The sequence below is a fragment of the Nocardioides sp. genome, assembly GCA_037045645.1.
Lineage (GTDB): Bacteria > Actinomycetota > Actinomycetes > Propionibacteriales > Nocardioidaceae > Nocardioides.
Genome location: JBAOIH010000011.1, coordinates 115,118 through 289,785 on the forward strand (window position 1 = coordinate 115,118; position 174,668 = coordinate 289,785).

A 174,668-nucleotide genomic window follows, 5' to 3' on the forward strand; every position below is an offset into this window, starting at 1 on the left:
CTCGGTGACAGTCCACAACAACCCGAGCTCACCCGACCAGGCGCCTGAAAAGAACTTCCAAAATGACGGGTAAATGACGAATCGATCGAATCCTCGACCCCCGGAACGACAACAGACCCCGGCAAACCTGCAGGTCGGCCGGGGTCACAGTGTCGAGATTTGCGCGCCTGTAGGGATTCGAACCCCAAACCTTCTGATCCGTAGTCAGATGCTCTATCCGTTGAGCTACAGGCGCCCGCCCACTCTCGCGAGTGGACTGCACGAGGATAGCCGACCGGCCGACGCCGACCGAAATCGGGACCGGCCCCTACTCCGAAGAGCCGGGGCCGGTGGCTGGCGGAGGCGGCGGGATTTGAACCCGCGAGAGGTTTGACCCTCAACCCGCTTAGCAGGCGGGCGCCATAGACCGGACTAGGCGACGCCTCCCCGACAGCGGACACGAGGTTACCCGTCCAGTCGCGGCGCTGACGAATCCGGCCCCGAGTACGAATCAGCGTGCGTGCAGGCGCGAGCGCAGGTCATGCACGAACTCGTTGCGGTCGCCGTCGAGCAACTCGACCGGGATCGTCGTGGACCGACCGTCGCGCAAGCGGATCACCACGCAGGGCACGCCGTCGACCTCGGCGGTCACGGCGTCCTTGACGTCGGCCCAGCGAGCCGAGCGCACACCGGAGCCCCGGCGCGTACGCACGCGATAGCCCACGTCGTCGAAGCGTACGAGCGTGAGGCCGCGGCCGGCGTACGCCGCGACACCGATCACGATGACCAAGCCGAGCAACCCCACCAGCACCAGCACCTGCGGGCGGAACCGAGCGAACGCCGCGACCAGGGTCAGCACGACCATGAGTACGCCCACCAACGCAAGCGAGAGGCCGACGATCTTGGCGACGATGTGCTTGGCGAGCCGGTAGGTAGTGTCTGGCACCCCCGCAGTCTAGGAAACGTTGTGTCTAGACTCGGGGCCGCATCCCCCGAGACGGGGTTGATCAGGAGGAGTGCCGGAGCGGCCGATCGGAACCGCCTTGAAAGCGGTCGTAGGGAGACCTACCGCGGGTTCGAATCCCGCCTCCTCCGCCACCCGTCATGGCGACGACCACGGCGTGACGTCGAGGCGTACGTCCATCGTGCCGACCGCCCTGCTAGGCCCCGGCATCAACACCAAACCCTCTGGGTAGAAGAACGTGCGACTCGTTCCCAGCTCGGTCAGGAACGGCTTCGGCGTGCCGCCCGAAACACTCCGGACGATCCACCCGTCTGCCTGCGCCGGGGTCACCCCTGAGATCGCCGAGACCGTGAAAGTCGCCTGGAAACCAGGCATCTCCGAGTCCATCAGCGCGGCCGTCCACTTGCGCCCGCCGAAGGGGATCGTCGTGGTCACGCCTGGCTCCAGATCCACACTGCGCGCCGTCGTGACGGAGAGTGCGAAGATGCCTTCTTCCGGCTTGCGCACTCGCGGGGAGCTCGAAGGCGTACGTCCCCGGCTTCTCCAGGCGCCACAGGAACAGCCCCATGCCGGGCATGTCCAACTTGGGCTGCATGGTCTTGCCCCAGCGCGTACGCAGCACCACGCCCGAACCGCGTCCTTGCAACACGTTACTGGTCTCCAGGTGGACCAACGTGCCCGCCCCGGCGGTGAACTGCACCAACTGCGGTGACGTCGACTCGCTCCTGACTCCCACCTGGTCGAGCGTCACGTTGTGCACGTCGTAGGTCCACGTCCGCACCGACTCGTCGCCGACCAGCAGATAGCGCGAGCCTGCCTTGAACCGAGGGCACCACTGCAAGGAGTCGCCCGCCCGCAGCATCCGCGGCCTGCATCTCGTGGGGGAGCTCAGCGGCCTTGGCCCGGGTGCCGCCAAGGCGTAGCACCTGAACAGGACCGTAGTCACTGATCGAGCGGCCCAACTTGATCGGCGTACGGCCGAGTCTGACCTTCGCCGCGAAGACTCTGGTACGCGTCTGCGACATCACGATCTTGCCGGGCAGCGATTGCCTGGTGATGACGAGTTCGCGCAAGGCGTACGCCTGGTCGATGTCGTAGTACGCGCCGCCCGGGCTCACGCCTTCGCAGTCGTGACCGGCACGCAGCGTGTAGGTGCCCGTCGCGGGGAGTCGCCAAAAGCGCGCACGGTTCATCGGCACCGTCGTGCCGTGTCGAGTGAGCGAAAGTCGCTTCAGGTCGCAGGTGGCGAGGAAGGAGGAGAGTACGAGTCGTTGTCCTGCTCGGCCCTGGAAACGTACGGTCGCGGGTTCACCCGTGCGCACCGTGAACTTCTGTCCCAGCTCGACTGTCTGCGGAGGCGGGTCGGCCACCGCGGGTGGCGCAACAGTCGCAAGCGATGCGAGCAGGACCATGCAGATGGCGGCAATCGTGCGTTTCAACTCAAGGCTCCTGACGCGACGTGAGCACAGTGTGACGCAGAGTCGTCGAGGCCGGTTCGTCAGGTGAGGACGACCAGGATGTCGCCCTCCTGGACGACCTCGCCGGGATCCACGCCGATCGACTCCACGGTGCCGCCGTGTTCGGCGATGACGGGGATCTCCATCTTCATCGACTCCAGCAGCATCACCGTCTCGCCGGGGGCGACCACGTCGCCGGGCGCGACGGCCACACTGAGGACGTTGGCCACCATCTCGGCCAGGATGCGTTCTGCCACGTCTCCCGACGTTAGGGGTTACCGCCGCGTAGTCGAAACGCCGGGCTGAAGAGAACCGGACTCACAGAAGAGGGCTGGTGCGCGCGGGCTCGGGGCGTACGGCATCGACACCCGCCGAGCGGCGTGACCGTTTGCCCGACGACACCCGACCGCCGGTGAGCGCCACGTCGATCGCGATCGTGACCGCGCCGATCACCCCGCCGATCAGCAGGCCCCCGGTCTCGGTGATGAGGAGTTCGGTCAGGCCCATCCCCGACTCGGCGAGCAGCGGTGCGATCGACGCAGTGCCGGCGACACCGAACGCACACACCCACCATCCCTGCCTGCGACGCGCGCGCATGTGCGTACCCCAGACGAGAGCGGGGATGCCGAGCAGTGACTGCAGCGGACGCGGCGCGCCGCCGAGATTCTCGCGCGCCCAGTCCCGGCCCGCGAAGACCTGGTCGACCAGGTCGGAGGTGCCGTAGCGGCGGAAGAGTTCGCCGTACGTGACTAGCACCGCGAGCGCCGCCGAACCCACCAGCACCATCACCAGGCCGCGTCGTCCCAGGCCGTGCCAGCCCGCGCCGAGGCGCCAGACGAGCACCAACACGAGCGCCAGAGAGAGCCCGAGGGTGACGTAGGTGAACCTGGTCGGTGAGATCTCGGGTTCGTACCCCACTGCCGCGACAGATCCCGCGACCGCCAGGCATACCGCGATCGCGGCCTCACCGATTGCGCGAGGCGTGGTCACCGCGGGCACCGTCGCTACGACGGACAGCACGGCGGCGGCGACCACGGTCATCACCGCGGCTCCGGCACGCAGCGCGTTGGTGTCCACGATCAGCGTCATGGCGCCCAGCGCGACCGCGAGCGCGCCGAAGATCGCCGGGCGACCACCCGTCCGCGCGGCCAGCGCCCAGGTGTACGCGCCACTGACCACGATCGCGCCGATGCCCCCGAGCACGGCCGGGGCATCGCCGAGAGCGGCCGCACCGACGGCCGCGACGCCCGCCAGGACGGCCAGCAGCCACAACAGCAACCCGCGCCCGGTGCGTTCACCCGGCCGACCCACGACCGGCGACGCCCGCCGCTGCCTGATGTTGCGTGTACGCGGCGCGGCGCGACGGCCGCCACGCGTACTCGAAGGGGTGGGGTTGGACATAGGGCGTGCAGCCTATAACCGGCGGTTCAGCAACGACGGATTCGTACGTCTGGTCTCGTCGAGCAGGTCGCGGCTCAGCGTGGCCGTCAGCGTTTCGGCATCGGCCCCGGCTTCCACGACCACGTCACCGTTGGGCGCGATCACGCTCGAATGGCCGCAATAGCGCGGCCCGGGCTGGCCGACCGCCACGACATAACAGGTGTTCTCGATCGCGCGAGCACGCAACAGCGTGCGCCAGTGGTCGACCTTGCGCTCACCGGCCACCCACGCGGCTGGAAGTACGAGCACCTCGGCGTCCTGCTCGACCAGGAGTCGGGCGTACTCCGGGAAGCGCAGGTCATAACAGGTCATCAGGCCGACCCGGAAGCCCTGGAGGTCGAAGACCACGGGGTCGATCTCGGCGCGGCGCAGGCTGTCGGACTCCTTGAAGCCGAAGGAGTCGTACAGGTGCACCTTGCGATAGCGCTCGTCGACGGCGCCCTTGGCAATCAAGGTGTTGTACGGCCGGTGCGCGTCATCCGAACGCTCGAACATCCCGGCCACGATCGTGGTCTGCTTCGCGCTCGCCGTCTGGGCCACCGTCGTCGCGAACTCGCCGGCAGGCGTCTCGGCGTACGGTCCGACATCGCTGCCGGGTTGGCCGAAATCACGCTGGAACACCTCGGGGAAGACGACCAGGTCGACGCCCGTCGGGGTCAAGGTGGCGAGCGCCTCTCGGTTTTCCCGGGGCTCGAGAGAGGATGCGGCCTGGACGAGCGCCACCTTGAGTTCGGATTCGCTCACGAGAACACCTTGGGATACTCAGCCCATGCCTGTCGAGCCCGCGCCCGTCGCGATCATCCTCACCGGGGGGACCGGCGCGCGGCTGGGCGGCACCGACAAGGCAGCGCTGGAGATCGCGGGGAGCACGCTGTTGGAGCGAGCCCTCACGGCGACGGCGTGTTGCTCGTCAGTCGTGGTGGTGGGCGGGCAGACCCCGACGTCGCGAGTCGTACGTTTCACGCGCGAGTCACCCGTGCTCGGCGGGCCTGCGGCCGGGTTGCTGGCCGGACTTGAGGCAGTCGAGGGATCACCCGAGTGGGTGGTGGTGCTCGCGGTGGACATGCCGTACGTCACCTCGGGCACTGTGAGCCGCCTGCTCGCCGCGGCTGCCCGCGACGGCGCCTGGTTGATCGGGCCGGATGGCCGGCGGGCGCTCGCGGGCGTACTCGCTTCCTCGGCGTTGCGCCGGGTCGATCCTGGCCCGGCCGCTCGTCACGGCCTGCCGTTCTTCCGACTGCTGCGTGACCTGGATCTGGTGGCGGTGCCCGCGTCGTCCGACGAGGTGCACGACGTGGATAACTGGGCCGATGTCCCCCAGTGACCCGGCTGGGCGCCCCACAACACGCGGGTCGACGTTAGGTTTGGAGTCGTGAATCTCCATGACTGGATCGATGAGCTGATGGACGCCCTCGACATCGAAACGGAGGTCGACGAGGCGTTGGTCCTCGACCTCGCGCGCGATGCCGCGCATCAGGTCGAGCGCAAGGCCGCGCCGATCACCACGTTCCTCCTCGGGTTCGCCGCCGGACAGCAGGACGCCGACGAGGTGCAGACCGAGGCCCTGGCTGCCAAGGCCAGCGCGCTCGCGGCGCAATGGGACCGTCCGGCGGACGCCGCCGACCCCGATGACGTCACCGACGAGGTGCCGGACGACCGAGGGGTCGACCATTCGGGCGACAAGTTCGAGGACGACTGAGCCCGTGCGCGCCGTCTTCGCCCGCGAGCCGGGTGGTCCCGAGGTCCTGGAGCTTCGCGAGGTCGACGATCTCGAGCCCGGACCGGGCGAGGTGCTGCTCGACGTCGTGGCGACTGCCGTCAACCGAGCCGACCTGCTGCAACGCCAAGGCTTCTATCCACCGCCGCCAGGGGTCTCGGACGTGCTGGGCCTGGAGTGCAGCGGCCGGGTGGCCGCAGTCGGAGAAGACGTGTCGGAGTGGTCGGTGGGCGACGATGCCTGCGCCCTCCTGGCGGGCGGTGGCTATGCGACCCAGGTCGTCGTCCCCGCGGGCCAACTCCTTGCGATTCCCGACGGCGTCGACCTGATCACGGCCGCGTCCCTGCCCGAGGTCGCCGCGACGGTCTGGTCCAACGTCTTCATGATCGCCAACCTGCAGCCCGGCGACGACTTCCTCGTCCATGGCGGCGCAGGCGGGATCGGGACGTTCGCGATCCAACTCGCCAAGGCGTACGGCGCCAGGGTGCTCACCACCGCAGGTTCACCCGAAAAGCTCGCGTTGTGCCGCGAACTCGGAGCGGACATGGCACTCAACTACCGGGAGCAGGACTTCGTCGAGGAGGTGTCCCGCGTCACCGACGGCCGAGGCGTCGACGTCATCCTCGACAACATGGGCGCGAAATATCTCCCGCGCAACGTCGAGTCGCTGGCCACCTCCGGACGGTTGGTCATCATCGGCATGCAGGGCGGCATCAAGGGCGAACTCGACATCTCGGCGCTGCTCAAGCGACGCGCGGCCGTGATCGCGACTTCGCTGCGGGCGCGCCCGACGGAGGAGAAGTCGGCGATCTGTGCGGCCGTACGAGAGCACGTCTGGCCGTTGGTCGAGCAGGGCCGGATCCGTACCCAGGTCAGCGCGACCTACGACCTCGCGGACGCCGCCGAGGCGCACCGTCGGCTCGAGGGTGGCGAGAACACCGGGAAGATCGTGCTCACGACCAGCGCCTAGTGTTGGGCGCATGACTGAGCAGCCGACCGAGGGCACCGGACAGGCGCCCGCCGAGGAGACCGTCACCATCATCGGCCCCGATGGGCAGCCGATCGCACAAGTGCCGGCCAGCGCCCTGCAGATCCAGGAGGCTTCGGACGACGACCGCGGTGACGACGGTGACGATGACTCCGCCCACATCACGCAGTTGGTCGAGCAGCCCGCCAAGGTGATGCGGATCGGCTCGATGATCCGCCAGTTGCTCGAAGAGGTGAAGTCGGCGCCGCTCGACGAGGCCAGTCGCGCTCGCCTCAAGGAAATCCACGCGGCGTCGATCAAGGAACTCGAATCGGGGCTGGCTCCCGAGCTGATCGATGAGCTGGAGCGACTCTCACTGCCCTTCACCGAGGACGGCGTGCCGAGCGAGTCAGAGCTGCGCATCGCCCAGGCGCAACTCGTCGGCTGGCTGGAGGGTCTCTTCCACGGCATCCAGACCGCGATCTACGCCCAACAGGTCGCCGCGCGTGCGCAGTTGGAGCAGATGCGCCGCTCACTGCCGATGGGCATGGGCGGCCCGCAACAAGGCGGCGAGCAGCCGGCCGCGCCCGGCCCGATGCCTCCGGTGAACCCGGGTGGCGAGGGCGGAGGGATGTACCTCTAACGGCGTTTGGCGAACCCGATACCGACCAGGCCCAGCAAGCCGAGCAGTACGAGAGCCGCGCCGGGTGCCGTGAGACGCGAGACCGCGCGCGGGGCGACGGTCTCGACCTTGGTCAGTTCGGCGGTCGGCGCCGTCCCGCTCCCGTTGCGCGACGTACCAGGCCCTAACTCGCCCTCGATGTCATTGACCAGGTCGGTGCCGGACGGCGCGGTGCCGCGGCTCAGGTCCGACTCGAAGAGCGAACCCTTGGCACGAGCCAGGAAGACCATGTCGTCGCCTGCCTCCAGCCGGCCGAGGCTGCAACCGGACACGTTCGGGGTCGGGGACTGCACCCGCGCGGTGTCGGGCAGCACCGAGTCACGCTTCCACACGTGGTCGACGTGTACGAGATACACAAAGCGGCGCTTCTCGCGCGTGGTCGACTGCACCTTGCCCCGGAACACGACGTCGGCCCAGGCGACCGAGTCCTTGACGTCGGCAGAGACCAGGCACCCGTTGGGGCGCACCGAGGCTCCAGCCGTGCCGGCCACCAACCCAGTGGTGGGCAGCACCAGCGCTGCGCCCAGCGAGAGGGCCGCAGCGCGCGCGGCGAAGGTCCGTCGAAACACCCCGGAAGCCTAGACGGTCGGCGGCTGCTGCCGGCGCGCGCGCCGAGCCCGATAACGGTGACCGACGACGAAGACCACCAGGCCACCTGTGAGCACCAGGGCATAGATCAGGCTGGCCCAGCGCTTCCAGGTGGGAAGTTGGAGTGAGAGGTGGTCCGTGCCCTTCACCTTCCCGGCCAGGCTCGGGGGCTCCGGCCCGATCGCGGCCGCAACCTGCTCGACGGTGACGGGGGCGAAACTCTGGGCGTCCAGGCACAGGTTGGTGTCGAGCCGCTGACCGCGGATCTCGGTGAACCAGATCCGCTCGGTGGACTGCTCCACCCTCGGCAGCCCGCACATGGCATCGGACCCCTGGCTGGTCACGATCACCCTCTTGGGCAATTGCTGACCGAAGTCCTCCCCCACCTCGACCAGATAGCGCACCCGATCGTCGGCCTCGCGGGTGTCACTGACGGTGCCGACGAAGACCGCGTCGGCCAGGCGTACACGCTCCTTGACAGTGGTGACCTCGGCACATGAGCAGGCGTACGACACACCGGGCGTCCAGAGCACCAGCGTGCCGGCGAACAGCAGCAGGGCGAGCAGTCGGCGCATCGCTTTCCTCCTCAGAGGCCGAAGATCTCGCCCAGTGTGACGGCCACCCCGTCCTCGGCGTTCCCGGGCACCACGTGATCGGCGGTCTCCAGCACGCTCGCGTGCGCGTTCGCGACGGCGTACGACGTGCCGGCCCATCCCAGCATCGGCAGGTCGTTAGGCATGTCACCGAACGCGACCACCTCCTCCGGCGCGACACCGAGTTCGGTGGCCAGGCGAGCCAGACTCGTGGCCTTGGTGACCCCGAGCCCACTCATCTCCACCAACGCGTACGACGAGGACCAGGTCGTCGTCACCACGTCACCGACGAGCCGCTCCACCTCGGCCCAGAACTCCTCGGGCTCGCGCTCACGATGTACCGCCAGCAGTTTGGCGACGTCGTCACGGTAGATCTCCTCGAACCGGCCGCGGTGCTTGCCCGTGCGATCGTCAGGGTGACCGGGGAAGTCGACCTCGCTGGCCCAGCCTTCGCTGTGCTCGATCGCGAAAGTGACGCCCGGGATGCGCTCGCGCAGCACTCGCGCGACCCGCAGCGCGTTGTCGCGAGGCAGCGGGTGGATGTCACGGACCCGGTCGGCTTCGACGTCGTACACGATCGCGCCGTTGCTGCACACCGCAAGCCCGTGACCCCCCACGGCTGCCCACAGCGACGTCATCCACCGCAGCGGTCGCCCGGTGGTGAACACGACCGGGATGCCGCGCGCGTCGAGTGCGTCGAGCACCTGGCGTGCCCGCTCACTGAGCCGACCCTCCGGATCCAGCAACGTGCCGTCCAGGTCGGTCGCGACGAGGCGGGGCAGGACACGGTCAGGGGCACGGTCAGGGGCACGGTTCACTTCGGCGGGAACCACCGTTCGAGTTCCTGCGCCGCACCGTCCTCGTGGACGGTGCCGGTCACATCGTCGGCCGCCTCCACCACGACCTGGATGGCCTGGCCCATCGCGACACCGCGACCGGCCCACTGCAACATCTCGATGTCGTTGCGGCCGTCGCCGATGGCCAGGCAGTCCGCCGCAGTCATGCCGAGTTCGTCGCACACGTGCTGCAGACCGGACGCCTTCGACACCCCGACCGGTGCCAGGTCGAGCCAGGCGGTCCAACCGACGATGTAGTCGGTGCCGTGCAGACCCAGGCGACCCGCAAGGTCGACGAAGTCGTCCGCCGTCGCGTTCGGGTCACGGATGATGACGCGACTTACGGGGCGCCCTACCAGTTGCTTGAGGGAGGTGATGATCTGCGTGCCGGACAGTTCACCGTGCGGGAAGGGTTTGGAGACCCGATAGCCCTGCCCGCGCTCCTCGATGGCGACCAGGGCGGTGGGGTGCTCGCGCAGCACGGCCTCGACGGCGGGAGCCGGGTCGAAGATCTCCTCGTGCACCACCTCGACGGGCGGGTAACGGAACACGACGGCCCCGTTGGAGGCCACGATCCACAGCCGCCCGTCGCCTTCACGCTGGGCTCCCACCTGATCCAGATGCAGGTCCAGCAGGTCGGCGATCACGGTCATCCCGTGCGGTGACCGACCACTGGCAAGCACCACGTGGGCACCCGCGGCGACGGCACGTGCGATTGCCTCGTAGAGCCGGGGCGCGATGACTTCGTACGTCTGCCCCGCCCCCTCGACCCACGCCAGCAGGGTGCCGTCGATGTCGAGTGCGATGACTTTGGGAAATTGGTTTCGAGCCCTTCGAGACGCCGACTTCGTCGCCTCCTCAGGAACCAACGGCCGCTGCGCGGCCTCCTCAACCACCGGGATCTCAGGCCCTGAAGGATCGGACACCGACGGATCAGGCACGGTTCACCGGCTTGAGCACCTCGATGTCGCCGAAGTACGGCCGCAGCGCCTTGGGCAGCGTGACCGAGCCGTCGGCGTTCTGGTGGGTCTCCAGGATCGCGACGATCGCGCGCGTGATCGCGGTCAGGGTGCCGTTGAGCGTGGCCGCGTGGGTGTTGCCCGTCTCACCGGCGACTCGGATGTCGAGTCGACGCGACTGGAAGTCGGTGCAGTTGGACGTCGAGGTGAGCTCACGGTATTTGCCCTGCGTGGGGATCCAGGCCTCGCAGTCGAACTTGCGCTGCGCGCTCAGGCCGAGGTCTCCCGCCGCCACGTCGATGACCCGATAGGCCAACTCGAGCTTGTCGAGGAACTCCTTCTCCCAGGCGAGCAGCCGCTCGTGCTCGGCGTACGACTCCTCGATGGTGGTGTAGACGAACATCTCGACCTTGTCGAACCAGTGCACCCGGATGATGCCCTTGGTGTCCTTGCCGTGCGAGCCGGCCTCCTTGCGAAAACACGGACTGAACGACGCGTAGCGCAACGGCAGGCTGCTCGGATCGAGGATCTCGTCGCAGTGGTAGGCCGCCATCGGCACCTCCGAGGTGCCCACCAGATAGAGGTCCTCGCCTTCGATCCGGTAGACGTCGTCGGCCGCCTGGCCGAGGAAACCGGTGCCCTCCATAGCCCGCGGCTTCACCAGGGACGGCGCGATTACCTGGGTGAATCCGGCAGCGCGGGCCTGCTCCATCGCCAGATTGATCAGCGCGAACTCCAGTTGCGCCCCGACACCGGTCAGGAAGTAGAAACGGCTGCCCGACACCTTCGCACCGCGTTCGAGGTCGATCGCGCCGAGCAGCTTGCCCAACTCGATGTGGTCGCGCGGCTCGAACCCCTCGGCGGCGAAGTCGCGAGGAGTGCCGACATGCTCCAAGACGACGAAGTCGTCCTCGCCGCCAGCGGGTGCTTCGTCGGCGGCCGGGTTGGGGATCGCACGGACGGCGTCGTTCCACTCGGCCTCTGCCGCGTCCTGGGCGGCCTCGGCAGCCTTGACGTCCGCGGCCAGGGTCTTCACCTGGTCGAGCAGCGCCTGCTTCTCGTCACCTTGGGCCTGCGCGACGGCCTTGCCGATCTGCTTCTGCTCAGCCCGCAGGGTTTCGTACGCCGAGATCGCGGCCCGACGTGCCGCGTCGGCCGAGAGGGCTCGGTCCACGACGTCGGTGGGGAGCCCGCGCTTGGCCTGAGCGGCGCGGACACGGTCGTGGTCTTCTCTGAGCACCTTCGGGTCGATCATGAGGTCAAGGCTAATCGGCGCCCCGATGACGAAGCCACGCATATCCGCGCCCGCGAGGCCCGGGATCAGGGTCGTACGACCACTCGGCGGCATACTTGCCCGCGTGATCGAGCGACCGCGCACCCGGAGCCTCGGCTGGGCAGCCGTCTCCCTGATCCTCTTCGCGGTGCTGACCGTTCTCGTCTATCGCGACCGCGCGCCCCTGGGTGAGTTCGACATCCAGGGCAAACACCTGGAGGCGTGGGCCGACGACTACCCGCCGCTGGTGTCGGTGCTGCGGGTCATCGAGCACGCCTTCGGCACCATCGGGATGACGGCGCTCACTGTGATCCTCGCGATCGCGCTGCTGGCCAAAGGCCACCGCCGCGCCGCTGCGTACGCCGTGGTCGTCATGATCGTGACCTCTCTGCTCACCACGACGATCAAACTGACGCTCGGTCGCGATCGGCCGGGCTGGCAGGACAACGTGGGACTGCTGGACAGCAAGTCCTTCCCCAGCGGCCATGCGTCCTCGATCACGGCGTTCGTCGGGATCCTGCTAGTGCTCGTCGCGATGCTCGTACGCCGTCGCAGCATGCGGCGCGCGCTCAACGTGGTCCTGCTCGGCGTGTGGTTCCTGGTCTGCATGGACCGGTTGTTGCTGGGTCGCCACTTCCCCAGCGACGTGATCGGCGGCTCGCTCCTGGGTGCCGCGCTGGTGTTGATCGGGCTGGTGGTCGTCGACCCCCGACCTCGCTCCCATGCTCGTCACAGCGAGCCGCTCGCGATCACCGGCCCGCAGAAGACCAAGCAACTCGCCGTCATCCTCAATCCGGTCAAGGTCGACGACCTGTCGCAGTTCCAGCACATCGTGGAGTCGATGGCCGCCGAATCCGGGTGGAGCCACCCGACCTGGCACCAGACCACCGTCGAAGATCCTGGCACCGGAATGGCCGCCTCCGCCGCCCGGGCCGGCGCCGACCTGGTGCTGGTGTGCGGTGGCGACGGGACCGTACGCGAGGTCTGCGCCGAACTCGCCGGCACCGGCATCCCCGTCGGCATCATCCCCGCCGGCACCGGCAACCTGCTGGCGCGCAACCTCGACATCCCGCTCTATCTGCGCGCCGCGATCGACGTCGCACTCAACGGCCAGGACCGGGCGATCGATCTGGTCAACGTCTCCGGTGACGAGATCGCGCCGACCCACTTCATGGTGATGGCCGGCATGGGAATGGACGCGGCGATCATGGAGGGCGTCAACGAAGACCTCAAGAAGAAGGTCGGCTGGATCGCCTACTTCGTCTCCGGCCTGAAGTCGCTGATGATCCCCGCGGTCAAGATCGAGATCTCCGTCGATGGTGGCGAGCCCACCACGCACCGCGCGCGTACGGTCGTGGTTGGCAACGTCGGGTTCCTCCAAGCCGGGATGCCGTTGATGCCCGATGCGGTGATCGACGACGGGATGCTCGACGTGGTGATCCTGCACCCGCGCAAGTTCTTGTCATGGATCCCGGTGGCTGCCCGGATCCTGGCCAAGAACGCCCGCACGGACGAGTCGATCGATCGGATGACGGGGCGCACCGTCAGCCTGCGCGCCGCGACCGCCACGCCGCGCCAACTCGATGGCGACGCCATCGGCATCGGCACCGAGTTGGTCATGGAGTGTGTGCACGGACGACTGCTCGTACGCGTGCCCCGATGACCGCTGAGGATCAGACCCGCCGCAGCAGGAACACCCGGATCTGTCGAGCGGTCCGCTGCTCATAGAGCGCGTAGTTGGGCCACACGCTCAACAGCGTGCGCCAGGCTCCGTCGCGCCCCGACGCCTCGGTCTGCTCGACCGGCGTGACGGCGTACGTCTTGCCGTGCCAGTCGACCTTGGCGGTCTTGCCCGACGCCTCGATCGCGGCGAGGTTGCCGACCCAGGCGGGAGGCTTGGGGCCACCCCAGTTCGACCCGGCGACCAGCCAGCCGTCCTCGGTCGGCGCACACAGCAGCGGTGTCGTGCGCGGTATCCCGGACTTGCGCCCGGCCACGGTCAGATAGACCTGCGGCAGGCTGACGAAGGTCAACAGGGTCATCCGGCCGCGCGTCACTCGCCCGATCAGCAGGTCGGTCTTGACGATCAGATGCGCATAGCGATGCAGCCACGACGCAGAGCCGAGTTTGATCGCGACCCAGGTCAGCGGATTCCTCATGGGGCAGGAGAGTAGAGCAGCCTCAGGGTCGTGCGCTGAGGACTGCTTCCTCTTCCTCGGGCGAGAGTTGCTGGTGGCAGGTCCACCCGGCGATCGACTTGGCGTACGTCCGTGCCTCCGACCGCCCCGCGATCGAGGTCAGCACGACACCGTTCCCCTCGTCGTCGAGCAGCGCGAGTGACCAGGACAGGTGTCCGCCCATGTCGCCGAACGCGTCGTAGCGGACCACCGCGAGATGGCGCAGCGCGTCGGCCGTCTCCTGACGCAGCGCCGCGACCTCCTGGCGCAGCCCTTGGACGTCATGGGGCAGCTCGTCAGCGTTCGGTGTGGGTCGAGAGCGACCGAGGCGACGCAGTGCGATCACCGCGAAGACGAACGCCGTCAAGGCCACCACCAGTGCGACAGCAGCGAGGACGGTCGGCATGGCGCCGACCCTACGTGGGAGGATCCGTGCGTGACTGACGCGACCCGCCGCATCGCCTATCAGGGCGAGCCAGGTGCCAACTCGCACCTGGTCTGCAAGGAGCACTACCCGTCGTACGAGGCCGTCGCGCGCGCGTCGTTCGAGGACGTCTTCGCCGCGGTGGAGGGTGGCGACTGCGACCTGGCGATGATCCCGATCGACAACTCGCTCGCGGGCCGGGTCTCGGACATCCACCACTTCCTGCCCACCTCGTCGCTGCACATCATCGGCGAGCACTTCCTGCGGATCAGGTTCTCGCTGATGACGTTGCCAGGAGCAGACCCGGCGGGCCTTCGTACGGTCCACTCCCACGTGCACGCCCTGGGCCAGTGCCGCAAGGTGATCCGCGAACTGGGCCTGCGTCCGGTCGTCGCGGGCGACACCGCCGGTGCGGCACGTGAGATCAAGGAGGCGGGCGATCCGACCCAGGCCGCGATCTCACCGCCGATGGCCGCCGAGATCTACGGCCTCGACGTGTTGCGCCACGACGTGGAGGACGAGGACCACAACACCACGCGCTTCGTGGTCCTCTCGCGCGACTTCGTGCAGCCTCCACGTGGCAACGGTCCGGTGGTGACCAGTTTCGTCTTCAACGTCCGCAACCTGCCCGCCGCGCTCTATAAGGCCCTGGGCGGCTTCGCGACCAACGGCGTCAACATGACCAAGTTGGAGTCCTACATGGTCGGCGGCGAGTTCACCGCCACCCAGTTCCTGGCCGAGGTCGACGGGCACCCCGAGGATCCGGGCGTACGCAATGCGTTGGAGGAGCTCGCCTTCTTCACGACCGAGGTGAAGATCCTGGGGGTCTATCCGGCCGATGCCGACGCCCGCGCGTGAGCCTCAGCCCTCGGCCGGGTTCTGCATCAGGTTGAAGTACGCGCCCTGCGGGTCCTGGAGCACCGCCATCCGGCCGACCCCAGGCACGTCGAATGGTGCCTGCACCACCTGCGCGCCCAACCCCTGAGCCTGCGCGGAGGTCGCGTCGGCGTCCTCGACGTTGAAATAGACGTTCCAGTGCGGGGGCATGCCCTCGACGAACGGCGGGCAGGCACCGCCCACGCTCTCGCCGTCGACCTGCCAGGTGGTGTAACTGCCCATCCCGGGCCAGTCCTGGGTGTCCGCGTCGAGGCCCACCGTGGCCTGGTAGAACTGCGTGGCCGCCTCGATGTCGGTGGTCACCAACTCGTTCCAGATGTTGGTGCCCGGCTCATTGGCGCGCTGCGACCCGATGTGGTTGCGGGCCTGCCACAACCCGACGACCGCGCCCTGCGGGTCCGCCACCCAGGCCATCCGCCCGGCGTCGAAGACATCGAAGGGACCCGCGAGCACGACAGCGCCAGCCTGCGTCGCTCGCTCGACCGCGGCATCGACATCGTCGGCGGCCAGATAGACACCCCAGGACGGTGGCGCATCCCCCATCACCGGCCCGAGCCCGGCGACCGTGTCACCGTCGATGCCGGCCAGGGAATAGACACCCTCCGCGGGGGTCTCCCCCATCGGCTGGTCGTCGTACTCCCAGCCGAAGAGCCGGCCATAGAATTCCTTGGATGCCGCGGGATCGGCACTGCTGTGCTCGATCCAGTTGGGCACGCCCTGCTTGTAGGACTCGAACTTCGCCATGCACACACTCAACACCCGGGCACAGACATTGAGAAGGGCGTACGGATGAACAACCGAGGTCCTGCGAGAATGGGTGAGTGGATCTGGCTGTCATCGCCCTTACCTTCGCGGCGATCTTCGTCGTCGAACTGCCCGACAAGACCTTCATCGCCACCCTGGTCATGTCGACCAAGATGCGTCCGCTCTTCGTGTGGATCGGCGTCGGCCTCGCCTTCCTGGTGCAGACCTCGGTCGCGATCGCGCTGGGCAAGGCGGCGTCGTTCCTGCCTGCGAACGCCGTCCACATCGCGGCGATCGTGATGTTCCTCGCCGGCGCCTTCTTCTTGCTGCGTTCGGCGCCGACCGCGGACGCCGACGAAGCAGATCAGGAGTCCGAGTACGCCTCGAAGTCCGACCCGACCGCACACGGATTCAAGGTCATCGCTACGTCGTTCCTGGTGCTGTTCGCCGCCGAGTGGGGTGACCTGTCGCAACTGCTCACGATCTCTCTGGTCGCGAAGTACGACGACCCGGTCTCGGTCTTCCTCGGCGCCTGGGGCGCGTTGCTGGTCGTCTCGGGTCTCGCGGTGATCGTGGGTCGCCTGCTGCTGCGGTTCGTACGCCTTTCGGTGCTGCACTACTTCGGCGGACTGGTGTGCCTGGTGCTGGCGGGCGTGTTGACATACGAACTGCTCGCGTAGAGATTCTCGTCGCTCAACCGCGCCATTAGGCTCGGCCCCATGTCTGAAACAGCGCATTACGCCGACTCCGAGGTCGGTCGCCTGCAGACCGTCATGTTGCACCGACCCGGTCCTGAGCTGAAGCGGCTCACGCCGCGCAACAACGACCGGCTGCTCTTCGACGGCATTCCGTGGGTCGCGCGGGCACAGGAGGAACACGACGCGTTCGCCGAGACGCTGCGCGGACGCGGGGTCGAAGTGCTCTATCTGACCGACCTGCTCACCGAGACGTTCGCCGAGGAGGAGGCCCGTGCGCTCGCGATCACCAGCGCGTTGGGCAGCCTGCACCTGGGTGACACGCTGCGGCGCTACCTCACCGATGCGCTGACCGCGGCCAGCCCGGACGAACTCACCACGCACCTGACGGCTGGCATCCGCAACGACGAGGTCGAGGGCGGTTTCGGCCTGGTCACCTCGTTGCTGGACACCCACGACTTCCTGATCGACCCGCTGCCCAACCTGCTGTTCACCCGCGACTCGTCGGTGTGGATCCGCGACCGGGTCGCGATCACCTCGCTGGCGATGCCTGCTCGGATGCGCGAGACGCAGCTGACCGAGCTGATCTACACCCGCCATCCACGGTTCGCGGGGACGCCGACCATCCACGGCTGGCACCACGAACATGTGGAGGGTGGCGACGTATTGCTGCTCGCTCCCGGTGTGATCGCGGTCGGCGTGGGTGAGCGTACGACTCCCGCCGGCGCCGAGCGCCTGGCCCGACAGGTGTTCCAGGCCGGCCTGGCCACCACGGTGCTCGCGGTGCCGATCGCCCAGGAGCGCGCGACGATGCACCTCGACACGATCTGCACCATGGTCGACACCGACAAGGTGGTGATGTACCCCAACATCGCCAACACCCTCGAAGCCTGGACCGTGACGCTGGTGGGCGGCCCGGCGGGCAGTGACGACGACACCGAACTGGAGTTGCGTACGACCGGACCCCAGCCCTTCCTGATCGCCGCCGCCGCTGCGATGGGGATCGACCAGTTGCACCAGATCGACACCGGACTCGACCCGGTGACGGCCGAACGCGAGCAGTGGGACGACGGCAACAACACCTTGGCACTCGCGCCGCGAGTCGCGGTGGCGTACGAACGCAACGACGAGACCAACGACCGGCTGGAGGCAGCCGGGATCGAGGTCGTACGCATCGCGGGCAGCGAACTCGGCAGTGGTCGGGGTGGCCCGCGGTGCATGTCGTGCCCGATCTCGCGCGAGCCGTTGGGGTGAGGCTGCGCAGAGTCCGCGGCGCGAGTTTGTGCCCCCTCGGCGGGATTTTGTGACCCCTCGGCGGGATCTTGTGACCCCTCGGCAATGCAGAGACCCGGCCGCTGTCGACGGGGGAGACGACAACGACCGGGCAGGGAAGACCTTAGTCAGTACGCCGCGCGGAAGGCCAGCACGCCGGCCGACTAGTTGAAACTTTTACCCCGGCTTCCCCGCCCGCGTACTCCAGTGCGAAATGGTCGTCTTAGAGCACTGAACGCGACCATTTCCGCACTGGACTATCGCCGGGCGGGACCTAGCGGATGGTCACCTGACGGTTGGCCAGGCCGGCCTTGGCCGACCGCTCCTCGCTGGTCAGGTCGGCGTCGGCCGCCAGATGCTCGTCCAGCAACTGCTTGAACTTCGCGGCCGGGGCCTCGATCGCCTCCGGGCCGGTGCCGACCGGCAGATCCCAGACCGGTACGAGCAGACCGTGCGCGCGGAACATCCCGACCAGACGCGAGTCCGGGACCAGCACGTCGTCGCCCGAGACGTGCAGCTTTGCCAGCGCGTTGAGGATGTTGCCCTCGGGTTCGAGCATCACCCAGCGCAGGTGCTCCTTGGTGCCGACGTTGGTCCAGTACGCCGACTCGACCTCGGTCAGACGAGCCGTGGGGGTGATCGACTCGTTGGCGTGCTCGAGGGAGTGTGCGGCCGAACCGTCGACGTCCTCCACATCGGCGATCCAGAAGTTGAAGTCGTCGTGCACGGTCGCGGCTCCCGCGTCCGAGACGAGATCCTGCAGACGCGGACCCTCGCCGGGAGGCTCGGTGATGCCGATCGGACCCGCCTCGGTCGCGGCGAGCGCCTTGGTCAGCACGGCACCCAGATCACGCGCCGGGTCACCGAAGTTGTGCTGCACCTGCAAGCCGAGCCACACCGCGCCGTTCTCTCGTACGAGCGCCGGCAGCGCGCCCGGGAGCAAGGTGCACAACTGCACCTCCCGAGAGGCATCGCTCGACAGCGTCAACGACATCGTCCCGGCCGGGACGAACTCCCGCAGGGCGACGATGTCCGCCTCGCCCGGAAGCCCCTCGAACGGACGCGCGACAAAGATCGCGCCACTCCCCCCGTGGCAGGCCTTGTAGCGCTTGCCCGACCCGCACGGGCATGGCTGCCGAGGGTTGGGGCCGTCACCGGTTGCGGCGGGTTGCTGCTGCTTGCTGCGCGACTTCTTGCCCATGGTCGCCAAACCTAGACGAGCACCGGCTCAACCACCGAGGCGGTCGAGCATGAAGGCGGGCCGGTCGGTGATCACGGCCTTGACCCCCAGATCGAGACACAACCGCAGGTCGGCCTCGGTGTTGACCGTCCACACGTGCAACTCGCGCCGACTGCGCACCATCTTCTCGGCGAAACTCGGATGCTTGAGCAGCTCGACACCCGGCCCCAGGATCCAGTCGTCGTGGATGACCTCTTTGAGCATCGGCCACAGCCGCTTGCGCTCGATCAGCATCACCAGCCGCAGGTCGGGGGTCAGCCGTCGCATCCGGCCCAGAGCGTTGTACGAGAAGCTCATCACCCGCACCGGCGAGTCCGGGCCCGCCAGGTCGTACTCCCTCAGCATCGCGGCGAGCTTGCGCTCCACCAGCCCGGCATAGCGGGTCGGATGCTTGGTCTCGATCGCCATCTCGACGCGTCGATCGCAGGCCAGCACCGTCTCGATCAGCCTGCGCAACGTGAGCACCTTGCGCAGGTCGACGTGCTCGTCGGTGAGTTCTCGATCCTCGCCCCACGGGTTCTTCCAACTGGCGAAGTCGAACTGGTCGAGGTCGGCGAGGTCCATCGTCGAGACGACGCCCTTGTTGGCGGCCGTACGTCTCAGGTCGCGGTCGTGGACGCAGACCAGGTGGCCATCGGCGGTCAGGCGTACGTCGCATTCGATCGCGTCGGCACCCGCCTCCAACGCCTGGACGTACGCACCCAGCGTGTGCTCGGCGGTCTCGTGACTCGCGCCCCGGTGGGCGACGACCTGCGGCCGTGGCATGGCGCAACCCTAGAGCCAGCGCGCACCTTTACGCTCGCCGCCATGGCAGGTCGATGGTGGAAGTGGATCGGACTCGCGGGCGTCGTCGGGTTGACCGCGACGGGGGTGCTGGCGGCGCGCAAGGAGCGCCAGCGCCGGGCGTACACGCCAGACGAGATCCGCGCGCGGCTGCACGCTCGAGCCGCGGAGGCGACCCAGGAACAGGTGAACAGGTGATCTCGCTCGACCAAGCGGTCGACGCCACGCGTACGGGCGATCTGTGGCTATTTCGGGGCGACACGTTGGCCGACAAGGCGATCCGTACGGCCACCAATGCGCCGGTCAACCACGTCGGGATGGCGCTGGTGCTCGACGACCTGCCGCCGATGATGTGGCATGCCGAGTTGGGCAAGTCGCTGCTCGACCTGTGGACCGGCGATCACCACCGCGGCGTGCAACTGCACGACCTGCGCGGGGCCGTGGAGAAGTGGACCCGCGAACTCGGTCAACAGGCCTGGGTACGCCAACTCGCTCCCGAAGCCGGGCGCGCGCAGGAGGACGGCGCACTGCGGGCGATCGCGCGGTGGGACGGCACCTCGTTCCCGCGTACGTCCGCTTTGGCCTGGCGCTGGCTGCGCGGACGCTCGGTGATCGAGGACGACCCGCGCAGTCGGCAAGAGCGGCTCGAGTCGGCGTACTGCGCCGAAGTGGTCGGCGTGACGTACGAGGAGATGGGCCTGCTGGCGCGCGGTCGCAAGTCGAACTGGTACGACCCCGGCGTCTTCTATTCGGGCGACCGACTGCCGTTGACGCAGGGGTGGTCGCTCGGGGACGAGATCGAGGTCGTGCTCGACTGACTCAGAAGATCCAGCGCCACAACACGACCAGCACGACGATTCCGAGTGCGATCGACACCAGCAGCGGCAGCACGGTCAGCACGGTGGCCGCGATCAGATAGCCGGCCGTGGGCGGCGCGGGGTCGGGGTTCTTCTCCACCGCCGCGAGCAGCAGGCGGTAGTTCTTGCGGTTGGCCCGATGCGCCACGTCCAGCAGGTCGCCGATCGCGGGGACCAGCCCGAGGAGGGCATCGAGGATCAGGTTCCAGCCCATCAGCGCCAGCGTCGGAATCGGCACCCGAGCCCGGATCGCGTCGTACAGGATCGCGCTGGAGAGCCCCGAGCCCAGCAGGTCGCCGATGCCGGGGATCAGCCCGATCACTGCATCCACACCGATCGCCTGCTTGGTGCCTGGGATCGGGACGAGGTCGTCCAGGAGCACGGCGAGCTTGCGGCTGAGCGCGATCCGGTCAGGCCCGGACGGCCCCTGCTCCTGGCGCTCACTCATGGGCATCACGTTAGGCCGTACGCCCACCCAACCTCCCACGCGACACCGGAGTCAGTGGGTCGTGGAGGTGAGGCAAGGATGGACACCATGACCAGGCCCGTGTCGTTCGAGGAGTACGGCGCCACGGCGTGGCCCGCGCTCTATCGTGCGGCCTACCTGCTGACCGGCAACCATGCAGACGCCGAGGACATCGCCCAGCAGACGCTGATCAAGGCCCACGGCGCGTGGGATCGCGTACGCAATGCCGACTCGCCGCAGGCCTACCTGCGACGGACGTTGACCAACACGTTCCTCTCGGACCGGCGACCCGCCAAGCGGCGCCTGGAGGTCTTGCGCGACGAGGTGCCGGAGCCGGCCGCGCAGGCGCCTGCTGGCATCGAGGATCGGCTGGCGATCTGGCCGCACATCCGTGCGCTGGCCCCGCGGCAACGTGCGGTGATCGTGCTGCGTTACTACGAACAACTCAGCGAGGCCGAGATCGCCGAGACGCTGGGCTGCTCACGCGGCACCGTGAAATCCACTGCCCACGACGCCTTGCGCAACCTGCGCGAAGCCATGGCGACGACCGAGTCCGGGAGGGAGGACTGACATGTTGGACCTGGAGAAGGAACTTGCTCGCGAACTTCGCGAACTGGCGGAAGGGCTGACGATTCCGCCCCGGCCCGCGCTGCCGACGCCTGCCGAACGGCCCGCGCGAGCGCCCCGCCGATTCCTGGGCCCGCTGCTGGTGGCTGCGGCCGTGCTGCTGATCGTCGGCATCGTGGCGGTGATCACGAGTGGTCGTGGTGGTGACCTGCAACCGGCCCCTGCGCCGACAGTCACCGAGTCCGTGCCGTCGACCTCTGCCACCGAGCGCCCCGCTCCCGGTCCGATCCCGACGAATGCGCCCTCGATCCCGCACGTTGTCGACGGTCGGCTATGGGTGCGCGGCGTGGACCTGGGCGAGTTTTGGACGGTCTATCCGGGTGCGGAGGCGTACGTCGCGTTGAAGAAGGACGGCACCTGGATGTGGGGGCGTGGCACGTCCGTGCAGGAGATCGAAGGCGCGATCCAGGAGGCTCCCGTGATCTCGCCGAACGGCAAGTACGTCGCGCACTTCAGCCTGCGAGGCGAAAAGGTCGTGGTGACCGGCTTTGACACCTCACCTGACGGCGAAGGGTTCGGGCAGGCCACATTTGGGCGAGACGCTCGCGTCCGCGCCGTCACCGACTTCGGTGGCGTCATCGTGCAAGGCGGCGGTGAGTCGGTGATGTGGGTGCCGCGCGAAGATCGCACGGTGGACCTTCCGAAGGCCATCCACATCATCGGCAGCTCACCCGGTGGTCTGATCTCTCGCGAGGACGAGGGCGAGATCTACGACGGCCAGACCGGCGAGGTCTATCTCACGTCGGTGGACAACACCGGTGTCGTCACGAGGGGTCGGGAGCCGTTGCCCAACTTCGACGACATCTCGGTCAACTCGTCGGGTACGTGGAGTCTGTCGACGCCCGCCGGGAGCACGGGCGGGGAAGTCGAGCAGATCAACGCCCTCGAGGTCGGTCCGATCGGTGGGGACGGCACGTCAGCCATGGCGGCGCCCGACGGTTGGGACTTCGTCGTCCGGCACTATCAGTGGGAGGACGACGACTACGTCGTCGCGACCGTACGCAAGATCGGCGGCAGCGCCGAGCGGATGGCGCGCTGCCAGCCGAGCAGCTTGGAATGCGTACTCATCGCAGCGCCGTGAGCGACTCCCGCCGAGGAGTCACGAACTGCGCGTGTCATCCCCGCTCGCGCAGGTATCTCCCGAAGTGCGGCACCGTGAAGGCGATCCGGCCGCGCTCGCCGGAATAGATCAGGCCCTTCTTGAGCAAGGCGTCGCGAGCTGGCCGACAACGACTGCGGCTTCTTGCCGAGATGAGTGGCCACGTCGGCGGTCGAGACCGAATCTGTCGGAGTTCGTGACCCCTCGGCGTGAGTTTGTGACCCCTCGGCGGATTTTTGTGACTCCTCGACGTCGGCCATGGCCATCAGGTACTCCCGCTCCCCGGGAGTGGCACGCTCGTACCGACTGCCGAAGAATCCCACCGCCAACTCAGCCTCGGCTTCCGGCGCTGCCCCCGCGACGTCTTCGGCCGTGATCGGTGATGCCGTGGCGCGGTCCCAGACCGCCTTGCCGTAGGCCTGGATGAAGTACGGATAGCCGCCGGTCGCGGCGTACATCGCATCGAGGGCGGCGGTTTCGTACGACGCGTCCTCGTCGGCGGCCGGCGCCGCGAGCGCCTGGTCGGCGGCGGCGCGCGGCAACCGGTCGATGCGCTGGTAGGAGAAGAGGCGCTCGGAGTAGGACTTCGACGCACTCAACACCGCGGGCAGGTGCGGCAGCCCGGCTCCCACGACGATCAGCGGCAGTCCCGATTGGGAGAGTTCGTGGCAGGCCGCGCAGAGCGCCGAGACGTCGTCGGGGCCGAGGTCTTGCATTTCGTCGAGGAAGACCGCGACACCACGTCCGGTGTCGGCCGCGAGCCCGCCGACATCGGAGAGCAGTTCCACCAGGTCGATCTCGATGTCACCGGAGTCGGCGCGTCCACGCGCGGCCGGGACGTCGATGCCGGGACTCCACTGGTCTTTGAGTCGCGCGCCCGCGCCCGCATCTCGCTGGGCGAAGGCCCGAATCACACCGAGCACCTGGTCGACCGAGTCCTGATCCGGGTGGCCGAGTTCGCGTACGGCTTGATGCAGCGCACTGCTCAACGGACGGCGCAGCCCCTGGTCGGGGCGGGCTTCGAGTTTGCCGGTCCCCCACTTGCGGCGTACGGCAGCCGAGCGCAGCGCGTTGAGCAGCACGGTCTTGCCGACACCGCGCAGGCCGGTGAGGACGAGGGAGCGTTCGGGGCGTCCCCTCGCCACCCGTTGCAGGACGACGTCGAACGCCGCGAGTTGCTCGTCGCGGCCGGCGAGCTCGGGCGGGCGCTGGCCCGCACCGGGGGCGTACGGGTTGCGAATCGGATCCACGATGTCACCGTATGTCGATATCTAGCGTGTTTCTTAGATTGGCGCGCCCAGTTGATGACCCCTCGCCGAGATTTCGTGACTCCTCGGCGCTAGTTTGCGGGGGTGACCTCTGTGCTTGACGAGCCCGTGCCCGTGGTCGACGCCGCCGAGGCGGCGCGGATCGCGCACGCCCATTGGGGGCTCACCGACCAGGCAGTGGCGCTGCGCAGTGAGCGCGACCGCAACTTCCGCATCGGCGAGCATGTGCTCAAGGTCTCCAACTCCGCCGAACCCGACGAGGTCGTCGACTTCGAGATCCAGGCGATGCGGCACGTCGCGGCAGGCGCGCCGGACCTCACGATCCCGCAACTCGTTCCAGCCCTCGACGGCCGCATCGTCATCGAGCACACCGCCGCTGACGGGCGTCGTCATCTGGCCCGGGTCGTCACCGTGCTGCCCGGCGAGCCGGCCGACGCGGTCGAGTTGGCGCCCGACTTCGCGGTGGCGCTCGGGAGTCGTACGGCTCGACTTGCCCAAGCACTCCAGGGTTTCTCGCATCCGGCCGCGCTGCGCACGCTCGAGTGGGACCCGCGACTGGTCGGTGAGCGACGAGCCGATGCGCTCGGACTCACCGACCGACGCGACCGCATCGTGGCGCTGATCGACGACTTGGCCGACCTGCCCAGCCGTACGGCCGCGTTGCCCAGTTGGCCGCAGCACGGCGACGTCACCTTGAGCAACGTGTTGACCACCGACGGCGCGACCATCAGCGGAGTCATCGACTTCGGCGACATGCACCACACCGCCCGAGTCAGCGATGCGGCGATCGCGCTGGCCGCGATGCTGCGCGTGGCCCCCGACCCGTGGCGGGCGATCGACGACTTCCTGCGGGGCTACCAGCGGGTGCAGCCGCTGACCCTCGAGGAGGCGCAGGTCCTCGGCGATCTGGTGCTCGCCAGGCTCGTGCTCGTCGTCGTCATCTCCACCACGCGCCCGGCGGCCGATGCGCACCAGGCCGCCACCACCGCCGACCTCGAAGCACGAGGCGGCGCCGTCCTCGACGTGCTGCTCGACGCGGGCCGAGAGGTCGTACGAGACCGGGTGCTGCGGGCCTGCGGACTGAGTCGGGCGCGCCGGTGGGCGGCGGACCAGACCCTCGCGACGCGGCGCTCGGAGGCGACGGGAGGCAGCCTCGGTCCGCTCTTCTACGACACCCCGATCCAGATCACCCACGGCGAAGGGGCGTGGGTCTTCGACGCCGACGGGCGGCGCTATCTCGACGGTTACAACAACGTTCCGGTCGTCGGACACGCCCACCCGGCGGTGGCCAACGCGGTCGGCTCGCAACTGCGCGAACTGGCCGTCCACTCTCGCTATCTGCATCCCCATCTCGTCGAGCTCGCCGAACGCTTGAAAGCAACGATGCCCACCGAGCTCGACACGGTCGTCCTGGTCAACTCCGGTTCGGAGGCCAACGACCTCGCCTGGCGTCTGGCCACCCACTGGACCGGTCGGTCTGGAGCGATCGTCAGCGACTGGTGCTATCACGGCGTCAGCGCGGCGACCGCCCCCCTCTCGTCGAGCACCTGGGTCGAGCAGACCCGACCGGCCCACGTCGCCACGTTCGGGGTGCCGCGTTCCGTCGAGGGGATCGCCCCCACCGACGGCGCCGACCGGATCGCGCACGCCCGCGAGTGGCTGCGCGATCGCGGCCTCGACGTGGCTCTGACCGCCGCCGACCTCTCCTTCACCTCACCCGGCATGCTCACGCCGACGGATGCGTTCGTACGCGGCCTCGTGTCCGCGACCCACGAGGCAGGTGGGCTCTTCGTCGCCGACGAGGTGCAGTCGGGGTACGGGCGTACGGGTTCGGGACTGTGGGCCTTCGCCCAGCACGGGGTCGTTCCCGACTTCGTGACCCTCGGCAAGCCGATGGGCAACGGCCACCCTGTCGCCGCCCTCGTCACGCGACGCGAGATCGTCGACCGCTTCACCGAGGTCGACGAGTTCTTCTCGACCTTCGGCGGCAATCCGGTCTCGTGCGTGGCCGCGCTGACGGTGCTCGACGTGATCGAGGATCAGGACCTGGTCGCCAACAGTGCCCGGCAGGGGGAAGCGCTGCGATCCGGGCTCGTGTCGATCGGCGCGGCGCTCGGCATACCTGTGCTCGTACGCGGCCAGGGCCTGCTGGCCGGCGTCGAGTTGCCCACGATCCCCGGCGGCGTACCCCTCCTCGTCCAAGCCTTGCTGGAGCGTGGCGTCTTGACGAGTACGACCGGCCCCGGCGCGGCCGTACTCAAGGTCCGCCCGCCGCTGATCTGGCAGGCCGAGCACGTGGCGTACTTCCTGGACGCCTTCGAGGACGCGCTGGGGTCGATGGCCGGTGGTTGACGATGCCCCTCAACGGGCCAGCGTCGCGCGTACGTGTGCCGCCAGCTCGGCGACCACCTCGTCGATGGGGCGGTCGCGACCCGACTCGACCCACTCCTCCAGCCATACCTGCAACGACGAGACCACCAGTCCGGCTGCGATCCGGGGACGGATGTCGCGCAATTCCCCGGAAGCGTGCGCTGCCACGAGCGCTCGCTCGATCATCGCGATGCCGCCGGTCCATACCGACTGCTGTACGCCGGACGCGACCTCACTGCTGTGCGCCCAGCCCGACCTCGTCCGCAGGCTCAGGTCCAGGAACGCCTCGTGCGTACCCAGATATCGAGCAGTCGCCTCCAGACCCGCCACGACGCGGTCGACTGCGGTGCCGCCTGCATCGGCGACCTCCACCTCCCCGACCAGTGAGGCCAGCCGGGCGGCATGCAACTCGTCCCAGATCTCGGCCTTGCCGGCGAAAGTCTTGTAGACGGTGGCCAGCGAAAGACCGGCCGCAGCCGCGACGTCTTGCACCTTGGTCGCGTCGTAGCCCGTACGACTGAACTCGGCCTCGGCCGCGTCGAGGATGCGCTCGCGGTAGAGCGCGCGTCGCGCATCCAGCGTCCGTTGTCCGGTCGACACCTTGACTCCTTCCGGATCGGCCAGCAGAATCATCATTCTAATCAGCAGAACGCTGATTCTGTTTTCGAGGAGGTTCCGATGGCGAAGTCGCCGTTGTGCATGACGCCGACCGGGTGGTTCCAGGTCGCCTGGTCCGACGAGATCGAGACCGGCCAGGTTCACCGGATGAAGTACTTCGGACAGGACCTCATCGCCTGGCGCGCCAACAGCGGCAAGGTCACCGTGATGGATGCGTACTGCCAGCACCTCGGCGCGCACCTGGGCTATGGCGGCACGGTCACCGACAACGACACGATCCAGTGCCCCTTCCATGGGTGGGAGTGGAACGACAAGGGCCGCAACACCTGCATCCCGTACGAGAGCCGCCCCAACATCGGCAAGAAGATCAAGACCTACCCCACGACAGAACGCAACGAAGCGATCTACATGTGGCACGACACGGAGGGACGCGAGCCGTTCATCGAGGTGCCCGACGTCTTCACCGACTTCGACGGTGGCCTCACGGCCGACGACTACTTCCCGGCACGGCCCGGCCGCACCCTGCTCGGCGAGCAGCAGAAACTGCACCCGCAGTACGTCGTGGAGAACGGCGTGGACTTCGCGCACTTCAAGTACGTCCACAAGGTCCCGATCATCCCCGAGTTCACCCGCCACGACTTCGACCAGCCCACGTCGTACGTCGACTTCACCATCACCTTCGACGACTCCATGGCGGGCATGGGCCTCGACGAGGTCGAGAGCGGCGTCAACGCGATCAACGGCGGCATCGGGATCTCGGTGACGCGCAGCTGGGGGATGTTCGACCACCGTACGGCCACCTCGGTCACTCCGGTCGACGACGAGACGTGCGACATCCGCTTCTCCGTCTGGGTCGCGCGGTCGGAGGTCAAGACCGACGATGTCGACAAGGCCAACCACGTCGCCGACAAACTGGCCAACGGCGTCATCGAGCAGGTGCAGAACGACCTGGTCATCTGGACGCACCAGAAGTACGCCGACCCGGCCGCCCTGTCGAGGGGCGAGTTCGCCGGCTTCACGGCCCTGCGCAAGTGGGCCGAACAGTTCTATCCCGAGTCCGCCTGACCAACCCACTTCGATTGAGGAAACCCCTGCATGTCTAATCCCATCCGCGTATTCCAGGTCGCCACCGGCAACGTCGGCTCCGAGATGATCAAGCGTCTCGGTGAGCACCGCGACCTCGAGCTGATCGGCGTACACGTCTATTCCAAGGACAAGGTCGGCAAGGACGTCGGCGAGCTCGCCGGCATCGACCCCGTCGGCGTCAAGGCCACCGGTGACCTCGACGAGCTCATCGCCGCCAAGCCGGACGTCGTCACCTTCCACGGCGTCTTCCCCGACGAGGAGCTCTATCTCAAGGTGCTGGGTGCGGGCATCAACATCGTCACCACCGCCGACTGGATCACCGGCCACCACCGCAACGCCAACCACCCCTCGCCCGACGGCCGTGCCTGGACCGAGATCATCGAGGAGGCCTGCCAGGAGAACGGCGTGACGTTCTATGGCACCGGGATGAACCCCGGCCTCAACCAGATCCTCGGCATCGTGCACACCTGCGACGTGTCGTCGATCGAGAAGGTCACCACGACCGAGTCCGTCGACGTGTCGTGCCACCACTCCGCCGACACCTGGAAGGAGGTCGGGTACGGCCGCGACGTCGCCGACCCCGAGCTGCCCGGGATGCTGGAGAAGTACACCCGTGTCTTCGAGGACTCGGTGTGGATGCAGGCCGACGCGCTGGGCCTCGAACTCGACAGCGTCGAATACTCCGTCGAGATGGGCGCCTGCACCGAGGACGTCGACCTGGGCTGGTACTTCATGCCCAAGGGCTCACTGGGCGCCAACCTGATCAAGTACTCCGGAATGAAGGACGGCGTGTGTCGCGTCGAGACGATCCTGGAGTGGCAGATGACCCCGCTGACCGAGCCCAAGTGGGACATCCAGCACTGCTACATCACCCAGGTCGACGGCGACCCGTGCATCTTCTCCAAGCACATGATCTTCCCGAAGCCGGGCACGGACTTTAAGTCGGTCGAGGCGTTTGCTTCGGTCGGCATGACGGTCACCGGCCTGCCCGCGCTGAACTCGATCCGCGCCGTCGTCGAGGCTCGCCCCGGCATCATCACCAGCGCCGACCTGCCGCTGCGTGCGTTCGCCGGCAGTTTCGCCAAGGGGATCTGAGCGCCACCCCGATCTTGCCCGGCTGGTCGCTTCTCCCCCGAACCGACCGGCCGGGCAAGTCTCTTTTCGTCTCCGCGATTGCATCTGGCGAAGAACTGCGGCCGGGGGGCGAGTGGTCGTGTGTGCGACAACTCCCACGGCCGCAGTTCTTGCTGATTCTGGGGGTTAGACCGGCCGAGTCTTCGGGGCGTTCTCGGCTGTCTTGCCCGGGTCGCGCTCCACGATGTCGCCGAGCGCCTCGTCGATGCGCGTCATGATGTCGGCGTCGAGTCGTACGCCCGCAGCCTTGACGTTGTCGGCGACCTGCTCCGGGCGGCTTGCGCCGACCAGCGCCGCTGCGACGTTGTCGTGCTGGAGCACCCAGGCGATCGCGAGTTGCGCCATGGAGAGACCCGCGTCGTCGGCGACCGGCTTCAGATTTTGTACCTTTTCGAGTACGTCGTCCTGCATCCAGCGCGAGATCATGTCCGCGCCACCCTTGTCGTCGGTGGCCCGCGAGCCGGCCGGCGGGGGCTGACCCGGTGCGTACTTGCCGCTCAACACGCCTTGCGCCATCGGGCTCCACACGATCTGGGAGATGCCAAGCTCCTCACAAGCCGGCATCACCTCGGGCTCGATCACGCGCCACAGCATCGAATACTGCGGCTGGCTGGAGATCAGCTGGAAGTTGAGTTCCTTGGCGAGCTCGGCTCCCGCGCGGATCTGGTCGGCGGTCCACTCGCTGACGCCGATATAGAGCGCCTTGCCCTGGCGTACGACGTCCGCGAGCGCCTGCATGGTCTCCTCCAGCGGCGTCTCGGTGTCGAAGCGGTGCGCCTGATAGAGGTCGACGTAGTCGGTCTGCAGTCGCTTCAGCGAGCCGTTGATCGACTCCATGATGTGCTTGCGCGACAGGCCGGTGTCGTTCTTGCCGCCCGGCCCGGTCGGCCAATAGACCTTGGTGAAGATCTCCAGCGACTCGCGCCGCTCGCCCTTCAGCGCCTCGCCGAGCACGGTCTCGGCGGCGGTGTTGGCATAGACGTCAGCGGTGTCGAAACTGGAGATGCCGGCATCGAGTGCAGCGCGTACGCACTCCGTCGCGGTGTCGTTTTCCACCTGCGAGCCGTGGGTGAGCCAGTTGCCGTACGTGATCTCGGAGATCTTGAGTCCACTGTTGCCGAGGTATCGGAATTCCATAGCCCCAACGTACGCCGCCCTGGCCCCGCACCCTTCCGGTGTCTACAGGTGCCACCTGGTGACATCTCCAAGCACCACAAGGTTTCGACCGACCGTGCGCTGGACGGACAGTGCTCGCCCACCGATTTCGTCCTATGAGGTGCGCGCGACCACGGAATGCGCAAGAGTGAGCAACAGACGGCCACGAACCCGTGGCCCGGATGTTGTGAGGCCAACATGAGCACGTTCCCCGCAGCCGACCCCGGCACTCGTCGCGTCGTACCCGAGACTTCTTCGCCCGTCGACCCGGCGGTCGTACAACGCCTGCTCGCCGCGGAATGGGAACGCTTCACCTCATGGTCGGCCGAGTCCGGCATCCACAACAAGCGCGCGGCCGAGTCGTTGCCGTTGGGTGTGACGAGTTCGTTCCAGCACTGGGACCCGTACCCGATCTCCATCGCGTCCGCGCGCGGCGCATGGCTGACCGACATGGACGGCAACCGCCTGCTCGACCTGTCGATGGGCTTCGGCGCGATGCTCGTCGGCCACCTCAACCCGCTGGTGGTCCAGCACGTCACCGAGGCGTTGGAGCAGACCGGCACCCTCTTCGTGACGCCGTCGCCGCAGGCCACCGAGATGAGCGAGCGCTATTGCGAGCGCTTCGGTCTCGACATGATCCGCTTCACCAACTCCGGCACCGAGTCGCTGATGTACGCGATCCGCTGCGCGCGGGCGTACACCGGTCGCAAGGCGATCGTGAAGATGGAGGGCGGCTACCACGGTGGCTACGACGCGCTTCAGGTCTCGGTGAAGCCGCCGCTGGACGAGGTCGGCCCCGCCGACGCGCCGACGCCGAGCACGCCGCAGGACGTCGAGGCGGGCACCGTCCACGTCGCCGTCTACAACGACCTTGCTCAGCTCGAACGGATCCTGGCCGAGCACGGCAACGAGGTCGCCGCGCTGGTCGTCGAGCCGGTCATCGAGAACCTCTCGATCGTGGTCCCCGACGAGGGCTACCTGGCGGGCGTACGCGCGCTGTGCGACCACTACGGCATCGTGCTGGTCTTCGACGAGGTCAAGACCGGACTGACCGCGGGCTATGCCGGTGCGGCGCAGCGGCTCGGCGTACAACCCGACCTGATCACGCTGGCCAAGTCGATCGGTGGCGGTCTGCCGCTCGCGGCGTTCGGCGGCAAGCAGGAGGTCATGGACGTCGTGGTCGACGGCCGGATGGCGCACTTCGGGACCTACAACGGCAACCCGCTCGTGATGGCCGCGGCCAAGGCGGTCGACGAGTTGTGTACGCGTGAAGCCCTCGACCGCGCCGAGGCGATCAACAACGGCGCGCTGGACGCGATGGACGCGATCATCAACGAGTTCGCGCTGCCCGCGCACACGGTGGGCCTCGGCGTGAAGGGCTGCGTGACCTGGTCGAGCACCCCCGTACGCAACTATCGCGACTACAAGGCCACCGACTTCGGCCTGGCTGAGTTGTCCTGGCTGTGGGGCGTCAACCGCGGCGTGCTGACGCCTCCCGGACTCGACGAGCAGTGGCTGGTCTCGCTCGCGCACACCACCGACGAGATGGATCTGCTGGTCGGGCACACCCGCGAGCTGGCCGAGGCGCTGCGGGCCTGAACTCCACGCACAGCGAGGCTCAACACTGGTGCGGGCGCGCCCGCGTCGCCGCCGCGGCGGTGCCGGTGGTCATGTCCCAGAAGACCAGGCGCCGCCCGGTGACCCCGGCCGGGCTGCTCTGGAAACCGGCGCCGCACGAATAGCGTGCTGCCTTGCCGCCCGCCATCGGCAGCCACCACACGCCTGGTTCGGCGTCGCTGTGCGGCAGGCCGTACGCCGAACTCCACGCGACCAGCGAGTCCGTCACCCCCAGTTCGGCCGAGATCGGCGCGAGCCGGTTGCCTTCGGCGAGCAGCGTCACCGGGCGACCGCCGTGCCGACCCACCCGCATGATCGATGCACCTTGGCTGCCCGAGCCGGTCGACTTGGCATCGGCTGCGAAGACGACATGCTTCTTCGTCATCGCGATGTCGTCGATGAAGGGTGAGCGACCACCCTGTCGACTGCGGACCGTCGCGATCGTGCGCATCTTGCCGGTGCGGGCATCGAGGGTCTTGATGTACGCGTACGGCGACTTGTCGGTCGTGTCGATCATCGCCAAGGCCAGGGTGTCACCGTGCAGGGCGAGCCGGTCGTACGCCCAGCCCTTCGGCGCGCGGAGTTTGGTGCGCTTGCCGTCGTGGACATAGAAGACGTTGACCACGTCATCGGTCTCCGCGGCCAACCAGGCGGCGGTCGTGCGGGACACCGCGAAGGAGATGCCCAGGCCACCACCGAGCTCGCCCAGGTCCTCGACCTTGCCGGTGGCGAGGTTCTTCACCTGCACGTCGTTCTGCTTGATGCTCCGGCCGGCGCGCAACCAGAGCAACCGACCGCCACCGAGGGCGACGGAGTCGTAGTAGTGCTTATCGCGCGGACTCACCAACTGCGCGCCGCCGCGCTCGACCGAGCCGAGGTAGACGCCGACGCGACCCGAGGCGGTGTAGTTGGCGTACGCGAAACGCCGGTGATCCGCGGTGAGGTTGGTGAACGGGTACGACACATCGCGCACCAGGGTGCGCGAGTCCCACCCGAGTTCGCGTCGCTCCCAGCCACGGCTGATGCCGTGATCGTCGAAGGCATCCACGATGACGGCCTGCTGGGCAGCATCGAGGCCCATCTCTCCAGCCGCATCGGTGAGCGCCGTACGCAAGTCGGTGAAGCCAGCCAGTGGGGTGAGATAGCCCGTCAGGACCCGCAACATCAACCGGTCGGCGAGGCTGTCCCCCAGCCCCTTGCGGATCTGCCACAAGGTGCCGCCGACGATGACCGAGTTGTCGTGGACGCCACCGTTGTCCTCCTGCGTCGCCTGATAGTCCGCCGTGGTGACGCGCTTGTTGAGATCACGGATGGCGCACCGCCACGGCCCCTTCTTGCGGCACAGGTTCTCCCCCATCAACCCGCTCTTCGGGTCGCTCGTGGCCAGACCCTCGGACTGATTGGCGATGGCGTTGCCGAAGTAGTCGGAGAAGGCCTCGTTCATCGCGCCCGGCTGACCCGCGCCGATCAGTCCGGAGGTCTTGTCGGTGATCCCGTGGGTGATCTCGTGACCCACCACGTCGAGGTCCGAAGAGAACGGGCGATAGCCATCGCCACGCCCGCCGTACACCATGAAGCTTGCCCTGCCAAAACGCGTTGGGGTAAGGCCTTCCGCTCGCGGTGACTCCCACGACCTGCTTGATCGGACCGCCTCTTCCGTCCAGGCCGTTGCGTCCCAACGCGGCATAGAAGTCGTACACCTGGGAGGCACCCCAGTGTGCGTCGACCTGGCCGGACTTGTTGTCCGCGCGCGTCAACGGAATGTGGTCGCTAGTGACGACTTTGGCCTGGTCGTCCCAGCCCTCGATGAAACCCATGAAGTCCGCACCCTTGGCGTCGAAGGTCTCGATCGTGCCACCACCAGTGGACGTACGACTCTGGTCGAGCAACGTCCAGGTGTCGGGGCCGCTCTGGGTGACGTGCAGCGGCCGGGTCTTGCCGAGAACCGAGACGCCTGTGGTGTCGACGGGAGCACCCGGCCCTGCCTTGAAGGTGTGGAGGTCGTCGTACGCCAGCGCAACCCTGCCTTGTGTCGACCCGACGAAGACCTGCTCACGCATCGGGGTGCCGTCCGCGTGCCTGCCGGTGACCGTGAGTTGCCGGGTCAGGATGCCGCGCCCCTGCGGCAGGATCACGCCGCCGCGGTCAGCGATCCGGTAGCCGCGCGCCCACGTGCCGGCGAGCGTGCGAGTCGCCACGAGCCGGGCCGCCGAGGCACTCACGAGTCGGCTCGTGTCCGGAGCAAGATCGCGTCGGTATTCCCCGCTGCCGCCGAGCACCTCGACCCCGGCCTTGGTGCGCCGTACCCGCACCAGATATTGCGCTCCCAGCACCGGGATGCCGTCGTGCACCTGCTGAAACCGCTGCACCATCAGGTCGCCGACGGCATCGGTCGAGGTCGGGATCAGCGTCTCGGGGCTGCCGATTCCTGCCTTGGCGAGGTGGCTGCGCGCGGCGGCCAGCGGAGTGGGGGTCGGGCCCGGGTCGGCGTACGCAAGCGGCGCCGCAAGAGGTGACGCGAGCAGCGGTCCGGCAAGGGCGAGCGTCAGGGCAGCAGCAAGGCGACTCATGCCCGCGAGCCTCCACCACGCCTGTGTCAGCCGTGGCCCTGGTGGATCACAGGACCGTGACAGGTCGACACTGCACAACCCGCGGGTCAGCGGGCTAGAACTTGACCTTGACGACGCGCTTGCTCCTCGTCGTCGTGCCGCCGCTGGTCACCGCGATCTTGACCGTGACCTTCACCTTGCCCAGTCGATGCAACCGCTTGCGCATCTTCTTGCCGAACTTGACCACGAGCTTGCCCGGACCCGTCAAGGTCACCTTGCCCGCGCCGACCTTGGTCGACTTGAGCCGGACCTTCTTCATCACCTTCTTGGCGATCAGTGCCTGGGCGGTCGCCGAGCAGGAGGCCGAGCAGCCCAGCGCCACGCGTACGCCCGCCTTGGCCACCGCCGTGGCCGGGATCGACACCGTCGGGGCGGTGCCGCCACCGGGAGGTGGTGGCGGTTGTACGACGACCTTGTCGACCGACTCGCACTGCATGAACGCGTCCTGGGCGATCACGTCGACCGTGTCGGCGATCACCGTGTCGGCGCCGGGACCACAGTTGACGTTGTCCGCCAGACCGTCGCGTGCGGTGATCTTGTCGGAGCCACCGGGGCAGCTGTACGCGTCGCACTTGTTGTAGTCGCCATAGATGCTGTCGACCCCGGGACCTCCGTCGATCACGTCGTCGCCGCTGTAGCCCTCGAGCGAGTCGTCGCCATTGCCGCCGCTGAGGGTGTCGTTGCCCGAATCACCGAAGACCTGGTCGTTGCCGTCCGCGCCGAAGATGTTGTCGTTGCCGCTCGACCCCTCCAGGTAGTCGTTGCCTGGTGAACCGGTAATGACATCGTCGTTGCCGGTGCCGCGAACCTTCTCGATGTCGGTGCGTACGTTGCCCGCCTCACCGGGGGCGCCGTCGTTGGCGACGTTGTCCAGCGAGATCCGCATGCCGGACGGCTGCGAGACGAAGTCGGCCATGTCGACACCCGCGCCGCCGATGTAGTCGTTGTTGCCAGGGTCGATGCCCTCGGTGCCCGGGCCACCGAAGACGTCGTCGCCGTCGCCGCCGTTGAGCACGTCGTTGCCGTTCCCGCCGACGAGCCGGTCATTGCCCGCATCGCCACGGATGGTGTCGTTCCCGGCGTCTCCGAAGATCTGATCGTCACCGTTGCCGCCGGACAACTCGTCAACTCCCGCACCGCCATAGATCTGGTCGTTGCCGTCCTCACCGTTGGCCGAGCTGTCACCGGCTGGGAGCCTGATGCGGTCCAGTCCGCCACCGCCGAGAACAGCAGACTGCACGGGCTGGCTGCATTGGCTCAGGTTGGTGAACCAGTCGTCGCCGTTGCCGAGGTACGCCACCGTCACCGGGATGCAGATGTCGCGCATTTCGAGGTCATCGGCACCGTCGCTGAGAAGGAACGAGACCCAGTCGACCGAGGCTCCTGGACACACGGCCGCATCGGTGAACATCGTCACCTCGTGGGTGCACGGTCCGGTGTCGGCCCAACTGCCCGCGTAGTTGAACCGCACCGTGTTGTTGGACGTGTCGTAGGTGACCTGGAACAACCCGGCCGCACCGCGGGCATCGATGATCAGCCCGTTGGCATGCTCGGGATCGACGACGATCCGGCCGACTCCGGCCGCCTGGCTCGCAGGCGCTGCCACCACCGACCCTGCGAGTGCGACCAGCAGGGCAAACAAGAAGGCAGAGATCCGTGCGGGGCGTCTTAGCGACAGCGACATTCCTGGAAATTAGACCCAGACTTAACCAACCCGGTATCAGGAATTGTGGCAACCGAAGTTGACCGATCCTTAAACTTCACAGATGGCTTCGTGGCTGCCAGCAGGGTATGCCGAGCTCTCCTCTCGGTCGGCCGGGCACGCCCTCGATCTCAGCCTCCTGCTCACGCGAGACCTGGCGCCATGCGCCCCCGAGATCGCCGCAGAGGTCGCCGCTCGGCTCGCGGCAGGTGAGCCGGTCTCTGTGCTGGAGTACGACGTGGCGGCCGGCGCGGCATTGCATGCGGGTCGCCACGACGAGGGCCTGGCGCTGGCGACGGCGGGCCTGAACGAAGCGAAGCAGCTGACAGCGGTGGACTCGACGCTGCTGCGCGTGAAGTGTTTCGCCGCCGCCTGCCTGGTGGGCACCTCGGAGGAAGTGTCCGAGCACGGACTTTGGCTGGTGGCGTACGCGTCCGAGCACGGCGATGACATGGTCACCGCGATCGTCTGGTCGGCATTCGCCGTACGCCGAGCCGCCATCGGGGACGCCGCAGGTGTGGCCGAGTGCCGGGCGGTGCTGGAGTCCTTGGAACTCGACCCCGCGCTGCAGACCACCATCGAGGGCACCCAGGGTCTGCTCGCGCTCGCCGAAGCCACCCTCGGCTCGGGGCCGGCCCAGGTCGGCGAGCCCTGGCTGCAGAGCGTGGTCGCCCAAGGCGGCCCGCTGATGCGAGCGTTGACCAAGGCAGCCCGCGCGATCGGGCAACCCCTGGTGCGATCGGATCAGTCGGGCACGCCCACTCCGCGCCAGGTCGAGGTGCTCAGGCTGGTGCGAGACGGCGCGACCAATGCGCGGATCGCGCACGAGTTGGGGGTGGCCCCGCGTACGGTCCAGTCCGAGGTCGCGATCCTCAAACGCATCCACGGCGTGACCAACCGCGCCGCACTCCATCTGCCGACCACGCTGCCTGCGCCGGGGCGGCCGCTCACGCCACGCCAGCGCGACGTGGTCGACCTGATCCAAGCGGGGTACACCAACGGCGGCATCAGCGCGGCGCTGGGGATCAGCGAGCGTACGGTCGAACGCCACGTCTCGGATGCCAGCGCCCGTCTCGGAGTCGTGGGGCGCACTCAACTTGCCGCAAGCGCGGGCGTCACCCCAGTGCGCGAGGCTACTCTCGGCGTGTGACCCTCACCTCAGTCGCTGCCGAACGGCGTACGCCGAACAAGGTCGACCGCTTCCTCTTCCGCAACCGGCCGTGGGGGGTCGCCCTCGTCGTCGTGCCCGTGTCCGCGGTCGCGCGCGCCACCGAGGCCATCCGAGACCGGCTGCCCGGTCGCGCCGAGCAGACCTGGCGCTCAGCAGGCGAGCACGAACGCACCGTCGCGCAGATCGCCGACCGCGTCCGCGAATGGGCCGCACTCCCCGAGGCCGGGCGACCGGCGCTGCGTACGCATCGCTCGTCCGCGGCCTCCTTCTCGGTGCGCCAGAGCAACAAGGGCGACGCGATGACCCTCGACGTGTCCGGCCTCGACGGGCTCCTGGCGCTCGATCAGGACGCTGGCACGATCACCGTGGAGCCGCAGGCGACCGTCGGCCAGATCACGACGGCGCTGCTGCCGTACGGCCTGATGTTGCAGGCCACCTTGGAGATGGAGGAGGCCACCATCGGCGGCCTCGCCCTCTCGCAGGGCCTGACCACGCATTCCCACCAGTGCGGCTGGGTCCACGACACGGTCACCGAGTGGGAGTACGTCACCGGCTGCGGCGAGGTGCTGCGCGCCAGCGCCGACGAGAACGCCGACGTGTTCGCGTGTTCGGGGATGAGCCAGGGCACTCTCGGCTTCCTCACCGCGCTGACGCTGCGGGTCGTGCCTGCGGCGCAGGAGGTGCTGGTGACCTATGAGCACGTCGGCTCGTTCGATGCGCTGCAGGACCGGATGATCGAGTTGATGGCCGGCGAGGACGACTTCCTCGAAGCGATCACGTACGCACCCGATCACGCCGTCATCGTGCGGGGCGTCGTGACTGCTCCCGACGACGCGGAGGCCGCACTGGCTGACGGAGTCGTACGCAATCGTCAAGGGGACTGGCACCGACCGTGGTTCTTCAGCCACGTGGAGCATGTCGAGCAGGGACGGCGCGAACTGATGCCGATCCGCGACTACCTGATGCGCCACGACCGCTGCATGTGCATGACGATGAAGTCGACGTTCCCGCTCGGCAACACCGCCCCCGTGCGGTGGGCGCTCGGCTGGGCGTTCCCGCCGAAGATGAGCGTGCTGAAAGGGATGCAGACACCCGCCGTGCGCGAGCTGACGGTTCGCGAGCACGTGTATCAGGACGTGTGCGTGCCAGCACAGCGCTATGCCGACCTGCTCCGGCTGGTCGACACCGCGTTCGGCAACTATCCGCTGTTGGTCTATCCCAGCCGGTGGCGCGACCGGGGCGGCCTGCAGCGCCACCCCGACGGGCGTCGCGGCTCGGTCGAGGCGCCGCGCGACGCGTGGTATCTCAATCTCGGCCTCTACGGCCCGCCACCCAACTCCGGCTCAGGTGGCACCGTGCTGAGTCGGGTGCGGTCGATGCTGGCCTGGGTGCGCGAGCAGGGCGGCTACCAGCACTCGTACTGCGACGTCTTCCAGACCCGCGAGGAGTACGCCGAGCAACTCGACCTCGACCGATTGCGTGCCGCACGCGAGCGGATCGGCAGCCAGTTGCTGCCCGAGCCGTACGACAAGGTGCGCTGCGAACTCCCCTGGCAGGGCTGGTGATCGATGCCTGAGCTGCCCGAGGTCGAGGCACTGGCCCAGGACCTGCGCGGGCGCCTGGTCGACCGTGCGATCACGCGAGTGGACGTCGCGGCGTTCTCTGCACTCAAGACCTTCGACCCGCCGCTGCACTCGCTGCACGGCACCTTGATCGAGGACGTGACCCGGCACGGCAAGTTCCTCGACATCACCGCGTCGGGGCTGCATCTGGTGCTGCATCTGGCCCGGGCCGGCTGGGTGCGCTGGCGCGACGAGGTGCCGAAGACCCCGGCGCGTCCGAACGCCAAGAACCCGCTCGCCGTGCGGGTGGTGATCGACGACGAGGCCGGGCTCGACATCACCGAAGCAGGCACCAAGAAGAGCCTCGCGCTCTATGTCGTACGCCAACCTCACGAGGTGGCGGGCATCGCCCGGCTGGGGCCCGATCCGCTCGCGGACGAGTTCACGCCCGAGGTGCTGCGCCGGATCCTGGACGATGCCGGTCGCGCCCAGCTCAAGGGCGTCTTGCGGATGCAGTCCAACAACGCCGGGATCGGCAACGCGTACTCCGACGAGATCCTGCACCTGGCACGGATGTCGCCGTTCAAGCCGGCCAACTCGTTGACCCCCGAAGAACTCGAACGTGCTGTTCGACGCGATCAAGACCGACCTGGGTGACGCGGTCGAGCGGTCACGTGGTCTGGCGGCGACCGAACTCAAGGGGGAGAAGAAGTCGCACCTGCGCGTGCACGGCCGCACCGGCCAGAAGTGCCCGGTGTGTGGCGACCTCGTACGCGAGGTGTCCTTCGCCGACTCGTCGCTGCAATATTGCGCGACCTGTCAGACCGGCGGGAAGCCACTGGCCGACCGGCGGATGTCACGGCTGCTCAAGTGAAGGCATCGGGCAGGGCGAGCGCCTCGTCCAGGCAGCTCAGATAGGCCGTTCGCGAGCAGGTGACCACGCCCAGGGATTCCAGGTGGGGGGTCTGCCACTGCACATCCAGCAGTCGAGGTCCACCGGCGCTGCGCAGCAGGTCCACCAGCCCCGCGAGCGCCACTTTCGACCCGTCTCGTTCGCGGTGGAACATCGACTCTCCCGCGAAAAGCCCGCCGATCCCGACGCCATAGAGCCCGCCGACCAGCGAACCGTCGCGCCAGGCCTCCACCGAGTGCGCCCAGCCGAGCTCGTGCAGGCGGACGTACGCGTCGATGATGTCGGTGGTGATCCAACCGCCCCACCGGTCCGGGTCGGCGCACGAGACCACGACCTCCTCGAACGCCGAGTCGACACGGATCTCGAAGCGCTTGGCCGACTTGCGCAGCGAGCGGGTCACCCGCAGACCGTCGAGCGGCAAGATGCCGCGCCGCATGGGGGACCACCAGCCGATCTGCGGTCCGCGACCAGTGTCGTCGGGCATCGGGAAGATGCCGCGGCGATACGCCTCCAGCAGCGTGCCGGGCGCCAGGTCCGCCCCGAGCGCGATGAAATCGCCCTGGGGCCATTGGTCGGGGTCGGGGAAATGCCACGGCGACGGGGGCGGTTCGACGGGCACCGGGCAAGCGTAAAGGCCCACCGTGTGGGCGCTCGCCGTACGATTTGCCCCATGGCGTTCAAAGACACCGTCGGCCGACAGCTGGCACCCAAGATCCAGGAGCTCGCTCCTGGCTTGACGGCGGGATTCGTACGCGAGGCGCTGCACCGCGCCATCGAAGGCGTCGGCCCGCTCAAGGGTGCGCGCGCGGCAGCCGAAGAGCAGCGCCGCGAACAGAAGGGCAACGCCGAGCGAGCCATTCACGAGGTGATCGAGAACCACGTACGCCTCGCGGGCGCCCAGGGCTTCGTGACCAACCTTGGCGGCCTTGCCACCGCCACCATCGCGATCCCGGCCAACATCACCGGCCTGGCGTTGATCCAGTGCCGGATGATCGCGGGCATCGCGCATCTGCGTGGCTATGACCTCGACGACGGGCGTACGCGCAACGCGATCCTGATCGCGCTGCTGGGCGAGGAGCAGGTCAACGACCTGATCAAGAAGCGCAAGATCCCGGCCCCGCCGATGGCGCTGGCCACCGCACCCGCGCACGACCCGAGCCTCGATCCGATCGTGTCGGCCGAGGTCGCCAGCGACCTGATCACCCGGGTCGCGGGCAAGCGGATGGCGGCGACGGTCGGGCGCCGCGTGCCCCTCGTGGGCGGGCTGGTCGGCGCCGGCGCCGACGGCTATTCGACCTGGTCGATCGGGCGCTACGCCGACCGCGAGTTGTTGCCGCGCCCGCGGCGATAGAGCCTGAGCAGGACCCGGCCGGCGCGACTTCCTTCCAGCCGCCGGACCGTGCGCTCGCGGCGGATGTACGACGGCCGCAGCAGCGCCCGATCCAGCGCCAACTTGGTGTGGTGCAACTCGTCCTCGACGCGACCGGCGTGGGCTTTGGTCTCGGCGAGTTCGAGCAACAGCACCCGCAAGGAGTCGATGCCTGCGCTCGCGACAGCGGCCTCGTCAGGATGGTCGGGATCGGCATAGTCGGTGACTGGTGGCGCCCCGCGCAGCTCGGCCAGGGAACCGCAGACCTGATAGCCACGCGCCTCGACCTCCGCGATCCAGGCGTCCTCCAGGTCCCGCACCCACTGGTGGTCGGTCGGTGGCAGGGTGAGGCGCCGCGACGAGGTGCGCTGGGAGAGCGTGCGGTGGGCGAGCAGTTCGCGTACGAGGGGTCGGTAGTCGCCGGGCGGCAGCTCGGCGTTGACCGCGACGTTGAGGCGGCGGATCAGCGCGGTCTCCGGCACGCCGAGTGACGGGTTGGCGCGCTCCTCGGTGACGTCGAGGGTCAGCCCGTCCAGGCCGAACGTACGGCTGAAGCGCTCCCACAAGATTCCGCGTGGCGAGCCCGAGGGCGGCACGGTGACGAGGTGGACGTGGTCGGGCGGCAGGTCGTGGGCCCAGCGGTTGAGGATGTCGGGGATCTCCTGCACGCCCCAGAACCAGGTCGCGATCGTGCCGGTTCGCTCAGGCTCACGGATCTCGTCGAGGAAATCGCGATAGCGGATCACCCGGCGGTGCTTGACGTTCTCCTGCCACTCGGCGGGGATCTGGCGTACGAGATCGCGCACCGACACGATCACGTGGACCTCGGTGTCGGCGCGACCGTGACCCAGCGAGGCGAGGGCCCGGCCGACCTGCTGGCGTGAGGCGGTCGCGAGGATCTCGTGGCTGACGATGATGGTGCCGGTGACATCACGCACGCTGTCGGCCAGCGCGTCCCAGGCGCCGATCGCCTCGTGTTCCAAACCGCCCCAGGGCAGTCGCATCAGGTCGAGCGCGGCCAGGAAGTGCGCGTCGAAGCGCTCGGCCGGATAGTGCACGCCCTGCTCGGCCAGGGCTTCGCGGTTGCGGAAGAGCACGTCCTGCAGGTGCGAGGTGCCGGTCTTGGGGGTGCCGACGTGCAGGAGGACTGTGCGGGTCGGTTGCGATGTCACGACTCCCACCTCTCCCGCATCAGCTCGATCGCCAGCGCCAGCACCTCGTCATCTTGACGTCCGGCTGCTCCGGGCCGGTGGCCGGGGCGGTCGAAGTCCGGAAGCAGCGCGTCCAGCGACCCTTCGACAGCGTATCCACCTCGATGCAGTGCGTTCTGCATCCGCCTCGCCTGGTCGCGTACCCACTCCTGATGCTCCGCCGGGATCGCGAAGATCGGATCGCCGAGCCGTCGCTGTCGTACGTGGGGACCCAGCGTGTCGCGCAGCAGGCGCGCCCGCAGCGGCGGTTCGACCAGCAGCCCCAGCACCGTGCCGAGTCGGCGGGTCAGTTCGACCGCCTCGGGCGCGATCATCGGTCTGCCGAGGGAGACCTTGGTGCGTACGAGCGGGGCGATCCGATCTTGGTCGGTGACGATCCGGATGCGGTTGGTGCCTTCGCGTTCGGCCCAGCGCTTCGCGACGGCGGCGAGGTCCACCCGCGCGGCGAGCCTGTCGGTGCGTTTGAGGTCACGCAGCCACGGTCCCCATGCGGATACGCCGCCTTCGAAGCAGCGGGTGGTGAACGTGTGGGACAGCATCAGGTCGAGCCGGGCCCCGACGATCAACACCAGCGGTCGTACCCCACCGCTGGGGTAGCCGCGCCTGCCGAGGTTGGCTCGGATCGGGTCGACGATCCACGGGTCGCCGAGCAGTCGATAGGACCGCCGGAAGGTGCGAGGGCGTACGATCGCCCGACCTGTCGGGCGGATCAACCGCTCCGGCGCCGGAGCTGGCAGGCCGGTCGCCACGATCTGGTCGGCCAGCACCGAGGTCGCCACTCGGATCAACTCGTCGGCCGGGAGATTCGAGGGGTCGACGGGCCGGGGACCGAACTTGCTGGGGACCTCGGCTCCGAGCAACTCCAGATCGGGACGGCCGCGACCGGGCGCCGAGGCACTCAGGATGCGTTCGGCCAGGTCGTGCTCGACCGGACCTCGCTGGTTGACCCGGCGCAACAACTCCAGTTGTTGGGCACCGGGCAGGAACGGGCCGTTCGGCTCCGCGGATCCGTGCCATTGCGACCACGGGGTCACCCCTCCGGCCCGCAGATGTGCCAGCCAGCCCCAGCCTCGACCCGGGTCAGTCGGCCCAGGAGTGTTCGGCCCAGGAGTGTTCGGCCCAGGAGTGTTCGGCCCAGGAGTGTTCGGCCCAGCATCGTTCGGCCCAGCGGTCATCGGCCCAGCAGCCGCTCGCGCACCTCTCGTACGCGGCCGAAACGCGAGTGAGACGGGTCGGACCGGCTGGCCGCCTCCATCGTCATCGCGGCCAGCGCATCGAGAGCACCGTTGAGCATCAGCTTGGGCCGCATCGCATCGGGATTGACCCATTTCGCGTCCTCGGCCGGGCGCACCGGACGCAGTTCCTCCACGTCGCCGACGACGTGTACGCCACTGGTCGCGAGCCACTGGATCCACTCCTCGGCGCGGTCGTCTGCCCAGTCGAAGCGTTGCGGCGGGAGGCGTACGGGATCCGACTTGCGCGCACTCAGCAGATCATGGGCGAGCTTCTCGCGAATGAGTTCGTCGAAGGCCGCCTCGCGGCGTACGACCCGCTCCATGCGGCGGTTGAGTTGGCGCAGCACCTGGGTCTCGGCGACCCCCAACGACTTGTTGGCGCGGTGACTCTCCTCGGGGGCCCAGGCCGGGTCGATTTCGAAGGTCTCGCACATCCGGTGCCACAACAGGTCCTTGTTGGCGCGCAGCGCGGTGCCCGGCGGGACGGTGACGACGTGCACGTTGCGCAGCGGCACCGCTTGCGACCACCGCTCCAACACGGCCGGCAGATCGAAGGCCTTGTAGAACCAGGTCGAGCCCTGCTCCACCTTGTTGAGGAATCTGCGGAAGGGCCACTTGCGTCCCTGCTTGATGCTCTCCTGCCAGGCGGCGGGCAGTTGCCGACCGAGGTCGCGGGCCGAATAGACCACGTGTACATCGCGACCGCGCAGCCCGTCGAGGATCTTCTCGATCTGCTCGGCGGTGGCCGGCGCGAAGATCTCGTGGCTGATGACGACCGTGTGCCGCGAACGTGCGACCAGTTTGGTCATCGCGTCCCAGGCGCCGGCCGCGTGCCCGGTCGGACCGCCCCAGTCCTGCCCGAGCACGTCGAGCGCGGCGCGGAAGTGGAACAGGTCGGCGTCCACCTTGCGCGAGTTGGTCGGGAAGTCGATCCCGTGCTTGAGCAGGGTGTCGCGGTTGATGCTGAGTCGGTCCTGGACGTACGTCGTGCCGGTCTTGGGCGCGCCGATGTGCAGATAGACGCGTCGACTCATAGACCGGATCCTCTCACTCCGGTGAGCCGAGTGCGCGCACCACCGCACTCGGACTCGGCCGCCCTAGTTGCCCCGCCATCCAGGTGCTCGTCCGGACCAACGCGGGCAGGTCGACGCCGTGCGTGATCCCGAGGCCGTCGAGCATCCAGACCAGGTCCTCGGTGGCGAGATTGCCGGTGGCCGATTTGGCGTAGGGACACCCACCGAGCCCACCCGCGCTCGCGTCGAACGTGGCGATGCCCTCTTCCAGCGCGGCGTACGTGTTGGTCAGCGCCTGGCCGTAGGTGTCGTGGAAGTGCATCGCCAGCGACTCGCGTCCGACGCCGACTCTGTCGAAGGCCCCGATCAGTTTGCGTACGTGGCCCGCCGTGCCAACGCCGATGGTGTCGCCGATGCTGAGCTGGCTGGCGCCCAGGTCGAGCAGTCGGCGACTCACGAGCACGACCTGCTCGACCGGCACCGGGCCTTCCCACGGGTCCCCGAAGCACATCGAGACGTACGCCCGCACGTCCATCCCCGCCTCGCGCGCCCTCGTCACAGTGGGTGCGAACATCTCGAACTGCTGCTCCAGGCTGCGGTTGAGGTTGCGCTGGGCGAACGTCTCGGTCGCGCTGCCGAAGATCGCGATGTGGCGACAGCCGAGTTCGAGCGCCCGGTCGAGCCCACGTTCGTTGGGGACGAGAACGGGCAGGTCGAAGGCCGCCCCCGGTGGTTGAGGAGGCCGCGCAGCGGGCGTCTCGAAACCACGCCCCCCACCGGCCGTCTCGAAACCACGCCCCCCACCGGCCGTCTCGAAACCACGCCCCCCACCGGTGGTTGAGGAGCCCGCGTCAGCGGGCGTCTCGAAACCACGCAACAACCCCACCAACTCCGCCGCATCCGCCAACTGCGGCACCCACTTGGGGTGCACGAAACTGGTCGCCTCGACGATCGGCAGCCCAGCCGCGAGCAGCCGGCGCACGAACTCCGCCTTCACCTCGACCGGCACGACCGCCTGCTCGTTCTGCAGGCCGTCGCGGGGACCGACCTCATAGATCGTGACGCGTTCGGGGAGCCCGGGGCGGGGGGTGACCATCGGCAGTCCGTTCACGATTCGCTCACCTCGAACAGCATCGCGCCCAACTTGACCTGCTCACCCGGGGCCGCGCCGACAGCCGCGACGACCCCGTGGTACGGCGCCTTCAGGGCCAGTTCCATCTTCATCGCCTCCAACACGCCGAGGGTCTGACCAGAGGCGACCGCCTCACCTTCGACGACATGCACGGCGAGCACCGTGCCGGGCATCGGCGCGAGCAGGGTGCCATCGCTGACAGCCGCGGCGTGGTCGCCGAACGCATCCGGTCGCTCGAAGATGAAGCGTTGCCCCCGATGCAGCACCTCGACCGTCGCGCCGAGATCGCGTACGCGGCCCTCATGGCGTTCACCGTTGACCTCGACCGCGAGGTGGTGACCGCCAGCGTCTCGGCCACGGCCCAGGATGCGGGCCGGTCGGGAGTCCAGGGAGTCACGTCGCACCTCGATCAGTTGGTCGAGGTCGACCAGCGTGGCCGCTGCAGGAGCGCCCGAGCGCCAGCCGTCCGCGCGCCAGGGGTCGGGGTCGCCCGCCGAGTCGGGAGCAAGCGCGTACGCCGCCAGCGCCCGCGCGCCGTCGGGCTCCGGGGCGGCGACCTCGTGATGATCCAGCCAGGCCGTGTCGATCGTCGCCTCGGCGAACTCGTCGGTGGCCAGCAGCGCACGCAGGAAGCCGGTGTTCGTGGTCAGCCCGGCGATGTCGGTCTGGTCGAGCGCGGCGATCAGTCGACGTCGAGCGTCCTCACGGGTGGCACCGTGGGCGATCACCTTGCCGAGCATCGGGTCGTAGGCAGTGCTCACCTCCTGACCGGTGCGCAGTGCCGCATCGACGCGGATCCCGTCGCCGCGCGGCCAGCGTACGAAGGTCGCGACGCCCGCTTGCGGCAGGAAGCCGCCGAACGAGTCCTCGGCGTAGACGCGCGCCTCGATGGCGTGACCGTGGATGCCGAGTTCACCGGAACCGATCGACAACGGCTCACCGGCGGTGATCCGCAACTGCTCCTCGACCAGGTCGAAGCCACCTGTGATCGCCTCGGTCACGGGGTGCTCGACCTGGAGGCGAGTGTTCATCTCCAAGAAGTAGAAGTCGCCCGTCGCGTTGTCGAGCAGGAACTCGACGGTGCCCGCATTCACGTACCCCACCTGCTTTGCCAGGGACACCGCCGCGCTGGTCAGCCGCTGCCGCAGATCGGCGTCGATGGTCGGCCCGGGAGCCTCCTCCAGCACCTTCTGATGCCGCCGCTGTGTAGAGCAGTCGCGCTCGTAGAGGTGGATCACATTGCCGTGGGTGTCGCCCAGGATCTGCACCTCGAGGTGACGGCCCGACTCGACGTACTTCTCCACCAGCAGCGTGTCGTCTCCGAACGACTTGGCCGCCTCCCGCGCCGCCGCGGCGGCCGCCTCCGCAAAGTCCGCAGCGCTGGTCACCACCCGCATCCCCTTGCCGCCGCCCCCGGCCGCGGCCTTGACCAGCACCGGATAGGCGAACGTCTCCGGGTCGTCGGTCAGGGCGTACGACGGGACGACCGGCACGTCAGCTGCGACCGCGATCTCGCGGGCAGCATCCTTGCGTCCCATCGCGTCCATGACGTCGGCGCTGGGACCGACCAGGCGTACGCCAGCCTGCGCCAACGCGCGCGCGAACGGCGCACGTTCGCTCAAGAAGCCATAGCCCGGATGCACCGCGTCCGCGTCTGCCTCGACCGCAGCAGCCACCACCTCGTCGATGTCGAGATAGGAACTCATCCGGATCGCTCGGTCGGCGGCCTTGACGTGCGGCGCCGACACATCGAGGTCGGTATAGAGCGCGATCGTCTCGATGCCGAGCCGGCGGCAGGTGCGGAAGACGCGGAGCGCGATCTCGCCGCGGTTTGCGACCAACACGGACCGGATCGGTTGTGTCATGAGTACTCCTTCGTCATGCGTACACGGGTGGTTGAGGAGGGCGCAGCCCGTCTCGAAACCACACCCCCACCGGTGGTTGAGAAACCCGAAACCACGCCCCCACCGGTGGTTGAGAAACCCGAAACCACAGCCCCACCGGTGGTTGAGGAGCGAACGCAGTGAGCGTCTCGAAACCACGCTCCCACCCGCTGAACTCCTTCGTCGTTCATCGCTGCCCAAATCATTTGCGCGGTCACATCCGGAAGACGCCGTAGGACGGTGGTGGGGTCGGGCCGGAGCCCTCGCAGACCGCCAACGCCATTCCGAGCACGCGGCGCGAGTCGGCCGGATCGATGATGCCGTCGTCCCACAACCGCGCGGTGGCGTAGTAGGGCGAGCCCTGGTGCTCGTACTGCTCGCGGATCGGCGCCTTGAACGCCTCTTCCTCGTCCGCGCTCCACTCGCCTCCCCCGGCCTCGATGCCGTCGCGCTTCACGGTCGACAACACCGACGCAGCCTGCTCGCCACCCATCACCGAGATCCGCGCGTTGGGCCACATCCACAAGAAGCGCGGGTCGTACGCCCGACCGCACATGCCGTAGTTGCCCGCACCGAACGAACCCCCGATCACCAAGGTCAGCTTCGGTACGACCGAGCTGGCGACCGCCGTGACGAGTTTGGCGCCGTCGCGCGCGATGCCCTGGTTCTCGTACTCCTTGCCGACCATGAAGCCGGTGATGTTCTGCAAGAACAACAGGGGTACGCCGCGCTGGTTGCACAACTCGACGAAGTGCGCACCCTTGCGCGCGGACTCGCTGAAGAGGATGCCGTTGTTGGCCACGATCCCGACCGGGCGGCCCATGATGTGCGCGAAGCCGCACACCAGTGTCTCGCCGTAGAGCCGCTTGAACTCGTGTAGCCGTGACCCGTCGACCAGACGCCGGATCACCTCGCGCACGTCGTAGGGCGTACGCGTGTCGGCGGGGACGACGTCGTAGAGCGACTCGGCCGGCTCGTGTGGTTCGTCGAATGTGGTTTCGAGACGCTCACTTCGTTCGCTCCTCAACCACCGATCACCGCCGGTGAACGAGGAAGGGCCAGCCCCGCCGGTGGTCGAGAACGGCGCAGCCCCGCCGGTGAACGAGGCCGGGCCCGCCCCGCCGGTGAACGAGGAAAGGCCCGCCCCGCCGGTGAACGAGGCCGGGCCAGCCCCGCCGGTGAACGAGGAGCGCCCAGCCCCGCCGGTGGTTGAGGAGGGGCGCAGCCCCGTCTCGAAACCACCACCTGGCAGCGTCGCCACGATCGACCGTACGATCCGCAGCGCGTGCGCATCGTCGTCGGCAAGATGGTCGACCACCCCGGACGTACGCGCATGCACGTCGCCACCGCCGAGCTCCTCCGCGGTCACCACCTCGCCCGTCGCCGCCTTCACCAGCGGCGGCCCCCCGAGGAAGATCGTGCCCTGCTCCTTGACGATCACGGTCTCGTCCGACATCGCGGGGACGTACGCCCCACCGGCCGTGCACGAGCCCATCACCGCGGCGATCTGGGGGATGCCGGCCCGCGACAGATTGGCCTGGTTGAAGAAGATCCGGCCGAAGTGTTCGCGGTCGGGGAAGACGTCATCCTGCATCGGCAAGAACGCGCCGCCGGAGTCGACCAGGTACACACATGGCAGTCGGTTCTCGGCCGCGATCGTCTGCGCGCGCAGGTGCTTCTTGACCGTCAGCGGGTAGTAGGTGCCACCCTTCACCGTCGCGTCGTTGGCCACGATCATGCACAGTCGGCCCTCGATCCGGCCGATGCCCGCCACGACCGACGCACTGGGCACCGCGAAGTCGTCTCCGGCGCCGCCGTACATCCCGAATGCCGCCAGGGGCGCCAGCTCGAGGAACGGCGAACCCGGGTCGAGGAGCCGATCGATCCGGTCGCGTACCAGCAGCTTGCCCCGCCCGGTGTGCTTGGCCCGGGCGGATTCAGAACCGCCCTGACGGACCTTGGCGAGCGTGGCTCGCAACTCCTCGGCGAGCGTACGGAGCCCCACAGTAGGCGCAGTCATGCCCGCCAGGTTAGCGATCGTTAACCACGCGGTCCAGCCCATCACCCTCGATCCGGGGGTCAGCACCCGGGACATCACTCGCACGATGACCTAGCCTGCGGCGAAGACCTAGGAGTGTGCGATGCCCGATCCGCTGCGCCTCGTCCTCGCCGAGGACGGCGACCTGTTGCGCGCCGGCATCCTCGCGCTCTTCGAGGCCTTCCCCGAAATCGAGCCGGTCGGGGTCGCGCGTTCGTACGACGGTCTGCTCGCCGCCGTCGAAGAACATCGCCCCGACGTCGTGTTGACCGACATCCGGATGCCTCCGGACCTCTCCGACGAAGGGATCCGGGCCGCTAACCAGTTGCGGCGTACGCATCCTGATCTGGGCGTCGTGGTGCTGACGCAGTATGCCGACGTCGAGTACGCCCTCGACCTGATCGCCGACGGAAGCCAGGGACGCGGCTATCTGCTGAAGGAACGCGTCGCCGACGCGACGCAACTGATCGCCGCGCTGAAGTCAGTGGCCGCGGGCGGGTCGGTGATCGACGAAACCGTGGTCGCGTCGTTGCTCGAGGCCGGCAGTCGTCGCGAGAGTTCGCACCTGGCCGCACTGACTCCGCGCGAACTGGAGGTCCTGACGCTCGTGGCCCGCGGCTTCAGCAACGGCGGGATCGCCGAGGCGCTGGTGGTGGGCGACAAGGCGGTGGAAAAGCACATCAACTCGATCTTCCTCAAACTGGAACTTCCCGCGGGATCGCAGACACATCGACGCGTCGCTGCCACACTGATCTTCCTGACCGAGGCCGGAGTATCCGGCGGAAACTTGAGAAAAGCCGTGTGGTGATCACGCTCCCCTTCCTGGCCGGACTTCCCACGCGGCTGCGCAACTTCTATGTCGCCAACACGCTCGCGATCGCCCTCTCGGTGCTGGGCCTGCTCATCGGCGAGTTGTTCCTGCACAGTTGGCACCTCGACCTCAGCCTCCTCACGGTCGCGGCGGCGCTGGCGATCTCAGTGCTGGCCCTGCCGCTGATCCGCCGCGGTGGCGTGCAGATCGCGGTGCTCGCCCTGACGCTCTCGTCTGCGGTCTTCGCGTTCGCGGGCGTCGTCGTCAACCCGTTCGTGGCACCGATGGCGGTGCTGGTGCTCCTCGTCCCGTTGCTGCTCGCCTTCCCCTATCTGCCTGCCCGGGCTGTCAGCCTCGGTGTCGGCTTCGCGGTCGTGTCGACCGCCGCCGTGGCGGCGCTGGCCGAATGGCGTCGCGACAGCGAGCCCGGCCCGTCGACACCGACCGAAGTGGTCGTACTCCTCCTCTTCACCCCCCTCATCGCGGCCGTACTGACCTACGAGGTGCACGCCCTCTATCGGGAGATGAAGCACCAGGCCGAGGCACTCGTACGATCACGCACGCAGGTCGGTGACGTCGCGATCGCGGCGCGCAAGAGCCTCGAGCGCGATCTGCACGATGGCGCGCAACAACGGCTGATCGGACTGACCGTGCAGAGCCGACTGGCCCGCAATGCACTGGCCAAAGGCGACCTGGGCGACGTCGACGAAATCCTGGCAAGGCTTGCCGCCGAGTCGCAGGCCGCCGTCCAGGAACTGCGCGACCTCGCCCAGGGGATCTATCCGCCCTTGCTGACCGAGCGCGGTCTAGGACCCGCGCTCAAAGCCATCGCGCTGCGGACACCGATCCCGTGCGTGCTGTTTGTCGAGAAGTTGCCGAGGTACGCCCCAACACTCGAAGCGGCGATCTATTTCTGCATCCACGAGGCGCTGCAGAACGCGATCAAGCACTCCGACGCCACCGAGATCACCATCCAGATCCGCGGCGTGCCCGCGCTGGAGTTCGCGGTGATCGACAACGGTCGCGGCTTCGATGCTTCTCGCAACCGCGAGCACGGCGGCCTCAGTGGCCTGGTCGTACGCCTCGACGCGATGGGCGGCGAACTCACCGTGACCTCACGCCCAGGCGGCGGGACCACCGTACGTGCGGTGATCCCCGACCTGCAGGCGGTTAGCGACCGCTAACCTGGCGTGGTGAGCCGGCGCCAGCAGATCCTCGACGTCGCCGCCGACCTCTTCGCCAGACGCGGTTTCCACGGCGTCTCGGTGACCGACCTCGGTCAGGCGTGTGGCATCTCCGGCCCGGCGCTCTACAAGCACTTCGCCTCCAAGGAGGCGATCCTGGCGCAGATGCTGGTCTCGATCAGCGAGGAACTCCTGGCCGTCGGGCTCTCCCGGGTCACCGCCGCGCCCGGACCGACCGAGGCGTTGCGCAGGCTGGTCGACTGGCACGTCGACTTCGCCCTGAGCCACCAGGCGCTGATCGTCGTCCAGGATCGCGACTGGCAGTCCCTACCCGCCGAGGCACGCGAACGCGTACGCGCCTTGCAGTTGGAGTACGTCGACCTCTGGGCCGATCAACTGCGACTCCTGCAACCCGACCTGCGTCGAGATCGCGCGCAGGCGATGGCGCACGTGGCGTTCGGTCTGATCAACTCCACCCCGCACAGTGGCCGGCTCGCACCCGAGGCGATGCACGGCCTGCTGTACGAGATGGCGTTGCGTGCGCTCGGGGTCGACTGACTGGTCAGCTGCGGCGCCCCAGCGCGCGTACGACCTGACGACGACGCTCGCGCAGACCCCAAACCGTGACCCGCTGCAATGATTCGCGGGCCACGTCGGGCGACATCTTCGAGTCCCCGCGCTCACGTTCGATGAACTCGATCGGCACCTCACGGACCACGAAGCCGGCTTGCAGTGTCCGAAACGTCATGTCGGTCTGGAAGACATAGCCGGTCGACTGCACCGTCGCGAGGTCGATGGTTTCGAGGACGCGGCGGCGGAAGAGCCGGAAGCCGGCCGTGGCGTCACGTACGGGCATGCCGAGCAGGACGCGTACGTAGATGTTGGCGCCGCGAGAAAGCGCCTCGCGAAACTTGGGCCAGTTCACCACCGAGCCGCCCTTGACCCAGCGTGCACCGATCACCAGGTCGGCGCCTTCGAGACCGGCGCGCAGCCGATGGAGTTGCTCGGGCTGATGGGAGCCGTCCGCGTCCATCTCGCCGATCACGTCATAGCCCTTTCCGAGGGCGACCCGGAAGCCGTGGAGGTACGCCGCGCCGAGGCCCGCCTTCTCCGTACGGTGCACCACCGAGACCGCCGCGTCCGCTGCGGCCAGCCGATCCGCGACCTCCCCGGTGCCGTCCGGTGACCCGTCGTCCACGATCAGCACGTCGACGTCCGGCTCGGCTGCCCGCAGCCGGCCCACGATCCACGAGATGTTCTCGGCCTCGTTGTAGGTCGGGATCACCACGACCGTACGGAGGGGGTCGGACACGGCACTCCTTCGTGGCTCGGCGGTTGTCGAGCGGACCGCAGTCCGCTCAACCCCCGGAGAACCGGGTGCTTAGCGGACAATTCAGGGGCTGAGCCCGCCCAGGCTAGCGGGTCGGGCCATGGCACCGATTCGCGCCTTTGGTCGGGGCTTGGCTGAGGGGTGCCTGGGTATTCTCGGCCACATGAGGAGGCTCGGCCCGGTGCTGGCCGTGGCCTTGGTCGCGGCCCTCCTCGGCATCGGCGGGGGGATCCTCACCGCCAAACTGCCCGGCGAGGAGCAGGTCTCCGAGCACCCCGAGCGCTTGACCCCCGAGCAGGATCCGCAGGGCTTCGGCGGCGAACTGCGCAACCTGGCGTGCGATCCCGCCGGCCGCGAGACGATCGTGGCGGTCGGGTGGGGCAACCTGTACGGCTCGATCAACCCGCCGCTGCAACAGTGGCCGGGCTCGCGCTACCTCGACACCCGCGAGTCCTGTCGTACGCAGTGGCCCGAGATCGACGGTCAGGTGCCGCGCTACGTCGTCTACCTGCCGACCTTCCCCGATGCGGCCGAGGCCTGTGCCGAGCGGATGACCGCCGCGCACGTGGGGGACTTCGCCACGACCCTTCGTGAAGGCAACACCGTGCCGGTCGTCTGCCCGTGCGCGATGTCGCCCGAGGCGATGCCCGAGCTTCGACCGTACGTCCGCCTGAGCACGCAGTCGCGGATGTTCGCCGACTCCTACCGCCGGATGCTCACCGATGCACAGTTCCTCCAACCCAACCGCGAGGTGCCGCGCGGCCACTTCGGTCGCGACCTCGAAAGCGCGACCCGCGACCTGCAAAGCGACAATGGGCTGATGCCGTCGGGCATCGTGGATGCTCAGACCTGGGCCACGATCCAGTCCGAGGCCTGCGAGTTGTACGACTTCTAGACATGCATCACCGCCCCTCGGGAAGGAAGCACGTTGGACATCCGCCGCCACACGCTGTTGTGTGCCACCGCCCTCGCGACCGGTTTGGCGCTCACCCCGGTCACAGCTGCTCAGGCACTGCCGTGGGGACTGACTCCCGTCGCCACGGTGGCAGGGGCAGCCGACACCTGGAGTGCCGCCGCCGACACCGTCGGCAACTCGGCGGTGGCCTGGGTAGTGGGCAATCGGGTCTGGGTCAGCACCCGCAGTGTCGGCTCGCTGATCTGGGAGGCTCCCACCCCGGTCAGCGCCGACCCTGCGGTCGACGCGAGCGTCGGCACGGTCAGCAACGTGGACATCGACTCCAGCCCCAACGGACACCTCGCGGTGGTGTGGACCCAGACTCCTCCTGCCGGATCGGCCGACCCGGACAGCGAGATCTGGCAGACGCAACGACCCCGCGGCGGCAGTTTCGTGGCTCCGCGTGCGGTCGTGTCCAACCAGAACGACGATGATCACGCGCAAGTCGACATCGGCGCCGGCGGCGAGGCTTGGGTGGTATGGCTCGGCAAGACCAACGCTGAAGGCGAGTCAGTCGTACGCGCGACCTCTCTCGACGCCACCACCGGACCAGGCGGCATCCGGGCGCTCAGCCGCGAGCAGGGGACGTACGCCGACCTGCGCCTCGCGCGCGGCAGCGGCGGGGCCCTCGTCGCGGCCTGGCGTTGGAGCGACCCGGCCGACACCACCCACAAGATCCTGGCCATCCGGCGCAATGCCGGCTCGTGGGGCACCCTGACGGCGACCCCGCAGGCTCCGGTGATCCTCGACCCTGCCGTGGCGGTCGACGGTCAAGGTCGATCGTGGATCGGGTGGAGTCAGGGCCTCAGCGCCGAGACCGCAGTGCCGTACGTCACCACGTTCGACACCGTGCTAGGTGCGCTCACCCCGCTGGGCGCGACGCCGGGTCGTGGCCTCGATCTCGCGGCCAACGCGACCGGCGTGGGCGCGGCGACCTGGGTAACACCGACCGGATTGGGCTATGCCGACCTCTCCATGGCCAGCGCGCCGACCGCCACGATCCTGACACCGGGTGTGGGCGTGTCGGCGGGCGACGTCGCGATCACGGACTCCGGCACGGTGATGCTCGGATACGCGCCCGCCGGTCAGGCCCAGGTCGTCCTCGGCCTGCGCGGACCGGGTGAAGGCTTCGACTTCCGTTCGGTCGGGGCAGTGCCAGATGCCCGGCCACTCGTACTGGCACGCGCCGACCAGGCGATCGGTGTCTGGGCCGGGGCCGCGGGCGGCCCGGTGCAGGCCACCGTGGCCGACCTCTCGATGCCGACGGCCGCCCACCTGACGGCTCCGTTGCGTCCCTTCAACCTCGGCTTGCGAATCGCTGTCGGGTGGGTCGGGGCCGACTCTGTCTCGCCGGTGACCTACACCGTGACGGCGGCTCGCGGTGACTACAAGACCGGCGCAGGCGCGCCGTTCGTCTGGCAGTCGACCGCCGCCACGAGCGCCGCGTTCCCGGCTCGGAGGGGCGAGACGGTGTGTTTCACCGTGCAGGCCGCGGATGCCGCGGGCAACCTGAGCGCGGTCTCTTCGCAGCGATGCACGGCGACCCCGATCGACGACCGGGCGTTGACGCGCAAGAAGCTCAAAGGCAAGGCGGTCTGGAAGAAGCGCAAGCAGAACGGCCACTTCCGGCGCACGTACGTCACCACCTCACAGCGCGGCGCCAAACTGACGCTGCGGGGTGTGCGCGCCAGCCGCATCGCGCTGCTGGCTCCGCGCAAGCGGGGCTACGGCAAGGTCGAGGTACGCCTCGGGAAGACGCTGTTGGGTGTCGTGGATCTGGGGCGCCGTCACCCCGGAGTCGCCAAGCAGCAGATCATCGAGGTCGGCGACGCCTTCGCGTTGCGCTCGGGCAATCTCAAGATCAAGGTGCTGAGCAAGAAGAAGACGGTGCGCATCAACGGGGTGTTCGCCTACGGTGCCTGATCCAGCTGATCGAGCAGGAGTTGGGCAGCATGCGAAGCAGCCACGGCGGCCTCCAGGTCGGCCGTGATATCGCTCGGGTCGCCTTGTGCTGAGCCGACTTGGGAAGTGACTGCGGGGCGGGCCTCGTGCAGCGCCGCGAGCAGGGCCGCGCGGCCCATGCCCCGCAGACTGAGCAGCACGAACGGGTCCTGATCCAGCAGCCAACCGAGCTGATAGCCCAACGCCAGGGCATGTACGCATGGATCGACCCAGGAATCACAGCCGCACGACCAGGCAAGTTCCCCGCCGAAGGGCACGAGTTCGACGCCCACCTCTTCCGCATGCTCGACCAAGGCGTGCGGCAGGTCACCGCGCAACAGCGCCGCGAGGTGGCCGGTCTGGGCCGACACGACTTCCACGAACGCAGCCGATGCGGTCTCGTCCAGGACCTCCAGCGCGAGCGTCACCGTCAGGGATTCGTCATGTACGCAGACCGCGCGACCCGAGCCCACCCCGAGGGAGCCCAGGCGACCCGATCCGGCGAGCGCACGGGCCGACTTCAGGTCCGCCTCGTCGTACGCCGACTCCTCCACCGCCCGGACCCAGGCTTTTGCCCACCAGGTGCGCGGTCGGACCGCCCCACGACGTGCCGCGAAACGCGGATGGCTGACTAGCTCGCTCACGTGTCGTCCGGGCGATAGTCGACCAGGTCGCGCAGTTCGGCGTCACTGAGTTCGGTCAGCGCCGCCTCACCAGCGCCGAGCACCGCGTCGGCGAGCCCACGCTTGCGGGTGAGCAGTTCGGCGATGCGTTCCTCGATGGTGCCCTTGGTGATCAGCCGGTGCACGAACACCGGCCGGGTCTGGCCGATCCGATAGGCGCGGTCGGTGGCCTGCTCTTCGACCGCGGGGTTCCACCAGCGGTCGACGTGGATGACGTGGTCGGCGCGGGTGAGGTTGAGGCCGGTGCCTCCCGCCTTGAGGGACAGGATGAAGACCGGCGGCACGGCGGCGGTCTGGAATCGCTCCACCATCGCTTCGCGCTGCGCGACGGAGGTGCCGCCGTGCAGGAACTGGTGCTCCAGCCCCAGTCCGCTCAACTGTCGCTCCAGCAGGCGTCCCAACTCGACGTACTGGGTGAAGAGCAACACGCCGCCACCCTCGGACACCACGGTGGGCACGAGTTCGTCGAGTGCTTCGAACTTCTCAGATCGACCGGACAGTCGTGGGTTGGCCTGTTTGAGGAACTGGGCGGGGTGGTTGCAGATCTGTTTGAGGCCCGTGAGCATCGCCAGCACGAGACCACGACGCGCCTCGGGTTCGGACCGCTGGATCCGCTCCAGGCAATCTCGGGTGAACGCTTCGTAGAGCACGACCTGTTCGCGGGTGAGCGCGAGAGGGTGGTCGGTCTCGGTCTTGGCCGGGAGTTCGGGTGCGATGCCCGGGTCGGTCTTGCGCCGCCGCAGGATGAACGGCTCGATGAGGTCGGCGAACTGTCGGGCCTTCGTGGGTTCGTCGCCCGACTCGATGGGGCCGGCCCACACCTTGCGGAAGGCCAGTCGGCTGCCGAGCAGGCCTGGGATCGACCAGTCGAGGATCGCCCAGAGGTCGGTCAGATTGTTCTCCACCGGGGTGCCGGTCAGCGCGACCCGCGTGTTGCTCTTCAACTTGCGAATCGCGCGCGCGGTCGCGGAGCGAGGGTTCTTCAGGTGTTGCGCCTCGTCGGCGACGACCAGGTCCCACTCGACCTTCGCCAGCGCACCTTCGGCGGCCAGATCCGCACGCAAGGTGCCGTAAGTGGTCAGCACGATCGTGGATGCCGAGGCCTTGAAGAGCGTCGTCTCGGTGGCGTCGAGGCCCGTGAGGTCACGACGCGAACCGTGGAACCGGCGTACGGCCAGCGTCGGCGCGAACCTCGCCACCTCACGCTCCCAGTTGCCCAGCAGCGACGTGGGGCAGACCACCAGCGTCGGGCCGGCACCGGGCTCACGGTGCCGGTGCAGGTGCAGGGCGATCAGTTGCAAGGTCTTGCCCAGCCCCATGTCGTCGGCCAGGCACGCCCCGAGGCCCAGGGAGGTCAGCTGCGCCAGCCAGGTGAGTCCGTGGCGTTGGTAGTCGCGCAGGGTGGCGTTCAAATCGGCCGGCACCTCGATCGGCTCGGCTTTGGAGATATCGCGCAGGCGGTCGCGGACCTTGAGCAGCGAGGCCCCCACCACGACTTCTTCCGTCTCGTCTGCGATCTCGACGACGCCCGTAAGTGCTGCGGCGATGGCCTCCGCCGGCCTGGCGGTGCGGATCAGCCGACGCTTGGCCAGTTTCGCGATCGCGGGAGGCACCGTCATCCAGTTGCCGCGCAGCTTGACCACCGGCGAGGCGGCATTCGCGAGGTGGTCCATCTCGTCCTCGGTGAGGGGGTCCCCGCGCACGGCGAGTTGCCAGCGGAACGCGAACAGTTCGTCGGCGCCGAACATCGGCTTGTTGAGCGGCGACTCGTGCTGGTCGGGTCGACCGCGAGCATCAAGAGTCGCCTTGGCGGTGAGGTCTCGCCCCAGCGTGCGCGGCCACAACACGTCGACACGCCGAGCCTCCAAGGCGCCCACCCCCTCGTCGAGCAGGCTGACCAACTCGTCGGTGTCGAGGGTGATCTGATCCGGCACCCGCATCTCCAGCAGCCGCTCCAGCGGTGCCCACGCGTCTGCGGCGTTGCGCAAGGCGAGGGTGGCGTGCGTACGCGCCCTCTCGCCGAAACCGTGCGTGCCGCCCGGATCGAGCCACAGATCGGCCGCGTCGGCCAGGTGCAGCGCGTTGTGCTCGTCATGCACCTGCGGAATCAGCCGCACGCAGCCGCCGAGCAGTTCTTCCTCGTCGGCCTCGATGCGCAGGCTGAGCGCGACCAGGTGCGGCCTGGTCGCATCATCGGCCGCGGGTCGCTTATAGCGGGCCAGCCGCTGTTGCAGCGGCCCGGAGAAGTCGGTCGTACGCGGCTGCTCACGGCTGACCTTGGCTGCCGGCGGTTTCGGGGCCAGGGTGTCGGCCACCGCATCGAGCACCTGGCGTACGAGTGCCTCCGCCTGCGTGACGTCCAACCCCTGTCGCTGCGCGCTCTCAGCGAGTTGGACGACCCGATCCTCCTCTTCCGCAGGCAGGTCAGCGACCCGCCACGTCGCGTCGGGACCGGGCTCGCAGTGTCCGGCCGCGAGCAGCCGCAGGCCGAGTTGGACCGACCCGGCGAGCAGTCGGGTCTGCGGGGCCAGGTCGTCGCGGCGCTGGGCTTTGCCGAGGATCGGCAGGGCGGCGCGCATCGGCAACGAGAAGGTCCGCCGGTCGTCGGCGAACTCCACCGCCGAGTCCCGCGGCGGCGTACGCGCGGTAAAGGTCACCCGGCCCGTCACGGGAATCACCTCAGCCGCCATGGCACCTCGCTCACTCACTCACGCAGTCACGCAGTCACGCAACTCACGCACTCAGCAAGAGACGCTAACGCTCACGACCGACATCGAGTTCCCCACCGCCTCTGCGCTCACCGTTCGACTGGCCGAAACTCGACTGGCCGAAGAACTGCGGCCAAGGGAGGGCACTCGTTCACTTTGATCCCGCTTCCGGCCGCAGTTCTTGGCAGCCGTCGGGTGACCGGCGGCACAGCAGCGACGATTGAATGTTGGACCGGGTCCGGCCGTACCTTTTTTCCTTGTGACCAATGAGATTGACTTCGATGAGACGCCGGGCGCGAGCGACCCGAGTCGCGACCCGCATCTGCCTCACGAGGAGAAGCTCGACAAGGGCGTCCTGATGACGGCCGGTGTCGTCGTCCTCGGCGCGATCATGTCGATCCTCGACATTACGGTCGTCTCGGTCGGTCTGGAGACGTTCCAGCGCGAGTTCGAGGCCACCGCGGCCGAGGTCGCGTGGACGATGACCGGCTACACGCTGGCGCTGGCCACCGTGATCCCGATGACCGGATGGGCGGCAGACCGCTTCGGCACCAAGCGCCTGTACCTGATCGCGGTCACCCTCTTCACGATCGGCTCGGTGCTGTGCGCCACCGCCGGTGACCTCAACCAGCTCGTGCTCTACCGGGTCCTCCAGGGTCTGGGTGGCGGCATGCTGATGCCGCTGGGCATGACGATCTTGACTCGCGCCGCTGGCCCCGAGCGCGTCGGTCGCGTGATGGCGATCATGGGCATCCCGATGCTGCTGGGCCCGATCTTCGGTCCCATCCTCGGCGGCTGGCTGATCGACTCCGCCTCGTGGCACTGGATCTTCCTGATCAACCTGCCGATCGGCATCCTGGCGCTGGTGTACGCCTGGTTCGTGCTGCCCAAGGACGAGGTGCACCCCTCGGAGAGCTTCGACTTCGTCGGCATGCTGCTGCTCTCGCCCGGCCTCGCGCTCTTCCTCTACGGCGTGAGCTCGATCCCCGGCGCCAAGCAGGAGCACGGCACCCCGTGGACCACCGAGGTCATCGTCACGATGATCGCCGGTGCCCTGCTGACCGCGATCTTCGTACCCTGGGCGCTGCGCAAGTCCAACGAGCACCCGCTCGTCGAACTGCGCCTGCTGCAGAACCGCAACATGACCGTCGCCCTGATCGCGATGTCGCTCTTCGCGATCGCGTTCTTCGGCGCCTCGCTGCTGTTCCCGCTCTACTTCCAGCAGGTCCGCGGTGAGGACGCGCTGCACGCCGGTCTGCTGCTGGCGCCCCAGGGTGTCGGCGCGATGATCACCATGCCGATCGCGGGCTTCCTGGTCGACAAGATCGGGCCGGGCAAGATCGTGATGACCGGCATCGCCATCATCACCGCGGGCATGGCGATGTTCACCCGGATCGGTGCCGACACGTCGTACGTCTACATGCTCTCGGCCTTGTTTGTGATGGGTCTGGGTATGGGCGCGACGATGATGCCGATCATGACTGCGGCCCTGGCCACGCTCACCGACCACAACATCGCGCGCGGTTCGACGCTGCTCAACATCCAGCAGCAGGTCGCGGCCTCCATCGGCACCGCGCTGTTCTCGGTGATCTTGACCAACCAGTTCGTGAAGTCCGATGCCATCAAGACCGCGACGGGCCTCGCGCAGGCCACCCACGGCAGCGAGGACCCCAACGTCCTGGCCGAGGCCGCGGCCAAGATGGGCCTCGACCCGACCACGCTGCCGGCGCTGTTCAAGCAGGCCAATCTCGACATGGCCGACGGCTTCGCCACGGTCTTCGTGGTAGCCACCGCGCTCGTCGCGTGCTGCTTGATCCCGGCGTGGTTCCTGCCGCGCAACAAGGTCGAGCCCCTCGATCCGTCGGCGATGATGCACTGATCATTCGGGCTCGCCGACCGGGCTTGATCGGGCGTACGTCCGAACCGGCACCTCCAGGGCACCCTTCGCCGGGCTTCTTCGGACGTACGTCCGAACCGGCACCTCCAGGGGGCTCGCCGACCGGGCTTGATCGGACGTACGTCCGAACCGGCACCTCCAGAGCACCCTTCGGCGGGCTTGATCGGACGTACGTCCGAACCGGCACGGCCTGCGACGTCCTGAACGCGGCAGACGCCGGACCCCAAGCCCCGAACCGGCGCCGCGAACCAACCACCCATTCGAGGCATCAGACTCCACGTCACGCCACCTTTGTTGCACACTGCCTGCGCGGAACTGTGCCAGCAGCATCGGACCGAGGCCGTGCGCAACGTCGGATGAGTAACCGAGATAGCCCAGGAGAAGCGCCGTGAACCTGCGCCCTGCACAGCGCTCGCGTCGTCGGCTGGTCACGGCCGCGGCGAGTGCACTGCTCATGCTGCCGCTGTGGTCGGCCCAGGCCGCTCCGCCCAAGCGTGACGAACTCTGCTTCGGCGAACGCGCGACCCACACCGGCTCGGCCGGTGAGACCGTCGTCGGCACGCCCGAAGCCGACGTGATCATCGGCGGCGGGCGCGTGCTGGCCTATGCCGGGAACGACCTGATCTGCGATGCGTCGTACGTGCTCGGCGGCGACGGCGACGATCGCATCCAACTGCCCAACGGCGGCACCGCCAACGGCGAGGCGGGCAACGACGAACTGATCGCCCTCGGCGACCCGGGCGGCACCCCCGCGACGATGCTCGGCGGCGACGGAGACGACGTCATCTACGGCGCCACGATGGGCGAGATCGTCTACGGCGGAGCGGGCAACGACGTGATCCGTTCCGGCGGCGGGCGCGACCGCGTCTATGCCGGCGAAGGCAACGACCAGGTGTTCGGCGGCCCAGGCCGCGATCGGATCTTCGGGGGTCCGGGCAACGACCACCTCGATGGTGGACCAGGGCGTGACCGCGGGTACGCCGGCCCGGGCAACGACACCTGCCGCTCCATCGAGAAGCGCGGCAGCTGCCGTCGCCAACGCTGAGCCGCACAAACGCTGGGCCTCACAAGACGCCTCACCAGATCCGTACGCGCTCCTGGGGCGCCAGCCACAACCCGTCCGACTCCGAGGTCTCGAAAACCTCGTGGAACTCGTCGAGATTACGCACGATGTTGGCGCGGAACTCCGGCGGGGAGTGCGGGTCGACGGTGAGGTATTGCTGGTCGAGTTCCTTGCGGCGCTTCGTACGCCAGCAGTAGGCCCAGTTCATGAAGACCTTCTTGCGATCATCAGCGGCAGCCTCGCCACCCTGACTGATCAGGTACGCGAAGTGGCCGATCGTGAGTCCGCCGAGGTCGCCGATGTTCTCGCCCACGGTCAAGGCACCGTTGACCTTCTCACCGGGCAGCGCACGCGGCTCGAACCCGTCGTACTGCTCGATCAACGCCTTCGACTTCACCTCGAAGGCGGCCTTGTCGTCCGCGCTCCACCAGTCCTCCAGGTTGCCCGCGCCGTCGTACTGCGCGCCTTGGTCGTCGAAACCGTGACCGATCTCGTGGCCGATCACGGCGCCGATGCCGCCGTAGTTCTCCGCCGGATGGGCGTCCGGAGAGAAGAACGGGCGTTGCAGGATCCCGGCCGGGAAGCAGATCTCGTTGGTGCCGGGGTTGTAGTACGCGTTGACCGTCTGCGGCAGCATGAACCACTCGTCGCGATCCACCGGCGCACCGATCTTGGCCAGTTCGCGCTTGGTCTCGAACTCCGCGGACGCCGCGACGTTGCCCATCAGGTTGTCGGCGCGCACCTGCAGCGACGAGTAGTCCCGGAACTCCACCGGGTAGCCGATCTTGGGCCGGAATTGGTCGAGCTTCTCGTACGCCCGCTGCTTGGTCGCCTCGGTCATCCAGTCGAGTTTCGCGATGGACTGGCGGTAGGCCTCCAGCAGGTTGGCGACCAGTTCGTCCATCATCGCCTTGGACTCGGGCGGGAAGTGACGCGCGACGTACTCCTTGCCGACTGCCTCCCCGATCGCGCCCTCGACGAGTGCGACCGCCCGCTTCCACCGAGCCCGCAACTCAGGGGTGCCGCTCAACGTACGGCCGTAGAAGTCGAAGTTCGTCTCGACGAAGTCGTCGGTCAGGTAGGGCGCCGACGAACGCAGTACGCGCGTCAACAGCCAGGTCTTCCAGTCGTCGAGCGGCACCTCGGTAAGCACGGTCGACAGGTGCTCGAAGAACGACGGCTCCATCACCACGACCTCGGCCAGCGTCTGCTCGGAGCCGCCGAGATTGGTGATGTAGACGTCCCAGTCCCAGGTCGGCACGAGTTCGCGAAGCTGCTCGACGGTCAGCAGGTTGTACGTCTTCTGGACATCACGCGTCTCCGCGCGCTCCCAGTGTCCCTTCGCGATCAGCGTGTCGATCTCGAGTATGCGGGCCGCCCACCCGGCAGCCTCGTCGCGATAGCCGGCCAGCGTGAGCAGGCGGTCGAGGTAGGAGACGTACTTCTCCCTGATCTCGGCGAACTTCTCGTCGCGGTAATAGGACTCGTCCGGCAACCCGAGGCCACCTTGGAGCAGGTAGAGCAAATAGCGCTCGGAGTCCTTGCGGTCGGTGTTGACGTACGACCCGAACAGCGCCGGCCCGCCGATCCGCTCGAACTCACCCACGAATGCGGCCAGGTCACGCAGATCGCGCAGACCTTCGATCGCGCGAACCAGCGGCTGGATCGGGCGCAAGCCCTTCTTCTCGATCGAGTCGGTGTCCATGAACGACTGGTAGAGCGCCGCGATCTTGGCCGCCTCGTCCGCATCGACACCCTCGGCGCTCTCGGCGTCCGCCTCGGCCAACTCGGTAATGATGTCGCGCACCTGCGCCTCGGCGCGGTCGGCCAGCTGCACGAACGGCCCCCACGACGACCGGTCGGACGGGATCTCCTCGGTCGCCAGCCAGGTGCCATTCACGTACCCGAAAAGGTCGTCCTGGGGTCGTACGTCAAGGTCCATGCCCGCGCGGGCATCATCAAGGATCGTCACGGGCTCGACCCTATAAGGCAGCGGGGACACCGCGAGTCTTGTGACCCCTCGGCCGAGTTTCGTGACCCCTCGGCAAAATCTTGTGACCCCTGGGCAAAGGTAGGGACAAAACCCGTGACACCGCTGCGCGAGCAGAGGAATGTGGACCAATGACTCCTAGCGCCAAGGCCCGCCGCGCCACCCTCGTCGTGTCCAGCGCGCTGGCGCTGGCGGCTGGCGCGATCACCGTCGCTCCCGCGCAGGCTGCCGTCGACGACTGGGTCCGGATCAGCCCGAGCGCGAATCCCAACTTCGCCACGCCCGCCTCAGCACGTACGCCTGACGGCACGCAGCATGTGATCTGGCAGGTGGACGGTGGCAACTTCGAGCACGTGGCGATCGCACCGAACGGGCGTCGCAGCGCGGTGTCGCGCGTGCTCGCCGCCCCGTGGTCTGCCGTGTCGTCCTACCCTGACCTCGTCGCGATGCCCGACGGCTCACTGCGGTTGCTCTTCACCGGCAAACGTACGGGCGGCACGGCCGACTTCTTCGACGGCAAGGGGATCTACAACGCAGTCTCCACCGACGGCGGCGCAACCTGGACAGTGCCGAACGAGATCTATGCCCGCGCTGTCGGCGGGGGCGACCACGCGCTCGGCGCGGTGCTGCCCGACGGACGTGTCCTCGCCGGCCACCACGACACCGCGGGCTTCCACTTCCGCATCGGTGCCGGGAACGACGCGGAAGCCGCGATCGAGTCCGTCAACACCGACGTCGCGATCGCTGGTGCTCATGACTACTCGATCGTCGCCTCGGGTGGCGTGGTGTGGCTGACGTACAACGTCGGCGACGCCAACTCGACCGTCGCGCAACAGATCTGGCCGAGCATCGGCGCACAGGTTCGACCGCCGGTCACCACCGGCTACAGCTATGCGGGCACTCCGGTCGTCGACCGTCCCGGCGTGGGTGCGGTCGCGGCCTTCGAAGCCGGGTACGGCACCAGCCATCAGGTCTATGTGTGGGAGTTGGCGACCAACAGGGTGCGCCGGGTGCCTGGCTTCGCCGGCCCAAACAACGTGTTCTTGGACGTGCTGCCCGACGGACACCTGTGGATCGGCGCGACCGGGCCGATCAACTACCAGCCTCGCGCCTCCCGGGTCGCGAAGTCTGGTTGGACCATCGACCGCCGCCCGGCGCTGTTGCCGGGTGCGTACAGCACGTTCGACGGCACCGTCGCCGCCACCTCGACGCTCGGCTCCACACTGGTGATGAGCGGCAAGATCACCGCATCGGACTCGACCGAAGGGATGCTGGCCCACCAGGTCATGGCGACGCTGAACGTACGCGCCACACCACGCCGCTGGCGCATCCGCCGCACCCAGCGCGTCGCCATCAAGGTGACCGACGTGGACGGCGCCGTCGCGGGCGCGCGCGTGCGCGCGGGTGATGAACGGTGTCGTACGAACTCCCGCGGCGTGTGTCGGCTGCGGTTCACCGCCTCGGTTCGCCCGCGCCAGATCCGGGTGAAGGTGACCAAGCGCGGCTACTACGCCGGTTCGGCGAAACTGGTCGTACGCCGCTAGCGCACGCGTACGACCGACTTGCCGAGCGTACGACGGTCGTCGAGGTCCTGCAGCGCGGCGCCGAAGTCGGCGAAGTCGTACGTCTTGCCGATCGGCGAGTTGAGCACGCCCGACTCCAGCATCGGGGCGAGCTCGAGCCACTGCTGCTGCATATAGCCCGGGCGGGTCATCGCGTACGCACCCCAGCCCACCCCGCGTACGTCGATGTTGTTGAGCAGCAGCCGATTGACCTTGACCTCGGGAATGCCTTGGCCGGACGCGAAGCCGACGACCAGCAGGCGCCCGCCCTCGGCCAGGCAGCGCAGGTAGTCGGTGAACGCGTCGCCGCCCGCGACGTCGAGCATGATGTCGGCACCGCGGCCGCCGGTCAGATCCTTGACCGCGTCGCGGAAGTCGGAGCCGACGATCACCTCGTCCGCGCCTGCGGAGCGGGCGACCTCGGCCTTCTCCTCGGTCGAGACCAGTGCGATCGTTTTCGCGCCATAGCCTTTCGCGACCTGGAGCGTCGCGGTCCCCACGCCGCCCGCCGCGCCGTTGACCAGCACGGTCTCACCGGCCTTGATCCCACCGCGCTGCTTGAGCGCGAACTGCGCGGTCAGGTAGTTCATCGGCAGCGCGGCGCCCTGCTCGTACGACACGTTGTCCGGCAGCGGGAACGTGAAGATCACCGGGTTGGCGACGACCTCGGCCGCACCGCCGTACGCATTCACCCCGCACACCCGCTGGCCCACCTGGAAGCCGCTGGACTCGGGAGCGCCAGGATCGAGTACGACGCCCGCGAAGTCGACCCCGAGCGTGAACGGCGGCTCGGGCTTGATCTGATACTGCCCCTTGCTGAGCAGCAGGTCGGGGAACGAGATCCCCACCGCGTGCACCTCGATGAGGACATCGTGGGCTTGTGGTGTGGGCGAGTCGACCTCGTTGATCACGACGTCGGCGGGACCGGTGGTGGTGACGACCTGGGCTGCGCGCATGGGGCGAGGATAGGTGCCGTCACCCCGGACGTACGACCCGGTTCATCTCGAAGTGCATCGGGTCGGTCCAGCCCCAATCGCCGCCCCAGGCGAAGCCCCACTTCTTGAAGATCGCGACCACACCGCGGTGCATCTCACCGACCGTGCCGCGCTGGTTGCCCGGCACGTTGAGATCGATCGCGAGGCCGAACGAGTGGTTGGACAGCGTCGTGGAGCCGGCGATGAAGCGCGGGTAGTAGCACCCGGCGTACTCCCCCGGATGAATCTCGTCACCAAGCCCTGACTCGAGGATCTCGCGCAGCGCCGCCTCCAGTTGGGGGAAGATCGCGTTGTTGCAGGTCATCGACCCGATGATCGGCATCGTGCGGGTGCTGATGTGCGACGACACCCAGGACGCCTCAGGCGCGATCCGGCCGCCGCCGAGCACGGTATAGCTGAATGTCCCGACGACCTCCGCGACCGAGCCGCCGGTCAGGAACGCGGTCTGCTTCACCGAAGTGTCCAGGCCCAGCCGCGCGACCACATCGAGGCTTTGGATCGACGCGGTCTTGTCGACGATCTTCTCGATCTTGGGCCGCAACGTCGACGGGCTGGTGATGCCGGTCGAGATCAGCAACGCGTTGCCCTTGCTCATCCCGAGTTGCTTGCCCCACAGATCGTTGACGACCGCGTCGACGTTGGCAGTGAACTCCGGCACCAGCGCCCCGACGTGCAGCTTCGGCGCGTCTGCGCTGCCGCCGAGCTTGATCTGGTCGGTCTTGTCCGCCAGGCGCTTGCCGAGCTTGCGAGTGATCGCGAGTTCGCCGCCGGCCACGCGTTTCCACACGGCTTGGGCGTCGGCGAGTTCGCTGGCGGTGAAGAGGCGGTACGTCGCGGGGTCGACGGCGGCGACGGTCAGCGCGCGGTTCTCGATCGTGACCTGGGCCAGGGACAGCGGGGCGGCGTACGACACCCCGGGCAGCGCACGCACGCGCGCGACCATCTGCCTGCTCAACGGCTCCTGGCTGAAGATCAAGATGTCGGCCGAGCGCAGCGGTTCTTTGCGGCGACCTGGTGGATCGACGGCCATCGCGGGATCGAGTACGACACCCGTGGGGCTGCTGGTCGTCGCGGAAGTAGAAGTCGCCTTCGGCATCGGGTCCGGCGACTCACCACCGCAGCCGGCCAGCACTGCCGCCGCAAGCAGGGCGGCAAAGCCGGTGCGCACGCGGTGCCGGGCGCTCTTCATGACCCAGGACGATACGCGTTGATACTTAGCCCAGGTATCAAGCGCGGATGTCCAGGTCAGTCGTCCCAGCGGAACAACCGAGCCGAGATCGCCGCGAACACCGCCGCAAAACCGAGCAACACCAGCACCGGCACGACGAGCGCCGAGGGACCTTCGCCGCGCACGATCAAGTCCAACATGCCTTCGTTGAGTTGTCCCAAGGGCAGCACCTTGGAGAACGTCTGCATCCAACCCGGCGCCTGGTCGAGCGGGATGAAGGAGCCCGAGAGGAAGGCCATCGGCGTGACGATCACGTTGGCCAGGCCCGAGGCACCTTCGGCCGTACGACTCACCGCCCCCGCCACCATGCCGATCGACATGAACGCCAAACAACCGACCAGGATCAGCGGGACCGCAAGCCACCACCAGCCACTGAGTTGCAGGCCGAAGACGCCTACGCCCACACCCAAGAAGATCGCCGTCTGAAGCAACGCCACGGTCAGACACACGACCACCCGCGAGAGGACCAGCGAACTGGTCCGCACCGGTGCCAGCCGCAGTCGCCGCAGGAGTTTGTTCGTACGCCAGGTCACCAGCGGCATCGCGGTGTTGAAGACCCCGCCCATCGCCACCGCCCAGCCGAGCAGTCCCGGTGCGATGAATTTGGATCGGTTTGAGGGAGTCGTCCTCCACCTGCTGGGCATCGAGGACGAACCTGGGCTTGGTCTGCGAGATCGCCTGATTCGCGCCGTTGACGAAGCCGTCGAGAGTTCCGCGTACGGTGGCGGCCACGACCTGATCGGCGGCCGAGTAGTGCAGGCGAAGCGTGTCGCCGTCCTGCACGAGCGCGCCGTCGATATCGCCCTTGCGGACTTCTGCCAACGCTGCCGATTCGCTTTTATATGTCGTGGTCTCGAAGAGGTCGTCGAACTGCGCTTTGACGTCTGGCGGCATCTGCTTGACGAACTGCACATCACCCACGATCGCGAGGTCGGTCTTGCTCGCCCCCGCATCACGGAAGAGGAAGCCGAAGAGAACCAAGAACATCAACGGGAAGGCGAGCAGCCAGAACCAGTTCTGCCTGTCGCGCCAAAAGCCCACCCACTGAGCCCGCATCAAGGCGGTGAAGTCCCGAGAAGTCATGCGCGGTACTCCCGTCCGGTCAAGTCCAAGAAGACGTCTTCCAAGGTGGCGCTGGTGACCTGCAGGCCCGCGAGCGCATCCCGGTCGGCCAGCTGCCGCAGCACCTGGGCGGTGTCGTGGGTGCTCAGACTGAGAGTGCCGTTGTCGACTGCCGCGGTCTCGACGCCAGCAAGGGTCCGAGCCGCCTCCAGCCCGAGCGCACCCTCGTCCACGAGGATGCGTTGCGCCTGCCCCAGGCCCGCGATCAGGGCGCGCGGGCGATCCACGGTCAGGATCCGGCCGTGGTCCATCACCGCGACCTGGTCACACAGCAGTTCGGCCTCGTCCATGTAGTGGGTGGTGAGGATGACTGTGTGTCCGCGCTCATTGATCGCGCGCAACACATCCCACAGGTTGCGTCTGGCCTGGGGGTCGAGGGCGGCAGTGGGTTCGTCCAGGAACACCACCTCGGGCTCGTGGACCAATGCGCACGCCAGCGAGAGTCGTTGCTTCTGCCCGCCGGACAAGTCCTCCGTACGCGTCTTGCGCTTCTCGGTGAGGCCGACGAGTTCGAGCATCTCGTCGACGCGCGAACTGCCCACGCCATAGATGTCGGCGAAGATCCGCAACTGCTCACCGGCACTCAATCGCTCGAAGAACGCCGAGGCTTGGAGTTGTACGCCGATGCGCGGCAAGAGGGCCGGATTGCGCGGCCACACGGGAAGGCCCAGGACCTCGGCCGACCCGCTGTCGGGTTGGCGGATGCCCTCGATCATCTCCAGCGTGGTCGTCTTGCCTGCTCCGTTGGGCCCGAGGATCCCGAAGAACGATCCGGAGGTCACCTCGATGTCGACACCGTCGACGGCCACAAGGTCCCCGTACCGTTTCACCAAGCCCCGAGCCGCGATGGCGATCGTGGTCATGCGCCTCACACTAGGGGGGCTCTCCCCGGTCTTCATCACCTGAAGTTCCACCCTTTGATACTTAACTCAGGTATAAAAGTTGCGTGACGAATCCGTACACCCCCGGTGAGGTCCCCCGGCTGCTTGCCGGACGCCGCGAGGAACTCGACCGGATCCGCGATCTGTTCGCGCGCGTCGTGACGTACGCCGAGATGGGCGGCCCGCTGCTCGTCTTCCACGCTCCGCGCGGGATCGGGAAGACCTCGCTCTTGCGCGCTGCCCAAGACGAGGCCGAGCCGCTCGGCTTCGTCACCGTGTGGGTGTCGTGCTCGCGCGGCACCCCGGTGCTGCCCGAACTCACCGCCGCTCTCAGCCAGGCGCTCGACGCCGCCGACATCACCCCCGGGGGCCAGGCGGGCAAGCGCTGGCGGGCACGACTGGACAAGTTCGGCGTCGAGTTGGGTGGCTTCGGAGTCAAGGTCAGTGCTGACCTGGTCGGTGATCCGGTGCCGGATACCGGGGTTGCGGCCGCACCGTTGGCGGCGCTCGAAGGCATGTTGCACGACGCGGCGACACTCGTACGCTCTCGTGGCGGCGCGGGACTGGCGGTCTTCATCGACGAACTCCATGCCGCCACCCGGGTCGAGCTAGCCCTGCTGCTCAATGCGCTGCAGAACCTCGCGGGTCGTCGCGCCGACAACCCGCTTGCCGTGATCGCAGCCGGGCTTCCCGTCACCCCAGAGGCGATCACCCGCGCGGCGACCTTCGGCGAGCGCAGCACGTTCGTGCCGCTCGACGTCCTCTCGACTACCGACGCACGCGAGTTGCTCACGGCACCGGCCGCGTCGTTGGGAGTCGGCTGGACGAGCCGCGCACTCGACGCCGTGATCGACCAGGCGCGCGGCTATCCCTACTTCCTGCAACTCCTCGGCTCCGCGACCTGGGACGCGGCGCGGCCCGAGCGCGGCGCCAAGATCGGACTGCCCGATGCGCGTCGCGGCCTGACCAGAGCGCAGGCACAGGTGAGGTCGATGTACGCCGCGCGGTGGGGCTCGGCGACACCGGGCGAGCAGGCGTTCCTGGGCGCGATGGCCCGTCAGGGCGACGGCAACGTCACCCGCGCCGCGATCGCTGCCGACCTCGGTGTCGACTCACGGTCGCTGAGCGTGGCGCGCGAGCGCCTGATCGAGAAGGCGATCATCGAGCCGGTGGGGCATGGACTCGTACGCTTCACCCTCCCCGGGTTCGCTGCCTGGTTGCGCCAGCAAGGTTCCTGACCCCTCATCTGGCGGGTGGGAACACCGTCCGGGGCGGGTGCCCTGGTGGAGCCCCCACAACAGACTCGGGCGCCAACACCCCGGCGATGTCACTTCGCCGCGACACCCCGAGCTTGGCCATCACACGCGAGACATGCGTCTCCACGGTGCGTACGGACAGGTGCAACCGCTCGGCGATCGCCGGAGAGGAATCGCCGGCCGCGACCATGATCGCGATCTGGCGTTCGCGCTTGGTCAGGTGGGGTGACGCGCGCACGACCGGCGTCCAGCGGCCCATCTCCGAGAGCAGTTTGAGCGAGTTCGCGACGCTGGTCTTCCTGCCACCCAAGACGGCCGTGATGTGGTCGGATAAGGCTGCCATCACCGGCGCGGACGGATGTGGCAGTGGCAGCGGTGCCGCCTCGGCCAGGTGCCGGCGCAGCGCCTCCGGGGAAGCCAGGCCCAGCAGATGCAGGGCATCGAGGCGTACGAGGTCATAGCCCCACTCTTGCGCCCAACTCGCCAGCTCAGCGCATCGGCCGGGGGCGTCGGCCAGCCCCAGCCCGATCGCGGCCCGACACGAGTGCAGGCGGGCGGTGGCGGCCATGCCACGGCTGGCACCCTTCAGTCCTTGGTCGACCTCTGCCAGGAACGCGGCCGCCTCGGCGGCGCGACCAGTCATCATCGCCGCGTCCGCAGCCGCGCTGAGGGCCCAGGTGAGCAGTCCGGCCGCATCCCGCCAACGCAGCGTCTGCACAGCCTGGGAGATCTCGTGCCAGGCTCGCTCCCAGTCGCCTTGGCGGCCGAGCAACTCGCCCATGCCGACGCGAGCGGAAGCCTCGTCGTGGCGCTGCGTCATCAACGGCATCAGGTGTTCGTGGGCGGCCAGGTCCTTGAGCCGACCAGCTGAGACGTACGCCAGCAGCGTCGCCGCGGTGAGTTCGAAGCCGATCCACGTCATAGTCTCGTGGGCGTCGACCGCCTGGCCCCAATAGCGAGCGCTGAGTTCCAGTCCCCGATCGACCTCGCCCCGCGACACCAGCTCGGTGATCCCCAAGGCCACGACTTCGAGGATCTCCAGCGGCGCCGGGATGCTCACCACCTCGATCCACGGCAGCAACTGCGCCACCCCCGAGGTGTCACCGGCCCACGCCAGTCGCCGTGCTCGTACACACCTGACGTCCACGAAGGCCGACAAACCAGGAAGAGCCTCGATCGTCTCGTCCACCGTCGCCAACGCCGCAGCCGGATCATCGAACGCGAACTGTTCGAGGTCGGCCCTGATTCGATAGGCCCCCGCACCCAACAGCATGCGAGTGAAGTCGTCGGCCACGCAGTCGTCGAGATCCGCGATCACCGTGTCGATCAAGGCCTTGGCCTGCGCCGCCGCCCCGCCATGCACATGAAGCACGCTGCACAACAGCAGCGCCTCGACGCGCTCGGCCGAATGCTCGGGGAACCCCGCCACCGCCGACTCGGCCAACGACAACGCAACCCCGTCGTGGCCTGCCGTAGCCGACGACTTCGCCGTGCGCAGCAACTGCGCGGGCGTCACCGACAACCCACCCTCGAGCGACCACCTGACCCATTTGTCGAACTCCGACTCGGTCAGCCCGTCGGGGTCGACTCCGGCGTACCTCTTCGCGTGCAGTTCGCGCCGCCGAGACACCGGCACCCGATCCCGTGCGTGCGCGCCATACAACAGGTGCCCCATCCGTACGATCGTCTCCGCCGGATCGCTCGAATCGACCTGGACGAGTCCGGCGGTGGCGAGCGCCTCGATGCTGTCGGCCCAGTCGGCCTCACCTGCGGCCTCCAGCACGGTCGCCAGGGCGACCGGCTCACTCAAGGCGATCAGGTCCAGGGCCTCACGATGCTCGGTCGGGACGCGTCCGAGTTCGGAATCGATGAGTTCGCCGAGTTCGAGTCTGGTCGTACGCATCGCCCACCCCGGATGGGTCCAGACCCCTGCCTCTTCGTGAAAGTCCCCCGCTGCGACACCGGCGCGCACAGCCTCGCGTACGAACAACGGGTTGCCTTGCGTCGCCTCGAAGAGCCACCTCGCGCTCCGTGGATCCACCGGGCCGCGGAAGTACTCCTCAAGCACCGCCAACACGTCCTCGGGCGGCATCCCCGCAACCGCGACCTGCACCAGCAGGTCGTCATGGAGCAGACGATGCAGCGGGTAGGCCAGGCCGATCTGGGAGCGAGCCGTGGCCACGAGTCGTACGATCCCGGCGCGCGACAGGTCCGCGAGCAACCCTGCGGTGGTGTCATCGAGCCACTGTGCATCGTCGAGGATCACCAGGGTGGGGATGGCCTGGCTCAGGTGCTCGCGCACCTGCGCCAACGTCGCATTTCCACCGAGCAACCGGCCCGGGGCGCCGAGGGGGACGAGTGCGTCACCGGGACTGCACACGATCCGGACCGAACGCCCCCGAGCGGCATCGACCAACTGGCCTGCGAGCACGCTCTTGCCGACCCCGGAGCCTCCCGACAGCAGCAAGCCCTCGGACGATGTGGACAGCAGTCCTCGCAGTTCGCGAAAGAGCGACCCGGTCAGAGTCGGCCAGGAGGAGAGACGGGGACTGCCACGGGGATGGTGGCTCATCGGAATCGGGGTGAGGTGCGGCGAGCAGGCATCATTTCGCCAGCGCCGCCTCGATGTCCTCGCTCAGACTGGCCGGGGCGGTCTGCGGTGCGTACCTCTTGAGCACGTGGCCGTCGCGCCCGATCAGGAACTTGGTGAAGTTCCACTTGATCGCGCTGCCGAGCAGGCCGCCCTGCTCGGACTTCAACCACTGATAGACCGGGTGGGCTCCGGAGCCGTTCACCTCGACCTTGGCGAACATCGGAAAACTGACGCCGAAGCTGGACTCGCAGAACTGCGCGATCTCATTCTCGTCGCCCGGCTCCTGGTGACCGAACTGGTCGCAGGGAAAGCCGAGGACCGCGAGTCCGCGGTCGGCGTAGGTGTCATGGAGCTTCTGCAGCCCGGCGTACTGCGGGGTGAAGCCGCACTGTGACGCGGTGTTGACGATCAGGACGACATTGCCGTCGTACGCCGAGAGGTCCACCTCGGTGCCGTCGATCGCGGTGGCGCTGAAGTCGCCCAGTGATTCAGCCGGTGACTGATCGGACATGGTGTTGCTCCTTGACGTGGCGAGTGCGATCAGGTGGTTACGCGCTCGGCGTATGGGGGATCTCGTGCCAGGCGGCGTCGACGAGGCGTACGACGAGCCAGGCGAGGTGCTGGGCGACCTCGCTCGGTGTGCCGCCCGGTTGCATCACGTGCGAAAGCACGACCCGGATGATCGTGTCCATGATGTAGGGCAACGCGGGATCGTCGGCCTCGATGCCGTCGTAGCGGAGCAGGAAGTCCGACACCAATGCCTTGGCCATCTCGACCAGTGCGGTGTTGCGCGTCGTGATCAGCGGCAGCAGATCGCTGACCGCGCCGTACTCGGCGCTGACGACCGCACCGAGGAGGGCGCTGGTCTGCGCTCGCTCAAGGATCGACAGCGCTGCCTCCTGGATGGCGGAATACAGCTCTTGGGGGTGGGCGGCGAATGCCTGCTCCACGCCGTCGAGGAACAGCGCCACCTCACGCAATACCATCGCCTCGGCCAGGGCGGGCTTGGAGCCGACCTCGTTGTAGACCGTTTGTCGGCTCACCCCGATGCGGTCGCCGATCGCCGACATGGTGACCGCCGACCATCCGGCCTCCGCAGTCAGGTCCGCAGCGGCGGCGAGCACACGCTCGCGCGTGGAGTCGACGCTCGCGCTGACCGGGGACGCTGCCATGTCGACATGCTACTCGTGGGTCAACTGAAGATGTGTCGCTCGTCTCATCACCGGTCGAGTCACGCGCGAGCCGGGATGTCCCGCCAGGCCTCCTCCACCAGACGTTCGACCATCCAGGCGATGTGGTGACCGACCTCGTCGGGTGAACCACCGGGCTGCATCACATGGGAGAGCGCGATGCGTACGACAGTGTCGATCGCGGGGAGGATCGTCGGGTCGTCGCGATCAATACCGTCGTAATGGAACACGTACTCGGCGACCAACGACGTGGCGAGTTCGACCAGGGCCGTGCTGCGGGTCGTGAACAGTGGCAGCAGGTCGTTGCTCGCGCCGTGCTCCGCACTGACGACCGCACCGAACAGAGCGCTGGTTCGCGCCTGCGCCAGGATGGATACGGCGGCGGCGTGGACTCCGCCATAGAGCGAATCGGGGTGCGCCGTGAACGCGGCCTCCACGCCCGTCAGGAACAAGGACACCTCACGCAGCACCAACGCCTCGGCGAGTGCCGACTTCGACCCGACCTCGTTGTAGACCGTCTGACGGCTGACACCGATCAGATCACCGATGGCTGCCATCGTGACCGACGACCAACCGGACTCTGCCGTCAACTCGGCGGCAGCACAAAGCACCCGCTCGCGCATCGAAGCGGTGGTCGGTTCGCTCTCGACCGGGCTCACGAGCCACGCGATCCGACGAGCGCGGAAGTGTCTGCCATCTGGGTCTCCTTGCAGTCCGCTGGTGAGACGTCCGCCGCACGGGTTCATGACACGATTTCTTCGCCGTCAAGGCGCGGCTTGCGTACGCCCGGGTGGGGAGGTTGGCTTGCACCATGGCTCTTCCCCTCGGCATCGACTTCGGCGGCAGCGGCATCAAGGGCGCGCCGGTCGACCTGAAGACCGGAGACTTCGCGGCGGATCGTCACAAGATCCTGACTCCGAAGCCCGCCACTCCCGATGCGGTGGCCGAGGTGTTCACGCAGATGCTGGAGCACTTCCCACAGGCGGACGGTCCTGTCGGAGTGACCGTGCCGGGCGTGGTGAAGCGTGGTGTCGTACACAGCGCCGCGAACATCGACAAGTCGTGGATCGGCACCGACGCCGATGCGCTGTTCACCCGCAAACTCGGCCGCGACGTACACGTCGTCAACGATGCCGACGCGGCCGGACTGGCCGAAGTGAAGTGGGGTGCCGCGAAGGGCCAGGACGGCCTGGTGATCGTGACCACCCTGGGCACCGGCATCGGTTCGGCGTTGATCTATGACGGAGTGCTCGTGCCGAACTCCGAGCTCGGCCACCTCGAGATCGACGGCCACGATGCGGAGTCGCGTGCGGCCAGCAGCGTCAAGGAGCGCGAGGATCTGTCGTACGACGAGTGGGCCCAGCGCCTCACCCGCTACTACGGCGTCGTCGAACGGCTCTTCTCCCCCGATCTCTTCGTCGTCGGCGGTGGCATCAGCCGCAAGGCGGACAAGTTCCTCGACAAGATCGAGATCGACACGCCGATCGTCGCCGCAGCCCTGGAGAATCGGGCGGGCATCGTCGGCGCCGCCCTGGTGACCACGCTGATCGCCGAGGGCTGACGTTCAGATCCTGCGCGCGCGCACGCGCGCGACCCGACCTCGAGTGAGTTCGTTGGCGTGACCGTCGAGGATCACCACGACCGGCACCCCGTCGACATCGAGCACCATCTCGTGCGCGTCCGCGGTGAGCACGTCACCGCGGATGTCCAGCAGATCGTCACCCAACTCGTCGATGCCGCGCTCGACGGTGGCCGGTTCGACCGCTGCGACTGCGCTCGCGCGCACCGGATCGCCACCGCTGTAGCGGCCATAGCGAAGCAGCACGTACGCGAAGAGCAGCAGCGCCGCGTCCACCGCCGCGGTTGCGAACCACATCAAGCCCGAGGGCTCGCGACCAGCGCTCAGCGTCTGCACCAGCGGGCCGTTGAGTACGAAGAGCAGCAGCACCAGGAAGACGGCGTACTTGATCCGTCTCCAAGGCAGCGCGCGCACGTCAGTAAATGTAGCGGGAAATAGGGCCAGCCCCGCTCCCATCGGGAGCGGGGCTGGCGTCTTGTGCGGCGGGGTCAGCCAGACCCTGCGGCCTGGTGTTCAGTAGACGTAATCGCCGTTGCGCTGGTTGGGCGCGAGGTAGACGTTGCGCAGCGCTCCGGACGGTGCGGTCGCCGAGACCAGGATGGCCGAGTCCGGACGCAGCGGGCGGGTGCTGTTGCGCCAGCCGAAGTTCGGAGCGCACACGGTGCTCGACAGCGCGACATTCGACGTGAACGACATCTCGATGGTGTAGATCTCGGCTCCCGCCGGCGCCGGCGCCGGCGCCTTTCCGGTGATCCGGGGTGCCGACCAGGTGCCGTACGACGAGTAGGACGTCGTGGGCAGGTTGACACCGTCATAGGGACGCGAGATGACCTGGACCTTGTAGTTCCAGGTGCTGCCGGCAGGCGCGGTCTGCCCGGCCGCCTCGGGTCCGACCGCGACAGAGACGGTCTTGATGACGCTGTTGGCGGTGGTACTGCGCACGGTGACGTAGCAGACGCCGTTGGTAGCGGTGGAGTCGCTCGGCGAGACCGCAACCGCGGTCGGAGCAAGGGCGGTGGCGCCCACAAGGGCCAGGGCGGCGACGGCCGCGCGGCGGGTGTACTTGATCATGATGTTGAATCGCCTTTGGATGAGTGGTGACGGATCAGGGCAGGTAGGGCTGGCACGGGAACGCTTCGAAGCCGAACCCACCCACGTTGCAGCAGCCACTGCCCGAGGTGATCGTGGTGTCGCAGGTGTAGGTGCCGTTGCCCTGGTTGCCCGGGTCGAGGATCGTGCGCGACTCGCCGGCCGGTGAGTTGGCCACGATCCGAATGTCGGCGTCCGGGTGCAGGTTGGCGGTGCTCCAGCCGATGCCCACGCACGCGTCACCGGTCCCCGAGCCCAGGCTCGAGGTCCAACTGACGGTGAACGTACGCGTGTCGCCGACCTGCGGCGAAGCGTTGACCGCCGACCACGAGCCGTAGCTCATGGTGAACACGTTGTTGATGTTCGGGATGACGATCCCGGGCGAAGGCACCTTCACCGTGAAGGTGTACGTCCAGGTCTCTCCCGAAACCCAGGTCTCCGCGGTGCCCGCCTTGGGCCCCACCGACATCTGGTAAATGCGGGTCTGGTTGTTGGCTGTCTCGCCAGACTTCTCGATCCGACAAAGGCCGTTCGAGCTCATGGTGCCCGTGGTGCCAGCAAATGCTGGAGCCGCCACCGCGACAGAGATGGCGGGAACGGACCAGGCCGCCCCTTGCGCGAGTGTGCGTCGCGACATCCCCGTTTTGGGCGCGCGCGTATTCGTACTCATTTATGAAGTTACCCCTCTAGCCTCGGGATTTCACGAGTGATCTGGCGACACCGGGGCTGAAAGCACGGAAGTGCCTGTCCTGCTTGGGATTCTTGTTCTTGCGACAGTCCAAGAATCGCTAGCGGAAAGGCACTCCGTAGGTGAAGCGTAGCCGTGTCCCCAATCTGGTTCTCGATCCCGTCCGCGAGTCGCTGATCTCCTCCTGCGGGGCGCTGCTGCTCAAGGAGGCGTCCGGTGTCACCGGCCTGGGCCGGGGACTCTCCCGGGCGCTTGCGCCGTGGCGCCCAGCACGGGCTGAGCATGACCCGGGCAAGGTCTTGCTCGACGTGGCGACCGCGGTCGCGCTTGGCGGGGATTGTCTTGCCGATGTCGCCGTGATCCGTGCCCAGCCCGAGTTGTTCGGGGCGGTCGCTTCCGACCCGACCGTCTCGCGGGTCTTTGCAGCCCTCGCTGCGGACGTGGACGACGCGGTGGCCGCGATCCGGGACGTGCGGGCCCAGGCGCGCGCGGCGGTCTGGGCACGCCGTCGCCCGCTGGCCGGTACGCCGGGTAGTCAGGTGATCGTGGACATCGACGCCACCCTGGTCACCGCGCACTCGGACAAGGAAGGCGCCGAGCCGACCTTCAAGCGCGGGTTCGGGTTCGCCCCGATGTGCACCTTCGTCGACCACGGCCAGCACGGCACCGGCGAACCGCTGGCGATCGATCTGCGGCCCGGGAAGGCCTCGCCCTGGAATAGCGCGGACCACCTCGCCACGCTCGAGGCCGCGCTGGCCCAGCTCCCCGATGGCGAGCAACAGCAGGTGCTGGTCCGCGCCGATACCGGCGCCTGCTCGAAGGTGTTCCTCCACCACATCACCGACGCCGGTCTGGAGTACTCGATCGGTTTCCAGGCCCAAGACACCGTCAAAGCAGCCATCGAAGCCATCCCCGAACAAGCCTGGCGATCCGCGGTCGATGGTGACGGTGAGCCTCGCGACGGCGCTCAGGTCGCCGAGCTCACTGCCTGGATGCCGACCCCGACACGGTCCAGCCGCCCCGGCCCGAAGGACTGGCCGCTCGGGATGCGGGTCATCGCCCGCCGCGAACGCCCCCACCCCGGCGCCCAGCTGCGACTAACCGACCACAACGGGTGGCGCATCACCTGCTTCGCGACCAACACCAAAGGGCCCGGCTGGACCCTGGCCGCGCTCGAGGTCCGCCACCGCCAACGCGCCCGCTGCGAGGACCGGATCCGCGGCCTGAAAGACACCGGGCTGCGGAACCTTCCCTTCCACGACTACGCCAAGAACCGAATCTGGCTCGAGGTCGTCGCACTCGCCGCCGATCTCCTCGCCTGGACCCAGACCCTCGCCTTCGACGAGCATGAACCCGCCCGGCGGTGGGAGCCCAAACGACTCCGCTTCCGGCTCCTCGCCGTCGCCGGACGCATCATCCGCACCGGCCGCCGAAGACGCCTACGACTCCCCAGGGACTGGCCCTGGAGCCAGCTCATCGACACCGGCTGGACCACGCTCCACACCGCCTGACGGCCAAGACCCCCAACCCATCGACCAGGAACCGGAGAACCGGCGGCCACAGCGCCGGGGGCCAGACACGCCCTTCATCCAACCCGGCCGGCTTCCATCGAGAACCAGCTGCTCAGCAGGGCTCACGAAACGTCGAGGCTAGAAGGCGCCCCCCGGCGCGGAAAGACCCTCCCCCGAGGGTCCCTTGCACCCTAGCGCACCACGATCTTGCGGAACAAGCGGGGATGGGGGGGTGCCACGGATGCCACGAAGGTTCGGGCAACTCAGTCCCTGAGATAGCCCTCGAGCAACCGGCGCAATCGGGTCGCCGCGGTCTCGGGTGCGGCATCGCGAGCGGCTCGTACGATCATCGCGTCGATGATCTCCGCGATCGCCTCGACCTCGGGCTCGCCCCACGCCGTCAACGCGTCGCGCAGCGGCACCTGCAATCGCCGGTGGAAGTCCTCCATCGGCCGCTGCAGCACCTGGGGCTCGACCACCCGGCTGAGCGCCTGCGCCACAGCCTGCTCGGGGGAGGCGAAGAGTTCGAGATTGGCTTCGACGTACGCCCAGACGCGTTCGGCCGGCGTCGCCGCGGCCTCCACGTGCGCGCGAACCCGGTCGGCCCAGGCGGGCAAGACGTCGCCCACGACCGCAGCCAACATGTCGGGCGGCGAGGAGAAGTACTGATAAATGCTGCTGCGCGCCAGACCGGCGCGACGCGCCACCGCCGCCATCGACGGCTCCGCACCGGTCTCGGCGAGGAGATCACGAGCAGCGTCGAGCAGCGCGCGCCGTTGCTTCGCGTGATGCTCGGCGACCGTGGGTGCCGTGATCCGGGGCATCCTTGCCTTCCTCCCGTCGTGCCGCGGCGCTGTTAGTCGGGACGCACCGTGAGACGTCCGTCGACCATTTCATACACCCGGTCGCAGTGATGCAGGACATCGTGATCATGGGTGACCATGACGGTCGCTACCTGGCGTTCGTGGGTCTCCGTGGCTAGCAATCCGACGATGTCTTGACTGCGCTGGCGGTCGAGAGCGGCGGTCGGCTCGTCGACCAGGAGCAGGTCGGGCGCATTGACGAGGGCGCGCGCGATGCCGATGCGTTGACGTTCGCCACCGGAGAAGCTGGTGGGGGCGCCGCCCGGCCTTGTGGTCCATGCCCACCGCTGTCAGGAGTTCGGCGGCGTCTCGGTGTCGTCCGCCCCGGGTGAAAGTCGCAGGGAGCCGGATCTGGTCGAGGGCCGTCAACGCCGGCACCAGGTTGTCGCTCTGGAAGACGTACCCGATCCGTTCGCGTCGTACGGCGGTGCGCTGACGAGGCGTCGCAGCGACCAGGTCGACCTCACCCAGGCGTACGGAGCCCGAGGTCGGCGTGGTCAGCGCTCCGGCCACGGCCAGCAGGCTGGACTTGCCCGACCCCGAGGGACCCACCACGGCGACGAACTCGCCGGGAGCGACCTCGAGAGTGACATCGTCGAGCGCGGTGACGATTTCCTCGCCATCGCCGTGCGTGAGGGTGACGTCGCGAAGGACGAGTGCGGGGGTCTTCGCGGTCATCGGTTGCCTCCCAGGGCGGTCAAGGGGTCGACACGGGTAATGCGGAATACGGCACTCGCGGCGCCGAGCATGCCGAGGGCGATCAGCAACGCCGCAGCGGCGGCGATAGGCCCGGCCTCAAGGGCGAACGGCATCTCCGTGGCACTGATTGCCGCACCCATGCCGAGTCCCGCGCCGATCCCGACCGCCGCGGAGACGATCAGCAGGATGAAGGACTGGAGCAGACTGTCGCCCAGCAGATAGCGGGTCGGCCCGCCGAGGGCGCGCAGCACGGCGATCTCCCCGCGACGCTGGATGGTCAGCACGGTGAAGAACGCTCCGACTACGAGCGCGGAGATGAGGTAGAGGAAGACCTGGATCAGTTGCAGGGTCGAGGTCTCGGCGGTGTAGCCGGGTGAAGCGTCAAAAGACTCCTTGAGGGTCATGGACGTCGTGTCGGCGGCCTTGTCTGCGGCGGCGAGGTCGACATCATCAGAGGAGTCGGCCTCGATGGCGACGGCGGTGAACTCCTGGTACACGTGCGGCGCCACATCGTCACCCGCGCGTACGCCTGCCCTCGCCTCCTGCCAGGTGCGCAGCGAGACGTACCCGACGTCCACGTGACCGAAGGTGTGCTGGCCCTCGAGTACGCCCACCACAGTCAACTTCATGCCACTGGGCTCCAACACGACGGTGTCTCCGAACTTGAGGCCGTCGTCTGCCGCGGTGCCCGAGATGACGACCTCACCCTCACCGGCGAGTGGCTTTCCCTCATTGACGGGGGGGTCGAGGAACGAGCCGCGCTCCACGCCGAACAGCGCGAGGTCGATCTCGACACCACGGTCGCTACGTGCATTCACCAGCGTGTTGCCGAACGGGGTCGCAGCCTTGACACCCGGTTGCTCGGCCCACTGGCTGACGGCCTTGGGCCCGACCACACTGCGTGAGAATGCAGAGCTCTTCTCGACGTCGGCTTGGAAGGCGAACGACGAGGCCGGCAGCGTCTGGAGGCCCGAGACGCCATCTTTGACCAGGCCGACCGACAGGCCGCTGAGCAACACCATCAGGACTGCGATCAAGGCGACAACGCTGCCCATGAGGGCGAACCTGCCTCTCGCGAAGCGCAGTTCGCGCACCGCGAGGAAGGACGGCTTCATCGGGCCACTCTTTGAGATACCAACACCATGTCGGCAAACGTACCGACGCCCTGTCGGCAATCCAAGGCGAGGGTGGCATGACGTGGGTCACCGTCTTGGACCGCGCTTGGCTGACCCAGGGCCGCTTCGGCGCTGTGCCGATCGCCGGGTTGGCCCAAGAGCGGCTAACGGGTACCTCGTTGCGCGTACGGCAGATCCTCGCCAGTCGCCAAGAACTGCGGCCGCGATCGAGCCCCAGCGCGGCCGATCGGCCCCAGGGCCGCAGTTCTTGCCGGACTGCGGCGGACGCAAATGCACCGAGGCCCGGCCGAAGCCGGGCCTCTCACGTGCGCGAGGGGGGAGTTGAACCAGCGAGATCCACGCGTGACTAGCGGTTTTCGGACACGCTCCGCGTGAATTCTCGTCCAGTTGCCTCCCGTTCGGCACCGTTGGGCCGGGGGCGGGCTACACGGGGTAGCACCAGCAGTTCTTGAGTTTGGTCCGGCGGAATCGTGCCGGACGACCTCAGATTACCTCGGATGAGGCGAAGGGGAAGTGCTCCGCCCTGTCGCCCGCTGCGCACTTCTCGGGCAATCTGGGTGGTGCGGGATGTGCCCACCTACAGGGTGGACCATAGCCTTAAGGCCAGCCCAGGCAGTTCGACGTGGGCCGGATGACCTGCTCGGGGACGGTCGGCTCGATACGCTCCCACAATGAGAAGTCGCTCCAAACGGAATGGGTGGATGCGAAGGAGCAGGTAGGACGGACGAGGGTGAGACAGCCAGCAAACCGAGCCGTTGGGACCGGTGCCCAGTCCGCCGTGAAGGCTCAATTCGAGTTCATCGGCTGGGGGGTCGCGCCGAATCTGGAGCACGATGTGGGCACCGATCAATGGGTGATGGCCCACGACGAGAGCGGCACAGACTTAGGACGGCTTCTCGGGGTTCAAGTGAAGTCAGGCGCCACACCGTTCAACGCGCCGGTTCATGAGGGCGTTCAACTCCGCGGCTGGTGGTTCCGGGAGAGGGATGCGCGTCATTTCGATTACTGGACCAATCACTCCGTCCCTCACATACTCGTGCTCCACCGCGTCGAAGACGGCGGGTCGTTCTGGGTTCATGTCACCCAGGACAAAGTGGTCTCCACTGGCAAGGGTCGAAAGATCTTCGTTCCGGTGGAGCAGAGATTGGACGCTGCACATCGCCGCGCGTTACTGGACGTTGCTCTCTCGCGCGCAGAATTGCCCGAGTTCCAAGGGAGTGTCTGGGATACAGGTCAATCCATTCCAGAGTCTGCTGTACTCCGCTACGCACTGATCACCCCACGCTTACTCATTCCACACGGCAACCGCTCCCACAGCGCGATCGAAGCGCATCAAGCGCTGGCCCTCCTCACGCGCATGCGGCTGCGCCACCTTCACCGTTGGCGGGAAATCGAGCCGCGACTGGACCCACAAGAATCGTCGCAGTCTCCTGACTGGGCGTGGCGGTTCTACGCGGCCATGTCGAGCGCTCTGCTTGATGCCGACGCTGCGCACCTGTCCAAAGTGGCAGGCGACTCTCCCACCCCACAGGCAAAAGCCGCCGCGGTCACCTCCTTGGCGGCGTTCCGATACGAGTCGGAAGACGTCGTCGGTGCCCTCACGATCATCGAGGAGGCCCTCGGCGACTCACACAGTCCAGTCGACCTCGCGTGGATTGAGGCACATCGGGCCAGGCTCTTGGTCGAACTTGGCGACACTAAGACCGCCCAAGAGGTAGCTCTTCGAGTCGCGCCAATCGGACGCATCGCCAATCATGACCCCACAGCGTCGGTACTCGCCGGCTCAGCCGCAGACCTAATCTTCCGATTGAGCGATTGGGATGGCGAGAGTTTGGCTTCTGCCATCAAGGGACACGACAACCTCGGAACTTGGTGGCGTTCCCAGACGATCCTCGCTGGTTTGGCTGCCCAAGCGGAGGATTCCTTCAAGAACTGGTCCTACGACCGAACTGTCACCATGGGCGCCGACGACGTTGCCTGGCTCTCGCTCCGATCCGCAATGGCCCAGGCGAACCACGCCGCAGATACCCCTTCGTGGCGCAACGCGGCCACGATGCTGTCGCGGAGGATCTTGATGACGTCTGACAGCGAGCATCAGATCGACGGAGCGCTGGACCTGGCCAGGCTGGCTGGAGCAGACAAGGTAGTCAAGGCAACGATTGCTCGATTGCTTGACACGGGACCGGTTGGTCCGGTGGCCGCTGTCGCCAACCGGATCGACCTCGATGCGCTAACCCGAACCCCACTAGCTGCCAGTGTTCGATTCGTTGCCGGGGCTGCAGACGTACTTTCAGCTGACGCGGCTGACCGGCATGCTCGTTGGGCAATGCGGTTGTTGTGCGACCCAGGCGACTTCCAGCAGCGGTTGAGGCCGAGTTTCCTCTTACGTGACGAACTCCCAAGACTGCTCCTCGGACTCTCCACGTCAGTTTCGCCCAGCGTGAGCTCCGAAATCAGAGAGCACATCGTGGGACTATCGGCCGTGACCGATCAACTGCTGGCCGATCGATACGCCCGTCTGGTCCGGCACCTCGATGAGAGCGAATGGACCGAGGAACAACTGCGAGAGTTGGCGTCTCGCCGCTCGCAGCATCACGAGGAGTTGGCCGGAGCCATCGACTACGTCATTGCTCACCGAGACGCTGACGAGCGTCTCCAACTCATCGACAAGATCGCCGAGGGTGACCTCGATGCGCTGCACAGTTTCGGCAGCGTCATCGACCTGCCCACTGAGGTTGTGCTTGCGCTAATGGCGGCCATGGAAGGTCAAGTTGAGGCGATCCTGGATGACGCCAAGAACGGGACAGTGCGGGTAAGCGACCGCGACCCCTTGCGCACCTTGGTCCTCCTCAGCATTTGGCACCCAACGCTCGCGCGCTGGAAGACATGCGCCAAGGCTCTAGAAGACCCGACCGTTATCGGCGAGTTTACGATCGGCGCGATCGAACTCATCGGGCAAGCAACGGACGAGATTCCCCGTGAAGTCGCTCTTCTGCTCCGTGAGGCACTCAAACTGCAATCCACGCGGGCTCCGCTTGAACATGAGTCCCGACTCTTTTGCCCAACGCGAGACCCCCGGGGCCCAGCGAAACTCACCTACGCAAAGTTGTTTCCAGAGGAGACCTCTGAGTCTGACCTAGTGCCGCGGATTTGAAGTTGTTGGACGGTTGGCCTTCGCCAGGATCTGATCGGCGGTCTTGGTCCACACGAACGGATGCGCTCTTTCGTGCCAGCCGTCGATGAAGGCGCGGATCTTGGCGTTGAGGTCCTTGACCGACTTGAACACCCCGCGGCGGATCGCCTGCCGCTCGACGATGCCGAACCAGACCTCGACCAGGTTCATCCAGGAGGCATGGGTCGGGGTGAAGTGCACGACGAAGCGCGGGTTGTCGGCCAGCCAGGTCTTCACGTTCAGGTGCTTGTGCGCGGCGTAGTTGTCCATCACCAAGTGCAGCTCGACCGGCTGCCCGTCGGCGTCGCGGACGTCGCGGTAGGCCCGCTCGATCTGCTTGAGGAACGCCAAGAACTCTTGATGACGATGGCGCGGCTTGAGCGCCGCGGTGACCTGCCCGGTCGCGATGTCGAGCGCTGCGAACAGCGTGGTGGTGCCATGCCGGTAGTAGTCGTGCGACCTGCGCTCGACCTTGCCCGGTTGCATCGGCAAGATCGGGACCGTCCTGTCCAGCGCCTGGATCTGGGACTTCTCGTCCACGCACAGCACGATCGCGTTCTCCGGCGGCGCCAGGTACAGCCCGCAGATGTCGGTCACCTTCCCGACCAGCTCGGGGTCGGTGGAGAACCGGAACGACTCCGCCTTCCACGGCTTGACGCCGTAGGCCGACCAGGCTCGGGCGACCGACTTGTGGGAGATCTTCAGCCGGTTGGCCAGCAGCCGGGTGGACCAGTGCGTGACACCGAGTTTCTTCGGTGGCGGCTTCAACGTCTCGGCCACGATCGCCCGGTGATCGAGCTCCCGCGGACGTCCCGAACGCGGAGCATCTGCCAGCCCCGCCAGTCCCTTGGACTGGTAGCGATCCCGCCAGCCCAGCACCGTGGTCACCGTCGCACCGACCAACTCCGCGATCCGCGTATTCGCCACCCCGTCGGCCGCGAGCAACACGATCCGCGCCCGCTTCGCCGCCGACGCCGGCACCGTCGAAGCCCGGGCCCACCGCTCAAGCTCCTCGCGATCGCCTGGACGCAGAACCAATGCAGGAGCAGGACGATTCGCCATGCCTCATGATTTCAGATCCCAACTATCTAGGAACTTACGACACGCGGCACTAGTTGTGATGCTGCTCGGCAGCGAGAGTGAGAGAACTGCAGGGGTCTGGATCGCTGTAAACTCCGAGCGATCAGGCGTTCTCGAGCTCTTGGCGTCGTTGGCTTCCGATCCAGCGCTGTCGGTTCGCTCTGCCGTTGTGCAAGGACTCGCAGTCTTAGCTAGCAGGAGTTCGACTAACTCCGCTGCCGCCGTCCTCCTACTCGACCGACTGCTCGCAGCTCCCGGCACCAAACTCGGGCTCGCCGCAAGCGCGTTGTTCAGCGATGAGTTGCCGATGGAAGACTTCCGCCCGCTACTTAGTCGGTTGTGCGACCACCCATCAGCTGTAGTGCGCTGGAGAGCTTAGGGACGCATTGGAAAAGCGTTGAGCAGTAAGCTGCCCCGCGATGGAGAGCACCAAAACAGATCACTATCGGCCGCAGCGTCCACCTCGGGTGTGCCTTGCCAGGCAGGTATTGGACAGGATCCACCGTCACCGACACCCGAGGCTCACTCAAGACCTCTGGCCCGAGTCGGGCTAACCAATGAGCGCGTCACAAGCGCCATGCCGCGCAAATCAGACCAGCATCTGGACAAGCAGCAGGTCGCTTAGCCGAGCCCTAACGAGGTTCATCGAGTACTTCGGGGAGCGGTCATGGCCAGATACCTGCTTGCCTTGCCTCATCACCTTAATGATCCCCGAGTCAATTGCGGCGCGGAGTGCCTCACGGTCAGGAATGAAGAAGGCCTCGACCATCGCGGGATGAAAGGACGCCTTGGACTTTCGCTGGTATTTGGGCGGGGCAACCCTCTTCCGAGGAACTTTCCCATGAGCGAGACGGAACTCGCGCTGCCAGGAACGGAAGGCACCCTCGTCATACTCGACCTCACCAGTCAGAACAAGAAAGCCTAGCCCGCCGAACTCCGTGATTGCCGCCTCCATTGCGGCTCGGTCGTTGAGCGGGGCATCGCCACTAAATGCCATGTGCGCCTTCAAGTCCCAAGCACGCCCGAGCCCGTAGTCAAATTGTGTTGCGCCTATGCGCCTAGGACCGCCGCCAAACGCGTTGATGAGTGCCGGGAGTCCGACGTACTCGAAGAAGAAGGCCACCCATTCGTCCTGCGCCCACTGAGAGAAGTCAGCCGCCTGCATGTCGCGGACACACGCCCGCCCGTCCATGTGCTGAGGAAGTGAATCGACGAGCGCGGTCACGAGTGCGCTTGCTTCGTCACGCACCGAGGTGAAGTAGTTCGCGCTCGCAGCGTGAGCAACGCGGCTCTCGGCTCCTCGCAGGATGTTGTTGAGCCCGTCAAGGGTGATCGTTTGCCCGGCCGACCAGCACTGACGATTCCACTCCACACCAAGGGCAGCGGAGATCTGCCTACCGAGTTCAGGCTTCGCCTTGCTGGCGTCGACGTCCAACCCGAGCCCCACCGCAAGGTTCACCAGAACGGACTTGCGCTCCTTACTACCCGGCCCCAACCTCTCAGGAGGAGAGTGCGTCAACGCACTCAGGCGAGACACCGCCTCTAACTTGCTCCGCGCTGGGACGAACCCACTAGCCGAGGCAGCGAACGGCCCATCTGACTCCAGTCGAGTGGCCTCGCGTTTAGCCGTCCACGCTTCGGCTCCATCCAGGATGTTGTTGAGCCCACGCAAGGTGATGGTCTGCCCGGCCGACCAGCACTGACGATTCCACTCCACACCAAGGGCAGCGGAGATCTGCCTACCGAGTTCAGGCTTCGCCTTGCTGGCGTCGACGTCCAACCCGAGCCCCACCGCAAGGTTCACCAGAACGGACTTGCGCTCCTTACTACCCGGCCCCAATCTCTCAGGAGGAGAGTGGGTCAAGGCACTGAGTCGGGAAACCGCCTCCAACTTGCTCCGCGCTGGCTGAAATGCGCTCATGTCTCATCCATCGAGGGGCCCAACAGTTGAGACCCTGGAACCTGTGCCAAACAAGCGAGGCAGCCGAAACCCGAGGCCAACAGCGTGCTAGCCGCGACAACGACACCCCTGCGGCTTGTTTGCGCACGCGCGTTGGCCACCTGCCGCCCCCGGGAGCGGCCAGCCCATTCCCCAGTCACACGGGCAGGCTAATCGCTTAAGCGGTCAGCGGAGAGGCCGTCCGGTTGTCGCGGGTGCGTTCAATCAGTGGCCTGCTCGAGTCCCAATAGCGCTCGACCGCGGGATCCGGCGTGATCGCGCTCCCCAAAACGGCCTGCGCAAGGCCAGGACTCCTTCGGCTGACTGCATCCACGGTCGCAGACACGTGCTGACGGAACACGTGGTACACCGCACCGACATTCACGCCATTTCCCAACTGCTTGTACGTGGAAGCATTGGGCTGGTCACCAAAGTCAAACCATTCGGGAAGCCCTTGCAATCGAGCAGTCTCTCGTGGCGAGAGGCGTCGCAGTCGGTCGCCCAGGACGCTGGTCTGCGTGATGGCCACTAGAGCAGGCAAATAGGTCGGCCGTTTGGCACGTAGGCCTGATGGACGCAAGTGCATGACTGTGTCATAAAGCGAGCGGGCATCCTGCGCCTGCCATTCGAGCTTGCGCCGCGACGGCGGAAACCCCTCCAGGTAGTTCCACCGCGCCAGCCACGACTCAATCACCGCTTGATGCTCGGTGTAGAGGGCGGCATTCTTCCGAAGGAACCCCGCTTTCCACGCCGGCGTATCTGGGTCGATGTGTAGGTCTCGCTCGTGGATGAAGGCATCACTCCAGACTGGGAACCCGGGAAGTTTGCTCACACCAGCCCGACGAAGGGTGACCACAAAATCGTTCCACGCCTCGACCCAGGTTGTCTCCGATGGAGACAACCGCAACTTCAGCGCGGTCTCTGGGTCGAGGTCCTGGTCAAGAGGGAGGTGGGCGTCGAGCAGCCATCGTTGCGGGTCCCACCCGTCAACTGCACGAGCCTCAACGGTCGGTTCAACATCCGATTGCGCCTCCCGTCTGCCGACGTAGGTCGCCAAAATGAACACTCGCTCCCGGACCTGCGGTCGGCCTCCTCGCTCTGGCGGGAGTAGGTGTGGCGAGAACACGAGTGGTTTGGCGGACACCCTGTAGCCGAGATCGCGCAGCGACCGGATGATGACCTCCCACTCGTGAGTGTGGCGTGGCCCAGCCAGATTCCTGACGTTCTCAAGAAGCACGACCGATGGTCTGCGGACGCGCAGAATTTCAAGAATATTCCAGAACAGGGTCCCTCGTGCCTCGTCCATGCCGCGCTGGTAACCGCTCTTGGAGAAGGGCTGACAGGGGAATCCGGCAGTGAGGACATCATGGTCAGGGACTCGCATGGTCGTCTTGGTATCGGCGACGATGTCGCCCAGCGCCGGGAGTCGCCAGTTGCGCTCATAGACGGCGGCGGCGGCCTCATCCTTCTCAACTGCGTACACACCCTCCCCGCCCAAGGCGCCGAGCGCAGCATGGAAACCACCAATGCCCGCGAAGAGATCGACGAACGTGAACGGGGAGGACTTCGAACTCATGTTCGGGCAGCTACCAGCTTGGGCCGACAAAAGCTAGGACCGCAAAGTAAGGCCGTGCTATTGGCTCGCAGACGGGCGACGATCATGTTTCGTCCACCTTTCGTGAATATGCGGCCAACACCGCCAAGGACTTCGGCGTCCCTCGGAGAGAGGGTCCACAGCCTCAGACTGACACGTTGCCGCCACGACCACCTCGGACGGGCTCAATCCTGTGGACAGGGTTTGACTCAGCACCTGCTCAGGACCCTTGTGCGACCTCATCGTTGACCACGGTTGAACCTCGCGAACTCCGCGAATCTCCTTGCCCCATGGGCCTTTCAGTGCCCTTCACCCCCTGTTTTACAAGCGGCACGAATGCTACGAATGACGTAGATGGGTCGCCCGCGGTCGGGTGGCCCACGACGCATTTTCGGGCGACTTGTTGGACGTGGTTGAGCATGCATGGCGGCGTGAAGATCTATCGGGGAGCGGCAACAGCCGCGCGGCAGTACGTCGAGGCTGATCGTGGGCGAGCCGACGACCATTACCTTGCCGAAGGCACGGGCATCGCGGAGCGACTGATCGGCACCCCGGACAGTGTCGAGCGGGCGCCCAGCCTGGACGGCGATGCGTACGAAGCCTGGGTCGCGGGTCTCGACCCGGAGACGCACGAGCCTCGTGGTCGCTTGCGCAAGGACGCCCGAGCGACACGCTTCGCCGAGGTCGTCGTGAACGGACCGAAGTCCTGGTCACTCGCCGCCGCCCTCCACCCCGAGGTCGCCGAGGCGTACGACAGCGCGATGGATTCCGCGGCGCATCAGATCGTGGCGTGGCTGGCCGAGCACGCGACGACCCGCGTTGGTCCGCGCGGCCGTCAGGTGCAGGTGCTGGTCGAGCGGATCGAAGCCGCGGTGATTCGGCACTATTCGTCACGGGCCGGCGACCCTCACCGGCATCTCCACCTCCAGATCAACGCTCGAGTCTTCGCGGATGGCAAGTGGCGTGGCCTGCACACCGTCGGGATGCGCGACAACATCGACGCCATCAACGGCATCGGACACGCCGCTGTCATGTGCGATCCCCACTTCCGGCGAGTGCTGGCCGACCATGGGTTCACCGTCGACCCCGAGGCCGGCGAGATCGATCAGCTGGCAGAGTTCGTCGGGCCCTTCTCGGCAAGGGCGCGACAGATCGGCCGCAACATCGAGCGGTACGAGACGGAGTGGCGCGCCGACCACCCAGGCGAGGAGCCGGGTCCCGGGCTGCTCCGCTCCTGGGATGCGCGTGCATGGGCAGACAACAGACGGGACAAGGTCGCCGCTCGCAATGGTGCGGACATCACCGAACGCTGGGTTCACGAGTTGGCTGCACTCGACTATCGACCGCCAGCCGCGAGGGCGCCATTGCATGCGACTCGAACAGGGCAGATCGACCGTGACCGAGTCTGCGAGATCGCGCTCACTCGCCTCGGCGCCAAGCGTTCGGCCTGGAACACTGCCGACATTCGCGGTGTGATCGAGCACCTCATCACCGAGGCGAACGTCGTCACCGAGGTCGGCGTACGCGCCGAACTTGCCGAAGACCTCACCGCGAGAGTCGCTGCCCGGTGCTTGCCGCTGCTCAAGGAGCCACCTCCGGCCGAGCACATCCGCTCACTGACCAGCCCCGAGGTGCTCGAAGTCGAAGCCGACCTCACCACTCGGCTCGCAGCACGAGCCATCCCGGCCGCGGCGAGCCTTGACGAGTCGGCCGTCGGCACCGACGACGCGCAGCTCAGGAAGTCCGTCGTCGCGCTGGCCGGGGACTCACCGCTGGTTGTGCTCGAAGGTGCAGCGGGCACCGGCAAGACCACCGCTCTCGCAGCGGCTTCCGACGTCATCGAGCGACGTGGGCACCGGCTGGTGTTGGTTGCCCCGACACTCAAGGCAGCACAGGTGGCGGGCCGGGAGGTCGGTGCGCACGCCACCTCCGCGGCGATGCTGGCCCGTCGCTGTGGCTGGTCGTGGGACGAGGACGGGCACTGGAGCCGCGCGGGCTCCGGCACCTCCGACGCGCTGAGGCCCGGCGACGTACTCCTCATCGACGAGGCCGGGATGCTCGACCAAGACACCGCCCGGGCACTACTCACGATCGCCGACGAGGCCGGCGCCAAGATCCGCCTGGTCGGCGATCGCCACCAACTGCCAGCAGTCGGACGGGGCGGAGTACTCGACTTGGGAGTGCGCTGGACCCGGCCAGAACAACACCTCAGTTTGGAGTCCGTGCGCCGGTTCCGCGATCCGGCGTACGCCGACCTCAGTCTGGCCATGCGCTCTGGCGGTGAACCCGCCGATGTGTTCCGGAAACTCCACCAGCGCGGCGAGGTCGTGGTGCACCAGAGCGAGGAGGACCGACTCACTGCGCTGGCCTTCGAGGCGGTCGAGTCCTCGGCTCTCATCGTTGCCGACACTCGCGAGGACGCTGCGACGCTGAACGCGGTGATCCACGACCTCCGGGTCGAGGACGGGCTCGTTGACGAGGAGAGCACGGTGGCGACGCGCGGGGGCGACCAGATCGGCCGCGGCGACCGAGTCACGACGCGCGCCAACGACTACGACCAGGGCGTCGCCAACCGCGACACCTGGACGGTCGTCGACATCTATACCGACGGTGGGCTGCTGCTCTCCGGCGCGGGAGGTGAGCGACGCGTCGACAGCGAATACGCCCGCAAGCACGTGGAGCTTGCCTACGCCACGACGGCGTACGGCGCCCAGGGCGAGACCGTCGATGAGGCACACCTCGCCCTCACCGACCGGACGGGTGCCGCGTCGGCGTACGTCGGCATGACCCGCGGGCGCGAGCGCAACGCAGTTCACGTCGTGGCCGAAGACCTGGAGGATGCAGAGCAGCAATGGGTTGCCGCGTTCACCCGGGATCGTGCTGACCTCGGTCCTGCGCATGCGGCTCGTTTGGCTGCGGAGGAAGCAGTGAAGTACGAGACGCCGAAGCGTGGGGCTCCTCGCCGCAGGCCGCGCCGACCATCGCGAGTCCAGCCACAGCCAGCAACGTTCCCCCACTCGCCAGAGTCACCGTCAATCGGCTTCTGAGGCACTACGTAACCCTTTCCGAGCGTTCCTCTTGAACTTTCGGGGGAACGCCGTTTGACCTGCGAGAACTCGAAGGTTCCCCCAAGTTCCCCCTGGGCGGCAGGTACGAAGTCGGTAACGTTCCCTGCTCATTCTGGGAGGTCTCATCACGGGATCCCAGGAGGCTCCGATGTCCGACCACGGCCAAGCAACCACACCCAACGCTCACGACGAATTGATGACCATCGGAGAAGTCGCCGAACTCCTCCGAGTGCCAGTGGCGACGCTGCGCTACTGGCGACACCTCGGGGCAGGCCCGGCCAGCTTTCGAGTCGGTCGTCACGTGCGCTACCGACGATGCGACGTCCGCGCCTGGGTCAACGCCAAGCTGCGTCGGTGAGTCTGGTGCCTGCGGAACACGAGCGAGATCCGCTGCTCACCATCGACGATGCCGCTGCCTACCTCAACGTGCCCGCTCGCTGGGTGGCTGACGCAGTCCGCGAACGAAAGGTGCGTTGCACCCGGATCGGCAAGCACGTCCGCTTCCGAGTCGAGCACCTGGACGAACTGATCGAAGTCGGTGAGCAGCCGGTCACGGCTGGGGTGATTCAGCTGCGACGCGATCGGAGGCGGTCGAAGCTTTTGAACAACAGGCAAGCCATAGCGCTATGGACGCGAGTGGTTGGTCGGAAGAACCGAGGAAGCAACCTCGTGCGCCAGCCGCTCCAACGCGCGCAAGTCCTCGGCCAACTGAGCTCGGTCAACCGGGCTCGACGCCTCCAGCGCCGCAGCACGGATGAAAGACGTGACCTTCACGCCATCCTTCTCTGCCCGAGCACGAGCTTCCTCGATCTCGTCGAAGGAGAAGCGCACCGAAATGGTGACGTCTCGCTTGACGCTCAGCGGGACGGAACGTCCCGTGTCGAAGTCCGAGGTGTCCTGAGTCCGGTTGTAGTGCTCGGCCAGTTCCGCCTCGGTCATGTCGGACGTCGGTTCCGGACTACGACCCATCGTCCAAGTGTGTTGCACTCGTCGAAGTAGCGCAACACGCGATCAGGCGCTATCAGTCGGCGATCGTGAGGGACACGTCTCCGAAGTCCGCAACCACCCGGACAGTTCCCCCGAGCGCCTCTACGTAGCTGCGCAGGGTGCCCAGCTCGGAAGAGTCCAGTTGTCCGGACTCGATCTGGGAGACGCGACCCTGGGTGACGTGCATGAGGTCGGCCACCTCGCGCTGCGTCGTAGACGACTGCTTGCGGATCTCCGCCAGGCGATAGGCACGGACTTCAGCGCGGGCACGCTCGCGGGCAGCATCGATCCGCTCCTGGCTGGTCAGCCCGGCAGCGATGGCGTCGCGCTTGACGTCGCTCCACGAGCGACCGAGAGCCTTCTTGTCACTCACTGCCGTGCTCCTTCCGTTGCTCATCGAGCCACCTGTCGTACCGCTGCTCCGCAATCGGGACGTTTACCTCGTACCACTTCTTCCAGTTCCCCGCCTTGTCTCCAGCCACCAGGAGAACCGCTTGGCGCATGGGATCGAAGACGAAAAGGATCCGGATGTGAGTGCGACTCCGGGTAGGTCGCAATTCCTTCATGTTGTGGTGCTTCGAGCCGGCGATCTTGTCGACGAACGGGCGGCCCAGGGTTGGCCCTTCGTCCTCCAGCAACTCGATCGCCTGCTCGACCTGATCCGCGGTGTCGATGTCGTGACGACAGAGTTCGAGGTACCACTCCTCGACCTCCGGCATCAGGATGATCTCCCACTGCTCCGCCATAGTATTACTCCTGACTAATATTCATCAAGGAGTTCGGTCGGATAGTGCCACCCGTGAGCGCGGTGTCGATGATCCCCGAGATCAACTCGTCGCCAGCCGGGAGCAGGTGCCCATAGGTGTCGATCGTCGTGGTGATCGACTCGTGCCCCAACCTCGCCTGGATGTGTGGCAGTGGCGCTCCACCGGCCACCAGCCACGCGACATGCGTGTGCCGCAAGTCGTGGAACCGGAACGGTGCGATGCCCTCGGCCGCCAACGCCTTCATCAACGGGCGCCACACACCTCGATAGAAGTCGCCGTTGTGCACCGGGAAGCCCTTGCGGGTGGTGAACACGAAGTCGTCCGGCGCGCGCCCGTCAATCAACCGCGTCAACGCAGCTGCGACCGCCGGAGCAATCGTCACCGTCCGACGCGACTTCGGCGTCTTCGGATAACCCAGGTGGTGCTCGTGCATCGCGTGCTTGGGCTGGAGTTGCTTGGCGATCCAGCCAGGGGTGTCGGTTGCATCGTCCTCACCGTTGCGCTTCCACGCCTTGTTCACCCGCCGGTCCGCCGCGACAGGTCGACGTCGCTGACCCACAGCGCGCTCAGCTCGCCGAACCGAAGTCCTGTCCCGACCGCCACCGCGAGCAGGTCGCCGTGCTCGCCGGCGAGGCGTACGGCGGTCTCCAGCTCGCGCTCGGTCAGGAACCGCAGCTCGGGCCGGGACTGCTTGACCCGCGACTGCTTCGGCGCCGTCCCGATCGCCGGGTTGGCCGCGAGATAGCCGCGCTTGACGGCGTACGCGAAGACCCCGTGAATCAGCCCGTGATAGTTCGCCTTGGTCTTCAGCGAACGGTCCCACTCGATCAGCCACGCCTTGATGTCGGCCCCCGAGTTCGAGGTGACCGGTCGGGTGAACAGCGGCGACCCCGCCACCAAGGTCGACCCAGGACTCGCAGATGCCCGAGATAGCGCTTCCGCTGCCCCGGCGAGAGGTCCACGATCTGGCGGGCGTGCTCCTCGCCTAACTCCAGGAAGGAGTCGCCGAGATCATCCAGGTGAAGGGCGTGGTTTCGAGACGGCCGCTGCGCGGCCTCCTCAACCACCGGTGAGCGAGACGTCCGGTTTCCAGACGCCCGCTCCGCGGCCTCCTCAACCACCGGTGAGCGAGACGTCCGGTTTTCCAGACGCCCGCTGCGCGGCCTCCTCAACCACCGGTGAGCGAGACGTGGCGGTATCGAGACGGCCTCCTCAACCACCGGTGGGCGTGGTTTCGAGACGGCCGCTGCGCGGCCGCCTCAACCAACCCAGAAATGCATCGAGGCCCGGCCGAAGCCGGGCCTCTCACGTGCGCGAGGGGGGAGTTGAACCCCCACGTCCTTTCGGACACACGGACCTGAACCGTGCGCGTCTGCCTATTCCGCCACTCGCGCGTGCAGCAGGCGAAGGTTATCCCAGGCAGCGAAGCATCCCCAAACCCGCGCACGCCGCTGCCGGGTGGGCGTGACCTGCACCGATACGATCGACCGTCGTGGGTGGCCTGCAGGAATTCGAGCGCCGACTGGAGACAGCGATCTCCAGCGTCTTCGCGCGCGCGTTTCGCAGCGCGGTGCAGCCGGTCGAGATCATCGCGGCACTTCAGCGCGAGTGCGACAACAACTCCCAGATCATCAGCCGCGAGCGCCGGCTGGTGCCCAACAGGTTCCACGTCGAACTCTCCCAGCTCGACCTGGACCGCCTCGGCCCCGACGACTCCGACCTTGAAAACGAACTCAGGCAGCAACTCACCACCTACGCCGAGGCGCAGTCCTATGTCTTCCCCGGCCCGATCACCGTCGACTTCGAATCCGCTGACGACCTGACGACCGGCCGCTTCCGCATTCGCAGCAAGAACGTCGCCAAGGTGACCAGCGACATGAGCCGTACGACCTATCGCAAGGCCACCGCCCACCTGGAGATCAACGGCACCCGACACCCGCTGCAACCGCCGGGCGTGATCATCGGGCGCGGCACCGAAGCGCACATCCGGATCAACGACCCGGGCGTGAGTCGCAAGCACGTCGAGTTCAGCGTCGTCGCGATCCCCGGCGGCGCAACCGGAGGCGCGGCGATCGACACGTTGCGAGTGCGCGTACGCGACCTCGGGTCGACCAACGGCATCCTCGTCGACGGCGAGAAGGTGAGTTCGACCCCGCTGCACGACGGGTCGGTCGTACGCATCGGCAGCACCGACATCACCCTCAGCCTGGGCCAGGACGGAATGAGCCAGGACGGCCAGGACGGCTACGACGGAGAGGATGCCGATGTCTGAGCTGACCTTGCTGTTGGTGCGCTTCGCCTACCTCGCCATCTTGTGGATCTTCGTGATGAGCGCGATCAGCGTGATCCGCTCCGACATGTTCGGCGCGCGCGTGCCCGAGGGGGCGCGCAACCAGCCTCGTACCAAGCGCGCCAAACCCAGCCGACGCCGCAGCTCCCCCAGCCAGGTCGTCGTCGTCGACGGCGGCAACGTCGGCGAGCACGCCAAACTCGACGACGCCCCGCTGCTGATCGGACGCGGCAGCGACGCGGCGATCAAACTCGACGACGACTACGCCTCCACCCGCCACGCGCGGATCGCGTGGTCCGGCGAGGACTGGTGCGTGGAGGACCTCGGTTCGACCAACGGGACGTACGTCGGCAACGCCCGCATCACCCAGCCCACTCCCCTGCAACTCGGCACCCAGATCCGCATCGGCAAGACGATCCTCGAACTGAGGAAATAGATGCTTCGCCTGAGCTATTCCGGGATCTCCGACGTCGGCCGGGTCCGCAAGGACAACCAGGACAGCGGGTACGCCGGCCCGCACCTGCTGGCCGTGTGCGACGGTGTCGGCGGCGCCGCTCGCGGTGACATCGCCTCGTCGGTCGCGATCGCGCAGTTGCGTCGTCTCGACGTCGAGCCCACCGACGATCCGCTCGCGTTGATCGCCGGCGCGTTGCAGCGTGCGCACGACAAGATCGCCGAGGAGGTCGACGAGGACCCTGCGCTCGCCGGCACCTCGACGACCGCGACCCTCGGGCTGCTGCACGAGGATTCGCTGGCGATGGGCCACGTCGGGGACAGCCGGGCGTACCTCCTGCGCCAAGGCACCCTCTCCCAGCTCAGCACCGACCACACGTTCGTGCAGACGCTCGTGGACAGCGGGCGGATCACCGAAGAAGAAGCACGTACGCACCCCCAGCGCAACCTGATCCTGCGCGCGCTCGACGGCAGCCGCGAACTCGAACCGGACCTCTTCCTCGTGCCGTTGCAGCCCGGCGACCGGTTGCTCTTCTGCTCCGACGGCGTGATGTCCCTGCCCGATCCGCGCCTGGCCGACATCATGGGCACCGGCACGCCCGACTTCGTCGCGGTCGAACTGGTCCGAGCCGCGCTGGAGGCCGGGTCGACCGACAACGTCACCGCGATCGTGGCCGATGTGCTGTCCGAGGAGGAGGACGTTCCCGAAGACCTGGAGCCGCTCCTGCTCGGAGCCGCCGCCGAACTTCCGCGCCGCGGCGGACGCGGCCCCATGCCAGGCGTCGGCGGACTCTTCCGCGGCCACCGCTCCGGGGACACCGGCGAGATCCCGCGCATCGAGGCCGACATCCCGGCGGGCACCATCAACGCCGACCCACCCGACCCGGAGTCGCTGCGCTACGCCCTCGGCGCCCCCGAACGCTTCTTCTGGACCAAACGCCTGCTGATCGGCGCGATCGCACTCGGGCTGGTCTGGATCGCCGCTGCATTCGGCTACCACTGGACCCAGCAGCAGTTCTATGTCGGCGTCGATCAGGGCCAGGTCACGATCTTTCGCGGCATCGATTCCGATCTGCCAGGCATCAAGTTGAGCCACCCGTACGAAACATCCGACGTCTCCATCGACCGGCTCTCGGACTTCCAGGTCGAGCAGATCCGCGCGGGCATCGAGGTGACCTCACTGGACGCCGCCCGCGAGAAGGTCCAGTCGATCGCGAAGACTCAATTGCCCGAGGACGGAGCGCCATGAGTCAGCCGACCGGCGCCTTCCTCGGCTTCGTACACCGCCAGCGGCGCGGGGCCGAACTGTTCCTGATTGTGCTCGCGCTGCTGGTCGGGCTGGGCGCGTACGCCGCCGTCGGCATCGGCATGCAGGGCCGCATCCCGGCCAACATGGTCGGGTACGGCGGCGGCCTCACGGTGCTCATCCTGGCCGCACATATGACCGTACGATTCGTCGCGCCCTACGCCGACCCGGTGCTGTTGCCTGTGGTCGCCGCGCTCAACGGGCTCGGCCTGGCGGTGATCCACCGGCTCGACCTCTCGTACGCCACCTTCAAGACGCCGCACCAGCACGACTTCGCGCAAAAGCAGCTCACCTGGATGACGTTGGGCGTGCTGCTGTTCATCATGACCCTGGTCGTATTGCGCGACCACCGCACCCTGCAACGCTTCACCTACACCTCCGGCCTGGCGGCGATCTTGCTGCTGCTCTCGCCCAAACTCCCGGTGATCGGGCGCTCCTCGCACGGCGCCGATATCTGGCTCAGGCTCGGTCCCTTCAGCCTGCAACCGGGCGAGATCGCCAAGGTGCTGCTCGTGATCGCGTTCGCGGGGTATCTGGTGCAACACCGCGACGCGCTCGCCCTGGCCGGACGTCGCTTCCTGTTCATCGACCTGCCGCGCGGGCGCGACCTCGGCCCGATCCTGGCGATCTGGGTGATCAGCCTGGCGATCCTGGTCGTGCAGCGCGACCTCGGCTCTTCGCTGCTGTTCTTCGGCCTCTTCCTGGTGATGCTCTATGTCGCCACCGAACGCCCCGGCTGGCTGATCGTCGGCGGCGGCCTCTTCGCGATCGGGGCGGGCGTACTCCTCTACGCCGCCACGAACTGGGGGGTGATGGGCCACGTCAAGCAACGCGTGGACTTCTGGCTGCACCCGATGGAGTACTACCGCTCCAGCCCCGGCAGTGGACAGATCGTCGAGGCGATGTTCGGGATGGGGTACGGCGGACTGATCGGTCGCGGCTTCGGCGGCGGCCAGCCGACCCGGGTGCCGTACGCCGAATCCGACTTCATCATGGCCGCGATCGGTGAGGAACTCGGTCTCACTGCCGTGATGGCCGTGCTGGTGCTCTATGGCCTGATCGTCGAGCGCGCCCTGCGTACGTCCCTGGTCTGTCGCGACGGTTTCGGCAAACTGGTCAGCGTCGGGCTGGCGGGCGTCCTGGCGTTGCAGGTCTTCGTGGTCATCGGCGGCGTCACCCGACTGATCCCGCTGACCGGTCTGACCACGCCGTTCTTGTCGTACGGCGGCTCGTCGCTGATCGCCAACTGGGTGATCGTCGCCCTGCTGCTGCGTGTCTCCGACCAGGCTCGTCGCCCCGTACCCGTGCTCGCGTCGGGTGACGACGACGCCGACTCCGAACACACCCAGGTGGTGAAACTGGGATGAACCGGCCGATCCGGGTGATCTCGCTCTTCTGCCTCGCGCTCTTCCTCGCGCTGATGGTCAATGCGACCTACCTGCAGTACGTCGCCTCGGGCGACCTCAACAACGACTCGCGCAACCGGCGGGTCGTGGAGGCGTCGTTCAGCCGGGAGCGCGGCTCGATCCTGGTCGGGCGCGGCGACGAGGTCGCCAAGAGCGTCCCGTCCGATGACCGCTACAAGTTCCAGCGGGTCTACAACCAGCCTTATCGCTATGCGCCGGTGACCGGGTTCTTCTCGTTCTACAGCCAAACGGGCATCGAGCGTTCGCAGAACCCGGTGTTGTCCGGCGACGACAAGCGGCTCTTCCTGCCGCGTCTGGTCGATCTGCTCGGCAACTCCGAACCCAAGGGCGGCTCGGTTCAGCTCTCGATCAAGGCCGAGGCGCAGATCGCGGCGTACGACGGGCTCGAGGCACTGGGTGCGGGCACCGAGGGCGCCGTGGTCGCGCTGGAGCCGAGCACCGGCCGGATCCTGGCGATGGTCAGCACGCCGAGTTTCGATCCCAACAAGCTTGCGACCCACGACCCGGCCGCGCTCGACACGACATACCAGAACCTCGACAAGAGCCCCGCCAAGCCGCTGCTCAACCGCACGATCCAGACCACGCTGCCGCCGGGCTCGACCTTCAAGCTCGTGACGGCGGCTGCGGCGATCGAGAGCGGCGACTACCCCAGCGCCGACTCGATGGTTCCCGGAGGTCCGAGTTATCAGTTGCCCCAGAGCAAGGTCCGCATCGACAACGGTGGACGCAACTGCGGCACCGACAAGATCACCATGACGCAGGCGATGGCCAACTCGTGCAACACCTCGTTCTTGCAGATCGCCGACGAGATCGGGCTGGAGAAGTTGCACGAGCAGGCCGAGAAGTTCGGCTTCAACTCGACCGCCCTGACCGACCTGCCCAACCAGGCCGAGTCGCGGTTCCCCGACGATCTCGACCGCCCGCAGACCGCGATGGCCGGCATCGGCCAGTCGGAGGTGGCCGCGACGCCGCTGCAGATGGCGATGGTCGTCGCGGCGATCGCCAACGGCGGCGACGTCATGCGGCCCACCCTGGTCGACAACATCACCTCGCCAGACCTCGACGTGATCACCAGCACCGAGCCGGAGCGGTTGTCCAAGGCGATGGAGCCGTCGACGGCGTCGGAGTTGTCGAAGATGATGGTCGAGACCGTACGCAGTGGCACGGCCGTCAACGCCCAGATCCCCGGCATCGGGGTGGGGGGCAAGACCGGCACGGCGCAATCGGCGCCGAACCGGCCACCGTACGCATGGTTCGTCTCCTTCGCCCCCGCCGTCGACCCGAAGGTGGCGGTCGCGGTGTTGGTGCAGGCGTCGACGACTCCGCGCGAATCGATCGGCGGCAACTTCCTAGGGGCGCCGATCGCGCGGTCGGTGATGGAGGCGGTGCTGCAGTGAGCAAGGGACTGATGCAGATGTCAAGGTCAACGGGAGGGCACAGATGAGCGAGGGACAGCCCCATCTCATCGGCGGTCGCTATGAGTTGGGCGAGCTTCTCGGCCGCGGGGGGATGGCCGAGGTCCGCAAGGGGTACGACACCCGGCTCGGGCGAGCGGTCGCGATCAAACGACTGCGTACCGACCTGGCCAGCGACTCGACCTTCCAGGCACGCTTCCGACGCGAGGCGCAGTCGGCAGCGTCGCTGAACCACCCGATGATCGTGGCGGTCTACGACACCGGCGAGGAGTGGAACGACGGCGGCAATCGCGACCAGGTCGGCGTCGCGCAGCCCTACATCGTGATGGAGTACGTCGCCGGTCGCACCCTGCGCGAGATCCTCAAAGAGGGCCGCAAGATCCTGCCCGAGCGGGCGTTGGAGATCACCGCGGACGTCCTCACCGCGCTCGACTACTCCCACCGCGCCGGGATCATCCACCGCGACATCAAGCCCGGCAACGTGATGCTCACGCCCAGCGGTGACGTGAAGGTGATGGACTTCGGGATCGCCCGCGCGGTCTCGGATGCGTCGGCCTCGATGACCCAGACGGCGGCCGTTGTCGGCACGGCGCAGTACCTGTCCCCCGAACAGGCTCGCGGCGAGACCGTCGACTCCCGCTCGGACGTGTACTCGGCAGGTTGTCTGCTCTACGAACTCTTGACCGGGCGGCCACCCTTCATGGGTGAGTCACCGGTCGCGGTGGCCTATCAGCACGTACGCGAGCCCGCCCCTCCGCCGTCGGACTTCGACACCGAGATCGACGCCGACATCGATGCGATCGTGCTCAAGTCGCTGGCCAAACGGGTCGACGAGCGCTATCAGTCGGCAGCCGCCATGAAGGCAGACGTCGAGCGTTATCTGTCCGGTCGCCCGGTGCAGGCTGCCGCCGCCTCGGCGCACGCGACGACGGTCTTCGAGGCCGACGACGACACCGACCGCACCATGGTCGCACCGGTGGCGCCGCCGCCCGTACCTCCCACCAAGGCGGCCCGGCCCGCCAAGCGCGACGACGACCGCGACAGCAATGCGGGGGCTTGGATCCTGGTGGGTCTGCTGTTGGCCGCGTTGATCGTCGCTGCGGCGTTCGTACTCCCCAAGATGTTCGAGGAGGAGTCCGATCAGGTGCCGGTGCCCAACCTGATCAACCTCACCGAGCAGCAGGCGCGCACGAAGATCATCGAGAGTGATCTGACGGTCGGCAACGTCGAATACGACAACGACGAGAACGTCCCCAAGGACAAGGTCATCTCGCAAGACCCCGACCGCGACAACTACGTCGACCCCGGGACCGAGATCGACTTCGTCGTGTCGAAGGGCGAGGCCCTGGTCAGCGTGCCGCCTGTGGTGGGCAAGACCCGCGAGGAGGCGCGCTCGCTGCTGGAGGCCCAGCAGTTGCGCGTACGTTTCCAGCCTCAGGAGTCTGACGAACCTCGCGGGCAGGTGCTCTCGAGCAACCCGCCCGAGGGCCAGCAGGTCCCCGAGGACTCGATCGTCACGTTGACGGTGTCGTCCGGGCCGTCGCGGGTGCCGAACGTGGTCGACCTGGATGAGGCCTCGGCCAAGGCGAAGCTGGAAGCGGCCGGCTTCACCAACATCTTCATCACCCGCTCGTCCGACACGACCAAGCCCGAGGGCACGGTGATCGAGCAGAGTCCCACGGGCAGGCAGCCCAAGACCCAGCAGATCACGCTGGTGGTGTCGTCGTACGTCGCCCCGACCGAGACACCGACGGTGACTCCGACGGAGACGGCCACGCCGACCGTGACGCCGACGCCGACCCCGACCCCGACCGAGACCACCCAGGGAAACGGGAACGGCAACGGAAATGGCAACGGCAACGGCAACGGCAACAACTGAAAGTTTGAGTTGTCCCCAATTGTGGACTCACTTGGGGATAACTACACCGGTGTAACTATCCCCAGGGTTATCCCAGGGTGGGGAGAACTGCGCCGGAAGGTGACTGCGAAATGACTCCAGCCCGGCCGAGGACTCCCGGCCGGGCTGGATTCGTTGCTTGCGGGCGTACGACTCAGCGGTCGCGCACGTCGACTTCCTCGGCCGGGTCGTCCGGCGTGGTCACGTCGTGCGGAGCCTCGGCGGCATCCGAAAGCGCCTCGTCGACGCCGGCGCCGCCCGGGTCGTCGCTCGCGCCCGGCAGGGGGTCGTTGAGCGGGTCGGCCAGGCCGTCGGTCGGCGACTGCGCGGCGGTCGAGGTGGTCCCAGCGGCCGCGGTGGCAGCAGCCGGGGCCGGCGGCGGCGCGGGCGGGACGTACGACGACTGCCAGTTGTCCGCGCTCTTCTGGTTGCGCAGCGTCTTGAAGATCACGCCTCCGAGCGCCACGAGGCCGGTAAGCAGCAGGAACTTCTTGACCCGGCCGCCCTTCGGCTCCGGCTCACCCTTGACCTCGGCCAGCTTGGCGGCGGCCAGGTCGCGACCTGCGGCGGCCTGGTCGGCCGCCAGGGTGGCGCCCTCCTTGGCCTTCTCACGCGCCGTCTCGGCCGCGGCGGCGAGCAGCGGTGCGAGCGACTCCTTGGCCCGGTCCTTCGCCTCGGCCGCGGCGGGAGCCACGGTGTCGGTGGCGGTCGTACGCGCCTTCTCCTTCAGGTCGACCAGCGCCGGCGCAGCCTGCTCCTTCGCGGTCGACAGCGCTTCCTCGATCGATTCCAGGGCGGACCCGGCGAAGTCCGAGGCCTGCTCCAAGAACGTCTTCTTCCTGCGGAAACCCATCACGGTCCCTTCCTGTCGGTGTGCGCGAATGCTCCCATCCCACCACGTCCTGCAAACCCGGGCCAGGGTCCGAAGGGGTGGGTCATGCCCGCGTTGTCGGCGGTTGTTGGTCCGCGTGGGAGGATCGGCGCGCACCACCACAGTTCGAACAGACCCCAGATCGAAAGGCAGCCATGTCCGACCTGCAGGCCATCTTGAAGACCAACCGCGGCGACATCACCGTCAACCTCTTCCCCCACCACGCGCCCAAGACGGTCGAGAACTTCGTCGGCCTCGCCGAGGGCACCAAGGAGTACTCCGACGACGCGGGCCGCAGCGGTCAGCCGTACTTCGACGGTCTCGGCTTCCACCGCATCATCGCCAACTTCATGATTCAGGGCGGCTGCCCGCTCGGCACCGGCACCGGCGGTCCGGGCTATACCTTCAACGACGAGATCCACCCCGAGCTCGCGTTCACCAAGCCCTACCTGCTCGCCATGGCCAACGCGGGTACGCGTGGGGGCCAGGGCACCAACGGTTCGCAGTTCTTCATCACCGTCGTGCCCACCGAGTGGTTGACCGGCAAGCACACCATCTTCGGTGAGGTCGCCAACCAGGCCAGCCGCGACGTCGTCGACGCCATCGGCACCACCGCCACCGGGCCCGGCGACAAGCCGCTGGAGCCGGTCGTGATCGAGTCCGTCGAGATCAAGCGCGCCTGACGTACGCCCGATGTCACAACCATCGCCTGACCCTGCCGAGCCAAATTCTGGGCCGGTGCCGACCTGTTATCGGCACTCCGGCAAGGAGACCTACATCTCCTGCCAGCGCTGCGGCAGACCGATCTGCCCCGACTGCATGCACTCTGCGGCCGTGGGGTTCCAGTGCCCCGACTGCGTACGCGAGGGCGCGAAGCAGACCCGGCAGGGTCACGCGATGTACGGCGGACAACGTTCCGCCGATCCCAGCCTCACCTCGAAGGTCCTGATCGGTCTCAACCTCCTGGTCTGGGGCGCGATCATGGCCACCGGCGGCGCCACGAGTCGCCTGGTCGGGATCCTGGCCCTGACCCCCAACGGGCAATGCTCCCCCAGCGACCAGCCCGGCTCGTACTATCCCCAGATCCTCGACGCGGCCCTGTGCCGTCAGGTCGGCGGGGCCGAGTGGACCATGGGCGTCGCGGACGGCGCCGTCTGGCAGGTGCTGACCAGCGCCTTCACGCACATCCAGATCTTCCACATCCTGATGAACATGCTGGCGCTGTGGTTCCTGGGTCCGCAGATCGAGGCGGTGCTCGGCAGGGCGCGGTTCCTGGGACTGTATTTCGGTTCCGCGCTCGCAGCATCGGCGCTGGTGGTCTGGCTGGCCCCGGAGAACTCCAACACGCTGGGTGCGTCCGGAGCCGTCTTCGGCATGCTCGGCGCGCTGCTCGTCCTCGTGTTCAAAGTCCGCGCCAATCCGCAGCAGCTGCTCTTCTGGATCGGGCTCAACTTCGTCATCACGTTCATGTGGAGTGACTACATCTCCTGGCAGGGCCACCTCGGCGGCTTCCTGGGGGGCCTGGCGATCGCGGGCGTCATCGCGTACGCCCCGCGCCACAATCGCGCGGTCGTGCAGTGGACCGGGGTCGCGGCGGTGACGATCCTGAGCATCGTGGCGATCGGCGTACGTGCGCTGATGCTCTGAGGTCGGCCGGTTCTTCGGCTTAGTGCCCGACCTCCTTGGCGAACGCCAGTGACACCGGCGCCGAATAGGCCGGTGCGGTCGCCTCCGCCTGCGTCGCCAGGTCCCATCCGATGGCGATCGCAGGGTTGGCGGCATCGGCGCGGAACGCCGCGACCCTCTGGTTGAGCTCGATCGAGGTCAGCAAGGTGGCCAGGTCGCCGACCGCCGAGATGACGTACGGCTGGGGATACGGCACGCCGTGCAGGGTGACCATCGAGCCCTCGCACTTGATGCCCGTGGTCGAGATGATCCGCTGCCCCTGCACCGTGACCGCCTTCGCCCCGCCGGCCCACAGCGCGTTGACGACTGCCTGGATGTCTTGTTGGTGCACGACATAGTCGTTGGCCCGGTCGGCCGGTGCGGCCTGCGCGAGGTCGGCGGGGGCGTCGGAGAGGGTGATCGTGACAGCGGGGCCGCTGACCTCGCTGAAACCGGCCGCGATCCCGACCGAGTCGGCCCGGGTCTGGGCCTCGCGCACGCTGTCGTCGACGACGGCTTTGGACAGGCGTTGTACGCGCGTCTCCAGGTCGGCCACCTCGGCCTGCTGACGCTGGACCTTGCCACTCTCCCGCTGGACCAGCCCCTCCAGGTCGCCGTAACGGCCCGGACGCAGATCCGTACCCGCGCTCGAGTTGAAACTCACCACCGCGAGCAGCGCCGCCAACAACAGCACCGCGCCACTGGCGACGCGCCAGGGAGTAGGTCTGTCGAGCATGCGTCTACGCTAGTCCCCGCACGTGAGCAGGCCCGAATGTCAGCATCAGGGCGCACCAGACCAGCAGGAGCAGAGCAGTGTCGAAGTCCACCACCCGGAAGTCGAGCGACGAGGCGGCGTACGCCGATCCCAGCAGTGGACCGCTCCTGTCCGTCCGCTTCATCGTCGCGGTCCTGCTGATCGCACTGGGCATCGCCTGGATCGCCTACTACTACCTCGTCGTGCGCCCCGACCCCACCGTGCTGGACGCGAAGGCCGGTGGCCCCGCGATCTTCGACACCCTTCGTGACTGGAAGGGGATGAACTGGAACTACATCGGCGGCTTCCTGGCGATCTTCGTCGGCCTGCTGATCTCCGCGCACAAGTCGACGCCGCTGGGTCGTGGCCGTGGCGTCGTGACCGGGATGCTGTTCTGCTTCCTCTTCGGCTTGCTGTGGATCTGCACGTTCTATGTCATCGCCGAGGACCCCAAGATCCCGGTGATGAACGACCTGCACAACTACAACCTCGTGGTCGGCATCGCCTTCATGGCCGTGGGCTTCGGCTTCGCGACCAAGTGGGAATAGCCGAGGGGTCACGAACTCTCGCCGAGGGGTCACGAACTCTCAGCGATTGGCCTCGATCCACTCATCGATCTCGGCCCAGCGGTCATAGAGCCAGTCGATCTGTTCCTCGCGTCCCGCGGGGATGTCTGAGCGCGCGATCCGCCACCAGCGGATGATGATCCGCTTGTCCATCGGCAGCGCACGCCACAGGTCGGCCACCGTGGTCAGGTGGTCCAGGCCGGTGTGGGCGACGAGCAGGACGTCGGCGTCGGGCGCCGCATCCAGCGCGGCGATGAAGCCACCGGGGCGCGGGGCCAGGACGTGGATCATCGCCTCGGCCTTGGCGGCCATCCGTTCCAAGCCCATCTTGCGCAGCCGCTCGATGGCACGCGTACGTCGGGCTGGGGTGAAGTTGCCGCCCTCGGGGAAGATCACGAACGCGTCGTCGGAATCCAGGTTGCTGGCGAGTTCGGCGATCTGACTCTCCAGGTCCTCTCCCGCCCCCGGGTTGGGCGAGATGAACCGCGCCGGCAGCCGCGTCAGCAGCACGCCGATGGCAGGGTCCCAAGCGAGGGTGTCCTTGAGTACGACGCGAGGTTCACGGTGATAGTCGTGCATCAGCGCGTGCACCAGCGTGAACGAATCCCCCGGCCCGGCATGGCGACAACACACCAACAGCGGGTGACCCGGGAACGCGTCCGGCGTCGGGCCGACCGTCTCGATGGTCAGGTTGAGCACCCGCTTGAACTCCTTGAAGAGCAGCCACAAGGTGCCCTGCACGAGGTCATAGTGAATGCCCTCGAAGTACGGCGTCCTGATCCGGCGACCGAAGCCCGACGAGAGCCAGAGCCCGAAGAGGATCAGCAAGAGCAGCCCCTCCATCGTCGCGTAGACGATGCAGATCCAGATCAGCCGCAACACCCGCCAGCGGCCCGGGAAGAGCGGTGAGAGCGCCGCGGCACCGATCAGCCACAGCGGCGCGGTCGCCCAGAGGAACCAGTCGATCACCACGACGGCCGGCGCGATCACGAAGCGCCGGACGAACCAGATCACAGGCCCTGCTCTTGGAGATAGGCCAGCGCCGCGGCGTACGTCTGGTCGATCTTGTCGCGCACCCCGGTGAAGTCACGAAAGGCGAGCATGGAGTCGTCGCGCGTGGACGTGGCGGCGGTCGGCAAGACGTACGCCTCAACCCCCTCGGGCACCTCGGACATCTCGCGGACGAACCGGTGGCGCCGCGCGATCTCGAAGGAGACCCGGGCGACCTCCCACGGCTTGGTGGGTGCTTTGAGGGGTCGGCCGATCCGGCCCACCTGGAGGACGAAGATCCTGGTGGCGCCGAGCTTGACCGCGCGCCCGACCGGGATGGAGTTCACGATGCCGCCGTCGAGGAAGTGCTCGTCGCCGACCTTGGCGGGCGGCAGCAGCCCCGGGACGGCCGCGCTGGCGACGACCGCCTCGACGACCGGGCCGGAGTCGAACCAGTGCTCGGCCGCACGCTCGATCGAGGCGGCGCAGACCTGGAATCGGACCGGCAACTCCTCGAAGGTGACGTCCCCGAGTTCCTCGCGCAGTCGGGCCGTGAGCGGCTTGGCGGAGTAGAGATGCGTACGCGTGGCGACCGCCCGGCGTACGGACTTGATCGGCTTGTCGCCATAGACCTCGCGGGTCTCCCCGGCGGCGTGCCACAGCGCGACGAGTCGCTCGATCACCTCGGGGTCGGGGAACTTGGCGACCATGGCGCCGTTGAGCGCGCCGACGCTGGTGCCCAGGACCAGGTCGGGTTTGTGGCCCTTCTCCAACAGCGCGCGCAACATGCCGACCTCGACGGCGCCGAGGACGCCGCCGCCCCCGAGCACGAAAGCGGTCGTCATGGACCAGACGTTAGGCCAGTTGGGGGTGCTGCGTGCGGATCCGGTGTACGACGTCGCGCTCGACCCAGAAGATCAGCAGCGGGATCAGGCCCGCCGCGAGCGTGACGAGCGTGTACGCGTACGACCACTTGGCCTTGCGGCAGAGCAGGAACGCCACCACGACGTAGACCATGAAGATCCAGCCGTGCACCACCCACAAGATGCTGGCCTGCTCACCGAAGTGTTGGATCCCGGAACCGTCGGGCGCGAGGTATTTCAGCGGCGCCGCCACGAGGGCGCAGAACGCGAGGAGGACGCCGACGATCAGCGCGAGGATCCGATACCAGGTGAAGAGTTGTCGCACTCGGCAAACCTACTCGGGGGCCGGGTCTTCGTCGGCTTCCTCGTCGTCTGGTCGCCCGTGCACCTCGTCACGCATCCACCGCCACCACACGAACAGCGCGAACCCGGCGAAGATGATCCACTCGGCCGAATAGAAGATGTTGCGCAGACCGGTCGTACGCGCGGCTCCCGGCACCTCGGCCAGCGTGGCCTGCGTGAGTCCGTCGGTGCCGGGGTTGGTGGCCTCACGCGCGGTGTCGAGCACGGCGTACGCCCCGAAGAGGTCCCCGTCGACGTGCTGGATGGCGTCGGCGATGCGCAGTTGCGGGAGTACGTCGTCGGTGGGGTCGTCGTCGGAGACGCGCGCGCCCTGGGGAGGTTGCAGCCAGCCGACGAGGTCAGTCTCCCCGGTCGGCGGCTTGCCGGTCGCCTGGTCTGTGGTGCCGCGAACGACGTAGATCGCCGATTCGGTGCCCTCGACTTTGATCGGCGTAGCCGCCCAATAGCCCTCCTCTGTCTCGACATAGACCGTCGAGTCCGGGAGCCAGGTGCCTTTGATCGTCACGGGTTGACCGAGTTGGTCGGCGGGAAACGGGTCGTCGGGTCCGATCGCGTCGAGGACTGGGATGGCTTCGGTCTTGGTCAGGTCGAGCGTCTCGCGATCGCGCTTGGCCTCCCACGATTGGTATTGCCACACCCCCATCCCGAGCGCGAACGTCGTGGCGACGATCGCGAGCAGATGAATCGCCCAATACCTCGGTCGCAGCAGGATCAGCGGGCTGCGCTCGGGGTCGGGTGGCACATCGCCAAGCCTACGAGGGGACGAACGTCGTGGTGCGCCCGGCCGGTCGCCGCCGCGCTGGGTAGGCTCGCCCCGCCATGCAGCCCTTGACCTCCACCGAGATCCGCGCCTGCTTCGTCAACTGTACGAAGGGCGAGGCGTCGCGACTGCCGCTACCCCGAGACCTCGACGAGATCCCCTGGGATCACCTGGATTTCCTCGGCTGGACCGATCCGGGCTCGCCACAGGCGGCGTACCTGGTCGCGATCGGCGACGGCGGACCGGTCGGCATCGTGCTGCGTCTCGGCTCTGGCCGCGGCGCCTCGGGCCGGTCCAACATGTGCTCGATCTGCGCGACCTTCCACTCGTCGTCCGACGTGGCCTTGATGGTCGCGGCGCGCGCCGGAGCGTCCGGGCGCGCGGGCAACACGGTGGGTACGTACCTCTGCGCAAACTTGGCGTGCTCGCTGTACGCGCGCGGTCGGTTGCGGCCCGCCCGGGTGCAGCCGGTCGAGACGTTGTCGGTGGAGGACAAGATCACCCGGCTGCATCTGCATCTGGACGCATTCGTACGACGGGTGCTGAGCTGACCGCCGGTGTTTGTGACCCCTCAGCGCAGGCGTACGGGCAGGCGCTTCACGCCGCGCTGGAACGACGAGCGCAAGAAGACCGGGTCGCCGGCTGGTTCGATCCAGGTGGTCTTCGCGAGCAGCGCGCTGAAGAGCGTACGCATCTGAAGCCGGGCCAGGTGCGCGCCCAGGCACAGGTGCGGGCCGTGGCCGAACACGAGGTGCCGCCCAGAGCCGCCGTCGACGAACCGGTCGATCCGGAACGCAGCGGGGTCCTCGAACTCACGTGGATCCCGGTTGGCCGCGAGAAAACTGACCACGACCTTGTCGCCAGCCGCGATCCTGGTGGCGCCGATCACCGAGTCACGAGTGGCCGTACGCCGAAACACCATCACCGGCGTCCACCAGCGCAGCATCTCCTCGACGGCAGAATCGAGCAGCGCCGGGTTGTCGCGCAACTCTCGCTGTGCGTCGGGATGGTCCAGCAACGCGATCATGCCGCCCGGAAGGCCGTTGCGCAGCGTCTCGTTGCCCGCGACCGCGAACAGCCAGAACATGTTTTCGAACTCCTCGACCGACACCGGGTCGTCCTCACCCAGCCCGCCCGCGAGCCAGTTGGACATCACGTCGTCGCCGGGCTCGGCACGCTTCGCGGTGGCGAGCAGGTGGGCGTACGCGTAGAGGTCGGGCATGCCGGCGCGAGTGCGCGGATCCGGCATCCGCCCCGACTCGTCCGGCGTCGGTCGCAGCGCCCACGCCTCACGCGCGATCGCGCTGCCCGACGCCGGATCGAAGGACGCGCTCGTCGCGTAGTCGGGATCCTGGAACCCGATCACGCGGTTGGACCAGTCGAACATCAACAGCCGGTCCTGGGCTGGCACGCCGAGCACATCGGCCATCGCCAACAACGGCAGATCCGCCGCGATTTCCTTGGCGAAGTCGAGACTCAGCACCCGATTTGTCCGCTCAGCCCCCGGATCGTCGCTGGTCGAGCGGACCACGGTCCGCTCGACCAGCGGTTCGAGGCCGCGTTCCAAGATCCCGGCGACGTGCCCCCCGATCCGCGACTCCAACTGCGCGACCGCGCGCATCGTGAACGAGCGCACCATCGGCTGTCGCAGCCGGGTGTGCTCGGGCGGGTCCATGTTGAGCATCATCCGGCGCACGTACGCCAGATCCTGCGGGGTTGCCGGGTCACGCACCTGGGTCGCTCCCAGCCAGGACGAGAACACCGACGCGTCGCGCAGCACCGCGCGCACGTCCGCGTGCCGCGTCACCAGCCAATAGCCGGGGCCGTCCGGTTCGCGGACCCGGTGCACCCCGTCGCCGATCTCGCGCAACTCGTCCAGGGCGTCGAGCGGCGCCCCCGCGACATAGCTGTCCGGGTCGTGGATGACGTCGGTGAGGGCCACGATCAGTGCTGGCCCAAGAACCCCTCGATCAGGGTCGCCAACTGCACCGGCGTCTCGAACATCGGGTAGTGCCCGGCGTTGGGCACCTCGATCAGTTCGACGTTCGGATAGATCTGCATCCAGGACTGCCGCATCACCTCGGCCGACAGCGCGGGGTCGTGCTCGCCCACGATGACCGCGATAGGAGTGTCGGGACGACCCACGTCAGCCAGATAGTCGTCACCGACCCACGACTTCACGGCGCCGTCGAAGGCGGCCTCGTCAGAGTTCTCCCGCGAGAACGCGACCATCCGGTCCAGCCAGACACCCGAGTTGCGGTTGCCGGTGGTGAAGTCGAGGATCGCGCGCCGGTTGTCGTCCGAGGCGGGCGCCCCGAAGAAGAGGCCCTCGCCGTCGGCGTCGAGCGGCACCGGCGCCGGCGCGACCGGCGTCAGACCGACGAGAGCGCGTACGCGGTCCGCACCCGCCTGGGCCAGCAACGACGCGACCGCCTTGCCTCCCATCGAGTGCCCGACCAACGAGAACCGTGAGAGTCCGGCCTCGTCCGCAGCGGCGAGCGCGTCGGCGGCGTACTCCTTCATCGTGAACTCGCCGGTCTCGCCGCGACGCGCGCCATACCCGCGCATGTCGGGGAACCACCAGGTGTACGAGGAGGTGTCCGCCACGTCGGGCCAGAAGCCCCAGCCGTCCGCGGAACCGAACCAGCCATGCAGGCACAAGACGTGGTGGTCACCGTCGCCGATCTTCTTCATCTCGGTCCCTTTCATTTCTTTTTCGCTCTACTGCCCGGTAGGGGTGTCTCCACCTACTAGTTTGCCTGGGCACGAGGGCTTTCGGGGAGGTTCCACCATGACGATGTCACTGCGCGAGCAACTGCTGCGCAAGAAGCCGCTGGCCTTGGCCGACGATCCCGACCACGCACATGCGGGCCCGGACCTCAACCGGACGATCGGCACCTTCCAACTGATGCTCTTCGGCGTCGGGGGCACGGTCGGCACCGGCATCTTCTTCGTCCTCCAAGAGGCAGTGCCCGACGCCGGTCCCGCAGTGATCGTGGCCTTCCTGCTCGCGGGAGTAGCCGCCGGGCTGTCGGCGCTGTGCTACGCCGAGCTCGCCGGCGCGATCCCGGTCAGTGGGTCGACGTACTCCTACGCCTACCACGCCTTGGGCGAGGTGTTCGCGATGGTGATCGCCGCCTGCGTGATCTTGGAGTACGGCGTCGCGGGCAGCGCGGTCGCGGTCGGCTGGAGCGGCTATTTCAACGAGTTGCTCGACAAGACGCTGGGGATCACGATCCCGGACGCGCTGTCGTACTCCCCCATTCCCGTCGAAGGGGCCACCCAGGGACTGGTCAACCTGCCCGCCATCGTGCTCGTGGTGATGTGCTCGCTGCTGCTGATCCGCGGCGCGAGCGAGTCGGCGCGCGTCAACACGATCATGGTGCTGATCAAGCTCGGCGTGCTCGTACTCTTCTCGATCATCGCGCTCACCGCTTTCCGGGCCGACCGCTTCGACAACTTCTGGGCAGCGGGCTCGGCCGGGATCACCGCCGCGGCAGGCACGATCTTCTTCTCCTTCATCGGCCTGGACTCCATCTCGACCGCAGGTGAAGAAGTCAAGGATCCACAGAAGGCACTGCCCCGCGCGCTGATCGGGGCCCTGTTCGTCGTGGTCGGCATCTATCTGCTGGTGGCGGTCGCCGGTGTCGGCTCGCAGCCGATGGCGGCGTTCTCGTCCGAGGAGCAGCAGAACGCCGGACTTTCGGTGATCTTGGAGAACATCACCGGCAGCAACGTGCCCGGCACCATCCTGGCCGCCGGTGCGGTGATCTCGATTTTCTCGGTGACGCTGGTGACGCTCTATGGCCAGACCCGCATCCTGTTCGCGATGGGCCGCGACCGGATGCTGCCCGCCCGCTTCGCCGAGGTCGACTCACGCACTCTGACACCGCGCTTCAACACGTACGTCGTGATGGTGGCGGTCGCGCTGATCGCCGGATTCGTGCCCGCGGACTACCTCTGGGACACGGTCTCGATCGGCACCCTGATCGCCTTCTCCGTAGTCGCGACCGGCGTGCTGGTGCTGCGGCGTACGCGGCCCGACCTGCACCGACCGTTCAAGGTGCCGGGCTACCCGGTAACCCCGGTGCTGACCATCGCGGCCTGCATCTATGTGCTGTCGGGACTCGCCGCGATCACCTGGGTGATCTTCGGGTGCTGGCTGGCCGTGATCATGGCCTACTACTTCCTGATCGGCCGTCACCGGTCGCGGCTCAATGAGGATGTGGCGCCATGACGATCGTCGCGGGATTCCCTTTCAACGGTCAGGACTCCGCCGGCATCGAGTTAGGTGCCACGCTGGCGCGATCGGCGGAGCAGGACCTGCGCATCGTCACGATCGTGCCTGCGCCGTGGGGCACTCCGGCAGCCAGCGGCACCGACCGCGAGTTCCAGGCCTGGGCCGAGGAGGCTGCGGCGCACAGCGTCGCCGAGGCGGAGGCTTTGATCGCCCAGCACTGCGGCGGCATCGAGGCCAGCGCGGTCGCGGTGCATGCGCGTTCCGTACCCGGAGGTCTGCTCGCCGAAGCCGAGCGGGTGGAGGCAGCGATGCTGGTCGTCGGGTCGGGACACGATGGGGCGTACGGTCGGATCGCGCTGAGCTCGACGGCCGACCGGCTGCTGCACTCGGCGACCCTTCCGGTGGCTGTGGCCACACGCGGCTACCTCTCCTCCGAACACGGGCGGGTCACCCGAGCCACCTGCGCGTTCAGAGGCGACGAGGTGTCCAGGCGTACGCTCGAAGCCACCTCCTCGATCTGCCGCGACATCGGCGCGGCCCTGCGGATCGCGACGTTCGCCGTACGCGGTCGAGCGATGCGTACGTCGGGGATCTCCTCGATCAACGAGGACGCGGTGTTGGCCGCGTGGGTCGAGCAGGCCGAGCGGATGCAGGCCGAGGCGCTGGCCGAGCTGTCGCAGGCCGGGATCCTGCCAGCCGACGTGGAGACTCAGGTCGCGGCCGGGGGGTCCTGGGCTGCGACGCTGGATCGCTTCAGTTGGGATCGCGATGAGGTCCTGGTGATCGGATCCTCCTCCGCATCCTTCATGTCGCGGCTGTTCCTGGGCTCGAGCGGGACCAAGATCGTCCGGCACTCGCCCGTCCCGGTGATCGTGGTGCCCTAGGTGAGTTCGTCGAGGATCGCTGCGAGCTCGGCAGGTTTGCTCCACATCGGCCAGTGGCCCGAGTCGATGTCGACGTAGGACACGTCACCGGCCTTGGCGATCTCGGGGATCTCCCCGGCCTCGACCCACGCCTTCGCGTCCTCGGGTGAGAACTCGGGGCAGATCATCACCACGGGGATGTCATAGCGGCGCTCGTCCGCCAGGCGTACGACGCCTTGCGTCACCGCAGCGGGCACGGGGTGGGCGTCCGCCGCGATCTGGGCCTTCTGCTGCTCGGTGAGGTCTTCGGAGTCAGGCCCCTCGAACGGCTCCCAGCCGGGGAAGGCGACGACACCGTCGACGGGCTCGAAGAAGCCGGCGTACGCCTGACCGTCCTGAGCGGGCATGCCACCGATCAGCGCCACCTTCGCGACCTTGTCGGTACGCCGGTCCGCCCCCAGCCAGGCCAGCGAGGACGCTGCGGAATGCCCCACCAGCAGCACCGGACCTTCGACGGCGTCGATGGCGCGGACCACCGCGTCGACCTGGTCATCGAGGGTCGCGTCGGCGAACCCGTCGCCCTGACCTGGCAGCGTGATCGCGGTCGCGTCGGCCTTGAGGTGGGCCAGCACGGGGTCCCATGCTGACCCGTCCAGCCAGAGACCGGGGATCAGGACCGTGTGCATCATCGGACCACCCTGAGTTTCACGCTGACCCGCTTGCTGGTGCCGTTGGCGTTCTTGGCACGGGCGATGATCTTGTAGCGCCCTGGCTTTAGCCGTTTCTTGCCCACCACGGTCTTGATGACGAAGCGGTTCTTGCCCTTCTTCAACTTCAGGGTCCGCTTGGCGACCGCCTTCTTCTTGCCCACCAACTTGAAGACCAGCTTCACCTTCGCCTTCTGGGTGAGCCTGATCAACGCCTTGGTCTTGGCCTTCTTGCCCTTCGCTTTGATCTGCTTCTTCTGCAGCTTGAACTTCTTGATCTGCGGTGACGTCGCCGCAGGACTGGTGACCTGCACGTTGCCCGTCTGCGTCGTCGTGTTGCCAAGGGAGTCGCTGACCGTCACCCTGACCGGATAGGTCCCGGCGGCTGCGTACGCATGCGTTGCCTGCGCGCTCGTGCCGAAAGCGCCGTCCCCGAAGTCCCACGCGACCGACCCCATCGCCGAGAAGATGTCGCGCGGCGTGACGCTGAACGACAGTGCGACCTTGGGGTGTCCGCTCTGGGGGATGCTCACGGCATCGAGCAGCGGGCCGGCGCCGTCGATGATGCGCGACTGGGGAATCGGGTTTGCGCCTGAGTCATAGGTCCACACGGCGGTGGCGTTGCCGCCGGCATCGGCCGCCAGATCGGTCAGCCCTTTCACGGTGCCGGTGGTTGCCGAGAGAGTGGTGGGGGCAGACCACGTGCCATTGAGGGTGCCGATGCTGGACGCGATGGCGTATCGATTGGGTGCCACCGTCGCGGACCAGGTCGCGATGGCCTCCCCCGCGGCGGTCATGGCGACATGCGGCATCGAGCCACCGAGAGGAGCCGTCGACAAGGCGGCCTCCGGGGACCACGCTCCGCCAGCCGGACGCATGCTCGCGTACGCCGAGGCGGAGCCTGATCCGGTGGCGCGAGTCCAGGCCACGACTGCATTGCCTGCCGGATCGAGAGCCACCGTGGACCCGTAGTCGTCGACGGTGTTCGTGCTCGACACCGTGACGGGCGCAGACCACGTGCCCCCGACGGGACGGGTGCTGGCCTGCACCTGCTCAACCGTGCCGGTGTAGCGAGTCCACGACATGATCGCGCTGCCTTGAGCATTCACATCCAGGTCGAGGCTTTGGATATCCGCACCCGCAGGCGACACCGTGACGGGGGTTGACCAGGCCCCACCCTTGGGCCGACTGCTCGACATCGCCAAGCCCTGGAAAACCCAGACGGCGGTCACGGTGCCCGCCGCGTCCACGTCAGGGGGCGTCGAAAGGTAGCTGTCTTGGCGCCCGATCACGACCTCGGGAGACCACACTCCACTGGAGTCGCGAACACTGGACTCCAACGCCTGTTGGCCGCCCACCAAACCAAACCAGGTCGCGGTGTAGGTGCCGCTGGCATCCACCACCAGATTGGGTGCTGCGGCATTGTGACCAAGGGGAGAGACCGGCACGGGCGCTGCCCACGCTCCTCCGGCTGGTCGCGTACTCGCCACGATTCGCCTGCTGGTCCCCTCGGGTGCGGTCCACGCAATGGTCGCCCCGCCTGCTTCGTCGACGGCGACGCCGAGGCCGTCGATCGCGTACGGATCTACTGCGGTCAGCGTCGTGGGTGAGGCCCAGGGCCCGGTTGCCGCACGAGTGCTGACTTCGACTACTCGTTGCGTCCCGACCACGCGCAGCCAGACCGCTGCGGCGTCACCGCGCGAGTTGACCGCGACCTTGATGTCTCTGGCTTCTGCCCCCGGGGCTCCGATGGTCGCGATATCGGGCAGCCATGTCGGTGCTCCGTCCGCAGGCAGGATCAGACCGCCCACCACCAACGCTGCGAGCGCACCCATCCCCGCCAACCTGGCCCGCTTCGTACCCATGGATTCAGGCTAGACCTCGCGGGGGCTGGCGACCACCCGACCACATCGGGCATGCAGGCCAGGAACGAGACCGACGCTGCGACGGACGGCCGCGCCGCCGTCGAAGTGCCCGTCCTTCTTGCGACTCACTCGGTCGCAGCCCGCAGGGTGGCCGCCACGACCGCGCGAGTCTCGGCTGGGTCGATCACGTCGTCGATCTCGAAGAGCCTGGCGGCGTTGAGCGCGCTGGCCTGCTTGCGGTAGTCGGCGGTCAGGGTCGCCACCGTGGCCTCGCGCTCGTCTTCGTCCATCGCGGCAAGTTCCTTGGCCATGGCCAGGCGTACGGCTCCCTCCAGGCCCATCGGACCCAGATGCGCATCCGGCCAGGCGACGGTGAGCAGCGGCCGATGCGTACTGCCGCCGAGCATCGCCTGCGCGCCCAGACCGTACCCGCGTCGCAAGACCACACCCACCAAGGGGACGGTGAGTCTCGCCCCGACCGTCACGAGCCGCCCGGCCTGTCGTACCAGGCCCGTCTCCTCGGCCTCCGGGCCGACCATGAAGCCCGGGGTGTCGACGAACGAAACGACCGGGAGGCCCCAGCGCTGGCACAGTTCCAGGAAGTCGGCCGCCTTGGTCGAGGCGTCGGTGGTCAGCGCCCCGGCCTCACGAGTCGACTGGTTGGCGATCAGGCCGACCGGCCAGCCCTCGACCCGGGCGAACCCGGTGACGAGCTCGGGTGCGAAGTCGTCGCGCAACCACGTCAGGCTGTCTTCGTCGGCGACGGTCTCGAGAACGGGGCGTACGTCGAAGGCCTCACGGTCGTTGGTCGGCAACATCGTCCGCAGCGCGGTCTGGTCGCGGGACTCGAAGTCGGTCGGGCCGTGGAGGTAGCCGAGGACCTTCTTGGCGACCGCTACGGCCTCCTCCTCGTCGTCGGCCAGGACGTCGAGGACTCCGTTCTCGGCCTGGGTCTGCGCCGGGCCGATCTCTTCTGGCTGGAAATGCCCGAGTCCGCCACCCGCGATCATCGCCGGGCCCGCCATGCCGAGGTTGAGTTCGGGCGTACCGATGAGGACGTCGGCACTGCCCGCGATGACGGCGTTGCCGGCGAAGCAGCGGCCCGAGGCGATCGCGATCTTGGGCGTCTCCAAGGCGCCCCACAACGCGAACGACCCGACATCGAGGGCGCTTGCGATGGGGATGTCTACATCGCCCGGTCGCCCGCCGCCGCCTTCGGCGAAGAACACGACCGGCAGACGCATCTTGGCAGCGGTCTCGAGGAGCCGGTCGGACTTGTGGTGTCCGCGCATCCCCTGGGTCCCGGCCATGACCAGGAAGTCGTACGACAGCACCGCGCACGGCACTCCGTCGATCGTGGCCGTGCCGCCGATCAGGCCGTCGGCCGGTGCGTCGACGACCAGGTCGGCGAGGTCCTTGGTCTTCTCCTGCGCTGGTGTGACGAAGCGGCCGTACTCCACGAACGAACCCGCATCCACGAGGTCGGTGATGTTGTCGCGAGCCGTGCGCCTGCCCTTGGCGTGCCAGCGGGCGACCTTGTCCTCGCGGGCGGCGTCGGTGGTCAGGAAGCGGCGAGCGAGGAGTTCTTGCAGGCCGGTGGCCGGTTCGTCCATCTGGTCAGACACGAACGCCGTACGCCGCGCGCGGGTCGTCGACGCTGACGATGTCCTTGCCCAGCGGGAAGCAACTGACCGGGATCAGCTTGACGTTGGCGATCGCGAGCGGGATGCCGATGATCGTGACCGCCTGCGCGATGGCGGTGGTGATGTGCGCGAGGGCCAGCCACACCCCGGCGACCACGAACCAGATCACGTTGCCGATCCCCGAACCTGCTCCCGCGCCGGGCTTGGCGACGACCGTACGGCCGAATGGCCACAGCGCGAAGGAAGCCATCCGGAAGCTCGCGATGCCGAAGGGGATCGTGATGATGAAGATGCAGGCGATGATCCCGAAGACGACATAGCCCAGCGCGAGCCAGAGCCCGCCGAAGACGAGCCAGATCAGGTTGAGGAGGAGGCGCACGTGGCCAGCGTACGGCGCTCTTGCGAAGGTCAGTCCTGACCCAGGCGCTTGGACATCTGCTTCTGTACGAAGAGGAACGCCGGACGTGGTGCGATCTTGGTGGCCAGACTCATCAGCTTGGAGTCGACGCCGACATAGATGTGCAGCTTGTTCTTCTCGATCCCGGCGATCATCTGTGCCGCGGCCTTGGCCGGGGAGAGCATCGGCACGTTGACCTGCGCCTCGGCGGCCGGGTCCTCGACGCCGCTGTTGCGGGTGATCTCGGTCTTGACCGCGCCCGGGAAGATCACCGACACCTGCACAGGGGTGTCGACGAGTTCGGTGAAGAGGCCCTCGCTGAGCAGGCGTACGGCAGCCTTGCTCGCGCCATAGATCGTCTGGCCGGGGAACGGGAAGAAGCCGCCCATGCTCGACACGTTGACCAGGTGGGCCTCTTGCCTTGCGACGAGGTGCGGCAAGAACGCCCGACACATCGACAGCGTCCCGTAAAGGTTGACGTTGAGCACCCGGTCGACCGTGGCGTCGTCGAGGTCGATCACGTTGTCGAAGGGCTGAATGATGCCCGCGTTGTTGATCACGCCGTCGACGTGGCCGTGGGCGTCAAGGACCGCCTGCGGGAGCGCGTTGACCGCGTCCTTGTCGGTGATGTCGACGACGTGGGTGGAGATGCTCGCACGCCCCGCGAAGCGCGCCAGACCTTCGTCGCTGCGGTCGACGGCGGCCACCCGGCCACCCTTGGCGAGAAGCTGCTCGGTGAGTTCGCGGCCCATGCCGCTGCCGGCTCCCGTGACGACCCAGACCTTATTGGCGATGCGCATAGGCCGAGCGTAGTGCGGGCCTGCGTCAAGCCCCGAGGACGTAGTCGATCTCGATCCGGGGCAGTCGTCGTTCGTGGATCCGAATCAACGCCCGTGGTCGGGTTGCGTACGAGTGCCCGGTCGGCGTGGTGGACGCGATCGCACCGCCCGGCGCCGCTCTGGCAGACCAGCCGTGAGCCTGCTTGGCGTAGTTGCAGGCTTCACAGAGCCCTTGACCGTTGCTGGCGGTCGTCTCGCCGCCGGTGTGCGCCTCGTGGGCGTGGTCGGTGTGCCGGATCGGTGCATCGCACCAAGGCGTCCGGCAAGTCTGATCGCGCAGCCGGATGAAGCGGCGCAGGCCACCACGGAACACGCGGGACCTGGCATCCATCGACACCAGCTCACCGGTCTCGGGGTGGGTGTAGAGCCTGCGGATCCAGACCTTGTCGCCGCCATCGAGGGTGCGTGCCACGATCTCGCGCGCCAACTCGGCAGGGATCGGGCCGTAGCCGTCGAGGTGGGCAGCGTCGTCGGCGCCGTCGAAGAGGGCGCTGTCGGTCATCACGAGTCCGACGGAGATCGCGGTCGACGACTTCGAGCCGGTCAGGGCTTCCACCAGCGCATCGGCCATCACCTGCCCGCGCCCGCCGGGGTCACCGTTTGCGCTGTGAGTGTCGGCTGTGCGGCGCGCACTTCGCCGCGACCTCTCGCGCTCCCACGCTTCCAGCTTGTCGGCATCGCTAGCAACCAGGCGGTCGATCTCGCGACGCAGCTCAAGGTCGACGCAGGCCGTCTCACGCGCGATGACGGTGGCGGTCCATTCGGTGATCCGACCAGCCCGCCACGCGGCCCAGGTGTGCGGGAGTTCGTCGACGACCACCTTGGCGAGACCCAGGTGTCGCTCACCTCGATGGGGCGACTCGCGACGGGCGTACGCGAACTGGGCGGCGATCCCACGGCCGCGTCGCGCCGCCGGCACTCCCCGGAGAGCAGCAGCGTCACGCTGGGAGGCGTCGAACTCCGCGGACAGCTGCGCTTGCGCGGCGGTCGCAACGCACACGAGTTGCTCCAGAGCCCTGATCGCAGCGATCCGCGCGGCGTCATCGAGACCGGTCGGGTCGCTGAGGGCGGCGCTGAGGCCGACCGTCACGCGCTGCACGCTCGACTCGGACAGCACGTGGTCAGCAAGGCTCTGACCTGCGTCTTCTCCCGGATTTTCGAACATGCGTTCACTCTAGACTGGAGCGCCGACATTCCCGGTTGACGCGGTGATGGAGCCGCCACGCCCACCGCGTTAGGACGCCACTCCGGTCTGCACCCGCCACAGCCCCGAGTAGACACCGTCGTTCGCCAACAGTTCGTCATGCGTACCCGCCTCGACGACCCGGCCCGCGTCCAGCACCCAGATGCGGTGGGCATGCCGGACGGTGGAGAGGCGGTGCGCCACGACCAGTGCCGTGCACTCGGAGGTGAGGTGGCGCAGGGACTCCTGGATCGCGGCCTCGGTGTCGTTGTCGACGGCGCTGGTGGCTTCGTCGAGGACGAGCACAGCGGGATCGCGCAGCAGGGCCCGGGCCAAGGCGATGCGTTGCCGCTGGCCACCTGACAGGTTCACGCCGCGCTCGCCGAGCATGGTGTCGAAGCCGTCGGGCAGCGCCTCGATGAAGTCGACGGCGGCAGCCCCGACGGCGGCCTCACGGATCTGGTCGCGGGTGGCGTCCGGTCGACCGTAAGCGATGTTGTCGGCGATCGTGCCGGAGAAGACGAAGACGTCCTGGGCGACATACCCGACCGAGCCTCGCAGCGATTCCCAGTCGAGTTCGCGGATGTCGGTGCCGTCGAGCAGGACCTGGCCCTCGCGCGGGTCGTCGAAGCGCAACACCAGCCGCAGCAGCGACGACTTGCCGGCACCGGTGGCGCCGACGATGGCGTGCGTCTCGCCGGCGGGGATGACCATATCGACGTCGCTGATCACGTCGGGGCCGTCGGCATAACCGGCACGTACGCCGCGCAACTCGACGCGACCTCGTACGGGCATCGAGAGTGCGGTGGTGCCGGGGAAGACGTGCACCGGCTCGTCGAGCAGCCGCAGAATGCGGGTCGCCGACGCGCGGCCACGTTGATAGAGATCGAGCACCTGCGCCACGTCGGTCAGCGGCCACAGCAGCCGTTGGGTCATGAAGACCAGCACGGAATACAACCCCACCTCCAGGTCGCCGCGCAGGGTCGCCCAGCCGCCGATCAGCAGCGTGCAGGTGAAGCCGGCGAGGATCGCCATCCGTACGAGGGGCACGAAGGCCGCGCTGGAACGGATCGCGTCGAGGTTGGCCTGGCGATAGGCAGAGGACAGCGCGGCCACCCGGTCGCGTTCGCGCGCCTCTGCGGTGAATGCCTTGATGGTGGCGATGCCGGCAAGATTGGCGCTGAGGGTGCCGGACAGGTCGGCCACGGTCGTACGCACGCGCGCGTAGAGCGGCTCGAGGCGCTTCTGGAAGACCAACGAACCGACGACGATGACGGGGATCGGCAAGAAGGCGTAGAGGAAGAGTTCCCCACTCGCCGCGGCGAAGACGGCACCGACCAGGACGATGTTGAGCGCGGTCTGCAGGATCGAGGCGGCGCCGATGTCGAGGAACCGTTCGAGCTGGTTCACGTCGTCGTTGAGGGTCGCCAGGGTCGTGCCCGTCGCGCGGGACTCGTGCCAGGACATGTCCAGGCGCTGCGCGTGGTCGTACGCCTCGACGCGCAGCTCGTGCTCCACGCCCTGGGCCAAGCCGCGCCACAACACGTCGGCCACGTATTCGGAAGCCGACTCGATGATCCAGACCACGACGTTGATCACCGCGATCCAGCCCAGCTGGGCAAACCGTGAGTCGACCCCAAGCAGGTCGCCGACGAAGGAGTCGTCGCCGCGCACCACCACGTCGACCGCGGCACCGATCAGCAACTCGGGCATCACGTCAGCGACCTTGTTGATCGTCGACATCAGCACGGCGGCCAGGAATCGACCGCGGAACTGGCGATGGCGGCGCCACAGTGCGCGCAGCGGCTGGTCGGGATCAACGGGACGGGACAACACAACTCCTACGGCGGGCACTCGGCCCGGCAAGGCTACGAGGTGGAGCGGGGCCCGGGCGCTGGGAGCAGTTCCGTAGTGTCCAGATCATGAAGCTTCCCAGGACTAGACGACCTCCTGCGCCGCATCCCGCTGAGCAACAAGATCCCCGGCATCGCGGGCGAGAAAGTGCTGCTCGAGCTCGATCTTGGTCGCGGCATCTCCGAGACGTCGCCGACGAATCCGCTGGAGGCGCTGCGCGCCCTGCGTACGCCTCAATTGCGCACGCTCGTCTCGCATCTGCGCAAGGCGGAGACCGACGACTCGGTCGTCGGCCTGATCGGGATCCTGCACGGTGGTGGCCTCACGCTCTCGCAGGCGGACGAACTGCGGGCTGCCGTACGCTCCTTCCGCGCGAGCGGCAAGCCGGCGTACGCCTTCAGTCCTGCATTCGGCGAGCTCGGCGAGGGCAACGTCGGCTATCACCTCGCGACGGCGTTCGAGCAGATCTGGCTGCAACCGGCGTCGTCTCTCGGCCTCGTGGGGTTCACCGCGTCCGGCACGTTCTTCAAGGGCACGCTCGACAAACTCGGATTGGAGCCGCAGTTCGGCCAGCGCCACGAATACAAGAGCGCTGCCGACACGTTCATGCGTACGAGCTTCACCGAAGCCAACCGGGAGATGACCACGCGCCTGGTCGAGTCGATCACCGAGCAGGTGGTGGCGGCGGTGGCTGCGGACCGGTCGTTGTCCTCGGAAGACGTACGAGACGCGATGTCGCAGGCACCGCTGACGCCCGAGGAGGCGTTGGATCGCAACCTGATCGACCACATCGGGCACCGCGACGAGGCGTACGAAGCGCTGCGTTCTCGCATCGGCGTCGCCGAGCCGACGTTGCGTTATGTGGAGCGGCAGGGAGTGAGCCGGTTCGGTGGCATCCTGGAGCAGCTGCCCAAGCCGGGATCGTCACCTCGGGTGGCGATCATCGAGGCGGTCGGGCCGATCTCGGTCGGCCACGCGTCGCCCGGGCCGGGCGGGCACAGCATCGGGTCGGACTCCCTCGGCGCTGCCTTGCGGGCGGCGGCCAAGGACAAGGACGTCAAGGCCGTCGTACTCCGCATCGACAGCCCCGGCGGCTCGGCAGTCGCCTCCGACGCGATCCGTCGCGACATCTTGCAACTGCGCGCGGCGGGCAAGCCGGTGGTCGCGTCGATGGCCTCGGTCGCGGCGTCGGGTGGCTATTACATCGCGATGCCGTGCGACCACATCGTTGCGTCTGCGGGCACCTTGACCGGGTCGATCGGGGTGCTGGCGGGCAAGTTCGTCGTACGAGAAGCGCTGGACAAGCTGGGCATCGGACACGAGCTGATCGCGGGATCGCCGCGGGCCGCGATGCTGTCCGGGGTGGCGCCGTTCTCGAAGGACGAGTGGGCCGTTCTGGACGCCTGGTTGGACCGGATCTATGACGACTTCACCACCAAGGCGGCGTCCGATCGGAGCATGCCGGTCGACGATCTGCGTGCTGTCGCGCGGGGGCGGGTCTGGACTGGCGCGGACGCTCTCTCCCATGGGCTGGTCGATCAGCTCGGAGGGATGGGGGATGCGCTCGACAAGGCGTGCTCGCTGATCGGGGCTTCGCGGACGGACGTACAGGCCGTGCCCTATCCCAAGCCGCATCCGCTCGCGGCGTTCTCGCCGCCGGAGAGTTCGGAGTCGGTGGGCGTGTCGGCTCTCTCGGTCGAGGGGCCGATGCTCTGGCAGACGCTGATGACTGGTCTGACCCAACTGACAGGTTGGCGGCCGGCAGGTGTGCTGAGCCTGCCCCCGCTGCGACTGCCCGGCGTACTGCCGCGCTGACTCGAGGTTCAGCAGTTGCCCGAGCGCGACTTCACCGTGGCGAACCTGACGTCGGGTGCCTGTGAACTCATCGGCTCCAACATCACGTCAAAACAGACCGCTTCGTCGGAGCCAGTGGCGAGCTCGATGGTGTAGGAAACGTTCGCCCCGTCCGTGGTCAGCTCGGACACTTCGGCGTCGAGATCTCCCTCGACTTCGTCAGCCATGAGTTGCACCAGCCGGTCGCTGGTGACCGGGCCGTAGTTGCCGCTGGCCTGTCGCGCGGCCTTGCTGGCCGCAGCGTCGAGTTCATCTTGCCCACCGGTCGAGCCGAGGCTCAAGGTGACCGCGAAGAGCGCCATCGCCAGGCCCGGCACCAGCATGATCGCCAGGGTCGACTTCCGTGCGTCCTCGGGGACGCCCAAACGTACGATCACGGGCCAGGCCAAGCACAACGCGAGCACCCACGGCACCCAGATCGGCAGAGTCATGGCCTGCATTTTCCCTTCGCGCTGCTGTGCCAAACAGGTGTTTGTTCATGCTTCGGGTCGGGTATCGCCCGATCAACTTAGACGTGGGGAATGAGGCGTGAAGTGAGCGACTACTCGGGAGCCAGCTCGATGATCGGCAAGATCAAACGTGCGGCGATCGACTGCTATATGACCGACGAGTCCAACTACTACGAGATCGACGGCGACCGTTATCGATACCGGGGCTCCGCCAGGGGCTCCACACAGTATTGCTCGCGTCCGGGTTCGGACGGCGAGGGTGGTGGAGACGCCTCGATCAGTGGACTGCCCGACTTCCTGGTCAACCACTTGGACGCACAGTGGCGTGCGGCTTTCGACTCGATCCGCGGTCAGGTCGACGACATCTTCAAAGATCTCAAGGGCGTCCCGACCGGAACCAGTCTCTATTTCGAGGAGACCCGTGCGATGTCGGCAGCCGAGATGTTGACACCACGCGGTGCGACGACCGCGCTCACGCCCGGCGGCGGCTCTGCTCTCTCCCTCAACAACCCGCAACTCTCGCAGCGGGTCAACGCCGTCCACGGCTATTGCTATCGCCTTTCGTCACAAACCATCGACGCGTTTCGACAGAGGTACGCCGACCGCCTCGGCGCCATCCTCGACGGTCAGGCCGCGCTCGCGGCAACCTTGGGCATGGCGGCGGCTGGACAGGTCGCGGTCTTCCAGAAGCTTCGCGAAGACATCGCGAAGTTCGCCGACGAAGCCCTGTATTCACTCGAGACTCTCGCCGGCGAGAATCAGACCAGCACAGGCACGGGCGCGCCGTTCGCAGTCGGAGGAGCCCTCCTCAGCATCGCCAGCTTGTCGACCGGCCCTGGCGCCGCCGCGCTCGCCACAGCTGGAGCGATCTCGGGTCTGATCTCAGATCTTTGGCCGGATCCACCTGCGAAGAAGACTGTGACGTTCGGCGGAGGCAATGTCGACGCGGTTCTCCAGTCGATGTCCGACGGAAAGACCAAGATTCTGGAGACTCCCCTCGATGACGAGACTGCGATCGAGACGGCGCTGAAGAACGCACACGAGGCGGTGCGTTCCATGCCGGGAGCCTTCGACATCGCCCGCCCGAACTACCCAGGGGGCGGCGGCACTAACGAGACCGTGGGAGGCCCTGGGACGATCCAGCAAAACCACGATGACATGCAGCGCCTTGCCGCCACCTGTGAACTGGTGTCGGAGGTCGTCCATGAGGCGAAGAGTTATGTGTCGAATGCTGATCAGGGCAGCGGCGAGTGGAACCGGCCGGCTGGCATTGGGCTCGGCACCACCGGGCCGTACAGCGCCTTCAACGATCTGGCTGCCGACGTCGTCGTGCTGACCAGGAACACCGCCGAGGAGTTGGGGGAAGCCGCGACAAAGTTGATCAAGGCGTCCTTGAACTTCCAAGCCACCGACGGCGAGATCGCCAGCACCTTGGGCAGAGAAGCCTCCGAGCTGCGCCAGGCTGAAGAGGATGGCGACTTGCTGTTCGACTGACCCTGAGTCGGTTGATAGGCCAAGCTGTCCCCCATGTCTGACGAGGGGCTCGCACCCGGTCTGCACGAGGCGCTGATCACGACCGAGCTCGCGCAGCGACTCGAACTGGTCACCGGCGCGCAGTTGGGTGGCGTCGACGCGGCCGACCTGCCGTACGTCCTCGCGCGCCACGTCGCCGAGAACGCTCGGCGCGCGTTTGCTTCCGGCAGTGCAGAGGACGCGCTCGCGCTCGCCAACCAACTGCTCGTGACTCTCGCTGACGCGGAGGTCAGTGCACCCCCCGCCCAACTGCTCCGCATCGCACCAGAGCCAGGCCCAGGTGTGCTCACCTTCCCCGACGTACGCCCGCGCACGCCGCTATCCGATGCCGCGCTGCTGACGAACGCCATCTCCGAACCCTCCCTGGGTCCCGAGCTGCGGACCGAGGTCGACACGTCTGATCACGTCGATCTGCTGTGTGCGTTCGTACGTTGGGCGGGGCTGCGGTTGCTCGATCCGGAGCTGCGACGGCTGCGCGAACGCGCCGGTCGGCTGCGGGTGATCACGACGACCTACACCGGCTCGACCGAGCGACGCGCACTCGACCATCTGGTGCGGGAGTACGACGCCGAGGTCAAGGTGCAGTACGACGCCCAGCGCACCCGGCTACATGCGAAGGCGTGGATGTTTCACCGGGCAACCGGTTTCGACACGGCGTACGTCGGCTCGTCCAACCTCACGCACACCGCGATGCTGGAGGGGGTCGAGTGGAACGTACGCCTGTCGCGGGTCGCCACCCCGACGCTGCTGGAGAAGTTCAATGCCACCTTCGACACCTATTGGCACGACTCGGCGTTCGAGGTCTACCGACCTCGTGAAGACGCGGCCCGGCTCGACCACGCGCTGGCCGAGGCCGGCGGCCGGATCAGTCGCGATCGGATCACGCTGTCGCTGTCGGGGCTGGACGTCACTCCGTACCCCTATCAGCAGGAGATGCTCGACGAGATCGAGGCCGAACGAGTCGTCCACGATCGGCACCGCAACCTCGTCGTGGCAGCCACCGGGACGGGCAAGACCGTGGTAGCCGCGCTGGACTATCGGCGGCTGATCACCGACCCGGCGCGCAAGCCGTCGCTGCTCTTCGTCGCGCACCGCAAGGAGATCCTGACCCAGTCGCTACGCACCTATCGTGAGGTGTTGAGCGACGCGAACTTCGGCGAGCTCTATGTCGATGGCGAGTTCCCCACGCAGTGGCGCCACGTCTTCGCGAGCGTGCAGTCGTTGACGTCGTACGGCGTCTCGCAGCTGCCGGCCGATGCCTTCGACCTCGTGGTGATCGACGAGTTCCACCACGCTGCGGCGGCCACCTACCGGGCGCTGCTCGACCGCCTGTCCCCGCGTGAGCTGCTGGGTCTGACGGCCACCCCCGAGCGTGCCGACGGGGTCAATGTGCGCGACGCGTTCTTCGACGGGCGTACGGCGACCGAGTTGCGGTTGTGGGATGCCCTGGGCGCCGAGTTGTTGTGCCCGTTCCACTATTTCGGGATCGCGGACAACACCGACCTTTCGCAGGTGGCGTGGAAGCGCGGGCGTTATGACGATGCCGAGCTGAGCCGGCTCTTTACCGGCAACGACGCGCGTACGCGGATCGTGTTGAAGCAACTCCAGGAGAAGGTGCTCGACCCGGGATCGATGCGGGCGCTGGGCTTCTGCGTAAGCATCGACCACGCGGTCTATATGGCTGCTGCGTTCAACGCGGCGGGCATCGCGTCGCTGGCGCTGACGTCTCGCAGCAGTGGCGCGGAGCGGCTGGAGGCGCTCGCCGCGTTGCGGGATGGCACGGTCAACGCGCTCTTCGTGGTCGATCTCTTCAACGAGGGCGTCGATATCCCGAGCGTCGACACGGTGCTGTTCTTGCGGCCCACCGAGAGCGCGACGATCTTCTTGCAGCAACTTGGCCGCGGGTTGAGGCGTACGGCCGACAAGGCGGTGCTGACCGTGCTCGACTTCGTCGGCCACCAGCACAAGCGGTTTCGTTGGGATCTCAAGCTCACCGCCTTGACGGGACTCTCGCGGTCGCGGCTGGGTGCCGCGGTGGATGAGGACTTCCCGTTCCTGCCCAGCGGCTGCCAGATCGTGATGGACAAATCGACCCAGGCGGCGGTGTTGGCCAACCTGAAGTCGCAGGTGGGTGGGCGGTGGAGCGATCTGCTCTTCGAACTGCGCTCGATCGGGGATGTTGATCTGCGCGGGTATCTCATCGAGTCGGGTGCGATGCTGCCCGATGTCGTACGCGGGGATCGGTCGTGGACGCGGCTGCGGCGCGAGGCTGGGTTCGAGTCGCGGCCGGCCGGACCCCTGGAGGGAGCGCTGCTCAAACGGGGGCGGTCGCTCGTACATGTGGACGACGCGGTGCGCGCCGCTGCGTACTCACGGCTGCTTTCGGGACTGGACGCGGAATCTAGGCTGGAGCAGCAACTGGCCGCGATGTTGTTCTTCTCGCTGTGGCCGGGTGGTGGCGGGTTTGCCAGTGTGGAGGAGGGGCTGGCGGCGTTGCGGGCAGAGCGTCCCGCCGCCGAAGAACTGTCGACGTTGGTGGACCTCGGCTTCTCCTCGGCGCGGCGAGCGACGTCTCCCTTGTCGCTCGACGTTCCTCTTGCGGTGCATGGCCGCTATCGACGTGAGGAGGTGCTGGCGGCGCTGGGGGACGCGTCGGTGGCGAAACCGCCGGTGAACTTCCGCGAGGGGGTGCTGTGGGTGCCCGATCTCAACGTCGACGCGTTCTTCATTCAATTGCACAAGTCGGAGGCCGCCTTCTCGCCGACGACGATGTATCGCGACTATCCGATCAGCCCGACGCTGTTTCACTGGGAGTCGCAGAGTCGTACGTCTCTTGCGTCGCCCACCGGACAGCGCTATCTGAGCGGGGCGAGCACGGTGCTGCTGTTCTGTCGTCAGACGTCGTCGGATGAGTACGGCTCCGGCGCGCCCTACCTCTTCCTCGGACCGGCGTCGTACGTCTCGCATTCGGGCGAGCGGCCGATCGCGATCACGTGGCGGCTGGAGACGCCGATGCCGATCGACTTCTTCACTGCCGCGAAGGTGGTCGCGACGTGAGTCAGGCACCCGCCAAGGGCGTTGCGCACTCGAAGCAGTAGCCCTGGGAGATCTCTTCGTCCGACGGCGTGTGGCGGCAGTCAGGATTCGCGCACGGCTTGGCTGCCGGGGCTGGCGCGGGCGACGCGGGCGTTGGAGGCACCACACCTGAGAGTCCGCCGGCCCCGGATCCGCCTCCGCCGAGGGCGGGTCCACCGGCCGGGGCGATCGGGGAGGTGCACTCGACGCAGAAGCCGGCAGTTATCGAATCCCGGGAGAGTTCGCGCTTGCAGTTGCTGCATGGTGGCCCGGCTCGCCGTCTCTCGCCTGGCCGGGGCGCATGTCCTGCCGACGTCATCACGAGCGCCGCGAGCATCTGGACGATGAGGTCCATGTGACGAGCATCGGGATCGAACGCGGATTCGCGGGCCAGCCGATCCAGCAGACTTCCCACACCGCTGATGGGAACGTTGCCGGTCCACGACAACTGCGGAATGTCGCCGAGACCGTTGTGGCGCGGCAGCATCGTCACCTCGGCATGCACCTTGGCCCGGATGCCCATCCCGTCCAGTTTCGCGACCCACCTGTCTCGCGCCACCGAAAGGCTCTTGCCCATCAGGCGCGCTTCTCCCACTTGACCACCATCAGTGAGGTCGACGGCGACCAGCTGATCACCGTCGGTGAGCCACCTCACGCCGCCTTGCGCAAAGTTCTTGACATCGATGAGCCATAGCGATCGACCGGTCAACACCACACAGTCGACGCCTCCTACGGCGTTCAAACTGGCGCCGACGGCACCCTCCTGTGGCAGTTGAACATTCCAAAACACTGCGTGTTTGGCATGAATGCCGCGAGCGCTCAGAGCCCGCGCAAAGTGCTGCTGTCCCTCCCGCACACGCTTGGCTGCCTGGTCTTGCGCATTGCCCAGCGACAGTCCGGGTGCACCCCACACATTGGGATCGGTCGCAATGGGCTGGTCGGCCAGGGCGTCAGGCTCGAGGCCCGTTTGTTGGCCCGGGCCGACCGCGACCTCGCGCCACCGTTGCTCGCGATGGATCTTGGCCGCGTGGCGTTGCTCGGCAACACGGGCGTCGGCGACCTGCTTCTGCTTGGCCTGGCGTGCCGCGTTCGCAGCAGACAGGCTCTTGAACCCGGTGCGCAGGCTCCACTTGCCCTGGAAGAAGACCAACGTCATCGCGGCGACCCAGGCGAGTTGGAAAGGCATGAAGATCAGATTGCGCGTGAGCAAGGACCAATTCATGATCGCGATCAGTGTGATCAGGACCAGGAAGCACCAGCTCACCCAGCGTTTCGCCGGCCTCGCACCCAGGACGCGATAGACGGCGAAACACACGACCACGCCCGCGCCCCCCACCGGAGCCTCAGCCCAATACATGACGACCACCAGAGTCAGGAAAGCCACCAGGATCTTCATCGGGATGCTGGCTTTAGCCATGTGTGCTCCGGTCGTTCTTGATGGCCCTGACGATATATTCGGCAAGCGAGTCGTCAGACTCCTGCCACCCAGCCAGTGTGCGATGTGGCGTTGCGGTCGACAGGTCGCGCACCTTTGCGCCCTTGCCTCCGGGTGAATGCCAGAAGAGATCTGGCAAGCGTCCGCTGCTTCCTCCTGCGAAGTAGTAGAACGGGTCGTCCTTGCTGCCCACCGCGCTCCGCATCTGGAATCCCATGCCGGAACCTCCTTGCCAATAGACCTCGGCCACCCCCAACGCGGCGAGCGCTGGACCGGGAGGCACTCCTGTGCCGGGAGCGGCGCCAGGAGCAAGTGACCGGACGGCTTCGCCGACGTACGCCGAGATGGCCGCACGCGCTGTCACTCGGTCATCCGGCGTCAGCTCAAGTGGCGCCTCGATCGGAGGTCGCACGGGCGCGATGGGGGCTGGCTCGACGGAGGCTGGCTCGGGGGTGGCCTGCGGTTGCCTGCCAACTGGCGTGTCTGGGGAGACGGCTGGATCGGTGGCCACCTTGCCGTCCACCTTCGGCAAGCCTGCCCTGTCACACGCGGCTACGACGTCTGGCAACCTCAAGGTGATGAGGTCTGCGTCGGTGACCTCTTTGTCATAGATCCGGGTGTCGCGGATCTGAATGGCGGAGTCGACCACGGCGATGATGGAGCGCGCGTTGCCCCAGGTCTCGCGCTCAAACATTCCGATCTCCTCGGCGGCCGCGAGCCGAGTCGCCAGGACTGGCAGACATCCGGGCGCAAGACTCTGCCCCGACCGCTGCGCATGGTGAACCGCTATCTGCGTGAGCTCGGCAGCGCTATAGGCGCCGAACTCGATCGTCTTGCCGAACCGGCTCTCCAGGCCCGAGTTGGATGCCAGGAACTCGGCAATCTCGTCCGGGTAACCGGCGATGATGGTCAAGAACTCGCCCTCGTCATCTGTCAGCCGCTTGACGAGTGTGTCGATCGCTTCCAGGCCGAAGTCTTGCGGCCCGCCACGCGCGAGGGAGTACGCCTCGTCAATGAACAAGACACCACCCAGGGCACGGTCGATTACAGAACCCGTAAGAGGTGCCGTCTGACCGACGTGTTGCGCCACCAGATCGCTGCGATCTACCTCGACGAACCCACCCGGCGACAGCAGCCCCGCAGCCGCGTAGAGCCGGCCGATGAGGCGCGCAACCGTGGTCTTGCCGGTGCCCGGCGGCCCGACGAACTCAAGATGAGTCAACTTCGGTGGCGCGGAGTCGAGACCGCGCTCGAAGCGGCGATTGGCCGCTTGAGCCGCCGCCAGGATTTCGATGACCTGGCTCTTCACTTGTGGTTGGCCGATCAGCGAGTCGAGTTCAGCCAGCACCGCATCGAGATCGTCCGCCTGCGACTTGATGCCCTTGCTTTGCGGCAGAGCGTGCGCGTCGCACGCAGCAGAAACGTCCTGCTTGGTCACGGTCTTCAGCGCCTCTATCGTCATCTCTGACGTCGAGATGCGCAGATCGCGAGCCGCACGCGCAGCCTTCATGAGGGTGTCAATGGCCCCGGCGTTGCCCCAACCCTTCTCGCCGAACAATCCTGCCTCTTCTGCCGCTTCGAGCCGGTCTCTCAGTTCGGAGTGGGCATCGGGGGTCAGGGTGTTTTGGTGCGTGCGCAACATCAGCTGGCCGATCTCCAGCAACTCACCCGCCGTGTAGGGAGAGAAGGAAATCCGCAGATGCGGAGGGAATCTGCGTTCAAGCCCCGGGTTGGAGCCGAGAAAGATGTCCAACTCGTCGGGGTAGCCGGCGATGATCACCGCGCGACTGCCCGGACGGTCCATTCGCCGAATCATCACCGCCACGGCATCCAGCCCGAACTCGTCACGGCCATCGTTGCCGGTAAGTTGGTAGGCCTCATCGATGAAGAGCGTGCCGCCCTCGGCTCGGTCAAAGACCGCGCTCGTCTTGGTCTCGGACTGCCCCTTGAAGCCCGCCTTGAGGGCGTCATGGCCCACCTCGACGATCTCGTCGGAGGGCAAGACTCCCAGGGCCCGATAGAGCCGCGCGATCAGCCGGGCGACAGTTGTCTTGCCCGTGCCGGGCGGCCCGGCAAAGACCAGGTTGATCTTGTTCTCGTCATCAACGGGTTGCCCGGCGGATTCACGTGCTTGATTGGTCTTGATTCGCGCCTGAATGCTGCGAATCTGCTGCTTGAGTTGGGGTTGTCCCACCAGCGCGTCGAGTTCGGCAAGCACGTCTTCCGCACTCTCGACCCGCGTGCCTGCGCGACCGATCCGCAGATCTGCAAGGGCTTTGGCCGCGTCGGCTCGGGTGATGGTCACGATCGCGTCGTCGTCGGGGATGTCTTCGGCCGCGGAGATCCGAATGTCACGCTCGGCGATCGCCGCCTCGATGATGTGGTGGATCGTACGAGCACTTTCCCAGCCCTTGATACCGAAGCCGCCGGTGTTGCGGTGTTCGTGAAGTCGGCTGGCGAGTTCGTCCAGCGCGTCATCGAGGAAGTAGTTATCGGTCTCGACCACAAGCTGTTTGGCAACAGCGACGAGTTCGTCGGGCTCGTACGCCGGGAAGCTGAGGGATTGTCGAAATGTCGATCGCAACTCGGTCTTGGAGTCGAGGAACTTCTCCATCTCGTCATCGGTGCCCGAGACGATGCACAGGAATTCTCCACCCCGCTCGGCCACCGCATCCAAGACGGACTGCACCACGGATTGGATGGCGTCGTTGTCCTCTTCCTTGGTCAGGGCATAGGCGTCATCGATGAAGAGGACGCCGTCGACGGCAGTGTCGATCAGCTCGCGCGCGCTCAGCCCCTGGCCTTGGTTGATGTAGTTGTCGAGCAGGCTCGTGCGGTTGACCTCGATCACGTTGTCGGTCCCCAGCACGCCAAGTGCTCGGTAGAGACGAGCTAGTACGCGAGCCGCGTGCGACTTGCCAGTGCCGGGTTGGCCGGCAAAAAGCAGTGGTGACACGACGGGCGTTGCGCGCAATCCCCGGCCGGTGCGCACCTCGTTGGCCCGCACCAATTGGCGTACGCGATGCGCGTGTTGTTTGACGTCGGCCAGCCCCGGCAACGCATCGATTTCGGCGAAGATCGCGTCCACGTCTTCTGCTGGCTTCGGCGCTACCAACTCGGCTGCCTGCGGCGCCGGTGCTGCGGGCGCTTGCCATCCCAGCACGGCTCCAGTGCGGAGCAGTACGGCTGCGTCGTCGCGGTCGCCCGAGCTCGACGACCAGGGTTTCAACTCGAGCACGGAGTTGGTGGGCGAGAAGCTGACGGCGATGCCTGTGGAGGTGCGGCCTCCATTGCCGCAGAGGGAGTTCGCCGCACACTGGAAGTGCGACGCGCTGACCTCGACGCGGAAGAGTGCACCCTCGGGCTTGCCCTGGATCTTGTGCGGTTTGGAACCGACAAAGATCAGGCCCGACGGCGTCGCGGCCACGACAACGCGCGGGGATCCCGCCTCCGTTGCGACTGCACTGTGGAGCACCCTGGAATCACTGATGCGCACGATGCTCGCGACGGCCGCTCCCGCGACGAGTTCGTTATAGAGATCGATGTGCGCCTGGGCATCCCACACGCCTTGGACGACCGAACTCTCGGGGGCGGAGACCAGCCGCGCCAAGACTTTGCCGCCATCGGCCGTGAGCGCGAACTCCACCTGATCGTCAGGCGCTGGCGAGAGCATTTCGGTGATGCTTTGTGCCAACGTCCCCGGCACCAGCGCCAACGCGTTCTCGGTGCCCGACGGCATCCCGATACGGGTGAACGCCAGGAGGTCGCCGTCCGTGACTGCCATCAGGACCCCGGACGCCTCGACGACCAGCAGGCAGCCGCTGGCCGCCGTGGACGCATCTGACGGACGCATCGAATCCAGCCAGGAACTCGCATCGAGAAATTCGTCAGCCCGGACGACGGCGAGCGGCTGGGATGAGACCCAGAGTTGGGATGTCACGTCAGTTCGCACCTTCGGTCCATTACTGCGGTCGACGTGTTGGCAGTGGGGCAGGCTTCGCCTGCTTCTGCGACATGGCCTTGGTTTTGGACTTCTTGAGCGCAGACGCCTTGATAGCCGCAGCCTTGAGTGGCGCTTTCGCTTGCTGGCCGATGGGAGCGGCCTTCTTGGTCGGCGCAGTCAGCGGTGTGACGACCTGCTGGGCTATCTTCTGGGCTACCTTCGGCGTCGACTTCTGGGTCGACTTCGCCACCACCTCGGTGGGAGCAACCTCGTCGTACTCCTTGGCATATCCGGCAAACTCAGCCTGCCGCTCCGCTTGGAGCGACGCCTCCAGGGCCGCCAGATCGGCTTGGCGCTCGGCCTCCAACTCCGCAGCGGTCTTGGTCTGCTCTTGGGCCTTGGGAACGCGCTTGTGACGGACCCGGCCACCGCAGTCGTCGCACTCGCAGATGGCGTACGCGTGCGCGGGGCAGGTGCCGTCGATGTGGCGAGTCTGCGAGGCGAGCGGGTCGCGCCGCGCGGCCCGGTGAGCGCTGGCATAGAAGTCCTTCAGCTCGCGCGGACTCCAATCAATCGACCCAGAGTTGGAGTCTCGGCTCCACTTGGCGAACGCTGCTGCCCGTTCCATCGTCCCGCCTCAGTCGCCGGCGTTGAGCACTTGCGCGGTCGCGGCGGCCCCTGTGTCGACCTTGGGGTCGGGTGCGTGCTCTTCTGCGGCGCCATAAAGGAACACCGACAACGCCAGGCATCCCCCTCCCGCCAGGAAGAGGAACGGCCGCTTGGCTCTGAACCGCTTAGGCGTGAAGAGCGCCCGGAAGAGGGTGAGACCGCCGATCAGCGCGATGATGGCGGCGGCCATCTGCATCAGTTGCTCCACTGCATCACTTCCTGACCCACCAGCGGAAACGGTCAAGGTCTGCGCGACGTTCCACGCCCGCTGCGTACGCCGCCTCGGCAAACTCGCCTGCCTCCTGGTCACCCGGTTCGCCGGTGTAGCCCGCGACGTAGTGAGTCGCCCACGTGTTGATCGGCGATTCGGCGAGACCCTTCTTGGCCAGCGCCGCGAAGACCAGGTCACGCGAGCGAGGCGTCGGGCTATCACGCAAGAGACGCCGGATCGAGGCGAAGCCGGTTTGGCCCTTGTGCAGGGACTCCTCGGCGTCATCAGCGCCCATGCCCTCAGTGAGGGTCTCCACCGCTTCGTCGAGCCACCGCTCGAACTCCGCGGTGTCGCCCTTGGCAAGGCGGGCACGAACCCAGCCTTCGCGGTGGCCCGCCAAATAGCCCACAGAGTCGGTCACCGTCGCCTTCACTGGGGCGGAGTCCAGGAAGGGAGTGATGTACCCGTCGAGAAAGCCGCGCAACCAACCGTACGCACCTACGTCCCCGCGCTCTCCCCCGAAGAGCGCGAGGGCCAAGTCGATGTCGTTGCGGACTTCGGCTTTGGGATAGACCTGGATGAGATCCATGAAGTTGGCGAACCAGCCTTCGGTCTCGGCCTCCCAGTCGTCAGGCCCTGCAGCACTTTCAGCACCGCGCACGACCTCGTCGATCACCCTGGTCGCGGTGCCGAGCGCCGCTTCAAGTCCGAAGTCGGCCATCGAGTCCGTCTGAGCTTGCTCCTCGGCCACCTCCTCGCTCGATCGGATCTCCTCGGGCAGCGTCTCGTGACGAGTCGTCCACCACTGGCTACTCAGTTGTGCGGTCGCAGTGTCGGGGGCGGGGAACGTGTCGTTGAAGGCCGACTCTCCTGCAATGGACACGAAGTGGTCGCGGATGTACCGGCGTAGTCCCACCGTTGACTGCGGGTGGAAGTACGCGAACTCGTGGACAGAACTGTCCGCAAAGGCGTCAAAGAGCACCCGCAACGCGCTCTCCGGTGTGTCCGGATCGAGCAGCTGCAACATCCCGCGATTGAGAGCCGCCGCCGACGACGTGTCCACGTGCAGCCAGGAGACGTCGCTCGGATCGTAGGCCGTCATGACTCGCGCTCCCACGGCTCGAAGGCGGTGTGATCGATGCCAGCCATGATGTAGCGCGCCCAGACTTCGCCGCCTTCGACCCAGTCAGGCGGCATCGACTGGCGCAGCCCCATCGAATTCAGCAGTTTGTCTTCCTCCTTGGTGATGACCGCGAACGTCGAGGAGCGCAGGAACCTCGCCATCTCGGCCGGCGTGGCGTCTGGGTTGGAGACCAGGGCATAGACCTGTTTTGACAGCACCTTGACGGGGATGACGTGTTCTCCGATCAGGCCCTTGCTGCCCTCGGCAGCCCGCGCCCGGGCGGCCGGAGACCAAACGGCGAAGCCGGGGAAGTATCGCCGGCCCTGCTTGGTGTCGCGCGGTCCGTCCCAATAGATGCTCACCACCATCCGCAGCAGCTTGCGTGCCTGCGAGGGGCGGCGTTCGGAATCTGCAAAGCACTGTCGCGCGACGTTGAGGATGACGGCTGCGTCGGTGAGGTCTTCCTCGGAGAGTTCGATTTCGGGGGATCGCAGTTGGGTCATGGGGTCTCCAGTTGGGAGTGGTTGGTGTGCCTCACGCGCGGACAATGTCCTTGAAGCCATCGAGGGTGCGGATGTGCTCGATGAACGCCTGGTGCATCAGACGCCCCATGTCCGGAATCTCGCGGTCGTAGCCGAGTTTCCATCCGGCGAGGTACCTGACGCCGTCTAACTCAATGGCACCCAAGGTGTCCAACACCTTGCGGTCGCGCTCTGCGTAGCGCCGCTGATAGGAGGCACTCCCCGTCGACGGGTCCTCCAGCAGGGTGTCGCCGACAAACGAAGCCTTGCCGACGGTCTCACCCACTGCCTGGCGTACGAGAGCACCAAACTCTTGCTTGAACTGAGCGACCGTCCTGATCTTGTGCTGAGCGGTGAACCGCTGCGCGATCAGGTGGATCGTGAGGTGCTTGCTCAACGGACCCACGTCTCCCACGAAGTACTTCGACCGCTCGTTTTGCTTGCGCTTGACCTCCTGCTGGGCGCTCTTGAGTTGGGGAAAGGGCGCGGCGATCTCGGCCAATGCGCGAGTGACCAACGAGTCGAGTTTGGGGTCTAGGTCGGCGGCGGAACTGAACGCCACATATCGGCTCTGGCCGCGGTCATACGTGGCAATGAGGAACTTCTCTGCGGGCTGGTCCGTAGGGATCTTGCTCAAGGCATCGAAGACTTCTCGCGAGGTCAACGACTCGTGGATCTGCAGCGCCTCCATGTGGACGCGGTAGTTCTCAGCCTTGGTCTCGGCATCAAGCCGGTCAGCCTCAGCCCGTAGTGCCTCCGCCCTGGCGAGCTCTTCCTCCTTCTTGGCCCTCCTCCTGCGCCAGACATCGATCACGCCACCGATCAGCGCTCCCCCGAAGATCAAGCCGATGAGACCACCCACGTCGGCGCTAAGAGGAATGCCCCAGAATGTCCGGCTGCCGGTCTTCATCGAGGTACATCCCGACAGGCTGGCAAGCAAAGAGACCGCCACGACGATTCTGAGGGCACGGTGACCGGGGCGGCCAAGAAGAGTTCGCACGCGTGCAGTAAAGCCCCGCGAACCGACGCCTCTCAGCCGTTCGGGGTAGATGAACGTGAATCCGAACAAGTCCGGACGGAGTCCGGACGGAGTCCGAACAGTCCGGTCGCGAGCCGGGTCGGACGGTCGTCCGAAGAGGCACGGGCACGACCGCCCAAACCGAGCCGGGTCGGACGGTCGTCCGAAGACGCACGGGCACGAGCGCCCAAACCGAGCCGGGTCGGACGGTCGTCCGAAGAGGTCCGCTAGGCGCGACCGCGGTCACAGACGAGCCAGATGATGTTGAGGAACGTGCGCACGGTTCAGCGTACGAGGTAGTCAATCGATCATCGTGGCTGCAAGACCTGGCAGGTGCACGTTGCACCCGCCCACCCACAACGAGGTGCGCACTGTCCTAGCCGCGAGTCACCCCACGCGGCGACAGTTGACTCATTCGTCCAGCCCAACGTAGGGAGAACTCATGACCAACGCAGCAGACGTGGAGACGTACGACGTCGTCATCATCGGTGCGGGCATCTCGGGGATCGGCGCGGCCGCGACCTTCCGCCGCGAACTGCCCGGCAAGTCACTGCTCGTGTTGGAGGGACGAGAGGCCATCGGCGGCACGTGGGATCTCTTCCGCTATCCCGGCATCCGTTCGGACTCCGATCTGCACACCTTCGGCTAGGAGACGGGAGGGATGGTGCCCTTATACGTACGCCGCTTCCCGCCGAACCAGAGCACGTTGCGGCCCTAGCTGAACTGGGTGACGGTGCGGCAGCCGGCCCTGGTGGCGAGGTCACGGATCGCGGTGTGGCGCGGTGAGACCCAGGTTGCGCCAAGGTCGACCTGTACGCCGCCCACCTCGCCGGTGAGCGAACGTCCGCCGACGCGGTCCCTGCCTTCGAGGATTGTGACGTCATGCCCGCGCTCGACGAGCCGCTGCGCGGCGGCAAGCCCGGCGAACCCGGCGCCGACGATCACGATATCGACGGAACGGTCTGCGGTGGACTTCGACATGGTGGCTCCCTGCGCGTCGGTGTGGGCTGTGCCGACCACCTTGCGGGGAGGGTGGGAGCCGTCACTACGACCCGACGCACCGGGATTTTCGGCTGGTGGTGCACGTTGCACCGCCGGTCGGTCGGGTCGAACGGTCCGGAGTCACCTAGCGTGCAGGACCTACATCGATGCCCTCTGCGGCGGCGGTCCGGTCTGCTGCACGGATAGGTGACAACCGATCTGGCCTAGCCCGAGAGGTTGGGCTGGAAGGATGTTCACCGTGTCCAAGCCCTACCCCAGAGAGTTCCGTGACGACGTCGTGCGCGTCGCGAGGAACCGTGAGCCGAGGTGTCGCGTCTGCAGCAGATCGCGAAGGACTTCGGGATCCACTTCACGACCGCTGTACTCGTGGATGAAGAAGGCCGATATCGAAGACGGCGAGCGGCCCGGCACGACCGCGGTGCAGTCAGCTGAACTGCGTGAAGCCAAGCGCCGGATCAAGACCGCTCGAACAAGAAGTAGAAGTCCTGCGGCGGGCTGCCGCCTACTTCTCGCAGGCTCATCTGCCGGGAAAATGATGCTACCCGCTCGTCCGTGACCTTGCCGCTGACGGAATCCCCGTCACGGTGACTTGCCGGGTGCTCAAGATCGCTCGCCAGCCCTACTACCGCTGGCTCGCCAACCCGATCACCGACGCCGAACTCGACGAGGCCTACCGCGCCAACGCCCTGTTCGACGCTCATCGTCGATGACCCTGAGTTCGGCTACCGGTACCTGCTCGACGAGGCCGCGCGACGCCGGCCAGGCGATGGCAGCGCGGACTGCGTGGCGCATCTGCTCGAACAACGGCTGGTGGAGCGCGTTCGGGAAGCAAGCGCGGCAAGGACGGCAAGAAGCCCGGCCCTCCAGTCCACGACGACCTGTGCGCCGTGATCAGACGAGCAGGGCCGTGACCCGGCACGAGTTCAAGGCCGGCGCGCAGCGAACGAGTTGTGGATCGGCGACATCACCGAACACTGGACCGAGCGAAGGCAAGCTCTACGTCTGCGCGTTCAAGGACGTGTTCTCCAACCGGATCGTGGGCTACTCCATCGACTCGCAGAATGAAGTCCCGGCTCGCGGTCGCAGCACTCAACAACGCCGTCGCACGACGCGGTGACGTGGCCGGATGCGTGGTCCACACGGACAGGGGCTCGCAATTTCGAAGCCGGAAGTTCGTCCGCGCCCTGCAGCCGCCACGGCATGGTCGGCTCGATGGGCCGCGTCGGTGCAGCCGGCGACAACGCGGCCATGGAGAGCTTCTTCGCGCTGCTCCAGAAGAACGTCCTGAACCGCCGCACCTGGGCCACCCGAGAAGACCTGCGGATCGCCATCGTCACCTGGATCGAAAGGACCTACCACCGCCGCCGCAGGCAAGACGGGCTCGGCCGATTGACCCCCATCGAGTACGAAGCCATCATGACCACGCCAGCCACTCAGGCTGCGTGACCTAACCACTGTCACCAGATCCGTGCAGCAGTCCCCGTCGCCGCCGAGCTTCGACGTTCGTACCCTATCGCCGCTGAAATGCGCCTTGCGGGTGATTAGGAAGACGGACGCACCACTGTCCGTGGATACCTGAACGATCTTCCAGCCGAGAAGAAACAGCAGTGGATTGACTTGTATGGCGCTCGTCTTGGAGTGCACAACTCCAGCGACCACGATGAACGCAACGTATGCCAACACATCGCGCAAGCTTGGTTGACCGACCGTCACGAACGGGAGCAGGTATCCGGCGAGATACGACGCCGCTTCACCTCCTGCGTTGTTCACTGAGGCGATAACCATCTCCGGCCCGTTGGTTCGAGAATGCAACCAGATGATCCCGAGCAAGGCGGCGACTCCGGCAATCGCGAGACCGATGCACGCGTACATCAGTGCCGGTCGCTCGAAGCGAATCGCGAGGATGCCGAACAACGGCGCATACGACGAGAAGAACAACAGCGGTCTCTGCAGCATCGTTCCTCCTCTCGATGGGGACTGAGCGTAGGAGAAGGGTCCGACACTCGAGCTACCGCAGGTCCAGCCTCTTGGCGTAGTCGGAGTGTCCGGGAACCTGTGAGGTGACGTCGAGGTTCGCGATACTCGCTTGCTTGGTCTCCATGCCAGCGAACCCGGCTGCCTTCTGGCCACCCTGAGCTTCCGGTGTAGAAGAAGCGCAGGGTCTTGTCGTTGCGCGAGTGGTAGTTGTATGCCTTGCCGTCCACCGCGTTGGCCAACTGGTGCCAGGGGCCCTTCGCACCAATTGCGGCACCGAGGAGGTGCATCTCTCGCACCCTGGCCGCCGACTCCTTCGAGCCGAGTGCCTCCGCGGCGCAGATCATGGCGCGTGCCCCGAGGCTGTGGCCGATGAGCACGACCTGATCGATGTCGGTGCGTGCCAGCAGATCGGCCACGATCGCACCCGTCTTGTTGGCCCGTTGGCGTGCCCGAAGCCACGGGTTCTTGACCAGGTCGACGGCAATGAGGCCGCCGGTGAGTGGACTGGCCCTCATGGCGGTTTGCTTGCTGGCGCGCATGGCGCCCTTCCGCAAGACCTGTCCGGCAACGTACCTCGCGGAACCACCACCGAGAACGGCCGACAGGGCTGCGAGGTCTTGGGCGCCCCAGTGGACTCGATAGACCGGTGAGTCTGGGTATCGCTGGGTGACGGGACGCTCCCAGTTTCCCCAGCCCGAAGCTCCTTCGGTCAGGAACCCTGAACACACGATTACCGGGACACCGTCGCCGTGCTGCAACTGCTCGATCGAGAACGACCTGTCTTCACGGATGTAGGCGTTGGTCAGGCCCATGCCCATCACGCCGCCCAGCCCGCCGCCGACTGCGGCTATCACCGCCGTACCTCCGGCCATGCCGAATGCGAACGTGCTGCTGCCGACCGCTCCTCCGCCTAGGAGTGCGAGCCCGTAGCTCGTGGCAGCAGCACCCGAGTAGCCGCCGACCATCGTGCCGATCGCGCCGCCGACCAGCGGCGCCGCGAAGAGCCCGACTCCCGTCATCGCCCCAGCTGCCACAAGGGCCGAAGCGCCGAGCTTCGTGATGCGGGCCAGATTCGGCTTCGCATACTCCAGCAGGCTCTGGTACTCGGTCAGATCCGCGATACGTTCCGCTCCCCGATCGAACGCGGGGATGTCGTGCCGATGCTCGGCGCAGTAGCGCGGTAGACGGATCTTGCCGAAACCACGCGTCGCCATGCTCTGGCACTTCGGTGCGGCGCACACATGCGTGGCCGCTCCACACTCATCGCACAGGTACGTCGCGGGGGTACCGCCGCCATCCACCTTGCGGTGGTGAACCTTGCTGAAGCACCCGGAGCACCAACCATCTCGGCCCTCATCGCCCAGGCGATCAACGAGGTCGGCGACGTCACAGGCGAGTTCGCCATGGAGTTCGGCTTGCTTGGCGAAGGCTGCCTTGCGCTCCGGGTGCTGAGTGCGTCGGCGCTGCTTCTCCTGCACGGCGTACGCCCACAGGTTGGTTGTCACCACCAAGTTGTCCTGGAGTGCCTGGCGACCCGAGAGGACCGGTGGGGCCCCGACGAGTTCTCCCTCGGCGGTGAGCTCCCAGCCCTTGTCCGTGCGCAGGGTAACGAGCATCCCGCCATGACCGCGGGGGGTGAATGACACAGTGGACTTTGGCATTACCCAAACATCTCGCAATCTGTGGTCACTGCGCAGGCAATCGAGCCAAGCAGAAGGCTAGCCCTCCGCCGCTGTCGGTGGGCCTCCCTACACTCTGGTCGCCTAAGAAGCCTCGCGACGATGCGCTATGCGAGCGAAGGGAGAACGGGATGCCGACCGGGAGCCAGCGATACAAGCAGCACCAGGTGTGGGAGACGCTTGAAGTCAAGAGGGAGGCGCTCGAGGCTGCCCGGTACGACGATGCCGGCCTGGAGCAATGGCGCAAGGATGTCGTCGAGTGGCTCGCTGAGGCAGCCAAGACGAAGCAGGCGCGCCAACCGGCGCTATACCTCAGCGCTCTCGATGACCTCAGCAACGCGCTGAACTCGCTCCCGCCGGACGTGAACCAGTTCAGGAACTACGTGTCGAACCGGCAGCCGAACCAACCTCAGTCACTGGGTGGGCTTGAGACCGCGCTTCGCGGGCTGCCGCTGCCGCCGCCGAAGGACCTCGGGAACGCCTACGTCGACTTGCTCGACAAAGAGGTGGACGCACGGACTTCGAGGCTCGATGAACTCGAGGCTCGGATCGCCGAGACCGAGACTGCGCTTCAGGACCGACTCGACGCACTCAACCGTGTCAGCAGCCAGGTCGACAGGCTCGGTGACGAAATTGAGGCCCAGCGAACGGCGATCGCCGAGGTCAGTTCAACAGCGGAGTCAAAGATGACTGAGGCGTGGAACGACACGCTCGCGACGTGGAAGCAAGATCGGCAGGCCGCAGACGAGACTCGGGATACCGAAGCAACCGAACATGTCACTGCGCTGGCGGCGACACGGCGAGCCGCCGAGGCCCTGGCTGAGCACGCCGCCGGCGATCTGAGCGCGGCGGATTGGCGGAGTAGAGGAAAGCGCGAACGCAAGGCTGCTCAGTGGATCCGGGCTGCCGCCGTTGCCGCGTTCTTGTTCGCCGGGGCCATCGGGTGGTTCATAGTCAACGAGGCGATTCGTAAAGACTTCGACCTCACGGTCGGAGACGGCGTCCTGCGGTCCTCGGTCGCCGTTGTGATCGCCGCGTTCGGTGGCCTGCTCCTCCGGGAGTCGGGACGGCACTTCAGGGAAGCCGATACAGCCGAGGATGTCGCCCTCGCGCTGCAAGCGCTCGCACCCTTCTATGCGGGCTCAGATGAAACCGTGCGCCTTGCCGCGCGCGCGGCTGTCGGCGACGCCGTCCTCGTGAAGAATGTCCTCTCGCGGTTCGCACACCGCGACGCCGCGAAGTACTCCGGCACTGAACTGCAGAGCCTTGTGCAGGAAGGTACAGACGCGCTGACGCCGGGTACTGGCGCCGAGTAGACGAGGAGTACAACCAGGGTCCGCCCCAGAGATCGGGTCTGAACACTGCGATCAGCGTCCACAGGACCACCCAACGGCTACTTCTCCACAGATTTGGGCCCGCTGAGGGGCCGTAGTCGGGTCCTCGTGCTGGCGTGAACCCATGACAAACACTCCCTCCTGGTGGCACGACGCCGACCAGCTCTACACCGTTCTCACCGACCTGCTGCGCCATCTGCGGCGTCGCGCGTCGACGTTCGACGAGCGCACCGAAGCCTGCCTCTACCTGTCCGGGCTGCACCTCGACCACGGCCCGTGGCGCTATGTGCAGGAGGTCGACGCCGTCGGCGAGATCGGATTCGAGACCGGGCTGGTCCTCGTCAACGAACTGCTCGCGCGACTCCAGGAGCTGAGCTGGCAGCCGGACGCAAGGAGCACTATCGGCCATGCGCACGACCGGATCGACTGCATCTTCGATCCGCCCGAGCTCACCTGGCTCAGACCGACAGACCGCTCACTCGATGACGACGAGTGACGGACCCTGACGAGTCCGAAAACCCCACCCTCCCAAGGCACTTTCGCGCCTTCAAACCACGCGGCACGCATGCTACGAAGGTCCGTAGATCGGTCCGCCCCTGGGGGCGGGCCGAGGCTCATTTCAGGGGTCGTTGACGGATCGTGACGGGCGGTGACGAGCATTGCACGGAGGCGTGAAGTTCTACCGGGGCGCGGCCGCTGCCGCACGGGCCTACGTCGAGGCGGACCACTCCCGCGCCGACGACTACTACCTCGCGGAGGGCGAGGGTGTCGCCGAGCGGTTCGTCGCGGACACCGCGGTGGCATCGGCCGGCTTCATGGACGGCGACGCCTACGAGCGCTGGGCCGGTGGCTACGAGGTCGACACCGGGCTGGCCAAAGGGAGGATCAGCAAGCACGAGCGAGCGCTGCGATTCGTCGAGGTCGTCGTCAACGGGCCCAAGACCTGGTCCATCGCCGCCGCCCTCCACCCCGAGATCTCGACTGCGTACGACGCCGCCCAGCGACGCGCCGCCAGCGAGATCGTCGGCTGGCTCGCCGAGCACTCGACCACCCGCGTCGGCCCGCGCGGCAGGCAGGTGCAGGTGCCCGTTGGGAAGATCGAGGCCGCGGCCATCCGCCACTACACCTCCCGCGCCGGCGACCCCCACCGCCACCTTCACCTGCAGATCAACGCGAAGGTGTTCGCCGCCGGCACGTGGCGAGCGCTCCACTCCGTCGGAACACGCGACAGCATCGAGGCGATCAACGGCATCGGCCACGCCGCCGTTATGTGCGACCCCGAGTTCCGCCAAGCACTCGCATCGCTCGGCTACTCCGTCGACGAGACCGGCGAGATCGAGCAGCTCGCGCCGTACGTCGGCAGGTTCAGCCAGCGAACGAGACAGATCACGCAGAACTTGGACACGTACGAGGCCGCGTGGCGCAGGAGCCACCCCGACCAAGAACCCGGACCCCAGTTGCGACGCTCATGGGACCGCCGTGCCTGGAACGACGGCCGAGACAGAAAGGGCGCACCCAAGGACGGCGCCGCGATCGTCGCCGCGTGGAACGACGAGTTGCACGAGGTTGGCTTCCGGGCGCCGAGCGCCCCGATGGCGGTGAGCCACACCCCCATCGGCGCGCTGGACCGCGACGCGGCCGTTCAACTGTTGATCACCCGCCTCGGCGCCAAGCGCTCGGCTTGGAATGCAGCCGACATCCGAGGCGAGGCCGAGAAGCTCGTCGCCTCTCAAGGTGTCATCGCCGAGCGATCCACACGCGCGGAGCTCGCCGAGGACCTGTGCGCTCGGGTCATCGCGGTGTGCCAACGCCTACTCGACCGCGACGACGTGCCCCAGCACGTTCGCTCCCTGACCTCCCAGCACGTCCTGGACGTGGAGGCGGACCTCGTCGCCTCCCTGATCAGCCGCGCAGCTCAGCCGATCGAGCCGGCCCGCCGGGTGCGCGACATCGAGCACCTCGATCCCGCCCAGCAGGAGGTCGTCGCTGCACTCGCCGGAGACGCTGCACTGCTGGTCATCGAAGGTGCGGCCGGCACCGGAAAGACCACCACGCTCGCGGCAGCGGCCAGCGCGATCGAGGCACGCGACCGTCGTCTCGTCGTGGTCACACCGACACTGAAGGCCGCCCAGGTCGTCGAGCAGCAGATCGGCGCAACGGCGTTCACGGCCGCGAAGTTGGCCTACGAGCACGGCTACGCATGGGACGAGGACGGCCGCTGGTCGCACGCAGAGAAGGCCAGGCAGGAGATCGACGCCGCCGCGCGCCTGCTGCCCGGCGACGTACTCCTCGTCGACGAGGCCGGCATGCTCGACCAAGACACCGCCCACGCGTTGTGCGCGATCGCCGACCGTGCCGGGGCAACGCTCGCCCTGCTCGGGGACCGCCACCAACTCCCCGCCGTCGGCCGCGGCGGCGTCCTCGACCTCGCGGCCCGCTGGGTTCGCCCCGAGGGACACCTCGAGCTCGAGTCGGTCCACCGGTTCAGCGATCCGGTCTACGCCGAACTCAGCCTGCTCATGCGCACTGGTGAGCGAACCGGTGAGGTCTTCGACTCCCTCGTGGCACGTGGCTCGATCACCCTGCACGCCACCGAGGTCGAGCGCACCGCGGCGCTGGCCGAGATCGGCGTCGACGAGCTGGTCGTCGCCGACACCCGCGAACAGGTCGGCACCCTCAACGCAGCGATCCGCGACGCCCGGACGCACGGTGGTGAGCGAGATGGTGAGCCGGTCACCAGGCATGGCGAGCGCATCGGCCTCGGTGACCGCGTCGCCACCCGTCGTAACGATCGCGACCTCGGAGTCGCCAACCGCGACACCTGGATCGTCGCCGGCATCGGTGACGACGGCAGCCTGCTCGTCTTCGGGCGCGCCGGTCACCGGGAACTCCCCCGGTCCTACGTCGCCGAACACGTCGAGCTCGCCTACGCCACCACCGTGTACGGCGCTCAGGGCGACACCGTCGATGCCGCTCACCTGGTGATCGGGGAGACGACAGGTGCTGCCGCGGCGTACGTCGCCATGACCCGGGGCCGCCACGCCAACACCGCCCACCTCGTCGCCGAGTCCCTCGACGACGCGCGCCGTCAGTGGGTCGAGGTCTTCAGCCGCGACCGCGCCGACCTCGGGCCGGCTCGCGCTGCCGAGAGAGCCGCCGACGACATCGAGCGCTATGGCCCCCGTGCGCCACGTCGCTCGGCGGCCCTCCAGGCCGCGCTGCTCGCGACCGGCGGCCGCCGCCCGCCCGACCCAGTTCCAGCCCCGAGGGACCGGGCACGCCTGGGCATGGGTCGCTGAACAAGTCCCAGCGACGTGATCGCCCGAGCTGGTCCGGTCGACCTAGGTGACCGGGAGGCCACCTGCGGCCGAATTCGGCATCACGTGTCCGATCTGGACCACCGCCGGTTGCTGTCCCGAGTAGAGGCGGCAAACCGTGCGGCCCCGACAGCGCAAGGAGTAGCCCCATGACCATCGCCCCGATCAGCGTCCCCGACGACTGGGACGACAACGGCATCATCTTGTTCGAGGAGTTTTGCGCATTCATCCGTACGCCGCCGCGCACCGTCCGGTGCTGGCGGGTGGAGGGCCGCGGCCCAACCTGGTACCGGTTCAACGGCAACGGACGGCTCTACACCACGGTCGCCGACCTCCGCCGCTTCCTGAGGGCGGGTCGGTGAGATGGCCGCGCCGCACGCTCCGAAGCCGGACACCCAGTGGATGACCCTCCAGCAGGCCGCGGTCTACATCGCCGCCTCGGTCAAGACCGTCCGCCGCCGCATCGCCTCCGGCGAGCTGCCGGCCTACGTCTGCGGAAAGCGCGGCCTCCGCGTTCGCCGCGACGACCTCGACGCACTCATGAAGCCAATCTGACGACGGTGCCCACCGCCAGCCGATTCACTGCACTACCAGCGACCCACTTCCAAGTTCGGCCATCGCCGTCGCAACTCGGCTGCGAAGTCTCTGAGCTCCAACTTCTCGAACGACGCCATCAACTGGAGGGATGAGAGTCTCGGGCGGGCCGACTCGGCCGATTGGCGCCGCAGCGCTCGATAGACGGCCTGCGGGTAGAGGTCGAGTTGATCCAGCAGGAAGGTGTCCGGGTGGACCGCCTCGAGTTGGTGGCGCGCCATCACCTCTGCTGGAAAGTCCTTGAGGTTGTAGGTCACGACGACCTGGCACTCGGAGTGCACTGCCGCGGCCATGACATGACGATCCTTCTGATCGCACTCCATCCCATCGACGAGGTCTTCGTACCCCGCGACCATCGCGTCGGGAAACGCTCGATTCATCGCCGCGATCCTGCGAACCGCTCCAGCATCGCCGACCTGAGTCAGGGCGAGATTTCGCTGGAGTTCCGCCATCACGTCTCGGGACCAGTGCGGACGAAAGGCGGACTGCTCAGCGACGCGGAGCAGGGTGTCCGTGAGCACGATCGGGTACAGGACGCAGGTGTCCAGGAAGACTGGAAAGTGCACGAGTCACCGCATCGACGGAGGCGGGCCGTCCAGCACGTCGTACAGCCCGGAAGCCTCGGCCTCGCGCGCCATCTCATCGAGCGCATCAGCACGGGTCTGCCGCACTCGCTCGGCATATGCGATCAGGTCGACCAGACGCACATAGCGATGACGCCCCGGCCGACTCATCGGAATCTCTCCCGCATCCAGCAGCCGAACCACGGTCGGCCTCGAGATGCCGAGGTACTCCGCGGCCTCCTGCGTCGTCAGGGTTGCGTTCAATGGCGCCACGTTGACTCCCATGCCAGCCTGGAGCGCCTGTGCCACTTGGAGCAGCACGTCGTGCAACTCACGAGGGAGGGGAACCTCGGTCCCATCAGCGGCCACCAGCGCTGGGCGGTGCTGGGTGGTCTCGGGCACTCCCTCCAGAGCGCGCGCGAACGCCCGATAGACCTCCTCGTCAGAGTCGGTCGCGACGTAGGTGCGGGCGTCCGCACTTGCGGCAGAGCGGGTCATCCTCGGTCCCCCTTCTAGTGCGTTCAACGTACACCAAACGAACAAAACGAACAGGACTAACGCTGGTGATTCCATTGCAGCGAGCTACGTCATGTCACCGCCCCACCGAGCTCGACGGTGATGTCGTGACGCCCGTAGAACGTCCGCCCACAGGTCGTGCAGTCGACCGCACTGGCGGCGTGGTAGCGCAGGTACCAGACCGACTCGTCGCAGTTCGCGCACACGCGGCTCTGTCGGTCATCGGCCAGCCAGCGCAGCGCGGTTGCGCTCGGGTAGTGCAGGTCGCGTGGCAGCGTGACCGCCTCCGGTGTCAATCGGCCGTCCAAGAAGTCCCGGACGCGGGCCAGATCTCCCGGAGTCAGGCCAGTGTCCGTGGCCGGGGAGATGAGCAACGCGTGGATGCCGCGCCGTTTCAGCTCCACATAGGCGACGGCGCCCTGGGTGAGAGCGCCGTCCCGCGGCCCGTCGACGTCGTTGTCGTGGTCCCACAACGCACGGCTCAGGTGATCCTCGCACCAGACCACGGTGTCGATCCATGGCCGCTCGCGCAGCCACGCATCCAGCGCCCACCACTTCCACCACCGGTTGTCGCGCCACCGCTCCCCGGCTCGTCGGCTGGCGGCACCCTCGTCGAAGACAGGCGGCCCCGAGTCCGGACAGGCGTGGGCGACGACCGGCCAGTTGCGGCCGGGGAAGACCATGCCCTCGCGCAGTTGGCGGCTCCAGCTGGTCAGCCACGCAGCGGTGACGCCCGGTCGCCTCGCCAGGTCGTCGAGCGCGGTGTTGAGGCGAGGGGAGACCGGGACATTTCCGATGCCGCCCCGACCGGCGCCGTAACCGTCGACGTCATCGCCCCACGCGGTCGAACCGTGCACCGGCGACACGACGCCGTCCACGTCCAGCACCAGTGCAGCGTGCGGCTGATGCTGATCACTCATGGCGACTGACAGCATCCGCAGGCAGCCTGGTCGCTGCAACACCAGACCGGCATCCCGGACCACTTCCCCGAGAAGCGGGTGGCCCACTCGTAGTCGTCGAGGTCGCGATGTAAAGCTCCGTGCCCGCACAGCCGGAACGCCTGGCCGCTCGTCTCATCCCAATACACCGGCGCCGCGTTGAGCGGCCAGTCGGAGGCGTGGTGCACCCAGCAACCACGCCCCTCACAGTCGGCCGGGTCGTGGATGTCGACCATCATTCGACCGTCCCCGAGGAAGGTCATGTCACCGGTCATGGGGCCTATCGTGGCGCTACCCACCGACAACCGCTCGGAGCCTTGAGGAAAGTCAACCCCTCCCGCGAGCCGAGGTGGCGCTCACCGGGAATGCCCAACCCAACAGACGAGTGCCCGTCGCGGAAGTCTGTCGCCGCCCCGGGACCAGCATTCTCACGTAGCCTCCTCAGCATGGCTGACCAGTCGGCACCAGGGTGGCACTCCGATCCGTTCAGGCGCTTCGACCGCCGATATTGGGACGGCCATCGCTGGACCGAGCACGTCGCCAACCCCGGCTTCCAAGGCACCGATCCCCCTCAGCTGACGGCACCCCCGTCGCCCTTGAACATGACGCCTCCTGCGGGGTGGCACTCCGATCAGTTCAGGCGCTTCGACCGTCGATACTGGGACGGCCAACGCTGGACCGAGCACGTCGCCAACCCCGGCTTCCAAGGCACCGATCCACCAGTCACGCCCGGGCCGACGACTTTCCCCGCGCCTCCTGAGAAGGTCGCTGAAGCTACCCAAGCCACACCGACCAGGGCCCCATTGCCACCAACCAGCAACAAGATCGCTCGCCAGGCGCGCCAGGAAGGTGCGACATCACGACCTGCCGGAGGCGGCACACTGCTCACCGAGTCGACGCTGGTGGTCAACCAGAAGGCTCGCATCGGGCGCGGCAGCGTCGCGTACGACGTGCACGATCAAAACGGTCGCAAGTTGGGCACCTTTCGCGAACTGCGCAGAGACCTCAACACGTTGGTGACCGACCGCATCAAGCACAGCCGGACCACTCGCTACGAGGTCGCTGACGCCAACGGGAACGTGATGTTCAGACTGACGCGGCCCGAGCGGTGGAACACGTTCCGAGCCGCTGTGATCGTCGAGACGGCCGACGGTCGCAATGTCGGCCAAATCACCCACGAGAGTTTTGGGGTGGGAGGAATGACGCTCGAGGCAGGCGCCGCAGCGGGAGCGCTCGCCGCACTGACCACCTTGAGCCCATTGGGGCTGATCGCAGCCGGCATCGCGGGCGAAGCAGCAGCAGCCGCAGGGGGCGAGCGCCTCGATCGTGCAGTGAACCGCTTGTCCAAGGTTGGTCACGCCCGGTTCGGGCTCGAGGCTCACGGCCAGCGCCTGGGCTCGATCCACGCGACCGGCACCAGACAATGGGACTTCGTCATATCAAGCGCCGAGGGCAAGGAGATCGGGAAGATCACCAAGACGTGGGCAGGCTGGGCGAAGGAGCGCTTCACCAGGGCCGACCACTACGTCGTGCAGATGAACGAGAACGTTGCGGAGCCACTTCGCACCTTGGTGGTCACAGCTGCGCTCGCCGTCGACGTCGCACTCAAACAAGACCGCCCTAGTCACAAGTCGGGAATGCTCAGCACGCGCAGGTTCGACTGAGCGACGCCGGATGGCGCCGATTGTGACCGCCAACGCCGTCAATCTGGCATATATCTGGCATACGGCACCTCCCACACAAGGGTTGACCAACCCCGGAAATGCCAGAAACCGCGGGCTGACCTGCGGTTTCACTGGGTGGAGCCTAGGGGACTCGAACCCCTAACCCCCTGCTTGCAAAGCAGGTGCGCTACCAATTGCGCCAAGGCCCCGGACGACGCCGCAGACTACCTGCGACGCCGGCGTAGAGAGAAAATGCGGGCGGAACTCAGCCCTTGTTGACGTTGTCGGTCGCCTCGGCCCACAGGGCCTGTTCCTTCTGGCCCTCCTTGAGTTTCTTCTGTGCGAAGGCGGCGCCGGCGGCGGCGAGGATGACGAGGAGGAGTTTCTTCATGGGGGCGAGTGTACGGGGGCGTGGTTTCGAGACGCTCGCTTCGCTCGCTCCTCAACCACCGGGCGGCGTAGGGGGGAGTTTCGAGACGCTCGCTTCGCTCGCTCCTCAACCACCGGTGTCGCGTGCTCGCTCCTCAACCACCGAGGGTTTCGATGAGGTTCTGAGTGGGGTCCCACCAGCGCAGGCGGTCGGCTCCCAAAGATTCGGGCATGGCGGGCAGCGCCGCGACAGCCTCGGACAGGGATGCGCGCGGGACGCGGCGGGCCAGGGTCACGTGCGGGGTCCAGACGGGGTGGCGTACGGACGGTACGGCCGCGCGGAGGTCGGCGACGCCGGCAACGAGCGCAGGCGGCGGCTCGATCAGATAGGCGAGCGTCACGCGGGCACCCGTGCCGAAGACGACCAGGCCGACGACCGGCAACTCGCAAGGCAACAGGGGCAGGACGGTGGTACGCGCCAAGCGCAAGACCGACGACTCGATCGGTGCGGCGGCTACCAACGTCAGGTGCGGGGCGTTGGTCATCGACTTGTGCTCGGCCTGCGACGGCAGGCCCGCGGTCAGCAGGGCGTCCCAGGCGCGCGTGACCACCGAGGCCGAGGTCTCGGTGAAGCTCAACTCCAGCGCATGATCAGGCACCCACGACACCGTAGCCCGCTCCGAGAGGAGTGGTTTCGAGACGGCGCTGCGCGCCTCCTCAACCACCGGACCGTTTATGGTTCAACCATGTCTCGGGCCCTTGAAGAACTTCACGACCGTCGCGCGATCTTGGCCCTCGCCGACGCGTTCTCGCAATCCAGCCACAGCGGCCCGCTCGAAGTGCTCCTCGGGCTCTACACCTACGACGCCACTGCGATCTATGGCGAGCACACCGCCAAGGGGCATTCGGCGTTGCGGCTCATGCACGCCGGGCACCGGGCAGAGTTCCCGATGACGAGCACGCACCACGACTCGCACACCATCCGACTCGACGGGGCCAACGCCACGGGCAGCCTCTACGGCCGCGCGCGCGTCACCTTGTCGGGACGTCAGTTCCACTGTAGCTACCGCTACACCGACCGTTACGCCAAGCGCGACGGGGCGTGGCAGTTCGCGCACCGGCACTTCGAGTTGCGCTCGGCGATCGTGGTGGACTGAGCCGTCGAGAGCGGGATTGGTTTCGAGACGCTCGGCTTCGCCTCGGTCCTCAACCAGCGGTTCTCAGACGTTGCCGCGGAGGATGACGGCGAAGGAGGCCTCGACCTGGTCCGCGAGGTCGTCGTACGCGAAGATCCCCATCCCGGCCTCCAGCAGGGCGCCGGAGAAGCAGAACAACAGGGCGCGTACGAGGGCCGGCTCGGCCGCATCACCCAGCGCGTTCATGAACACGTCCGACCAGTGCCGACCCATCAGGATCCGCAACTCCTCCACGTCGGGATCCGAACCCAGCAGCGACTTCGACGCCGCCGCGGCCAGGGCGGGCGACTCCGAGACCAGACCGCAGAGGTGGCGTACGCAGGCGCGCATCCGCGCTTCCGGGCCGCCCCGCAACCGCGGCGACTCCGCGTCGGAGATGTGGCGCCAGAAGAGCGCGGCGAAGAGGTGATCCTTGGAGGAGAAGTAGGTGTACGCCGTCGCCGCGGACACCCCGGCACGTGAGGCGATCAGCCGGATGGTGAGGTCGTCGTACGCCGCCCGCTCCAGCATCGCAAGCCCGGCATCGAGCAGCTTCTCGACCGTCTCGGCCTGACGCGCGTTGAGACCACGGCGCGGCAGGGGCGAGGCAGTGGCGGTCACAGTCCCAGCCTCTCAGCGTGGCGGCCGATGAACGCAATTACCTCCTCCGTCGGCCTGTCCGGCAGCCCCCAGATGCAGTCGGTGACGCCCGCGTCGGTCCACGAGCCGAGCAGTTCGGGCGTCGGCTTGGCCATCGCGAGCACGTGAATCTGCGGCTCACCGGATCGACCGGCCGCCTGCCAGGCAGCCCGCAACTCGGCGCACTTGCCGGTGATGTCGTCCTCGCGCGGGGTGGTCATCCAGCCGTCGGCCGTACGCGCGATCCACTCGAACGTCTTCGGCCCACCGCCCGCACCGATCACGATCGGCACGTTGCCCTGGGGCGGCTTCGGCCACGCCCACGACGGCCCGAACGAGACGAACTCCCCGTCGTACGACGCCGTCTCCTGGGTCCACAGCGCGCGCATCGCCTCGACGTACTCCCGCAGCACCGTGCGCCGCTTGCCCGCCGGCACCTTGTGGTCGGAGAGCTCGTCGGTGTTCCACCCGAAGCCCGCGCCGATCGTGACGCGCCCGCCCGAGAGGTGATCGAGCGTGGCGATCGTCTTGGCCAGCGTGATCGGGTCCGATTCGACCGGCAGCGCGACCGCGGTCGCCAACCGGATCGTCGACGTCACCGCGGCGGCTGTCGCCAGCGACACCCACGGGTCGAGGGTGCGCATGTAGCGGTCGTCGGGCAGCGTCTCGTCGCCCGTGCCCGGGTGCGCGGCGTCGCGGCGTACGGGAATGTGGGTGTGCTCGGGCACATAGAGCGCGCCGAACCCCGCCTCCTCCGCAGCCTTCGCGGCCTCCGCGGGCGTAATGCCGCGGTCACTGGTGAAGAGCACGACTCCGTGTCGCATGGTCAGCCACCTCTCATCTGTTCGAGCAATTCCTTGACCGCGCCCGGCTCTTCGCGCAGTTTCACGGCCCAGCCGGGCTCGACGAAGATCCCTTCGGCCTCGACGCACACGTCGTCGCCGGAACGTACGGTCGCCACGACGTAGATCTTGCGGCCCTCCTCGCGATCGACGCGCGCGTCGATCCGGATCGGACCCAGCGGGGTCGGCTTGCGATACGTCACGCTCAAGGTGCCGGTGAACGCCACCCGCACATAGCCGATCGTCGCGGTCTCCCCCATCAGTTGGTCGAGCAGCAGGGCGCACACGCCGCCGTGCACCATGCCGGGCGGGCCTTCGTACGCCGCGCCGAGATCCAGCTCGGCCCAGGCCACTCCGGGCTCGTCGTGCTCGATCACCAGCGGCGGCGCGATCGCGTTGCGCAGCCCCACGGTCGCGTTGCCCCAGTTCCAGGACTTGCCCTCGTGATTGACGCGTACGCCCGCCGGTCCGTCGATCTGGCTGGTGCGCAGGCGGCGTACGAGTGAAGCCACCTCGGCCGTCACCGCCTCCACCTCGGCCTGGTCGACGGTCGTACGGATCGTCGCGTCGACCAGGTCGCGCACGCTCTCGGCGAGCGGCACGAAATACCCCTCCTGGCGCTCGACCTCCGCCGTGGGCGTCTCGTCGAGCGCGAACCCGCCGAAGCTCATCCGCGCTCCGCCTTGGCGATGACGTCCTCCACGATGCTGTTGATCCGCGAGCCGATCGGCCAGCCGGCGTAGTGGCAGACCATGATCACGATCTCGCGCAGTTGGGTCGCGTCGAGTTCGCCATTGCGCAGCGCGGCGGGCAGTTGGATGTGGAGTACGTCGGTCTGGTTGCTGCCCGCGAGCATGCCGATCAAGAGCAGGCGGCGCTCGCGGTCGGTCAGGCCGGGGCGCTGCCAGATGTCGCCGAAGAGATGCTCGACGGTGTAGCCGAAGAAGTCTCCGGTGCCGTCGCTCATCTCGAAGCCATAGACCTCTTCCATCTTCTCCAGCCCGCGGCGGCGGGTCTCGGGGAGGTCGTCGAACTTGCCCATCAGCTGGTGCCTTCCACTCCGAGTCCGGGTGCCAGTCGTTGCAGTGCGAGCTCGGCCATCGGCGTCTCGACGCCCAGAGTCTCGCCGAGCCGGATCGCGAATGACAGGTCCTTCTCACCCAGCGCCACCACGTGGCTCATCACGCCGTGCCAGAAGTCGTCCGCGTCGATCGGCTTCGCGGTGTCGCGCAGCATGATCGCGCCCGGACCACCGGTGACCTTGTCCGTGTGCCGCACGATGTTGCCCAGCTCGACCAGGTCGAGCCCTGCCGCCTCGGCGAGCCGCTGCGCCTCGGTCGCGGCGGTGAACGCCACGAAGTGCATCAGGTTGCGGGCCAGCTTGAGCTTGGTGCCCGCGCCGATCGGGCCCGCGTGAGTGACGATCGTGGCCATCGCGTCGAGCACCGGCTTCGCGCTCTCGTACGCCTCATCCGACCCGCCGACCATGATCGCCAACGTGCCGTCGGCCGCACCCATCGAGCCACCGGAGACGGGGGCGTCCACGAGCCGCAGATCGTGGCGCCGCGCTGTCGACTCCAGGGCGACCGGCGTCTCCGGCGCGATCGTCGAGTGGATCACCACGGTCGTCCCCGGCTTGGCGCTGCCATAGATCTCGCCGAGCACGTCGCGCACCTGGTCGTCGTCGCGCACCATCACGCAGATCACGTCACAGGCGTGTGCCAGTTCGCCGACGCTCACGGCAGCCGTCGCGCCCGCTTTTTGGAGTTCGGCGATCGGGTCGGGCATCACGTCGAAGACGGTCAAGTCGTACGACCGCGCGAGCCGCAGCGCCATCGGCTTGCCGATCGCGCCCAATCCGATGAACCCGACGTCGGTCATGGCCGCCACGTCTGACCGCCGTCGACCGCGAGGATCTGACCGGTCACCCACGACGAGTCGTCCGAAAGCAGGAACAGGCAGGCGCCGACCATGTCCTCGGGCTGGCCCATCCGCTTGAGCGCGAGGTTCTTGACCAGCTCCTTGGCCGCGTCACCGGCCTGCGTACGCGTGGCTTGGGTGTCGGTAGGCCCGGGCGCGATCGCGTTGACCCGGATGCCCATGCCGCCGAGCTCGTGCGCAAGCTGCTGGGTGAGGCCGTTGACGCCGGTCTTGGCCAGGCCATAGAAGCCGGAGTAGAGGTAGGCGGCCGTCGAGCTCTGGTTGACGATCGAGCCGCCACCACGCTTTTGCAGGTGCGGATAGACCGCGCGGGTCATCACCAGCGCGCCGTCCATGTTGACGCTCATGAACCGGCGGTAATAGTCCCAGTCGACCGTGATCAGCAGGTCGAACTGCATGTCGCCATAGATCGCGGCGTTGTTGACCAGGCCGTCGATGCCGCCGAACTTCTCGACGGCTGCGTCGGCGCAGGCTTGGGCGGAGGAGGCGTCGGAGACGTCCGTACGCACGAACAGCCCGCCGATCTCCTCGGCGACCTTGGTCCCGGCCTCCTCGTTGAGGTCGGCGACCACGACGTGCGCGCCTTCGGCGGCGAGCGCTCGGGCGTACGCCTCCCCGATGCCCTGCGCGGCACCGGTGACGATGATGGTCTTGTCGTTGAATCTCACTGCGTGTCCTTGGGTCGATGTGGTTTCGAGACGCTCACTTCGTTCGCTCCTCAACCAGCGGTCAGGCTGGCTCCGCGATCGTCTTGGTTTCCAGATATTCCTCGAAGCCCGCGACGCCCATTTCGCGTCCCAGGCCCGACTGCTTGTAGCCGCCGAACGGTGCGTTCGGGGCTGAACCACACGCCCCCGTTGACCGCCAACGTGCCCGTCCGAATCCGTCGCGCCACCGCGTGCGCGCGCTCCAGGTCACCGGAGTCGACCGACCCCGAGAGTCCGTACGCCGACTCGTTGGCAATGCGTACGGCGTCGTCATCGCCGTCGTGGGCGATCACCACCAGCACCGGCCCGAAGATCTCCTCCTGCGCCAGGCGTGAGGTGTTGTCGAGACCGGCGATCACGGTGGGGGCGACCCAATAGCCGTCCTGGTCGAGCACCTGACCGCCGGTGACGATCGTGGCGCCCTCTTCTTCGGCGATCTTGAAGTATTCGGCGACCCGGTCGCGCTGGACCTGCGAGATTACCGGGCCGCAGATCGCGCCGGGGTCGGCGGGATCCTTCACCCCGATCGACTCCATGGTGGCGGCGGCGACCTGGACGGCCTCGTCATAGCGATCGCGCGGCACCACCAGTCGCGTCGTGAGCGCGCAGCCCTGACCGGCGTGAATGCAGGTGGTGAACGCGGTGGCCCCCGCGACCGAGGCGATGTCGGCATCATCGAGCGCGATCGCGGCCGACTTGCCGCCGAGTTCGAGGAAGACCCGCTTCAGCGTCGGCGCCGCCGCGGCCATGATCGCGCGGCCGGTGTTGGTGGAGCCGGTGAACGACACCATGTCGACGCGCGGGTCCGTGGTGATCGAGGCAGCCACGGCGTTGTCGAGCGGCGTCACCACGTTGAAGACACCGGCCGGGATGTCGGTGTGCTCGGCCACCAGCCGGCCGAGTTCGCAGGCCAGCCAGGGAGTGTCGGGCGCAGGCTTGAGTACGACCGTGCAGCCCGCGGCCAGTGCGGGGCCGACCTTGGCCAGGTTGATCTGGGTCGGCACGTTCCACGGCGTGATCGCGCCGACCACACCGACCGCTTCTTTGCGGATCGTGCGCCGCGTCGGGATGCCCATCGGGCTGGCGGTGCCCAGGTCGGTCTCGAACTCGTACGACTCCAGCAGGTCGGTCACCCACTTGAGGCCCTCGACCGGCACGTCGAAGCCCGCGGCCGTCATCATGAAGGACGGCATCCCGACCTCGGCCGTGGTCAGCGCGCGGAACGTGTCGGCGTTGTCGAGCAGCGCCTGGTGCAGTTGGCGCAGGCAGCGGACTCTCAAAGCCGCGTCGGTGGCCCAGTCGGTCTCGTCGAAGGCTCGGCGCGCCGCCGCGATGGCGTTGTCGACATCTTCCTGGGTGCCATCGGGGCACTGGCCGATCTCCTCACCCGTGGCCGGGTTGAGGACGGGGAAGGTCGCGCCGTCGCTGGCGTCGACGAGCCGACCGTCGATCAGTTGCTTGGGGCTTGGGGGCAGCGTCATGAATTCTCCACGGGGACTTCGGGGCTGACTTCGATCACGTTGAGGTGGGTACCGCGCGGTGCGGTGACGATCGAGGTGATCGCACCCGCGATCGCCTCAGCTCTGAGGAGGGCGCCGTGGCGGGCCAGGCCGTGCTTGATCCATTCGTTGATCACCCGCTCGGCCGACGGGCCGTCCCAGTCGGTGCCCATCTCGGTCTTGGTGGGTCCGGGGCGCACGATAGAGGCACGTACGCCCGTGCCCTCGAGTTCGAGTTGCATGGCAGCGACCATGCCTTCGAGGCCCCACTTGCCGGCGGCGTACGAGGTCAGGAACGGCCGGATCCGGTTGGCGACGTCGGAGGAGACGAAGACCAGGTCACCGCGGCAACGCTCGACCATGCCGGGCACGAAGGCGCGTACGAGGCGCTGCGGACCCAGGATATTGAGATCGATGCCGCTGGCGAAGACATCACTGTCGGCCTCGTGCACGGTGCCGGGGATCAGGTTGCCCGCGTTGGAGATCAGCACCTCGACCTCACCGAGGTTGTCGGTGACGGCCTGCGCGAACGCACCGACCGACTCGGGGTCGGCCAGATCGAGCGCATGGGTGAAGACCTCGCCGGGCAACGCCGCAGCGAGCGTGTCGAGTTTCTCGACCCGGCGTGCCCCGAGCGCGACCGGGAAGCCGCGCTCACTGAGCATCAACGCGGTCGCCGCGCCGATGCCCGAGGAGGCCCCGGTGATGACGACCGGGCGCCGCTCGGGGTGCTCGGGAAGGATGGGGCGAGGCATCAGCGCAACTCCAATCGCGCGGGCAGGGCCGCGAAGCCACGGACGTTGACCGAGTGCACCCGGCGTACGCCCTCGTCGACGATCTCGAAGTCCTTGATCTGCTTGACGATCTCGCGCAACGCGATCTGCGCCTCCTGCCGGGCCAGGTGCGCACCCAGGCAGAAGTGCCGCCCGCCGCCAAAGCTCAGCGACTGCGCGAGTTGGGCCTTGTCGCGGTGGATGTCATAGGTGTCCGGGTCGGTGAAGACGCGGTCGTCCCGGTTGGCCGAACCCAGACAGAGCATCACCTGAGACCCCGCGGGCGCGGTCTTGCCGTGCAGGTTGACGTCGGCGAGCAGGTAGCGCGCGATCATCTGGCTGCTGGTGTCGAAGCGCAGCGTCTCCTCGATCCAGGGCACGACGAGATCATCTTGGTTATCGAAGACCTGCTGGAACTGATCGTCGTGACGGCGCAGGTGATAGAGCGAGTGGCCGAGCAGCTTGGTCGTGGTCTCGTTGCCCGCGACGACCATCAGCGAGAGGAAGCTGATCACCTCGTCTTCGGTGAGCCGGTCGCCGTCGATCTCGGCCGCGAGCAGGTCGCTGGTCAGGTCGTCCTGAGGGTTCTGGCGACGCTTCTCGACCAGTTCCTCGTAATAGCCGAAGAGGGTCAGCGCCGCTTCGATCCCGGCGGTGGGGACGTCACGCACCCCGTCGTCGCGGTGCACCATCAGATCGGCGAGGCGGCGTACCTCCGCCCGCTCCTCCTCGGGAACGCCGAGCATCTCGGAGATCACGTCCATCGGCAGCAGACCGGCGAAGTCGGCGATCCAGTCGATCGTCTCGCCGTCGCGCGCCTTCTCGAGCGTACGCCCGAGGTGCAGGTCGGTGAGGCGCTGGATCTGGGGCGCCATCTCGCGTACGCGCTTGGGCGTGAAGACACGGCTCACCAGTGAGCGCAGCCGGTGCTGGTCCTTGCCGTCCATGCCGAGGAACGACGTCGCCTTCCACGCGAATGGACCCCACGCGCTCGGGTCGATCGAGACGCCCATCTTGTTGGAGTACGTCGCGTCGTCGCGCAGCGCCGCATAGATGTCGGCGTGGCGGCTGAGCACCCAGAGGTCGGACTCGGGGTTGTGGTGCAGCGGGTCCTCGTCGCGCAGCCAGCGATAAACCGGATAAGGGTCTTCCTGGAAGTCGTAGTCATAGGGGTCGAACAGGCGCGCTGACTCTGACACTTGGCTGGACATGTGTCCAATAGTGGCATGGGTTCTCGTTTCGAGACAATGGCTCGTGCTTGTTGCCACCGTCACGGAGCCCACCGTCGCGACGATCGAGACGCTCGTACGCCTCACCGACCTGCTCGGCGTGCTCGCCAATGCCGTCCTCGGTGGGCTGATCGCGCGCCGGATGCGCTTCGACCCGATCGGTTTCGTGACGCTGGCGATCCTTAGCGGGCTGGGCGGCGGGATCATCCGGGACACGTTGTTGCAGGCCGGGCCGCCGGTGGCGTTGCTGGACTGGGCGTACGTCACCTGTGCTCTGGCCGGGGCTGCACTCGCGTTCCTGGTGCCGCTGCCCGCCCGGGTGTGGGACCGGACCTTCCCGTGGATCGACGCGCTCGCACTGGGCTGCTGGGCGGCGGCCGGGGCGCAGAAGTCGCTGGCGCTCGGATTCGGGATCGTGCCCGCGATCCTGCTCGGCACCGTGACGGCCGTCGGCGGCGGCGCGTTGCGGGACCTGGTGCTCAACCGGGTGCCGACCGTGCTCGGCGGCAACACCCTCTATGCGACGTCGGCCGTGGTGGGCGCGGCGATCATGGTGGCGTTCTCTCGCCTCGGGCAGCCATCGGTCGGCGTGCTCGTGTCGATCCTCGTGGCCGCGGCGCTGACGCTGCTGGCGTCGAGACGCGGCTGGGTGCTGCCCGAGGCGTACGACTGGAACCCTCGTTCGTCGCTGGCCGCGCTGCCCCGGCCCAGGTGGCGGCGGCGCCCCCCTTTGGGCGAAGAACTGCGGCCGGAAGACGGATCCGGCACGAATTCGAGCCCTACCCCGGCCGCAGTTCTTCCCAGGGTGGTGGCGTTTGGCTGGACACCTGTCTAGTCTCCGGGGCATGGCCGGCACTCCACCACGCAGCACGTACGCCGAACTGAGCCGCGCCGATCTGGCCCGGCTGGTGCCGGAGCTGATGCTGATCGGGCAACTCCTCGACCGCGCCGGGATGCCGTGGGTGACCATGCGGCTCAGCCAGGAGCAGATGGTGCAGGTGGCGATCACCGAGTGGGCGTCGGCTAGCCCGATCTACACCCGACGGATGCAGCGTGCGCTGGCGTTCGAGGGCGAGGACGTGATCACGATCTTCAAGGGGCTGCAGCTCGACGTGGGCGCCCCGCCGCAGTTCTTGGACTTCCGCTTCTCCGTCACCGATCGCTGGCACGGCTCGTTCCACCTGGCACACTGCGGAGCGCTGATGGACGTCGAACCCATCGGCGAGAGCTTCGTCAAGGCGATGTGTCACGACATCGAGGACCCGACGTTCGATGCGACGGCCGTCGCGACCAACCCGAAGGCGGCCGTACGCCCGGTGCACCGCCCACCGCGTACGCCTGCCGATCGCAAGCCGCACTGCGAATGGACCGTCACCATCGACGAAACCAACCCGGCGGCTGTGCCCGTGCCTGGGCTGGCCCTCATCGCTCGGACCCAAGCGGCTTTGGTGGAGCTCGCGCCCATCGATCCTGCTTCTGAAGGGCGGTGCGACTACTCCGGTGCTCTGCTCTCTGATCTGGACTTCCGCGAGTTTTCGCACTCGGCACTGGTGCGGATCGCCGACGAGATGGCGCTGCAGAGCCACCTGCTGGCGCTGGCATTCGGGATCGCGTTGCGCGAGCAGACGTCTGATGTGGAACTGATCGAGGAGATCGCGCGGGCACACCTGGTCGGTTCCGCCGGGATCGCGGCGTCGCGGCTGCACCGGGCCTTCGGGGCTGGCGACAGCCCCGCGGATGCCGCGCGGATCCTGATGCTGCTGCCTCACCTGAACCCGGCGGCTTATCTGTCGAGTTCACGCGAGGGAGCGTCTATCTCCTTCACGCGGTCGATCGCCCACGAGGATACCGGTTGGTGGCAGTTGCTCGGGCCATCCTTTGTGAAGCCCTTGCAGGCAGCCGTGCGGGCCGTCGACCCCTGTCTCGACGTGGTGATCGAGGGCAGCGACGACGACTGGACGGCGACCGTGGTGCGTACGTCTGTCAGCGCTCCGGAGTGTGACGAGGTGGCGCTGACCCGGATCAGCTCCGGCGCGGGCTGGGAGTTCGAGGCGCGGCGCGGGTTGCCCCTCTTCGTGGTGTGAGCACTTTGATGGTGGTCGAGCGGACCACGGTCCGCTCAACCCCCGGAGAACCGGGTGCTTAGCGGACAATTCGGGGGCTGAGTCGACGTGTGGCGAGCGACCGCCTGGTCCGATGCCAGCCCGGTCCTGATGTCGCGCCTCGACGGGCGAGTTCAAGCGTACGCTCGAAAACTCACGAGTTGGATCGATCAAGACTGTGCGGGTTCACGCAGACGCTCGAACGTGTACGCGTCCTGCCGCTGCGGCGCAAGAAAGAGTCCCTTCGATCCCCCACCAGCAACTAGACACCCGATTTGTCCGCTCAGCACCCGGTTCTCCGGGGGTTGAGCGGACCGTGGTCCGCTCAACCCCCCAAGAAGGACCAGCTCACTCCGCCGGAGGCGGAGTCTCCCGCTGGGTGATGTAGTCCCCGCGCTCTACCGGGGGCGGCCAGACGGTCGAGGGCAGGTCGGCGTACCGGTAGTGGCCGGGCACCTTGAGCCCGCCGACCTTCATCCGTTCCAGGAGCGTGTCGGGGGCCTTGCCGGCACTGACGATCTCCATGAACGTGTGCGCGGTCGACGGCATGTCGAACCAGTCGCGCTGCCAGGAGAACTTCAGCAGCCCGTCGTCCTCCCCACCGACCTGACGCTCGACACCGAACCACGACCCGCCGAGGCCGAGGATCTCGTACTCCTTGCCCGACTCGTCGAGGATTCCCGAGCGCTGTTTCCACAGTCCCAGGACCATCGACTTGGTCTCGTCGATCAGCGTGCACTGGTAGTCGTAGTGCCAGCCGTCGAGACCGTCCATCTCGATGCCGATCGCCCAGTCGCGGATCTGGTCGCGACCGACCGCCATGAAGTGTTCGTCGGGGGAGTACATCCAGCCGTACGTCGCGTCCTGGGCGTAGAACTCCGCGAGCGGGCGCCAGTCGCCGCTGGCCTCCACGTCACGGTTGCCCTGCAACCACGACTCCCAGAACTCCTCGATCTCGGCTCGGGTGAGACTCATGCCTGCTCCTTCGTCTGCGACTCGGTCGAGTCGCTCGTTTCGATCTCTTCGATGTCCAACACCATCGCCGGGCAGTACTTCACGGCCTGGCGTACGGCCGCGCGCTGCGACTCGTCGGGATACTCCTGCAAGACCACCACGCGATCGAGGTCCTCATCGAAGCCGAAGACCTCGGGAGCCTCGCCCTGGCAGAGTTGGTGCGCCTGGCAGATCTCGACGTCGGCCTTGACCCGGAACGCCATCACTTCACCCGCCGGCGGTAGCGCGCCCGACACGGCCGCTGCAACTGGATGACCATCTTGGACACGTCGTCCTTGTAGGTCTCACTCGGCTGCACCATCTCGAACTCGAAGTCGCGCAGGATCACCGAGAAGATCGCCTTCATCTGCATCATCGCGAAGGCGTTGCCCACGCAGCGGTGCGTCCCTGCACCGAACGGGATCCAGGTCCACCGGTTGGCGAGATCCTCCTGGCGCGGGTCGATATAGCGGCCCGGGTCGAATGTCTCCGGCGACGGGAAGTCTTCCGCGATCCGGTTGGAGACCCGCGGCGAAGCCGCGACGAGTACGCCGGGCGGGATCTTGTGCCCCGCCAGTTCGATCTCCTCCTGCACCACACGCATCAAGATGATCAGCGGCGGGTGCAGCCGCAGCGTCTCCTTGAGTACGGACTCGAGCACCGGGATCGAGCGCAGCGCCTGGAACGAGACCTCCGAGCCGTCGGCGTAGAGCTCGTCGAGTTCCTTGGTGACCGCGGCCATCGTCTCCGGGTGGCGCATCAACTCGATCAGCGCCCACGACGCCGTCCCCGAAGACGTGTGGTGGCCCGCGAACATCATCGAGATGAAGACCCCGGTGATGTAGTCGGCGCTCATGTCGAGCGAGATCAGCACGTCGAGCAGGTCGCGCTCCTCACGCGGCACCTTCCCGCGCTCCTTGCGGCGCTCGATGATGTCTTGCACCAGTCCGACCAGCGCCTCGCGAGCGGAGTCGCGCATGCGGAAGGACTCGATGTCCATGTAGGGGTCGACGTACGCCAGCGCGTCGGTGCCGCGCTCCAGGTCGTGGTAGTGCTGAGCGAAGCGGACGTCGAGTTCCTCGCGGAACGGCTTGCCGACCAGGCAGGCGCTGGTCGTATAGATGGTCAGCTCGGCGAACCAGTCGAGCAGATCGATCTCACCCTCGTCGCCCCAGTCGGCGACCATCCGGTTGATCTCGTTTTCGATCGTCGCGGCGTGCCCGCGCATCATGTCGCCGCGCAGCGCCTGGTTCTTCAACATCGTGCGGCGTTCCTCGGGGGTGGCGTCGAAGACGACACCCTTGCCGAAGATCGGCGTCATGAAGGGGTACGCCGCCGCCTGGTCGAGGATCGTGTCGGGTGCCCGGAAGAACGGCTCCTGCCCGACCGCACCCGACACCATGACGACGTCCTTGTCGGCGATCCGGAAGCGGCCGATATCGCCGCACTCGGCGCGTACCCGGTCGAAGAGCGCGATCGGGTCGACGCGCAACTCGGCGAGGTGGCCGTGACCGTCTTCGTCGGGGACGGCGAAGGAGACCTCGGGGATCGAGTCGAGTGAGGCTTCGGTGACTGTCATGGTTTCCTCCGTTGGTTTTCGAGCCACAGGGTTCAAGGCTTGGTGGGGATCTGCTGGACGGTGCCGCCGTCGACGACGAACTCGGCACCGGTGGCAAACGACGACTCGTCGCTGGCCAGGAAGAGCACGAAGTTCGCGACCTCCTCGCAGGTGCCGGGGCGCCCGAGCGGGATGGGGATCAGGTCGGCGGGCATGGCGTCGGTGGCCGGGGTGCTGATGCGGCCAGGGTGCAGCGAGTTCACGCGTACGCCACGAGGCGCGAGCTCGGCCGAGACAGACTTGGTGAGACCCGTCAGGCCCCACTTGGCCGCGACGTATCCATGCGCCCACGGGGTGCCGCGCAGCCCCTCGATCGACGACGTGTTGATGATCGAGCCGTTGCCCGAAGCCACCAGCGCGTCGGCGCAGGCGCGGATGCCGAGGAAGGCGCCGGTCAGGCACACGTCGAGCATCCGCTGCCACTGCCCTTGGGAGAAGCGGTTGATCGGGGCACCATCGAAGATGCCCGCGTTGTTGAAGAGCACATCCAACCCGCCGAACTCGGTGACCGCGGTCGCGACGGCGGCCTTCCAGTCGTCCGGGCTGGTGACATCGAGGTGTACGTATCGAGCCGCGTCGCCCAACTCGGCCGCCAACGCCGCACCCTCGTCGTCGAGCAGGTCGCCGATCACGACCCGCGCGCCCTCACGTACGAGCAGCCGCGCGCTCGCCGCGCCGATGTTGCGCGCTCCCCCGCTCAGCAGGGCGACTTTGCCGTCGACACGTCCCATCACTTTCCTCCCACGAAACGACTTACCACGAAGCGCCCCAGGGTGCGACTCGGCAGTAGGTCCTTGCTCGTCACGATGCCCGGCGCCGCGTCACGCAGGGCGGGAATCGCGTTGACGACGCGCCCGGCCCCGACCGCGATCGCCGAATAGTTGTGGTCGCCGTGCGTGCTGGTCGGGCAGACGTCCACGACGTACGAGGGCTCGCCGGTGATCTCCAGGCGGTACGACCCGCCGGGTTGCGCCGGCTGCGGCCAGTCGGGTCGCAGATCCGGTCGCAGTCGGGTGGTGTGGTCGACCACGAACGCCGGATGCCCGTCGACCATGCCGGTGATCTGGAAACGTACGGCCGCCACGGTGCCCTCGGCGATGGTGCCGACCGCGACCTCGAACGACTCCGGCGCGGGCTCCTGCTCGAACGACTCGCTGATCTCGTCGAGCGTGACCCCGAACGCGTCGGCCAGGCCGTAGAGCGCCGGGCCCCAGGCGGAGGTGAGGACGCCGGGCTGGAACAGCATCGGCACCTCACCGACCGGAGTGCCGAACCCCATCACGAAGTGCATCACGTCGGCGCCGTCGTAGGTCGCGTAGTCGGCGATCTCCAGGCAGCGCACCTGCTCGACCCGCTGACACGTCGTCGCCACCGCGAGCGGGAGCAGGTCGGTGGCCCAGCCCGGGTCGACGCCGTTGACGAAGAGCGAGCTCCCACCCTCGACACAGGCGGCCTGCACACGCTCGATCACGCGATCAGGCATCGAGCCCCAGGGGTAGAGCAGGGGTACGGGGGCGGTGGCCGCCACGTCGATGCCGGCTTTCAGACAGGCGACCACATCGGCGACGGCCTCCCGCGGGCGTACCTCTCCCATCGCGCAATAGACCACGACGTCCGGTGACGCGGCGATCGCGGCCTCGATGCCCTGGACTGCCCTGATGCCGGTCTCGACAGCAGCGCCCGCGAGTTCCCCTGCGTCCTTGCCTACCTTGGCGTCGTCGGAGACGACGAGTGCGACCAGTTCGAAGCGGGGATCCTCGATCACCTGACGCAGCGCGATGCGACCCACATTGCCGGTGGCAACGTGCGCGATCTTGATCGGAGACATCAGCAACCTTCGTGCAGGCGAGGTGGTCGATGCTCATGATGGACACAACACTGGACACTTGTCCAGTGTGTTGTTCACCGCACGCCGTAGCGCTTCACCACCGCCTGCCACTGAGCCTTGGTGATCGCGGCGTTGTCGGCCGGAGTCAACTGCCATTTCTCCGGAAGCACCGCCGTGCACTCGGCGCGCTTGCAGGAGGCGTACGCCTCCCAGAGGTTGGTGAGCTGTTTGCGCAGCTTGGGGGCCGAGCGGTGGATGCTGTCGAGTTCGAGCGGATCCTTCTTGAGGTCGTAGAGCTCGGCCTCGCCGGTCGAATAGCGGACCAGTTTGTAGCGGCCCAGCCGGATCCCGATGGTGTTGAGTCGTCGTCGCCAGTCCTTGTTGGTCCAGCGCGACTGCATATAGGGGCGTTGGCCCATCAGGCCTTCGAGGACGACCGGATAGCGCCAGCCCTGATCTCCGGCGAAGGTCGGTGACAAGTCGATACCATCGGCCTTCGGCAAGTTCGTGCCCGCCGACTTCGCGATCGTGACCGCCAGATCGAGCAGCGTCACGGGGTCGTACCGAGAGCCTTGCGGCAACGTGGCGCCAGACATCAGCAGCGGCACCCGGATCGAGGGTTCGTGCAGGTTCGTCTTGCCCTGCCGCTTGCGGTGCTCGCCGAGGTAGTAGCCGTTGTCGGAGGTGAAGGCGATGATCGTACGGTCGGCGCCGGGTGCGTTCTTGACCGCAGCGATCGTCTTGGCGACCTCGTCGTCGAGTACGGCCAGTGCCTCGGCGCGCTGACGCGTCACGGTGGTCAACGCAGACTTCTCGAAGGCGCTCAGATTGGGCCACCCGAGCCGCAGATAGCGGGGCTTGTCCCGCATGTCGAGCTCGGGCTGGCCACCGGGCGGCACGCCCGCGCCCGAACGGATGCGCTTGTTGAAGCGGCCCTTGACGTACGCCGGGCGCGCCGGGGTGACGAAGTAGCCGGTCGCGCCATCCGGCCGCTTGTAGGCGGGCGGGTCGTCCTTCTCGCGCGGCCCACCGTGGTGCGGCGCGATCGGGGTCCACCACAAGAACCACGGCGCCTTGCGCGCGCTGAACTTCGTGACCAGCGCGCGGGTCTGACCAGCGGTGACGTTGGTGGTGTAGCGCCCCGGCCAGTGCCTGAGTGCGCCGTTGACCACCGACGCGGGGTGGAAGTAGTTGTAGGTGTGCCCGCCCTTGTAGGGCCGATCGGTGTTGCCCCACCATTCGGTCCAGCCCGGCGGGACGTAGGTGCGCGACGACTTCTTCGTGCCGTGGATGTTCTGCGCCCCGTACTCGTTGAGGTATTTGCCCACGAGCCCGGTCTGATAGCCCGCGCTCTTGAGTTGGGTAGCGAGCGTGATCGAGTCGTCGAAGGACTGGAACGCGAACGGTGGCTCGTGGGTGAGGACACCATGGTTGTGCGAATGCTGCCCGGTCAGGAAGCTGGCGCGCGAGGGACAGCACAGCGGGTTGGGCGTGAAGGCGTTGTGGAACGTGAGCCCGGTCTTGCCGAGCAGTTTGCGGGTCTTCGGCATGAAGCGGATGTCATCGGCGCGCATGTCGTCGGCCTCGATGACCAGGAAGTTGGGCCGCTGTTCGGCCTTGGGCGTCTTTGACTCGGCGCGTACGACCCCCGGCGCCTGCAGGGTGAGCGCCACGAGGAGCGCGGACAAGAGGGCAATGATCCGGGGCTTCGTCACGCCGATGAGGCTAGTGGCCGAAGTAGTCGCGCGTGGCGTTCTCCTGCGCGCGCGTCAGATCTCTGTTGGCAGTCGGGCTTAATTGCCACTGCTTGGGCAACGCTGCGCGGCACTGGTCACCTGCACAGTCGACGTACGCCTCCCACAGTGCCTCGATGTCCGCGACGCGCGGATCATCCGGCGGAATGCTGTCGAGTTCAAGCGGGTCCTCTTGCAGGTCATAGAGCTCGATCTCGCCGGTGGCATAACGTACGAGTCTTCCAGTGCCCGAGCCGCAAGCCGACCGTGTTCAGGCTGCGCCCCCACCGCGCCCGTCCCGCCGCTTCGGCGTACGCCTTCTCCCCCATCAGGCCCTCCAGGACGATCGGGCGTGTCCATCCGGAATCACCCTTCGTCACCACCGGCCAGACATCCTCACCATCCGCGTCCGGCAGATCGGCGCCGGCCAGACCCGCGATGGTGGTGGCCAGGTCGAGTGGCGTGATCGGGTCGAATCTCTCGCCACGAGGGATGCCGGGACCCGCCATCAGCAGGGGCACTCGGATCGACGGCTCGTGCAGGTTGATCTTCCCCTGCCGCTTCGCATGCTCGCCGAGGTAATAGCCGTTGTCCGAGGTGAACATGACAATCGTGCGCTCGGCCTCATTCGACGTGGCAAGGGACCGGATCGTGGTGGCGACCTCGTCGTCGAGAACGCTGATCGCCTCGGCACGTTGCCGGGACACGTTGAGGAGAACGTCGCGCTCCTCCTCACTCAGGTCGGGCAGGTTGCGCAGATACTTGGGTTTGTCCTTCCGGTCGGCTTCTGGGCTGCCGGTCGGCGGCACTCCGAGGCCGGACGTGATCTGATCGTCGAAACTGCCCTTGACCGACTGCGGGCGAGCCGGTGTGTCCCAACGGACCGGATAGCCGTCCGTACGCTCGACCACACCGGGATCGTCCGGCTCGAACGGCACCCCGTGATGAGGTGCGATCGGCGTCCACCACACGAACCACGGGGCCTTGTCCCGCTGCTCGAAGCCGTCGAGGACCTGGCGGACCTGACGACCCATGACGTTGGTGTTGTACTCACCGGGCCAGGTCTTGATCTGGCCGTTGACGTTGGAAGTGAGGTGGAAATAGGCGTACGTGTTGCCGCCGATCGGCGAGCCCTCCGGCCAGATGTGATCCGACGCGCCCCACCACTGGTCCCAGCCCGGCGGTACGTACTTCAGTGACTCCCGGCTGGTGCCGTGGACCGGCTGCACGCCGTAGCCGTTGAGGTATTTCCCGACCAGTCCCGTCTGATAGCCGGCTGCCTGCAACTGCGTGGCCAGGGTCGTCGAGTCGTCGAAGGCACCGAAACCGTACGGCTCCTCATGGCTGAGCACGTGGTGATTGTGGGAGTACTTCCCGGTCAGGAAGCTGGCGCGCGCCGGGCAACACAGCGGGTTGGGGGCGAACGAGTTGCGGAAGTTGAGGCCCTTGTCGCCCAGCAACGCCAAGGTCTTCGGCATCCAGCGCAGCTCGTCGGCGCGCATGTCGTCGGCCTCGATGACCAAGAAGTTGGGGCGCTCGGTTTGCGTGTGCTCGGGCGTACGCGTGGTAGCCGGAGACTCCACCCGCTGCGAGGTGGAGGGCTGCGGCTCGTTGCTGTCGCCGTCGAGGATCCCGCATCCGGTGAGCGTCAAGAACACCGCCAGACCGAGAGCGACGAGTCGTTTCATCGTCACCCCTTCCGCAGGAAGTTGGTGGCCGGGCAGTAGTCCGCGGTCAACGCCTGCCAGGTAGCCGTGTCCAGCATGCCGGTGGCGTCCAGGCGTACGTCTGCCTGATAGGAGGCCAGCGCGTCGGCGAACTCGCCGCCCCAGTTGCCGAACGTACGCGATTTCTCCCAGTAGCCCAGTTTGGACAGCGCCCATTGCGCCTCGGAGAGCCGGCGCTTGTTGACCAGTTGTGTGGTGTCCACGCCCGGGGCACCGATCTCGGGTCGGTCGACCGAGGGCAGGCAGAAGCAGCCCTCGCGCTCCTTGGAGGGGTTCTTCAGTTCGCGGACCCACGCCCATTCGACCGGGACGGAATCCAGCGCGCGGCAGGCGGCTTCCCTGGAGTCGAAGGGACCCACGAACGCGTTGTAGATGTGCTCCCCCGTCCTCGGGTCGGCATCGAGGAACACCTCGCAGGCCAGGTCGCCGCGCAGGTATCTCGCGTTCGGCACGTCACGAGCCACGCGACTGAGCACGGACTCATAGAGCCGCTCCGCATGGACGGTCGTCACCATCACGATGTAGCGACCGGGTTCGCAGGCGACGTTGTCGTACGTCATCGCGATGTCGAGGCGGCCCTCCTCGACGGCTGCTTCGGCAGTCGTCTGGCTCGGCTCGGGCTCGGCAGTCGACGGAGTGGGTTGCGTGGTCGTGGGCTCGGGGCTTTCGGTCTGGCTCACAGGCGGCTTGGCCGTCGGCTCATCCGGTTTGTGGCTGAGTACCCGCCAGGTCACCAACCCCGCGATCAGGGCGAGCACCACGAGGCTCGCGACACCCAACGCGGGTGCCAAGCCTGAGTTCCGCTTCACCACGGGAATCGGAGCGGGTGCGGGTCTGATCGAAGCCGTGGTCTCCACGGTGCTGGGCCGGATGATCGTGTCGCCGACAGGGGTGGTGTCCCACCCCGGTGAGATCTGGGTGTCGTCAATGTTCACCGGCGCGTCGGCAGAGCCTGACAACAGGGCCACGCGGAAGGCGTTCGCACTCCGGAAGCGGTGTTCCGGGTCCTTTGCCATCGACATCTCCAGGAGCGCGTTGAGCCACCGCGGTGCCTGAGCCAACTGCGGCACGGGCTCCTGGATGTGCGCGATCGCTACCTGGACATCCGTGCCGGTCCACGGTGCGGCACCGGTAATGCAGGCCCACAGCAGACAGCCGAGGCCATAGATGTCGGAGGCCACCGTGGCGGGATGGCCCTGGTGTCGCTCGGGCGCGAGATAGCCCACGGTCCCGATCACACCGTTGGTCATCGTGTGTTCCTGATCGCGGACCGTCGAGATCCCGAAGTCACAGATCGCCGCCCGCAGCCGGCCGTCACGATCGTGTCGCAACAACACGTTCGAGGGCTTGATGTCGCGGTGAATCACACCCGCGCTATGCGCATCACCCAAGCCTTCCGCCACGTCCGCAAGCACCTGAATGGTGTCACTGACTGACAACGGCCCGTCACGACGCAACCGATCCGCAAGATCACCCTCGGGATA

Annotated in this window: 160 protein-coding genes, 5 tRNA genes and 4 pseudogenes; 61 read left to right on the forward strand and 108 right to left on the reverse strand. The window is 67.3% G+C overall.

What is annotated here, in order from left to right; genetic code table 11:
• Positions 1 to 162: 162 nt before the first annotated feature.
• From V9G04_18560 to V9G04_18570, 3 genes are all read right to left on the reverse strand, one after another.
• A tRNA-Arg gene (locus V9G04_18560) sits at positions 163 to 235 on the reverse strand.
• A 99-nt stretch (positions 236 to 334) separates the two neighbouring features.
• Positions 335 to 426: transfer RNA gene (locus V9G04_18565), tRNA-Ser, on the reverse strand.
• A gap of 64 nt (positions 427 to 490) precedes the next feature.
• A complete protein-coding gene (locus V9G04_18570) occupies positions 491 to 925 on the reverse strand; it encodes a hypothetical protein (protein MEI2715234.1) in 435 nt (144 codons plus the stop codon).
• 64 nt (positions 926 to 989) lie between these two features.
• Between V9G04_18570 and V9G04_18575 the strand changes: the two genes are divergently transcribed.
• Positions 990 to 1,077: transfer RNA gene (locus V9G04_18575), tRNA-Ser, on the forward strand.
• 4 nt (positions 1,078 to 1,081) lie between these two features.
• Here V9G04_18575 and V9G04_18580 read toward each other — a convergent pair.
• The 5 genes from V9G04_18580 to V9G04_18600 form a co-directional block, all read right to left on the reverse strand.
• Positions 1,082 to 1,450, reverse strand: coding sequence for a hypothetical protein (locus V9G04_18580; protein MEI2715235.1), 369 nt, complete (start codon positions 1,448 to 1,450; stop codon positions 1,082 to 1,084).
• A 143-nt stretch (positions 1,451 to 1,593) separates the two neighbouring features.
• A complete protein-coding gene (locus V9G04_18585) occupies positions 1,594 to 2,382 on the reverse strand; it encodes a hypothetical protein (protein ID MEI2715236.1) in 789 nt (262 codons plus the stop codon).
• A 59-nt stretch (positions 2,383 to 2,441) separates the two neighbouring features.
• Positions 2,442 to 2,657, reverse strand: coding sequence for a biotin/lipoyl-binding carrier protein (locus V9G04_18590; protein MEI2715237.1), 216 nt, complete (start codon positions 2,655 to 2,657; stop codon positions 2,442 to 2,444).
• Positions 2,658 to 2,718: 61 nt separating this feature from the next.
• On the reverse strand, positions 2,719 to 3,801 hold the full coding sequence (locus V9G04_18595) for a hypothetical protein (protein ID MEI2715238.1): 1,083 nt from the start codon (positions 3,799 to 3,801) through the stop codon (positions 2,719 to 2,721).
• A 12-nt stretch (positions 3,802 to 3,813) separates the two neighbouring features.
• Positions 3,814 to 4,584, reverse strand: a complete 771-nt coding sequence (locus tag V9G04_18600) for a carbon-nitrogen hydrolase family protein (protein ID MEI2715239.1) — start codon at positions 4,582 to 4,584, stop codon at positions 3,814 to 3,816.
• Between the two features lie 25 nt (positions 4,585 to 4,609).
• Here V9G04_18600 and V9G04_18605 point away from each other — a divergent pair, with 25 nt between their 5' ends.
• The 4 genes from V9G04_18605 to V9G04_18620 are packed head-to-tail and all read left to right on the forward strand — an operon-like array spanning position 4,610 to position 7,167.
• Positions 4,610 to 5,164, forward strand: coding sequence for an NTP transferase domain-containing protein (locus tag V9G04_18605; GenBank protein MEI2715240.1), 555 nt, complete (start codon positions 4,610 to 4,612; stop codon positions 5,162 to 5,164).
• Between the two features lie 48 nt (positions 5,165 to 5,212).
• Positions 5,213 to 5,539, forward strand: a complete 327-nt coding sequence (locus V9G04_18610; GenBank protein MEI2715241.1) for a DUF6457 domain-containing protein — start codon at positions 5,213 to 5,215, stop codon at positions 5,537 to 5,539.
• Positions 5,540 to 5,543: 4 nt separating this feature from the next.
• A complete protein-coding gene (locus tag V9G04_18615; GenBank protein ID MEI2715242.1) occupies positions 5,544 to 6,527 on the forward strand; it encodes an NAD(P)H-quinone oxidoreductase in 984 nt (327 codons plus the stop codon).
• Between the two features lie 10 nt (positions 6,528 to 6,537).
• Positions 6,538 to 7,167 carry a bacterial proteasome activator family protein gene (locus V9G04_18620; GenBank protein MEI2715243.1) on the forward strand — a complete coding sequence of 210 codons (630 nt, stop codon included), beginning with the start codon at positions 6,538 to 6,540 and terminating at the stop codon, positions 7,165 to 7,167.
• On the opposite strand, the gene V9G04_18625 is transcribed toward V9G04_18620, so the two are convergent.
• From V9G04_18625 to serS, 5 genes are read right to left on the reverse strand one after another with little or no spacing between them, the layout of a single operon-like run.
• The gene (locus tag V9G04_18625; GenBank protein ID MEI2715244.1) at positions 7,164 to 7,775 is read right to left on the reverse strand and encodes a hypothetical protein; all 612 of its coding nucleotides are present in this window, start codon (positions 7,773 to 7,775) and stop codon (positions 7,164 to 7,166) included. The genes V9G04_18620 and V9G04_18625 overlap by 4 nt on opposite strands.
• A gap of 9 nt (positions 7,776 to 7,784) precedes the next feature.
• Positions 7,785 to 8,369, reverse strand: coding sequence for a hypothetical protein (locus tag V9G04_18630; protein ID MEI2715245.1), 585 nt, complete (start codon positions 8,367 to 8,369; stop codon positions 7,785 to 7,787).
• An 11-nt stretch (positions 8,370 to 8,380) separates the two neighbouring features.
• Positions 8,381 to 9,220 (reverse strand): HAD family hydrolase, encoded by an 840-nt coding sequence (locus tag V9G04_18635; protein MEI2715246.1) that lies wholly within the window; start codon positions 9,218 to 9,220, stop codon positions 8,381 to 8,383.
• Complete coding sequence (locus V9G04_18640) at positions 9,202 to 10,149, reverse strand: HAD family hydrolase (protein ID MEI2715247.1); 948 nt, start codon at positions 10,147 to 10,149, stop codon at positions 9,202 to 9,204. Before V9G04_18640 ends, V9G04_18635 begins: the two co-directional genes overlap by 19 nt.
• Positions 10,150 to 10,156: 7 nt before the next feature.
• On the reverse strand, positions 10,157 to 11,437 hold the full coding sequence (serS, locus tag V9G04_18645; protein ID MEI2715248.1) for a serine--tRNA ligase: 1,281 nt from the start codon (positions 11,435 to 11,437) through the stop codon (positions 10,157 to 10,159).
• A gap of 103 nt (positions 11,438 to 11,540) precedes the next feature.
• Between serS and V9G04_18650 the strand changes: the two genes are divergently transcribed.
• Complete coding sequence (locus V9G04_18650) at positions 11,541 to 13,118, forward strand: YegS/Rv2252/BmrU family lipid kinase (protein MEI2715249.1); 1,578 nt, start codon at positions 11,541 to 11,543, stop codon at positions 13,116 to 13,118.
• Positions 13,119 to 13,128: 10 nt separating this feature from the next.
• Here the strand turns inward: V9G04_18650 and V9G04_18655 are convergent, their stop codons facing one another.
• The gene (locus V9G04_18655) at positions 13,129 to 13,614 is read right to left on the reverse strand and encodes a nitroreductase family deazaflavin-dependent oxidoreductase (GenBank protein ID MEI2715250.1); all 486 of its coding nucleotides are present in this window, start codon (positions 13,612 to 13,614) and stop codon (positions 13,129 to 13,131) included.
• A 22-nt stretch (positions 13,615 to 13,636) separates the two neighbouring features.
• The gene (locus V9G04_18660; protein MEI2715251.1) at positions 13,637 to 14,038 is read right to left on the reverse strand and encodes a DUF4446 family protein; all 402 of its coding nucleotides are present in this window, start codon (positions 14,036 to 14,038) and stop codon (positions 13,637 to 13,639) included.
• A 30-nt stretch (positions 14,039 to 14,068) separates the two neighbouring features.
• Between V9G04_18660 and V9G04_18665 the strand changes: the two genes are divergently transcribed.
• The gene (locus V9G04_18665) at positions 14,069 to 14,914 is read left to right on the forward strand and encodes a prephenate dehydratase (GenBank protein MEI2715252.1); all 846 of its coding nucleotides are present in this window, start codon (positions 14,069 to 14,071) and stop codon (positions 14,912 to 14,914) included.
• 3 nt (positions 14,915 to 14,917) lie between these two features.
• On the opposite strand, the gene V9G04_18670 is transcribed toward V9G04_18665, so the two are convergent.
• Positions 14,918 to 15,697, reverse strand: a complete 780-nt coding sequence (locus V9G04_18670) for a VOC family protein (protein ID MEI2715253.1) — start codon at positions 15,695 to 15,697, stop codon at positions 14,918 to 14,920.
• A gap of 77 nt (positions 15,698 to 15,774) precedes the next feature.
• Here V9G04_18670 and V9G04_18675 point away from each other — a divergent pair, with 77 nt between their 5' ends.
• Positions 15,775 to 16,377: a TMEM165/GDT1 family protein gene (locus V9G04_18675; GenBank protein ID MEI2715254.1), complete on the forward strand. Its 603-nt coding sequence runs from the start codon at positions 15,775 to 15,777 to the stop codon at positions 16,375 to 16,377.
• A gap of 39 nt (positions 16,378 to 16,416) precedes the next feature.
• Complete coding sequence (locus V9G04_18680; protein MEI2715255.1) at positions 16,417 to 17,646, forward strand: arginine deiminase; 1,230 nt, start codon at positions 16,417 to 16,419, stop codon at positions 17,644 to 17,646.
• A 292-nt stretch (positions 17,647 to 17,938) separates the two neighbouring features.
• Here the strand turns inward: V9G04_18680 and V9G04_18685 are convergent, their stop codons facing one another.
• Both V9G04_18685 and V9G04_18690 read right to left on the reverse strand, forming a co-directional pair.
• On the reverse strand, positions 17,939 to 18,865 hold the full coding sequence (locus V9G04_18685; protein ID MEI2715256.1) for a DUF5926 family protein: 927 nt from the start codon (positions 18,863 to 18,865) through the stop codon (positions 17,939 to 17,941).
• A 27-nt stretch (positions 18,866 to 18,892) separates the two neighbouring features.
• Entirely contained in the window at positions 18,893 to 19,669 is a 777-nt protein-coding gene (locus V9G04_18690; protein MEI2715257.1) for a glycerophosphodiester phosphodiesterase family protein, read from the reverse strand.
• Positions 19,670 to 19,711: 42 nt separating this feature from the next.
• Here V9G04_18690 and V9G04_18695 point away from each other — a divergent pair, with 42 nt between their 5' ends.
• Complete coding sequence (locus V9G04_18695) at positions 19,712 to 19,885, forward strand: hypothetical protein (protein MEI2715258.1); 174 nt, start codon at positions 19,712 to 19,714, stop codon at positions 19,883 to 19,885.
• A complete protein-coding gene (locus V9G04_18700) occupies positions 19,882 to 20,505 on the forward strand; it encodes a hypothetical protein (protein MEI2715259.1) in 624 nt (207 codons plus the stop codon). Before V9G04_18695 ends, V9G04_18700 begins: the two co-directional genes overlap by 4 nt.
• 1 nt (position 20,506) lies before the next feature.
• Here V9G04_18700 and V9G04_18705 read toward each other — a convergent pair whose 3' ends face one another.
• Positions 20,507 to 20,992 carry a DUF4112 domain-containing protein gene (locus V9G04_18705; protein ID MEI2715260.1) on the reverse strand — a complete coding sequence of 162 codons (486 nt, stop codon included), beginning with the start codon at positions 20,990 to 20,992 and terminating at the stop codon, positions 20,507 to 20,509.
• Between the two features lie 87 nt (positions 20,993 to 21,079).
• Here V9G04_18705 and V9G04_18710 point away from each other — a divergent pair, with 87 nt between their 5' ends.
• Both V9G04_18710 and V9G04_18715 read left to right on the forward strand, forming a co-directional pair.
• Complete coding sequence (locus V9G04_18710) at positions 21,080 to 21,580, forward strand: SigE family RNA polymerase sigma factor (protein MEI2715261.1); 501 nt, start codon at positions 21,080 to 21,082, stop codon at positions 21,578 to 21,580.
• A gap of 1 nt (position 21,581) precedes the next feature.
• A complete protein-coding gene (locus tag V9G04_18715) occupies positions 21,582 to 22,718 on the forward strand; it encodes a hypothetical protein (protein MEI2715262.1) in 1,137 nt (378 codons plus the stop codon).
• 34 nt (positions 22,719 to 22,752) lie between these two features.
• Here the strand turns inward: V9G04_18715 and V9G04_18720 are convergent.
• Positions 22,753 to 23,986, reverse strand: a pseudogene (locus tag V9G04_18720) (ATP-binding protein).
• 102 nt (positions 23,987 to 24,088) lie between these two features.
• On the opposite strand from V9G04_18720, the gene V9G04_18725 reads away from it, so the two are divergent.
• Positions 24,089 to 26,356, forward strand: coding sequence for an aminotransferase class III-fold pyridoxal phosphate-dependent enzyme (locus V9G04_18725; GenBank protein MEI2715263.1), 2,268 nt, complete (start codon positions 24,089 to 24,091; stop codon positions 26,354 to 26,356).
• A 9-nt stretch (positions 26,357 to 26,365) separates the two neighbouring features.
• Here the strand turns inward: V9G04_18725 and V9G04_18730 are convergent, their stop codons facing one another.
• Positions 26,366 to 27,010: a TetR/AcrR family transcriptional regulator gene (locus tag V9G04_18730; protein MEI2715264.1), complete on the reverse strand. Its 645-nt coding sequence runs from the start codon at positions 27,008 to 27,010 to the stop codon at positions 26,366 to 26,368.
• 42 nt (positions 27,011 to 27,052) lie between these two features.
• Between V9G04_18730 and V9G04_18735 the strand changes: the two genes are divergently transcribed.
• On the forward strand, positions 27,053 to 28,057 hold the full coding sequence (locus V9G04_18735; GenBank protein ID MEI2715265.1) for a Rieske 2Fe-2S domain-containing protein: 1,005 nt from the start codon (positions 27,053 to 27,055) through the stop codon (positions 28,055 to 28,057).
• Between the two features lie 30 nt (positions 28,058 to 28,087).
• Positions 28,088 to 29,173, forward strand: a complete 1,086-nt coding sequence (locus tag V9G04_18740; protein MEI2715266.1) for a hypothetical protein — start codon at positions 28,088 to 28,090, stop codon at positions 29,171 to 29,173.
• A 165-nt stretch (positions 29,174 to 29,338) separates the two neighbouring features.
• On the opposite strand, the gene V9G04_18745 is transcribed toward V9G04_18740, so the two are convergent.
• Positions 29,339 to 30,349: an aldo/keto reductase family protein gene (locus V9G04_18745; GenBank protein ID MEI2715267.1), complete on the reverse strand. Its 1,011-nt coding sequence runs from the start codon at positions 30,347 to 30,349 to the stop codon at positions 29,339 to 29,341.
• A 216-nt stretch (positions 30,350 to 30,565) separates the two neighbouring features.
• Between V9G04_18745 and V9G04_18750 the strand changes: the two genes are divergently transcribed.
• Entirely contained in the window at positions 30,566 to 31,966 is a 1,401-nt protein-coding gene (locus tag V9G04_18750) for an aminotransferase class III-fold pyridoxal phosphate-dependent enzyme (protein MEI2715268.1), read from the forward strand.
• A gap of 19 nt (positions 31,967 to 31,985) precedes the next feature.
• Here V9G04_18750 and V9G04_18755 read toward each other — a convergent pair whose 3' ends face one another.
• From V9G04_18755 to V9G04_18765, 3 genes and pseudogenes are all read right to left on the reverse strand, one after another.
• Complete coding sequence (locus tag V9G04_18755; GenBank protein ID MEI2715269.1) at positions 31,986 to 33,500, reverse strand: M4 family metallopeptidase; 1,515 nt, start codon at positions 33,498 to 33,500, stop codon at positions 31,986 to 31,988.
• Between the two features lie 73 nt (positions 33,501 to 33,573).
• Positions 33,574 to 34,554 (reverse strand): annotated as a pseudogene (locus V9G04_18760) (hypothetical protein).
• Between the two features lie 94 nt (positions 34,555 to 34,648).
• Positions 34,649 to 36,277, reverse strand: a complete 1,629-nt coding sequence (locus V9G04_18765; GenBank protein MEI2715270.1) for a calcium-binding protein — start codon at positions 36,275 to 36,277, stop codon at positions 34,649 to 34,651.
• Positions 36,278 to 36,359: 82 nt separating this feature from the next.
• Between V9G04_18765 and V9G04_18770 the strand changes: the two genes are divergently transcribed.
• The 3 genes and pseudogenes from V9G04_18770 to V9G04_18780 all read left to right on the forward strand — a co-directional run bounded on the left by V9G04_18770 (position 36,360) and on the right by V9G04_18780 (position 39,902).
• The gene (locus V9G04_18770) at positions 36,360 to 37,445 is read left to right on the forward strand and encodes a helix-turn-helix transcriptional regulator (protein ID MEI2715271.1); all 1,086 of its coding nucleotides are present in this window, start codon (positions 36,360 to 36,362) and stop codon (positions 37,443 to 37,445) included.
• Entirely contained in the window at positions 37,442 to 39,031 is a 1,590-nt protein-coding gene (locus V9G04_18775) for an FAD-binding oxidoreductase (protein ID MEI2715272.1), read from the forward strand. The genes V9G04_18770 and V9G04_18775 overlap by 4 nt, the downstream gene beginning before the upstream one ends.
• A 3-nt stretch (positions 39,032 to 39,034) precedes the next feature.
• A pseudogene (locus tag V9G04_18780) lies at positions 39,035 to 39,902 on the forward strand (DNA-formamidopyrimidine glycosylase family protein).
• On the opposite strand, the gene aat reads toward V9G04_18780, so the two are convergent.
• Positions 39,895 to 40,560, reverse strand: a complete 666-nt coding sequence (gene aat, locus V9G04_18785) for a leucyl/phenylalanyl-tRNA--protein transferase (protein MEI2715273.1) — start codon at positions 40,558 to 40,560, stop codon at positions 39,895 to 39,897. The pseudogene V9G04_18780 and the gene aat sit on opposite strands and share 8 nt — an antisense overlap.
• A 51-nt stretch (positions 40,561 to 40,611) precedes the next feature.
• On the opposite strand from aat, the gene V9G04_18790 reads away from it, so the two are divergent.
• Entirely contained in the window at positions 40,612 to 41,292 is a 681-nt protein-coding gene (locus tag V9G04_18790; GenBank protein MEI2715274.1) for an EcsC family protein, read from the forward strand.
• Here V9G04_18790 and V9G04_18795 read toward each other — a convergent pair.
• The 6 genes from V9G04_18795 to V9G04_18820 all read right to left on the reverse strand — a co-directional run bounded on the left by V9G04_18795 (position 41,253) and on the right by V9G04_18820 (position 49,804).
• Positions 41,253 to 42,482 (reverse strand): hypothetical protein, encoded by a 1,230-nt coding sequence (locus V9G04_18795; protein ID MEI2715275.1) that lies wholly within the window; start codon positions 42,480 to 42,482, stop codon positions 41,253 to 41,255. The two genes, V9G04_18790 and V9G04_18795, sit on opposite strands and share 40 nt — an antisense overlap.
• Entirely contained in the window at positions 42,479 to 43,555 is a 1,077-nt protein-coding gene (locus V9G04_18800) for a hypothetical protein (GenBank protein MEI2715276.1), read from the reverse strand. The genes V9G04_18795 and V9G04_18800 overlap by 4 nt, the downstream gene beginning before the upstream one ends.
• A 137-nt stretch (positions 43,556 to 43,692) precedes the next feature.
• Positions 43,693 to 44,790: a hypothetical protein gene (locus V9G04_18805; GenBank protein MEI2715277.1), complete on the reverse strand. Its 1,098-nt coding sequence runs from the start codon at positions 44,788 to 44,790 to the stop codon at positions 43,693 to 43,695.
• Positions 44,791 to 44,803: 13 nt separating this feature from the next.
• Positions 44,804 to 45,865, reverse strand: a complete 1,062-nt coding sequence (locus V9G04_18810) for a hydroxymethylglutaryl-CoA lyase (GenBank protein ID MEI2715278.1) — start codon at positions 45,863 to 45,865, stop codon at positions 44,804 to 44,806.
• A gap of 11 nt (positions 45,866 to 45,876) precedes the next feature.
• On the reverse strand, positions 45,877 to 47,766 hold the full coding sequence (locus V9G04_18815; protein MEI2715279.1) for a biotin carboxylase N-terminal domain-containing protein: 1,890 nt from the start codon (positions 47,764 to 47,766) through the stop codon (positions 45,877 to 45,879).
• 232 nt (positions 47,767 to 47,998) lie between these two features.
• On the reverse strand, positions 47,999 to 49,804 hold the full coding sequence (locus V9G04_18820; GenBank protein MEI2715280.1) for a carboxyl transferase domain-containing protein: 1,806 nt from the start codon (positions 49,802 to 49,804) through the stop codon (positions 47,999 to 48,001).
• Positions 49,805 to 49,925: 121 nt separating this feature from the next.
• Between V9G04_18820 and V9G04_18825 the strand changes: the two genes are divergently transcribed.
• Genes V9G04_18825 through V9G04_18835 form a run of 3 tightly spaced genes read left to right on the forward strand, consistent with a single transcriptional unit; the run spans position 49,926 to position 52,375 of the window.
• Entirely contained in the window at positions 49,926 to 50,630 is a 705-nt protein-coding gene (locus V9G04_18825) for a response regulator transcription factor (GenBank protein MEI2715281.1), read from the forward strand.
• Complete coding sequence (locus V9G04_18830) at positions 50,627 to 51,817, forward strand: ATP-binding protein (protein ID MEI2715282.1); 1,191 nt, start codon at positions 50,627 to 50,629, stop codon at positions 51,815 to 51,817. Before V9G04_18825 ends, V9G04_18830 begins: the two co-directional genes overlap by 4 nt.
• A gap of 9 nt (positions 51,818 to 51,826) precedes the next feature.
• Complete coding sequence (locus V9G04_18835; GenBank protein MEI2715283.1) at positions 51,827 to 52,375, forward strand: TetR/AcrR family transcriptional regulator; 549 nt, start codon at positions 51,827 to 51,829, stop codon at positions 52,373 to 52,375.
• 4 nt (positions 52,376 to 52,379) lie between these two features.
• On the opposite strand, the gene V9G04_18840 is transcribed toward V9G04_18835, so the two are convergent.
• A complete protein-coding gene (locus V9G04_18840; GenBank protein MEI2715284.1) occupies positions 52,380 to 53,129 on the reverse strand; it encodes a polyprenol monophosphomannose synthase in 750 nt (249 codons plus the stop codon).
• A 181-nt stretch (positions 53,130 to 53,310) separates the two neighbouring features.
• Here V9G04_18840 and V9G04_18845 point away from each other — a divergent pair, with 181 nt between their 5' ends.
• Entirely contained in the window at positions 53,311 to 54,042 is a 732-nt protein-coding gene (locus V9G04_18845) for a peptidoglycan-binding domain-containing protein (protein ID MEI2715285.1), read from the forward strand.
• Positions 54,043 to 54,075: 33 nt separating this feature from the next.
• The gene (locus V9G04_18850; GenBank protein ID MEI2715286.1) at positions 54,076 to 56,025 is read left to right on the forward strand and encodes a hypothetical protein; all 1,950 of its coding nucleotides are present in this window, start codon (positions 54,076 to 54,078) and stop codon (positions 56,023 to 56,025) included.
• Here the strand turns inward: V9G04_18850 and V9G04_18855 are convergent.
• Complete coding sequence (locus V9G04_18855) at positions 56,013 to 56,687, reverse strand: hypothetical protein (protein MEI2715287.1); 675 nt, start codon at positions 56,685 to 56,687, stop codon at positions 56,013 to 56,015. The genes V9G04_18850 and V9G04_18855 overlap by 13 nt on opposite strands.
• Positions 56,684 to 59,395 (reverse strand): DEAD/DEAH box helicase, encoded by a 2,712-nt coding sequence (locus V9G04_18860; protein MEI2715288.1) that lies wholly within the window; start codon positions 59,393 to 59,395, stop codon positions 56,684 to 56,686. The genes V9G04_18855 and V9G04_18860 overlap by 4 nt, the downstream gene beginning before the upstream one ends.
• A 298-nt stretch (positions 59,396 to 59,693) precedes the next feature.
• Here V9G04_18860 and V9G04_18865 point away from each other — a divergent pair, with 298 nt between their 5' ends.
• On the forward strand, positions 59,694 to 61,313 hold the full coding sequence (locus tag V9G04_18865) for a DHA2 family efflux MFS transporter permease subunit (protein ID MEI2715289.1): 1,620 nt from the start codon (positions 59,694 to 59,696) through the stop codon (positions 61,311 to 61,313).
• 406 nt (positions 61,314 to 61,719) lie between these two features.
• The gene (locus V9G04_18870) at positions 61,720 to 62,376 is read left to right on the forward strand and encodes a calcium-binding protein (protein ID MEI2715290.1); all 657 of its coding nucleotides are present in this window, start codon (positions 61,720 to 61,722) and stop codon (positions 62,374 to 62,376) included.
• Between the two features lie 31 nt (positions 62,377 to 62,407).
• Here the strand turns inward: V9G04_18870 and V9G04_18875 are convergent, their stop codons facing one another.
• Positions 62,408 to 64,366, reverse strand: coding sequence for a M13-type metalloendopeptidase (locus V9G04_18875; GenBank protein MEI2715291.1), 1,959 nt, complete (start codon positions 64,364 to 64,366; stop codon positions 62,408 to 62,410).
• 149 nt (positions 64,367 to 64,515) lie between these two features.
• Between V9G04_18875 and V9G04_18880 the strand changes: the two genes are divergently transcribed.
• Positions 64,516 to 65,928, forward strand: coding sequence for a sialidase family protein (locus tag V9G04_18880; protein MEI2715292.1), 1,413 nt, complete (start codon positions 64,516 to 64,518; stop codon positions 65,926 to 65,928).
• Here V9G04_18880 and V9G04_18885 read toward each other — a convergent pair.
• The 4 genes from V9G04_18885 to V9G04_18900 all read right to left on the reverse strand — a co-directional run bounded on the left by V9G04_18885 (position 65,925) and on the right by V9G04_18900 (position 70,154).
• Positions 65,925 to 66,902 (reverse strand): NADPH:quinone oxidoreductase family protein, encoded by a 978-nt coding sequence (locus V9G04_18885; protein MEI2715293.1) that lies wholly within the window; start codon positions 66,900 to 66,902, stop codon positions 65,925 to 65,927. The genes V9G04_18880 and V9G04_18885 overlap by 4 nt on opposite strands.
• Before the next feature lie 19 nt (positions 66,903 to 66,921).
• Positions 66,922 to 68,130, reverse strand: a complete 1,209-nt coding sequence (locus V9G04_18890; protein ID MEI2715294.1) for a M15 family metallopeptidase — start codon at positions 68,128 to 68,130, stop codon at positions 66,922 to 66,924.
• A 56-nt stretch (positions 68,131 to 68,186) separates the two neighbouring features.
• Complete coding sequence (locus V9G04_18895; GenBank protein ID MEI2715295.1) at positions 68,187 to 69,122, reverse strand: ABC transporter permease; 936 nt, start codon at positions 69,120 to 69,122, stop codon at positions 68,187 to 68,189.
• 126 nt (positions 69,123 to 69,248) lie between these two features.
• Entirely contained in the window at positions 69,249 to 70,154 is a 906-nt protein-coding gene (locus tag V9G04_18900) for an ABC transporter ATP-binding protein (GenBank protein ID MEI2715296.1), read from the reverse strand.
• Positions 70,155 to 70,237: 83 nt separating this feature from the next.
• Here V9G04_18900 and V9G04_18905 point away from each other — a divergent pair, with 83 nt between their 5' ends.
• Positions 70,238 to 71,410, forward strand: coding sequence for an ATP-binding protein (locus V9G04_18905; GenBank protein ID MEI2715297.1), 1,173 nt, complete (start codon positions 70,238 to 70,240; stop codon positions 71,408 to 71,410).
• Between the two features lie 4 nt (positions 71,411 to 71,414).
• Here the strand turns inward: V9G04_18905 and V9G04_18910 are convergent, their stop codons facing one another.
• From V9G04_18910 to V9G04_18925, 4 genes are read right to left on the reverse strand one after another with little or no spacing between them, the layout of a single operon-like run.
• Positions 71,415 to 74,000 carry a LuxR C-terminal-related transcriptional regulator gene (locus tag V9G04_18910; GenBank protein MEI2715298.1) on the reverse strand — a complete coding sequence of 862 codons (2,586 nt, stop codon included), beginning with the start codon at positions 73,998 to 74,000 and terminating at the stop codon, positions 71,415 to 71,417.
• 31 nt (positions 74,001 to 74,031) lie between these two features.
• Positions 74,032 to 74,532, reverse strand: coding sequence for a glutathione peroxidase (locus V9G04_18915; GenBank protein ID MEI2715299.1), 501 nt, complete (start codon positions 74,530 to 74,532; stop codon positions 74,032 to 74,034).
• 37 nt (positions 74,533 to 74,569) lie between these two features.
• On the reverse strand, positions 74,570 to 75,193 hold the full coding sequence (locus tag V9G04_18920) for a TetR family transcriptional regulator (GenBank protein MEI2715300.1): 624 nt from the start codon (positions 75,191 to 75,193) through the stop codon (positions 74,570 to 74,572).
• Positions 75,194 to 75,252: 59 nt separating this feature from the next.
• Complete coding sequence (locus V9G04_18925; protein MEI2715301.1) at positions 75,253 to 75,957, reverse strand: TetR family transcriptional regulator; 705 nt, start codon at positions 75,955 to 75,957, stop codon at positions 75,253 to 75,255.
• Between the two features lie 65 nt (positions 75,958 to 76,022).
• Between V9G04_18925 and V9G04_18930 the strand changes: the two genes are divergently transcribed.
• Positions 76,023 to 76,772 (forward strand): ROK family protein, encoded by a 750-nt coding sequence (locus V9G04_18930; protein MEI2715302.1) that lies wholly within the window; start codon positions 76,023 to 76,025, stop codon positions 76,770 to 76,772.
• A gap of 3 nt (positions 76,773 to 76,775) precedes the next feature.
• Here the strand turns inward: V9G04_18930 and V9G04_18935 are convergent, their stop codons facing one another.
• The 3 genes from V9G04_18935 to V9G04_18945 form a co-directional block, all read right to left on the reverse strand.
• A complete protein-coding gene (locus tag V9G04_18935; GenBank protein MEI2715303.1) occupies positions 76,776 to 77,204 on the reverse strand; it encodes a hypothetical protein in 429 nt (142 codons plus the stop codon).
• 99 nt (positions 77,205 to 77,303) lie between these two features.
• Positions 77,304 to 77,861, reverse strand: a complete 558-nt coding sequence (locus V9G04_18940) for a hypothetical protein (GenBank protein MEI2715304.1) — start codon at positions 77,859 to 77,861, stop codon at positions 77,304 to 77,306.
• Between the two features lie 34 nt (positions 77,862 to 77,895).
• Entirely contained in the window at positions 77,896 to 78,420 is a 525-nt protein-coding gene (locus tag V9G04_18945; protein MEI2715305.1) for a hypothetical protein, read from the reverse strand.
• Positions 78,421 to 78,689: 269 nt separating this feature from the next.
• Between V9G04_18945 and V9G04_18950 the strand changes: the two genes are divergently transcribed.
• Complete coding sequence (locus tag V9G04_18950) at positions 78,690 to 80,078, forward strand: IS1380 family transposase (protein ID MEI2715306.1); 1,389 nt, start codon at positions 78,690 to 78,692, stop codon at positions 80,076 to 80,078.
• Between the two features lie 263 nt (positions 80,079 to 80,341).
• On the opposite strand, the gene V9G04_18955 is transcribed toward V9G04_18950, so the two are convergent.
• The 3 genes from V9G04_18955 to V9G04_18965 all read right to left on the reverse strand — a co-directional run bounded on the left by V9G04_18955 (position 80,342) and on the right by V9G04_18965 (position 82,755).
• Positions 80,342 to 80,902 carry a TetR/AcrR family transcriptional regulator gene (locus tag V9G04_18955; protein ID MEI2715307.1) on the reverse strand — a complete coding sequence of 187 codons (561 nt, stop codon included), beginning with the start codon at positions 80,900 to 80,902 and terminating at the stop codon, positions 80,342 to 80,344.
• Between the two features lie 105 nt (positions 80,903 to 81,007).
• Complete coding sequence (locus V9G04_18960; GenBank protein ID MEI2715308.1) at positions 81,008 to 81,619, reverse strand: ATP-binding cassette domain-containing protein; 612 nt, start codon at positions 81,617 to 81,619, stop codon at positions 81,008 to 81,010.
• Positions 81,616 to 82,755, reverse strand: a complete 1,140-nt coding sequence (locus V9G04_18965) for an ABC transporter permease (protein ID MEI2715309.1) — start codon at positions 82,753 to 82,755, stop codon at positions 81,616 to 81,618. The genes V9G04_18960 and V9G04_18965 overlap by 4 nt, the downstream gene beginning before the upstream one ends.
• 799 nt (positions 82,756 to 83,554) lie before the next feature.
• Between V9G04_18965 and V9G04_18970 the strand changes: the two genes are divergently transcribed.
• Positions 83,555 to 85,930: a DUF4365 domain-containing protein gene (locus tag V9G04_18970; protein ID MEI2715310.1), complete on the forward strand. Its 2,376-nt coding sequence runs from the start codon at positions 83,555 to 83,557 to the stop codon at positions 85,928 to 85,930.
• Here the strand turns inward: V9G04_18970 and V9G04_18975 are convergent.
• The 3 genes from V9G04_18975 to V9G04_18985 all read right to left on the reverse strand — a co-directional run bounded on the left by V9G04_18975 (position 85,913) and on the right by V9G04_18985 (position 90,543).
• On the reverse strand, positions 85,913 to 87,010 hold the full coding sequence (locus V9G04_18975) for an IS630 family transposase (protein MEI2715311.1): 1,098 nt from the start codon (positions 87,008 to 87,010) through the stop codon (positions 85,913 to 85,915). The genes V9G04_18970 and V9G04_18975 overlap by 18 nt on opposite strands.
• A gap of 607 nt (positions 87,011 to 87,617) precedes the next feature.
• Positions 87,618 to 88,949 carry a hypothetical protein gene (locus tag V9G04_18980; GenBank protein MEI2715312.1) on the reverse strand — a complete coding sequence of 444 codons (1,332 nt, stop codon included), beginning with the start codon at positions 88,947 to 88,949 and terminating at the stop codon, positions 87,618 to 87,620.
• Positions 88,950 to 89,145: 196 nt separating this feature from the next.
• The gene (locus V9G04_18985) at positions 89,146 to 90,543 is read right to left on the reverse strand and encodes a DNA cytosine methyltransferase (protein ID MEI2715313.1); all 1,398 of its coding nucleotides are present in this window, start codon (positions 90,541 to 90,543) and stop codon (positions 89,146 to 89,148) included.
• A gap of 449 nt (positions 90,544 to 90,992) precedes the next feature.
• Here V9G04_18985 and mobF (V9G04_18990) point away from each other — a divergent pair, with 449 nt between their 5' ends.
• Both mobF (V9G04_18990) and V9G04_18995 read left to right on the forward strand, forming a co-directional pair.
• Complete coding sequence (gene mobF / locus V9G04_18990; protein ID MEI2715314.1) at positions 90,993 to 93,608, forward strand: MobF family relaxase; 2,616 nt, start codon at positions 90,993 to 90,995, stop codon at positions 93,606 to 93,608.
• Positions 93,609 to 93,777: 169 nt separating this feature from the next.
• The gene (locus V9G04_18995; GenBank protein ID MEI2715315.1) at positions 93,778 to 93,987 is read left to right on the forward strand and encodes a helix-turn-helix domain-containing protein; all 210 of its coding nucleotides are present in this window, start codon (positions 93,778 to 93,780) and stop codon (positions 93,985 to 93,987) included.
• A gap of 266 nt (positions 93,988 to 94,253) precedes the next feature.
• Here the strand turns inward: V9G04_18995 and V9G04_19000 are convergent, their stop codons facing one another.
• From V9G04_19000 to V9G04_19025, 6 genes are all read right to left on the reverse strand, one after another.
• Entirely contained in the window at positions 94,254 to 94,598 is a 345-nt protein-coding gene (locus tag V9G04_19000) for a hypothetical protein (GenBank protein ID MEI2715316.1), read from the reverse strand.
• A 52-nt stretch (positions 94,599 to 94,650) separates the two neighbouring features.
• Positions 94,651 to 94,989, reverse strand: coding sequence for an XRE family transcriptional regulator (locus tag V9G04_19005; GenBank protein ID MEI2715317.1), 339 nt, complete (start codon positions 94,987 to 94,989; stop codon positions 94,651 to 94,653).
• Complete coding sequence (locus tag V9G04_19010) at positions 94,982 to 95,362, reverse strand: type II toxin-antitoxin system RelE/ParE family toxin (protein MEI2715318.1); 381 nt, start codon at positions 95,360 to 95,362, stop codon at positions 94,982 to 94,984. The genes V9G04_19005 and V9G04_19010 overlap by 8 nt, the downstream gene beginning before the upstream one ends.
• 4 nt (positions 95,363 to 95,366) lie before the next feature.
• On the reverse strand, positions 95,367 to 95,903 hold the full coding sequence (locus V9G04_19015; GenBank protein ID MEI2715319.1) for a tyrosine-type recombinase/integrase: 537 nt from the start codon (positions 95,901 to 95,903) through the stop codon (positions 95,367 to 95,369).
• On the reverse strand, positions 95,900 to 96,280 hold the full coding sequence (locus V9G04_19020; protein MEI2715320.1) for a hypothetical protein: 381 nt from the start codon (positions 96,278 to 96,280) through the stop codon (positions 95,900 to 95,902). Before V9G04_19020 ends, V9G04_19015 begins: the two co-directional genes overlap by 4 nt.
• A gap of 413 nt (positions 96,281 to 96,693) precedes the next feature.
• A tRNA-Leu gene (locus V9G04_19025) sits at positions 96,694 to 96,777 on the reverse strand.
• Between the two features lie 98 nt (positions 96,778 to 96,875).
• Here V9G04_19025 and V9G04_19030 point away from each other — a divergent pair.
• From V9G04_19030 to pknB, 6 genes are read left to right on the forward strand one after another with little or no spacing between them, the layout of a single operon-like run.
• Positions 96,876 to 97,655, forward strand: a complete 780-nt coding sequence (locus V9G04_19030; GenBank protein ID MEI2715321.1) for a DUF3662 and FHA domain-containing protein — start codon at positions 96,876 to 96,878, stop codon at positions 97,653 to 97,655.
• The gene (locus tag V9G04_19035) at positions 97,648 to 98,109 is read left to right on the forward strand and encodes an FHA domain-containing protein (protein ID MEI2715322.1); all 462 of its coding nucleotides are present in this window, start codon (positions 97,648 to 97,650) and stop codon (positions 98,107 to 98,109) included. The genes V9G04_19030 and V9G04_19035 overlap by 8 nt, the downstream gene beginning before the upstream one ends.
• Positions 98,110 to 99,375, forward strand: a complete 1,266-nt coding sequence (locus V9G04_19040; GenBank protein ID MEI2715323.1) for a protein phosphatase 2C domain-containing protein — start codon at positions 98,110 to 98,112, stop codon at positions 99,373 to 99,375.
• Complete coding sequence (locus V9G04_19045) at positions 99,372 to 100,799, forward strand: FtsW/RodA/SpoVE family cell cycle protein (protein MEI2715324.1); 1,428 nt, start codon at positions 99,372 to 99,374, stop codon at positions 100,797 to 100,799. Before V9G04_19040 ends, V9G04_19045 begins: the two co-directional genes overlap by 4 nt.
• Complete coding sequence (locus V9G04_19050) at positions 100,796 to 102,256, forward strand: penicillin-binding protein 2 (protein MEI2715325.1); 1,461 nt, start codon at positions 100,796 to 100,798, stop codon at positions 102,254 to 102,256. Before V9G04_19045 ends, V9G04_19050 begins: the two co-directional genes overlap by 4 nt.
• Before the next feature lie 43 nt (positions 102,257 to 102,299).
• Complete coding sequence (pknB, locus tag V9G04_19055; GenBank protein MEI2715326.1) at positions 102,300 to 104,153, forward strand: Stk1 family PASTA domain-containing Ser/Thr kinase; 1,854 nt, start codon at positions 102,300 to 102,302, stop codon at positions 104,151 to 104,153.
• A gap of 172 nt (positions 104,154 to 104,325) precedes the next feature.
• Here pknB and V9G04_19060 read toward each other — a convergent pair whose 3' ends face one another.
• On the reverse strand, positions 104,326 to 105,024 hold the full coding sequence (locus V9G04_19060) for a hypothetical protein (protein MEI2715327.1): 699 nt from the start codon (positions 105,022 to 105,024) through the stop codon (positions 104,326 to 104,328).
• Positions 105,025 to 105,197: 173 nt separating this feature from the next.
• Here V9G04_19060 and V9G04_19065 point away from each other — a divergent pair, with 173 nt between their 5' ends.
• Complete coding sequence (locus tag V9G04_19065) at positions 105,198 to 105,725, forward strand: peptidylprolyl isomerase (GenBank protein ID MEI2715328.1); 528 nt, start codon at positions 105,198 to 105,200, stop codon at positions 105,723 to 105,725.
• A gap of 151 nt (positions 105,726 to 105,876) precedes the next feature.
• A complete protein-coding gene (locus V9G04_19070) occupies positions 105,877 to 106,689 on the forward strand; it encodes a rhomboid family intramembrane serine protease (GenBank protein MEI2715329.1) in 813 nt (270 codons plus the stop codon).
• Positions 106,690 to 106,708: 19 nt separating this feature from the next.
• On the opposite strand, the gene V9G04_19075 is transcribed toward V9G04_19070, so the two are convergent.
• On the reverse strand, positions 106,709 to 107,443 hold the full coding sequence (locus V9G04_19075) for a DUF881 domain-containing protein (GenBank protein ID MEI2715330.1): 735 nt from the start codon (positions 107,441 to 107,443) through the stop codon (positions 106,709 to 106,711).
• Between the two features lie 44 nt (positions 107,444 to 107,487).
• On the opposite strand from V9G04_19075, the gene V9G04_19080 reads away from it, so the two are divergent.
• A complete protein-coding gene (locus tag V9G04_19080; GenBank protein ID MEI2715331.1) occupies positions 107,488 to 108,009 on the forward strand; it encodes a cell division protein CrgA in 522 nt (173 codons plus the stop codon).
• Between the two features lie 39 nt (positions 108,010 to 108,048).
• Here the strand turns inward: V9G04_19080 and V9G04_19085 are convergent, their stop codons facing one another.
• From V9G04_19085 to V9G04_19100, 4 genes are read right to left on the reverse strand one after another with little or no spacing between them, the layout of a single operon-like run.
• The gene (locus V9G04_19085; GenBank protein MEI2715332.1) at positions 108,049 to 109,041 is read right to left on the reverse strand and encodes a 1-acyl-sn-glycerol-3-phosphate acyltransferase; all 993 of its coding nucleotides are present in this window, start codon (positions 109,039 to 109,041) and stop codon (positions 108,049 to 108,051) included.
• Positions 109,038 to 109,862 (reverse strand): patatin-like phospholipase family protein, encoded by an 825-nt coding sequence (locus V9G04_19090; protein MEI2715333.1) that lies wholly within the window; start codon positions 109,860 to 109,862, stop codon positions 109,038 to 109,040. The genes V9G04_19085 and V9G04_19090 overlap by 4 nt, the downstream gene beginning before the upstream one ends.
• Positions 109,863 to 109,872: 10 nt before the next feature.
• The gene (locus tag V9G04_19095) at positions 109,873 to 110,205 is read right to left on the reverse strand and encodes a DUF3817 domain-containing protein (GenBank protein MEI2715334.1); all 333 of its coding nucleotides are present in this window, start codon (positions 110,203 to 110,205) and stop codon (positions 109,873 to 109,875) included.
• Between the two features lie 9 nt (positions 110,206 to 110,214).
• Positions 110,215 to 110,985 carry an SURF1 family protein gene (locus V9G04_19100; GenBank protein ID MEI2715335.1) on the reverse strand — a complete coding sequence of 257 codons (771 nt, stop codon included), beginning with the start codon at positions 110,983 to 110,985 and terminating at the stop codon, positions 110,215 to 110,217.
• Positions 110,986 to 111,062: 77 nt separating this feature from the next.
• On the opposite strand from V9G04_19100, the gene V9G04_19105 reads away from it, so the two are divergent.
• A complete protein-coding gene (locus V9G04_19105; GenBank protein ID MEI2715336.1) occupies positions 111,063 to 111,554 on the forward strand; it encodes an FBP domain-containing protein in 492 nt (163 codons plus the stop codon).
• 20 nt (positions 111,555 to 111,574) lie between these two features.
• Here V9G04_19105 and V9G04_19110 read toward each other — a convergent pair whose 3' ends face one another.
• Both V9G04_19110 and V9G04_19115 read right to left on the reverse strand, forming a co-directional pair.
• The gene (locus tag V9G04_19110) at positions 111,575 to 112,945 is read right to left on the reverse strand and encodes a cytochrome P450 (protein MEI2715337.1); all 1,371 of its coding nucleotides are present in this window, start codon (positions 112,943 to 112,945) and stop codon (positions 111,575 to 111,577) included.
• 2 nt (positions 112,946 to 112,947) lie between these two features.
• Positions 112,948 to 113,697 (reverse strand): alpha/beta hydrolase, encoded by a 750-nt coding sequence (locus tag V9G04_19115; GenBank protein ID MEI2715338.1) that lies wholly within the window; start codon positions 113,695 to 113,697, stop codon positions 112,948 to 112,950.
• A 97-nt stretch (positions 113,698 to 113,794) separates the two neighbouring features.
• Between V9G04_19115 and V9G04_19120 the strand changes: the two genes are divergently transcribed.
• A complete protein-coding gene (locus tag V9G04_19120; protein MEI2715339.1) occupies positions 113,795 to 115,240 on the forward strand; it encodes an amino acid permease in 1,446 nt (481 codons plus the stop codon).
• Positions 115,237 to 116,127: a universal stress protein gene (locus V9G04_19125; GenBank protein MEI2715340.1), complete on the forward strand. Its 891-nt coding sequence runs from the start codon at positions 115,237 to 115,239 to the stop codon at positions 116,125 to 116,127. The genes V9G04_19120 and V9G04_19125 overlap by 4 nt, the downstream gene beginning before the upstream one ends.
• Here the strand turns inward: V9G04_19125 and V9G04_19130 are convergent.
• The 7 genes from V9G04_19130 to V9G04_19160 form a co-directional block, all read right to left on the reverse strand.
• Complete coding sequence (locus tag V9G04_19130; protein ID MEI2715341.1) at positions 116,124 to 116,795, reverse strand: alpha/beta hydrolase; 672 nt, start codon at positions 116,793 to 116,795, stop codon at positions 116,124 to 116,126. The two genes, V9G04_19125 and V9G04_19130, sit on opposite strands and share 4 nt — an antisense overlap.
• Positions 116,792 to 118,678, reverse strand: a complete 1,887-nt coding sequence (locus V9G04_19135) for a PKD domain-containing protein (GenBank protein MEI2715342.1) — start codon at positions 118,676 to 118,678, stop codon at positions 116,792 to 116,794. The genes V9G04_19130 and V9G04_19135 overlap by 4 nt, the downstream gene beginning before the upstream one ends.
• 125 nt (positions 118,679 to 118,803) lie before the next feature.
• Complete coding sequence (locus V9G04_19140; GenBank protein ID MEI2715343.1) at positions 118,804 to 120,291, reverse strand: carboxyl transferase domain-containing protein; 1,488 nt, start codon at positions 120,289 to 120,291, stop codon at positions 118,804 to 118,806.
• A 4-nt stretch (positions 120,292 to 120,295) separates the two neighbouring features.
• The gene (locus tag V9G04_19145; protein MEI2715344.1) at positions 120,296 to 120,700 is read right to left on the reverse strand and encodes a YccF domain-containing protein; all 405 of its coding nucleotides are present in this window, start codon (positions 120,698 to 120,700) and stop codon (positions 120,296 to 120,298) included.
• Between the two features lie 29 nt (positions 120,701 to 120,729).
• Positions 120,730 to 121,518: an SDR family NAD(P)-dependent oxidoreductase gene (locus V9G04_19150; GenBank protein ID MEI2715345.1), complete on the reverse strand. Its 789-nt coding sequence runs from the start codon at positions 121,516 to 121,518 to the stop codon at positions 120,730 to 120,732.
• A gap of 25 nt (positions 121,519 to 121,543) precedes the next feature.
• Positions 121,544 to 122,722, reverse strand: coding sequence for an HNH endonuclease (locus V9G04_19155; GenBank protein ID MEI2715346.1), 1,179 nt, complete (start codon positions 122,720 to 122,722; stop codon positions 121,544 to 121,546).
• Positions 122,723 to 122,791: 69 nt separating this feature from the next.
• Positions 122,792 to 124,573 (reverse strand): ABC transporter ATP-binding protein, encoded by a 1,782-nt coding sequence (locus V9G04_19160; protein ID MEI2715347.1) that lies wholly within the window; start codon positions 124,571 to 124,573, stop codon positions 122,792 to 122,794.
• Positions 124,574 to 124,741: 168 nt separating this feature from the next.
• Between V9G04_19160 and sppA the strand changes: the two genes are divergently transcribed.
• Positions 124,742 to 126,409 carry a signal peptide peptidase SppA gene (gene sppA / locus V9G04_19165; protein MEI2715348.1) on the forward strand — a complete coding sequence of 556 codons (1,668 nt, stop codon included), beginning with the start codon at positions 124,742 to 124,744 and terminating at the stop codon, positions 126,407 to 126,409.
• Positions 126,410 to 126,417: 8 nt separating this feature from the next.
• Here the strand turns inward: sppA and V9G04_19170 are convergent, their stop codons facing one another.
• Positions 126,418 to 126,879 (reverse strand): hypothetical protein, encoded by a 462-nt coding sequence (locus V9G04_19170; GenBank protein MEI2715349.1) that lies wholly within the window; start codon positions 126,877 to 126,879, stop codon positions 126,418 to 126,420.
• Positions 126,880 to 126,981: 102 nt separating this feature from the next.
• On the opposite strand from V9G04_19170, the gene V9G04_19175 reads away from it, so the two are divergent.
• Together V9G04_19175 and V9G04_19180 are read left to right on the forward strand one after the other, a co-directional pair.
• Positions 126,982 to 128,391 (forward strand): hypothetical protein, encoded by a 1,410-nt coding sequence (locus tag V9G04_19175; protein MEI2715350.1) that lies wholly within the window; start codon positions 126,982 to 126,984, stop codon positions 128,389 to 128,391.
• 33 nt (positions 128,392 to 128,424) lie between these two features.
• A complete protein-coding gene (locus tag V9G04_19180; protein ID MEI2715351.1) occupies positions 128,425 to 131,487 on the forward strand; it encodes a DUF3427 domain-containing protein in 3,063 nt (1,020 codons plus the stop codon).
• A gap of 1 nt (position 131,488) precedes the next feature.
• Here V9G04_19180 and V9G04_19185 read toward each other — a convergent pair whose 3' ends face one another.
• The 7 genes from V9G04_19185 to V9G04_19215 are packed head-to-tail and all read right to left on the reverse strand — an operon-like array spanning position 131,489 to position 140,317.
• The gene (locus V9G04_19185; protein MEI2715352.1) at positions 131,489 to 132,922 is read right to left on the reverse strand and encodes a hypothetical protein; all 1,434 of its coding nucleotides are present in this window, start codon (positions 132,920 to 132,922) and stop codon (positions 131,489 to 131,491) included.
• On the reverse strand, positions 132,915 to 136,880 hold the full coding sequence (locus tag V9G04_19190; GenBank protein MEI2715353.1) for an AAA family ATPase: 3,966 nt from the start codon (positions 136,878 to 136,880) through the stop codon (positions 132,915 to 132,917). The genes V9G04_19185 and V9G04_19190 overlap by 8 nt, the downstream gene beginning before the upstream one ends.
• 22 nt (positions 136,881 to 136,902) lie before the next feature.
• Complete coding sequence (locus tag V9G04_19195) at positions 136,903 to 137,511, reverse strand: hypothetical protein (GenBank protein MEI2715354.1); 609 nt, start codon at positions 137,509 to 137,511, stop codon at positions 136,903 to 136,905.
• 9 nt (positions 137,512 to 137,520) lie between these two features.
• The gene (locus V9G04_19200) at positions 137,521 to 137,760 is read right to left on the reverse strand and encodes a hypothetical protein (GenBank protein MEI2715355.1); all 240 of its coding nucleotides are present in this window, start codon (positions 137,758 to 137,760) and stop codon (positions 137,521 to 137,523) included.
• Positions 137,761 to 137,764: 4 nt separating this feature from the next.
• Positions 137,765 to 138,865, reverse strand: a complete 1,101-nt coding sequence (locus V9G04_19205; protein ID MEI2715356.1) for a hypothetical protein — start codon at positions 138,863 to 138,865, stop codon at positions 137,765 to 137,767.
• A complete protein-coding gene (locus tag V9G04_19210) occupies positions 138,862 to 139,389 on the reverse strand; it encodes a hypothetical protein (GenBank protein MEI2715357.1) in 528 nt (175 codons plus the stop codon). The genes V9G04_19205 and V9G04_19210 overlap by 4 nt, the downstream gene beginning before the upstream one ends.
• Before the next feature lie 31 nt (positions 139,390 to 139,420).
• The gene (locus V9G04_19215) at positions 139,421 to 140,317 is read right to left on the reverse strand and encodes a hypothetical protein (GenBank protein ID MEI2715358.1); all 897 of its coding nucleotides are present in this window, start codon (positions 140,315 to 140,317) and stop codon (positions 139,421 to 139,423) included.
• 550 nt (positions 140,318 to 140,867) lie between these two features.
• On the opposite strand from V9G04_19215, the gene V9G04_19220 reads away from it, so the two are divergent.
• Positions 140,868 to 141,074 (forward strand): NAD(P)-binding protein, encoded by a 207-nt coding sequence (locus V9G04_19220; GenBank protein ID MEI2715359.1) that lies wholly within the window; start codon positions 140,868 to 140,870, stop codon positions 141,072 to 141,074.
• Positions 141,075 to 141,139: 65 nt separating this feature from the next.
• Here V9G04_19220 and V9G04_19225 read toward each other — a convergent pair whose 3' ends face one another.
• The gene (locus V9G04_19225) at positions 141,140 to 141,406 is read right to left on the reverse strand and encodes an FAD-dependent oxidoreductase (GenBank protein MEI2715360.1); all 267 of its coding nucleotides are present in this window, start codon (positions 141,404 to 141,406) and stop codon (positions 141,140 to 141,142) included.
• Between the two features lie 336 nt (positions 141,407 to 141,742).
• Between V9G04_19225 and V9G04_19230 the strand changes: the two are divergent.
• Positions 141,743 to 142,873: pseudogene (locus V9G04_19230) on the forward strand (IS3 family transposase).
• A gap of 425 nt (positions 142,874 to 143,298) precedes the next feature.
• Here V9G04_19230 and V9G04_19235 read toward each other — a convergent pair.
• The gene (locus V9G04_19235; protein ID MEI2715361.1) at positions 143,299 to 145,050 is read right to left on the reverse strand and encodes a DUF726 domain-containing protein; all 1,752 of its coding nucleotides are present in this window, start codon (positions 145,048 to 145,050) and stop codon (positions 143,299 to 143,301) included.
• Between the two features lie 164 nt (positions 145,051 to 145,214).
• Here V9G04_19235 and V9G04_19240 point away from each other — a divergent pair, with 164 nt between their 5' ends.
• The 5 genes from V9G04_19240 (at position 145,215) to V9G04_19260 (ending at position 150,289) form a co-directional block, all read left to right on the forward strand.
• Positions 145,215 to 146,399, forward strand: coding sequence for a hypothetical protein (locus tag V9G04_19240; protein MEI2715362.1), 1,185 nt, complete (start codon positions 145,215 to 145,217; stop codon positions 146,397 to 146,399).
• A gap of 142 nt (positions 146,400 to 146,541) precedes the next feature.
• Positions 146,542 to 146,913 (forward strand): hypothetical protein, encoded by a 372-nt coding sequence (locus tag V9G04_19245; GenBank protein ID MEI2715363.1) that lies wholly within the window; start codon positions 146,542 to 146,544, stop codon positions 146,911 to 146,913.
• A gap of 175 nt (positions 146,914 to 147,088) precedes the next feature.
• Positions 147,089 to 149,716 (forward strand): MobF family relaxase, encoded by a 2,628-nt coding sequence (gene mobF / locus V9G04_19250; protein MEI2715364.1) that lies wholly within the window; start codon positions 147,089 to 147,091, stop codon positions 149,714 to 149,716.
• A 167-nt stretch (positions 149,717 to 149,883) separates the two neighbouring features.
• Positions 149,884 to 150,096, forward strand: a complete 213-nt coding sequence (locus tag V9G04_19255) for a hypothetical protein (protein ID MEI2715365.1) — start codon at positions 149,884 to 149,886, stop codon at positions 150,094 to 150,096.
• Position 150,097: 1 nt separating this feature from the next.
• Complete coding sequence (locus V9G04_19260; protein MEI2715366.1) at positions 150,098 to 150,289, forward strand: excisionase family DNA-binding protein; 192 nt, start codon at positions 150,098 to 150,100, stop codon at positions 150,287 to 150,289.
• A gap of 32 nt (positions 150,290 to 150,321) precedes the next feature.
• Here V9G04_19260 and V9G04_19265 read toward each other — a convergent pair whose 3' ends face one another.
• The 4 genes from V9G04_19265 to V9G04_19280 all read right to left on the reverse strand — a co-directional run bounded on the left by V9G04_19265 (position 150,322) and on the right by V9G04_19280 (position 152,620).
• Positions 150,322 to 150,894, reverse strand: a complete 573-nt coding sequence (locus tag V9G04_19265; protein ID MEI2715367.1) for a PIN domain-containing protein — start codon at positions 150,892 to 150,894, stop codon at positions 150,322 to 150,324.
• Positions 150,895 to 150,897: 3 nt separating this feature from the next.
• Entirely contained in the window at positions 150,898 to 151,389 is a 492-nt protein-coding gene (locus tag V9G04_19270) for a helix-turn-helix domain-containing protein (GenBank protein ID MEI2715368.1), read from the reverse strand.
• A gap of 89 nt (positions 151,390 to 151,478) precedes the next feature.
• Entirely contained in the window at positions 151,479 to 152,327 is an 849-nt protein-coding gene (locus V9G04_19275) for a hypothetical protein (protein ID MEI2715369.1), read from the reverse strand.
• Positions 152,324 to 152,620, reverse strand: coding sequence for a hypothetical protein (locus V9G04_19280; protein ID MEI2715370.1), 297 nt, complete (start codon positions 152,618 to 152,620; stop codon positions 152,324 to 152,326). The genes V9G04_19275 and V9G04_19280 overlap by 4 nt, the downstream gene beginning before the upstream one ends.
• 171 nt (positions 152,621 to 152,791) lie before the next feature.
• On the opposite strand from V9G04_19280, the gene V9G04_19285 reads away from it, so the two are divergent.
• Entirely contained in the window at positions 152,792 to 154,009 is a 1,218-nt protein-coding gene (locus V9G04_19285) for a phospholipid scramblase-related protein (GenBank protein MEI2715371.1), read from the forward strand.
• A gap of 136 nt (positions 154,010 to 154,145) precedes the next feature.
• Here the strand turns inward: V9G04_19285 and V9G04_19290 are convergent.
• The 3 genes from V9G04_19290 to V9G04_19300 form a co-directional block, all read right to left on the reverse strand.
• Positions 154,146 to 154,218, reverse strand: a tRNA-Ala gene (locus tag V9G04_19290).
• A gap of 56 nt (positions 154,219 to 154,274) precedes the next feature.
• Positions 154,275 to 154,400 carry a DLW-39 family protein gene (locus V9G04_19295; GenBank protein MEI2715372.1) on the reverse strand — a complete coding sequence of 42 codons (126 nt, stop codon included), beginning with the start codon at positions 154,398 to 154,400 and terminating at the stop codon, positions 154,275 to 154,277.
• Positions 154,401 to 154,533: 133 nt separating this feature from the next.
• Positions 154,534 to 155,037, reverse strand: a complete 504-nt coding sequence (locus V9G04_19300; protein MEI2715373.1) for a 2'-5' RNA ligase family protein — start codon at positions 155,035 to 155,037, stop codon at positions 154,534 to 154,536.
• An 87-nt stretch (positions 155,038 to 155,124) separates the two neighbouring features.
• Here V9G04_19300 and V9G04_19305 point away from each other — a divergent pair, with 87 nt between their 5' ends.
• Positions 155,125 to 155,535 carry a nuclear transport factor 2 family protein gene (locus V9G04_19305; protein MEI2715374.1) on the forward strand — a complete coding sequence of 137 codons (411 nt, stop codon included), beginning with the start codon at positions 155,125 to 155,127 and terminating at the stop codon, positions 155,533 to 155,535.
• A 63-nt stretch (positions 155,536 to 155,598) separates the two neighbouring features.
• Here V9G04_19305 and V9G04_19310 read toward each other — a convergent pair whose 3' ends face one another.
• Genes V9G04_19310 through V9G04_19350 form a run of 9 tightly spaced genes read right to left on the reverse strand, consistent with a single transcriptional unit; the run spans position 155,599 to position 163,165 of the window.
• Positions 155,599 to 156,174: a helix-turn-helix domain-containing protein gene (locus tag V9G04_19310; GenBank protein MEI2715375.1), complete on the reverse strand. Its 576-nt coding sequence runs from the start codon at positions 156,172 to 156,174 to the stop codon at positions 155,599 to 155,601.
• On the reverse strand, positions 156,171 to 157,016 hold the full coding sequence (locus V9G04_19315) for an LLM class F420-dependent oxidoreductase (GenBank protein MEI2715376.1): 846 nt from the start codon (positions 157,014 to 157,016) through the stop codon (positions 156,171 to 156,173). The genes V9G04_19310 and V9G04_19315 overlap by 4 nt, the downstream gene beginning before the upstream one ends.
• 2 nt (positions 157,017 to 157,018) lie before the next feature.
• The gene (locus V9G04_19320) at positions 157,019 to 157,705 is read right to left on the reverse strand and encodes a PaaI family thioesterase (protein MEI2715377.1); all 687 of its coding nucleotides are present in this window, start codon (positions 157,703 to 157,705) and stop codon (positions 157,019 to 157,021) included.
• Positions 157,702 to 158,076, reverse strand: coding sequence for a carboxymuconolactone decarboxylase family protein (locus V9G04_19325; protein ID MEI2715378.1), 375 nt, complete (start codon positions 158,074 to 158,076; stop codon positions 157,702 to 157,704). The genes V9G04_19320 and V9G04_19325 overlap by 4 nt, the downstream gene beginning before the upstream one ends.
• Complete coding sequence (locus tag V9G04_19330) at positions 158,076 to 158,915, reverse strand: NAD(P)-dependent oxidoreductase (protein ID MEI2715379.1); 840 nt, start codon at positions 158,913 to 158,915, stop codon at positions 158,076 to 158,078. The genes V9G04_19325 and V9G04_19330 overlap by 1 nt, the downstream gene beginning before the upstream one ends.
• Positions 158,912 to 159,643 (reverse strand): SDR family oxidoreductase, encoded by a 732-nt coding sequence (locus V9G04_19335; GenBank protein MEI2715380.1) that lies wholly within the window; start codon positions 159,641 to 159,643, stop codon positions 158,912 to 158,914. Before V9G04_19335 ends, V9G04_19330 begins: the two co-directional genes overlap by 4 nt.
• Positions 159,644 to 159,693: 50 nt before the next feature.
• Entirely contained in the window at positions 159,694 to 161,163 is a 1,470-nt protein-coding gene (locus tag V9G04_19340; GenBank protein MEI2715381.1) for an aldehyde dehydrogenase family protein, read from the reverse strand.
• Positions 161,160 to 161,936, reverse strand: a complete 777-nt coding sequence (locus V9G04_19345) for an SDR family oxidoreductase (GenBank protein ID MEI2715382.1) — start codon at positions 161,934 to 161,936, stop codon at positions 161,160 to 161,162. The genes V9G04_19340 and V9G04_19345 overlap by 4 nt, the downstream gene beginning before the upstream one ends.
• Entirely contained in the window at positions 161,936 to 163,165 is a 1,230-nt protein-coding gene (locus V9G04_19350) for a cytochrome P450 (protein ID MEI2715383.1), read from the reverse strand. Before V9G04_19350 ends, V9G04_19345 begins: the two co-directional genes overlap by 1 nt.
• Before the next feature lie 43 nt (positions 163,166 to 163,208).
• On the opposite strand from V9G04_19350, the gene V9G04_19355 reads away from it, so the two are divergent.
• Together V9G04_19355 and V9G04_19360 are read left to right on the forward strand one after the other, a co-directional pair.
• Positions 163,209 to 164,018, forward strand: coding sequence for a TRIC cation channel family protein (locus V9G04_19355; protein MEI2715384.1), 810 nt, complete (start codon positions 163,209 to 163,211; stop codon positions 164,016 to 164,018).
• A gap of 10 nt (positions 164,019 to 164,028) precedes the next feature.
• Positions 164,029 to 165,267, forward strand: coding sequence for a hypothetical protein (locus V9G04_19360; protein ID MEI2715385.1), 1,239 nt, complete (start codon positions 164,029 to 164,031; stop codon positions 165,265 to 165,267).
• 366 nt (positions 165,268 to 165,633) lie between these two features.
• On the opposite strand, the gene V9G04_19365 is transcribed toward V9G04_19360, so the two are convergent.
• From V9G04_19365 to V9G04_19400, 8 genes are all read right to left on the reverse strand, one after another.
• Positions 165,634 to 166,260, reverse strand: coding sequence for a hypothetical protein (locus V9G04_19365; GenBank protein ID MEI2715386.1), 627 nt, complete (start codon positions 166,258 to 166,260; stop codon positions 165,634 to 165,636).
• Complete coding sequence (locus V9G04_19370) at positions 166,257 to 166,502, reverse strand: ferredoxin (GenBank protein MEI2715387.1); 246 nt, start codon at positions 166,500 to 166,502, stop codon at positions 166,257 to 166,259. The genes V9G04_19365 and V9G04_19370 overlap by 4 nt, the downstream gene beginning before the upstream one ends.
• Positions 166,502 to 167,857: a cytochrome P450 gene (locus V9G04_19375; GenBank protein ID MEI2715388.1), complete on the reverse strand. Its 1,356-nt coding sequence runs from the start codon at positions 167,855 to 167,857 to the stop codon at positions 166,502 to 166,504. Before V9G04_19375 ends, V9G04_19370 begins: the two co-directional genes overlap by 1 nt.
• A gap of 32 nt (positions 167,858 to 167,889) precedes the next feature.
• Positions 167,890 to 168,627: an SDR family oxidoreductase gene (locus V9G04_19380; protein ID MEI2715389.1), complete on the reverse strand. Its 738-nt coding sequence runs from the start codon at positions 168,625 to 168,627 to the stop codon at positions 167,890 to 167,892.
• Positions 168,627 to 169,724, reverse strand: a complete 1,098-nt coding sequence (locus V9G04_19385; GenBank protein MEI2715390.1) for a diacylglycerol kinase — start codon at positions 169,722 to 169,724, stop codon at positions 168,627 to 168,629. Before V9G04_19385 ends, V9G04_19380 begins: the two co-directional genes overlap by 1 nt.
• Positions 169,725 to 169,798: 74 nt before the next feature.
• A complete protein-coding gene (locus tag V9G04_19390; GenBank protein MEI2715391.1) occupies positions 169,799 to 171,439 on the reverse strand; it encodes a sulfatase-like hydrolase/transferase in 1,641 nt (546 codons plus the stop codon).
• Between the two features lie 218 nt (positions 171,440 to 171,657).
• Positions 171,658 to 173,145: a sulfatase-like hydrolase/transferase gene (locus V9G04_19395; protein MEI2715392.1), complete on the reverse strand. Its 1,488-nt coding sequence runs from the start codon at positions 173,143 to 173,145 to the stop codon at positions 171,658 to 171,660.
• A 2-nt stretch (positions 173,146 to 173,147) separates the two neighbouring features.
• A partial coding sequence (locus V9G04_19400; GenBank protein MEI2715393.1) for a serine/threonine-protein kinase occupies positions 173,148 to 174,668 on the reverse strand: 1,521 nt, incomplete at its 5' end.

Coding starts and splice junctions, on each gene's coding strand:
- V9G04_18595 (MEI2715238.1), bottom strand. CDS start 3,801: ATGTCCAACCCCACCCCTTCGAGTACGCGTGGCGGCCGTCGCGCCGCG.
- V9G04_18605 (MEI2715240.1), top strand. CDS start 4,610: ATGCCTGTCGAGCCCGCGCCCGTCGCGATCATCCTCACCGGGGGGACC.
- V9G04_18620 (MEI2715243.1), top strand. CDS start 6,538: ATGACTGAGCAGCCGACCGAGGGCACCGGACAGGCGCCCGCCGAGGAG.
- V9G04_18630 (MEI2715245.1), bottom strand. CDS start 8,369: ATGCGCCGACTGCTCGCCCTGCTGCTGTTCGCCGGCACGCTGGTGCTC.
- serS (MEI2715248.1), bottom strand. CDS start 11,437: ATGATCGACCCGAAGGTGCTCAGAGAAGACCACGACCGTGTCCGCGCC.
- V9G04_18655 (MEI2715250.1), bottom strand. CDS start 13,614: ATGAGGAATCCGCTGACCTGGGTCGCGATCAAACTCGGCTCTGCGTCG.
- V9G04_18660 (MEI2715251.1), bottom strand. CDS start 14,038: ATGCCGACCGTCCTCGCTGCTGTCGCACTGGTGGTGGCCTTGACGGCG.
- V9G04_18670 (MEI2715253.1), bottom strand. CDS start 15,697: ATGGCGAAGTTCGAGTCCTACAAGCAGGGCGTGCCCAACTGGATCGAG.
- V9G04_18680 (MEI2715255.1), top strand. CDS start 16,417: ATGTCTGAAACAGCGCATTACGCCGACTCCGAGGTCGGTCGCCTGCAG.
- V9G04_18685 (MEI2715256.1), bottom strand. CDS start 18,865: ATGGGCAAGAAGTCGCGCAGCAAGCAGCAGCAACCCGCCGCAACCGGT.
- V9G04_18690 (MEI2715257.1), bottom strand. CDS start 19,669: ATGCCACGGCCGCAGGTCGTCGCCCACCGGGGCGCGAGTCACGAGACC.
- V9G04_18695 (MEI2715258.1), top strand. CDS start 19,712: ATGGCAGGTCGATGGTGGAAGTGGATCGGACTCGCGGGCGTCGTCGGG.
- V9G04_18705 (MEI2715260.1), bottom strand. CDS start 20,992: ATGAGTGAGCGCCAGGAGCAGGGGCCGTCCGGGCCTGACCGGATCGCG.
- V9G04_18710 (MEI2715261.1), top strand. CDS start 21,080: ATGACCAGGCCCGTGTCGTTCGAGGAGTACGGCGCCACGGCGTGGCCC.
- V9G04_18715 (MEI2715262.1), top strand. CDS start 21,582: ATGTTGGACCTGGAGAAGGAACTTGCTCGCGAACTTCGCGAACTGGCG.
- V9G04_18730 (MEI2715264.1), bottom strand. CDS start 27,010: ATGATGATTCTGCTGGCCGATCCGGAAGGAGTCAAGGTGTCGACCGGA.
- V9G04_18735 (MEI2715265.1), top strand. CDS start 27,053: ATGGCGAAGTCGCCGTTGTGCATGACGCCGACCGGGTGGTTCCAGGTC.
- V9G04_18740 (MEI2715266.1), top strand. CDS start 28,088: ATGTCTAATCCCATCCGCGTATTCCAGGTCGCCACCGGCAACGTCGGC.
- V9G04_18745 (MEI2715267.1), bottom strand. CDS start 30,349: ATGGAATTCCGATACCTCGGCAACAGTGGACTCAAGATCTCCGAGATC.
- V9G04_18750 (MEI2715268.1), top strand. CDS start 30,566: ATGAGCACGTTCCCCGCAGCCGACCCCGGCACTCGTCGCGTCGTACCC.
- V9G04_18765 (MEI2715270.1), bottom strand. CDS start 36,277: ATGTCGCTGTCGCTAAGACGCCCCGCACGGATCTCTGCCTTCTTGTTT.
- V9G04_18770 (MEI2715271.1), top strand. CDS start 36,360: ATGGCTTCGTGGCTGCCAGCAGGGTATGCCGAGCTCTCCTCTCGGTCG.
- V9G04_18790 (MEI2715274.1), top strand. CDS start 40,612: ATGGCGTTCAAAGACACCGTCGGCCGACAGCTGGCACCCAAGATCCAG.
- V9G04_18805 (MEI2715277.1), bottom strand. CDS start 44,790: ATGAGTCGACGCGTCTATCTGCACATCGGCGCGCCCAAGACCGGCACG.
- V9G04_18810 (MEI2715278.1), bottom strand. CDS start 45,865: ATGGTCACCCCCCGCCCCGGGCTCCCCGAACGCGTCACGATCTATGAG.
- V9G04_18815 (MEI2715279.1), bottom strand. CDS start 47,766: ATGACACAACCGATCCGGTCCGTGTTGGTCGCAAACCGCGGCGAGATC.
- V9G04_18820 (MEI2715280.1), bottom strand. CDS start 49,804: ATGACTGCGCCTACTGTGGGGCTCCGTACGCTCGCCGAGGAGTTGCGA.
- V9G04_18825 (MEI2715281.1), top strand. CDS start 49,926: ATGCCCGATCCGCTGCGCCTCGTCCTCGCCGAGGACGGCGACCTGTTG.
- V9G04_18845 (MEI2715285.1), top strand. CDS start 53,311: ATGAGGAGGCTCGGCCCGGTGCTGGCCGTGGCCTTGGTCGCGGCCCTC.
- V9G04_18880 (MEI2715292.1), top strand. CDS start 64,516: ATGACTCCTAGCGCCAAGGCCCGCCGCGCCACCCTCGTCGTGTCCAGC.
- V9G04_18885 (MEI2715293.1), bottom strand. CDS start 66,902: ATGCGCGCAGCCCAGGTCGTCACCACCACCGGTCCCGCCGACGTCGTG.
- V9G04_18890 (MEI2715294.1), bottom strand. CDS start 68,130: ATGAAGAGCGCCCGGCACCGCGTGCGCACCGGCTTTGCCGCCCTGCTT.
- V9G04_18895 (MEI2715295.1), bottom strand. CDS start 69,122: ATGCGGGGGCGAGCAAGACCGACCTCGCGATCGTGGGTGATGTGCAGT.
- V9G04_18900 (MEI2715296.1), bottom strand. CDS start 70,154: ATGACCACGATCGCCATCGCGGCTCGGGGCTTGGTGAAACGGTACGGG.
- V9G04_18910 (MEI2715298.1), bottom strand. CDS start 74,000: ATGAGCCACCATCCCCGTGGCAGTCCCCGTCTCTCCTCCTGGCCGACT.
- V9G04_18915 (MEI2715299.1), bottom strand. CDS start 74,532: ATGTCCGATCAGTCACCGGCTGAATCACTGGGCGACTTCAGCGCCACC.
- V9G04_18920 (MEI2715300.1), bottom strand. CDS start 75,193: ATGGCAGCGTCCCCGGTCAGCGCGAGCGTCGACTCCACGCGCGAGCGT.
- V9G04_18925 (MEI2715301.1), bottom strand. CDS start 75,957: ATGAACCCGTGCGGCGGACGTCTCACCAGCGGACTGCAAGGAGACCCA.
- V9G04_18930 (MEI2715302.1), top strand. CDS start 76,023: ATGGCTCTTCCCCTCGGCATCGACTTCGGCGGCAGCGGCATCAAGGGC.
- V9G04_18940 (MEI2715304.1), bottom strand. CDS start 77,861: ATGATCAAGTACACCCGCCGCGCGGCCGTCGCCGCCCTGGCCCTTGTG.
- V9G04_18945 (MEI2715305.1), bottom strand. CDS start 78,420: ATGAGCTCGAACGGCCTTTGTCGGATCGAGAAGTCTGGCGAGACAGCC.
- V9G04_18955 (MEI2715307.1), bottom strand. CDS start 80,902: ATGCCCCGGATCACGGCACCCACGGTCGCCGAGCATCACGCGAAGCAA.
- V9G04_18960 (MEI2715308.1), bottom strand. CDS start 81,619: ATGACCGCGAAGACCCCCGCACTCGTCCTTCGCGACGTCACCCTCACG.
- V9G04_18965 (MEI2715309.1), bottom strand. CDS start 82,755: ATGAAGCCGTCCTTCCTCGCGGTGCGCGAACTGCGCTTCGCGAGAGGC.
- V9G04_18975 (MEI2715311.1), bottom strand. CDS start 87,010: ATGGCGAATCGTCCTGCTCCTGCATTGGTTCTGCGTCCAGGCGATCGC.
- V9G04_18980 (MEI2715312.1), bottom strand. CDS start 88,949: ATGAGCGCATTTCAGCCAGCGCGGAGCAAGTTGGAGGCGGTTTCCCGA.
- V9G04_18985 (MEI2715313.1), bottom strand. CDS start 90,543: ATGAGTTCGAAGTCCTCCCCGTTCACGTTCGTCGATCTCTTCGCGGGC.
- V9G04_18995 (MEI2715315.1), top strand. CDS start 93,778: ATGTCCGACCACGGCCAAGCAACCACACCCAACGCTCACGACGAATTG.
- V9G04_19000 (MEI2715316.1), bottom strand. CDS start 94,598: ATGGGTCGTAGTCCGGAACCGACGTCCGACATGACCGAGGCGGAACTG.
- V9G04_19010 (MEI2715318.1), bottom strand. CDS start 95,362: ATGGCGGAGCAGTGGGAGATCATCCTGATGCCGGAGGTCGAGGAGTGG.
- V9G04_19035 (MEI2715322.1), top strand. CDS start 97,648: ATGTCTGAGCTGACCTTGCTGTTGGTGCGCTTCGCCTACCTCGCCATC.
- V9G04_19040 (MEI2715323.1), top strand. CDS start 98,110: ATGCTTCGCCTGAGCTATTCCGGGATCTCCGACGTCGGCCGGGTCCGC.
- V9G04_19045 (MEI2715324.1), top strand. CDS start 99,372: ATGAGTCAGCCGACCGGCGCCTTCCTCGGCTTCGTACACCGCCAGCGG.
- V9G04_19050 (MEI2715325.1), top strand. CDS start 100,796: ATGAACCGGCCGATCCGGGTGATCTCGCTCTTCTGCCTCGCGCTCTTC.
- pknB (MEI2715326.1), top strand. CDS start 102,300: ATGAGCGAGGGACAGCCCCATCTCATCGGCGGTCGCTATGAGTTGGGC.
- V9G04_19060 (MEI2715327.1), bottom strand. CDS start 105,024: ATGGGTTTCCGCAGGAAGAAGACGTTCTTGGAGCAGGCCTCGGACTTC.
- V9G04_19065 (MEI2715328.1), top strand. CDS start 105,198: ATGTCCGACCTGCAGGCCATCTTGAAGACCAACCGCGGCGACATCACC.
- V9G04_19075 (MEI2715330.1), bottom strand. CDS start 107,443: ATGCTCGACAGACCTACTCCCTGGCGCGTCGCCAGTGGCGCGGTGCTG.
- V9G04_19090 (MEI2715333.1), bottom strand. CDS start 109,862: ATGACGACCGCTTTCGTGCTCGGGGGCGGCGGCGTCCTCGGCGCCGTC.
- V9G04_19105 (MEI2715336.1), top strand. CDS start 111,063: ATGCAGCCCTTGACCTCCACCGAGATCCGCGCCTGCTTCGTCAACTGT.
- V9G04_19115 (MEI2715338.1), bottom strand. CDS start 113,697: ATGAAGAAGATCGGCGACGGTGACCACCACGTCTTGTGCCTGCATGGC.
- V9G04_19120 (MEI2715339.1), top strand. CDS start 113,795: ATGACGATGTCACTGCGCGAGCAACTGCTGCGCAAGAAGCCGCTGGCC.
- V9G04_19125 (MEI2715340.1), top strand. CDS start 115,237: ATGACGATCGTCGCGGGATTCCCTTTCAACGGTCAGGACTCCGCCGGC.
- V9G04_19130 (MEI2715341.1), bottom strand. CDS start 116,795: ATGATGCACACGGTCCTGATCCCCGGTCTCTGGCTGGACGGGTCAGCA.
- V9G04_19135 (MEI2715342.1), bottom strand. CDS start 118,678: ATGGGTACGAAGCGGGCCAGGTTGGCGGGGATGGGTGCGCTCGCAGCG.
- V9G04_19140 (MEI2715343.1), bottom strand. CDS start 120,291: ATGGACGAACCGGCCACCGGCCTGCAAGAACTCCTCGCTCGCCGCTTC.
- V9G04_19150 (MEI2715345.1), bottom strand. CDS start 121,518: ATGCGCATCGCCAATAAGGTCTGGGTCGTCACGGGAGCCGGCAGCGGC.
- V9G04_19155 (MEI2715346.1), bottom strand. CDS start 122,722: ATGTTCGAAAATCCGGGAGAAGACGCAGGTCAGAGCCTTGCTGACCAC.
- V9G04_19170 (MEI2715349.1), bottom strand. CDS start 126,879: ATGACTCTGCCGATCTGGGTGCCGTGGGTGCTCGCGTTGTGCTTGGCC.
- V9G04_19180 (MEI2715351.1), top strand. CDS start 128,425: ATGTCTGACGAGGGGCTCGCACCCGGTCTGCACGAGGCGCTGATCACG.
- V9G04_19185 (MEI2715352.1), bottom strand. CDS start 132,922: ATGGCTAAAGCCAGCATCCCGATGAAGATCCTGGTGGCTTTCCTGACT.
- V9G04_19195 (MEI2715354.1), bottom strand. CDS start 137,511: ATGGAACGGGCAGCAGCGTTCGCCAAGTGGAGCCGAGACTCCAACTCT.
- V9G04_19205 (MEI2715356.1), bottom strand. CDS start 138,865: ATGACGGCCTACGATCCGAGCGACGTCTCCTGGCTGCACGTGGACACG.
- V9G04_19210 (MEI2715357.1), bottom strand. CDS start 139,389: ATGACCCAACTGCGATCCCCCGAAATCGAACTCTCCGAGGAAGACCTC.
- V9G04_19215 (MEI2715358.1), bottom strand. CDS start 140,317: ATGAAGACCGGCAGCCGGACATTCTGGGGCATTCCTCTTAGCGCCGAC.
- V9G04_19220 (MEI2715359.1), top strand. CDS start 140,868: ATGACCAACGCAGCAGACGTGGAGACGTACGACGTCGTCATCATCGGT.
- V9G04_19225 (MEI2715360.1), bottom strand. CDS start 141,406: ATGTCGAAGTCCACCGCAGACCGTTCCGTCGATATCGTGATCGTCGGC.
- V9G04_19240 (MEI2715362.1), top strand. CDS start 145,215: ATGCCGACCGGGAGCCAGCGATACAAGCAGCACCAGGTGTGGGAGACG.
- V9G04_19245 (MEI2715363.1), top strand. CDS start 146,542: ATGACAAACACTCCCTCCTGGTGGCACGACGCCGACCAGCTCTACACC.
- V9G04_19255 (MEI2715365.1), top strand. CDS start 149,884: ATGACCATCGCCCCGATCAGCGTCCCCGACGACTGGGACGACAACGGC.
- V9G04_19260 (MEI2715366.1), top strand. CDS start 150,098: ATGGCCGCGCCGCACGCTCCGAAGCCGGACACCCAGTGGATGACCCTC.
- V9G04_19270 (MEI2715368.1), bottom strand. CDS start 151,389: ATGACCCGCTCTGCCGCAAGTGCGGACGCCCGCACCTACGTCGCGACC.
- V9G04_19275 (MEI2715369.1), bottom strand. CDS start 152,327: ATGAGTGATCAGCATCAGCCGCACGCTGCACTGGTGCTGGACGTGGAC.
- V9G04_19280 (MEI2715370.1), bottom strand. CDS start 152,620: ATGACCGGTGACATGACCTTCCTCGGGGACGGTCGAATGATGGTCGAC.
- V9G04_19285 (MEI2715371.1), top strand. CDS start 152,792: ATGGCTGACCAGTCGGCACCAGGGTGGCACTCCGATCCGTTCAGGCGC.
- V9G04_19295 (MEI2715372.1), bottom strand. CDS start 154,400: ATGAAGAAACTCCTCCTCGTCATCCTCGCCGCCGCCGGCGCCGCCTTC.
- V9G04_19305 (MEI2715374.1), top strand. CDS start 155,125: ATGTCTCGGGCCCTTGAAGAACTTCACGACCGTCGCGCGATCTTGGCC.
- V9G04_19315 (MEI2715376.1), bottom strand. CDS start 157,016: ATGCGACACGGAGTCGTGCTCTTCACCAGTGACCGCGGCATTACGCCC.
- V9G04_19320 (MEI2715377.1), bottom strand. CDS start 157,705: ATGAGCTTCGGCGGGTTCGCGCTCGACGAGACGCCCACGGCGGAGGTC.
- V9G04_19325 (MEI2715378.1), bottom strand. CDS start 158,076: ATGGGCAAGTTCGACGACCTCCCCGAGACCCGCCGCCGCGGGCTGGAG.
- V9G04_19330 (MEI2715379.1), bottom strand. CDS start 158,915: ATGACCGACGTCGGGTTCATCGGATTGGGCGCGATCGGCAAGCCGATG.
- V9G04_19340 (MEI2715381.1), bottom strand. CDS start 161,163: ATGACGCTGCCCCCAAGCCCCAAGCAACTGATCGACGGTCGGCTCGTC.
- V9G04_19345 (MEI2715382.1), bottom strand. CDS start 161,936: ATGCCTCGCCCCATCCTTCCCGAGCACCCCGAGCGGCGCCCGGTCGTC.
- V9G04_19350 (MEI2715383.1), bottom strand. CDS start 163,165: ATGTCCAGCCAAGTGTCAGAGTCAGCGCGCCTGTTCGACCCCTATGAC.
- V9G04_19360 (MEI2715385.1), top strand. CDS start 164,029: ATGGCCGGCACTCCACCACGCAGCACGTACGCCGAACTGAGCCGCGCC.
- V9G04_19365 (MEI2715386.1), bottom strand. CDS start 166,260: ATGAGTCTCACCCGAGCCGAGATCGAGGAGTTCTGGGAGTCGTGGTTG.
- V9G04_19370 (MEI2715387.1), bottom strand. CDS start 166,502: ATGGCGTTCCGGGTCAAGGCCGACGTCGAGATCTGCCAGGCGCACCAA.
- V9G04_19375 (MEI2715388.1), bottom strand. CDS start 167,857: ATGACAGTCACCGAAGCCTCACTCGACTCGATCCCCGAGGTCTCCTTC.
- V9G04_19380 (MEI2715389.1), bottom strand. CDS start 168,627: ATGGGACGTGTCGACGGCAAAGTCGCCCTGCTGAGCGGGGGAGCGCGC.
- V9G04_19385 (MEI2715390.1), bottom strand. CDS start 169,724: ATGTCTCCGATCAAGATCGCGCACGTTGCCACCGGCAATGTGGGTCGC.
- V9G04_19395 (MEI2715392.1), bottom strand. CDS start 173,145: ATGAAACGACTCGTCGCTCTCGGTCTGGCGGTGTTCTTGACGCTCACC.